Below are 230,686 nucleotides of genomic sequence, written 5' to 3' on the forward strand. Positions count from 1 at the left end.
CACGGGCTTGCCGTCCGGGTCCTTGATCTTGGCGAAGTCGGTATTGATCAGGCGCAGGTTGGTCCCGTGGGCCACGTAGCGGCCGGTATCGAGGTCGACCACGAACACATACAGGTCGTCCTGCAGGAAACCGCCTTGCAGCGCGTTGATCGCCTTCAGCGTGCCGGCTTCGTTTTTTTCCAGTTCCTTGACTGCCTTGTCCCGCAGGGCCTTGGCCTGTTCGGGCGTGGCTCGGGGCAGGTAATAGCCGACGGCGAGGATGCGCTGGCCGATACGCTGGTAGAACACATGCTTGCGTTCCACCTTGCCGTCGTTCCAGTTCTGCCAGCGGTATTCGGCCTGTTGGATGCCATTGCCTTCCGGGATCTTCAACGCGTCCTTGAACGACTGGCGCAGGTCCGGGCCGAGCACTTCGGACACGTCGCGCCCGATCAGCGCCGCCGAAGGGCCGCCGCTGGCCAGTAGCACGCCCTTGGTATCGACCACGAACACGTAGCGGTCCTTGTCGACAAACTCACCCTGGCGGCTGAAGGCGGCGAAGGCCTTGTCACCATTGTCGTGATAATAGGCCAGGGCTTTCTCCAGCAAGGCCACGGCGGCCTTGGCGTCCTGTTCCTGGGTAGTTGCGGCGTGGGCCTGGCTGACACACAACAACAGCAGCAGCCAGGTGGCGCGGAGCATTCCCTTCATTGACCCGTCCCTCGTTCTCGTGAATGTCCCAACAGCGTAGACGGCTGTGAGCCATGTATGAATATTCAGCAAACGGTGTAAGTTGCGTCGAATGTTTAGTGCGATCGCATCCAAACTCCATAAAGGGTGAATTTAACGCCTTGTTACGCCGTGTGACGCTGCTGCCCATCTCTTCATTGTGATCACTGCATGGACGGTTCCCCCGACACTCACCCCGAGGCCTTGCCGGGAGCCATTGCGCCCAGCCGCCCGGGATGTCGGCTGGAGGTTGATGCACTGCCTTCTGAACTGGCCTTTTGGGCGCTGTGGCATTGCCGCCATGCGCGCCCGCCGGATACCGCTCCCTTACTACGCTGATTGCCCCCATTCCGGGTGCGCCGTCGTGTGCGCCTGCCGAACGCAAACGTAAGAGAGTTGCCATGAGTACCGTCTTTGCCAGCCTGCACGAAGCCCAATCCTTTCTTGACCACAACCCCGATATCGAGATGTTCGAGTTGTTCATCCTCGACAGCAATGGCGTGCCCCGGGGCAAGTTGCTGCACCGTGATGAATTGCTGGCGGTCTACGTCAGTGGCCGGCCACTGCCCAGTACCATCCTGGGCCTGACCCTCAATGGCGATGACGTGGAAAACTCCGGCCTGGTGTGGGACGTGGGCGATATCGATTGCCGTGCCTATCCGGTCAGCGGCAGCCTGCAACGCATGCCGTGGCGGTTGATTCCCACGGCGGCGGTGCAGGTCAGCATGCACCCTGAGGAGGGCTTGCCGGCGACAATTGCCGATCCCCGGCATCTGCTGGCCAGGGTCATCGACGGGCTCCAGGCCGACGGTTACTACCCGGTGATGGCGGCGGAGCTGGAGTTCTACCTGCTGGACCAGAAGCCCGACAGCAATGGCCGCCCGCAACCGGCGCGGGATATGGATGGCGCTCGCCCACGCTCGACCCAGGTCTATGGCCTGCGCGAACTGGAGCAGATCGAGCCATTCCTGGCTGACCTGTACAGCGCGTGCAAGCTGCAAGGCATTCCCGCGCGCACCGCGATCTCTGAATACGCCCCGGGCCAGGTGGAAATCACCCTGGAGCATCGCAACGATGCGCTACAGGCGATGGATGAGGCGGTGCGTTACAAGCGCCTGGTCAAGGGCGTGGCCCACAAGCACGGGATGACCGCCTGTTTCATGGCCAAACCGTTCGATGACCTGGCCGGCACCGGCATGCATATGCATGTCAGCCTGGCGGACGCCGAGGGCAACAACCTGTTTGCCAGCGAGGCGCCCGACGGCACGCCGCTGCTGCGCCAGGCGGTCGGCGGGATGCTCAGTACCTTGCTCGACTCTTTGCTGTTGTTCTGCCCCAACGCCAACTCTTACCGCCGCTTCCAGAGCAATAGTTATGCGCCGCTGGCGGCCACCTGGGGCGTCGACAACCGCACCGTGAGCCTGCGTGTGCCTGGCGGCCCGGCGTTTTCGCGACATATCGAACACCGCATCTGCGGTGCCGATGCCAACCCGTACCTGGCCGCAGCGGCCATTCTCGCGGGGATTCACCGAGGGATCCGCGAGCAGCGCGACCCCGGCGCGCCGGTGACGGGCAACGGTTATGCCCAGGCCAAGGCGCTGTTGCCCACCGATTGGCTGACCACCCTGCGCGCCTTGGAAGGTTCGGCCTGGGCGCGTGAGGCGTTCGGCGAGGCGTTTCTCGGCGTGTACCTGGCAGTCAAGCGGGCCGAGTACCGGCAGTTCATGGGCGAGGTGGGCGAGCAGGACTGGCGTTGGTACCTGCATCAGGCATGAGGGTGAATCTTTCGACCTTTTTTTCACGCGGGGGTGGTTAAGCTGAAAATCCAGTGTCCGTAGAGACCGGTTCATCTACATGAGTACCGTGATGTCGTCGCAACCCCCATCGTCCATCGAGGCTGAATTTGCCGCGCACTGTGATCGTGACCACGCTTTAGTCTGCGGCGACACGCGACCGCCCGGTTTGCGGCGGCGCTTGTGGTCATGGCGCGACGAGCGCCTGGTGCGCCACGCCCTGAAAGTGGCGGGGGAGCCTGGGCTGCTGCTGGATCTTGCCTGTGGGGCGGGGCGTTTCTGGCCGGTGCTGGCCGAACACAGCAACCGCGTGATCCTGGCCTCGGACCCTTCCCAGGCCATGCTCGACCACGCCATGAGCCACCATGGCGCGGCATTTTTGCGGCGGATCAAGACGTTCCAGGGGTCAGCCTTCTCCATCGGCCTGTCGGCCAATGCGGTGGACTGCATTTTTTGCCTGGAACTGTTTCGCCACGTCCCCACGGCCGAGGCGCGACTGGCGTTGTTGCGCGAGTTCCACCGGGTCAGCCGCGATACGGTGATTGTCTCGGTAGACAGCGACAGCCGTCATCGTGAACGCAGCCCCGCAGGAGCAGGACAACCCGTGCGGTCTCACCGTATCGAGGTGGAAGCGGAGTTCCGCCAGGCGGGCTTCACTGTGCTGAACCAGCAGGAGTTCATGCCTGGCTCGGCCTTGTGGCGGGTTTATGTGCTGCGTAAGCGGGGATAACCTTCAACTGTCAGGCTATTCTCTGTCTTCTGTCAGAGTTTTCATGATGGCTGGCACACTGCGGGTGCTCGAAAGTCCCTCTGGCGATATATACTGCGCGCCATTCTTCAAGGGAGAGCCGTGTGGCCATCGATATTCACTGGATCTGCGACAACGATAGCCTCGGCCAGCATTGCGCCAAATGGCAGCAGTTGCCATTCGTCGCCCTCGACACCGAATTCATGCGGGTCGATACCTTCTATCCCATCGCCGGGTTGATCCAGATCGGGGACGGTATCAGCGCTTATCTGATCGATCCCCTGACCATCGATAACTGGCAACCTTTGGCCGCCCTGCTGGAAAACCCGGCGGTGATCAAGGTGGTGCATGCCTGCAGTGAAGACCTGGAAGTGTTGTTGCGCCTGACCGGCAGCCTGCCAGTGCCATTGTTCGACACCCAACTGGCCGCCGCCTACTTGAACCTCGGTTTCTCCATGGGCTACTCGCGGCTGGTGCAAGCGGTGCTCGACATCGAGTTGCCCAAGGGTGAGACCCGCTCGGACTGGCTGCAGCGGCCATTGTCCGATACCCAGGTCAGTTACGCCGCCGAAGACGCGGTGCACCTGGCACAGGTCTACACACGCCTGCGCCCGCAACTGTCCGACGAGAAATACGCCTGGGTCCTGGAAGACGGCGCCGAACTGGTGGCTAACCTGCGCCGGGAAATCGACCCCTACGAGGTCTACCGCGACGCCAAGCTGGCCTGGAAACTCTCCCGTGCCCAGCTCGCCGTACTGCGCGAGCTGTGCGCCTGGCGCGAGCAGCAAGCCCGTGCCCGCGACCTGCCACGCAACCGCGTCATCCGCGAGCACTCGCTATGGCCCCTGGCCAAGTCGCAGCCGGATAACCTCGCTGCCCTGGGCAAAATCGAAGATATGCACCCGCGCACTGTGCGCCAGGACGGTGAGTTCCTGCTGGACCTGATCAAGCGTGCCGCCGGGGTGTCGATGGACCAATGGCCACCGGCTATCCCTGAGCCGTTGCCAGTGGATGCCGCCGTGCTGATCAAGCAGCTGCGCGCCCTGGGCCAGACCTTCGCCGAACGCCTGGACATGGCGCCGGAGCTGATGCTGCGCAAGAAAACCCTTGAGGCCCTGGTCAAGAGTGGCTACCCCGATGGGCCTTACCAATTGCCTGACTCGCTGCGTGGCTGGCGCCGCGAGCTGATGGGCCAGGCGCTGCTGGACAGCCTGGCCACTGCCGGAGAACAGCCTTGAAATATATTTGCTCCATCTACCGCAGCCCGAAACGCGTTGGCATGTACCTCTATGTGCTCAAGAGCGATGCCCTGGAGCGTGTGCCCGAAGGCCTGCTGACGGTGTTCGGCAAGCCGGTACATGCGTTCAACCTGGTGCTGACGCCGGAACGCAAGCTGCAACAGGAAGACATCGTGGCGGTCCTGGCTAACCTCGAAAAGCAGGGCTACCACCTGCAAATGCCACCTCCTGACGACGAGTACATCGAACACCTGCCCGAAGAATTGCTACGCCGCAACGACCCGATGTGATCGGCCCGTGTCCCGTTCGGGACACGTTTGAATCGAATGACCCGGCGAGCCCCGAGCCCAGCAGTCAGTGTGCTGCCGGTGGCCGCCTGTACTGTTTTTGAAAGGTTTGAACCATGCGCGTTCTGATAGCAGAACAGGACCACCCGCTGTACGCCCGGCTGCTGCGCGAAGCGGCACCGGACCTTGAAGTCCTCACCAGCGGAGATTCGGCCCAATTGTCGCGCCTGGCTGCCGATTGCCCGGTGTGGCTGGGCCAGCCGGACCTGCTGGCAACCCTGTTGCGCCAGGGCCATCACCCGCAATGGCTGCAGTCGACCTGGGCCGGCATCACGCCGCTGTTGGCCGAGGGCTTGCCGCGGGATTATCGGCTGACCCGCGCCGTGGGCATTTTTGGCCAGGTGATGGCCGAGTACGTGCTCACCTACATGCTCGGCCACGAGCGTGAGGTGCTGGCGCGCCTGGTCAGCCAGGTCGAGCGCAAGTGGGACAACCGCATGGGCCAGAGCCTGGCGGGGCGCAAGGTGCTGATCGTCGGCACCGGCGATATCGGCCAGAGCGTGGCGCAGTTCCTGCTGCCCTTTGGTGTGGAGTTGTACGGCATTGCCAGCGAAGCCCGGGAACAGGCGCCGTTTATCGAGGTGGCCGGGCCGGATCAACTGGGTCGCCTGGTGGGGGAGGTGGACTACGTGGTCAACCTGCTGCCCAACACGCCCAATACCCACGATTTGTACGATGCTGTGCTGTTCAAGCAGTTCAAGCCCACCGGCCTGTTTATCAACGTTGGCCGTGGCGTGGCGGTGGTGGATGCCGATCTGGTCGAGGCCTTGAAAGAAGGGCACCTGGCCGGTGCGGTGATCGACGTTTGCCGCCAGGAGCCACTGCCCCAGCGCCATCCGTTCTGGACCGCCTGGGGCTTGCTGCTGACGGGCCATAGCTCGGCGCCGACGTGCCCGCGGCGGATGGTGGCGCTGTTTGTCGAGAACCTGCGGGCGTACCAGGCCAAGGACGTGCTGCGGGGCGAAGTGAGCTTCGAACGCGGTTACTGACCCTGTAGGAGCCGGCTTGCCGGCGATAGCGGTGCAAGCAGGCCGCTGGCAAGCCAGCTCCTACAAGGTGTTACAAGCTGAAATCGCCTGCCGATACCAACTCGCTCAACGGCCGGCGCGGGCTTGGGGCTTCCCGGGCTTGCAGGTAGTCTGCCAGGGTCGACTTGTCCCCCAGCTTGCCCACGGCGACTGCTGCGTGCAGGGCATAGCCTTCGGGGATTTTCAGTTCCTTGCGGGACAGTTCCTGATCGAAACCGGCCATGCCGTGGGTGTGCCAGCCGCTGATGCTGGCTTGCAGCGCCAGGTGGCCCCAGGCTGAACCGGTGTCAAAGGTGTGCCACAGAGCGGGGGTTTCTTCACTGGCGCCGGGCACCGTGAAATCGGTTTTCGAGATGACGATCACCAGCGCCGAGGCGTGTTGCGCCCAACCACGGTTGAATTCGTTCAGCAGGCCCAGGAAACGCGGCCAGTCCGGGGTGTCGCGACGGGCGTAGAGAAAGCGCCAAGGCTGCGAGTTGTAGGCCGAAGGCGCCCAGCGCGCCGCTTCGAAAAAGCTCAGCAGGGTTTCTTCCGGGATGTTTTCTGCGGTAAACGCGCGCGGCGACCAACGCTCGGTGAATTGCGGGTGGATCGGATAATCGGCAACGCGTGCTTCAGTGCTCATAAACGCATCCTGATGAAAAAACGGTCTTCAAAACTACTGCGCCACTGCGTACCTGACAAGTCTGGCCCTACCGGCAGTCGTAAGCGCTTGGCCCCAGGGGGCTTGGGCACTAGACTGGCGGCCTTTTAACATACCGAAACTGATGTAGAGCCATGGCCGCCAAAGTCGAACCTTTCTGGATACGCAAAACCCTTGAGCACCTCGACCAGGAGGAATGGGAGTCGCTGTGCGACGGCTGCGGCCTGTGCTGCCTGCAAAAGCTCGAAGATGAAGACGACAACAGCGTTTATTACACGCGTATCGCCTGCAAACTGCTGGACCTGAAAACCTGCCAGTGCAGCGACTACCCCAACCGTCGGGACTCGGTGCCCGATTGCATCCAGCTCACGCCGGGCCAGGCCGATCAGTTCAAATGGCTGCCGCCGACCTGCGGCTATCGCCTGGTCAGTGAGCGCAAGGACTTGCCGCTCTGGCACCACCTGGTCTGCGGTGATCGCGATGCCGTGCACCATGAACGCATTTCCCAGTCCGGTCGCATGCTCAGCGAAGGCAGCGTGCCCGAGGACGATTGGGAGGACTACCTGATATTCCGTGCAGGCTGAAAAGGAGAGCGTATGACGGTCCAAGCCAAGCTGGCGGTGAGCCTGCTGTTGCTGGGGTTGAGTGCGCCGGCGTGGTCGGCGAAAAAAGTCGACCTGGATTATCACATCAAACTGTTGCCCCAGAGCGATCAGGCCGAGGTGCGCTTGAGCCTGTCCCAGGGCTCGGCGGTGCGCAGCCTGAACTTCGACCTGGGGCGCGAGGGTGACTACAGCGACTTCAAGGCCGATGGCCAGTGGCAAGTCACCCCGCAAGCGGGAGCCAGTCGCGGTCTGTGGCAGCCGGGCGCCGACAAGGCCAGCCTGACTTACCGCGTGCGCCTGAGCCATGCGCGCAAGGCCGGCATCTACGAATCGCGCATGACCCCCAGTTGGGCGCTGTTTCGTGGGGAAGACCTGGTGCCCGCCGCCCGTCTTGACCAGCAGGACGGCGTGGAGTTGGTATCGCGGCTGACCTTTGAGCTGCCGGCGGGGTGGAAAAGTGTCGAAACCCCCTGGCCGCGGATCGGCAAGCATAAATTCCGTATCGACAATGTGTCCCGTCTGTTCGACCGGCCCACTGGCTGGATGCTCGCTGGCACCCTGGGCAGCCGCCGGGTACGCCTGGGCGAGACTGAAATCACCGTGACCTCGCCCAAGGGCCAGGCCATGCGCCGCATGGATGTGCTGACGCTGCTCACGTTCGTCTGGCCTCAGGTGCAAGCGGCGTTCCCACGCCATCCCGCCAAGCTGCTGATCGTCGGCGCCAGCGACCCGATGCGCCGTGGCGCATTCGCCGGGCGCGATTCGGTGTACCTCAACAGTCGCACGCCGCTGGTCAGCGAAAATGGCAGCAGTCCGTTGATCCGCGAAGTGGTGCAGGCCATTGCTCGGTTCAACGACCACCAGGGCAGCGACTGGATCAGCGAGGGCCTCTCGGAGTACTACGCCATTGAACTGCTGCGTCGTGCAGGAGGTATCAGCGACGAGCGGTACGTGGCGATACAGGCGCGCTTGGGCAAGGACGGCAAGGGCGTGACGACGCTACGCGGGGAGCACGTCAGCGGTGCTACGGTGGCGCGGGCGGTGGTGGTACTGCAGGAGCTGGATCGCGAAATTCGCCTGAAAACCCACAACAAGCGTTCACTGGATGACCTGACCCAAGCGCTGATGCGCCTGGACCGCATCACTACCCAGGCGTTTGTGCAGTTGGCCGAAAGCGTGATCGGCGAATCCTCGGTGGTGCTCGACAGCAAGCTGCTGCACTGACCCATAGGACCGTGTAGGCGCTGGCTTGCCAGCGATAGCATCACCTCTGTGTAGCTGATGGACCGAGGTGCCTGCATCGCTGGCAAGCCAGTTCCTACATTTTGATTGGGGTCAGTGGGTGGTTTTTTCGGCCGCCACTTCAGCCCGGGTCTTGAGACTCTTCAATTCCTCGCCGGCCCGCTCAATCCGGGTCCGCACGCTATTGATGTCCTGGCGGCTTTTTTCCAGCATTGCCTTGGCCGAGCTGTGGCCGCTGATCCCGCGAGCCAGCGCCACGCCGCCAATCGCCACCTGGATCAGGCCGAAAAAACCACCCCGGCGAATACCCTTGCCCATCATCACCACACCACCGGCCAGGGAGCCAATGCGCTCCCAGCCCTGGACGTTCTGGGTCGGCTGGGTCTGGAATGGCGTCGATTCAATCACAGGGTTGAGGGGTTTGCGGTCGCTCATGGTCTGTCTCCAACAAAGGGCCATTGATATGCAACTGACTGCCGGCAGCTCGGGGATGTTCCCGAAAGATCAGTACTTGGGGCCCGAGCGGGTGTTATTGCCCTTGGCCAGGCGGTCGTAGAGCACCACGTTGACGGTGGCTGCCAGGTTCATGCAACCGGTGGTCGGGATGTAGATCACGTCTTCGCACCAGTCGCGGATCTCTTTGTCGAGGGAGCCGTCTTCGGGGCCGAAGATATACAGCGCACGGTCAGGATGGGTGTATTCGGGCAGCGGTCGGGCGCCGTCCACCAGCTCCACGGCGACCGGAATGCAGCCCAGGGGCAGGATCTTTTTCAGGTCGTCGATGCCGATCAGCGGGATGTCGTGATGGACCTTCTTGGTATCGGTAATAAAGTCCCGGGCCCGCTCATAGCGTTTACCGGTGTAGAACACCGAAGCCACGCCATAGCAGCCGGCAGCACGCATGACCGAGCCGACATTTTCGGGGGATTTGGGGTTGTACAGACCGATGCAGCTGTAGCGTTTATTGCCCACGGGAGAGGGTGCCTTCGAGAAAAAGCGCGATTATACGGGGATTGTTCGACCAGGGGGCGCTATCAGGCGCGGTGTTGCTTGGGGGGCTATCGCTGGCAAGCCAGCTCCTGCACTTGGAGTGCATTTCCCTGTAGGAGCTGGCTTGCCAGCGATGGCGTCGTAACGTTCAGCGACGACCGTCAGTCGTCCTTCTTCATCAACCCCGCCAACGCTGCAAATGGGTTGTGCGTAGCCTTGGCAATGGTCGGGCTGCTGGTGGAGCCTTCGCCGAAATACTGTTGGTCGGTGTAGCGCGAGTGTTCGTTGTCGTGGCAGTACAGGCAGAGCAATTCCCAGTTGGAACCGTCCTGGGGATTGTCGTCATGGTTGTGGTTGCGGTGGTGCACGGTCAGTTCGCTGAGGCGTTTGCCGGCGAATTCGCGGGCGCAGCGACCACACACGTGGGGGTACATTTTCAGGGCTTTGTCGCGGTAGCCCATTTCCCGGTCGCGCTGGGCATCGGCGAGGATACGGTCCAGCTTGGCGGTGTGGGAGGGCGGGTTGCTCGAGCTCATCATGGCGCCTGTTCATTTATTGGATGGGTCACGGATAACGTGGATTCTAGCCGTTTGCCTGGCAATTTTCCTCAGCCCTTGAGCTTCTCGGCAATCCAGATGGTATGCCGGGTGCCCTTGTTGCCGTGGGCAAAGACTTGCACTTCCTCGGCCTTGAAGCCGGCCTTGCGCAGTTTGTCGCTAAATTGCTTGTCGGCGCTGGCCGACCACACGGCCAGCACGCCCTTGGGGCGCAGGGCCTTGGCGCAGGCGCTGAGGCCGCCGGCCGAATACAGCCAGCTATTGGCCTTTTGCGTCAGGCCCTCGGGGCCGTTGTCGACGTCGAGCATGATTGCATCAAAGCCCTGGGGCTCGGTTTGCAGCACCTTGGCCACGTCTTCCAGGCGGATCACGGTGCGCGGGTCCTGCAGCGGGTTGCCGGACTTCTCCCCAAGGGGGCCGCGATTCCACTCCACTACGCCTGGCACCAGTTCTGCCACCACCACTTCAGCGGTCTTGCCCAGGTGTTTGAGCGCCGAGGCCAGGGTGAACCCCATGCCCAGGCCGCCAATCAACACCCGCGAACCGGGGCGCCCGGCGACCTTGCGGCAAGGAATCTCTGCCAGGGCGTCTTCGGAACCGTGCATGCGGGTGTTCATCAATTGCCCGCCGTCACCGCCCTGGATCTTGATCACAAAATCCTCGCCGTACTCGAACAGGCACAGGGCGCCGCCGTTATCGGGGATCGGGGTGGTGTCGAGCAGCACGAAACGTTTCATGGAAATCTCATTGGGAAGGGCATTCTTGCGCGGTTGGGAGTAGCCTTGGGACTGGTTAACAGTCAGGCCATGGAGCCATCGATGAAGTGCAGCATTCTAGCGGTCATTGTAGGGAGCGTGCTCACATTGGGTGCCGCACACGCCCAGCAGTTGCAACCCGTGCCGAACACACCGGCGACCACCACGGGGGTGCCGGGTACAGCAACGCCCACGCCCTATCCGCAGGTCACACCACCGACGGCGCCCAAGCCTCAAGGGACCGGGGCGCCTTTGTTGCCGCCGATCGAAATGCCCAAGCCGCCCAAGGACCAGACTCTGCCGGGCCTGCAGCAAAACGACAGCAAGCCGAAGCCATCGGCAGCGGGTTCTTAAACCAGCCCCAGGGCCTTGAACACAAAGGCATATTCCAGGGCCACGTCACGCAAGCCCTGATACCGCCCGCTCATGCCGCCATGACCGGCGCCCAGTTCGGTCTTGAGCAACAGCAGGTTGTCGTCGGTCTTGGTCGCGCGCAGCTTGGCGACCCACTTGGCGGCTTCCCAGTACTGCACGCGGCTGTCGTTATAGCCGGCGATCACCAGCATCGCCGGGTAGGCCTGGGCCTTGACGTTTTCGTAGGGCGCGTAGGCCTTGATCCGCTCGTACACCTCAGGTTCCTGTGGGTTGCCCCACTCGTCATATTCGGTGACGGTCAATGGCAGGTCCGGGTCGAGCATGGTGTTGAGCACATCGACAAATGGCACTTCGGCAATCGCCGCCTGGAACAGCTCCGGGCGCTGGTTGAGCACGGCACCGATCAGCAGCCCGCCGGCGCTGCCGCCGCTGATGGCCAGTTGCTTGGACGTGGTCAGGCCCTGGGCGATCAAGTGCTCGGCGCAGGCAATAAAGTCGCTGAAGGTGTTTTGCTTGTGTTCCTGCTTGCCGGCGCGGTACCAGGCCTCGCCCAGTTCGCCACCACCGCGCACATGGGCAATGGCGAACGCGACACCCCGGTCCAGCAGGCTCAGGCGTGCATGGGAGAACCACGGGTCGAGGCTTGAGCCGTAAGCCCCGTAGCCATACAGGTACAGCGGCGTTGGCTGGCCTATCTGGTCGCGCTTGACCACCAGGCTGATCGGCACCTGGGTACCATCGGCAGACGTTGCCCACAGTCGCTGGCTGACGTAGTCGTCAGCGTTGAACTCACCCAGCACCGGGGTTTCCTTAAGTACCTGCTGTGCGCCGCTGGCCAGTTCCAACTGGCGAACCTGGGCCGGGCGGTTCAGGGCTTCATAGCGCAGGCGGATCTTGTCGCTGTCGAACTCCAGGCTGTTTTGCACATACAGGCTGTAGGCTGCGTCTGGCAGTTCCACGCGATAGCTCGGCAGACCTTGTGGATGCACGTCGATCACCGGCAGGCCGCCGATGCGCAGGCTCAGGGTCATGGCCCGGGCGTTGAGGGTCACGCCATCGAGCATCACTGCGTCGTCGTGGGCAATCAGGTTGTGCCATTGGTCTTCGCTGGGCACGCTGCCGTTGTCTGCCGCCTGGAACAGCGCAAAGTTGATGCCATCGCGGTTGCTGCGGATAAACCAGGTCCACTGGTCGTCCAGCTTGCCGTGATCGACATCGTATTCATGGCCTTCAACCCGCGGCGCCAGGCAGACAAACGCCTGCTGTGGCTGCGCGGCGTCCAGGGCCCAGATTTCACTGGTGGTCTTGCTGCCCAGGGACAACAGCAATTGACGCTCGGAACTGGAGCGGTAGCAATGCAGGAAGAAACGACCGTCGGGTTCGTGGAACACTTCTTCGGCGGCGCTAGCGTCCAGGCGATAGCGATACAGCTTGTGCGGGCGATGGGTCTCGTCCAGTTCGCCAAAGAACAGCGTCAGGCTGTCGTTGGCCCAGGTCATGCTGCCGTCGCAGTCTTCAAAGCCCAGTTCGCGGACTGTGCCCGAGGACAATTCCTTCACGTACAGGGTGTAGATCTCTTCGCCATTGGTGTCCAGGCTGTAGGCCAGGCGCTTATGGTCCGGGCTGATGCTGAAGGCACCGAGGGAGAAAAACCCGCCATTGGCCAGCACATTCGGGTCCAGCAGCAATTCTTCGGCGCTTTCGTCGATCTGCTGGCTGTCATCGGCCGGGCGTGGGCAGCGGTAATGGCGTGCGTATTCGTCACCGGCGGTGGTACGCGTGTAATACAGGTACGGCCCCCAGGGCGAGGGCAATGACAGGTCGGTCTCGAGGATACGGCCCTTGATTTCTTGAAAGAGACTTTCGCGCAGCGCTTTTTGATCCTCGAGCTGCGCTTCTTGCCAGGCATTCTCGGCCTTGAGGTAGTCGAGCACCTCGCTGCTGTCGCGTTCCTGCAACCAGGCGTACGGGTCCTGGCCTGGGGCGCTGCGGGCAATCGGGGCGGCAGTGATGTGGGTCGATGGAGGCATGGATCACTCTCTGTCTGGCAGTGGGCTGACGGCATTGCAGCCGTGGCACGGAAAAGCCGTTATCATACGGGCCTGTTTGCCTACCTTGCCATGGACACCATGACCGAGAACGACTATCTGACTGCTTGGGGCCTCTACGCCTTCGCTGCTTTGGGCTGCCTGCTGGTGTGGTTTCGCCTGACCCGCTGGATGTGGCGCTGGCTGCGCGAACCGTTGCGGCTGCTGATGGCGGTGTTGCTGCTGAGCCCGACCATTGTCGACCCGGTCAAGGAGCAATTTGCCCCCGCCGTGGCCATCACGGCCCTGGATCTGTTGCTCAAAGTGGGCAATAACGCCTGGCGGGCGATTTCCGATTTGCTGATGTACGCGATGATCGCCTTTGGCCTGTACCTGATCCTTGTGCTGATCCGTTGGCCCATCGAGCGTGCTGCCAAAGCCCGGCGTGAACAGAAGGCTGCCACGGCGGCTGCCGTCGCGGCCGAGCCGGAGGACGACGAGCCCTATGGGCGTGCGCCGGCCCCTGTCAGTGGCATGCGGGTCGAGCCGCGTCTTTAACGTTGTACGCCCAGCATCGAGAGTCCTGGCATGTGTGAATTATTGGGCATGAGTGCCAACGTACCGACCGATATCGTGTTCAGCTTCACCGGGCTGATGCAGCGCGGTGGGCGCACCGGCCCGCACCGCGATGGCTGGGGCATTGCCTTCTACGAGGGCCGTGGCCTGCGGCTGTTCCAGGACCCGGCGGCCAGCAGCGAGTCGGAAGTGGCATTGCTGGTGCAGCGTTATCCGATCAAGAGTGAGGTGGTGATTGGCCATATCCGCCAGGCCAATGTGGGCAAGGTGAGCCTGTCCAACACCCATCCGTTCGTGCGCGAATTGTGGGGCCGCAACTGGTGTTTCGCCCACAACGGCCAATTGGCTGACTTCATGCCCCAGGCCACGTTCTACCGTCCGGTAGGGGATACCGACAGTGAAGCGGCGTTCTGTGACCTGCTCAATCGTGTCCGCGAGGCGTTTCCCGAGCCGGTGGACATCGAGCAGGTGTTGCCGGACCTGATCGCCGCCTGCGCCGAGTACCGCAGCAAGGGCGTGTTCAACTGCCTGCTCAGTGATGGCGATTGGCTGTTTTGCTACTGTTCGACCAAATTGGCGCAGATCACCCGTCGCGCGCCATTTGGCCCGGCGCGCCTGAAAGATGTCGACGTGATCGTCGATTTTCAGGCCGAAACAACGCCAAACGATGTAGTAACGGTGATTGCCACCGAACCCTTGACCGAAAACGAGACCTGGACCCGCTACGAACCGGGCCAGTGGAGCCTGTGGCGGCGTGGCGAATGCGTCAGTCAGGGCACAACTGCATAAGGACGTCGATTATGTTGCTCAGCTATCTGCGCCTGGTGTTGTTTGCCGTCGGTTTGTTGGTCGGGGTGCAAGTCCCGGGGTTTATCAACGACTACGCCAAGCGTGTCGAAGCGCATCTGATCGAGGCCCAGACCGGCCTGCGCGGTTTTGAAAGCACTGCACAACATTTCTTCAATGGCGATTTGCAGGCCCTGGTCGCCCATTACCGCGCCAGCGATGACCCGGTGTTCCGCAGCGATGCCAACAGCCTGGGCACCTTGCTTGATCGCCAGGTGGCATTGGACAAGCAATTCCAGGCCATGCAGGGGCCGTGGTACATCCGCGCCCTGCAGGTGGCGGTGGCCGCCGACCCGGACATTCGTCGGGAAACCTGGAACGGCTACAGCTACCAGATCCTCCTGACCCCTGAAGCGATGGGCTGGGGACTGGGCGGGGCGATGCTGCTGTCGTTCGGCCTGGAGTGCCTGTTCCGCCTGATCGACTGGGTGGTGCTGGGTGGCAAGCGCCTGCGCCAGAGCCGGCCGATTGAAGAACGGGACCTCAAGGGCCTGTAGGGCATAGGTAGGGCTTGCGTATGTAGGAGCTGGCTTGCCTGCGATGGCAACACCTCGGTACATCAGTTGCACCGCGTTGATGCCATCGCAGGCAAGCCAGCTCCTACACACACAAGTCAGTTTCAATCGGGTTTCTTCAGTGAGGGGGGTTGACTGAGCACCATGCGCTCTTCGCCCACTTCTTCGGCATACCGCGCCACTACGCGCTGGCACAGTGCAACAATCTCCTCCACCAACTCCACCCCCACCCGCCACGACACCACCACCGGCAGGTTGGGCAAGCGCTGTGCCATGGGCAGCATGATCAACTCGCCCCGTGCCAACTCTTCGCTGACCAGCACCGGTGGCAACGCGCCGATACCGAAGCCGTCCCGTAGCAAACGGGTGATGGCCGACACTGAGTTCACGCAGTTCATGCGCGGCGCCGCCACGCCATGGGCCTGCATCAGGCTCAACACGTCCTGATGCGGATGGGAGTTTTTCGAGTAGGTGATGATCCGTTCCTGGGCCAGTTCGGCCAGGGAGGCATAGTCGCGGTTGTAGATCGAATGGCTGGCGACGATCCAGCCCATGGGGTGGCTGGCCAGTTCCAGGCTGCGTACCGACTCCTGGCGCAGCAGGTCGGTTTGCAGGATCAGGTCGAGAAAGCCTTTTTGCAGTTGATCGCAGAGGTTCAACGCGGTATCGGCGACCAATTCGATTTCCACCAGGGGGAAATGGTCCATCAATTCGGTCACCAACGGGCTGAGCCAGGTATGGATCACCGTGTCCATCGCGCCGATGCGGATACGTCCGATCTTGCTGCTGGTGGTTTCCAGCGACTGCTTGAGCCCCTGCAGGGTGACCATCATCTGCTCGGCATAATCGAGCACCTTCATCCCATCCGGGGTCAGGCTCACACCTCGCGAGTCACGCAAAAACAGCTTCACCCCCAGCTCGCTTTCCAGCACGGCAATGCGGCTGGAGATCGAGGCCTGGGTGGTGAACAGCTTCTCTGCCGTCAGCCGGAAACTCTTGAGCCGGGCCACCCAGACGAAGGTTTCGAGGAACTTCAAATTCATGGGATCAACTTTTTCTTATGCATGGATCGGTTTTTATTAGTTGGACGCAGCAGTGGCTGCGCGCCAAAAATCGGGCCGTCTCACGATAAGCGTCGTCGAGGCTCAGGACAACATCGTTGCGGGATCTTGGTAAAAGATCCCACACTACAAAAAAATAAAACCTACAGGAGTCCTCAGCGTGAGCCGCCTGCTACTGAATTGCGACATCGGCGAAAGTTTTGGCGCCTGGACCATGGGTCTGGATGCCGAGGTCATGCCATTTATTGATTGCGCCAACATCGCCTGCGGTTTTCACGCCGGCGACCCGAGCATCATGCGCAAGACCGTCGCCCTGGCATTGCAGCATGGCGTGCAGATCGGTGCGCACCCGGCCTATCAGGACCTGGCAGGCTTTGGCCGCCGCTCCATGGCCTATGCGCCCCAGGAACTCCAGGACCTGCTGCATTACCAGATCGGTGCGCTCGAGGGCATTTGCCGGGCCCAGGGTGGCCGGGTCAGCTACGTCAAGCCCCATGGCGCGATGTACAACGACATGATGGCCAAGCCTGTGCAATTGCGCGCGGTGATCCAGGCCGTGGCGGCGTATGACGCCAGCCTGCCGTTGATGCTGATGGCCACCCGTGACAACAGCGCCGCCCAGGCCCTGGGTGATGAATATGGCGTGACCCTGTGGTTCGAAGCCTTTGCCGACCGCGCCTACGACAACGCCGGGCACCTGGTCTCGCGTCAGTTACCCGGGGCGGTGCATCACGATGCACAGGTCATCCTCCAGCAGGCCCTGAGCATTGCCCGTGGTGAAACCCTGGTCGCCAGCGATGGCAGCCCAGTGCTGTTGCAGGCCCACACCCTCTGCGTGCATGGCGACAACGCCAGCTCGGTGGCGGCGGTGCAGCGCATTCGCCAGGCGTTGACGCTCCAATGAAACCACGGATCGAAGTAGTGGCCATTGACTGCCTGATGGTGCGCCTGTTTGACGTGATCGCCGAACACAACATGCCCTGGATGCTCGCCGCCACGCGCCGGCTGCGTGAGGGTTTTGGCGCGGCGCTGGTGGACCTGGTGCCGTCCTACACAACCTTGATGGTGCATTACGACCTGCTGGCGCTGAGCCCGGCACAGGCACGGGAACTGATTGATCAGGCCCTGACGGATTTGCAGCCGCAGGCCCAGGGCAGCGGGCAATGTCATGTATTGCCGGTGTGGTACGACCTGAGCGTCGGGCCTGAGCTGAGCTTGCTCGCACAGCGCAGCGGGCTTGAGGTCAACGAGGTGATCCGGCGCCACAGCCAGCATCATTACCAGGTCTTTGCCCTTGGGTTCGCCCCAGGTTTTGCCTTTATGGGCCTGGTGGAAGAGCAACTTGCCGCCCCGCGCCTGGGCACCCCGCGCAAACGCGTGGCGCCGGGCAGCGTCGGCATCGCCGAGCGGCAGACTGCCGCCTATCCGGTGGAGTCCCCGGGGGGCTGGAACCTGATCGGTCGCACCCCGGCCAAACTGTTTGACCGTGAGCGCGACGGCTACAGCCTGGTGCAGCCAGGCGACAGTGTGCGTTTCGAAAGCATCGGGCGCGCTGAATTTATCAACCTGGGTGGCGACGACACGCCCTTGGAGGCCCAGGCATGAGTCGCTTGTTGATCGAGGCCAGCACCGCGCTGTGCCTGTTGCAGGATGCCGGACGCTTTGGTGTGCGGCACCTGGGCGTGACCCAGGGCGGCGCGTTGGATTGGGTGTCGATGTCCTGGGCCAACTGGCTGCTGGGCAATCCGCTGGATGCGCCGGTGGTGGAAGTCACCCTGGGCGGTTTTACCGTCCAGGCTGAGGACTATTGCATGTTGGCCCTGGCCGGCGCGGACCTGGGGGCGTATATCGACGAGCGCGCCATCAGCCCGGGTCGCAGTTTCATTCTGCAAAAAGGCCAGCGCTTGCGCTTCACCCAGCCACACCGGGGTGCGCGGGCTTACCTGGCGGCGCCGGGCGGTTTTGATGCGCCCAAGGTGCTGGGCAGTTGTGCCAGTGTCGGGCGCGAAGCCTTGGGCGGGCTGGATGGGTTTGGTCGGGCCTTGGCCGAAGGCGCCTCGCTGGGGTATTCCGGTATGGGCAGTCACTTGCGTGAGCTGCCGGTTGAGCGGTTGCAGCCTGCGACGCCCCTCGACGTGATCCTCGGCGCGCAGATCGGCCAGTTCAGCGGCCAGAGCCTGTTCGATGCCTTCAATACCGAATGGGCCCTGGACAGCCGGGCCGACCGCATGGGTGTGCGCCTGTTGGGCACGCCGTTGCAGTATCAGGGGCCGTCGCTGATCTCGGAAGGCATTCCATTGGGCGCGATCCAGGTGCCGCCGGATGGGCAGCCGATTGTGCTGCTCAATGACCGGCAGACCATTGGCGGCTACCCGCGATTGGGCGCGTTGACGCCGTTGTCATTGGCGCGCCTGGCCCAGTGCCTGCCGGGGGAGACGGTGCGGTTGGCGCCGGTGATGCAGGAGACGGCACATCGTGAGCACCTGAGCTATTTGCAGCGATTTACGAACCGCTAAAAGCATCGCCGGCAAGCCCGCTCCCACATGTGGACTGCGTTCACACAGTAAAATATGTGAATGCGCTCCATGTGGGAGCTGGCTTGCCGGCGATAGCGTCAGTGAATTGCCCACCTATTTGGAAAGAAAACGCATCCCTTCTTCCAATCCCCGCAAGGTCAGCGGATACATCTGGTCCTCAATCAAATCCCGCACGATGTTGGTCGACGAGGTATAGCCCCAGGTATCTTTCGGGTACGGATTGATCCAGATCAGCTTCTTGTACTTCTCCATGAACCGTTGCATCCACACATAGCCGGGCTCCTCGTTCCAGTGCTCTACGCTGCCACCGGCCTGGGTGATTTCGTAGGGGGCCATGGCCGCGTCGCCGATGAATATCACCTTGTAGTCGGCGCCGTACTTGTGCAGCAAATCCTGGGTCGAGGTGCGTTCGGAGGTGCGGCGCATGTTGTTCTTCCACACCGATTCATAAATGAAGTTGTGGAAGTAGAAGTACTCCAGGTGCTTGAACTCGGTCTTGCAGGCCGAGAACAATTCCTCGCAGATCTTCACATGGGCATCCATCGAACCGCCGATGTCGAACAGCAACAGCAGCTTGACCGTGTTGCGCCGTTCCGGACGCATCTGGATATTCAGCAGGCCGGCGTCACGGGCGGTGTGGTCGATGGTGCCATCGATATCCAGCTCTTCGGCCGCACCCTGGCGCGCGAACTTGCGCAGGCGACGCAGGGCCACCTTGATATTGCGCGTGCCCAGTTCCACCGAGTCATCGAGGTTCTTGTACTCGCGCTGGTCCCAGACCTTGACCGCCTTGCCCTGGCGCTTGCCGGCATCGCCCACGCGAATGCCCTCGGGGTTGAAACCGCCGGAACCGAACGGGCTGGTGCCGCCGGTACCGATCCATTTGTTGCCGCCGGCGTGGCGTTCCTTCTGTTCTTCCAGGCGTTTCTTGAACTCTTCGATCAGCTTGTCCAGGCCACCCAGGGACTGGATCTGCGCGCGCTCCTCATCGGTCAGCGAGCGCTCGAACTCCTTGCGCAGCCAGTCTTCGGGAATCAGCGCCTGCAAGTGATCGTCGAGTTTTTCCAGGCCGTTGAAGTAGGCGCCGAAGGCCCGGTCAAACTTGTCGAAATGGCGCTCGTCCTTTACCAGGATCGCCCGGGACAAGTAATAGAACTCGTCCATGTCAGCGAAGGTCACCCGCTGTTTCAGGGCATTGATCAGGTCCAGCAGCTCACGCACCGAGACCGGCACCTTGGCTGCACGCATTTCATTGAACAGGTTGAGCAGCATGGCAAAAGCCCTTATCGAGTGCCGCGACGGCTCATGAACGCCAAGCGCTCAAGCAGTTGTACGTCCTGCTCGTTTTTCACCAGGGCGCCGGCCAGTGGCGGGATAGCCTTGGTCGGATCACGCTCGCGCAGTACGGCTTCGCCGATATTGTCGGCCATCAGCAGTTTGAGCCAGTCCACCAGTTCGGAGGTGGAGGGCTTTTTCTTCAGGCCCGGTACCTTGCGTACGTCGAAGAACACGTCCAGCGCCTCGCTGACCAGGTCTTTCTTGATGTGCGGGTAGTGCACGTCGACGATTTTCTGCAGGGTGGTGCGGTCGGGGAAGGCGATGTAGTGGAAGAAGCAGCGACGCAGGAAGGCATCCGGCAGCTCTTTCTCGTTGTTGGAGGTAATGATGATGATCGGGCGTTTCTTGGCCTTGATGGTCTCGTCGATTTCGTAGACGTAGAACTCCATCTTGTCGAGTTCTTGCAACAGGTCGTTGGGGAACTCGATATCGGCCTTGTCGATCTCGTCGATCAGCAGGATCACCCGCTCTTCAGACTCGAACGCCTCCCACAACTTGCCCTTCTTCAGGTAGTTGCGCACGTCGTGGACCTTGTCCACGCCCAACTGCGAATCGCGCAGGCGGCTGACCGCATCGTATTCATACAGGCCCTGGTGCGCCTTGGTCGTGGACTTGATGTGCCAGGTGATCAACCGGGCCCCGAACGATTCAGCCAGTTGTTCGGCGAGCATGGTCTTGCCGGTGCCCGGCTCGCCCTTGACCAGCAGCGGCCGCTCCAGCGTGATGGCAGCGTTGACGGCCAGTTTCAGGTCATCGGTGGCAACGTAGGCCTGGGTGCCTTCGAACTTCATTTCTCAATCCTCGAACATGACGCCGGTAGTCAGCATGCCTGCGACTATAGCGCGCAGCCCCGGTGACTGTGAACGCAGACGGGTTATTCAGTCTCTGAATGACCGGTCACGCCTTGTGGGAGCCGGCTTGCCGACGATGGGGCCCTTGAGGACGCTATCGCCGGCAAGCCGGTTCCTACAGGGGTTTGGGTTGTTCGTAGCGGGCATTGAACGCGTGGACAAAACCATTGCGCAAAATCTGCAAAAACGCCTGGAATGCGCTGATATCCTGCTGATGAACGCTGCCACTCAGTTCCACCCGGGTGGCGAACTGGTTTTTGCTCTGGTTCTTCAGCACGGTTTCGCCGGCACCGACTACGGCTTCCCAGATCGAGCGGAAAATCCCCTTGTCCTTGTTCTCCACATCCTGCTGCCAGTCGAACACTTCCACATCCCGCAGCAGCGGCTTGATATAGCCGGTCAATTGGGCCTTTTCGGCCTGGGCCTCGATGACTACGTCGCCGGTGCCGGCATTGAAATCGAACTTGCCGTAGGCCGAGGCGAAGTCGTTCAGGCGTTTGAGCTGGATATCACGGGCGCGAAAGCGGAACTCGAAGTCTTCAAAATTGCTCAGCGGGTCGAAGGTCGCGCTGGCTTCCAGCGGCGCATGCCCCAGCAACAGAGCCTTGCCATCAAAGCGCGCATCGCGCTTGCCTTGCACATCCACCACATTGGTCAGGTTGTAGAAGCTGGCGTTGACCTGGGTGGCGCTCATATTGACCGGCGGTTTGGAATTGAAGTTGCGGAAGGCGACTTTGCCGTCGTCGATGCGCACTTCGTTGAGGGTGATGGGCAGGAGTTTGCCCAGTTGCGCCCGCCAATCGGTGCCGCGACCGGTCTGGGACGCCTGTTTGTTGGCGCCGCCGTCGACGAAGTTGAGCTCCGGCTGGATAAATTGCACTTGGGCTACCACCGCGTGGTCGTACCACAAGGAGTGCCAGCTCACCGACAGGTCGATCACCGGCGCTTTGACGAAGGGTACAGGCACCTTGCCATCGACCTTGACGATCTGCAGGCCATTGATCCGGTACGCGCCGCGCCACAGGGCCAGGTCGACATCCGTCACCTGGCCGCGGTAGTCGCCCATGTCGGCGAGTTTTTCATTGAGGTAGTTGCGCACCAGGTAGGGGAGGGCGATATGCACTGCCGCGAGGACGACCACCAGCGTGGCGAGCGTCCAGAGCGGCCAACGGTAGCGACGCTTCATAGGTTTTGGCTCCCTGTGTATAGGCGGTTGACTACGCAGACAGCGGCAACGTTCCTCGACTGGACGCCTTGGAACACGAGGCATACCCTTGTTGCCTTCTTGAAACCGCCTAAAGGACCCCGCCATGAGCCGCATTTTTGCAGACAACGCGCACTCCATCGGTAACACGCCCCTGGTTCAGATCAACCGTATCGCGCCCCGTGGCGTGACTATCCTGGCCAAGATCGAAGGGCGTAACCCTGGGTATTCGGTGAAGTGCCGGATTGGCGCGAACATGATCTGGGACGCGGAAAGCAGCGGCAAACTCAAGCCGGGCATGACCATCGTCGAACCGACCTCGGGCAACACAGGGATTGGCCTGGCCTTCGTTGCCGCCGCCCGTGGCTACAAGTTGCTACTGACCATGCCGGCATCCATGAGCATCGAGCGGCGCAAGGTGCTCAAGGCGCTGGGCGCCGAACTGGTGCTGACGGAGCCGGCCAAGGGCATGAAAGGCGCCATCGAGAAAGCCGGCGAAATCCTTGCCAGCGACCCGGCGACCTATTTCATGCCGGCCCAGTTCGACAACCCGGCCAACCCGGCCATCCATGAGAAAACCACCGGCCCGGAAATCTGGAATGACACCGACGGCGCGGTGGATGTGCTGGTAGCGGGTGTCGGCACGGGGGGGACCATCAGCGGCGTGTCGCGCTATATCAAGAACACGGCGGGCAAGCCGATCCTCTCGGTGGCGGTGGAGCCCATCAGTTCCCCGGTGATTACCCAGGCGCTGGCGGGCGAAGAAATCAAGCCCAGCCCCCACAAGATTCAGGGCATTGGCGCAGGCTTTGTGCCGAAGAACCTCGACTTGTCGATGGTGGACCGGGTGGAGTTGGTCAGTGATGAGGAGTCCAAGGCCATGGCCCTGCGCCTGATGCAGGAAGAAGGCATCCTGTGCGGGATTTCCTGTGGCGCGGCGATGGCCGTGGCCGTGCGCCTGGCCGAGAAGCCGGAAATGCAGGGCAAGACCATCGTGGTGATCCTGCCGGACTCCGGCGAGCGCTACCTGTCGAGCATGCTGTTCAGCGATCTGTTCACCGACCAGGAAAACCAGGCCTGAGCCTTGTAGGCCCAGGCTTGAGCGCGATGGCGCCGTGACCGATAAGTCGCCATCGCCAGTAAGCCGGCTCCGGGCGAAATCGGGTTGATCCATATCAGCCCGGTTTTATGCCTCTTATGCATAATTGATTGCTCGCCGCGCGCCCCTTAAAACGGATTGTTGGGTCACGCGGGTTTTTCCTCCGGCCCGGAGTGTTTATCATGGCCGGCTGCTATGTCGGGTTTCCCGCTGCCGGGAGGCTATTTCCAGGAGTTGCTGCATGACCTTTTCTTTGGCCGCCAAACTGTCGGTGCTGCTGCTGTTTATCGGCAGTACGCTTTACGTGCACCTGCGCGGCAAGGCGCGTTTGCCGGTGCTGCGTCAGTTCGTCAACCATTCGGCGCTGTTCGCCCCGTATAACGCCTTGATGTACATCTTTTCGGGTGTGCCGTCCAAACCCTACCTGGACCGCAGCAAGTTCCCGGAACTGGATGTGCTCAAGGACAACTGGGAAGTGATCCGCGACGAGGCCATGCACCTGTTCGACGAAGGCTATATCCGCGCCGCCGAGAAGAACAACGATGCCGGTTTTGGCTCGTTCTTCAAGAAAGGCTGGAAACGCTTCTACCTCAAGTGGTACGACAAACCGCTGCCGTCGGCCGAGTTGCTGTGCCCGAAAACCGTGGCTCTGGTCAGTAGCATCCCCAACGTCAAGGGCGCCATGTTTGCCCTGTTGCCGGGCGGCAGCCATCTCAACCCCCATCGCGACCCGTTTGCCGGGTCCCTGCGTTATCACTTGGGGCTGTCGACGCCCAATTCCGACGACTGCCGGATTTTTGTCGATGGCCAGATCTACGCCTGGCGCGATGGCGAAGACGTGATGTTCGACGAAACCTATGTGCATTGGGTGAAGAACGAAACCGAAAAGACCCGGGTGATTCTGTTCTGCGATATCGAGCGGCCGCTGAGCAACCGCTTGATGACCCGCATCAATCGCTGGGTCAGTGCCCAATTGGGTCGCGCAACGGCGCCACAGAACCTGGATGACGAGCGCGTGGGCGGGATCAACCAGGCCTATGCCTGGAGCAAACGCTTCAGCGATCGTTTCAGTGGCGTGGTCAAGCAGTGGAAGCGCAAGCACCCCAAAGCCTATCGCATCATGCGACCGGTGCTGGCGGCGGTGGTAGTCGTGGCGTTGGTGTATTGGTTGTTTGGCTGATGGGTTCAGAAAAAAACCGCTCTTAATGAGCGGTTTTTTATATCTTTTATTTTTCCGGGCGGCCCGCCAACAGGCCTGGCTCTCCACCGTTGCCGGCCATAGCCGCATTTAGAAAACGGCGCTGATTGGCGGTCGTGAGTCGAAAGCACTCCTGAAGAGGAGTGCATTGGTTTTTTCCAAGGCCAGAGGTGGTTTTTCAACTTGTCCTTACTGGCCTTTTGGCAAAGCCATTGCAAAGTGTGTCACCGGCTGGCTATAGTCGACGCCAGGTGTTTCAAAGCACCTTTAATCCCTTCAAAAAAGATCAGCCCATGCCTGCTTCCCCACGCATAGCGGTAGTCGATTCAGCGGTCAACGCTGCGGTCGTGCCCTGTGGGAACCAGCAGCCTGCGCAGATCAGCCATTACCCCCCACCTGTCAGTAGCACGCCGGTGTACGCAGGCGTATCACCGCCGGGCGTTGGCATTTCGGGCTGATCAGCACCGCTGTTCCCCGTTGCCCGCCTGTACCGAACCTACTGAATTTCAGCCTTGGCTGAGTTGGCTTTTTGCCTGACTACAGGTGTTCATCATGTCTGTTTTATCGAAACAATCCGTGGCCGCGGCGGCTTCGACGAGCCTGTTTGTCCTGCTGTGGAGCAGCGGGGCGATTTTCTCCAAGCTGGGCCTGGCCCATGCATCACCCTTTGCCTTTTTGTTGATCCGCTTTGCCATCGCCCTGGCCGGCCTGGTGGTACTGGTACCGATCCTCAAGCTCAAGCTGCCACGCCCGGGCAAACCGCTGTGGTATGCGGTGGCCACCGGGCTAGTGTTGCTGGGGGCCTATCAGATTTTTTATCTGCTGGCCCTGGACCTGAAGGTCACCCCCGGCGTGATGGCGACCATCATGGGGGTGCAACCGATCCTCACGGTGGTGCTGATGGAACGCCAGCGCTCATGGCGCCGGATGTTTGGCCTGGTGCTGGGGTTGGTGGGCCTGATCATGGTGGTGTACCAGGGCATCGGTCTGGCCGGCATGTCCCTGGCGGGCATGCTGTTCGGCTTGCTGGCGCTGGCGAGCATGACCCTGGGCTCGATCATGCAGAAGCGCATCACCGATAACCCATTGGGCACCTTGCCGGTGCAATACCTGGCGGGCTTGTTGCTGTGCGCGGTGTTTGTGCCGTTCCAACCCTTTCATTTCGAGCACAACAGCGGCTTTTACGTGCCAGTGCTGTGGATGGGACTGGTGGTGTCACTGCTGGCGACGCTGTTGCTGTACCGCCTGATTGCACGGGGCAACCTGGTGAATGTCACCAGCCTGTTCTACCTGGTTCCGGCAGTCACTGCGGTGATGGACTACCTGATCTTTGGCAATCGCCTGGCGTTGCTGAGTGTGCTGGGGATGGGGTTGATTATCATCGGGTTGGTGTTTGTCTTCCGTAAAGCGTGATACCCCCTGCAGGAGCCGGCTTGCCGGCGATGACGCCCGAAAGATCAGCGCAAGACTCAAGGGCCTTATCGCCGGCAAGCCGGCTCCTCCAGTGTTTTGGCCAGTTTTCCAGGGCGTAGCACCAGCCACAGTGCTCCCGCGATCAGCATCCCTCCATACAGATGGGCCATGGACAACGGTTCATCCAGCAGCAATGCGCCCCACAACACGCCGAATGGCGGAATCATGAAGGTGACGGTCATCGACTTCACTGGCCCGATGGATGTCAGCAGACGAAAGTACAAGATGTAGGCAAACGCTGTGCACAACAGCCCCAGGCCCAGTAACGACAACCACACATTCCAGCCGCCCCAACTGGCGGGCGGATGGCTGATGGCACTCCAGCCAAACCACGGCAACAGAAACAATGTAGCGCCGAGCATGCTGCCCAATGCCGAAAGGCGGCTGTCCAGGCCTCCCTGTTGATCTAGCCAGCGGCGCGCCAGGAAGCCGGCGAAGCCGTAGCAGGTGGTTGCCAGCAAGCAGGCAAGGGCGCCCATCAGCAGTTCCAGGTCAAACGCCACCGGCCCGGCGCGCGTGAGGATGCCCACACCGAACAGACCCAGGCACACCCCGGCGATCTTCGAGGGAGTCAGCCGCTCATGGAAAAACAGCCCGCCGATCAACACGCCCATCAAGGGTGTGGTCGCGTTGAATATTGCCGAGTAACCTGCCGGCAAGACCTGGGCCGCCACTGAATACAGGGTCGCGGGAATCCCCGAGTTGATCACCCCCAGCAGCAACACGGTCTTGAACTTGCCCTGGAAGTCCCAGCGCACCCGCAGCATCGCGAGGATCACCAGCAGGCCGGCAGCGGCAATCGAAACGCGGAAAAATGCCGTCGGCAGAGTGCCGATCTCCGGTGCGATAATCCGCATGAACAGAAAACTCGCGCCCCAGATGGCGGCCAGTACCAGCAGGTACAGGGTGTCGACAGGTCTCACGGGCAACTCCTTTTCAACAAGGGCGAGAGTGTTGCCCAGGGGCCTGCTTGACACAATCTTTTACGTATCAACGACACAGGAAAGTGCATCACCCTGCCCATGAGGCTTTGCGCCCGGCAAAAATTGTACTTCTCCTGATTGCGGACTCTGGCTAATCTCAGGTCTTCCGAATGCCCGCAGAGGTCTCCGACATGCCGCAGCAAACGTCTGCCATCGACACCGCGCAGTCCATCGCACAGATGATCCTCGATGGCTTCGACGATTACCGCGAGCACTTTCGCCAGATCACCGATGGGGCCCGCGAGCGTTTTGAAAAGGCCCAGTGGCAAGAGGCGCAAACCGCTTCGGCAGCGCGGATCAACCTGTATGAAGAGAAGGTCGGTGAAGTCACCACACGCCTGCGGGCAACCTTTGACGAAGACGCGTTGCTGGATATCCAGGCCTGGCCCCTGGTCAAGAGCGCCTATATCAGCCTGATCGACCTGCGGTTTGACGATGAACTGTCCGAGACCTGGTACAACTCGATCTTTTGCGGGCTGTTCAGCCATGACCTGATCAGCGACGGCTGCATGTTCATCCATACCACCCGCCCCAGCCTGCGCCGCGCCCGTGCTGCGCAAACCCGTATCTACAAGCCCCAGGGGCAACTGGCGGGCATGCTTTTGCAGATGTTCAGCGACTACCGTTTCAGCGAACCCTATGCGGACTTGCACGCCGACTTGCAGCGCCTGGAAGCGCAATTGCGGGAAAACCTGCCGGATTGGGTATGCAAGGACCCGGACCTCAACGTCGAGCTGTTTTCCTCGGTGCTCTATCGCAACAAAGGCGCGTACCTGGTGGGCCGCCTCTACACCCGCGATGAGCAATGGCCGCTGGTGATCCCGCTGCTGCACCGCGAAGGGCAGGGCATCCGCATTGACGCGCTGATCACCGACGAAGCCGACGTGTCGATCATCTTTTCGTTCACCCGCTCCTATTTCATGGTGGATGTGCCGGTGCCGGCAGAATTCATCGGCTTTCTCAAGCGCATCCTGCCGGGCAAGCACATCGCCGAGTTGTACACCTCCATCGGCTTCTACAAGCACGGCAAATCGGAGTTCTACCGGGCGCTGATCAACCACCTGGCCAGTACCGACGACCAGTTCATCATGGCCCCGGGCGTGCGCGGGATGGTCATGAGTGTGTTTACACTGCCGGGGTTCAACACCGTGTTCAAAATCATCAAGGACCGTTTCTCACCGTCGAAAAACGTCAACCGTGCCACGGTGATCGAGAAGTACCGGCTGGTCAAAAGTGTCGACCGGGTCGGGCGCATGGCCGATACCCAGGAGTTTGCCGACTTCCGTTTCCCCTTGAGCAAGTTCGAGCCGCAATGCCTGGCAGAGTTGCTGGAAGTGGCCGCCGGCACGGTCGAAGTCGAGGGCGACACGGTGTTGATTCGCCACTGCTGGACCGAGCGCCGCATGACCCCGCTCAACCTCTACCTGGAAAACGCCAACGAGGCCCAGGTGCGCGAGGCCCTTGAAGACTACGGCCTGGCAATCAAGCAACTGGCGGCGGCGAATATCTTTCCCGGCGACATGCTGCTGAAAAACTTTGGCGTCACCCGCCATGGTCGCGTGGTGTTTTATGACTATGACGAAATCTGCTTCCTGACCGAAGCCAACTTCCGCCACATCCCGGCGCCGCGTACCCCGGAAGACGAAATGGCCTCCGAGCCCTGGTATTCCATTGGCCCGCTGGACGTGTTTCCCGAGGAGTTCCCGCCGTTCCTGTTTGCCGATGCCGGGCAACGGCGCTTGTTCGATCAGTTGCACGGCGAGCTGTACAACGCCGATTACTGGAAAGGCCTGCAAGCGGCGATTCTGGCGGGGAAGGTGATCGACGTGTTCCCGTATCGGCGCAAGGGCCTGGATAACGAATAAGCGCACTAATCCCTGTAGGAGCGGGCTTGCCCGCGATAGCGGTGGGGCAGGCAACATTGATGCAGGCAGTGCCGCCGTCATCGCAGCCTCGCTGGGGCTCGACAGCTCCCACACGTGATTTACGCGGCCTTTAACGTTGTGTGTGCTTTTCTGCCACAATTGCCGGCCGTGCATAAATAGACGACCTTCAAAGTACCTGATGACTGACCAAGCGCCCGCTATCGACCAACTCCTGAAAACTCTCGATCACGCCATGCTCGCCGACCGCCAGCGCTTGCGCCGGCAGTTGCTTGAGCTGCGCAAGAAACCCGATGAGGAGAAGCTGGCGCAGTGGGTGGCGCGCATGCAGGCGTCTTGTGCCCAGGTCACGGCGCGTGGTGCCAGCGTGCCGCAGATCCGCTATGACGACAGCCTGCCCATCGCCGCCAAGCGCGACGAGATCAAGGCTGCGCTGCTCAAACATCAGGTTCTCATTATTGCGGGCGAGACCGGCTCGGGTAAAACCACGCAATTGCCGAAGATCTGCCTGGAAATTGGCCGCGGCCAGTACGGCTTGATCGGCCATACCCAGCCCCGGCGTATCGCCGCGCGCAGTGTGGCGAGCCGGGTCGCGGAAGAACTGGCCACGCCGCTGGGGGCGTTGGTCGGCTACCAGGTGCGGTTCGAGGACCAGAGCGATTCCAACACACTGATCAAGTTGATGACCGACGGCATCCTGCTGGCCGAAACCCAGAACGATCGCTACCTCGAACGCTACGACACGATCATCGTCGACGAAGCCCACGAACGCAGCCTGAACATCGACTTCCTGCTCGGCTACCTGAAGACCCTGCTGCCGCGCCGTCCCGACCTGAAAGTGATCATCACCTCGGCGACCATCGACCTGGAGCGCTTTTCCAAGCACTTCGACGATGCGCCGATTGTCGAGGTCTCGGGGCGTACATTCCCGGTGCAAACCTGGTATCGCCCGCTGACCCTGGAACAGGACGAAGAAGGCAACCGCGTCGAGGATGACTTGACGGTGGACCAGGCGATCCTCGCCACCCTCGATGAAATCGCCGCCTTTGAGCGCAGCGAGCGCAAGAGCCCTGGCGATGTGCTGGTGTTCCTGCCGGGTGAGCGCGAGATTCGCGATGCCGCCGACATGTTGCGCAAGGCCCAGCTCAAGCACACCGAAATCCTGCCGTTGTACGCGCGCCTGTCACCGGCCGAACAGCAGCGCATTTTCCAGTCCCATCCGGGGCGGCGCGTGGTGCTGGCGACCAACGTCGCGGAAACCTCGCTGACCGTGCCGGGCATCCGCTACGTGATCGACAGCGGCACCGCGCGCATCAGCCGCTACAGCTACCGCGCCAAGGTCCAGCGCCTGCCCATCGAAGCGATTTCCCAGGCCAGCGCCAACCAGCGCAAAGGCCGCTGTGGTCGGGTCGAGCCGGGCATTTGCGTGCGTCTGTACAGCGAAGAAGATTTTATCGGGCGCCCGGAATTCACTGACCCGGAGATCCTGCGGACCAACCTGGCGGCGGTGATCCTGCAGATGCTGCATCTGCGCCTGGGCGAAATCACCGATTTCCCGTTTATCGAGCCGCCGGATGGCAAGGCCATCAGCGATGGCTTCAACCTGCTGCAGGAACTCTCGGCGGTGGATCGCAACAGCCAGTTGACACCCCTGGGCCGGCAACTGGCGCGCCTGCCGGTGGACCCGCGGATGGGCCGCATGTTGCTGGAAGCGGCCAAGCTCGGCAGCTTGCAGGAAGTGCTGATCGTCGCCAGTGCCATGTCGATCCAGGACCCGCGCGAGCGTCCGCCGGAGCGCCAACAGGCCGCCGACCAGGCCCACGCGCAATGGAAGGATCCCGATTCGGACTTCGCCGGGCTGGTCAACCTGTGGCGCGGCTTTGAAGAGCAACGCCAGGCATTGACCGCCAGCCCGCTGCGCAACTGGTGTCGCAAGCATTTCCTCAACTACCTGCGACTGCGTGAATGGCGTGACTCCCATCGCCAGTTGAGCCTGATCTGCCGCGATATGCAGTTGGCGGTCAACAAGGAGCCGGCGGACTTCCCGAAACTGCACAAGGCCGTGTTGTCTGGCCTGCTCAGCCAGATCGGCCAGAAAACCGAAGAGGGCGACTACCTCGGTGCCCGCCAGCGACGCTTCTGGATCCACCCCTCATCGGGGATCGGCAAGAAGCGCCCGCAATGGCTGATGACCGCCGAGTTGGTGGAAACCACCAAGCTGTATGCGCGCATGGTGGCCAAGATCGATGCCGACTGGATCGAGCCCCTGGCCGGGCACTTGATCAAGAAAAACCACTTCGAACCCCACTGGGAGAAGAAGCGCGGCCAGGTCGTGGCCTTCGAGCAGATCACCCTGTTCGGCCTGATTGTGGTGGGGCGCCGGCCGGTGCATTACGGGCCGGTGGACCCGGTGGTGTCCCGCGAGCTGTTTATCCGTGAAGGCCTGGTGCGTGGCGAGATCCAGTCCCGGGCCAAGTGCCTGGGCGCCAATCAACAGTTACTGGAGCAACTGGACGAACTGGAAGCCAAGGCCCGGCGCCGCGATATACTGGCCGACGAAGAAACCTTGTACGCCTTCTATGACGCGCGCCTGCCGGCGCAAATCCACCAGACGGCGACCTTCGACAGTTGGTACAAGGTCACCAGCCAGAAAGACCCGCAACTGCTGATCATGCGCGAGGAAGACGTGCTGGCCCGGGAGGCCAGTGAAGTCACTGCCGCCCATTACCCCGACACCCTGCACCTGGGCGACCTGGCCCTGGCCTTGAGTTATCACTTTGAACCCAACCACCCCCGCGACGGCGTGACCTTGCGCGTGCCGGCGCCGTTGTTGCCGGCCTTGCCCGCCGAACGCCTGGAGTGGCTGGTGCCCGGGCTGATCGAGGCCAAGTGCATCGCCCTGGTGCGCAACCTGCCCAAGGCCCTGCGCAAGAACTTCGTGCCGGTACCGGACTTCGTCAAGGCCGCGCTGCAACGTATCGAATTCGCCCAGGGCTCGTTGCCCCAGGCGCTGGGGCGCGAACTGTTGCGCATGACCGGCGTGCGGGTCAGCGATGACGCGTGGGCTGAAGCTGCGCAGCAGGTGGACAGCCATCTGAAGATGAACCTGGAAGTGGTCGACGCCCAAGGCAAGTTCCTGGGCGAGGGCCGCGACCTGGCAGCGTTGACCGCGCGGTTTGTCGAGGCCAGCCAGGCCGCCCTGGCGGTGCCGCAAACGGCCAAAAGCCAGCAACCGGTGGAGGCCAAGGTCTTCGCCGCCGTGGCCGAGACCACCCAACAGCAGATCGCCGGGCTATCGATGACGGTGTATCCGGCGCTGGTGGAGGAAAACGGCACGGTCAAGGAAGGGCGTTTCTCTACTGCCGCCGAAGCCGAGTTCCAGCACCGGCGAGGCTTGCAGCGCCTGTTGATGCAGCAATTGGCCGAACCGGCAAAATTCCTGCGCGGCAAACTGCCCGGCCTGACGGAGCTGGGGCTGATGTACCGCGAGTTGGGGCGTATCGACGCCTTGGTGGAAGATATCCTGCTGGCCAGCCTCGACAGCTGCGTGCTGGAGGGCGAGGCCAACTTGCCGAGGGATGGCGCGGGCCTGGCAGCCCTGGCCGAGCGCAAGCGCGGCAGTTGGACCGAACATGCCGAACGCCTGGCGCGCCTGACCCTTGAAATACTGAAGCTGTGGCACGGCCTGCAAAAGCGTTTCAAGGGCAAGATCGACCTGGCCCAGGCCGTCGCACTCAACGATATCAAGCAGCAACTGAACAACCTGGTGTACCCAGGCTTCGTGCGCGAAACCCCGGCGCAGTGGTTCAAGGAACTGCCGCGCTACCTCAAGGCCATCGAACTGCGCCTGGAAAAACTACCCAGCCAGGTGCAGAAGGATCGGGTTTGGAGCAGCGAGTTGAGCGGCCTGTGGAGCCAATACCAAACGCGCCTGAACAAGCACACCCAGGAAGGCAAGCGCGATCCGCAGTTGGCGCTTTACCGCTGGTGGCTGGAGGAATACCGGGTGTCGTTGTTTGCCCAGCAGTTGGGCACCAAGGTGCCGATTTCCGACAAGCGTTTGAGCAAACAGTGGAGCCAGGTCGAACCTTGACCTGCAATGGCGGGGGGTGGGTGCACGTGCAACAGGCGCCAAACTCCCGCGGTTTATGGCAAACTTCGCCGTTACAAATGCCAGGATCGTCTAGATTGGCTGTATCAGCCTCGACGCGCCGGGACAAAGCTTTTCCCCGTTTGATGTCCGCGCGGCGGACTAGAGCGACTTACGGTTTGGTACGAAGGTACCAATCCCTTCTGCCTGAACAGATTTAGAGGAACGACCGTGCATAACGTCGTCATCAGCGGCACAGGCCTGTACACCCCGGCCAACAGCATCTCCAACGAAGAGCTGGTGCAGTCTTTCAATGCTTACGTTCAACAGTTCAATGCCGACAACGCCGTGGCCATCGAGCAGGGTGACGTTCAGGCGTTGACCGAATCCAGCGCCGCCTTTATTGAAAAGGCTTCGGGCATCAAGAGCCGCTTTGTCATGGACAAGGAAGGCATTCTTGACCCCACGCGCATGACCCCGCGCTTGCCCGAGCGCCCCAACGATGAGTGGTCGGTCCTCTGCCAGATGGCCGTGGGAGCCGCCGAGCAAGCCCTGCTGCGTGCCGGCAAGACTGCCGCCGATATCGACGGGGTGATCGTCGCCTGTTCCAACCTGCAACGCGCCTATCCGGCCATTGCCATCGAAGTCCAGGAAGCCTTGGGCATCCAGGGTTTTGGCTTTGATATGAACGTGGCGTGTTCCTCGGCGACCTTCGGCATCCAGAATGCGTGCAACAGCATCCAACTGGGCCAGGCCCGGGCGATCCTGATGGTCAATCCGGAGATCTGCACCGGCCACCTGAACTTCCGTGACCGAGACAGCCACTTCATCTTTGGCGATGCGGCGACGGCCGTGATTCTGGAGCGCGCCGACCTGGCCACTTCCGAGCACCAGTTCGACGTTGTCAGCACCAAGTTGCTGACCAAGTTCTCCAATAACATCCGCAACAATTTCGGCTTTCTCAACCGCGCAGCAGAAGAGGGCGTGGGTGCGCCAGATAAGCTTTTCGTGCAGGAAGGCCGCAAAGTCTTCCGTGATGTCTGCCCGATGGTTGCCGAGTTGATTGGCCAGCATCTGGCTGAAAACCAGTTGAGCGTGGCTGATGTGAAGCGCTTCTGGCTGCACCAGGCCAACCTGAGCATGAACCACCTGATCGTCAAGAAGCTGTTGGGGCGCGAAGCCGAGATCGAGGAGGCACCGGTGATTCTCGATACCTACGCCAACACCAGCTCGGCGGGTTCGGTGATTGCCTTCCACACCTACCAGGACGACCTGCCCAAGGGCGCGCTGGCGGTACTCAGCTCGTTTGGCGCCGGGTATTCGATTGGCAGCGTGATCCTGCGCAAGCGCTGAATAGACCCGTGGCACGGTCGATGTGGGAGTCGGGCTTGCCCGCGATAGCATCACCTCGGTTTGTTTGAAACACCGAGGTGCCCGTATCGCCGGCAAGCCGGCGCCTGCAGGCGATTGAATGAGGTTTTGAATGGCAGCAGCCGACGACGCGCACCTGCTTGAACGCCTGCTCAAGGGCGAGCAGCGGGCCTATAAGGAATTGGTCACCCAGTATCAGAGCGCTATGCGTGCCGTGGCCTATGCCATCGTTGGCCAACGCCATGCCGATGAAGTGGTCCAGGACGCCTGGCTCTCGGTGGTGCGCAGCCTCGCCAGGTTTGAAGGGCGCTCCAGTCTCAAGACCTGGCTGTTGACCATTACCGCCAATTCGGCCAAGGGGCGCTACAAACAGAACCGGCGGGAAGTGTTGCTCGACGACCTGCCGTCGCCCCACGGGACCATTGGTGATGAGCGGTTTGCCGCCGATGATGGGCATTGGCTGGTCGCGCCATTTGCCTGGCATGAAGACACCCCGGAAGCGTTACTCACCGAAAGCGAGTTGCGCGAGTGCCTGGAGCACACGCTGCTGAGTCTTTCCGAACTGCAAAGCAGCGTGCTGTTGCTGCGCGAGCGCCAGGGCCTGGAGCTGGAGGAGATCTGTAATCTTCTGGAGATCTCGCTCTCCAATGTCCGTGTGCTGCTGCATCGGGCGCGGCTTAAAGTCTTCGCTACGGTGGAGCATTTCGAGGAGACCGGCGAATGTTGACCTGCAAGGAACAAGTGGCGCGTTCCAGCGACTATCTCGATGGGCAACTGACCTTTCGTGAGCGTCTGTTCATGCGCCAGCACTTGCTGTTTTGCGGCCATTGCCGGCGCTTCATGCGCCAGATGCGTTTGGTACAAGCCGCCTTGCGCATCCTGCCCGAACCCGAGGTGGCTGATGCCCAGGCGCAGGCCGAACGCTTGGCCGCGGAGCTTAAACGCAACTCCTGACCCCTGAACCGTCTGCGGTTCCCACGGCCTGTGACCTATGCGTCACGGGCTTTTTTTATGCCGGTGAAAAGCTTTGAGATGAAAACATTGCAGGTTTGTAATTTTTTTCACCTTTTTTTCATCTGGCATTTTCCGTAATTTTTTTCGCTCAAACCCGCGCCAGCTGTAGCTTTGCGCTTATTCCGTCTGGTTGTAAGAAAGTTCCCCTGTAATAAAATATTTATCTTCCAGCAACTTGGCTGAAATATCCCCTCGCCAAGATCCCCTCCCAACACCAGCGGGCCAGAACCCGTGTGTTTTCCAACGCTAAAGACCACCAATTAGGGGAATTCTTCGATGATCCGTAAGCACTTCGCCGGTTTCGCGGCCAGCGCCCTGGCCCTGGCCGTTACCGCCCAGGCTTTCGCTGGTACTGTCACTACTGACGGCGCCGATATCGTTGTCAAAACCAAGGGCGGCCTTGAGGTTGCTACTACCGACCAGAACTTCAGCTTCAAGCTGGGTGGTCGCTTGCAAGCCGATTACGGCTCATTTGACGGTTTCTACACCAGGAATGGTGACTCGGGCGACGCCGCTTACTTCCGTCGCGCCTTCCTGGAACTGGGTGGTACCGTCTACAAGGATTTCAAATACCAGCTCAACTACGACTTCTCCCACAACACGGGTACGTCCGACGACGGTTACTTCGATGAAGCGTCCATGTCGTATGTGGGCTTCAAGCCGGTCACGATCCGCGTTGGTCGTTTTGACCCGGATTTCGGTCTGGAAAAAGCCACCAGCTCCAAGTGGATCACTGCCATGGAGCGTAACTCGGCTTACGAGGTTGCGGATTGGGTCAACCTCCACGAAAACGGCATGGGCATCCAGGTCAGCGGCACGGCGGCTGACATGTTCTACGGCTCTGCCAGCCTGGCCTCCAAGGACATCAACGACGAAGACGGCAAGGGCGTGAAGCAATTCAACGGCCGTATCGTGCTGGCACCGATGAGCAAAGGCGGCGACGTCCTGCACTTCGGTTTGAACGTGGCAGCACGTGACCTGAACGATGCCGCCTTCGATTCCCGGATCCGTCCGCGTCTTGGCGCCCGAGGCGTGGCTACCATGGGTGGTAACGATGCCGGCTCCAACGGCAACCGTGCGACCTTCGGTGGTGGTGTCGGCTTGAACGCCAGCAACCTGACGGCCGTTGGCGCCTATGACACCGACACCGTGTTCGGTGGTGAATTTGCTTTTGCAACGGGCCCATTCTCGGTACAGGCCGAAGCCCTGAGCCGCAAGATGAAAGCCGATAGCAATGCCTACCAGGACGTGAAGACCAGCGGTTTCTACGGCCAACTGGCCTACACCCTGACTGGCGAGTCCCGTGCCTACAAACTCGACGGCGGCAAGTTCGATGCCATCAAGCCCGAGAACAAGCAGTACGGCGCCTGGGAAGTGTTCTACCGCTACGACAGCATCAAGGTTGACGACAAGAACATCGTCGTCAGCAGCGCGACCCGCGAAACCGGCGACGCCAAGGCCAACGTGAACACCCTGGGTGTGAACTGGTACGCCAACGAAGCGGTCAAGCTGTCCCTGAACTACAGCAAGGTCAGCACCGACAAGATCACCAACGCCAATGGCGATGACAGCGGCGACTCCATCGTCGGCCGTGTGCAGTACGTGTTCTAAGCAACTGTAATACCGCTCCACCGCGCTCTTTCTTCATCCGTTAAAGCGCGATCCTCTTTTTTACCCCGCCGATTGGCGGGGTTTTTTTTTGCTGCCCGCGTAGGCGGCGGCTTCTGTCAGAATGGCCCGAATATCGTGAGCGAGCGTTTACCGTCGGGGAATGGCATGCCGTTGAAACGTTTGAATAGCCTGTCCGAAATAGCGCCTGATGAGTGGAACGCGTTGGTCCCCGAGGATCAGCCGTTTCTACGCCATGCTTTCCTCAGTGCACTGGAAGACAGTGCCAGCCTTGGCCGGCACTCTGGCTGGCAGCCGGAGCACTTGCTGCATTACGAGGGTGAGCGGTTGGTTGCGGCACTGCCCAGCTATCGCAAATGGCACTCCTATGGCGAATACGTGTTTGACCATGGTTGGGCCGACGCCTGCGCGCGCGCAGGCATCGATTACTACCCCAAGCTGCTGACAGCGGTGCCTTTCAGCCCGGTCAGCGGGCCGCGCCTGCTGGTGGCCAATGGCGCGGACGGCCTGGAACTGCTCCAGAGCCTGCCGGGTTACCTGGAAATCGAAGGGCTCTCCAGCGCCCATATCAACTTTACCGATACCATGGCCGATGCCGCGCTAGGCCAGCAACCGGGGTGGCTTGCGCGCCTGGGTTGCCAGTTTCATTGGCAGAATCGCGGGTACCGGGACTTTCCGGATTTCCTCGACGCCTTGAGCTCGCGCAAGCGCAAACAGATGCGCAAGGAGCGCGAGCAAGTGGCGGGGCAGGGGATCGAATTCGAGTGGCTGCAAGGCCATGAATTGAGTGAGGCCCAGTGGGATTTTGTCTACGCCTGTTATGCCAATACCTATGCCGTGCGCCGGCAGTCACCGTACCTGACCCGCGCGTTCTTCAGCCTGCTGGCCGAACGCATGCCGCAAGCGATACGGGTGGTGCTGGCCAAGCAAGGGGCGCGGCCGGTGGCCATGGCGTTCAGCCTGGTCGGCGGCGATAGCCTGTACGGCCGTTATTGGGGCTGCCTGGGCGAATTCGACCGGCTACATTTCGAAACCTGTTTCTATCAAGGCATGGATTACGCGATTGCCAATGGCCTGCAACGTTTCGACGCTGGTGCCCAGGGTGAGCACAAGTTGATTCGTGGGTTTGAGCCGGTGATTACCCATTCCTGGCATTACTTGCGCCATCCGGGCTTGAAGAGTGCGGTGGAGGATTTCCTGGAGCGCGAGCGCGTGGGGATTCTGGCGTATGCCGAAGAGGCGCGCTCAGCCCTGCCGTATCGACAGGTGTAGGAGCCGGCTTGCCGGCGATGGCGGTGTGTCTGCCAATGAGGTGCTGGCAGATAGTCCGCTATCGCTGGCAAGCCAGCGCCTACAAGGGGCATCGCTGTTGGATCAGGCAGTTTCTTCCTTGCCCAACCAACGGTAGGTGATGCCACCGATCACTGCGCCAAGGATCGGCGCCAGCCAGAACAGCCACAGTTGTTGGATCGCCCAACCGCCGACAATCAGTGCAGGGCCGGTGCTGCGGGCCGGGTTGACCGAGGTGTTGGTGACCGGGATCGAGATCAGGTGAATCAGCGTCAGCCCCAGGCCAATGGCGATTGGCGCCAGGCCAGCAGGGGCACGACGGTCGGTGGCACCGAGGATGATCAGCACGAACATCGCGGTCATCACCAGTTCAGTGACAAACCCCGCCGCCATCGAATACCCACCTGGCGAATGTTCACCGTAGCCATTGGACGCCAACCCTGAAGCCAGTTCGAAGCCGGGTTTGCCACTGGCAATGAAGTACAGCAAGGCTGCTGCCACGACGCCACCAATGACTTGCGCGACGATATACGCTGGCATTTCCTTGCCCGGGAACCTGCCGCCGACCACCAGACCCACGGTGACGGCCGGGTTGAGGTGACAGCCGCTGATATGGCCAATGGCAAAGGCCATGGTCAGTACGGTAAGCCCGAATGCCAGGGAGACACCCAGCAGGCCGATTCCGACATCGGGGAACGCTGCGGCCAGAACCGCACTCCCGCAACCTCCCAATACCAGCCAAAACGTACCTAACCCTTCTGTAACGGAACGTTTGAACAGAGACATGAATGCGTCCTTCTAAATCAACTGGTCGGTGATGCTTCCCTGCACCTTGATGTCAGGGCCCTCCTGGGCCCTGAGTGCAGTACAGCAGGATTGTGATAGACGGCCAGTGAGATAGAGAAAAACTGTCAGAATTGTTCGGAATTGACGGTGTAGCGGGTCGGGCAGAGTCAGTCGATACCGACGAATCCTCCGGTCTGGTGCTGCCACAGTCGCGAGTACAGGCCGCCATGTGCCAGCAACTGGGCATGGCTGCCACTCTCGGCGATCTGGCCTTTTTCCAGGACCACCAGCCTGTCCATTCGCGCAATGGTGGACAGGCGGTGAGCGATGGCAATGACCGTCTTGCCTTGCATCAGGGTTTCCAGGCTTTCCTGGATCGCCGCTTCCACTTCCGAGTCCAGGGCCGAAGTGGCCTCGTCCATGATCAGGATCGGTGCGTCCTTGAGCAGCACCCGGGCGATAGCGATGCGCTGGCGTTGCCCGCCGGAGAGTTTCACCCCACGCTCACCGACATGGGCGTCCAGGCCAGTGCGGCCCTCGGCATCCGACAGCAATGGGATAAATTCATCGGCACGCGCCTTGCGGATCGCTTCCCAGAGTTCCTGGTCGGTGGCGTCGGGCTTGCCATACAGCAGGTTGTCGCGGATCGAGCGGTGCAGCAGCGAGGTGTCCTGGGTAATCATGCCGATGCGTTCGCGCAGGCTTTCCTGGGCCACTTCGGCGATGTTCTGGCCGTCGATCAGGATGCGCCCGCCTTGCAGGTCGTAGAGGCGCAGCAGCAGGTTGACCAGGGTCGACTTGCCGGCACCGGAGGGGCCGATCAGGCCGATCTTTTCCCCAGGTTCAATGACCAGGTTCAGGCCACTGATGATGCCGCTGCGCTTGCCGTAGTGGAAATCCACCTGCTCGAAGCGCACTTCGCCGTGGGGCACGTTCAGGCGCGGGGCGTTTTCGCGGTCGATCACCGCCAGCGGCTGGGCGATGGTTTTCAGGCCGTCCTGGACCATGCCGATGTTCTCGAAAATGCCGTTGACCACCCACATGATCCAGCCAGACATGTTGACGATGCGGATCACCAGGCCGGTAGCCAGGGCAATGGCCCCCACCGAAATCAGCGACTGTGTCCATAACCACAGGGCCAGGCCGGTGGTGGTGACGATCAGCAGGCCGTTCATGCTGGTGATGACCACGTCCATGCTGGTGACCACGCGGCTGGCCAGCTGGGTTTTTTCGGTCTGCTCGATCATCGCTTCCTTGGCGTATTCCTGCTCGGACTGAGTGTGAGCGAACAGCTTCAAGGTGGTGATGTTGGTGTAGCCATCGACGATACGGCCCATCAGTTTGGAGCGCGCCTCGGAGGAAATCACCGAGCGTTCCTTGACCCGCGGCACGAAGTAACGCAGCGTCAGGCTGTAGGCGATGATCCACGTGACCAGTGGGATCATCAGGCGCCAGTCGGCCTCGGCAAACAGCACCAGGGAACTGATGGCATAGATCGCCACGTGCCAGATGGCATCGACGGCAGCCACCGCCGAGTCGCGTAGCGAGTTGCCGGTCTGCATGATGCGCTGGGCAATGCGCCCGGCAAAATCGTTCTGGAAGAAGTTCAGGCTTTGCTTGAGCACATAGCTGTGGTTCTGCCAGCGGATCAGGCTGGTCATGCCGGGGCTGATGGTCTGGTGTACCAGCAGGTCGTGCAGGGCGCCGAAGATCGGGCGCAGCAGCAGGGCGACCACCGCCATCCAGATCAGCTCGGTGGCGTGGATCTGGAAGAAATTGGCCGGCGGCGTGCCCTGGGCCAGGTCGATGATGCGGCTCAGGTAGCTGAACAGCGCCACCTCGATCAGCGCACCAATCAGGCCCACCACCAGCAGCGCGGCGAAACACGGCCACACCTGGCGCAGGTAATAGAGGTAGAAGGGCAGGACTTTATCGGGAGGTGCCGCGCTGGGAGCATCGCGGAAGATATCGATCAGTTGTTCAAAACGACGATAGAGCATTAGGTATGACGCCCGCGGGGCGGGCTCTCCTTGTTATAAACGCGCGCGGCCTGGTGAGCGGCGCGCGAGACTCCCTGTCGATCAGTCGATGATTTTGGCCGACTTGATGAGCACAGGATCGATGGGCACGTTTTGCATGCCTTGCTTGGTAGTGGTCTGTGAGTTGACGATCTGGTCGACCACGTCCATGCCGCTGACCACTTTGGCGAAAACCGCGTAGCCAGCATCGCGACCTGGATCGAGGAAGGCATTGTCGGCAACGTTGATGAAGAACTGGCTGGTAGCCGAGTTGGGGTTGGAGGTACGTGCCATCGACAGGGTGCCGCGCACGTTATGCAAGCCGTTGCTGGCTTCGTTGCGGATCGGGTCCTTGGTGTCTTTCTGGATCATTTGTGCAGTGAAGCCACCGCCCTGGACCATGAAGCCTGGAATCACACGGTGGAAGATGGTGTTGGTATAGAAGCCACTCTTCACATACTCCAGGAAGTTCTTGCTGGAGATGGGTGCCTTGACCGGGTCCAGTTCGATTTCGATTTTGCCAAAGCTGGTGTCCAACACGACATGCGGTGCCTTGGCGTCAGCCGCCATCAGGTTGGCAGCAAACAGAACAGAACCGGCAAAGAGGGCGATTTTTTTCAGCATGGGTCAGTGATCCTGGGTAGTGGTTGGAACGGTCTTTAGAAAGTCGAGCAGGATTGCGTTGAACGTTTCGGGTTGGTCCAGCGGCGTGGCGTGACGCGAGTCCTCGATCACCACCAACCGCGCATCGGGCAGCAGTTTTACATAGATTTCTTTGTGCGCCACAGGGGTGTAGTCGTGGTCGGCGCTGATGACCAGGGTTGGACAGGTGATCCTCGAAAGTCGTTCCTGCACCCCCCAGCCCACAATCGCATCGAAGCTGGCGAGGTAAGCACGTTTGTCGTTTCTTGCCCAGCGTTCGGTCATCTTGCGCCGCAGGTCGGCCTGTTCAGGTTTGGGGAACAACCTGTCGCCGAGCGCCTTGCCGATGGTGTTCAAGCTGAGGAGGCGCGCCAGGCTCCAGCGCTTGGCCCATTGCCAGTAGTCGTCTGCGCTGCGCACCTTGACCTCGGGCGCGCTGTTGACGATGCACAGGCTCCTGAGCATCTGCGGTTGGTCGACCGCCAGTTGAAAGGCGATCATCCCCCCCATCGACAGGCCCACCACATGGGCAGCGGGCAATTGCAGGTGTTCGATCAATGCCGCCAGGTCGGCGGTAAAGCCGGTGATGCTGTAGCGCTCCCGGGGTTTGTCGGAGCGGCCGTGGCCGCGTACATCTACCACAATCAAACGGTAATGACGGGCCAGTACCGGCACCTGCAATTCCCAATCCTGGCAACTGGAGCCCAGGCCGTGGATCAGGATCAGCGGCTCGCCATGGCCATATTCCTCGTAATGCAGAGTGCAACCTTCATGTTCGAAATAGGCCATGGGTGAGCTCCGTTTCAGGCTTGCCGGGGGGCGGCAAAGGGTGCGTCCAGCGGTGCGGTGTCAAAGGTGCGCAGCAGTTCGACGAGAATCTGCGTGGCCGGGCCCAGGGGCTTGTCCTTGTTCGAGTACAGGTAGAACGTCGGATGGCGGCTGGCGCCTTGTTCCAGGGGCAGTTGCTTGAGCACGCCTTCCTTGAGTTCGCGCTCGATCATGTGCCGGGGCAGCCAGGCAAACCCCAGGCCGCTGCCGACGAAGGCGGCGGCGGTGGCCAGGCTACCCACGGTCCAGCGCTGCTCGGCGCCGAGCCAGCCGACGTCCCGCGGTTGCTGGCGACCGGAGTCACGGATCACCACTTGCATCTGGCTTTCCAGGTCCTGGAAGCTCAACTCTCGGTTTAGCCGGTGCAGCGAGTGCTCGGGGTGGGCCACGGCGACAAATTCCACGTCGCTCATTTCCGTGCCCAGGTAGCCGGGGATACTGAAGCCGCTGATCGCCAGGTCTGCCACGCCCTCAATCAGCAACTCCTCGACGCCCGACAGCACTTCTTCACGCAGGCGCACGCGGCAGCCACGGCTTTGCGGCATAAAGGCGGTGAGGGCGCGCACCAGGCGGGCGTTGGGGTAGGCGGCATCGACCACCAGGCGCACTTCGGCCTCCCAACCTTGTTCCATATGATGGGCCAGGTCTTCCAACTGGCTGGCGTTCTTCACCAATTGCCGGGAGCGGCGCAACAGCACTTCGCCGGCTTCGGTGAGCACGGCCTTGCGCCCATCGATGCGCAACAGGGGCACGCCCAACTGGTCTTGCATGCGGGCTACGGTGTAGCTCACCGAGGATTGCGAGCGGTGCAGCACTTCGGCTGCCTGGGCGAAGCCGCCATGGTCAACCACGGCTTGCAACGTGCGCCATTGATCAAGGGTCACGCGGGGCGCTTTCAAGATGAGCTCCTCTTGTCCTAAGCTGGCGGTCCTTATTGGAGACTGCCGAATGAGAAAATTCTGTTGTGTGATGCTGGCACTGTTGCCGTTGAGCGCGTTTGCCTATCCGATCGACGTGTCAAAATCGATCCAGGGGGTCAGCATCGATTACAGCGCGTCGGATGTTGACGGCGATATCAGCTCCATCCAGCTCAGTAACTTCGGCAGCAATGACGCTGCGTGTACGGTGGCGTTCACCAATGGCCCGGAGCCTGCGCGGGTGCGCAAGGTTACGGTTCCCGCCGGGAAAAGCACCAACACCACGGTCAAGTTCAGCCGCGCGATTATCAAGATGCGGATCAAGCTGACCTGCGAACCCAAGTAACGCGCTGCGGAGCCCTGACCACGCTCCGCTTATAACCAAATTTATAGATGGTTTACAGCAGTTTTTTACGCTTTTTTATCGAATTGACTCTGTTTAATCTTCACTCCATCGACTTACAGCCATTACCGATGGAGCTTACAAAGCCATGTCCCATATTCTGATCATCGAAAGCAGCGCCCGCCAGCGGGACTCCATCTCCCGCCAACTGACCCAGCAGTTCATCAGCCAATGGCAGGCTGCCCATCCGGCCGATCAGATCACCGTGCGCGACCTGGCCATTAGCCCGGTGCCGCACCTGGACGCCAACCTGTTGGGTGGCTGGATGAAACCGGCGCAACAGCGCAACGCCGATGAGCAGGCTTCCCTGGACCGCTCCAACGAGCTGACCGAAGAGCTGCTGGCCGCCGACGTGCTGGTGATGGCCGCGCCGATGTACAACTTTGCCATCCCCAGCACCCTCAAGGCGTGGCTCGATCATGTATTGCGCGCTGGTGTGACCTTCAAGTACACCGCCACCGGCCCTCAGGGTCTATTGCATGGCAAGCGGGCCATTGTGCTCACCGCGCGTGGGGGGATTCACACCGGAGCGACGTCCGATCATCAGGAACCTTATCTGCGCCAGGTCATGGCTTTCATCGGCATTCATGACGTCACCTGCATTCATGCCGAAGGGGTGAACCTGGGTGGCGAATTCCAGGAAAAGGGTGTGAACCATGCCAAGGCCCTGTTGGCACAGGTTGCCTGAAGCGTTAATCGCCAGATAATCGCGCGGTGTTTTTATAACCCCACGCAACCCTTCAAGTATGCGTACCGAACCTCCCTTTGCACTTGTTGCTCCTGAGTGCTCTGCCCGACTGCCGCTTTAGCGAGGTCGGGTTTTTTTTGCCCGAAGTTTCGCCCCGCCGCGAAAGACGCTAATGTCGCGCCCATTCAAACATGAGGCGAACATGGGCTATTTACTGATTGTCACGCTGATCCAGGCGTTTTCCTTCAGCCTGATCGGCGAATACCTGGCCGGTCACGTCGACAGCTATTTCGCCGTGCTGGTGCGTGTGCTGCTGGCGGGGCTGGTGTTTATCCCGCTGACCCGCTGGCGGTCGGTGGAGCCTGGGTTCATGCGCGGCATGCTATTGATCGGTGCGTTGCAGTTCGGCGTGACGTACGTGTGCCTGTATTTGAGCTTTCGCGTGCTGACGGTGCCGGAGGTGCTGCTGTTCACCATCCTCACGCCGTTGCATGTGACCTTGATCGAAGATGCGCTGAACCGACGCTTCAACCCCTGGGCGTTGGTGGCGGCACTGGTGGCGGTAGCGGGCGCGGCGGTGATCCGTTTTGACCAGGTCAACCCGGACTTCTTCATGGGCTTCTTGCTGCTGCAACTGGCCAACTTCACCTACGCTGCCGGGCAAGTGCTGTACCGGCGCCTGGTGGCCAGGCATCCGAGCGATCTGCCGCACTATCGGCGCTTTGGCTATTTCTACCTGGGGGCACTGGCGGTGGTATTGCCGGCGTTCTTGTTGTTCGGCAAGGCCAACTACCTGCCTGAAGCGCCGTTGCAGTGGGGAGTCCTGGTGTTTCTTGGGCTGGTCAGTACGGCGTTGGGCTTGTACTGGTGGAACAAGGGCGCGTGCCTGGTCAATGGTGGCACCCTGGCGGTGATGAACAACCTGCATGTGCCGGTGGGGCTGTTGCTCAACCTGCTGATCTGGAACCAGCATGAACCGTTGGGGCGATTGTTCCTGGGTGGGGCGGTGTTAGTGGCGGCGGTGTGGATCAGTCGGTTGGGCGTGCGCCCGGCTTTAGGGCTTGCCAACCGGTGATGAGTGTTGTGGGAGCGGGCTTGCTCGCGAATGCGGTGGGTCAGAGCCAGATATGCTGACTGACATGCCGCATTCGCGAGCAAGCCCGCTCCCACAAGGGTTCAGCTTATAGCGCAGCTTTTTCAGGGGCTGGCAGGTGGCTGGCACCCAGCACCGCCGGTAGCACTCCGGCCCGCAGGTCATTGCCACTGGGTTGCTGGTAAAGGCTCAAGCCAAACTCCGGCAGCACTGCCAACAGGTAGTCAAAGATATCCCCCTGGATCCGCTCGTAATCGGCCCAGGCCGTGGTGCGGGTAAAGCAGTAGATTTCCAGGGGCACACCCTGGGAGGTGGTCTGCATCTGGCGCACCATGCAGGTCATGTTCGGCTGGATATCCGGATGGCTCTTGAGGTACGCCAGCGCGTAGGCACGGAAAGTCCCCAGGTTGGTCATCCGCCGGCGGTTGGCCGACAACTGCGCGCTGTGGCCCTGGGCTTCGTTCCAGGCCTTCAATTCCGCCTGTTTGCGGCTGATGTAGTCGGTCAGCAGGTGGACCTGGGTCATCCGCATTTCTTCATCGTCGCGCAGGAAGCGCACGCCCGCCGCGTCGATAAACAGGCTGCGCTTGATCCGCCGCCCGCCCGAAGCCTGCATGCCGCGCCAGTTCTTGAACGATTCGGACATCAGGCGCCACGTGGGGATCGAGACGATGGTCTTGTCGAAGTTCTGCACCTTGACCGTATGCAAGGTGATGTCCACCACGTCGCCATCGGCGCCGACCTGGGGCATTTCGATCCAGTCGCCGACCCGCAGCATATCGTTGCTGGTCAGTTGCACGCTGGCGACAAACGACAACAGGGTGTCCTTGTACACCAACAGGATCACGGCCGACATCGCACCCAGGCCGGATAGCAGCAGCAGCGGTGAGCGGTCGATCAATGTGGCGACGATGATGATCGCGCCAAACACGAACAACACCATTTTTGCCAGTTGCACATAGCCCTTGATCGAACGCGTGCGGGCATGTTCGGTGCGTGCGTAGATATCCAGCAGGGCGTTGAGCAGGGCGCTCATGGCCAGGACCTGGAACAGGATGGTGAACGCCAACGCCACATTGCCGATGAACAGCGCGCTGGTCTTGCTCAACTCCGGCACCAGGTGCAGGCCGAACTGAATCACCAGCGACGGCGTCATCTGTGCCAGGCGATGGAAGACCTTGTTATGCCGCAGGTCATTGAGCCAGTGCAATGCGGGTTGGCGGCCGAGCAATTTGACGGCATGCAGGATCAGGTAGCGTGCCACCCGTCCGACCAGCAGGGCCACCACCAGGAGCACCAGCAAGGCCAGGCTTGAATGCAGTAGCGGATGTTGGTCCAGGGCACCCCAGAGGTCCTGGACGTTGAGCCAGAGCTGTTTGATATCCATGGTTAAACGCGATTCTTCTGTAAGACATGACGGGGCGATTAGAGCATTTAAGTGCTGCAAAGTTGTGCAGGCAGACAAATCACCTGACAAAAAACCATCTGATTGGCCTACTTCGCGTAAAGAAACTCGGCCTGAGCGCCCGAAACCGTTACCCTATGCAGCTGATTTTTAGTATTTCTTCGAGGTAGCACCCGTGTTTTCCCAATTCGCCCTGCACGAACGCCTGCTCAAAGCCGTGGCCGAGCTTAAATTTGTCGAGCCTACGCCTGTGCAAGCAGCGGCCATCCCGCTCGCGCTCGAAGGGCGTGACCTGCGGGTGACGGCTCAAACCGGGAGTGGCAAGACTGCCGCTTTCGTCCTGCCGATCCTCAACCGTCTGATCGGCCCGGCCAAGATCCGTGTCAGCATCAAGACCCTGATCCTGCTGCCAACCCGCGAGTTGGCCCAGCAGACCTTGAAGGAAGTGGAACGCTTCTCGCAGTTCACCTTCATCAAGTCCGGCCTGATCACCGGTGGCGAGGATTTCAAGGTGCAGGCCGCGATGCTGCGCAAGGTGCCGGATATCCTGATCGGCACCCCCGGGCGGATGATCGAGCAGTTGAACGCCGGCAACCTGGACCTCAAGGAAGTCGAAGTGCTGGTACTGGACGAAGCCGACCGCATGCTCGACATGGGCTTTGCCGATGACGTGCAGCGCCTGGTGGACGAATGTGTCAACCGCCAGCAGACCATGTTGTTCTCCGCCACCACCGGTGGCTCGACCCTGCGCGAGATGGTCGCCAAGGTCCTGAACAACCCTGAGCACCTGCAGGTCAATAACGTCAGCGACCTGAACTCGACTACCCGTCAGCAGATCATCACCGCTGACCACAATGTGCACAAAGAGCAGATTCTCAACTGGCTGCTGGCCAACGAGACCTATCAGAAGGCCATCGTGTTCACCAACACCCGGGCCATGGCCGACCGTATCTACGGGCGCCTGGTGGCTCAGGAGTACAAGGCGTTTGTCTTGCACGGTGAAAAGGACCAGAAGGACCGCAAGCTGGCCATCGACCGCCTCAAGCAGGGCGGCGTGAAGATCCTGGTCGCCACCGACGTTGCCGCCCGCGGCCTCGACGTGGAAGGCCTGGACATGGTGATCAACTTCGATATGCCGCGCAGCGGTGACGAGTATGTGCACCGTATCGGCCGTACCGGGCGTGCCGGCAACGATGGCCTGGCCATCTCGCTGATCTGCCATGGCGACTGGAACCTGATGTCGAGCATCGAGCGCTACCTCAAGCAGTCGTTCGAGCGCCGTACCATCAAGGAAGTCAAAGGCACCTACAGCGGGCCGAAGAAGGTCAAGGCTTCGGGCAAGGCCGTGGGCGTGAAGAAGAAAAAGGTCGACGCCAAGGGCGACAAGAAGAAAACCGGCGCCAAGTCGCCGACCAAGCGCAAGATCGCCAACCGTCCGAAGACCGACAACCTGTCGTTGGTCAGCAAGGACGGCATGGCCCCCCTCAAGCGCCGCAAGCCAGAAGCACCGGCTGGCGAATAGTTAAACCGGGCACTCCACCTTGTAGGAGCTGGCTTGCCAGCGAAAATCGACAACGATGACTCGGGGGGCCTGATGCGCTGCGCTCAGGTTCTTCGTCGGCTCCTACAAAAACGCAGGCTGACCGGCCTGTGGACAATGGCCGGTGAAAAGCTCGGTGCAATCACGCTCGTCTGCCCACCTGAACGGCGCCAACACCTGCAGGTCACAACCTTTGAAGGCAACCCATCGGTGTGCCTGCAGGAGGATTCAGGATGAGTACTTACAATTGGGATCTGATCGAGCGTCTGTTGCATGAGGTGCAAAACGGCGAGGGCAGCTTTGCCCCACGCAAGTATGCCGAGCAGGAAGCCGCCGAGAAGGCCACGGCGGGCGAGTTCAGCGGCGACCTCGATGCACTGAAAAAGACCGCTGCCGATTACGAAGCGCTGTTGTTCAAGCGCGGCTTTATCGAGTCTCGGCCCGAGGACGAGGGTGGCAATGGCGAGAACTTCATTTTGACGCCCCTGGGTGCCCGGCTGCTGGCGCTGATTGACAGTTCGATCCCGGGTAACAATCACCCGCGCCAGGTGCTGGACGAGCAGGCCGACGCGCTGGACCCAGCGACGTTCGAGGTTTTGGCCGCCAAGGCGCACATCGCCTGAGCTGCCTGAAACTGTCAAATCGGTAATCTGGCACTAAGCCAACTGACAGGCGCCGATCCCTACTCTGCGGTCATTCAATTGACGGGAATGGAATCGGCATGTACTCCAACACTTCTCGACGAACCTTCGTCAAAGGCTTGGCTGCGGCCGGCCTGCTGGGCGGCACAGGCCTGTGGCGGCCACCGGTCTGGGCCCTGGCCAGCCCTGGGCAGCCGGGTGTATTGGCGGGCAGTGAGTTCGAGCTGTTTATCGGGCAGACCCCGGTCAATATCACCGGTAATGTGCGCACCGCACTGACGATCAACGGCAGTTTGCCGGGCCCGCTGCTGCGCTGGCGTGAAGGCGATACCGTGACCCTGCGCGTGCGTAACCGCCTGGCCGAGCCGACGTCGATCCATTGGCACGGGATTATCCTGCCGGCCAATATGGACGGCGTACCGGGGCTGAGTTTCAAGGGGATCGAGCCGGGTGGGGTGTATGTCTACCAGTTCAAACTTAACCAGCACGGCACCTACTGGTACCACAGCCACTCCGGGTTCCAGGAGCAACAAGGGGTCTACGGCCCGCTGGTGATCGATCCGCGCGAGCCTGAACCTTTCACGTACCAGCGCGATTACGTCGTGATGCTGACGGACTGGACCGACGAGGATCCCGCCAGCCTGATGAAAACCCTGAAAAAACAGTCGGATTACTACAACTTTCATAAGCCCACGGTCGGCGATTTCATCCAGGATGTGGCTGACAAGGGTTGGTCGGCCACCGCCGCCGACCGCCTGATGTGGGCGCAGATGAAGATGAACCCCACGGATCTGGCGGATGTCAGCGGCGCGACCTACACCTTCCTGATGAACGGCCAGGCCCCTGCGCAAAACTGGACGGGGCTGTTCCGCGCCGGTGAGAAGATCCGCCTGCGGTTTATCAACGGCTCGGCCATGACCTATTTCGACGTCCGTATCCCGGGCCTGAAGATGACCGTGGTGGCTGCCGACGGCCAACCGGTGAAGCCGGTCAGTGTGGACGAGTTCCGTATCGCCGTGGCCGAGACCTATGACGTGGTTGTCGAGCCGACTGAAGGCGCCTACACCCTGTTCGCCCAATCCATGGACCGCACCGGCTACGCCCGCGGAACCCTCAGCCGTGAGCCGGGTTTGCTGGCGCCGGTACCACCGGTGGACCCGCGGCCGTGGTTGACTATGGACGATATGGGCATGGGCGGCATGGACCACGGCGCCATGGGCGATATGCCTGGCATGGATCATGGGCAAATGGCCGGGATGGATGGTGGGGGGATGCAGGGGATGTCCGGCATGGATGGCCAGAGCATGGCGAGCATGGATCACAGTGCGATGCCGGGCATGGATCACAGCGGGATGGCGGGCATGGCGACACAGATGCAAAGCCATCCGGCCAGCGAAAACAACAACCCGCTGGTGGATATGCAAGCCATGAGCACTTCACCCAAGCTCGATGACCCGGGTATTGGCCTGCGCAACAACGGGCGCAAGGTCCTGGTCTATGCCGATTTGCGTAGCACCTTTGAAGACCCCGACGGTCGCGAGCCCAGCCGCACGATTGAGCTGCACCTCACGGGGCACATGGAGAAGTTTGCCTGGTCCTTCGACGGGGTGAAGTTCTCCGATGCCGAGCCGCTCAAGCTGACCTATGGCGAGCGGGTACGGGTGGTGCTGGTCAACGACACCATGATGACCCACCCGATTCACCTGCATGGCATGTGGAGTGACCTAGAGGACGAAAACGGCCAGTTCATGGTGCGCAAACACACCATCGACATGCCGCCGGGAGCGCGCCGCAGCTACCGGGTGACGGCCGATGCCCTGGGGCGCTGGGCCTATCACTGCCATCTGTTGTACCACATGGAAATGGGCATGTTCCGTGAAGTGCGGGTGCAAGAATGAGGAGCCGAACATGAGCCAGATTTTTCGTCCCGTTGCGCTGCTGATCGCAACCTTTGCACCGGTGGCGCTGGCCACTGCCGAAACCATGGATCACAGCCAGATGCAGGGCATGGCGCCCGCCAAGCCGGCGGCAACCACCCAGAGCCGCACACCGATCCCGGTGCTTACCGATGCTGACCGTGCCGCGGTGTACGACGCCCCGGGCGGGCATGTGGTGCATGACAGTGGGATCAACTCGCTGTTTGTGATCAATCAACTGGAATGGCAAGGCTCTGACGATGGCCGCGCCGTGGGTTGGGACGCCAAGGGTTGGGTCGGCGGTGATATCGACCGCTTGTGGCTACGCACCGAAGGTGAGCGTGCCAAGGGCAAGACCGAAAAGGCCGAGGTCCAGGCGTTATGGGGTCACGCTATCAGCCCGTGGTGGGATGTGGTGGCCGGTCTGCGCCAGGACTTCAAGCCGGGCGACAGCGAGACGTGGGCGGCCTTTGGCTTGCAAGGCATGGCCCTGTACAACTTTGAGGCCGAGGCTACGCTGTTTGTCGGCGAGGGCGGGCAGAGCGCCGCGCGCCTGGAAGGCGACTACGATATTTTGCTGACCAATCGGCTGGTGTTGCAGCCGACCGCCGAGGCCAACTTCTACGGGAAAAACGACCCCGGGCGCGGTATCGGTGCAGGCCTTGCTGAAACCGAAGTCGGCGTGCGGCTGCGCTATGAAATCCGCCGCGAGTTCGCGCCTTACGTCGGTGTGACCTGGAATCGTGCCTATGGCCAGACGGCCGAGTACGCCCGGGATGAGGGCGAGGACCGTAGCGAAGTGCGCTGGGTCTTGGGCGTGCGCCTGTGGTTCTGATTCAAACCCCCATTTCCTAATAACCTGCCGTCATGAGCGGCCAGGAGCCTTGCATGTCTGTGTTTAAACCCACCTGGGTGGCGGTTGCGCTGTGTTCTGGATTGTTGATCAGTGGGCAGGCAATGGCGCATCCGAAGTTGCTGTCGTCCCTGCCGGCGGCCGGTGCAAGCGGGCCAGCCCCGGCGACCATCGAGCTGCATTTTTCGGAAAACCTGATGACACAGTTTTCCGGCGCCAAGTTGATCATGACCGCGATGCCCGGCATGGCCCATTCGCCCATGCCGATCAAGGCCAGCGTGTCGGGCAGCAGCGACCCCAAGGTAATGCTGATCAAGCCTGCGACGCCGTTGCCCGCCGGGACCTACCGGGTGGACTGGCGCGCGGTGTCGTCGGACACCCACCCCATCACCGGTGATGTGGTGTTCAGCGTCCAGCCATGAGTGACTCATTGGGCATTGCCTTGCGGTTTGCGTTGTACCTGGACCTGATGCTGTTGTTCGGCCTGGGCTTGTTCGGGTTGTACGGGTTGAAGGCAGCAGAACGACAGCCCGGTGTCGTGTTGAATTTCAAGGGCTGGCTGGCAGGTACGGCAGCCGTTGGTGTGCTGTTGTCGGTGCTTTCGTTGTTGTGGATGACCTGGGCCATGAGCGGCGTGGAGCAATGGCAGGCACTGGGGCCGCACCTGCAAATGATGCTGTGGCAGACCGAGTTGGGCTTGACCTGGATGCTGCGCATCGGCGCGTTGCTGGTGGCGGCTGTGGCGGTTTTCCTGTCAGCCGGCAGTCTGTGGCTGCCGACCCTGGGCGGCGCTATTGCGCTGTCGACACTGGCCTGGGCCGGCCATGGCGCGATGGATGACGGAGCGCTACGGCTCTGGCACCTGGGCAGTGCCAGCGTGCATCTGTTGGCGGCCGGCGCGTGGGTCGGGGCGCTGGCGGCGTTTGGGTTGCTGTTGCTGCCATGCAACATGGGCGACGCTCAACGCGTCAGGGTGTTGACCCGGGCAGTGGCCGGCTTCGAGGTGGTTGGCACGGTGGTGGTCGTGGTGCTGATCGTGACTGGCGTGGTGAATTATCTGTTTATTGTCGGGCCGACTTTGCAGGGAATCGCCAGCAGTACCTACGGCCTCTTGTTCAGCCTGAAGCTGGCATTGTTTGGCGGGATGCTGGCCATGGCGGCACTCAATCGCTGGCGCCTGGGACCGCTTCTGCAACGGGCGGTGGACGCTGGCGACTACACGATGGCCCGCCGTGCCCTGCGCCGCAGCATGCAAGTGGAGTGCGGCGCGGTGCTGCTGATCCTGGGGCTGGTGGCGTGGCTGGGCACATTGGGCCCGATGGCATCCGACTAGGCCTGGTTGCCTTTAAGGCATTTGAGTGACTGGAAGTCGCTGCGCATTTTATCGATTCTCTGCGCCAGGTTCTGACGCTGTTGCACCGTGCTTTCGGCCATCAAGTCCACCAGCAGGCGGCGGGCGGCCGCTTCGGTCTGGGTGTAGGCCTGGCGATAGTCGGCGGTCCACAGGCTTTCACGGTCTACCAGCAGTTGCTCCATCTTGCGTGGGAAGTCGCTGTTGGCCCGCTGATTGACTGCCGCGATGAACTGCGCCTGCCAATGGGCGCGGTTGCCGATCCATTGCTGGTTCTGCGCACCGAGGCTGGTGGACCAGGCCCGCACACGCTCCTGCTGGCTGAGGCTCAACGGGCCGAGCCAGGCATCCAGGCGCTTGCTCATGCGCTCGCTGCGCTCCTTGATCTGTTGTGCCAGGGGCGGCTTGAGGTATTCGTCCTGGCGTGTGCGCAGGTCTTTGGCCAGCGCTTGATCCATCTCCCGCACCTGCTGCTCGTCCAGCCCGCGCAGCAACTCGATGGCTGAGGGGGTGATCTGTCGGGCGATGTCGGCAATGGCCTGTTTGGCTTCCAGGGTGCGGGCTTGCAGGGCGGCATCGCTGACTTGCTGGTTGTCGACCATCTGCTGCAGGCGGTCGAGCCAGTCCAGGTAGCCGGGCAATTGGGTGGTGCAGTGCCAGGCCAGGTGTTCTTTGAGGGTGTCGTTGAACCAGCTTTTCTGCCCGGCATTCATGTCCAGGTAGTCGTTGAGGGTCCAGGGGATGATCACATCGAGGTTGCGATAGGCCAGGCCCACGCGGTTGCAACCCGCAAGCAGAACGCTCAAGGCCAGCAGGGCCACCAGGATTCTTAACCGACGCAGCATGGGCAAAACTCCTTGCGCAGACCGCAGATGTTCATCTGAACCCGCCGGGAGCGTGACAGTTCAGCCCATCAATAAAACGACCGCTCGGCCTTCAAGGTCAACAGCCCGTCACATTGCGAATTGTGTCCGGAGTAGGCCGAGCAGTCGCTGCCGCTGAGGCTGGAGTCGCTGTAGATCAAGTCCAGGTCGATGCCCATCCAGGGCCGTGAGAATTTCACCGACCAGTCGCTGAAACTGCGAATCGAGCCGCCCTCGACCGATGCCGGGGCGCCCAACTGATGGGTGGTGTACTTCATGCTCACGCCAATGCCAAACGGCTGGGTCCCGCCCAGGTCGGCAAACAGGGTGCTGTCGCGGCGATCGGGGTCGTTGCCCAGTGACACGCCAAACCGATTGCCCAGTACGTTCAGGCCGCCGTAGAACTCCTGGCTATCGAGGGGGCTCAGCTTGGGGTAGCTGTAGTGAATCATCCCCAGTTCGTAGCCCAGGGTCTGGTCGAACGGGCGCTTGAAGCCCATGTAGGAGTCGACCTCCAGGTTGCTGGCGGGCGACAGGCCCATGCTCGGTGAAAACTGGCCGAAATACAGGCCACTGGTGTGGCTCAGGTCAAGGCCGCCGTGGAACGAGTTGCTGCCCGGCGAGGTAGGTTTGACCAGACCCTGGGCCATGCTGCGGCTGGGTGTGGTCCCCAGTTTCAAGTCGAAGTCGCCCAGTTCACGCTGGAAAACCTGCGCTTGGGCGAGAGGGCTGGCGAGCAGGGCACTGACCAGGAAAATGCACGGCTTGAGCATGCGTCACTCCATGAAAAGCGAGGAGCAGTAACAGAGGGAATCGGGAAAACGCCCGTTCTAGACGTGTGCAAGCATACCGGCGAAAGTCAGGGGCAGAGGCCCGTTCGTCGATTGGCGTGGTTGAATGTGGGGCGGGGGGATATGGCTGGCTCGAGTCCTAGCGCCTTGATAGGCAAGGCGCTTAGGGACCAGGCGGGGTAGACAGGCGGCTTTGTGCGCTTACTTCTTACCCAGGGTGATCTGCTTGGACGGGCCGAAAGTCTGGCCGCTCACGCCCTTGGCGATCTGCTGGATTTCACCACCGGACTTGAGGAACGCGGCGATTTGGTTGTTGATCGATTCGCTGGTTTCAACGGCGGGAGCTGGCTTTGCTTTGCTGTTGGATGCTTTTACGCGCATGGCGGCCACTAACCTGTAGAAAATTAACTTGGCCAGGCATCGTACATGAAATGCTTGACAATTGCTTGGTAAATATCTCCCAGGAATAAGCTGCGTTATTATAAATACCTAAGTTGATCTTTGGCTGAGGGTCCTAACTCGCTGTTTTAAATAGAAACCCCAGGGAAAAATAGCGCCTGGCCATCGTGGCCTGCCTGGGGGTTGACCTGACGAGCGGGGCGATTGGTTCAAATCCCTTGGCAAACCCGCGATTTTTCAGGGTTGCGCGCCGGGGCACGGGACCGCCGCCTTCAACTCGGGTAGAATGCCGCCCACGCAATGAGGGTATTGGAAATGGCTTTAGTCGGGCGCTACAACAGTTTGCAAGTGGTTAAACACACTAACTTTGGTTTGTATCTGGACGGTGCGCAAGATGGCGAAATCCTCTTGCCCAATCGTTATATTCCCAAAGATATTCCCAGTGAAGATGAAGACTGGCTTAACGTTTTTATTTATCTGGACAGCGATGACAAACTTATCGCCACCACTGAAAAACCAAAAGTGCAGGTGGGCGAGTTTGCCAGCCTGAAAGTGGTGGAAGTCAACAGCATCGGGGTGTTCCTCGACTGGGGCCTGCCCAAGGATCTGTTGCTGCCGTATTCCGAAGAGAAGCGCCAACTGACCGCCGGTGAATACTGCGTGGTGCACGTCTACCTCGACAAGCACACCAAGCGCATCACCGCCACCGCGCGCCTGGATCGTTACCTGGACAAGACCCCGGCCAACTACACCGTGGGCCAGGAAGTTGACTTGCTGGTTGCCGAAGCCACTGACATGGGGTTCAAGGCAATCATCAACAACAAGCACTGGGGCCTGATCCACAAGAACGAAGTGTTCAAGTTCCTGCGTCCGGGCAAGGAAGAAAAGGGGTTCATCAAGGAAATCCGTGCCGACGGCAATATCAGCCTGAGCCTGCAACCGGTTGGTGAACAAGCGGCGTCGAGCCTGAACTCGAAGATCCTCGCCAAGTTGCGTGAAAACAACGGCAGCTTGCCGGTCAGCGACAAGAGCGACCCGACGGTGATCAGCAACTTGTTTGGCGTCAGCAAGGGTAACTTCAAGAAGGCCATTGGTGCGCTGTACAAGCAGGGGCAGATTGTGATTCATGCCGATCGCATCGAATTGAGCTGATTACGGCAGGCCTTGTTGTAGGAGCCGGCACGCCAGCGTCTGCAACTGTCGCCCGCCGGCAAGGTGCTGCTCGACTACAGCGCGCGCCGGGGACTTTGTGCTGGGCAGCATGTACAGCACTGCCGCGATCCATTTGCCGAAACTGCTGGCGCGGTATCACAAGGCTTACCCGATGGTGAACCTGCAAGTGCAGTCGGCACTCCGCGGTGAGCTGCTCGAAGGCTTGATCACCGGGGTGTCTGGACGCGGCGCTGGTGGATTGACCTGCTGCAAGAGGGCAGGACGCGGCCTGCACAAGAGGCCCGGGCGATTGCCTGACCGCGCCGTCAGGATTTGTATCAATTCAGTAAGGGTTCGTTGCGGTTTCAGGCAAGCATTGTGTAGGACTTAGTACTACTATCTGTAGGAAGCAGCCACAGAATTCCAGCTGCTCGGCACTACCCTCAAAGGGGGCACCATGAAAGAGAAATTGCAAAACTGGCTGCACGACCTCGGCGTCGCACTCGGCTTGATCGAGCCACCGCTGCAACCGGTGCCTATCCGCACCGACGACGAACAGCGCCGTCCGCGTCGCAGGTAGGCCCTGAACAGCGTTCTTTAGAGCGCAGTCGATTTAAAGTGGGAGCGGGCTTGCTCGCGATAGTGGTGTGTCAGTCAACCTGTAACTGGCTGGCCCACTGCTATCGCGAGCCAGCCCGCTCCCGCATTTTTTTGTATTACAGATAAAAACGGATGCGACAACCAACGTCGCATCCGCTCAAGCCTGCCTTGCTCAGGCAGGGTCGACCGCCGCGACCTGCGGCCGCCGCGACAGCACACTTACCAGCACAAAACTCACCATGCTCACGCCCAGGCTGTAGTAGATCGGGGTGTTGGCCTCCAGGCCATCCTTGATCATGAACACCAGGGCCGTGGTAATTCCCAGTGCCATGGCGCTGATTGCGCCCGAGGTGGTGGCACGTTTCCAGTAGATGGCGCCGATCAGCGGGATGAGCATGCCGCCCACCAACAGGTTATAGGCCAGGGTCAGTGCGCTGATCACATCGCTCACCACCAGGGCGATACCCAGTACGGCAATGCCGGTGAGCATCGTGAACAGGCGGTTGATGCCAAGGCTCGACTGCTTGCCGCCGCGCAGGCGTGGCAGCAGGTCTTCGGTCAGTACGGTGGATGCGGCGAGCAGGCCGGCACTGGCGGTGGACATCATGGCCGCCAGAGCCGCCGCAATCACCAGGCCACGGATGCCGTCGGGCAATGACAGTTTGACAATGGCGGCGAAGGCGTTGTTGACGTTGTCCAGGTCCGGGATCAGCACGTGGGCCGCCATGCCGATCAGGGCACAGGCCAGGCCGTAGAGAATGCAATAGAACCCGGCGAAAGTGCCTGCGTACTGGGCGACCTTTTCGTCACGGGCAGTGAATACGCGTTGCCAGATATCCTGGCCGATCAGGATGCCAAACGAGTAGATCATGAAGTAAGTGATGATGGTGTCCCAGCCGATGCTGGTGAAGTTGAAGCTGGCCGCCGGCAGCTTGGCCACCAGTTCATCCCAGCCGCCCACGCGATACAGGCAGATCGGCAGCAGGATAAACATCAGGCCGACGGTCTTGATCACGAACTGCACGATATCGGTCAAGGTCAGCGACCACATGCCGCCAATGGCCGAATAGATCACCACCACCACGCCGCCCAGCAGTACCGCTGCCCAGAATGGCAGGTCGAACATCACTTGCATGACGGTGCCGATCCCAAGGATCGAGGTCACGGAAAGCATCAGCGCATACGCCAGCATGATCAGCCCGCTGGCCTGGCGGGCGGCAGGGTTGTAGCGCTGCTCCAGGACCTGGGTCACGGTGAAGATCTTGAGTTTGAGCAAGGGCTTGGCGAGAAACAGGTTCAGCACGATGATCCCCGTGCCCAGCGCCGCGCATAGCCAGAAGCCGGAAATGCCATGCACATATCCCAGGCGCACGCTGCCCACCGTGGACGCGCCGCCCAGTACCGTCGCGGCCATGGTGCCCATGTACAGCGTCGGCCCCAGGTTGCGCCCGGCGACCAGGTAGTCTTCATGGGTCTTGGCCCGGCGCATGCCGTAATAGCCGAGCACCAGCATGCCAGCGGCGTAGATAAGTACGACGAATAGATCCAGAGCCATGGTGGCAAGTCTCCGATTATTATTTTTATAAAGGTTCAGGCGCAGGGCATATGGCCCCGCGCGGCATCAACGGTGCGTGACGCCAGGCAGCACGCAGAGCATTTCGTACAGCAGGTTGGCGCCCAGCAATGAGGTGTTACCGGTGGTGTCGTAGGGCGGCGAAACTTCCACCAGGTCACAACCAATCAGGTCCAGGCCCTGGCAACCACGGATGATTTCGATCGCCTGGATGGTGGTCAGCCCGCCGATTTCCGGGGTGCCGGTGCCGGGTGCCCAGGCCGGGTCGATACCGTCGATGTCGAAACTCAGGTACACCGGGCCGCCGCCGACCTTTTCCCGCACTTCGGCCATCAACGGCGCGAGGGAGTGGTGCCAGCATTCTTCCGCCTGGACCACGCGAAACCCCTGTTTGCGGCTCCAGTTGAAGTCTTCGGCGGTATAGCCCTGGGCACGCAGGCCGATTTGCACCACGCGGTCGCAATCGAGCAGGCCCTCTTCGACGGCGCGGCGGAACGTGGTGCCATGGGCGATTTTCTCGCCGAACATATGGTCGTTGACGTCGGCGTGGGCATCGATATGCACCAGCCCGACCTTGCCGTGCTTCTTGTGGATAGCCCGCAGGATCGGCAGGGTGATGGTGTGGTCGCCACCCAGGGTCAGCGGGATCACGTCGTGCTTGAGGATCTCATCGTAGGCCTGTTCGATGATGCGCACGGCGTCCAGCAGGTTGAAGGTGTTGATCGCCACATCGCCGATGTCGGCCACCGACAGCGAGTCGAACGGCGCGGCGCCAGTAGCCATGTTGTAGGGGCGGATCATCACGGACTCGGCACGGATCTCCCGAGGGCCGAAGCGGGTGCCGGCGCGCAGCGAGGTGCCGATGTCCAGGGGCACGCCGACAAAGGCTGCATCCAGGCCGGCGGCGGTTTGCAGGTGGGGCAGGCGCATCATGGTGGCGATGCCGGCAAAGCGCGGCATTTCGTTGCCGCCCAGTGGTTGATGAAAGATCTTGTCCACGGCAGTGCCTCATCGTTGTTGTGATTATCAGAGGTCGATTCTGCGAAATGCGAGGCCGGGGAAGAATCGCTGTGGGGAAATACTTAGTTTAGATTTTTCTGAACTAATGCCTGGGGTAGACTGGCGCAGGTTGCCGTTATCGTAGGAGCCGGCTTGCCGGCGATGACGGAATGTCAGGCACCAGTGTTTGAGCAGATAGACCGCTATCGCCGGCAAGCCGGCTCCTACAGTGACGGTATTTTTGGAGAGCCGATGGCCAATGCCTTGCCCGACCTGAAACTGCTGCGCATCTTCGTCAGCGTGGTGCGCCACCAGGGCTTTGCCAATGCCCAGCACGAACTCAACCTGTCGACGTCGGCCATCAGCACTTACATGAGCCAGCTGGAAGGCGCGTTGGGCCTGGTGCTGTGCCATCGCGGGCGTGGCGGCTTCAGCCTGACCAGCAAGGGCGAGTTGTTTCATCAGGAAACCTTGCGCCTGCTGGGTGAGTTGGAGGGCTTCGAGCAATATGCCGCGGCGCTCAAGGGCGAACTGCGCGGCACGCTCAAACTGGGGGTGCTCGACTCCACCGTCAGCGACAAGGCCCTGCCATTTGCCGAAGTCATCGGCGCCTATAGCCTCGAGCACCCGGCGGTGCATTTGCATCTGTCGGTCATGAGCCCCTACGAGTTGCAACTGGGGGTGCAGGATAATCGTCTGGACCTGGCCATCGGCGCCTTCTCCAACCGCATGAGCGGCTTGATCTACATGCCGCTGTACCGCGAACAGCACTGGCTCTATTGCAGCTCGCGGCATCCGCTGTTCAGCGAGCGGCGGATCCCGGAGCAGGTGATCACCCAGCAGCGCATGGTCGGGCGCGGGTATTGGAGCCAGGCGGAACTGGCTCGCCATGGCTTCAAACACAGCGCCGCCACTGTGGAAAGCATGGAGGCACAGTTGATTTTGGTGCTGTCAGGCGCCTACATCGGGTATTTACCCGAACACTATGCCCAGGCCTGGGCCGACAAGGGCGACTTGCGGGTGCTGCTGCCAGCGACCTTTGGCTACCAGGCGCCGTTTTCGCTGATCATGCGCCGCGGACGCAGCCGTGAACCGTTGATCCAGACCTTCCGTGATTTACTCAAAGCACAGCTCAATCAGGCCTGAATATGTCCCGACCCCAATGCCCCCGCTGCCTGCGGCCAACCACCCACTGCCTGTGCGCGTTGATCCCCAGCCTGGACAGCCGCACCCGGGTGTTGCTGTTGCAGCATCCCAGCGAGGTCAACCATGCCCTCAATACCGCGCGGCTGGCGGCGTTGGGGTTGGTGAATGCGCAGCTGGTGGTGGGCGAGGTTTTCGAGAATTTACCTGCGCTGCTGAACGCGCCGGGCTACCAGGCACGCCTGTTATTCCCCGCTGAAGGTGCCCAGCCGCTGCAGGCTTATCGCCCATCTGACGAGCCGCTGCTGCTGGTGGTGCCCGACGGCACCTGGCGCAAGGCGCGCAAGTTGCTACACCTCAACCCGCTGCTGGCGGCGTTGCCACGGGTGACGCTGGCGGCGGGCGCGGTGTCCCGCTATCGGTTGCGCAAGGCGCCAGGGCCGGGGGCTTTGTCGACGGTGGAGGCGATCGTGCAGGCACTGCAGGTGCTGGAGGCGCCGCACTCATTCGAGCCGTTGTTGCGGCCGTTCGAGGCGTTGATCGAGGGGCAGATTGCGGCGATGGGGGAGGCGGTTTTTCAGCGCAATCATGGGGGTGATTAGCCGGTTCACCGAGGGGAGGCCATCGCTGGCCAGCCAGTTCCCACATTGATCGCGCATGCCTTGAACGACGCGGTCAATGCAGGAGCCGGCTTGCCGGCGAAGGCGCCCGCCCACACACCGCTAACGCTCGCGCATCGCCTCCGTCCTTGCCTTCAACACCGGCTTGAGCAAGTAATCCAGTACGCTTTTCTCCCCGGTAATGATGTCCACCGTCGCCACCATCCCCGGGATGATCAGCAGCGGTTTCTTCTCTGCGCCCAGATGGTTCTTATCGGTGCGCACCTGGATCAGGTAGAAGCTGTTGCCCTTGTCATCGGTAATCGTATCGGCGCCGATCAGCTCCAGTTTCGCCGCCAGCCCACCGTAGATGGTGTAGTCATAGGCGCTGAACTTGACCATCGCCTTTTGCCCCGGATGCAAAAACGCCACGTCCTGGGGCCGCACTCTGGCCTCGATCAGCAGGTTGTCTTCCAGCGGTACGATTTCCACCATATCGCTGCCCGGCTGGACCACGCCGCCGATGGTGTTGACCTTCAGTTGCTTGATCACGCCATGCACGGGGGAGACCACGGTGGTGCGGCTGACACGGTCATCGATGGCGATGCTCGATGCGGTGATTTTTGACAGGTCAGTGCGTTTTTCGTTGAGTTCCTTGGCTGCTTCCGAGCGGAAGGTCTGCACCGATTCGTCGATCTTGCTCTTGATCTCGTTGATCGCCGACTCCGCCCGTGGAATCGCCAGGGTGGTGGCGTTCAATGAACCACGGATCTCCACGGCGCTGCGTTTGAGGCGCAGGATTTCCACCGGCGATACCGCACCGGTGCCGACCAGCGGCGCCGACATGTTCATCTCTTGTTGCAACAACGCCAGGCTGGAGCTGAATTGGCCCTGCTTGGAGCGAAACTCCGCCAGCTCCTGGGTTTTCTGCCGCAGTTGTTCGCTCAGGGTCCGTTGCTCGCTGCTCAGGCGCCGCTGGCGTTGTTCGAACAGCGCGCGTTCGTCTTCGGCCACCTGGGGAGCCTTGGCGATCACCTCATCGGACAATTTGAACGGGCGTCCGTCGGCTTCGGCGGACAGGCGTTCGACCTGGGCGGTGAGGGCATAACGGTCGACTTCGCTTTCGCCTTTGTTCGAGCGAAACCGCGTGTCGTCCAGTTGCAACAGCTTGTCACCCTTGTCCACCATTTGCCCTTCGCGCACGTAGATCTGGGTGACAATGCCGCCTTCCAGGTTCTGGATCACTTGCACCTTGCTCGACGGGATGGCCTTGCCTTCGCCCATGGTCACTTCATCGAGTACGGCAAAGTTGGCCCACAGCAGGGCACAGATGATCAGGCCGGCGGTCAGCCATACGACAATCCGCGAGCGGCGCGGCGAGTCCTGCAGTGCAGCGCCCGCCAGTTCGGGCATGAACTCGCTGTCGGCAGTTTTGCCAAAGCTCTTGAAGTAGCCCGGTGTCGCAGGAGGGGTTGGCATGGTGGGGCTCCTAGACGGCGGCCGAGCCGACACGGCCCTTGCGCAGGGCATCGATCACACTGTCTTTGGGGCCGTCGGCAACGATGCGGCCGTTGTCCAGCACGATCAAGCGGTCAACCAGGCTGAGCATCGAAGTGCGGTGCGTGACCAACAGCAATGTCTTGCCCTTGACCCACAGCTCCAGGCGCTGACGCAGGGTTTCTTCACTGCTGTTGTCCATGGCGCTGGTGGGCTCGTCAAGCAGCAGGATCGGCGGGTCGAGCAACAGCGCGCGGGCCAGCAGCACGGCCTGGCGTTGGCCGCCGGACAGCAGTTGCCCGCGCTCGCCCACTGGCCGGTCGAAGCCTTGCGGGTGTTGGCGGGCCAGTTCACTGACACCGGTCAACTCGGCCACTTCGAGCATCCGCGCATCGCTGACATAGCGGGCCCCGAGTGTCAGGTTGTCGCGCAGGCTGCCGGCCAACAGCGGCAGGTCGTGGGCCACATAACCCACTTGCTGGCGCAGGTCGGCTACGTCCAATTGCCGCAGGTCGAGGCCATCGAGCAGTAGTTGGCCTTCTTCGGGCGCGTAAAAACCCATCACCAGCCGGCCCAGGGTACTTTTGCCCGAGCCGCTGCGTCCGATAATCCCCACGCGTTCGCCGGCCTTGAGCTGGAAGCTGACCTGGCTCAGGGCCGGTGCATTTTGCCCGGCGTAACGGAAGGTCACCTGGCTGACTTGCAGGGCGCCGCTCAACTGCGTGCGTTCCAGTGGACGCTGCTGCGGGTCGCGCTCCTGGGGCAGGGCCATCAGCGCGTCGGTGCTGCGCATGGTCAATTGCGCCTGCTGGTAGCGAGTGATCAACCCGGCGATCTGCCCCAGCGGCGCCAGCACCCGACTGCCGAGCATGTAGGTGGCCACCAGCGCGCCGACACTGAGGCTGCCGGCGATGATGCTGTAGACGCCGGCGACAATGGTCGCCATCCCGGAAAACTGCTGGATGAACAGTGTGCCGTTGGTGGCCAGCGCCGAGAGGTTGCGCGCATGGCTGTCGAGGCGTGTGAGGGCACCGTGGGTGCTTTCCCACTGGTGCTGGCGCTCGCTTTCGGCACTGCAGGCCTTGAGGGTTTCCAGGCCGCCGAGGGTTTCGATCAACAGCGCCTGACGTTCGGCGCCCAGGCTCAGGCTTTTTTGCACGGTGTCGCGCAGGCGTGCCTGGATCAGCATCGCAAAACCGATGGTCAACGGGAACGCACACAAGGGGATGATCACCAGCCAGCCGCCGAGCAGACCGATCACCATCAGCATCAGTACGGCGAAGGGCAGGTCGATCAGGCTGGTAAGGGTCACGGCGGTGAGGAATTCGCGCAGGCCCTGGAAGTCATGGATGCTCTGGGCGAAGCCGCCGATGGTGGCGGGGCGCGCTTTCATCGACATACCGGTGATGCGCTCGAACAGGGTCGCGGAAAGAATCACGTCGGTTTTCTTGCCCGCAGTGTCCAGCAGGTGGGCGCGCACTACCCGCAACACCAGTTCAAACGCGGTGCCGATCAACAGGCCGATCACCAGTACCCACAAGGTCGAGGTGGCCTGGTTGGGTACCACGCGGTCGTAGGTCTGCATGACGAACAGCGGCACCATCAGGCCCAGCAGGTTGATCAACAGGCTGGCGAGAATCGCGTCGCTGTACAGCCAGCGTGACAGCTTCAAGGTGTCGCGAAACCACGCCTCGATCCGCGGCACCAGCGGCGCGCGCAGGTCTTCGATCTCATGCCGTGGCCGGGCGAACAAGGCCTGGCCGCTGTAGGCGGCGGCGAGCTCCTTGCGGCTGACCCACTGTTCTCCACCTTCGGCTTCGCTGGGCAGGATCAGCGCCTGGCCATCCTCGCTCCAGCGCCGCAGCACCGCGCAGCGGCCTTCGTTGAGCAGCAGCAGCACCGGCAGGTTAAGCCCCGAGATCGCCTGCAGCTCCCGACGCAGTACCCGTGCCTGCAAGCTGGCCCGGGCGGCTGCCCGTGGCAGCAAGTCCAGGCTCAGGCGCTGTTGCGCCAGGGGCAGGCCGGCGCTCAGGCTGGCGCGGCTGACGGTACAGCCGTGCAGCTTGCACAGGATCAGCAGGCCGTCGAGCAATGGATCATCAAAGCTCTGGCGCGGGTCGCCCCCCGGGTTCAGCGGTTCCATGTGGCTCACGGCGGTCTGCTCCACGTCGTTGGCTACTTCAGGTCAGGCAAGTGGGCTTCGCTTCTGACTTGCGACTGGGCAATGGCTTCGGCCGGCACCACCACGCGTTCTTTGTTCAGCAACTCGCCCATGTTGGCCAGCACGCGGTACATGGAGAACTCTTCGGTGTAGCGCACTTCGGTGTAGCGCCGGTTGGCGTTGTACAGCTCGTTTTCACTGTCCAACAGGTCCAGCAGGGTGCGCTGGCCAAGGCCGAACTGGTCCTGGTAGGCCGCGCGTACCCGTTGGGTGGTTTCGGCGTATTCGCGGGCCGTGGGGGTCTGGATGCGCGCGTTGTCCATGGCGTGCCAGGCCAGGTTGAGGTTCTCGTTGAGCATGCGCAGGGCGTTGTTGCGGATGTCCATGGCCTGGTTGATCTTGTGCGAGTCCGACGCCAACCGGGCCTTGTCGCTGCCGCCGCGGAACAGGTTGTAGTTCATCACCACACCCACCCGCCATTCATTGTCGTGGCCCAGGTCGCCCTGCACATTATTATTGGCGCCCACGGCAGCCTCGGCATCGAAGCGTGGATAGAACGGCGACTTGGCCACTTCATACTGGCTTTCGGCGGCCATCACATCGGACTGGGCGGACTTCAGGTAGGGGTTGTTCTCCAGCATGCTGCGCCGGGCGCCGAGCTGGTCGGCGGGCAACTCACCCTTGATCGAGGCCGGGCTTTCCAGTTCGTCCGGCATGCGCCCGACCACGCTATAGAAGTTCGATTCGGCGTCTTGCAGGTCGACCAGGGCGGTCTGGTAGTTGTTGTCTGCCAGGGCCCGGCGGGCGGTGGACTGGTCGCGGTCGGCGGTGCTGCCAATGCCGCGCTCGGTGCGCAGGCCGATCTGATCATTGACCCGCAGGTGTGCCTGCAGGTTGTTCTTGGCCAGGGTCAGCAGGTCGCGGCGCTTGAGCACTTCCAGGTACACCTCGACGGTGCGCAACGCCAGGCTTTCGGCGGTGCCACGGGTGTAATAGGCGCGGGAGTTGACCACAGCTCCCGTGCGCTGCACTTCGTTGGAGGTGTTGAAACCGTCGAACAGCATCTGGCGCAGGCGCAGTTCCGACTGGGTGTAGTTGTCGGTCTCGGTGTGGTGGTTGCCACCCCGGGCGCGGGTGGTGCTGTTGTCGCTGTAGCCGCGGCCATAGGCAGCATTGAGGTCGAGGCTGGGGTAGAAGCCGCCCCTGGCGACTTTCACATCTTCATCGGCCGAAAGCCGGCTGTTACGGCTGGCATTCAGTTCCGGGTGGGTGTCCAGCGTGCTTTGGATCGCTTGGGTCAGCGACATCGCTTGGGTGTTGGTGCAGGCCATGGCGATCAGAATCGCGCTGCAGAGGGGGGTAAAGACGCGCATGGGTACATCTCCCGGTGTCAGTGGTACTGGTCTGTCGCCATTTATTTGACGAATTTAAGGGGGCAAACCGTCTCAGGCTTGTAACAACAGAGCTAAGAACATTTGGGAGAGGAGCTAAGAAGGATTTTTCATAATGGTTATGTCCAAAAAAACTTATGCGTTCTGCGTGAAGCAAGACATTGTTCAAAGCACAAGCCTTGAGTTATGTGCGCTTTGGCGCACTTTTCGGCTTTGTGAAAGTTCAATCGCATGTGCAGGCGGAGGGTGGGGCAGAGGAGAATAGGGGATTTAAAAGTGACGGTTTTTTGTCACTTGACCCTTTTGAGCGCTCTCTGCAAGCGGCTTGAAGCTCGGGTTGGCGGCTGATTTGAATCAGTTTTGTGCCACGTCCCTGGGAGGCCCGGTTCACCCGATCCACTGCACTTGCGCACGCAACCGAGGTGCCGACTACTGGGGTCGGACAGGGAGATAAGCACATGGCCAAGTTAATCGGTGTTGTCAGCAAGGTGGTTGGGGAAGTCTTTGCCGTGGCGGGAGATGGCAGTCGCCGGAGCCTGATCGAAGGCGACCGACTGTTTGCCGGCGAGCAACTGCAGACTGGCGCGGCCGGTGCGGTGGCGGTGCAACTGACCAACGGCCATGAGCTGACCCTGGGGCGCGACAGCAGCCTGGGCCTTTCCCCGCAATTGCTGGCTGGCCAGGCGCCGCAGATTCATGGGGCCGAAGACCTTGCGCCAAGCCAGGCGCAGTTGACCGATGTGCAGCAACTGCAAAAAGCGATTGCCGCAGGTGTCGGCCCGACCCAGACGGCTGAAGCGACGGCCGCCGGCCAGCCCGGCAGTACGGCGGCAGGCGAGTTGGGCGGTGGGCACTCCTTTGTTCTGCTGACCGAAGTTGCCGGGCGTGTGGAGCCGGTCATTGGCTTTCCCACGGCAGGCTTTGGCGCGATTCCCGAGTTTCCGTTGTTCCAGGTCGCCGGGCAGCCGGATACCGGCAACGGCCAGCCCGTGGTAGTGCCTCCCGACAACCCGGTGAGCCTGGGCGGGCTGGAGGTCGAGGGGGGCGAACTCACTCTCAACGAGGCCAATCTTGCCCAAGGCTCGGCCAGCAATCCGGCGGCGCTGGTGCAGAGCGGCACCTTTAGCGTTTCGGCGCCCGATGGCCTGCAAAGCCTGACCGTGGGCGGCATCATCGTGGTCAGCGGCGGGGTGGCCAGCGGCTTTGCGCAAACGATCACCACCGGGCTGGGCAACACCCTGAGCATCACCGGCTACAACGCTGCCACCGGGGTGATCAGCTACAGCTACACCTTGGCCGGCAATGAGGCCCATCCGTCAGGTGGCGGCGCCAACAGCCTGAGCGAGCAATTTGCGGTGGTCGCCACCGATAGCGATAACGACACGGCCACCGGCTCGCTGGATATCACCCTCATCGATGACGTGCCCAAGGCGGTGAATGACAGCCATGAAGGCAGTGCCTCGGAGAGCCTGTTGACCCTCAGTGGCAATGTTCTGGACAACGACACCCAGGGCGCCGACCGCGTCGCCAGTGGCCCGATCACGGGGGGGACGTTCACTGGCCAATATGGCACTCTGGTCCTGGCGGCCGATGGCAGCTACACCTATACGCTGAATACCGGCGACCCGGATTTTGTGGCGCTGCAGGGCGGCGGCAATGGCACGGAAACCTTTACCTATACCCTGACCGATGCCGATGGCGACACCAGCACCGCCAATCTGGTGCTGCAAGTCCACAACAACGACGACCCTGTGGTGATCGGTGGCATCAGCGTGAATGGCGCCGATCTGACCCTCTTTGAAAAAAACCTGGTGGACGGCAGCAGCCCCGACGCGGGCGCGCTGACCCGCAGCGCCAGCCTGACCGTGTCAGCAGTGGACGGTTTGCAGAACCTGTCTGTGGGGGGCATCAACGTAGTGTCCGGCGGTGTTGTCGCCGGCTTCCCGCAATCGATCGCCACAGGCCTGGGCAATACCCTGACCATCACCGGCTTTGACCCGGCCACCGGGGTGATCAGCTACAGCTACACCTTGACCGACACCGAGGCGCACCCGTCCGCGGGTGGGGTGAATGAGCTGACCGAAAGCTTCAGCGTGATCGCCAGCGACACCAACAACAGCTCGGCCACGGGCACCCTGCATATCAGTGTGGTGGACGATGTGCCGACGGCCGCCGATGACAACAATGCGCAAGTGGCGTCCGAAAGCCTGCTGATCCTCAGCGGCACGGTGTTGACCAATGACGTGCAAGGCGCAGATCGGGTGGCGTCCGGGCCGGTGACGCCGGGCTCCTTCACGGGGCTGTATGGCACGCTGGAATTGGCCGCGGATGGCACTTATGTGTACACGCTGAACCCTGCCGACAGCGACTTCCTGGCGTTGCACGGTGGCGGGAATGGGACGGAGACGTTTACCTACACCTTGACGGATGCCGACGGCGACACCAGCACTGCCAACCTCGTCTTGCAGGTGCATAACAACGACGATCCGGTGGTGCTGACCGGCCTGGAAGTGAATGGCGGGGAAGTCACGGTCTACGAGAAAAACCTGCCACTGGGCAGCGCTGTCGATGGGCCTGCGTTGACCCAATCCGGCACTTTTACGGTGGCTGCATTGGACGGCCTGAAGAACCTCACGGTGGGCGGTATCAGTGTCGTCACCAACGGCGTCGCCGCGACGTTCCCGCAATCGGAGCCTACTGGCTTGGGCAATACCCTGACCATCACCGGCTACAACGCCAGCACCGGCGTGATCAGCTACCGCTACACCCTCAACGGCACCGACAGCCACCCAACCGGCGCGGATGCCAATAGCATCAGCGAGTCGTTTACGGTGACCGCCACCGACAGCAACAACAGCAGCGCTACGGGCTCCCTGGACGTGAGTGTGGTCGACGATGTGCCCAAGGCGGTCGATGACAGCCCGGCGGGTATTGCCTCTGAAAGCCAGCTCACCCTGAGCGGCAGCGTGCTGGGCAATGACGTGCAAGGCGCAGACCGCATCGCCACGGGGCCCGTCACGCCGAACACGATTGTCGGCACCTACGGCACGTTGCAACTGTTTGCCGACGGCAGCTATGTCTACACCCTGGACAAAACCGACCCACAATTTATCGCCCTGAATGGCGGGGGCAACGGCACTGAAACCTTCACCTACCAACTCAACGACAGCGACGGCGACACCAGCACTGCCAACCTCGTCTTGCAGGTGCATAACAACGACGATCCGGTGGTGCTGACCGGCCTGGAAGTGAATGGCGGGGAAGTCACGGTCTACGAGAAAAACCTGCCACTGGGCAGCGCTGTCGATGGGCCTGCGTTGACCCAATCCGGTACTTTTACGGTGACTGCATTGGACGGCCTGAAGAACCTCACGGTGGGCGGTATCAGTGTCGTCACCAACGGCGTCGCCGCGACGTTCCCGCAATCGGAGCCTACTGGCTTGGGCAATACCCTGACTATCACCGGCTACAACGCCAGCACCGGCGTGATCAGCTACCGCTACACCCTCAACGGCACCGACAGCCACCCAACCGGCGCGGATGCCAATAGCATCAGCGAGTCGTTTACGGTGACCGCCACCGACAGCAACAACAGCAGCGCTACGGGCTCCCTGGACGTAAGTGTGGTCGACGATGTGCCCAAGGCGGTCGACGACAACCCGGCGGGTATTGCCTCTGAAAGCCAACTCACCCTGAGCGGCAGCGTGCTGGGCAATGACGTGCAAGGCGCAGACCGCATCGCCACGGGGCCCGTCACGCCGAACACGATTGTCGGCACCTACGGCACGTTGCAACTGTTTGCCGACGGCAGCTATGTCTACACCCTGGACAAAACCGACCCACAATTTATCGCCCTGAATGGCGGGGGCAACGGCACTGAAACCTTCACCTACCAACTCAACGACAGCGACGGCGACACCAGCACTGCCAACCTCGTCTTGCAGGTGCATAACAACGACGATCCGGTGGTGCTGACCGGCCTGGACCTCACCGGTGGCGAGTTGACCGTCTATGAGAAGAACCTTGGCGACGGTTCCAGCCCGAACATCCCGGCCCTGACCCAGACCGGTACCTTTACGGTCACCGCCCTGGACGGTTTGAAAAATCTCACGGTCGGTGGTCTGAATGTGGTGGCCAATGGCGTGGTCGCCACCTTCCCGCTGTCGGAAGGTACGCTCCTGGGCAACACCTTTACGGTGACCGGCTACAACCCCATCACCGGGGTGGTCAGCTACCGCTATACCTTGCTCGACAATGAGGCACACCCTACGGGGGGCGATGCCAATAACCTGGTCGAGCACATCACCGTCACCGCCAGCGATAACGACACCAGTACCGCGACAGGGGTGATCGACATCACGATTGTCGACGACATACCCACTGCCAACCCCGATGTGCGTACGGTGATCGAGGGCGGTGTGGTCAGCGTCAATGTGTTGGGCAATGACGTGGGCGGGGCTGACAGCCCCACGTTGGCCGGGGCGGTCGTGGGTGTGCGGGCAGGGAGCACTATCGGCACGCCGGCCAGTGGCGGCCTGGGCGGCAATGTCAACGGCGCCTTCGGTTACCTGACCCTGGATGCGAACGGCAATGCGGTGTATCACAGCTATCCCAACGCGGTGACGCCACCGGGTGCGACGGATACGTTCGTCTATACCGTTCGCGATGCCGACGGTGATATTAGCACCACGACCCTGACGATTACGGTGACCGACAGTGGCCTGAAAGCGCTGACCGATGGCGATGTCACGGTCTACGAAAAAGCCCTGGACCTGAACCTGGATGGCCAGGACCTGGCACCTGGCACGGTGGTCGGTAGCGACCCTACCGCCACCACCGAAACCGCCAGCGGCAACCTCGCGGATGCGGCCAGTGGTGGCAGCGGCCCGCTGAGTTTCAGCCTGGTCGGCAGTGCCACCGGCAACTACGGGCAGATCCTGCTCAACGCCAACGGTACCTACACCTACACTCTGACGTCGGCACCGAAAACCCTGCCCAGCAGTAACGATGGGCCAAACCTCATGACCGATACCTTTGCCTACAAGGTCACGGACCAACTGGGCAATACCACCACCAGCACCATCGTGGTGAGCATTGTCGATGACGTCCCCCAAGTGGCGTCCAGTGCACGTGAAGTCACGGCGACGGAGGTGGACTCCAACCTGCTGTTGATCGTCGATATTTCCGGCAGCATGAACGAGCTGTCAGGGGCCGGCGGAACGCGGCTTGACCTGGCCAAGGCATCCATCGTCGAGCTGCTTAACCGCTATGACGAGATGGGGGATGTGAAGGTGCAGATCGTGACCTTCAACGACAGCTCGCAACAATTGAGCAGCCAGTGGGTCAGCGTCGCCACGGCCAAGACCCTGGTCAACGGCCTCACCGCTTTCAATGGCACCAATTACGACTCGGCCCTCGGCACCGCGCAGACCGCCTATGGCACCGCCGGCAAGCTGGAGGGCGCGCAGAACGTGGCGTACTTCTTCTCGGACGGTAACCCCACCACGTCCAACACCAATAACCCGAACAACCCCGGCAACGTGGTCAACCCGGAATTCGGCGACGGTATCGACGCCACTGAAGAAGGCGTATGGCGGGCCTTCCTCGATGCCAACGGCATCAAGGCCTATGCCATTGGCCTGGGCGCGGGTGTCAACAGTATTTACCTGGACCCTGTGGCCTATGACGGCAGTACCCACACCAACACCAACGCGGTGGTGGTGGCCAACCTTGCAGGCCTGGACGCGGTGCTGGCCGGCACGGTGCAGGGCGCACCGGTCACCGGCAGCCTGCTGACGGACGGCACGTTTGGCGCCGATGGCGGCTTCGTCAAATCCCTCACCGTGGATGGCATCACCTACACCTACAACCCGGCAGCGGGGGGCTCGATGAGCGCCAACCTGCCGGGCGGCCATGGCACGTTCGATACCGTCAGCAACAGCGTCACCATCACCACCAACCAGGGTGGCACACTGGTGGTGGACATGGACAACGGCGAGTTCCGCTACACACCGCCGAAGCTGACAGGCTCATTGATCACCGAAAACTTCGGGGTGACCGTCAGTGACAACGACGGCGATCTCGCCACTTCCAGCCTGGTGGTCAAGGTCAACCCGAACGCAGCACCGGTGGCCGGGGATGACCATGTGATCACCAACATCCTGGCGGGCAACATTGTGGTGCCTGGCGAGCTGTTGCTGGCCAATGACAGCGATGCCAACCATGACACCCTGACGGCCATTCCCACCAGCTTCGCGACCGGCTGGATGGCCACCAAGGGTGTCAGTTTTACCGGCTCGGGTGCCCGATCGTTCACCAACCCCAACAGCACGACCCTTGCGGATGTGCGCACCTCCTTTGCCGGCAACACGGCGGCCATGACCGCATTGCTCGTGGTCAGCGGCAATCTTGGCACGGTCGGTAGCGCGAATGCCGAAGACCGCATCACCGTCAGCCTCAAGGCGGGTGAAACCCTGAATCTGGATCACAACCTGGCGCTCGGCAACGTCATCATGGCCTATTCGATCAATGGCGGCGCCGAGATCACCATCGCGGATGGCACGACCCTGAATGCGCTGACGGACGGCACCTATCAGATTCATCTCACCAACGTCACCAACCCCACAGGCGGCGGAGTCAATAACGCCGAAAACTATCAGTTGACCATGAAGATCAACTACGCCGGTGCCCAGGACTTTACGCCGGACTACCACGGCAATTACTCGGTCAGCGATAACCACGGCGGCAGCGACAGCGCCGCCGTGGATATCACCTACCAGGCCGGCAGCACCCTGACCGGGACCAATGGCGATGACATCCTCATGGCCGGGGCGGGTAACAACATCCTCAATGGCGGCGATGGCAACGACGTGTTGACTGCCGGTAGCGGCAACAACGAAATGCACGGCGGCAATGGCAATGACCTGTTGTTCAGCGGCATTGGCAATGACTTGCTTGATGGCGGTGCGGGCATCGATACCGTCAGCTATGCCCATGCCACGGCAGGCGTGACCGTCAACCTTGGTCTGGCGACTTCACAAGTCACCGGGGGGGCCGGGACCGATACATTGCTGGCCCTGGAAAACCTGATCGGTTCCAACTTCAATGACGTGCTGACGGGCGATGGCAGTAACAACCTGATCTCGGGCGGGCTGGGCAATGACACCCTCAAGGGCGAGGGCGGTGATGACATCCTGATCGGTGGTCCGGGCAATAACACCCTGACCGGTGGCGCGGGTGCCGATACTTTCCAATACCTGACCGGCAACAGCGGGCACGACGTCATCACCGACTTTGCCGTGGGCACCGACAAGCTGGACCTGTCGCAGTTACTGCAAGGGGAGAATGGGACGGCGGCGTCCCTGGATGACTACCTGCAGTTCAAGGTGGTGGGCGGCACAACCACCATCGACATCAGCGCCGTGGCGGGTGCCACGCCGACCCAGACCATCGACCTGGCCGGGGTCAACCTGGCGACCCACTACGGTGTTACACCGGGAGCGGGCGGCTTGATTGCGAGCGGGGCGGATACGGCGACGATTATCAATGGGATGCTCAACGACCATTCGTTGAAGGTGGATACGGTCTGACCTGATCACGTCTGTAGGAGCCGGCAAGCTGGCTCCTACGGGTGTTTTGGGGGTGTTAGTTCATTGAGTTATAAGCATCGCACTTTGCGTGATATGGCCCGCCCGCGTTTGCCGGTATGATAGGCGCCCCCGCAGTCTGGATTGCGAATACGCCATGACCTTGCAGTACCCAACCATCGCCGATTGCGTCGGCAACACACCCCTGGTCCGCTTGCAACGCATGGCGGGTAACACCAGCAATACCTTGTTGCTCAAGCTTGAGGGGAATAACCCGGCAGGCTCGGTCAAGGACCGCCCGGCGTTGTCGATGATCACGCGTGCCGAATTGCGTGGGCAGATCAAGCCTGGTGACACCCTGATCGAAGCCACGTCCGGCAATACCGGGATTGCCCTGGCCATGGCCGCGGCGATCAAGGGCTACAAGATGATCCTGATCATGCCCGACAACGGCAGCGCCGAGCGCAAGGCGGCGATGACCGCCTATGGTGCCGAGCTGTTGCTGGTCACCCCGGAAGAAGGCATGGAAGGCGCACGCGATCTTGCCGAGCGCATGGCCGCCGAAGGCCGCGGCCAGGTCCTGGACCAGTTTGCCAACGGTGACAACCCCGAGGCGCACTACACCAGCACCGGCCCCGAGATCTGGCGCCAGACCCAGGGCACGATTACCCATTTCGTCAGCTCCATGGGCACCACCGGCACTATCATGGGCAACTCGCGCTACCTCAAGGAGCAGAACCCGGCGATCCAGATCGTTGGCCTGCAGCCGATGGAAGGCGCAGCGATCCCTGGAATTCGCCGCTGGCCCCAGGAGTACCTGCCAAAGATCTACAACGCTGCCCGCGTCGATCGCATCATCGACATGGCCCAGCGTGAAGCCGAAGACACCACCCGTCGCCTGGCCCGTGAAGAAGGCATCTTCTGCGGCGTGTCCTCCGGTGGTGCCGTGGCCGGCATGTTGCGCTTGTCTGCAGAACTGGAAAACGCGGTGATCGTCGCGATCATCTGTGACCGAGGCGACCGCTACCTGTCGACCGGCATTTTCGACGCGCCCAACTGATGGCCAAGCAAGAGCGAGGCCTGCGTTTCCAGCCAACGGGCGGTAATCGGGCGCCACAAATCCCGGTCGGCAAGAAGCAGCGCCTGACCATCGAGCGCCTGGCCAACGATGGCCGGGGGATCGTGTTTTTCGAAGGCCGTACCTGGTTTGTCGTGGGCGCCCTGGCCGGTGAAGAGGTCGAGGCGCGGGTGCTGGGGGCCCATGGCAAAGTGGTCGAGGCCCGTACCGAACGGGTATTCAAGGGCAGCGAACTGCGCCGCCCGGCGCCGTGCGCCCATGTGGGCCGTTGTGGCGGTTGCAGCCTGCAACACTTGCCCCATGACGAACAGCTTGCCCTGAAACAGCGCATGCTCGCCGAGCAATTGTCCCGTGTTGCCGGGGTCGAGCCCCAGGAATGGGCAGCGCCGTTGAGCGGGCCCGAGTTCGGCTATCGCCGCCGGGCCCGAGTGGCCGTGCGCTATGACGTCAAGGCCAAGCACCTGGACGTGGGTTTTCGTGCCGTGGCCAGCCAGGACATTGTGGCCATCGATGATTGCCCGGTGCTGGTACAGGCCTTGCAACCGATCATGCAGCGCCTGCCCAATATGTTGCGGCGCCTGAGCAAGCCTCAGGCCCTGGGGCATGTGGAGCTGTTCAGTGGCTCGTCGATTGCCGTGTTGCTGCGGCATATGGCGCCCCTGTCGGATGCCGACCTGTTGGTGCTGCAAGAGTTCTGCGCTTTCCATGACGCCCAGTTGTGGCTGCATGGAGAGGGCGAGCCGCAGCCGTTCGCGGCCGGGCAGGCCCTGGGCTATCGTCTGCAGCAGTGGGACCTGGAGCTGGCTTATCGGCCGGGAGATTTTATGCAGGTCAATGCCGGGGTCAACGAGGCGATGGTGGCCCAGGCACTGGATTGGCTGGCACCGCGATCCGACGAACGGGTTCTGGACCTGTTCTGTGGCCTGGGCAACTTTGCCTTGCCCCTGGCGCGCCAGGTGCGCGAAGTGGTGGCGGTAGAAGGCGTGCAGGCGATGGTGGACCGCGCGGCTGTGAATGCAGCGAGCAATGATTTGCATAATGTGCAGTTTTTTCAGGCCGATTTGTCCCAGCCTTTGAGTGATGCGCAATGGGCCAAAGCAGGCTTTTGTGCGGTACTCTTGGACCCACCCCGCGATGGTGCCCTGGAGGTTGTGCGCAAGCTCGCCACTCTGGGGGCTGATCGCCTGGTGTATGTGTCCTGCAATCCAGCCACGCTGGCGCGGGACACTGTCGAGTTGGTCAAACAAGGCTACCGGCTAAAACGTGCCGGGATCCTCGATATGTTTCCGCAGACTGCGCATGTCGAGGCGATGGCGTTATTTGAGGCGAGCTAGGATGCTCGCTTAGTCCGACTGGCCTGCGTTCTCCAGGGCCTGTGACCTGCCAGGGAGTTCGCGTTACAAGGGTCAGCGATTTTGACGCGCTACAGTGCGTCGTAGGGAAGGTAAGCAAGATGGTACAGGTGAGAGCACACCAGCCGATCAACACCGACGGCAGTATCAATCTCGAGGCATGGCTGGATCATGCCGTCAGTGTCGATCCGGCACTGGACCGTGAAGCCTTGAAAGCCGCCTGCGAGTTCGCTCGCGAGGCAGAACAGCAAGACAATGCGGCCAAGAACCTGTGGGCTGAAGGAACATCCAGTTTTCGTACCGGGCTTGAAATCGCCGAGATCCTCGCCGACCTCAAGCTGGACCAGGATTCGCTGATCGCCGCGGTGCTCTATCGCGGCGTGCGCGAAGGGCATATCGCATTGCCGCTGGTCAGCCAGCGTTTCGGCGCGGTGGTGGCCAAGCTGATCGACGGCGTGTTGCGGATGGCTGCGATCAGCGCCAGCCTCAGCCCGCGCCAGTCGATGGTGCTGGGCACCCAGGGCCAGGTGGAAAACCTGCGCAAGATGCTGGTGGCGATGGTCGACGACGTGCGCGTCGCCTTGATCAAGCTGGCCGAACGCACCTGCGCGATTCGTGCGGTGAAAACCGCCGATGACGAAAAGCGCAACCGTGTTGCCCGCGAGGTCTTCGACATCTACGCGCCCCTGGCGCATCGCCTGGGGATCGGCCATATCAAGTGGGAGCTGGAGGACCTGTCCTTCCGCTACCTGGAACCGGACCAATACAAACAGATCGCGACCCTGCTGCATGAGCGGCGGCTGGACCGTGAGCGTTTTATCAGCGATGTGATGGGCCAGCTGCGTTCGGAGTTGCAGGCCACCGGCGTCGAAGCCGATATCAGTGGCCGGGCCAAGCACATCTATTCGATCTGGCGCAAAATGCAGCGCAAGGGCCTGGCTTTCAGCCAGATCTACGACGTGCGCGCGGTGCGCGTGCTGGTGCCGGAAATGCGCGATTGCTACACCGCGCTGGGCATCGTCCACACCTTGTGGCGGCATATTCCCAAGGAGTTCGACGACTACATCGCCAACCCCAAGGAAAACGGCTACCGCTCGCTGCATACCGCAGTGATCGGCCCCGAGGGCAAGGTGCTGGAAGTGCAGATCCGCACCCACGCCATGCACGAAGAAGCCGAACTGGGGGTTTGCGCGCACTGGCGCTACAAGGGTACCGACGTCAAGGCCGGCTCCAACCAGTACGAAGAGAAAATCTCCTGGCTGCGCCAAGTGCTGGAATGGCACGAAGAACTGGGCGATATCGGCGGCCTGGCCGAGCAGCTGCGGGTGGATATCGAGCCCGACCGGGTCTATATCTTCACCCCCGATGGCCATGCCATCGACTTGCCCAAGGGCGCGACACCGTTGGACTTTGCTTACCGTGTGCACACCGAGATCGGCCACAACTGCCGTGGCGCCAAGATCAACGGGCGCATCGTACCGCTCAACTACAGCCTGCAGACCGGTGAACAGGTCGAGATCATCACCAGCAAGCACGGCACGCCGAGCCGCGACTGGCTGAACCCGAACCTGGGCTACATCACCACATCGCGGGCACGGGCGAAGATTGTCCACTGGTTCAAGCTGCAGGCACGGGACCAGAACGTGGCCGCCGGCAAGACCCTGCTCGAACGTGAGCTGGGGCGCCTGGGCCTGCCCCAGGTGGATTTCGACAAGTTGGCCGAAAAGGCCAATATGAAGATTGCCGAAGACATGTTCGCCGCCCTGGGGGCCGGTGACCTGCGCCTGGCGCAATTGGTCAACCTGGCCCAGCAACTGGTAGAGCCGGAGCGCGGCAGCGAGCAACTGGAGCTGATTCCTCGCAAGGCTACCGGCTATAAGCCAGGCAAGCGCGGCGATATCCAGATCCAGGGTGTGGGCAACCTGATGACCCAGATGGCCGGCTGCTGCCAGCCGTTGCCGGGCGACGCGATCGTCGGCTACATCACCCAGGGGCGTGGGGTGAGCATTCACCGCCAGGATTGTGCCTCGGTGCTGCAACTGGGCGGGCGCGAGCCGGAGCGGATCATCCAGGTCAGCTGGGGCCCGGTACCGGTGCTCACCTATCCGGTGGACATCATCATTCGTGCCTACGATCGCTCGGGGTTGCTGCGTGATGTCTCGCAAGTGTTGCTCAACGAGCGGATCAACGTACTGGCGGTCAACACCCGCTCGAACAAGGAGGACAACACTGCGTTGATGTCCCTGACCATCGAGATTCCGGGGCTGGACGCGTTGGGACGGTTGCTGGGGCGTATCTCCCAGTTGCCGAACATCATCGAGACCCGGCGCAACCGCACGCCATAAATCGCTGGATGAGCGCGGTCTAAAATGTGGGAGCGGGCTTGCTCGCGAAAGCGCTGGATCAGTCAATTTATTCGGCGACTGACACAACGCCATCGCGAGCAAGTCCGCTCCCACATTTGATCCTCAGCGCTCCCCGAACAGAGATTGACCGATGTATTCACTTGAAGACCTGCTGCACCTGATGAATCGCCTGCGCGACCCACAATATGGTTGCCCGTGGGACATCAAGCAAACCTACGCCAGCATCGTGCCCCACACCCTGGAAGAAGCCTACGAAGTCGCCGATGCCATCGAGCGCGGGGATTTTGATCATCTGCAAGGGGAGTTGGGCGACCTGTTGTTCCAGGTGGTGTATTACAGCCAGTTGGCCCGGGAAGAGGGGCGCTTCGAGTTTGCCGGGGTGGTCGACAGCATCACCCGTAAGCTGATTCGTCGGCATCCCCATGTGTTCCCCACCGGCGACCTGTATGCGCCGCTGGATACTCCCCGGTTAAGCGAAGAGCAGGTCAAGGAGCGCTGGGAACAGATCAAGGCCCAGGAGCGCGCAGAGAAATCCGACGCCCCGCAGCAACTGTCCTTGCTCGATGATGTGCCCAGCGCCTTGCCGTCCCTGTCCCGCGCGGCTAAATTGCAAAAGCGCGCCAGCCAGGTCGGTTTCGACTGGCCTGCGGCGTTGCCGGTGGTGGATAACGTGCGTGAAGAGCTCGATGAAGTGCTCGAAGCCATGGCCGACAACGATCTGGCCGCGATTGCCGATGAAGTCGGTGACCTGCTGTTTGCAGCGGTCAACCTGGCCCGGCACCTCAAGGTGGACCCGGAAACCGCCCTGCGCGGCGCCAATGCCAAATTCGAAAGGCGATTCCGATTTATCGAACAGGCATTGCGCGACACCCACCGTCCCATGGAAGATTGCACCCTCGAAGAGTTGGACGCCCTATGGGGCGAAGCCAAACGCCAGGAAAAGAATGTGTCCAACTGCGGTTGAGCAGTTGCCTAAGTGAGTAAGCACCATGAGCATTTCCCTTCGCGACCAGTTGCTCAAAGCAGGCCTGGTCAACCAGAAACAGGCCAAGCAGGTCGGCAAAGACAAGCAGAAGCAGCAGCGCCTGGTTCACAAAGGCCAGGCCCAGGCCGACGACACCCAGCAGCGCCTGGCCCTGGAAGCACAGGCCGAAAAGGTCAAGCGCGACCAGGAGCTCAACCGCCAGCAGCAGGAAAAGGTCGAGGCCAAGGCCCGTGCCGCGCAGGTCAAGCAATTGATCGAGACCTCGCGCCTGCCCAAGCTGACCACCGAGGACTACTACAACTTCGTCGACGACAAGAAGGTCAAGCGCCTGTCAGTCAACACCTTGATGCGCAACAAGCTGAGCAACGGTTCGTTGGCGATTGTCCATCACGGCGGCGGTTATGAAGTGATCCCGCGGGAGGCCGCGCTGAAAATCCAGGAGCGCGCGCCTGAGCGTATCGTCCAGCTCAACATCCTCACCGAGACCCAGGTGCCGGATGAGGATGATCCATATGCTGCCTACCAGATCCCTGATGATCTGATGTGGTAAGGCTTTAAAAACAACAAACCCCGCTCAGAAGGCGGGGTTTGTGTTTATAGGCACTGCGGCTGCGTGGGCCGGGTGGCTATAGGACTTCAGCTGTTCAGGAGCTGGATGCCTGGCGTCTCATCTCAAGGGTTTCGAGCTCGTTTTTATAATTATGAGCATCGCACTCGTTGTGAAACATACCGACCAGCAGGTCTTGTTGGTGCACATCCCAGATATGAATGCCATGGGCCAAGGCTTCATGGGACATATGGTCATCGTCGCGTTCAGTTACTTTTACAGTCATCTGCTTGCTCCAGTCTCTGGTTGATCTGCGGCAAGGCGTCGCAGGCCTTTGTTATATATTTTGTTAGCTTGCTAAGTAAACTGACTTTTCGCGCAATAATTCATTGCAGTAAACGCAACAATGCTCCAGGCCTTGGAAACCGTGACGTTGCGTCGCAGAGGCTGGGGGTTTATGACAAAAGTTTCATGTTTGAGTAAGGCTTTAGTCTTGTAGAGGGCCTCCCACCGCTATCGCCGGCAAGCCAGCGCCCACCTTGGAATGCGGTCATCTGTAGGAGCCGGCTTGCCGGCGATGGCGGTATCAGCCGCCCTGAAAAAACGCAGGCGAAAAAAAGCCCCGCATTTCGCGAGGCTCTTTCAATCAAGCAACGATCAGCTGCCTTTCACAACCTTGCCATTGACCGTGCCGTCCAACAGCATGATGTTGTATTCCTTGCCGTCGGTTTCGACTTGTTGCAGGCGAACCAGCAGGTATTCCCAATCCTTGGCAAACCACATCACGGTGGTGCGCTTGCTTTGCGTTGGGTCGCGCACGCGCTCAACCTTGATGGCGTCGATCTTGCCGGCCTTGGTCTCGACTTTCTCGGAACCCAGTACGCGGAAGTCATAGGTCTCGACTTCGCCGTCATCCACCACCTGGTAGCTCATGGTTTTCTTGCCGGCAGCCACGTCATGTTGCAGGGCCAACTGGTAAGTGGATTTATCGACCATGCCACGGTTCAGTGGGATCTTGACCGCGTCGCCGCGATCGGTGCCGGTGACCATCTTGGCGGTCCAGTCGAAGTCCAGGTCGGCCTTCTTGGCTTTGCCCAGGCCGCCGCGTTCAAAGTGGTAGGACTGGGGCAGCAGGGTGTCCTTGTCCAGGGTCAGGGTGCTTTCTTCCGTCAGGCTGGCGATCATCATCGAAGCCTTGAAGCTGAGCTTCCAGACGCCGTTGCCGGTGTTTTCCAGGCTGCGGGACGCCTGGCCGCTCATGGGCAACTGCTTCCAGTCGGCGGTATAGCTGGCGGAGAAAGGCTGAAGATCTGCCGCATGCACGGTAGGCAGGGCAAGCAGAGCAAAAGCGAAGAGCAGGGCACGACGCATAAAATCTCCTAGGTACGAATCAAGTGGCCGCTGGCCGCAAGTAACTGGCCGTCCAACATGGCGCCTTGTTCACCGAGCACCAAGCGTCCCTCGGCAAACCAGCGAACCGCCAGCGGGTAAATCCTGTGTTCCTGGGTGTGAACCCGTTGCGCAAGGCTCTGCGCTGAGTCCGCAGACTCTACCGGAACTACTGCCTGTACGACCAGAGGCCCGCCATCGAGTTCCTCGGTGACAAAGTGCACGCTGCAGCCGTGCTCCGTATCGGCGGCCTCAAGGGCCCGTTGATGGGTATGTAACCCTTTGTATTTGGGCAGCAGGGAAGGGTGGATATTCAGCAGGCGCCCCTGGTAATGGCGCACGAAACCGGCGCTGAGAATGCGCATGAAACCGGCGAGGACCACGAGCTTGGGATTGAAGGCGTCGATCAGTTCGGTCAAGGCTGTATCGAAGGCCTCGCGACCGTCGAACGCCTTGTGATCCAGGTAGCGGGTATCGATACCCGCGTCCCGTGCGCGTTGCAGGCCGTAGGCGTCGCTGCGGTTGGAAATCACCGCAGCGATACGCACCGGGCTGTCGCCGGCGCGCGTGCTGTCGATCAGGGCCTGCAAGTTACTGCCGGTGCCGGAAAGCAGCACCACGACATCACAGGTCTGGGACATCAATGAGCCTTGAGGTTCTTCAGTTCGACCTGGGCTGCGCCTTCCGGGGCAGTGGCGATCTGGCCAATGACCCAAGGCTGCTCGCCCGCATCACGCAGGACGTTCAGCGCGGTTTCCACGTGCTCTTGAGCCACGCAAATGACCATGCCCACGCCGCAGTTCAGCACGCGGTGCATTTCGGTCTCGTTGACGTTGCCTTTCTCTTGCAGCCAGTCGAAGACCGCCGGGCGCTGCCAGCTGGCCACGTCGACGATGGCCTGGGCGCCTTTTGGCAGGACGCGCGGGATGTTGTCCAGCAGGCCGCCACCGGTGATGTGTGCCATGGCCTTGACCGCGCCAGTGTCCTTGATCAGCTTGAGCAGCGGCTTGACGTAGATGCGGGTCGGGGCCATCAGCAGGTCGGTCAAGGGCTTGCCGTCGAGCTGGGTGTTCTCGATGTCGGCGCCAGAGACTTCGATGATCTTGCGGATCAGCGAGTAGCCGTTGGAGTGCGGGCCGGACGATGGCAGGGCCAGCAGGGCATCACCGGCAGCCACTTTGGAACCGTCGATGATCTCGGCTTTTTCCACGACGCCGACGCAGAACCCCGCCAGGTCGTAATCTTCGCCTTCGTACATGCCTGGCATTTCAGCGGTTTCGCCGCCGACCAGGGAGCAACCGGACAGTTCGCAGCCAGCGCCGATACCGGTGACCACTTGTGCAGCGGTCTCCACGTTCAGCTTGCCGGTGGCGTAGTAGTCGAGGAAGAACAACGGCTCGGCGCCGCACACCACCAGGTCATTGACGCACATGGCCACCAGGTCGATGCCGATGGTGTCATGCTTGTTCAGGGTCAGTGCCAGGCGCAGCTTGGTGCCCACGCCGTCGGTGCCGGAGACCAGTACAGGCTGCTTGTAGCCGGCCGGGATCTCGCAGAGGGCGCCGAAACCGCCCAGGCCGCCCATGACTTCGGGGCGCGCAGTGCGCTTGGCGACGCTCTTGATGCGTTCGACCAATGCTTCACCGGCGTCGATGTCTACACCGGCGTCCTTGTAGCTCAGGGAGGGTTGCTTGCTCATGATCCAGGCCTTTAGGGGGGGATTCAGGGGTAACGACCGATGCGGTGGGGGTACGGAAGTTGAACACTTCAGGACGCCCAGCCGTTGACGGTCTGCGAAGGCGCGCGATTTTATCAGGCTTGAGGGGCAGCGGCCATCCTCGTGCCGACGGGCAGGGGCATATGGTGCTAAAAAAACCTTAATCGGCGCCACGATCGCCTGTATTAAGGTATAGCCTTTAACCCGCTATCGTTATGACAGTACGAAAACTTACCGGGGCCTTGTGAATGTTTTGCCGGTCGCTGTGGTCACAGCCTTGCTTAACCTTCTTCACGCGGTCTGTTCCAGCCGCTTTTTTGTCGTTCGGGAATCTTTTTTCATGGGTCTGAGTAGATACTTTTTTGTCGGCTGCTTGTCGTTGGTCAGCCTGGCGAGTCATGCCGAAACCCTCAATGGCCTTTATCAAGTGCTGGAGCCTGTCAGCAGCCAGGCGCCCGATGAGCGCGAACAAGCCACCCAGCGCGCCCTGCAGACCCTGGTGATCCGCCTCACCGGTGACGCCAAGGCCGTCCAGAGCCCTGGCCTGGCAGCGATCCGCAAGGATCCGCAACAGATCATCAGCCAGTACGGCTACGACGCCGGCCCGCCCGAAAGCCTGCAGGTGGATTTCGACCCGGTCAGCACCGACCGCGCGCTGCGGGATGCTGGCCTTGCGTTGTGGGGCAACAATCGGCCTTCGATCCTCGGCTGGTGGCTGAGCGATTCCACTGAAGGCAGCAGTCTGGTGGGGGATGGCCAGGCCGTCGCCGAGCCGTTGCGCCGTGCAGCCCAGCATCGCGGGTTGCCACTGCGCCTGCCGCTGGGTGACCTCGATGAGCAGATCGTTGCCACTGCCCCTAATCTTGAAAGCGCAGACCCGGCGCCCCTGCGTTCGGCCTCCGAGCGTTACGGTGCCGACGCCTTGCTGGCGGTGCATGCCCGTGAAGACGCGGGCCAATGGCAGGCCAAATGGCGCCTGTGGCTGGGTGACAAGGCCGAGCAGGGCACTGTACAGGGCGCAGACACTGCGGCCTTGGCCGATGCCGTGTTGCTGGCGGTCAGTGAGCGTCTTGCGCCTCGCTTTGCGGTAAAGGCCGGGGTTTCCAGCGAGCAGTTGCTGCAAGTGCAGGGCATGACGCTGGAACGCTACGCCGCCCTCGGCCATCTGCTGGAGCCTTTTGGAGCGCAGTTGCAGCGGGTGGACGGCGACCGGATCGTTTATCGGGTCAATGGCAGCAGCGATCAACTGCGCAGCCAGTTGAGCCTGGCGAAGTTGCAGGAAGTGCCGGCTGGTGAGGCGCTTGCAGCACCGCCCGTGCAGCCGCCTGTGGCCGAGGGCGTGCCACCTGCGCCGGTGCCGCAGGCAGGGCCCGAGCCGCAACTGCGTTTTCGTTGGTAAATGTTCTTCCTTATATAGAAGCAACTGACAGATGGAGTGGTTTATGGCGGATACGCGTCGTTGGGTGTGGCTTGGCGGGATTGTCCTGCTGTGCGTCTTTGTGTTCTTGCTGCATTCGATCCTGACGCCCTTCCTGGTCGCCTTGCTGCTGGCCTATCTGTTCGATCCAGTGGTGGATCGCCTGGAAAAGGCCGGCTTGTCGCGAACCTGGGGCGTGGTGGCGGTGTTTACGCTGTTTACCCTGGTCGTCATGGCGCTGTTGCTGGTGCTGGTGCCGATGTTGGCCAAGCAGTTGATTCGCCTGTACGAACTGGCGCCGCAGATGCTCGACTGGCTGCAACACACGGCCATGCCGTGGACGCAGTCCAAGCTCGGCCTGGCCGATGGCTTCTGGAAGTTCGACAAGGTCAAGGCCGCGATCAGCGAGCATATGGGCCAGACCACCGATATCGTCGGAGTGATCCTCAGCCAGGCCACGGCCTCCAGCCTGGCGCTGATCGGCTGGTTGACCAACCTGGTATTGATCCCGGTGGTGGCGTTCTACCTGTTGCGTGACTGGGACATCATGCTCGCCAAGATCCGCAGCCTGCTGCCCCGTGATAGTGAGGAGCGCATTGTGTCCCTGGCCGAGGAGTGCCATGAGGTGCTGGGCGCCTTTGTCCGGGGACAATTGCTGGTGATGGTGGCGTTGGGGATTATCTATGCTGGCGGGCTAATGGCGATTGGCCTGGAGCTGGGCCTGTTGATCGGCATGATTGCCGGCCTGGCGGCGATTGTGCCGTACATGGGGTTTGTCATCGGTATTGGCGCGGCGCTGGTGGCCGGCCTGTTTCAGTTTGGTGGCGACTTGTACCCGATGCTGGGGATTGTCGCGGTGTTCATGGTCGGCCAGGCGCTGGAAGGCATGGTGCTGACGCCCTTGCTGGTGGGCGACCGCATCGGCCTGCACCCAGTGGCTGTGATTTTTGCGATCCTGGCAGGAGGCGAGCTGTTCGGCTTTACCGGTATCCTGCTGGCACTGCCAGTGGCGGCGGTGATCATGGTGCTGGTGCGTCATATACATGATGTGTACAAGGATTCGGACGTCTACACGGGCGCCGATGACCCTCAGTTGTAAGGCTCATCACAAACCCGGCTCAAGGCCGGGTTTGTTGCCTGCAGGGCTTGGCATTTAGCCATCGCGTCAAACAAACTCCAAAAAATCCAATGGGTTAACGCAAACCTTTGATTTTGCTTGTGGTCTGTTGCATTGTGCGCCCGGCGTCACGGGTATAAACTTTGCAAACTTTTCACAGAGGCCACTAACGGTTCGATTGGAGCCGTTCAGTCAGCATGAAACCGATTCAGCTGCCCCTAGGTGTGCGTCTGCGTGACGACGCTACCTTCATCAATTACTACCCAGGCGCCAATGCCGCTGCACTCGGCTATGTCGAGCGGCTCTGCGAAGCCGATGCCGGGTGGACGGAAAGCCTGATCTATCTCTGGGGCAAGGACGGCGTGGGGCGTACCCACTTGTTGCAGGCCGCCTGCCTGCGCTTTGAGCAGATGGGGGAACCTGCGGTGTATCTGCCGTTGGCCGAGTTGCTGGACCGTGGCATCGGCATCCTCGATAACCTTGAGCAATACGAGCTGGTGTGCCTGGATGACCTGCAAGCGGTTGCCGGCCGGGCCGAATGGGAAGAGGCACTGTTCCATCTGTTCAACCGCCTGCGCGACAGCGGCCGGCGCTTGCTGATTGCCGCATCCACCTCGCCTCGGGAATTGCCGGTCAAGCTGGCGGACCTCAAGTCCCGGCTGACCCTGGCGCTGATTTTCCAGATGCGCCCGCTGTCCGATGAAGACAAGCTGCGCGCCTTGCAACTGCGCGCATCGCGCCGTGGCTTGCACCTGACCGATGAAGTCGGGCATTTCATCCTCACCCGCGGCACCCGCAGCATGAGTGCGCTGTTCGATTTGCTTGAACAGCTCGACCAGGCCTCCTTGCAGGCCCAGCGCAAGCTCACCATTCCCTTTCTCAAAGAAACCCTCGGCTGGTAGCCAACCCTTTGAAACCGGCGTTTCTGGCAAATTCCAGGCGTCAGAAAACCTGCGTTTGGGCCGCGCTGGCCACGCAAAAGGGTCTAAATGGGGGTTAAGGGCTTAGATGACATAGGTCAAACAAGAAGTCACATAGATCACGATTGAATTTGCAAATCGATGTCATAGAAGGCATAGTCTCGACTTCTTTACATATCAGCCACGGTCGTGCCCATGCTAAATCGCTTCGCACCCCTCGTGCCTCTCGCACTCGTTACCCTGTTGTTTGGTTGCGCCACCCACCCCCAGCAGGTGGCCGAGCAGCAAAAGCCGCAGCAACAGCACCAAGCCAAATTCGTCCCGGCACAGTCTTCTTCTGTTTATGAAGAAGAGGTGGCGACCGAAAAAGAACTGGCCGAATTCGCCGACAGCAAGCCTTATCAGTTGCCGCTGCTGGCCGACAGCATCCTTGAACGCGGCATGTCCCTGATCGGTACCCGCTACCGTTTCGGTGGGACCTCTGAAGCCGGTTTCGACTGCAGCGGCTTTATCGGCTATCTGTTTCGTGAAGAAGCCGGCATGAACCTGCCGCGTTCCACCCGCGAAATGATCAACGTGGATGCACCGTTGGTCGCACGAAACAACCTCAAGCCCGGTGATCTGCTTTTCTTCAGTACCAATGGCCGTGGTCGCGTCAGCCACGCCGGTATCTACCTGGGCGATGACCAGTTCATCCACTCCAGCAGCCGCCGCAGCGGTGGGGTGCGGGTCGACAAGCTGGGCGACAGCTACTGGAGCAAAACCTTCATCGAAGCCAAGCGCGCACTGGCGATGGCCCCGACTACCGTTACCGCTCGCAAGTAAAGTTAAAGTGATACTTGAAGTTTGACGTGTAAGCGCTAGAATCCTGGGATATTGTTGCGAACCAGACCGCGCAAGCTTGCTTGTGCGGTCTGGTTTTCAGCGTTCGGCAGCGAAAGCCGCATCCAGATCAGGATTGTTCTGCCCATGTCGACCTCGGCCCGCCTAATTCTGCTTGTTTGCGCCGCACTGCTCAGTGCCTGCGCCAACCGTCCTGCACCTGCGCCTGTGGCCGTCAAGCCCAAGCCGGTATTCAACTATGCCGCCCAAAGCTTTTCGCCAGCGGCCGAAGACGTGCTGTTTCGCGCCTTGGGCCTGGTCGGCACGCCTTACCGTTGGGGCGGCAATACGCCGGACTCGGGGTTCGATTGCAGTGGCCTGATTGGTTTTGTCTACCGCGATGCCGCTGGCATCTCCCTGCCGCGCACCACGCGCGAGTTGATCGTGATGCGTGCCCAGGACGTGCGTGAGGATGCGCTGCAAACCGGCGACCTGCTGTTCTTCGCCACGGGCGGCGGCTCACAGGTCAGCCATGCCGGCATCTATGTCGGTGAAGGGCGCTTCGTGCATGCGCCACAAACCGGCGGTACGGTGAAGCTTGATACGTTGTCCAAGGCCTATTGGCAGAATGCCTACCTGAGCGCCAAGCGCGTCTTGCCGGCCGAGCACCTGGCGCGTAACCCTTAAGACCTGCACCGGTCAAAAATGTGGGAGCGGGCTTGCTCGCGATAGCGGTGAGTCAGTTAGAGATGCACGGGCTGATCTACCGCTATCGCGAGCAAGCCCGCTCCCACATTGGTTTTGTGGTGTTGCCGAGTCCTGCTATTTAGCAGCCGACACCCGCCACACTTTATTCCCCACATCATCCGCTACCAACAACCCGCCCTGCCGGTCGATCACCACACCCACCGGCCGCCCCATGGCTTTTTCATCACTGTTGAGAAAGCCGGTCAGCACATCCATCGGTGCGCCGTTGGGCTTGCCCTCCTCAAATGGCACAAAGATCACCTTGTAACCACTGTGCGGCTTGCGATTCCACGAGCCATGCTGGCCGATAAACGCACCATGGGCGAATTGTGCCGGCAGCGTGTTGCCTTCGGCAAAGGCCAGGCCCAGGGACGCAGTGTGCGGCCCGACGGCGTAGTCCGGCACAATGGCCTTGGCCACCAGGTCCGGATTCTGCGGTGTGACCCGCACATCCACATGTTGGCCGTAGTAGCTGAACGGCCAGCCATAGAAACCGCCATCCTTGACCGAGGTGATGTAGTCGGGCACCAAGTCGCTGCCGATTTCATCGCGCTCGTTGACCGCGGTCCACAGCTTGCCGCTTTGCGGCTCCCAGGCCATGCCATTGGGGTTACGCAGGCCGGAGGCAAAAATCCGCTGTTGACCGCTGGCCCGGTCAACCTCCCAGATTGCCGCGCGCCCCTGTTCGGCTGCCAGGCCATTTTCGCCAACGTTGCTGTTGGAACCCACGCTCACATACAACTTGCGGCCGTCCTTGCTCGCCACCACGTTTTTCGTCCAGTGGTGGTTGAGCGGGCCTCCCGGCAGGTCGATGACCTTGGTGCCTGGCGCCTTGATCGCGGTTTCTCCCGGTTGATAGGGAAAGCGCAGCAAGGTGTCCGAGTCGGCCACATACAGCTCGTTGCCCACCAGGGCCATGCCAAATGGCGAGTTGAGGTTTTCCAGGAACACCGTGCGGGTTTCCGCTATCCCATCATGGTCGGCATCGCGCAGCAGGGTGATGCGATTCGGGCTGGGTACGCCCGCGCCTGCACGGCCCATGACTTTTTCCATGACCCAGCCGCGAATGCCCTTGGCGTCATCCGGCTTGGGCGGTGCGTTGGTCTCGGCCACCAGCACATCGCCATTGGGCAATACATACAGCCAGCGCGGATGGTCCAGGCCTTCGGCGAATGCACCGACCTGGGTGCCCGCTGCGGCTGTGGGCTTGGCGCCGTCGGGCCAGCCAATCGCCGGGGCGATGTTGACGGTGGGAATCAGGGTGTTGTTCGGTTCCGGCAGCTTGGGCGACGGCCCCGTGCCGTCGGAGACCTGCAAGGTTGAGCTTTCCCCGCAGGCGGCGAGTGCGCCTGCGGTCATGATCAGTAGGGCGAGTCGGGTCTTGTGCATGTTTTTCTCCTCAAGGCCTGTAGTCATAGAGAGACGGCGCGCGGCGATGGTTCAAGTGCGTGGCCGGCTTTAATTGACGCTGTACCCCCAACCCACTAACCTTCGCCGCTTGTTTCAGGTGCTCTGTGGCGTACGCGTCGACCGAGTGAAACAGGGAAGCCGGTGAGTGCGCGCACTTTTCTACAGTGAGGCAACGATCCCGGCGCTGCCCCCGCAACGGTAAATGAGTCAAGACGCTGCTTTTGCCACTGTATCGCCTGCGATATGGGAAGGCGCATCGTCGGCCAGCCCTGGTCAACAGGGCGCCATTCATGAGCCCGGAGACCGGCCTGATTCATCCAACAGCATCACGGTGGGCGATGCTTGGCTTCATAGAGATTGTCTTTTCCTGCCCGCCGTTTTTGTCCAGCCCCAACGGAGAGCTGCCATGACTGATTCCCCTGATCGTGACGAACGCCACCTGGCGCGCATGCTGCGCAAAAAAGCGGTGATTGATGAGCGTATAGCCAATTCACCCAATGAATGCGGGTTGCTGCTGGTATTGACCGGCAACGGCAAAGGCAAGAGCAGCTCTGCTTTCGGCATGCTCGCCCGGGCCATGGGCCACGATCTGCAATGTGGCGTGGTGCAGTTCATCAAGGGCCGCAACAGCACCGGTGAGGAGCTGTTCTTCCGCCGCTTCCCCGAGCAGGTACGGTTCCACGTGATGGGCGAGGGTTTTACCTGGGAAACCCAGGACCGCCAGCGTGATATCGCCGCCGCCGAAGCGGCCTGGAAAGTGTCCCGGGAAATGCTGCAGGATCCGTCCATTGGCCTGGTGGTGCTCGATGAGCTGAATATCGCGCTCAAACACGGCTATCTCGATCTGGACCAGGTACTGGGCGACCTGCAAGCCCGTCCGCCGATGCAGCACGTGCTGATCACCGGTCGTGGCGCCAGGCCGGAACTGATTGAAATGGCCGACACGGTCACCGAAATGGGCATGCTCAAGCACGCGTTCCAGGCCGGTATCAAGGCACAGAAAGGCATCGAACTTTGAACCAGCCGCGCCATTGCCCAGCCGTGTTGATCGCCGCACCGGCGTCAGGCCAGGGCAAGACCACCGTCACCGCCGCCCTGGCCCGCTTGCACCGCAGCCTGGGGCGCAAGGTCCGGGTGTTCAAGTGCGGCCCGGACTTTCTCGACCCGATGATCCATGAGCGCGCCAGTGGTGCGCCGGTCTATCAATTGGACATGTGGATGGTTGGCGAGCAGGAAAGTCGCCGCTTGCTGTGGGAAGCGGCGGGGGAGGCGGACCTGATCCTGATCGAGGGCGTGATGGGGCTGTTCGACGGCACGCCATCGAGTGCCGACCTGGCTCGCCATTTTGGCGTACCCGTGCTGGCGGTGATCGATGGTACCGCCATGGCCCAGACCTTTGGCGCCCTGGCGCTGGGGCTGGCGCGTTACCAGGCAGACCTGCCGTTCGCCGGGGTCTTGGCCAACCGTGTCGGGACCGTGCGCCACGCCCAACTGCTCGAAGGCAGCCTGACCGAAGGCCTGAGCTGGTACGGCGCGCTGTCCCGGGAAACCGGCATCGAATTGCCCAGCCGCCACCTGGGCCTGGTGCAGGCCAGCGAGTTGAATGACCTGGACCTGCGCCTGGATGCGGCCGCGGCAGCCTTGGCCAGCAGTTGCGAGGTAGCGCTGCCACCGCCGGTCGAGTTCGCTGCACCCGTGGTGATCGAGGCCGAGCCGCTGTTGGCCGGGGTGCGGATTGCCGTGGCCCGTGACGAAGCCTTTGCCTTCACCTATGGCGCCAACCTCGACTTGCTGCGGGCGATGGGCGCCCAATTGCATTTCTTCTCGCCGATCCATGACCGTGTGCTGCCCGAGGCCGACAGCCTCTATCTGCCCGGTGGCTACCCGGAGTTGCATCACCAGGCGTTGTCGCAAAACACCGCGATGTTGCAGGCGATCCGTGCCCACCACGCCGCCGGCAAGCCGTTGCTGGCCGAATGCGGCGGCATGCTCTACCTGCTCGATTCCTTGACCGATGTCGAGGGCACTCGCGCCGAACTGTTGGGGCTGTTGCAAGGCGATGCGGTCATGCAAAAACGCCTGGCGGCCTTGGCCCTGCAGGCAGTCGAACTGCCGGAAGGCGTGCTGCGCGGCCATACCTACCATCATTCCTTGACCAGCACGCAATGGCAGCCGATTGCCCGTGGCCTGAGCCCCAATGGCGGGCGCGGTGCCGAGGCGGTGTATCGCCAGGGGCGGATGACGGCCTCCTATGTGCACTTTTATTTTCCGTCGAACCCGGCTGCGGTGGCCGCGCTATTTGCGCCCGAGCGGGACGCCTTTATAGGGGATTGCGTTCTAAATGCAGGAGCGGGCTTGCCCGCGATAGGGCCATGACCGACAACGCTTTCCCCCAGGCCGAGCGCGACGCCATCTACCGCGCCATCGCTGGACGCCGCGACATGCGCCACTTCAGCGGCGGCACGGTGGCCCCCGAACTACTCCAGCGCCTGCTGCAGGCTGCCCATCAGGCCCCCAGCGTCGGCCTGATGCAGCCCTGGCGCTTTATCCGCATCAGCGACCGCAACCTGCGTGGCCAGATCCAACAGTTGGTGGAAGCAGAGCGCATCCGTACTGCGCAAGCCCTGGGCGAACGTTCGGACGATTTTATGAAGCTCAAGGTCGAGGGTATCAATGATTGCGCCGAAGTCTTGGTAGCGGCGCTGATGGATGATCGCGAGCGGCATATCTTCGGGCGCCGGACCCTGCCGGAGATGGACCTGGCCTCGCTGTCCTGCGCGATCCAGAATCTATGGCTGGCATCGCGCGCCGAAGGCCTGGGCATGGGCTGGGTGTCGCTGTTCGAGCCCCGGGACCTGGCCGACCTGCTGGGCCTGCCGTCCGGCGCCAAGCCGCTGGCCGTACTGTGCCTGGGCCCGGTGACGGAGTTCTACCCGGCACCGATGTTGCAACTCGAAGGCTGGACCGAACCGCGTCCGCTGAGTGACATGCTGTATGAGAATTATTGGGGAGTGAGTCAATGAGTGTGGCCTTGCTGAGTGTCGCTGCAGTGGCGTTGGATGCGCTGCTGGGCGAGCCCAGGCGCTGGCATCCGCTGGTGGCGTTCGGCAATTTTGCCGGGCGCATCGAGCAACGTTTCAACTCTGCAGGGCGCGGCTGGCGCAGCCATGGTGTGACCGCATGGTTGATTAGCGTGATACCGCTGACCTTGCTGGCCACGGCCTTGTCCTGGGCGCCTTACTTTGGCTGGGTGATCGAGATCTTCGCGTTGTACCTGGCCCTGGGCATGCGCAGCCTGGGTGAGCATGTGTTGCCGGTGGCCCAGGCCCTGCGCAGCGGTGATCTGGACGAAGCGCGCACGCGCGTCAGTTATCTGGTCAGCCGTCAGACCGGTGAGCTGGACAGCACCGAAGTCGCCCGCGCCGCCACCGAGTCGGTGCTGGAAAACGGCAGCGACGCGGTGTTTGCCGCGCTGTTCTGGTTTGCCGTGGCCGGGGTGCCGGGCGTGGTGCTGTACCGCCTGAGCAATACCCTGGATGCCATGTGGGGCTATCGCAACGAACGCTTTGAACGCTTTGGCTGGGCGGCGGCAAAAATTGACGACGTACTCAATTACATTCCGGCGCGTTTGGTCGCGCTGACCTACGCCGTGCTGGGCAAGACACGCCTGGCGCTCAAATGCTGGCGCCGCCAGGGCCCGACCTGGGACAGTCCGAATGCCGGCCCGGTGATGGCGGCGGGGGCTGGTGCGCTGGGCGTCGAGCTGGGCGGGGCGGCGATTTACCACGGTGAGGTGCACCAGCGTCCGACCCTTGGCGAAGGGTCGCCAGCCGATGCCGATTCCATCGAGCGTGGCTGGCAACTGGTGCAGCGCGGCGTGTGGCTGTGGGTATTGATCCTGTGCGCGGGGGCGCAATTGTATGCTTGAACATGGTGGCCGGCTGCGCAAAGCCGCGATGCGGTACGGCATCGCCCAGGAGGATTGGCTGGACCTGTCCAGTGGCCTCGCGCCCTGGCCCTGGCCGATCCCGCCCATCCCACTGCGGGCCTGGGCGCGTTTGCCTGAAACCGATGACGGCCTGGAGCAGGCGGCCTGCGATTACTACGGCACGCCCCAGGTGCTGCCGGTGGCAGGTTCCCAGGCGGCCATCCAGTTGCTGCCGCGCTTGCGCCGGGCGGGCAAGGTCGGTGTGTTGTCGCCGTGCTATGCCGAGCATGCCGAAGCCTGGCGCCGCGCCGGTTATATCGTGCGTGAAGTGCTGGATCAGGAAGTCGACTTCTTCCTCGACAGCCTCGACGTGTTGGTAGTGGTCAATCCCAATAACCCCACTGGCCTGAGCCTTACGCCCCAGCGCCTGCTGGCCTGGCATGCGCGGCTGGCCCAGCGCGGTGGCTGGCTGGTGGTGGATGAGGCGTTTATGGACAACACCCCGCACTTGAGCCTGGCGAGCCAGGCCCATCGGGTGGGGCTGATTGTGTTGCGTTCGTTCGGCAAGTTTTTTGGCCTGGCCGGGGTGCGCCTGGGGTTTGTCCTGGCCGAGCGCAAACTGCTCAAGCTGCTGGCCGAACAGGTTGGCCCGTGGGCGGTGAGCGGGCCGACCCGGGAATTGGGCCAGGTCTGCCTGCGCGACAGTGCCGGCCAGACCTACCAACGTCAGCGCTGCGAAGACGCGAGCCAGCGCCTGTTCAGCCTGCTCGACCAATATGGCCTGCGCCCGCAAGGCGGCTGCGCGCTATTCCAGTGGCTGATCACCGATCGGGCCGAGCAGTTGCATGAATTCATGGCCCAGCGCGGCATCCTGCTGCGCCTGTTTGCCCACGACAGCAGCCTGCGATTTGGCCTGCCCGGGACTGACGCCGATTGGCTGCGCCTTGAACAAGCCCTGACGGCCTGGAAGCAAGCCTCATGACCACCTTGATGGTGCAAGGCACCACCTCCGACGCTGGCAAAAGCACCCTGGTGACCGCGCTGTGCCGTTGGGTCGTGCGCCAGGGCGTGCCCGTGGTGCCTTTCAAACCACAGAACATGGCGCTCAACAGTGCGGTCACGGCAGACGGTGGCGAGATCGGCCGCGCCCAGGCCGTGCAGGCCCAGGCCGCCAACCTGGCGCCGCACACCGATATGAACCCGGTGTTGCTCAAGCCCAACAGTGACACCGGCTCCCAGGTGATCATCCATGGCCGTGCCGTGACCAGCATGAATGCCGTGGCCTATCACGACTACAAGGCGATCGCCATGAGTGCAGTGTTGGCCTCGCACGCGCGCTTGAGTGCGACCTACCCCGTGGTGATGGTCGAAGGCGCAGGTTCGCCGGCCGAGATCAACCTGCGGGCCAACGACATTGCCAACATGGGTTTCGCCGAAGCGGTGGATTGCCCGGTACTGCTGATTGCCGATATCAATCGCGGCGGGGTATTCGCCCACCTGGTGGGTACGTTGGAATTGCTGGCGCCGTCGGAACAGGCACGGGTCAAGGGCTTTATCATCAACCGCTTTCGCGGCGATATCGCACTGTTGCAACCCGGCCTCGACTGGCTTGAGGCACGCACCGGCAAACCAGTGGTAGGCGTGCTGCCCTATGTGATGGACCTGCACCTGGAAGCCGAGGATGGTATCGACCAGCGCCAGATCGACAAGGCGGCGCAGGTGCTCAAAGTGGTGGTGCCAGTCTTGCCGCGCATCAGCAACCATACCGACTTCGACCCGTTGCGCCTGCATCCCCAGGTCGATCTGCAGTTTGTCGGGCCGGGGCAGGTGATCCCCGCCGCAGACCTGATCATCCTGCCCGGCTCGAAAAGCGTACGCAGCGACTTGGCCTACCTGCGCGCCAATGGCTGGGACGGCGCCATTGCCCGGCACTTGCGCTATGGCGGCAAGGTCCTGGGCATCTGCGGTGGCCTGCAGATGCTGGGTGAGCAGGTCCACGACCCGCTGGGCCTGGAAGGGCTGGCGGGTTCCAGCGCAGGCCTCGGCCTGCTGGCATTGAGCACCACCCTGGAGGCCGAGAAACAGTTGCGCAACGTGCGCGGTCGGCTGGTGCTGGAAGAGGCGCCGGTCAGCGGGTATGAGATCCATGCGGGCGTGACCCTGGGTACGGCCCTGGAACGCCCCGCAGTGCTGCTGGAGGATGGCCGCAGTGACGGCGCGCAGAGTGACGACGGGCAGATCCTCGGCACGTATCTGCACGGCCTGTTCGAAACGCCCGCGGCGTGCAGCGCCTTGTTGCGCTGGGCCGGTTTGCAGCAGGTGCAGGAGGTGGATTATCACGGCCTGCGCGAGCGCGATATCGAGCGTCTGGCGGATCTGGTGGAGCAGCATCTGGACACCCGGTTGCTGCGCCAGTTGTGTGGTATTTGAAGTTCATAGGCGATCACCGTCACTGTAGGAGCCGGCTTGCCGGCGATGACGGCACCCATTACACCGCCATTTCGAGGCCTGACCCATGTTGCAACTGATCCTCGGCGGCGCCCGCTCCGGCAAGAGCCGCCTGGCAGAAAAACTCGCCAGCGACAGCGCGATGCCCGTCACCTACATCGCCACCAGCCAGCCCCTGGACGGTGAAATGAACGCGCGCGTGGCCCTGCATCGCCAGCGTCGCCCAAGCAGTTGGGGGCTGGTCGAAGAACCGCTCGAGCTGGCCCGGGTCCTGCGCGAGCACGCCGCCCCCGGCCAGTGCCTGCTGGTGGATTGCCTGACCTTGTGGCTCACCAACCTATTGATGCTCGACGACCCGCAGCGCCTGGGCGTTGAGCGCGAACAACTGCTGGACTGCCTGGCGTCGCTGCCGGGGGAAATCATTTTTGTCAGCAACGAGACCGGTCTGGGTGTCGTGCCGCTGGGCGAATTGACTCGCCGCTATGTGGATGAAGCCGGTTGGCTGCATCAAGCCTTGGCCGAACGTTGTCAGCGGGTCGTGCTGAGCGTTGCAGGCCTGCCCCTGACTTTGAAAGGTACTGCGTTATGACCCCATCCTGGTGGCTGGACCCCTGCAAGGCGCTGGACGCCGAGGCCTATGAACAAGCCTTGGCCCGCCAGCAACAACTGACCAAGCCCGCCGGGTCCCTGGGGCAGCTGGAGGCGCTGGCGGTGCAACTGGCCGGTTTGCAGGGCCGGGTCAAGCCGGCGGTCGAGCAGGTGTGGATCGCGATCTTTGCCGGCGATCACGGCGTGGTCGCGGAGGGCGTCTCGGCCTATCCCCAGGAAGTCACCGGGCAGATGCTGCATAACTTTGTCAGCGGTGGCGCGGCGATCAGCGTGTTGGCCCGTCAACTGGATGCGCAGCTGGAAGTGCTGGACCTGGGCACCGTTACGCCATCGCTGGACCTGCCGGGCGTGCGCCACCTGAATATCGCCCCGGGCACGGCCAATTTCGTGCTGGGCGCGGCCATGACCGAGGCCCAGGGCCAACTGGCCCTGGCGGCGGGGCGTGACAGCGTACAGCGGGCGATCAGCGCCGGTGCGCAGCTGTTCATCGGTGGCGAGATGGGCATTGGCAACACCACCGCCGCCAGTGCGCTGGCCTGTGCCTTGCTCGATTGCCAGGTCCGCGACCTGACCGGTCCCGGCACCGGCCTCGATGCCCAAGGCGTGAGCCATAAAGTGGCGGTGATCGAGCGCGCCCTGGCATTGCATGGCGGGCAGCGGGGCGACCCGTTGCAGACGCTGTTCAATCTCGGTGGCCTGGAGATCGCCGGGTTGGTGGGGGCGTACCTGGCCTGCGCCCAGGCGGGCGTGGTGGTGCTGGTCGACGGGTTTATCTGCACCGTTGCGGCGCTGGTCGCCACGCGCCTGAACCCGTCCTGCCGGCCATGGCTGTTGTTCGGCCACCGGGGCGCCGAGCCGGGCCATCGCCACGTGCTGCAAAGCCTGGAAGCCGAGCCGCTGTTGGAACTGGGCCTGCGCCTGGGCGAAGGCAGTGGCGCGGCGCTGGCGGTGCCACTGTTGCGTCTGGCGTGTGCCCTGCACGGGCAGATGGCGACGTTCGCTGAAGCGGCCGTGGCGGACCGTCCCGCATGACCTTGCACCTGGACCTGCTGCGCCATGGCGAAACCGAACTGGGCGGTGGTTTGCGCGGCAGCCTGGATGATGCGCTGACTGCCAAGGGCTGGGCGCAGATGCGCGAGGCGGTGCTGGCGCGTGGGCCGTGGGAGCGTCTGGTCAGCTCGCCGCTGCAGCGCTGCGCGCGGTTTGCCGAAGAATTGGGCGCGCGGCTGGACCTGCCGGTGCGTCTGGAACCGGATCTGCAAGAGCTGCATTTCGGCGCCTGGGAAGGGCAGAGCGCAGCGAAGTTGATGGAGACTGACGCCGAGGCGCTGGGCCTGTTCTGGGCTGATCCGTATAGCTTTACGCCGCCGGATGGCGAGCCTGTCGAAGCGTTTTCCCGGCGTGTACGCGGTGCGGTCCTACGTCTGCATCAGCTGTATGCCGGCCAGCGGGTGCTGCTGATCAGCCATGGTGGTGTCATGCGTTTGCTGCTGGCCCAGGCCCGTGGCTTGCCCCGTGAACACTTGTTGAATGTCGAGGTAGGCCACGGCGGCTTGTTCAGCCTGCGGGTCGAGGCTGATGGTGTATTGAGCGAGGGTGCCTGAATGTTGCCGTTCTGGATTGCCTTGCAGTTTCTCAGCAGCCTGCCGATTCGCCTGGCGGGCATGCCACAACCCCAGGCGCTGGGGCGTTCGCTGCTGTTTTATCCGCTGGTGGGGCTGCTGTTCGGGCTGCTGCTGTGGGGCTTGCACACGGCGTTGATGGGGGCACCTTTGTTGTTGCACGCGGCGTTGCTGCTGACGGCATGGGTATTGCTCAGTGGCGGCCTGCACCTGGATGGCCTGGCGGACAGTGCCGATGCATGGCTGGGCGGTTTTGGCGACCGCGAGCGCACCCTGGCCATCATGAAAGACCCGCGCAGCGGCCCGATTGCCGTGGTCACCCTGGGCTTGGTGCTGCTGTTGAAGTTCGCTGCGCTGGTGGCTTTGATCGAGCAAGCAAATGGCGCTGCATTGATCCTCGCCCCATTGATTGGTCGCAGCTCGCTGCTGGCACTGTTTCTCACCACCCGCTATGTGCGCGCCGGGGGATTGGGCCAGGCGCTGGCGGACCACTTGCCACGGATTGTCGGGCAACAGGTGCTGATCCTCAGTGGCCTGACTTGTGTGCTGATTGGCGGTATCAGCGGCGGGGTTGCGGTGTTGCTGGCGGCCCTCTGTTTCATGGGCTTGCGGCAAGTGATGATCAATCGATTGGGCGGCACGACCGGCGATACCGCCGGCGCCTTGTTGGAGCTGCTCGAAGTGGCGGTGTTGATCGGCCTGGCCCTGTAACACTTTCTTGCATTTCCTTAATCGCGGGTATATACACGTTCCATGCTTGCCTCCCAATGTTTATGCACCAACCTGCGTCGTGCCGCCCGTGGCGTCAGCAGGCACTACGACGGCGCCCTCGATGGCTTCGGGATCAACGTCGCTCAGTATTCCTTGCTGTGTAATTTGCAGCGCCTGGACCAGCCGAGTATTTCCAGCCTGGCCGATGCCATGGGCCTGGACCGCAGCACCCTGGGGCGTAACCTGCGGGTGCTGGAGGGCGAGGGCCTGGTGCGGCTGGTCGAGGGCGATGACCTGCGCAATCGCCTGGTGATGTTGACCGATATGGGCAAAGAGCGCCTGGCGGCCGCGTTGCCCGCCTGGGAGGCGGCGCAGCAGAAACTGATCGATAAATTGGGTGCGCAAAAACGCGAAACCTTGTTGGCCTTGCTGGACGAACTCGCTTAAACGCGGGCTTGTTTGAATACAAGCGGGTATATACCCGCAAGCGGAGAATAATAATGACCTCGATGTGGCGTACCAGTGGCTGGATTCTTGTCGGGAGTGCGCTGATCCTGGCCCTTTCCCTGGGCGTGCGCCATGGCTTTGGCCTGTTCCTGGCGCCCATGAGTGCCGAGTTCGGCTGGGGGCGTGAAACCTTTGCCTTTGCCATCGCCTTGCAAAACTTGATCTGGGGCCTGGCGCAGCCGTTTACCGGGGCCCTGGCCGACCGGTTTGGCGCGGCTAAAGTGGTGATGATCGGCGGCGTGCTCTATGCCTTGGGCCTGGTGCTCATGGGCCTGTCCGATTCGGCGTGGTCGCTGTCGCTGAGTGCCGGCCTGCTGATCGGTATCGGCCTGTCCGGCACCTCGTTCTCGGTGATTCTCGGCGTGGTAGGACGTGCGGTGGCCCCGGAAAAACGCAGCATGGCCATGGGCATTGCCAGTGCTGCCGGGTCTTTCGGCCAGTTCGCCATGCTGCCGGGCACCCTGGGCCTGATTGGCTGGCTGGGCTGGTCCGCCGCCTTGCTGGTGCTGGGCCTGCTGGTGGCACTGATCGTACCGCTGGTGACGATGGTCAAGGACCGCCCGCTGCCGGCGTTGGTTGGCCAGCAAACCCTGCGCGAGGCCCTGCACGAAGCCTGTTCCCATTCTGGCTTCTGGTTGCTGGCGTTCGGCTTTTTTGTCTGCGGATTTCAGGTGGTGTTTATCGGCGTGCACTTGCCGGCGTACCTGGTGGACCAGCATCTGCCGGCGACTGTCGGCACCACGGTGCTGGCCTTGATCGGCCTGTTCAATATCTTCGGCACCTACACTGCCGGCTGGCTCGGCGGGCGGATGTCCAAGCCGCGTTTGCTCACCGCGTTGTACCTGCTGCGGGCCGTGGTGATCGTGTTGTTCCTGTGGGCGCCGGTGACGCAGATGAGCGCCTACCTGTTCGGCATGGCCATGGGCTTTTTGTGGCTGTCGACCGTGCCGCTGACCAACGGTACGGTGGCGACCTTGTTCGGCGTGAGAAATCTGTCGATGCTGGGTGGGATCGTGTTCCTGTTCCATCAATTGGGTTCGTTCCTCGGCGGCTGGCTGGGGGGCGTGGTCTATGATCGAACTGGCAACTACGATTTGATCTGGCAGGTGGCGATTGTCTTGAGCCTGGTAGCAGCCGCCCTTAACTGGCCAGTGCGTGAGCGGCCTGTGGCCAGGTTGCAGGCGCAGATGGGGGTAGCATGAATTCGATCGGATACTGGTTTGGCGCAGCAGGTCTGCTGACGCTGTTGCTGCTGGCCTGGTGGGGGTGGCAGAGCAGCGGGCTGGCGTTGATGCAGCTGGGTATGGCGATCTGTTAAGTTGTTTGCCTGACTTTGTGCAAGGACACCCAACATGTTGATGCGCTGGCTCGCAGTACCTGCCCTGATGGTGGCTTTTGGCGGTGTCGCCATGGCCGCCGATTGCCCGCCGTTGCTCGAAGGCCAATTGCCCAAGTTGCGCGCCAAGGAATCCATCGACCTGTGCCAGCGTTTTGCCGGCAAGCCCCTGGTCATCGTCAACACCGCCAGTTTTTGTGGGTTCGCCCCGCAGTTCAAAGGCCTGGAGGCGCTGTATCAGCGCTACAAGGGCGATGGCCTGGAAGTGATTGGCGTGCCCTCCGACGACTTCAAGCAGGAAGCCAAGACCGGCGAGGAGACCGCCAAGGTTTGCTATGTGAACTACGGCGTGACCTTCACCATGACCGAGCCGCAGAAGGTCAGGGGGCCCGATGCGGCACACCTGTTCAAGGTCCTGGCCGAGCAGAGCAATGCGCCGAAGTGGAATTTCTATAAGTACGTGGTGGATCGCCAAGGTAAGGTGGTCGCCAGTTTCTCCAGCCTGACCAAGCCGGACAGTCCGGAACTGATCGAGGCCGTAGAGCGGGCACTGGCTTTGTAGGCGCCGGCTTGGCGAAGGCGGCCTGTCAGCCAACCTATAAAAAACCCGCTTCCTTCACAGGAGAGCGGGTTTTTTATGCAGCGTTGGATCAGAACTTGTACGTCATGCCCAGGCCGAAACCGTTGGCGCTGTTTTCGTACTTGGCGTTGTACGTCTGGCCCAACTGGTTGGAGCGACGGACCTTGACAGCTTCTTCCTGCAGGTACGAGTAGGCCAGGTCGATGGTCATGTTATCCATGACTGCGTAGCCCAGGCCAACACTGAAGATGGTCCGGTCGCCGGTAGGGATACGTGGCGAACGATCAGTGTTGTTGGTTGGCGACTGGTCGAAGGTCAGGCCGGTACGCACTACCACTTGCTTGGTCAACTGGTACGACGTACCGACTGCGTAAGCCCAGGTATCGTGCCAGTTCTGGTCTTCCTTGATGGTACCCACCAGTGCTGGGGCTGCACCGCCGCCATTGCCGGCTGTCACGCCTTCGTTGTTGACGGTGATGTCTTTCAGGCGGCTCCAGCGGGTCCAGGTCGCACCGGCATACAGCTTCCAGGCATCGTTCATGTCCTGGGTCACCGACAGGTCCCAGGATTCAGGGGTGTCGATCTTCAGCGAAGCGTCATAGCGGTTGCCGCGCAGCAGCTGGCCTGGAACGCCGGTGCCTGGGGAGACTTCGGTGTGGCCTTCGAGCTTGTACTTCACTTTCGAGTGGTAGGTCAGGCCCACGCGGGTGGTGTCGGTGGCTTGTACCAGCACGCCAACGTTAAAGCCCAGGGCAGTATCGTCACCCTTGATCTTGATGTTGTTGACGGCGTTAGGCACTTGCGGCAGCGAAACGTCCGACTCCAATGTACCGGCGATGCGGTTGAAGGTCGGACCGAAACCTACGGACACCCGGTCGTTGAAGGCGTAGCTGACAGTCGGCTGGAAGGTGATGACCTTCACTTCGCTCTTGCTGCCAAAGCCGCGGCCCTGGAAGCCACGTTCGTAGTCAGTGACCAGACCGAACGGGGCATAGACACCGAAACCGACTGCCCATTGATCATTGAGTTTGTTGGTATAGAAACCGAACGGAACGGCAGTGAAAGGCACCATATCGCCTTTGTTGCTACCGCGGGTATTGGTATTGCCACTGACTTGGCTGATATCGGTGGATGCATCAATTGCGGCAACACCGCCCGATATTTGCTGGCCTTCAAGGCGAGCCATACCGGCAGGGTTGCCAAAAACGGTACTTGCATCATCGGCAGAAGAAGATCGGCCGGCGAAACCGGTACCCATCCCGCTGACGCTCTGTTCGTTGAGGGCAAAGCCGCTTGCGAACAGTTGGGAAGAGGCCATGGCAACGGCAAGGCTAAGTGTGGTCTTGAGCATTACTTTTTTCATTATTAGAACTCCGAGGTGATCACCGCTGCGGAAAGTAGCAATAAAATTGACTGAGCGCTATAGGCTGTAACGTAGGAGATAGAGCGGTTTTGTAGGACAATCCGACCAAATTTGCGGGTTTTTGCCGAATCTTGCAAAGTGCCCGATCAGCAGGCGACCTGATTCATTGGGTTTACACAGGTTTGCCAAGCCTGCGTGTAATCGCGCAACCGGCCCTGGGGGTGAAATATTTCTTTCCAGATACGGGCCATGGCCAGCAGGTCGTCGGGTCGGGGCAGTTCGGGACGATGTTGCTCCACCAGCAACCAGGCAATAGCGGTGGCGTAGCGCAGGTTGACCGTCAGTTCCAACTGCGGCCCGCTGAGGAAGGCGTGCTGGCTTGCGAGGCCCCGCACCAGGCTGGCACGTTCCGGGTCACGGGCCAGATAGTTGTCCCACAGGGCTCTGTGACGTGACTCGGTAATGCGATACAGGCCGTGGCCGCGCCGGTCATGCAAGGCAGAGCCCAGTTCCGATTGGCTGGCGGCAACCCCCAGCAGCAGGGTTTCTGCGGTCTGGCTGTGGCGACCGAGGTAAATCAGCGTGGGTCGGATCACGTAGCGACACAATTCGCCGGCGGCAATGCCCATAAAACCCTCGAAACCTTGAAAGTGGTCGACGAGGCCTGAGAAGGGGGGGGCTTGGCAGCGGTGGGTCGGATCTCAGGCTCGCCGGAGGCGGAACAGGCCGCCTGAGTTGAAGTGTAGTGTCAGATTTACGATGTAAAGGACTGTTTTTAAAATATTTCTGTTTGGTGGTTATAGACGTTATATCGGTTTGGCCTAAAGGAAGCCGACAGAAACCCGAATCGCGGGCAATAAAAAACCCTGCCTTGCGGGCAGGGTTTTCGATGTTCAGCGTCGGGTCAATCAGGCAACCAGGGCCTGACGGGTACGCTCGATCACGGCCTGCAGCGGCTCTGCGCTGGAGTATTGATCGGGGTACAGGCGTTCGCTGTGACGAGCGATGCCGTGTTCGTTGACCAGGGTGAAGCTGAAGCAGCCTTTGCGAGCGGCCATGATCAGGCAGTTCATTGGAGCAAAAGCATTGGTTAGGGTGCGAATGGCATCCTGAGTATGGATTTGAGTGGACATATTATTGGTGTTCCTACAAATGACACGGATAAGAACCGTGCAACGTTAAAACGTTCCAGTGACGCTGATCACCATTGATCATGCGAAGAACCCGACTGGAACAAAGCAGCCAGTTTGAAGCGCTGAATAGTTTGGCGCGCTTGGGCTGGCAGGTAGGTACTTAGGAGGGCAGGCAACACAACAGGGGCAAAGGTTCTGGGCCCAGGGTGAAGATCCTGATCAATTTGCAGGTTGGTTCGGTCAGAGTATGGAAACTTCGCGACACCCTTTGCATTGTTCAAAGGCAGTGTCGTCGCAAGTGATACCTGGAAACCATCGAGGTGGTCGATCCCATCAAGATTGACAGAACTTCTCTTCAGGGAAGTTACGTCGCGGGGATTTGTTCGACCAGAATTGACTTTCAGCTTGGTACTAACGCCGCGGATAGTAATAGCTTGAAACGGGTAAAGCAAGTGTGTTAGCGAAAATATTTCAATCAACCGCCCATAAGCCCGCGATAAATCAGCACCGTGGCTGCGGCAGCCAACGAACAGCCCAGCGCGTAGGCGGCTAGGGTCAGGCGCAGGGATTGGCCGGTTTCGATCACGCTCATCACATCACCCATGTCGTTGACCCGCCCGTCACCCAGCTCGATGCACAGGCTGACTGCTGTGAATGCGGCTGACAACAGGATGGCGATGGCAAACAGCGCGCCATCAGGGGAGGGCAGCACGGCATTGATCCCCAGGGAAATCACGCAAATGGCGAGCAGCAGCAGTGCGAACACCAGAATTCCTCTCATGACACGGCGTCCCTCCTTGCAATAGGGCAAACAGTGTGGCGAGCCCGGTGGCGTTTGAAAAGTGACGCTTGTGTGTCACCCGTAACGTTTTGCCACGGTTCTGGGCCACAAAACAGCAGGGATACGATCTCCAGGCAGGCAGTTGTGCACATTGGTTGCGCAGTGTGTCACCGGGTTGGGGCGCAGCCGGATGGCCCCTCGGATGCCTGCATCAAAAATTTAAGTCAATGAAAAATCTGGCTTTTTTTTATTGGTGAAAAAATCGTCAGTTTAAGCGCGGCCCCCGCTCCATGGGCCTTTGAGCGCGTTAAAGCATGGTTGTCCACTGAGTTATCCACAGCTTCTGTGGATTGTCCCAAGCGCTTGCTCTAGAACGGGCGTGCAGGGTTTTTTCAGCTTTACCCGTACGAAAAAAGGAGTAGAGTGGCGCGCCTTCCGTTCTGCCCTACAGTGCTTTATGAAGTTTCGCTCAGTATCACCTTCTGTTACCGACAACCCTCCCAGTGTTACCACGCCCAAGCGTTTCTCTTTGAAAGTCGCCTTGTGGCTGCTGGATAACCCTCGCATTGGCGATAACCCCAATATCAAGCATTTCGCCGGGCGCTTGCTCAAGCAGCCGGCCCGTGAAGGGGTGGTCGTGGCTCAGAGCCGCCTGGGTCTGTTGATGTGTCGCGAGTGCGGCAATGCCCGGGACCGCCGCATCGGCCATGACCTCCTGCGCCAGGCCGCCCGTGCCGGCGACCTTGGCGCCCAGCGTGAACTGGGCCAGATCAAAGACTGAGCTGTCCACGAAGCGCGTGCTTGGTTAACCTTCCTCTTTTACCGTAATGGCAGGAATGGCTATGGCTTTTGACTGGACCAGTGTTGCGCTGGGCCTCGCCGCTGCGGCGTTGCCTCTGTTGGTCCTGTGCTGGCAGATCCAGCGCCGCCTGAATGCACGCAGCGCCGGCTGGGAGCTGCTGGAAGAGCGCCTGGCCACCGCGCAGATGGCCCAGGAAGGGCTGGCTGCGCAACTGGACGCCAGCCGTGATGAGATCAGCGACCTGAGCCAGGCCAATGCCGCCAAGCAGGCGGACCTGGCGGCTGTTCGCCGGGAGGTCGAACTGCTGCAGATCGATCGTGATAACGCCCGTGATGCCGCTCATGCCTGGAACATCGAGCGCTCTGCCAAGGAAGGCGAGCTACGCCGCCTAGACGCTTTGTCGGCCTCCCTGCGTGCCGAACTGCGTGAGCAACAGGACAGCCATCAACAACGCCTCAACGACCTGCAAGGCTCACGGGATGAGTTGCGTGCGCAGTTCGCCGAACTGGCGGGGAAAATTTTCGACGAACGCGAGCAGCGGTTTGCCGAGACCAGCCAGCAACGCCTCGGGCAATTGCTTGACCCGTTGAAGGAACGCATCCAGTCGTTCGAAAAGCGCGTGGAGGAAAGCTATCAGAACGAGGCGCGGGAGCGCTTTTCCCTGGCCAAGGAGCTGGAGCGCCTACAGCAATTGAACCTGCGCCTGTCGGACGAAGCCACCAACCTGACCCGCGCCCTTAAAGGGCAGAAAACCCAGGGCAACTGGGGCGAGTTGATTCTGGAGCGGGTGCTGGAACATGCCGGTCTGGAGAAAGGCCGCGAGTACCAGACCCAGGTCAGCCTCAAGGGCCCGGATGGTGAGCGTTTCCAGCCGGATGTGCTGATCATGCTGCCGGGCGACAAGCAGGTGGTGGTGGACTCCAAGGTCAGCCTGACGGCTTATCAGCAGTACGTGGCGGCCGATGACGAGATGATCGGCCAGGTCGCCCTCAAACAGCATGTGCTGTCGCTGCGCAACCATGTCAAAGGCTTGGCCAGCAAGGACTATAAACGTCTGGAAGGCCTGCACAGCCTGGATTTCGTGTTGCTGTTCGTGCCTATCGAAGCGGCGTTCTCGGCAGCGTTGCAGGCGGAGCCGAATCTGTTCCAAGAGGCTTTCGACCGCCATATCGTGATTGTCAGTCCGACCACTTTGCTGGCGACCCTGCGGGTGATCGACAGCCTTTGGAAGCAGGAACGGCAAAGCCAGAATGCCCGGGAAATCGCCGAACGTGCTGGCTGGCTGTACGATAAGTTCGTGCTGTTTATCCAGGACCTGGATGAAGTGGGCAACCGCCTGCAGCAGTTGGATAAGGCTTACAGTGCGGCACGCAATAAGCTTACCGATGGTCGCGGAAATCTGGTCAGTCGCGTCGAGCAATTGAAGCTGCTGGGCGCGCGCGCGAGCAAAGGCTTGCCGTCCGATCTGTTGGAGAAGGCGATGACCGACGAAGATGGCGTGGTGCAACTCCCTGACTAAACGCAGCACCCACATTTGATCGGATGCGCGGCTGATTACAACGGTAAATGCCGGTTCAGCAGCGCTCGCAACGCCGCCGGCTTCACTGGCTTGGCCAGGTAGTCCAACCCCGCCGCGTGCACCTCGGCCACCCTCTCCGGCCGGCCGTCGGCGCTGATCACCACCCCTGGGATCGGCTCTGCCAACTGCGCGCGCAGCCAGCCCATCAACTCGGTACCTGTTTCGCCGTGGTCCAGGTGGTAATCCACCAGCGCCAATTGCGGGCGCATGCCTTCGGCCAGCAACGCCGCGCATTGCGCCTGGTCGCGTGCGGTCCAGACCTGGCAACCCCAACGGCTTAACAGGCTGCGCATGCCAATCAGGATGCTGTCTTCATTGTCCACGCACAGCACCTGGGCACCGCTCAGCGGCATGCCCTTTTCTGCCGTGGCCTGCACCTGCAGGCGGGTCTGGGTCTTGGCCAGCGGCACACTGACACTGAACACGCTGCCTTTGCCTGGCCAGGAGCGTACGCGCAAGCGGTGACCGAGCACGCGGCACAGCCCATCGGCGATTGCCAGGCCAAGACCCAGTCCCTTCTCGGCACGGGTCTGGTGGCTATCCAGGCGCTTGAATTCCTCGAAAATCACCTTCTGTTTATCCAGAGGAATACCCGGGCCACGGTCCCACACCTCCAGGCGCAGTTCACCGCGCCGACGTCGCACACCCAGCAGTACCGGGCCGTGGGCATAACGGAAAGCGTTGGTCAGAAAGTTCTGCAGGATCCGCCGCAGCAGCTTGATATCGCTGTCGATGCGCAAGCGGCTGCCGCGCAGTCGGAAACGCAAGCCTTGCTCCTGGGCCAGTACCTTGAACTCCGCGCCCAGGGTGTCGAACAGCTCACTCAAGGCAAATGGCTGGCGTTGCGGGTTGATCTTGCCGTTTTCCAGGCGTGAGATATCCAGCAAGTCGCTGATCAGGTCTTCGGCCGAACGCAACGAACTGTCCAGATGCTGCACCAGTTGCCGGGCCTCGCCGGACAGTCCTTCGCTCTGGTGGGAGAGGGCGGCGGAGAACAGTCGTGCGGCGTTCAGCGGTTGCATCAGGTCATGGCTGACGGCGGCAAGGAAGCGGGTTTTCGATTGGTTGGCCGACTCGGCCACGCCTTTGGCATCGGTCAGGGCGACGTTGAGTTGCGACAGTTCATGGGTGCGCTCGGTAACCCGCTGCTCCAGGCCCTCATTGGCTTCGGTCAGGGCCTGCTCGGCCTCGCGGAACGCGGTGATGTCGGTGAAACTCATGACAAACCCGCCACCTGGCATCGGGTTGCCGATCAGTTCGATCACCCGGCCGTTGGGGAACAGTCGTTCCGATGTATGCGCCCGGCCCTGGCGCATCCAGTGCAGGCGCCGCGCCACATGCACTTCGGCTTCGCCTGGGCCACACAGGCCGCGTTCGGCGTTGTAGCGAATAATGTCGGCAATCGGCCGGCCAACGCTGATCAGGCCGTCGGGGTAGTTGAATAGCTCCAGATAGCGGCGGTTCCAGGCCACCAGCCTGAGGGACTGGTCCACCACACTGATGCCTTGGGTGATGTTCTCGATTGCACCTTGTAGCAGCGCACGGTTGAATTGCAGCACTTCAGAGGCTTCGTCAGCGATACGGACTACATCCTCCAACTGCATTTCGCGGCCTTCAATTGCGGCTTTCACCACCGCTCGCGTCGATGAGGCCCCCAGTACGCCGGCCAGCAGCCGTTCGGTGTGGGCGATCCAGTCGTTGTCGGCATTCTGATTGGGGTTAAAGCCCTTGCCTTGGCGGTAGGCGAAGCGGATGAAACTTTGTTGCGCCCGTTCCTCGCCAACAAAGCGCGCCGCCAGGCTCAACAGGTCATTGATCTGCACCGACAGCATGGAACGGGCACTGGCGCGCTGGCTGGTTTCCTGGCCGATAAAGCGTCCGGCCTGCCAGTGTTCCGACACGCGTGTGCGCGACAGCACCGACACCCAGGCAAACAGGGTGAAGTTACCGGCCAAAGACAGCACCACCCCTTGGGTCAGTGGCGTGATCGGCAGCCCCAGCGGGTTGCCATGCAGCCAGGACAGGCCCGGGAATATATCCAGTGACCAGCCCAGGCTATGGGCGGCAATGGGCAGCACCAGGGTGTAGAACCACAGGAAAGTACCTGCCGCCAGGCCGGCAAACACGCCGCGCCGGTTGGCCTGTTTCCAGTACAGCGCGCCGAGCATCGCCGGTGCCAGTTGGGTCACGGCGGCAAACGCGATCTGGCCGATGGTCGCCAGGCTGGCGGTGGAGCCGAGCAGGCGATAGCTGACATAGGCCAGCAACAGGATAATCACGATGCTGACCCGGCGTACCGAGAGCATCCAGTGGCGGAATACTTCGAACGGGCGCTCGGCGTTGGTGCGGCGCAGCAGCCACGGTAGCAGCATATCGTTGGAGACCATGGTCGACAGCGCCACGCTGGCGACGATGACCATACCGGTTGCCGCCGAAGCACCACCGATAAACGCCAGCAGCGCCAGGGCTGGATGGGCTTCGGCCAGGGGCAGGCTGATCACGTAGGAGTCCGGCAACACTGAGCTTGGCAGCAACATTTTGCCGCCCAGGGCAATCGGCACCACAAACAGCGCAGCCAGCACCAGGTAAGCCGGGAACACCCACTTGGCCAGGCGCAAGTCCTGGGGCTCGATGTTCTCTACCACGGTCACGTGGAATTGGCGGGGCAGGCAGATGATCGCCATCATTGCCACGCCGGTCTGCACCACCATCGATGGCCAGTTGACGGTCTCTTTCCAGTATTCCTCCAGCCTCGGCGCGAGCATCGCCTGGCTGAACAGGTCGTTGAAACCGTCGTAGAGGCCGTAGGTAACAAACGCACCGACTGCCAGAAACGCGAACAACTTGACCAGGGACTCGAAGGCAATCGCCAGCACCATGCCACGGTGGTGTTCCGTCGCATCGAGGTTGCGGGTACCGAACACAATGGTGAATAGCGCCAGCACCAGGGACACAATCAGCGCGGTGTCCTGGGCCCGCGTACCGGTGGCATCGGCGCCGGCGCCAATCAGCAGGTTGACCCCCAGCACGATGCCTTTGAGTTGCAGTGCAATGTACGGCAGCACGCCCACCAGGCAGATCAGCGCTACCACCACGGCCAGGGACTGGGACTTGCCATAGCGCGCGGCAATAAAGTCGGCGATAGAGGTGATGTTTTCCTGCTTGCTGATCAGCACCATCTTTTGCAGGACCCAGGGCGCCAATACCAGAAGCAGGACGGGGCCCAGGTAGATCGGTAAAAATGCCCACAGTTGTTCGGCGGCCTGGCCTACGGCACCAAAGAAGGTCCAACTGGTGCAATACACCGCCAGTGACAGGCTATACACCCAGGCACGTACCCGTGGCGGCAGCGGCGCGTGGCGGCGGTCACCGTAGAAGGCGATGGCAAACATAATGGCCATGTAGGCCAGGGCAACGGCGGCGATCAGCCCGCTGGACAGCGTCATGAGTACTCCGGACATAAGAACACCCAGGCATTCCCAGGCCCGGGGCGACAGTCTCGCATGATGCACGGGGTTAGTCAGTGTCGACGAAGGTCGCGTAGGGGCCGGCTAGCCGGTGATGGGAGGTTCGCTATCGCCGCTAAGCCGGCCCCTACAGCCGTGGTGGCAGGGTTTTCTGGCGCAGGATATAGATCGAGACCAGTACCGCACAGGTCAACATGAACCCGCGTGCCCAAGGCAATGGCACCAGGTAGCAAGACAGGCCGATACTCAGCCACATGAAGCCAATGGCGTACACCTTGCCTTTGAGTGGAATGCCGTTGCCATCCAGGTAATCCCGAATCCATGGACCCAGGCGCGGGTGGTTGACCAGCCAGTGGTAGAAGCGCGGTGAGCTACGGGCAAAACAGCCGGCGGCCAGGAGCAGGAAGGGGGTAGTCGGCAAGACCGGCAGGAAGATCCCGATCACCCCAAGCACCACGCTCAACCAGCCAACGGCCAGCAGAACGTAGCGCACAATCGGGGAGCGGTTGCCCATGGGCGCCACGGGCAGGGGACTCAGTGATGGCGAGGCTTGAGGATCGCCGGTTTTTCGTCGGGCGCGTTGCATAGCAGGTACAGGGCGGTCAGTGCTTCCGGGATCTGTACGATCATGTCGTCCATCAGGTTGGCATCGCTGGCGATATCGGCGAACTCGGGCTGGTCGTCGAACAGGCCGGAACCGACCATGATCGGCAGCAGCATTTCGCTGACCTCTTCCTCGGCGGTTTCAAACCAGGCGGCTTCGCGCAGGAACACACCTTCCATGAAACCAATGCACCAGCCGCGCAGGTCGGAGTCGTCCGGCTCTTCGCCCAGGTCGAGCTCGCATGGCAACTCGAATTCCTCATCGGACGCCAGTTGGCGAGAGATGTGGGCCTTGAGCGCCAACAGGGTGGATTCGATTTCCTCGCGCTGCGCGGCGTCTGCGTAGTGAGGCTCTTCGGCGAACAGCGCGTCGATCCATTCACGATCAGGTACAGGCTCGGAGCAGATCGACAGCGCGGTCAGGTAGCCGTGGGCGGCCACATAGTCCAGCGCTTCGTCATGCAGCTCATCGGCATCGAGGAAGGCTTGCAGGCGGGTTAGTTGCTCAGCGAAGGACATTGAAAGACTACCTTGGGAATAAACGATGCTGAATTCTAGGCCTTCTTGAGCGTGCAGGCCAGCCGCACGGCACATTTGCAAGGTTTTCAGATGGGCCGCTGTTCGTCAGTGGCCCCCTTTGCCGGGAAGGGCTCGGGTATACTGCCGCGTTTTGTGATGCCCCTGCAGGCCGGATGTGGTTGCGGGAAAAGTTCGCTTACGGATTATTGTCCGGCCAGATGCGCTTTTTCAGCCAGCCTGTACAGAGGGATTTCGGTGGAATTTGGAGTTTTTCATGCTTGAACAGGCTCAACGCGTCCTCAAGGACATCTTCGGCTACGACAGTTTTCGTGGCCGCCAGGGTGCGATCATTGAGCGCGTGGCCAGCGGCGGTGATGCGCTGGTCCTGATGCCTACCGGTGGCGGCAAGTCGTTGTGCTTCCAGGTGCCGGCCTTGTTGCGTGAAGGCCTGGCGGTGGTGGTCTCGCCGCTGATCGCGCTGATGGACGATCAGGTGGCCACCCTGGAAGAGTTGGGGGTCGCCGCCGCCGCATTGAACTCCACCCTGAGCGCCGACCAGCAACGCGACCTGGCGGCGCGGATCCGCCGTGGCGAAGTAAAGATGCTCTACCTGGCGCCCGAGCGTTTGGTGCAACCCCGGATGCTGGCGTTCCTGCAGAGCCTGGAAATCTCCCTGTTCGCCATCGATGAGGCTCACTGTGTATCCCAGTGGGGTCACGATTTCCGGCGCGAATACCTGCAACTGGGGCAACTGGCCGAGCTGTTTCCCAATGTGCCACGCATTGCCCTGACCGCCACGGCCGACAAGCGCACCCGCGAAGAAATCGTCGAGCGCCTGCATCTGCAGAACGCCGAGCGTTTTCTCTCCAGCTTCGACCGGCCAAACATCTTTTATCGCATCGTGCCCAAGGAACAGCCGCGCAAGCAGTTGCTGGCGTTTCTCTCCGAGCGGCGCAGCGATGCGGGCATTGTCTACTGCCTGTCGCGCAAGAAGGTCGACGAGGTGGCCGCGTTCCTCTGTGAGCAGGGCTATCCCGCATTGCCGTACCACGCCGGCCTGCCCAACGAGTTGCGGGCCTATCACCAGAAGCGCTTCCTCAACGAGGAAGGCCTGATCATGGTGGCGACCATTGCATTTGGCATGGGCATCGACAAGTCCAACGTGCGCTTTGTCGCGCACATGGACCTGCCCAAGTCCCTGGAGGCGTACTACCAGGAAACCGGGCGGGCCGGTCGCGATGGCCTGCCGGCGGATGCCTGGATGGTCTATGGCCTGCAGGATGTGGTGATGCTCAAGCAGATGCTGCAGAACTCTGAAGGCGATGAGCGTCACAAGCGCCTGGAACAGCACAAGCTCGATGCCATGCTGTCGCTGTGCGAAGAAACCCGCTGCCGCCGCCAGACCCTGCTCGCCTATTTCGACGAAGACATGCCCCAGCCCTGTGGGCATTGCGATAACTGCGTGGATGGCGTGCAGACCTGGGATGCCACTGAGCCAGCACGCCAGGGGCTGTCGGCGATCTTCCGGACTGGCCAGCGTTATGGCGTCGGTCATCTGGTGGATGTATTGCTGGGCAAGGACAACGAAAAAGTCCGCAGCTTTGGTCATCAGCACCTCTCGGTGTATGGCGTGGGCAAGGCGCGGGCTGAAGGCGAATGGCGTTCGCTGTTCCGCCAGATGGTCGCCCGCGGCCTAGTGGATATCGACCTGGAAGGCTATGGCGGCTTACGCCTGAATGACAGTTGCCGGCCGCTGCTCAAGGGTGAGGTCAGCCTGGAACTGCGCCGCGACCTCAAGCCGCAGACCACTGCCAAGTCCAGCAGCACCAGCCAGGCCAGCCAACTGGTGCGTGGCGAAGAGCGCGAACAGTGGGAAGCCCTGCGTGCCTTGCGTCGCAAGTTGGCACAAGAGCACAGCGTGCCGCCCTACGTCATATTCCCCGACTCCACCTTGCTGGAAATGCTGCGTGAGCAGCCCACCACTCTGGCGGAAATGGCCAGGGTTGGAGGCGTCGGCGCGCGCAAGCTGGAGCGTTATGGCCAGGCGTTCCTGGAAGTCCTTGGCGGCCAGGCCGAGGCACCGAAGGAAGTCGCCGATATCCGTCACGAGCTCATCAGCCTGGCCCGCGCAGGCATGACGCCGATCCAGATCGCGGGGCAATTGCAGTGTTCAGAAAAGAACGTCTACACGTTGCTGGCCGAGTCCATTGGCAAGCAGCAATTGTCCCTGGAGCAGGCCCTTGATTTGCCGGAGGACTTGCTCGGTGAAATCCAGGATGCATTTCTCGACGGCGAAGGCGAGTTGCCACCGGTTAGCGACATAGCCCCGTTGTTTACCGGCCGGGTGCCAGAGGGGGTTTTGTACTGTGTACGGGCCGCTTTGCAGTCGGAATTCGAGATTTGATGTGTCAATTACGACAATGTAACGAATCAGTACATTGCAAGCCTTGCCTACTGTCATGGGTCATGCTTAGCTGACTAATAATTAGCCACACTTAATTTTCAGTCTAACCCATGAGTTTTTTATGCCGTTAACCGATCAACACCGCTTTGGCATGCAGTTGGCGCAAATGTCCCGTGGCTGGCGCGCCGAACTGGATCGCCGCCTGGCGGGGCTGGGGTTGTCCCAGGCGCGCTGGCTGGTGCTGCTGCATCTGGCCCGTTTTGAAGAAGCACCCACCCAACGCGAACTGGCCCAGAGTGTCGGGGTAGAAGGGCCCACATTGGCGCGCTTGCTCGATAGCCTGGAAAGCCAGGGCCTGGTGCAACGCCAGGCTGTGGTGGAAGACCGTCGTGCCAAACGCATCCTGCTGTGCGATACCGCCAGGCCATTGATCGAGCAGATCGAGACCATTGCCACAGCCTTGCGCCAGGAGCTGTTTGTGGGGGTCGATGAAGAAGATATGCGGGTGTGCATGCGCGTGCATGGGCATATTCTGGCTAATCTGGAAAAGACCTGACCCGGTTGCGCCGCTGATCAACATGTGGGAGCGGGCTTGCCCGCGATGGCGGAGGGTCAATTGATAAATACTTGACTGATACACCGTCTTCGCGGGCAAGCCCGCTCCCACACAAGCCTGCTCCACTTCGGCCAAGTGTTGTTCTTAGAAGGTCTGGCCGAGGTTCAGGTACACCGCCTTCTGATTGTCATCATTAAACCCATAGCTGAAGTTCAACGGCCCCAGCGGCGTATCAAACCCGAGGAAGATGCTCGCGGCGTTGATGTAGCCACTGTCGAACTCATTGTCGTTGTTCCATGCTCGCCCCCGTTCCAGGGAGGCACCCAGGTACAGTGGGAAGTCCAGCGGCAAGTACGAGCGTGGGGTCAGGCGGCGGTAGTACACCGCGCGCATCAGGCTGATGTTCTGCCCGGAAATCGCATCCTGGCGGAACCCTGACAGCTGCCGCGCACCGCCCAGCAGGAAGCTGGAAATCACCACGTCGGAATCATCCAGGGTACGTCCGTAGCGCCCACCCAGCACCAGGGTGTCCGGGCCGTGGCTCATGGCCTTGTCCAGCTTGAACTCCCATTGGCGGTAGCGCTGGTCGGAGCCCAGGCCGGGTTCGAATTCCCGGTAGGCCAGGCCGATATCTTCACCGGTGTGAGGGAAGTACACGTTGTCCAGGGAGTCGAACGAGTACTTCAATTCGTAGAAGCCCTCGCTGAAGCTCACGCTTGGCAAGTCGCGATCGCCAATGCGCACATCGGCCTTGCCCCAGGCTTCGCCGACGCCGAAGCGGATTTCGCCACTGTTGCCAATCTGCCGGCCGACGTTCAGGCCAAAACCATAGCGCTCCAGGCGGTATTCGGAGATGGGGTCGTTATCCATGATCAGTTCGACGTTCTGCGCCTGCGCCCTGATGTAGGGCGCGACGAAATAACGTGAGCCGGTATCCATCGGCTGGTAGAACTCGCTGTACAGTTCCTGGCGATCTCCGATCTGCACCCTTGTGAGCCATTCGGCGCCGAGGTGGTTGATGCCGTTGACGCGGTAGCTGGCGCCGAGGTTGAAGGCACTGTCGCCGCGCATGTCGTCGGACAGGTTGAGCCCCAGGCGCAGGTAGTCGGTGCCGCTGCGTTTGCCGCGCGCGCTGATGACCAGGGTGTTGTCCGGGCCTTTTTTCACCACGCGGTATTGCACCTGCTCGAAGTAATCCAGGCCGTACAGGGTGCCCATGTCGGATTGCAGGCGTGCCAGGTTCAGCGGTTCGCCGATGGGTTGGCGGATGTAGTAGCGGATCACGTCGTCGCCGACTTTCGAGTCGTTCTCGACCTTGATGGCGGTGATCGTCGGATTGCGCTGGCCCGGTGTGCGGGCGGCAGTCAATTCGGCGTCTACTGAGCCTGTCGGGCGCAGGAGTGCCATACGGGCATCCAGTGCACGGGTGGCGCGGTAGCCTGCGTAGATCATGTCTTTGGCACGGCCAAAATCCGTCACGCCATAGGCGGCCAGCGGTGGCTGGATCAGCACGTCGCCGGGATGCAGGGCCTTGAGTTGCTCCTCCGAGTTTCGGCGGGTCATCAAGGTGATGGACTGGTTGAGTACATCCACCACCGTCGCCAGTTGCTTGCGGCCGCGCAACGGTGTGCCGATATCCACCACGATGGCCATATCGACCCCCATCTCACGCGCCACATCCAGCGGGATGTTATCGGTCATGCCGCCATCCACCAGCAGCCGGCCGTCCAGTTCCACCGGGGCGAATACCGCCGGGATCGACATGCTGGCGCGAATCACCAGGGGCAGGTGGCCCTTGCGAAACACTACTTTCTCGCCGCTGGTGATATCGGTGGCCACGGCGCGGAATGGAATCGGCAGCTTGTCGAAGTCGCGGGTGTTGCTGCTGTGGGCAAACATGCTCTCCAGCAGCAGTGCCAGATTCTGGCCCTGGATCACGCCCAGGGGCAGGCCGAGGCTGCCGTCATCGCGAAAGCTCAGTTTCTGCTTGATCAGGAAGTCCCGGTCATCCTGCTTGCGCCGGAACGGTACGTCTTCCCTGGGCGGGGCGTCGGACAGCGCCAACTGCCAGTCGATGCTCAGTGCCAGCTTTTCCAACTCGTCGATCTTGTAGCCCGAGGCGTACAGCCCGCCAATCACCGCGCCCATGCTGGTACCGGCAATGGCGTCGATGTGAATGCCTTGCTCTTCCAGGGCCTTGAGCACGCCAATGTGCGCCAGGCCACGGGCGGCACCGCCGGAGAGCACCAGGCCGATCTTCGGGCGTGGCGCTTCAACGGCTTGGGCAAGGACAGGGAGCAGGCACAGCAACAGGCAGGACAGCAGGCGGCGCATCATCAATCTCGGGGCTGGGCGGCAAAGGCCGGTATTATAGCCATCCGATCCACCGGTCTCGTCATCTCAGGAGTTCTTCATTTTATGTCTGCGTCCAAGCCCGAGATTGTTATCACCTATTGCACCCAGTGCCAGTGGTTGCTGCGCGCGGCGTGGCTGGCCCAGGAGTTGCTGAGCACGTTTGCCGACGACCTTGGCAAAGTGGCCCTGGAGCCGGCGACAGGCGGGGTGTTTCGCATCACCTGCGAGGGTGTGCAGATCTGGGAGCGCAAGGTCGATGGCGGTTTCCCGGAGGCCAAGGTGCTCAAGCAGCGGGTGCGCGACCAGATCGATCCACAGCGCGACCTGGGGCACAACGATCGGGTGCAGTAAAAGGCACTGCCGGCGCGGAGCCGGCAGTGACGGGCGGTTTACTTGGCCGCCATCTTGTTTTTGATCCAGCCGACGACGAGCGTCAAAACCAGGCCGCCCACGCCACCGCCGACAATATTGCTGCCGACGGCGGCAACGTCCAGCGCCCCGCCGGCGGGCATGCCGCTGATGGCTGTGATGATCTGCCCCAGCACCAGGCCGCCGACGCCGCCGAGTACCGTATTGAGCCCGGAGCCCAGGCCTTGCTTGCTCAGGCCGGCGATGTTGCCGCCGACCGCGCCACTGATGATCTGAATGATCAGGGTGATGAACATGTCCATGGTGAAACTCCTGCATTGCGTTAGGGGAGCGACCACTCGCATGCAGCAACTTCAAGGATCACGGCTGTCGTCGAGGAGTCTGTATCCGTTGAACGACTGCTGACTGTTGCGGATACAAAAAAGTATAGATCAGGCCGCAGCCGCCGGCTGTCGGGCCTTGGCGGGGCGGCTCATCAGGCCGGAGACGACGATGGCGGCAATGATCAGCGAGCCGCCCAGCAGCATACGCAGGGTCGGGGTTTCGCTGAATAGCAGCCAGGCCACGGTGATGCCGTAGACCGGCTCCATGGCGAACACCACCGCGGCGGTCCGCGCCTTGAGCACCTTGAGGCTGGCGACAAACAGACTGTGGGCCAGGCCGGTACAGAACACCCCCAGCAGGCCGATCCATAGCCAGTCGAGGGCGCGCACTTCGCCGAGGCCTTCAGCTGCGACGGGCAGCAGGCACAGGGCGACCACCACGTTCTGGCACAGGGCTGCCTGCACCGGGGGAATGCTGGCGCTGGCCCGGTTGTTCAACGAGAGCAGCGAGAACAACAGGCCCGAGAGCACGGCCCAGATCAGGCCGCTGGTGGCCTGGCTGGCGAGGTCGAAGTCCGGGGTGACCAGCACCAGGCCGACGCTGACGAGTACCACCAGCACCATTTCATTGGCGCGAATCCGCTCGCGGAAGATCAGGCCTTCGAGGATCACCGTGAACGCCGGGAACGTGGCAAATCCCAGCGTCGCAATCGCCACGCCTGCCACTTTCACCGCAATAAAGAAGCTCACCCAGTGCCCGGCCAGCAGCAAGCCGCTGAGCAGCAGGCGGCGCAGGTCGGCGCGGTACAGTTTTTGCCAAGGTGTGTTGCTGGCAAAACGGGCAAACAGCACCAGGGCGAGTACCGCGAAAGCGGCACGCCCAAACACGATAATGCTCGGCGATGCAACGGCAAGCTTGCCGAAGACGCCGGTAAGGCCAAACATCAATGCACCGATGTGCAGGGCGCCGAGGGCAGTGCGGGGAGTCATGACAGTCCTTAAAGCAGTCAGCAGGCAGGCATCCAGTCTAGAGCGCAGTGCGCGGGGGTGTCTGTCGCGCGAATCGCCGGTTTTAGCGCAAGACTAGCGCCCATTGTCGAGCCGGCGCAGGGCCCCGGGCGAGCGGCCGAACTCGCGCAGCATCGCTGCAGCAAACGCACTTTGTGAACCATAGCCGACCCGCGCGGCAATCTCGCCAATGGGCAGGAGGCTGTCGCGCAATAACCCGCGGGCCATGTGCAGGCGCCGGTTGCGGATGTAGTCCATGGGTGTCAGCCCGCATTCGGTGACAAAGCGTGCGTGCAGGCGGGCGACGGACATATCTGCCAGCCGCGCCAGATCAGCGACTTGCAGCGGGTAGGCCGCATGCTGGTCGATATGTGCATTGAATGCACCATAAGGCAGGCGCCGCGGGCCCGCGTGCGCTGGCGACTGGCCATTGAGGGTCGCCAATAACAGCACCGCACCTTGCTGGGCGATCAGCGGGTCATCCAGTGCGCTGCTCGCCAGCCAGTTGACCAATTGGCCCTGGCGGGCATCCAGGTTCACCCGTGCCGGCTGGTCCAGCAGGCGGCGACTGGACTCTGCGTGCTCGCCCAGCGAGTGCATCACCCACTGTTCGTCGGGCACATCCAGCACCAGGCACTGGCTGCCCCGGGGGCTGCCACAGCTGTGATGGGTGGAGAAAGGCAGGACCATCACCCCTTGCGGGCAAACTTCGCCGCCGATGCCTTCCACCTCGAAATCCAGGCGGCCGGCCAGGCCAAACACCAGTTGCGCGTGGTCATGGCTATGGGCGATCAGGTCGTGGGTGTAATGGCGCAGCGTGAGGGTCGGTCTCATCGCAATCTCCCGGGCAGGCCGGCAGTTTACACCGCCCGACGGGCGGTGGGCGCTGTCATCTGACTGACGCAAGAGTGTCATGGGCTGTTAATTGCCCGGGAGCAAGCTGGCGAAAACACCCTTGAGGTATGCCATGACCAGCGCCGAGCTCGCCAAACCCAGCCGCAAGCAACGTGTCCGTACCCTGTGGATCTCCGACGTGCACCTGGGCACCCGGGACTGCCAGGCCGAACATCTGTCGCAGTTCCTCAAGGGCTACCACGCCGACAAGGTCTACCTGGTGGGCGATATCATCGACGGCTGGAAAATGCGCGGCGGCATGTATTGGCCCCAGGCCCACACCAACGTGATCCGTCGCCTGCTGACCATGAGCAAGCGCGGCACCGAGGTGATCTACGTCACCGGCAACCACGACGAGTTCCTGCGCCGCTACTCAAAGCTGATCCTGGGCAATATCCAGTTGGTGGACGAAGCGGTGCATGTGACCGCCGATGGCCGGCATTTGCTGGTGATTCATGGCGACCAGTTCGACGTGATCACCCGCTATCACCGCTGGCTGGCGTTTCTGGGGGATTGGGCCTACGAATTCACCCTGACCCTCAACCGTTGGCTGAACCACTGGCGGGCGCGCTACGGGTATGGCTACTGGTCGCTGTCGGCGTACCTCAAGCACAAGGTGAAGACGGCGGTGAGCTTTATCAGCGATTTCGAGGAAGCCATCGCCCATGAAGTGACCAAGCGCGAGTTGCATGGCGTGGTGTGCGGGCATATCCATCACGCCGAGATTCGCAAGGTGGGCGAGGTGGATTACCTCAATTGCGGGGATTGGGTGGAGTCGTGCACGGCGTTGATCGAGCACTGGGATGGGCATATCGAGCTGTATCGGCTGGCCGACGCCCAGGCCAAAGAGGCGCAGGTCAAGGCCGAGATGGTTGCAGGCTGAAGATCGCCTCGGTCAAAAATGTGGGAGCGGGCTTGCTCGCGAATGCGGTGTATCAGTCAGCATATCCAGCACTGATCCGCCGCATTCGCGAGCAAGCCCGCTCCCACATGTTGGATGGTGTTTTGCCTTAGGGCTTACAAACGTCTGCAATGGCCTCGGCCAGCAGCCCCAGGCGCGTCTCATCAATCCCGGCCACGTTGGCCCGGCCGGAACTGACCATGTACACGCTGTGTTTTTCCCGCAGTTGTTTGACCTGTTCGGCGCTCAGGCCGGTATAGGAAAACATCCCGCGCTGCACGCCCACATGGGCAAACCGTTCGGACAGCCCATGGGGCACCAGTGCTTCGACCAGGCCCGAACGCAGTTGCGCGATGCGCGAGCGCATGCCTTCGACTTCTGCACTCCAGAGTTGTTTGAGCGCGGTATCCCCGAGAATGGTCGCGACCACGGCGGCCCCGTGATCCGGTGGTGTCGACCACAGGTTGCGTGCGATAAACGCCAGTTGGCTGCGTACATCCAGCAACTTCTGCGCATCGTTGGCGCATACGATCAGCGCGCCGACACGGTCGCTGTACAAGCCGAAATTCTTCGAGCAGGAACTGGTGATCAGCACCTCAGGCAGCTCCTCGGCAAACAAACGCACCGCCCATGCGTCCTGCTCCAGGCCATCGCCAAAACCCTGGTAGGCAAAGTCGATCAGCGGCAGCAGTTGGCGCTCGCGCACAATCTGCAGCACCTGGCGCCAGTCGTCCTGGGACAGGTCGAAACCGGTGGGGTTATGGCAGCAGGCGTGCAGCACCACCACGTCGCCATCGGGCACGGTGGCCAGGGTGGCGAGCATGGCTGGCACGTCCAGGCGGTTGTCACTGCCCACGTAGGGGTAATGGCTGACCTTGAGCCCGGCCTTGGCGAAGATGGTTTCGTGGATCGGCCACGTCGGGTTGCTCAACCACACGCCACGGCCGGGCAGGCTGTGGGCGATAAAGTCGGCGCCAAGGCGCAGGGCACCGGTGCCCCCCGGGGTTTGCGTGGCGCCGGCGCGTTGTGCCTTGAGCAGCGCCGAGCCGGCGCCGAGCACCAGTTCACTGACCAGGCGACCGAAAGCCGGGTCGCCATGCCCGCCGATGTAGGTCTTGGTGGTTTGCTGCTCGACCAGGCGCTGCTCGGCACGTTTTACCGCCTGCAGGATCGGGGTCAGGCCCTGGGCATCTTTGTAGACGCCCACGCCGAGGTCGAATTTTTGCGGGTTGGTGTCCTTGGCATAGGACTCCATCAGCCCCAGGATCGGATCACCAGGCACCCGGCCAATCGCGGCGAAATGCATCACTTGCGGCCCTCGGCATCCTTGGCCACTTCGTCGGTGCGGGCGGCCATGATGAAGTCGTTGCGGTGCAGGCCCTTGATGGAGTGGCTCCACCAGGTCACGGTGACTTTGCCCCATTCGGTCAGCAGGCCTGGGTGATGGCCTTCGGCTTCGGAGATCTCGCCCATGGCGTTGGTGAAGGCCAGGGCGAATTTGAAGTTCTTGAACAGGAAGACTTTTTCCAGCTGCATCACGCCGTCGCGCACTTCGATGTTCCAGTCAGGGATCTGCTTGATCAGTACCGGCAGTTCTTCGTCGCTGACTTGCGGGGCGTCGGCGCGGCAGGCTTCGCAATGGGCTTGGTTCAAGGTGGTCATAAAGGTGTTCCTGAAATCGAGTATGTGGAATTCGGTTGCCAGTCGCGTCACCCTAAAGCAACACGCGGCCAGGGAACAGGCTCACCTGGCCTTTAAAGCATCAGTTCAAGCCGCCTTGGGCTTGGGCGGGAACAGCGGCGCGTGCAGACCCAACTGCATACCGCGCTCGACCATGCCCATGATGTCTTCCTGGGCCACTTCAAACAGGCGCTTGAGGCTGGGCAGGACGAAATACAGCGGCTGCAGGATGTCGATGCGATACGGCGTGCGCATGGCTTCCAGCGGGTCGAAGGCCTGGTGCTTGGGCTCATCCGAGAGGCAGTACACCGTCTCCTTGGGCGACGACAGGATGCCGCCACCGTAGATGCGCCGACCTTCAGGCGTGTCCACCAGGCCGAACTCGATGGTCATCCAGTACAGGCGCGCCAGGTACACCCGTTGCTCCTTGGTGGCCGCGAGGCCGAGCTTGCCGTAGGTGTGGGTGAATTCGGCGAACCAGGGGTTGGTCAGCAGTGGGCAGTGGCCGAAAATCTCGTGGAAAATATCCGGTTCTTGCAGGTAGTCCAGCTCTTCACGGGTGCGAATAAAGGTCGCCACCGGAAACTGCTTGCTGGCAAGCAATTCAAAGAAGGTCTGGAAGGGGATCAGTGCCGGCACCCGCGCCACTTGCCAGCCGGTGGTTTCGGCCAGCACTTTGTTGATTTGCGCCAGTTGCGGAATGCGGTCATGGGGCAGGCCGAGTTTGTCGATGCCGTCCAGGTATTCCTGGCAGGCGCGACCCTCGATCACTTTCAGCTGGCGAGTGATCAGGGTGTTCCACACCGCATGTTCTTCGGGCGGGTAGTGGATAAAACCTTGCGCATCGGGCTCGCGGGCCACGTATTGCGTCTGCTTCATACGGCTCTCCTGCTAGGCATTCGTTCTTGTTATGTCCTGCTATGGGCTTATTGATACTCCGCCTGGCCGTGGATTCCACCTGGTTCTAAGGGATGGATGTAGGAAAAATCGGTATTTTTCGTAAAGTATTCGTTACGATTTGGCCGTTGCGCACCTGGCATTGGGATTTTCGGGTTTGAAAAGGCGGTTGGCTGTCACATAATCTTGACGACTATCTGCGTCCGGCGACAAAAAGACGCAGCCCGATCAGCCCTCCTACAACAAACCGGGCCTTTACATGCGTATTAAAGTGCATTGCCAGAACCGCATCGGCATCCTGCGGGACATCCTCAACCTGTTGGTGGAATACGGCGTCAACGTGGCCAAGGGCGAGGTTGGCGGTGAGCACGGCAATGCCATTTACCTGTATTGCCCGAACCTGGTGAACATGCAGTTCCAGGCCTTGCGCCCGCAGTTCGAGGCGATTGCCGGAGTGTTTGGCGTCAAGCGGGTAGGGCTGATGCCCAGCGAGCGTCGGCATATGGAACTCAACGCCTTGCTCGGGGCGTTGGAGTTCCCGGTGCTGTCCATCGACATGGGCGGCTCGATTGTCGCGGCCAACCGCGCGGCGGCGCAGTTGCTCGGGGTGCGGGTGGACGAAGTGCCAGGCATTCCCTTGTCGCGCTACGCCGAGGATTTCGACCTGCCGGAGCTGGTGCGCGCGAGCAAGTCGCGGATCAATGGCTTGCGGGTCAAGGTCAAGGGCGATGTGTTCCTGGCCGACATCGCCCCGTTGCAATCTTCCGAGCATGACGACAGCGAAGCCATGGCCGGCGCCGTGCTGACCCTGCACCGTGCCGACCGCGTCGGTGAGCGGATCTACAATGTGCGCAAGCAGGAGCTGCGGGGCTTTGACAGCATTTTCCAAAGCTCCAGAGTCATGGCTGCTGTGGTGCGTGAAGCGCGGCGTATGGCGCCCCTCGATGCGCCCCTATTAATAGAAGGCGAGACCGGCACCGGCAAGGAGCTGCTGGCGCGCGCCTGTCACCTGGCCAGCCCGCGCGGGCAGTCGCCGCTGATGGCGCTCAACTGCGCGGGGCTGCCGGAGTCGATGGCCGAGACCGAGCTGTTTGGCTATGGTCCAGGCGCGTTTGAAGGGGCACGGGCGGAGGGCAAGCTGGGGCTGTTGGAGCTGACGGCGGGCGGTACGTTGTTTCTCGATGGCGTGGGCGAAATGAGCGCGCGGTTGCAGGTCAAGTTGCTGCGCTTTCTGCAGGACGGTTGCTTTCGTCGCGTAGGCAGCGATGAAGAGGTCTACTTGGATGTGCGGGTGATCTGCGCGACCCAGGTGGACTTGTCGGAACTGTGTGCCCGCGGGGAGTTTCGTCAGGACCTGTATCACCGGCTCAATGTGTTGTCGTTGCATATCCCGCCGCTGCGCGAGTGCCTCGACGGTTTGCCGCCGCTGGTCGAGCACTTTATCGACCAGGCCAGCCGCTTGATTGGTTGCCCGTTGCCCAAGCTGGCACCGGCGGCCATGGAACGGCTCAGTCACTACCATTGGCCGGGCAATGTGCGGCAGTTGGAAAACGTGCTGTTCCAGGCGGTGTCGCTGTGTGAGGGTGGCACGGTCAAGGCTGAGCATATTCGCTTGCCGGATTACGGCGTGCGCCAGCCGCTGGGTGATTTTTCCCTGGAGGGCGGCTTGGAAGAGATTGTCGGGCGGTTTGAAAAGGCGGTGCTGGAGAGTTTGTATGCCGAGCACCCCAGCAGTCGGCTGCTGGGCAAGCGCCTGGGGGTGTCCCACACCACTATCGCCAATAAGTTGCGTGATTACGAAGTGCTCAAGGCCGACAAATAAGCCCCTGGCCCAACACGGTAAAAATGTGGGAGCAAGCAAGCCCGCTCCCACAATGGACCTGTGTCAAGGCCAAGACCGGTGCTTGCCGCAAGCGGCAGAACTCCGCCGTTTTTCCGACTCCCTGCCATCCCCTCATCCACCTTCAATCCTACGCAACCCCTTGCCCCACCTGGCTTTCCCCCACTTTTAAAAAGTTGGTGCGCAAATTGCTAAAGACTCCTCAGTACATCGGTGGGCGGCAAGCGTCCGTCAGTAAGAGGAATGAGCGTGGACAAGTACCTTTATGTGGCAATGACCGGCGCCAGCCAGAATGCGCTGGCGCAAAAGGCCCATGCCAACAACCTGGCGAACATTTCCACCAACGGTTTTCAGCGTGACCTGGAACAGGCCCGCTCGATGCCGGTGTTTGGTGACAGCTTTCCGGCGCGGGCCTTTGCCCTGACCGAGCGCCCAGGCACTGATTTTTCCCCTGGCTCGATGGTCGAGACCGGTCGTGACCTGGACGTTGCCGTCGGTGGTGATGGCTGGATCGCGGTGCAAACCCCAGATGGCGGCGAAGCCTACGTGCGCACCGCCAGCATGAATATCGATGCACTCGGCGTGCTGCGGGCCGGCAACGGCATGCCGATCATGGGCAATGGCGGGCCGATTTCGGTGCCGCCCGAGCAGAAGGTCGAGGTCGGCGAAGACGGCACCATCAGTATCCGCGCCATGGGTGAAGGCCCGCGGGTGATGGCTGTAGTGGACCGTATCAAGCTGGTCAAGCCGGACCTGGCCAACATGACCAAGGGCCTGGACGGCGCGATCCACACCAAGGACGGCCAGCCGGCAGTGGCCGATGCCAGCGTCAAGGTGAACTCGGGCTTCCTGCAGTCGAGCAACGTCAACGCCGTCGAAGAAATGACCGCCGTGCTGGCCCTGTCCAAGCAGTTCGAGCTGCACGTGAAAATGATGAACAGCGCCAAAGAAGACGACCAGGCCATGACCCGCGTCATGCAGATGAGCTGATTGCAGCACCACTGATTACCAATTTCGTAACGCGGCGCCAACAAACAGGCGCACGAAGGAGAACAGCATGCTTCCGGCTCTATGGGTTGCCAAAACCGGTCTGTCCGCCCAGGACACCAACCTGACCGTTATTTCCAACAACCTGGCGAACGTTTCGACCACGGGCTTCAAACGTGATCGCGCCGAGTTCCAGGACCTGCTCTATCAGATCAAGCGTCAGCCGGGTGCCCAGTCGACCCAGGACAGCGAGTTGCCGTCGGGCCTGCAAGTGGGTACCGGTGTGTCCATCGTCGGTACCCAGAAGAACTTCACCGCCGGCAACCTGCAACAGACCGGACAGCCGCTGGACATGGCGATCAACGGCCGTGGCTTCTTCCAGATCCTGCAACCGGATGGCACTACTTCCTACACCCGTGACGGTACTTTCCACCTGGACTCCAACGGCCAGGTCGTGACGGCCAACGGCTTTGCCCTGGAGCCGGCGATTGTCGTGCCCAACGATGCCCAGACCTTTACGGTCGGCGCCGACGGTACCGTATCCATCACCATTGCCGGCAACCCGGCCTCCCAAGTGATCGGTAACCTGCAGACCGCCGACTTCATCAATCCGGCAGGCCTGCAAGCCACCGGCAACAACCTGTTCCTGGAAACCGCCGCCAGCGGCGCGCCGCAAGTCGGCACCCCGGGTCTCAACGGGTTTGGCACCACCCTGCAAAGCACCCTGGAAACCTCCAACGTCAGCACCGTGGAAGAAATGGTCAACATGATCACCACCCAGCGCGCCTACGAGATGAACTCCAAGGTGATTTCCACTGCCGACCAGATGCTTTCGTTCGTTACGCAGAATCTGTAATCCAGTCTATGGGGCGCTCAAAAGGCGCCTGCAACACCGTGAGGTAAGGGTCATGAGTCGCTTTGTTTCTGTTCTGGCATTGAGTGGGATTGCCGTGCTCGCGGGTTGTGTCGCCCCGACGCCAAAACCCAATGACCCGTACTACGCGCCGGTGTTGCCGCGCACGCCGCTGCCTGCCGCCGCCAACAACGGCTCGATCTACCAGGCCGGTTTCGAACAGAACCTGTACAGCGACCGCAAGGCGTTCCGGGTCGGGGACATCATCACCATCACCCTGAACGAGCGCACCACGGCGAGCAAGAACGCCAACTCCCAGGTGGCCAAGAACAGCAAGACCGGCATCGGCCTGACCTCACTGTTTGGCGGTGGCTTGAACACCAACAACCCCCTGGGCAGCGGTGACCTGAGCCTGGACGTGGGCTACAGCGGTGACCGCGCCACCAACGGCAGCAGCAAGGCCGGGCAGGGCAACAGCCTGGTGGGTTCGATCACCGTGACGGTGGCCGATGTACTGCCCAACGGCATCATCGCCGTGCGCGGCGAAAAATGGATGACCCTCAACACCGGTGACGAACTGGTGCGCATCGCCGGCATGGTGCGGGCGGACGATATCGCCACCGACAACACTGTGCCGTCCACGCGGATTGCCGATGCACGCATTACCTATTCGGGTACGGGTTCGTTTGCCGACGCCAGTCAGCCGGGTTGGTTCGACCGTTTCTTCCTTAGCCCGCTGTTCCCTTTCTAGGTGATCACTTTGAATCTCAAACAGCTGATGGCCGCGCTGTTGTTGCTCTCCCTGAGCGCCGCTGCCCAGGCCGAACGCCTGAAAGACATCGCCAGCATTTCTGGGGTGCGCACCAACCAGTTGATCGGCTACGGCCTGGTGGTGGGGCTCAACGGTACGGGCGACCAGACCACCCAGACCCCGTTCACCCTGCAGACGTTCAACAACATGCTCTCGCAGTTCGGGATCAAGGTGCCGCCAGGCTCGGGCAACGTGCAGTTGAAAAACGTCGCGGCGGTGTCGATCAGTGCCGACCTGCCGGCGTTCTCCAAGCCGGGGCAGGTGGTGGATATCACTGTGTCGTCCATTGGTAACTCGAAAAGCCTGCGCGGTGGCACCCTGCTGATGACGCCGCTCAAAGGGATCGACGGCAATGTCTACGCCATTGCCCAGGGCAACCTGGTGGTGGGTGGGTTTGATGCCGAAGGGCGCGACGGTTCGAAGATCACCGTCAACGTGCCATCGGCCGGGCGGATTCCCGGTGGTGCCACGGTGGAGCGCACGGTGCCCAGCGGCTTCAACCAGGGCAACAGCCTGACCCTGAACCTCAACCGTTCAGACTTCACCACTGCCAAGCGCGTGGTGGACAAGATCAACGACATGCTCGGCCCTGGCGTGGCCCAGGCCATCGATGGTGGCTCGATCCGCGTGACTGCGCCGCTGGACCCTAGCCAGCGTGTGGATTACCTGTCGATCCTGGAGAACCTTGAGGTCGATCCAGGCCAGGCCGTGGCCAAGGTCATCATCAACTCACGCACCGGCACCATCGTGATCGGGCAGAACGTCAAGGTGTCGCCAGCGGCCGTGACCCATGGCAGCCTGACCGTGACCATTACCGAAGACCCGATTGTCAGCCAGCCAGGGCCGTTGTCCGGTGGTCAGACCGCCGTGGTCCCGCGTTCCCGGGTCAATGCCCAGCAAGAAGCCAAGCCGATGTTCAAGTTCGGCCCCGGCACCACCCTGGATGAAATCGTCCGTGCGGTGAACCAGGTGGGCGCGGCGCCCGGCGACTTGATGGCGATCCTCGAAGCCCTGAAACAGGCCGGCGCCTTGCAAGCCGACCTGATCGTGATTTGAGGCCCTGATCATGGACATGCGCAAGAGCGGCATCGCCAGTACGGCAGACTCGGGCTCCTACTCCGACCTCAACCGGCTTAACCAGCTCAAGTTCGGTGACAAGAACAGCGAAGGCAATATGCGCAAGGTGGCGCAGGAGTTCGAGTCGCTGTTTCTCAACGAGATGCTCAAGTCCATGCGCTCGGCCACCGATGCCCTGGGCAAGGACAACCCGCTGAACACCCCGGCGGCCAAGCAGTATCAGGAAATGTACGACCAGCAATTGGCGGTCTCGCTGTCCCGCGAGGGCGGCGGTATTGGCCTGGCGGACGTGCTGTTGCGCCAGATGCAAAAGAACAAACCAGTGGAAGGGCAGGCCTCGACGTTGCAGGGCCCGGACGCGGTCGAGAAGAAAGTCGACGTGCCGACGCCGATTGCCGCCGGCACCCAAGCGGATGGCCCGCTGGGCCGTTCCAATGGCCAGCGCGCACTATGGGCGGCGCGGGTCGAGGTGGTGCCACGGGCCGATGACGGCACCCTGCGCAATGACATGGCCCTGATGAATCAGCGGCGCATCGCCTTGCCGAGCAAACTCACTGATCGCCTGCTGGCCGGTATCGTGCCGGGCGTCGAGGCGACGGGGGCTGCCAAGGCTGCGCCATTGCGCAACAGTGCCGCCGAAGATGGCGTGATCAAGGGGGCCGCGCGCACGTTTGCCGCCCACGATTCGCGCATGCAGATCTACGGTCGTGCCGTGGCCCAGCCACCGTTGGCCCCGGCGAAAAAGGCCTTCAGTTCGCAAGACGAGTTTGTCGCCACCATGCTGCCCATGGCCAAGCAGGCGGCCGAGCGTATCGGCATCGACCCTCGCTACCTGGTGGCCCAGGCCGCGCTGGAGACGGGTTGGGGTAAGTCGGTCATGCGCCAGCAAGATGGCAGCAGCAGCCATAACCTGTTTGGCATCAAGGCCGGGCAGAGCTGGCAGGGTGCCCAGGCACGGGCGATTACCAGCGAGTTCCGTAATGGCGAGATGGTCAAGGAAACGGCGCAGTTCCGTTCCTACGACTCTTACCAGGACAGCTTCCATGACCTCGTGACCTTGCTGCAAAGCAATGAAAGATATCAAGAAGTGCTGAAGTCGGCCGATAACCCGGAACAGTTTGTGCGCGAGTTGCAGAAAGCCGGTTATGCCACCGATCCGGACTATGCCAGCAAGATTTCGCAAATAGCCAAAACGATGAACAGCTATCAGAACTACGCTGCCGCGGGCGCAACCACTCATTTATAAGGTTTGAATCATGGGTTTGCTAAATATCGGGATGTCAGGACTCAATGCGGCTCAGGGATCGCTTGCGACCCTGAGTAACAACATTGCCAACGCCAAGACCCCTGGATACTCGCGTCAGCAGACCATGCAGACGGCCAACGGCATGTCCGGGGTCGGTGGTGTCTTTGTCGGTACCGGCACCACGTTGTCGGACGTGCGCCGGGTGTATAACCAGTTTCTCGATACCCAGTTGCAGACCACCACTTCGCTGAACTTCGACGCCAAGGCCTACCTGGACCAGATCGGCTCGGTGGACAAGCTGCTGTCCGACAAGTCCACCGGTGTCGGCGCGGCGCTGAACAGCTTCTTCGCCGCATTGCAGACGTCCTCGGCAAACCCCAGCGACAACTCCGCGCGCCAGTTGGTCTTGACCATTGCCCAGACCCTGGGCAACCGGTTCAACTCGATTGCGACCGAGCTGAACAAGCAGAAAGAAGGCATCAACAGCCAACTGGAAACCGTCACCGGCCAGGTCAACCAATTGACCTCCTCGATTGCGGCCCTCAACCAGCAGATCTCCCAGGCCAAGGGCCAGGGCAATGGCGAGCCGGCGAACCTGCTGGATGCGCGCAACGAAGCGGTGCGCTCGCTCAATGAACTGGTAGGGGTCAAGGTCACGGAGTCCGATGGGCATTTCAACGTTTCCCTGGGCACCGGGCAGACCCTGGTCGCGGACGGTATTTCCAACAAACTGTCGGCGGTGCCGAGCAAGGACGACAAGAGCCAGTACTCGGTAGTGCTGACCACCGGCGGGCAACCGATGGACGTCAGCTCGGTGATCAGCGGTGGCACCATTGGCGGCCTGTTGCGTTATCGCCAGGATGTGCTGATGCCGGCCATCAACGATCTGGGCCGTACTGCGATGGTCGTCGGTGAGTCGATCAATACCCAATTGGGCCAAGGCCTGGACGCCAACGGGCAGTTCGGCAGCTCCCTGTTCAATGACATCAACAGTGCCTTTGCCATCGGCCAGCGCAGTGTGGGCGGTTCAAGCAACAGTGCGAACTCCGGCAACCTGAATGTCACGATCACAGACACCAGCAAGCTGAGCACCTTTGACTACAAGGTGACGTTCAGCGACGACAAGATGTACACCGTCCTGCGTTCGGACGGTAAAGCCATGGGCACGTTCGATATCACCCAGGCACCACCGCAAATCGACGGCTTCACCCTGGCCCTCGATGGCAAGGGGCCGGTGGCTGCGGGTGATACGTTCAAGGTCAGCCCGACCGCCGGTGGTGCGATGGACCTGAAGGTGGTGATGACCGACCCCAACAAGCTGGCGTTTTCTGCGCCGCTGTTGGCAGAGGGCAACAAGAACAACAGTGGCACTGGCGTGTTCGACCCGCCGACTCTGACACTGCCCCTGGATATCCATGGCGGTGCCGACACGGCGCAGTTGGAAGCGGCGATAAAGAACGCGATGCCGGTCAAGATGACCTTCGGCAAGCCGGCCGCCGATGGCACCCAGAGCTATGTGATCAATAACGCCCAGGGCCAACCCATTGGCACCGGTACCATCGTGCCCGGCCAGGACAACAAGCTGACGATCAATGTGCCCTACGTCGATGCTGCGGGTAATGCGAAGACGTTCGGGGTCAACACGGTGATCCGTGGCGAACCCAAGCCGGACGATAGCTACACCGTATCGTTCAACAGCAGCGGCAAGCTCGACAACCGCAACGCCCTGCAATTGCTCGACCTGCAAACCCGCAAGACCGTAGGCGCCACTGATGGCAATGCGGGGGTGAGCATGAGCACCGCCTATAGTCAGTTGGTGTCTTCGGTGGGGGGCAAGGCCAGCCAGGCCAATGTCGACAACAGCGCGACCAGCGCCATGCTCGCGGCCGCCACCTCCAATCGCAGCTCTGTGTCCCAGGTCAACCTGGACGAGGAGGCCGGCGACATGATCCGTTTCCAGCAGTACTACACCGCGTCGTCGCAGATCATTAAAGCTGCGCAAGAAACCTTCAGCACGCTGATCAACAGTCTTTAAGGGAGTTTGAGACGATGCGTATCTCGACCGAACAGTATTTCAATACCACCACTGCGCGTTATACCAATAACTTCTCCAACGTCACCAAGACCCAGCAGCAGATCGACTCCGGCGTGCGTATCCAGACGGCGGCCGATGATCCGGTGGGCGCGGCGCGTTTGCTGTTGCTGCAACAGCAGCAGGATATGTTGGGGCAGTACGCGGGCAATATCGGCAGCATGAAAAACTCGCTCAATAGCGAAGAAAGCGTGCTCGCCAGTATCGACACCGCTCTGGCGCGCGCGGGCGAACTGTCCCTCAAGGTCGCCGGCAAGGGCGGTGGCGGTATCAGCGATGACGACCGCAAGGCCGTTGCAGCCGAGATCGGTGAAATCGAGAAACAGGTCTTGAGCCTGCTCAACAGCAAGGATTCGTCCGGCCATTACCTGTTTGCCGGCGGCAAGAGCGACACGCCACCTTACGCGCGCAACAGCGACGGCACCTACAGCTATCAGGGTGATGAAACACCCCTGAGCCTGAAGGTTTCCGACACCTTGTCGATGGTGGTCAATGACACTGGTAAATCGATCCTGGAAGGCACGGTGAACGCTGGCCGTACCCAGGCTACCGGCTCGGTCAATGATGGCAAGGTGTTGGTGTCGGGCGGTATCGTCACATCGCCGTCTACCTACGACAGCAGCTTCACCGACGGCCAGCCGTACAAGTTGACCTTCCTCAGTAGCACCGAATACACCGTCAAAGATGCGGCGGGCAATGACATCACCGCGCAAACCCCGGGCAACGGCAAGTTCGATGCGACCAAGGAGGGCAGTTCCTCGGTCACCGTGCGCGGCGTGACGTTTGATATCGACCAGAACCTGGCGGGTGCCAAGCCAGGCGCCGAGGCCGATGCGGTGTACAAGGACCGTGAATTCACCCTGCAAAGCAAGCCGGACAGCTTCAGTGTTTCGCGTACGGCCAGCAACGCCTCATCGGCGCAGTTGTCCGGCGGCACGGTCACCAGCCAGGCCGACTACAGCAGCACCTTCCCGAACAAGGGGGCGGTGATCAAGTTTACTTCGGGTACGGCGTACGAGGTCTATGCCCAGCCGATCAGCGCTGACAGCAAGCCGATCTCCACCGGCAATGTGGTGCCTGGCACGCCGGCACAGCCGGGGCCACCGCCTGTGCCGGCCACACCCGATACCATCACCGCGGCGGGTGTGACGCTCAGTATCACCGGCGCGCCAGGCAACGGTGATCAGTTTGCGGTGGGCTCCAATACCCACAAGACGCAAAATGCGCTGGATACCCTCAGCCAGTTGCGTCAGGCCCTGGAAACCCCTTCTGACGGCGACCCGATTGCCCAGGCCAAGCTGACCGATGTGGTCAACGCCGCCATTACCAATATCAAGGCCTCCCAGGCCCAGGTTGATGGGGTGCGCGGCTCCATTGGCGCGCGGTTGAACTCGCTGGCGATTCAGGAGACCGAGAACACCAGCATGGTGCTGGCCAATAAGTCGACCACGTCTGCCATCGGTGACACTGATGTGGCCACGGCCTCGATTGACCTGGCGTTCCAGAAGGCCATGCTGGAGGCTTCGCAACTGGCCTTTGTGAAAATCTCCCAGTTGAGCCTGTTCAGCCGGATGTAATCGGTCAGGCAAGACCCGACGGCCCACCCTGGAAACAGGGTGGGCCGTTGTCGTTTCTGGCGCAGGCTTTTAAACAAAGCACACAAAAATGAGTGACCTATGAGTCATAAAGCGCATCTTCACTGTATCGTGTGAAAAGGCCAGGCCGCTTTGCAGGCTTTGGTCTCGGTGGTTTCGGCGGTTTTTTGCGGGGTTATCCCCTTTATTGTCAGCGCCCCTGAAGGATTTTCAGGGGTGTTCTCCAGCTATTTTGTATTGGGAAGCCACAATGATTGGCATAAAAAGCATCGCCAGCTACGTGCCGGCAGAAGGGCTGGACAACTACGCCCAGGGTGCAAAATTCGCCAAGGATGAAGAGTTCATCATTGGCAAGATCGGGTCGGCATTCCTGCCGCGCAAGGATGTTGCACAAGAAACCTCGGATTTGTGCGTCGAGGCGGTCAATGCCTTGTTTGCCAACAACCCGGACCTGAAGCGTGAGTCGATTGACGCGCTGATCGTCGTGACCCAGAACGGCGACGAAGAAGGACTGCCCCACACCGCTGCCATCGTCCAGGACAAGCTGGGCCTGCCGACCCACGTCGCAGCCTTCGATATTTCCCTGGGCTGTTCGGGTTATGTCTACGGCATCTACGCGATGAAAGGCTTCATGGAAGCCGCCGGCCTGAAAAACGGCCTGCTGGTGACTGCCGACCCTTACTCCAAGATCGTCGACCCGCAAGATCGCAATACCACCATGCTGTTCGGCGACGCCGCCACCGCCACCTGGATGGGCGAAGATGCCCCCTGGCAACTGGGCAAGGCCAAGTTCGGCACTGACGGCTCCGGCGCACCGCATTTGAAGGTCAGCGACGGCGTGTTCTTCATGAATGGTCGCCAGGTCTTCAACTTCGCGCTGCTCAAGGTGCCGGCGCATTTGCATGAGCTGCTCGATGAGTCGGACCTGAAGGCCGACGATATTGATGCCTTCTGCATCCACCAGGGCAGTGCGGCGATTGTCGACGCCGTGGCCCGCCGCTTTGAAGAGGCACCGGTGGAAAAATTCATCAAGGACATGGTCGAGACCGGTAACACCGTGTCGTCGAGCATTCCGCTGTTGCTGGAAAAGCACGTGATGGATGCCGAGTGGAAGCGCGTGGCCCTGAGCGGGTTTGGCGTGGGCCTGTCGTGGGGCTCGGCGATTATCTATCGGCCTTGATGCGCTGATAGGCTGCACAAAAAAACGCCCGGGATCGAAAGAGCCCGGGCGTTTTTGTTTATGGGCACCCACCTCCCCTGTAAGAGCCGGCAAGGGGGATTTCTGTGGTTCTAAGGCCTTGAAATGCAAGGAGTGGCACAGGGCTAGTAAAAAAAATCAAAAAAATCCTCAAGCAACCTGCTTTCACGACGATAACTATTACGAAGGTTCTCTAGGCCACACCCGGCGGTTGCCAGGGCCGGAAGCCGCAGTATCCAACTCACGAGGATTTCGTCATGGCAATGTCCGTAAACACCAACATTACTTCCCTGGGCGTCCAGAAGAACCTGAACAAAGCTTCCGACGCTTTGAGCCAGTCGATGAACCGTCTGTCTTCCGGCCTGAAAATCAACAGCGCCAAAGACGATGCCGCTGGCATGCAGATCGCCAACCGTCTGAACAACCAGGTCAAAGGCCTGAACGTTGCAATCTCCAACGCCAACAACGGCGTGTCGATTGCCCAGACCGCTGAAGGCGCAATGCAAGAATCCACCAACACCCTGCAGCGTCTGCGTGAACTCGCCCTGCAAGCGGCGAACGGTGATAAAAGCGACGCTGACCGTGTTTCCCTGCAGCAAGAATTCACCGCTAAAGTCGGCGAGCTGAACCGTATTGCCAGCACCACCACCTTCGGTGGTCGTAACCTGCTGGACGGTTCGTTCAACAACGTAGCATTCCAGATCGGTGCAAACGCCAACGAAACTATCTCGTTCGGTATGACTGATATCAGCTCGACTGCTCTGAAGGGTAACTTCAAAGAAGCCGCTGTAGACGGCACCGCAATGACTGGTTTGGCTGCAACTGCTACTGGTTCGGTCTTGGGTGACAAGGCTACTAAAGCTGGTGCAGCAGCAACCGCTACAGTTGCTACTGACGCATTCACCATCAACGGTGTAGAGATTGCCCTGGGTGTTGCTACTGCAGGTGCTCAGGCTGGTACTGACGCAGCGGCAGCTATCAACGCTAAAACTGCCCAGACCGGCGTAAGTGCTACTACTACAGCTGCTGGTGTTGTGACCCTGAACTCTAAGAGCGATATCGTTCTGGGCGCCTCTGCTGTAGCTGGTGCTACTGACGGTCTGGCTAAGCTGGGTCTGGGCGCTCCTGGTACAACCGCAGCTGTAGCTACAACCGCCACTAGTGCAATGGGTGTTACCGGTGCCATCTCTGTTAACGGCACTGCAGTAACTTGGACTGGTGCTGACACCATGACCAACGTGCTGACCAATATTGCAGCCGCAGCTGGTACTGGTGCTACTGCAACTTTCACTGACGGTCGCGTTAAAGTCACATCGGGTAATGGTGAAGACATCAAGCTGGCTAACACTGCATCTGGTTCGCTGTCGCAACTGGGGCTGTCGGCTGGTACTTCCCAGGCTAAGCTGACTGCTGACACTTCCATCGATGTAAACGGCGTTGAAGTCAAGTTCAAGAAAGGTGACACCGCTGACGCGATCGTAGCATCGATCAACAGCGCCAGCACCGGCGTTCAAGCCAGCAAAAATGCTGACGGTACCCTGAACCTGTTCGCTGACAAAGACATCACCATCAAGGACGGTAGCGCTGGTACTGGTCTGGCCGCCTTGGGTCTGACTGCTGTTGCCAACGCCGGTACCAAAACTGCCGTCACCATGGAAACCAGCGTTTCCGACCTGAGCATCCTGACTGCCGCTTCGTCCCAGCAAGCCATCCAGGCCCTGGACGACGCCATGCAGCAGATCGACAGCCAGCGTTCGCAGCTGGGTGCGGTGCAAAACCGTTTCGCCAGCACCGTGGCCAACCTGCAGAGCATTTCGCAGAACTCCTCGGCTGCCAAAGGCCGCGTAGAAGACGCTGACTTCGCTTCCGAAGCCGCTGAACTGACTAAGCAACAAACCCTGCAACAGGCCTCCACTGCGATCCTGTCCCAGGCCAACCAACTGCCATCCGCTGTACTGAAGCTGCTTCAGTAATAACGGCTAGCGGTTAATCAACGGGGGGGTGCTAACGTGCCCTTCCGTTTTTTCAGTTTGGAGGTGATGACATGGACATGAGCATCAAGCTGAACGCGTCTTACCCGGCTGTTACCACCCAGGCTCCCGCCGCGACTGCAGTACGGGCCAAGCCTGTCCCGCAGGCCGAGACCGAGTCCGCCGAGGAGCCCCAGCGCGTGGCACTGGAAAAAGCGGTCACCGATATGCGTGAGTTTGTGCAGGCTTCACAGCGCAACCTGGATTTTTCCATCGATGACTCCACCGGCAAAGTGGTAGTCAAGGTGATCGCCACCGACAGTGGCGAAGTGATTCGACAGATTCCATCGGAGATTGCGCTGAAGCTGGCGCAGAACCTGAGCGATGCCAGCAGCCTGTTGTTTGATACAAAGGCCTGAGTTGGCACGAAACATGTTTCTGATTGCTGCTTGGGCGTTCGTACGCCAAAAAAGCGGCAACCGCAGGACAAGGAGAGTAGCAAATGGCTAGTTCAACGATTTCCGGCCCAGGTTCGGGCTACGACACCCAAGCGATCGTCAAGGCGTTGGTGGGAGCCGAAAGGGCACCCAAAGACGCGCAGATCACTGCCCAGCAGAAAGACGCCACCGTCAAGCTGTCGGCCGTGGGCTCTGTCAAAACGGCGCTGGAAGCCTACCAGGCGGCAATCACCAAGTTGAACAACCAGGCCGCCTTCAATGGCCTGGCCGCCACGACCTCCGAAGAAAAAAACGCCAAGGTCACCCTGGGTGACGGCGCGGCCCCAGGCAAGTACAGCCTCAAGGTCGAGAATCTGGCGACCTCGTCGAAGGTCTCCAGCAAAGTTATCGAAGGTGGCGCCTCGGGCAAAGCCAACGCCAGCGATGAAACCCAGACGCTGACCATTACCCAGTCGGGTAAGAGCTACGATGTATTGGTGCCGGGTGGCGCGACGCTGCAAGAGGTCCGCGAAACCATCAATACCCAGCTTTCGGCCCAGGGCATCAGTGCCAACGTACTGAGTGACTCCAATGGCGGGCGTCTGGTACTGACCTCCAGCAACAGTGGCAAAGACACCGATATCACCCTCAGTGGCAATTCGGAGCTGGCGGTCGGTTATGACAAGGGTAAGCCGCCAGTGAACGCCAACTACTCCATCGATGGCGTCAAGATGGAGTCCACCAGCAACAAGATCACTTCCGCGATCAGCGGCGTGACCCTGGAACTGCTGGATGGCGACCTGACCAAGACCGTTACCCTGACGGTGGCCAGCAACACCGACACCCTGAAGACCTCGGTCCAGTCGTTCGTCACCGCCTATAACACGCTGATGACCGCCATCAACGCCCAGACCAAGGTCACCGCGACTGGCGATGCGTCCACCACCACGGCCGGTGCCTTGACCGGCGATGCGTCGATGCGCCAGTTGGTCTCCAGCCTGCGTTCCGAGTTGGTCAACGGCAAAGGGGCGGGCAGCATGACCAGCCTGGCGCAGATGGGCATCACCACCGATCAGAAAACCGGCTTGCTGAGCCTGGAAGACAAGGCGTGGGACAAGGCAGTGGTCAAGGGTGCGGGCGATATCGCCAAGATGTTCACCGGCGACACGGGTTTGATCACGCGCATGAACAAGGCCACTTCCAGCTATGTCGGTTCCACCGGTACCCTGGCGACCCGTGCGACGGATCTCAACACCAAGCTGACCGACCTGACCACCGAGAAAGCCGACCTGGACCGTCGCATGGAAGCCCTGCAGAAGTCGCTGTCGGCCAAGTACACCGCCATGGACACGATGATCGCGCAAATCAATGCCAGCAGCTCCAGCATCATGACCACCCTCAACTCGCTGAACAATCCGAAGTCGAGCTGATAAACGGTGTGCCGAGGGCCCTGGAAAAGGGCCCGGGCAGCCGCTGAGGGATTAAAGTTTTTCTCGGCACAGTCGAAAAACTGATTAAGCAAACCTATTCGACTGTGGTCTGTAACGAGGTAGCAACATGAACCCAATGAGAGCCCTTCGCCAATACCAGAAGGTCAATTCCCACGCGCAGATCTCCGAAGCCAGCCCGCACCGTCTGGTGCAAATGCTGATGGAGGGCGGCCTCGATCGCATGGCCCAGGCCAAGGGCGCATTGAGCCGTGGTGATATCGCCCAGAAGGGCCTGATGCTGGGCAAGGCGATCGAGATTATCTCCGGCCTGCGCGATGGCCTGGAGCCGGAAAAAGCCGAGGATCCAGCGGCGGTGCAACAGCTGGATGCATTGTACGAATACATGAGCAACCGCCTGGTTGAGGCCAATGGCGTCAACGATGCCGACATGATCGACGAAGTCGCGCGCTTGTTGATTACCGTCAAAAGTGGCTGGGATGCCATCGCGCCACAGTAAGGCCGCCGGCCTTGAGGAACACAGCATGAGCCACGCACTGCAACGCATTGACGAAACCCGTGACGCCTTGATCGGCGCGTTGGCGGAACGCAATTGGGATGCTATCGGCGAATTGGACATGGGCTGCCGCGCCTGCATCGACGAGGTGCTCAGCGAAGCGCCGGTGGACGAGGGGGCGCTACGGGAGAAGCTGGAGAGTTTGTTGGTGGTCTACCAGCAACTGCTGGAAGTGACGACCGGCGAGCGCCAGGCGATTTTTGAAGAGATGTCGCAGATCAACCAAGCGAAAAATGCGTCAAAGGTTTACCATCTGTTCGGCTGATCTGGCTCAGTTAAACCGAACATAGCGCGTCATAAATTTGACTGTGCAGTTTTTTTTGACTTAACTAGTGCTATTTTCAGACGTCAGATGGCCGTAGTGCAGAAAACGCCTACAGCTATCTAGATTGCCCCGAATCGAGGGCATTTGAGTTTTACTAGGGAAGTTGCTATTGCATGTGGCGTGAAACCAAAATCCTGCTGATCGATGACGATAGCGTTCGCCGCCGCGACCTGGCGGTGATTTTGAATTTTCTTGGCGAAGAAAATTTGCCCTGCGGCAGCCACGATTGGCAGCAGGCGGTCAGCTCTTTATCGTCAAGCCGTGAAGTCATCTGTGTGCTGATCGGAACGGTAAACGCTCCTGGCGCAGTTCTTGGCCTATTAAAGACACTCTCAACCTGGGATGAGTTCCTTCCCGTGTTGCTGATGGGCGATATTTCTTCCGTGGACTTGCCGGAAGACCAGCGCCGCCGTGTGCTTTCCACCCTGGAAATGCCGCCCAGCTACAGTAAATTGCTCGACTCCCTGCACCGTGCCCAGGTCTATCGCGAGATGTACGACCAGGCCCGCGAGCGTGGACGTCACCGCGAACCCAACCTGTTCCGCAGCCTGGTCGGCACCAGCCGTGCGATCCAGCATGTGCGCCAGATGATGCAGCAAGTGGCCGATACCGATGCCAGTGTGCTGATCCTCGGCGAGTCCGGCACCGGTAAGGAAGTGGTCGCGCGTAACCTGCATTACCATTCCAAGCGCCGCGACGGACCTTTCGTGCCGGTCAACTGTGGGGCGATCCCTGCAGAGCTGTTGGAAAGCGAACTGTTCGGCCACGAGAAGGGCGCCTTCACGGGCGCTATCACCAGCCGTGCGGGGCGTTTCGAGCTGGCCAATGGCGGCACCCTGTTCCTCGACGAAATCGGCGATATGCCGCTGCCGATGCAAGTCAAGCTGCTGCGTGTGTTGCAGGAGCGCACCTTCGAGCGTGTGGGCAGCAACAAGACCCAGAGCGTCGACGTGCGGATCATCGCGGCCACGCACAAGAACCTCGAAAGCATGATCGAGGTCGGCAGCTTTCGCGAAGACCTGTACTACCGCCTCAACGTATTCCCTATCGAGATGGCCCCCCTGCGCGAGCGCGTAGAAGACATCCCGTTGCTGATGAACGAACTGATCTCGCGCATGGAACACGAAAAGCGCGGCTCGATCCGTTTCAACTCTGCCGCGATCATGTCCCTGTGCCGCCATGGCTGGCCGGGTAACGTGCGCGAGCTGGCCAACCTGGTGGAACGCATGGCAATCATGCATCCATACGGGGTGATCGGTGTGGTCGAGTTGCCGAAGAAATTCCGCTACGTCGACGACGAAGACGAGCAATTGGTGGACAGCCTGCGCAGCGATCTCGAAGAGCGCGTCGCGATCAACGGCCACGCTCCGGACTTCGGCAGCAATGCCCTGTTGCCGCCCGAAGGCCTGGACCTGAAAGACTACCTCGGCAGCCTGGAGCAAGGGTTGATCCAGCAGGCCCTGGACGACGCCAACGGTATCGTCGCTCGCGCCGCCGAGCGCCTGCGCATCCGCCGCACCACGCTGGTGGAGAAGATGCGTAAGTACGGCATGAGCCGTCGCGAGGGTGATGAACAGGCGGATGATTGACGCCTGTTTTTTAACCTTCTGTAAAATAAGGATATTTTTTTAGGCACGGGTATTGCTATAGCACTCGCAACGTTCCGTTTAACTGACGGTCAGCCAAGCGAGAGAGCACGATGCCCCACGCCGCCCACCTAACTTCAGTCCCTGAAACCCAGGGACTTGTCCCGTCCGTAGAGCAGATCAGCCGGCAAGGGCTTGAGCAGGCGTTTTCGCTGTTCAGCCAGATGTCCAGCCAGTTGACTGACTCCTACAGCCTGCTGGAAGCCCGGGTTTCGGAGCTCAAGGGCGAGTTGGCGGTGGTCAGCGCCCAGCGCATGGAAGAGTTGGCCGAGAAAGAACGCTTGGCCAACCGTCTGCAAAACCTCCTCGACCTGTTGCCCGGTGGCGTCATCGTGATCGACGATCAGGGCCGCGTGCGCGAAGCCAACCCGGCGGCGTGCGACCTGCTGGGCCTGCCGCTGGAAGGCGAGCTGTGGCGCCATGTCATCACCCGCTGCTTTGCCCCCCGTGAAGACGACGGCCACGAAATTTCCCTCAAGGACGGGCGCCGCCTGTCCATCGCCACCCGTTCCCTGGACGCCGAGCCCGGCCAGTTGGTGCTGCTCAACGACCTGACAGAAACCCGTCACCTGCAGGACCAATTGGCGCGCCATGAGCGCTTGTCATCCCTGGGGCGGATGGTCGCTTCTCTGGCGCATCAGATTCGCACACCGTTGTCCGCCGCGTTGATCTACGCCAGTCATTTGACTGATGAGCAATTGCCGGTCGCCACCCATCAGCGTTTTGCCGGGCGCCTCAAGGAGCGCCTGCATGAGCTGGAGCACCAGGTGCGCGACATGCTGGTGTTTGCCCGTGGCGAGTTGCCGCTGACCGACCGGGTCACCCCCGCGGCCTTGATGCAGTCGCTGCAAGCCGCCGCTGCCACCCATATCCAGGAAGCGGCCGTGCGCTGGCAGTGCGACAGCCATTGGGGCGAGTTGCTGTGCAATCGCGACACCCTGGTGGGCGCGTTGCTCAACCTGATCGAAAACGCCAGCCAGGCCAGCGGCCCGGCGGCGCGCCTCAAAGTGCACCTGTACAGCCGTGGGCAAACCCTGCGCCTGTGCATCAGTGACAGCGGTAGCGGGATTGATCCGGCGGTGTTGCAGCGCCTGGGCGAACCCTTCTTTACCACCAAGACCAACGGAACCGGCCTGGGGCTGACCGTGGTCAAGGCAGTGGCCCGTGCCCATCAGGGAGAATTGCAGCTGCGTTCCCGTGTGGGTCGTGGCACCTGTGCATTGATAACGCTGCCGCTGTTTTCAGGCACGGCAAGCGCGGAGTAAGGATAAATGGCTATCAAGGTTCTACTGGTTGAAGACGATCGCGCCCTGCGTGAAGCACTGGCTGACACGCTGCTGTTGGCGGGCCATGACTACCGGGCGGTCGGTTCGGCCGAGGAAGCCTTGGCGGCGGTGGAGCAAGAGTCCTTCAGCCTGGTGGTGAGCGACGTCAATATGCCCGGCATGGACGGCCACCAGTTGCTCGGCATGCTGCGCGCACGTCAGCCGCAACTGCCGGTCCTGTTGATGACCGCTCATGGTGCCGTGGAACGCGCGGTAGATGCCATGCGCCAGGGCGCGGCGGATTACCTGGTCAAGCCGTTCGAGCCCAAGGCCCTGATCGAGCTGGTGGCGCGCCATGCCCTGGGTGTGATCGGTGCGGCAGACGGCGAGGGCCCGATTGCTTTCGAGCCGGCCAGTGCGCAATTGCTGGAGCTGGCGGCCAAGGTTGCCCGCAGCGATTCCACGGTGCTGATTTCCGGCGAGTCCGGCACCGGCAAGGAAGTGCTGGCGCGCTACATCCACCAGCAATCCCACCGCGCGAGCCAGCCGTTTATCGCAATCAACTGCGCGGCGATCCCCGACAACATGCTCGAAGCCACCTTGTTCGGTCATGAAAAAGGCTCCTTCACCGGCGCCATCGCCGCCCAGGCCGGCAAATTTGAACAGGCCGATGGTGGCACTATTCTGCTCGACGAAATCTCGGAAATGCCCCTGGGCCTGCAAGCCAAGCTGCTGCGTGTGCTGCAAGAGCGTGAAGTGGAGCGGGTGGGGGCGCGCAAGCCGATCCAGCTGGATATCCGTGTGGTTGCCACCACCAACCGCGACCTCGCCGGCGAAGTGGCGGCGGGGCGTTTTCGTGAAGATCTGTTCTACCGGCTCTCGGTCTTCCCGTTGGCCTGGCGCCCGCTGCGTGAACGCCCGGCCGATATCGTGCCGCTGGCCGAGCGCCTGCTGAGCAAGCACGTCAATAAAATGAAGCACGCCCAGGCGCGCCTGTCGGCCGAAGCCCAGGCGTGTCTGATCAGCTACCCATGGCCTGGCAACGTGCGCGAGCTGGACAATGCGATCCAGCGCGCGCTGATTTTGCAGCAGGGCGGCCTGATCCAGCCCCAGGACTTCTGCCTGGCGGTCGGCGCGGGTACTGCGCCGACCCCGAGCCTGGCCCCGGCCCCGCTGGAAAGTGCCCCGGCCGAGGCCGCTGGCGGCCTGGGCGACGACCTGCGTCGCCGCGAATTCCAGATGATCATCGACACCCTGCGTGCCGAGCGTGGCCGCCGCAAAGAGGCGGCCGAGCGCCTGGGTATCAGCCCGCGCACCCTGCGCTACAAGCTGGCGCAAATGCGCGATGCCGGGATGGACGTGGAAGCGTTCCTTTTCGCCAGCTGAGATACACATCAGCTGACAAGGTTTGTCGGCTTTTCTTACGACTTGCCATGGAGCTGGCACCCTTGTTGCTACCACCCGTACTAACCGCTGCGTAGTGTCAAAAAATTGCGGGTCGTCGGAGAGAGAAGTTCATGAGCCAAGGTGTTGAGTTCAATCGGTTGATGTTGGATATGCGTTCCATGCAAATGGACGCCATGTCCCAGCCGAAATCCGTCGCGCACGTGCCGGAATTGGGCCAAAGCAGCTTTGCCGACATGCTCGGTCAAGCCATCAACAAAGTCAGCGATACCCAGCAGGCCTCCAGCCAACTGGCGAGCGCCTTTGAAATCGGCAAGAGCGGCGTGGACCTCACCGACGTGATGATCGCTTCGCAGAAAGCCAGCGTTTCCTTCCAGGCCTTGACCCAGGTGCGTAACAAGCTGGTTCAGGCTTATCAAGACATCATGCAGATGCCGGTTTAAGGACGAGATTTAAGTCATGGCAGAAGCAGTCGTGGATAACGCACCCGCCAAGGCAGACGGCAAGCCGCCGCTGTTTGGCCTGTCGTTCCTGGAAAACCTCTCCGAAATGACCATGTTGCGTCAGGTGGGCCTGATGGTCGGCCTGGCTGCCAGCGTGGCGATTGGTTTTGCCGTGGTGTTGTGGTCCCAGCAGCCCGATTACCGGCCACTCTATGGCAGCCTGGCGGGGATGGACGCCAAGCAGGTCATGGAAACCCTGGCCGCCGCCGATATCGCCTACACCGTCGAGCCCAACTCCGGCGCCTTGCTGGTCAAGGCTGACGATGTCGCCCGTGCGCGCTTGAAGCTGGCCGGCGCCGGCGTGGCGCCTACCGACGGCAACATTGGTTTTGAGATCCTCGATAAAGACCAGGGCCTGGGCACCAGCCAGTTCATGGAAGCCACCCGCTACCGTCGCGGCCTGGAAGGCGAGCTGGCGCGCACCATCGCCAGCTTGAACAACGTCAAGGGTGCCCGTGTGCACCTGGCCATCCCGAAAAGCTCGGTATTTGTGCGCGACGAGCGCAAGCCCAGCGCTTCGGTATTGGTCGAGTTGTTTGCCGGGCGTTCCCTGGAGCCGGGTCAGGTCCTGGCCATCGTCAATCTGGTGGCGACCAGCGTTCCTGAGTTGAGCAAGTCGCAAATTACCGTGGTCGACCAGAAGGGCAACCTGCTCTCCGACCAGGCGGAAAACTCCGCACTGACCATGGCCGGCAAGCAGTTCGACTACAGCCGCCGCATGGAAAGCATGCTGACCCAGCGCGTACACAACATCCTGCAACCGGTACTGGGCAACGACCGCTACAAGGCTGAAGTGTCTGCCGACGTGGACTTCAGCGCCGTCGAGTCGACGTCCGAACAGTTCAACCCCGACCAGCCGGCCCTGCGCAGCGAGCAATCGACCAGCGAACAACGCACCGCCGCCAATGGCCCGCAAGGGGTGCCTGGCGCCCTGAGCAACCAGCCGCCAGCGCCGGCCAGCGCCCCGCAAACCACCGGTGGCGCCGCCGCGACCGCCGGCGCCGTGCAACCAGGTCAGCCGCTGCTGGATGCCAACGGCCAGCAGATCATGGACCCGGCCACCGGCCAGCCGATGCTTGCGCCGTACCCGGCCGACAAGCGCCAGCAGTCCACGAAGAACTTCGAGCTGGACCGCTCCATCAGCCACACCAAGCAACAGCAAGGGCGCTTGAACCGCCTGTCGGTGTCGGTGGTGGTGGACGACCAGGTCAAGATCAACGCCGCCAACGGTGAAACCACCCGGGCCCCGTGGAGTGCCGATGAATTGGCACGTTTCACCCGCCTGGTGCAGGACGCCGTAGGCTTCGATGCCAGCCGTGGCGACAGCGTCAGCGTGATCAACATGCCGTTCTCCCTGGAGCGCGGTGAGGTGATTGCCGATATTCCGTTCTACTCTCAACCCTGGTTCTGGGACATCGTCAAGCAAGTGCTGGGGGTGTTGTTCATCCTGGTGCTGGTGTTTGGCGTGCTGCGCCCTGTGCTCAACAACATTACCGGCCACGGCAAGAAGCAACTGGCGCCGTTCGGTGATGTGGAGTTGGGTGGCATGGGCGGCCTGGATGGCGAACTGGCCAACGACCGCGTCAGCCTCGGCGGGCCGCAGAGCATTCTGCTGCCAAGCCCGAGCGAAGGGTATGACGCGCAGTTGAATGCAATCAAAAGTCTGGTGGCAGAAGACCCGGGCCGTGTGGCCCAGGTCGTGAAAGAGTGGATCAACGCAGATGAGTGATAATCGAGCCTCTGTTGCCAAGCTGACCCGGGTCGACAAAGCCGCCGTGCTGTTGCTGTCCCTGGGTGAGACCGACGCGGCCCAAGTGCTGCGCCATATGGGCCCCAAGGAAGTGCAACGGGTCGGCGTGGCCATGGCGCAGATGCGCAATGTGCACCGCGAGCAAGTCGAGCAGGTGATGAGCGAGTTCGTCGAGATCGTCGGCGACCAGACCAGCCTGGGCGTCGGCTCCGACAGCTACATCCGCAAGATGCTCACCTCGGCCCTGGGCGAAGACAAAGCCAACGGCTTGATCGACCGTATCCTGCTGGGCGGCAACACCAGCGGCCTGGACAGCCTCAAATGGATGGAGCCGCGGGCGGTGGCGGACGTGATCCGTTACGAGCACCCGCAGATCCAGGCGATTGTCGTGGCCTATCTGGACCCGGACCAGGCCGGCGAAGTGCTTGGCCATTTCGATCATAAAGTGCGCCTGGATATCATCCTGCGTGTCTCGTCGTTGAACACCGTGCAACCGGCGGCCCTGAAAGAGCTGAACACGATCCTGGAGAAGCAGTTCTCCGGCAACTCCAACGCGGCACGCACCACCCTGGGGGGTATCAAGCGCGCGGCCGACATCATGAACTTCCTCGACAGTTCGGTGGAAGGTCAGTTGATGGACTCGATCCGCGAGATCGACGATACCCTGTCGGTACAGATCGAAGACCTGATGTTCGTGTTCAACAACCTCTCCGATGTCGACGACCGTGGCATCCAGGCATTGCTGCGCGAAGTGTCCTCCGATGTGCTGGTGCTGGCCCTCAAGGGGTCGGATGAAGGCGTCAAGGAGAAAATCTTCAAGAACATGTCCAAGCGCGCCTCCGAACTGTTGCGCGACGACCTCGAAGCCAAGGGCCCGGTGCGCGTCAGCGACGTGGAAACTGCACAGAAAGAAATCCTCACCATTGCCCGCCGTATGGCCGAAGCCGGAGAAATCGTCCTCGGCGGGAAGGGCGGCGAAGAAATGATCTAAGGCCCAGCGCATGTCGAACAATGATGAGACGCCCAGCGACCTGATTCGCGCCCGGGACGTCGGCGGGTTCGACGTCTGGTCGCTGCCCAGCTTCGATCCGCACAAGCCCGAACCCGAACCCGAGCCGGTGCAAGAAGTGCCGGTGGAAATGGAAGAAGTGCCGCTGGAAGAAGTCCAGCCACTGACCCTCGAAGAGCTCGAAAGCATCCGCCAGGAGGCATACAACGAAGGCTTTGCCACCGGCGAAAAAGAGGGTTTCCATAGCACCACCCTCAAGGTCCGCCAGGAAGCCGACGCGGCCCTCCAGGTAAAGCTGGCCAGCCTCGAACGCCTGATGGGCAACCTGTTTGCGCCGATTGCCGAGCAGGACTCGCAGTTGGAAAAAGCCATGGTCGGCCTGGTGGAACACATCACTCGCCAGGTTATCCAGCGTGAACTGGTGCTGGACTCCAGCCATATCGAAAGCGTGATGCGCGAAGCCCTCAAGCTGCTGCCCCTGGGCGTGGGCAATGTGCGGCTGTACATCAACCCCCAGGATTTCGAGCAGGTCAAAGCCCTGCGCGAGCGCCATGAGGAAACCTGGCGGATTGTCGAGGATGCCGCATTGCAGCCCGGTGGTTGCCGGGTCGAGACCGAACACAGCCGCATCGATGCCACGGTCGAGACACGTATCGCGCAGATCATGGCCAAGCTGTTCGACCAGTTGCACGAACAGGCCCTGCACCCGGCGGCGCCTGACCTGAACATCGACCTGGACGCGCCTGATGCGCCTTGACCGCACCAGTTTCGCCAAGCGCCTGGGCGGTTATATCGAAGCCACCGAATTGCCCGGCCAGCCCATCCTTGAGGGTCGCCTGCTGCGCATGGTCGGCCTGACCCTTGAAGCCGAAGGCCTGCGCGCCGCCATGGGCAGCCGCTGCCTGGTGATCAACGATGACAGCTACCACCCGGTGCAGGTGGAGGCGGAAGTCATGGGCTTTTCCGGCAGTAAGATCTTCCTGATGCCGGTGGGCAGCCTCGCCGGCATTGCGCCGGGCGCGCGGGTCGTACCGCTGGCCGACACCGGGCGCCTGCCGATGGGCATGAGCATGCTCGGTCGCGTGCTGGACGGCGCCGGTCGTGCGCTGGACGGCAAAGGCGGGATGAAGGCCGAGGACTGGGTACCGATGGACGGCCCGACCATCAACCCGCTCAAGCGCAACCCCATCAGCCAGCCGCTGGACGTGGGCATTCGCTGTATCAACGGATTATTGACGGTCGGCCGCGGCCAGCGCCTGGGCCTGTTTGCCGGTACCGGCGTGGGCAAGAGTGTGCTGCTGGGCATGATGACGCGCTTTACCGAGGCCGACATCATCGTGGTCGGGCTGATCGGTGAGCGGGGCCGTGAGGTGAAGGAGTTCATCGAGCATATCCTTGGTGAAGAAGGCCTCAAACGCTCGGTGGTGGTGGCGTCCCCGGCGGATGATGCGCCGCTGATGCGCCTGCGCGCCGCCATGTACTGCACGCGGATTGCCGAATATTTTCGCGACAAGGGCAAGAACGTCCTGTTGCTGATGGACTCCCTCACGCGTTTCGCCCAGGCCCAGCGGGAAATCGCCCTGGCCATTGGCGAGCCGCCAGCGACCAAGGGCTATCCGCCGTCGGTGTTCGCCAAGCTGCCCAAGCTGGTGGAGCGCGCGGGGAATGCCGAGGCCGGTGGTGGCTCGATCACTGCGTTCTACACCGTGCTGTCCGAAGGCGATGACCAGCAGGACCCGATTGCCGACTCGGCGCGGGGCGTGCTCGATGGGCATATCGTGCTGTCGCGGCGCCTGGCCGAGGAAGGGCACTATCCGGCCATCGATATCGAGGCGTCCATCAGCCGGGTGATGCCGTCGGTGGTCAGCGCCGAGCATATGACTCGCGCCCAGCAGTTCAAGCAGTTGTGGTCGCGCTACCAGCAGAGCCGCGACCTGATCAGCGTCGGCGCCTATGTGGCCGGTGGTGACCGTGAGACCGACCTGGCGATTGCCCTGCAACCGCAACTGGTGAGCTACCTGCGCCAGGGGCTGAACGACAACATCAGCATGGTTGAAAGCGAAGCACACCTGGCGTCGGTGTTTGCGCCTGCGCCTGGCGGTTAAGCGGCCATGGCCAACAGTCGCGCCGCGCGCCTTGCTCCCGTGGTGGAGATGGCCGAAAGTGCCGAGCGCACCGCCGCCCAACGCCTGGGGCATTTCCAGGGCCAGGTGCGCCTGGCCGAGAGCAAGCTGGGCGACCTGGAGCGCTTTCGGGGCGAATACCAGCAACAATGGATCGATCGCGGTAGTCAGGGCGTCTCCGGGCAATGGCTGATGAACTATCAGCACTTTCTCAACCAACTGGAAAGCGCCGTCGGCCAGCAGCGCCAGAGTCTGGTCTGGCACCAGAACAACCTCGACAAGGCCCGCGAAGGCTGGCAACAGGCCTACGCCCGGGTCGAAGGCCTGCGCAAGCTGGTGCAGCGCTACATCGACGAGGCTCGGGCGCTGGAAGACAAGCGCGAGCAAAAGCTGCTCGATGAACTGTCCCAGCGCCTGCCGCGCCAGGATCAATCCTAGCCACACCTCTCATCACGCCCGCAGGAGCCGGGGTGAGTTTGCCTGTGCCCTGATCTGCTGCTAAACCTTGTTGCACATCCCACGACAAGGAAGCAGTCGTATGTCAGTCACCTCAGAAGTGTCCCTGGATGGGAAGCAGTTGACGATTGCCGTCAAAGGCCGGTTCGATTTCGGCAGTCACCAGGCTTTTCGCGATGCCTACGAACGGTTCTACAAGGTCCCCGAGACCTACATCGTGGACCTGAAAGAGGCCACCTACCTCGACAGTTCTGCCCTGGGCATGCTGCTGTTACTGCGTGACCATGCCGGTGGCGAGGGCGGCGATGTGCGTGTGATCAACAGCAGCTCTGACGTGCGCAAGATCCTCGCTATCTCCAACTTCGAAAAGCTGTTCGATATCACTTGAGCGCCCAGGCTCTTGAAACCCTGACTGTGCTGATCGCCGAAGACAGCGCCGCCGATCTGCTGCTGCTATCGAGCATCGTGCGGCGCCAGGGCCATCGGGTGATCACCGCCAGTCACGGCCAGGAAGCGGTGGAGTTGTTCGCCCGCGAGCGCCCGCAGTTGGTCTTGATGGATGCGTTGATGCCTGTGATGGACGGCTTTGAAGCCGCCCGGCAGATCAAGCAACTGGCGGGCGAGGCGTTGGTGCCGATCATCTTTTTGACGTCCCTGAGTGGCAGCCAGGCCCTGGCCCGTTGCCTGGATGCCGGTGGCGATGACTTCCTGGCCAAGCCCTACAACCGGATCATCCTCGCGGCGAAGATCAACGCCATGGACCGTCTGCGCCGGCTGCAGGCCACGGTGCTGCAGCAGCGCGACCTGATTGCCCGGCACCATGACTACCTGCTGCATGAGCAGCGGGTGGCCAAGGCGGTGTTCGATAAGGTTGCCCATTCCGGCTGCCTGAACGCTGCGCGCAACATCCGTTACCTGCAATCGCCCTATGCGCTGTTCAATGGCGACTTGCTGCTGGCGGCCTACACGCCGTCGGGCGATATGCATGTGTTGCTGGGCGATTTCACCGGCCATGGCTTGCCGGCGGCGGTCGGTGCGATGCCCCTGGCTGAGGTGTTCTACGGCATGACCGCCAAGGGCTATGGCCTGGCGCAGACCCTGCGGGAAATGAACGCCAAGCTCAAGCGCATCCTGCCGGTGGATATGTTCTGTTGCGCCACGCTGTTGTGCCTCAGTGTGCAGCGGCGGGTGGTGGAAGTGTGGAACGGCGGGATGCCTGATGGTTATGTGCATGAAGTCGCCACGGGAAGGCGCACGCCGCTGGTGTCGCGGCATTTGCCGTTGGGCGTGCTGGCGCCCGAAGTCTTTGATGATGGTACTGAAGTCTGGCCGATGGCCCTGGGTGACCGGGTGTTCCTGCTGTCCGATGGGGTGATTGATACGGCCGATGCCAACGAACAGTTGTTTGGGGTAGAGCGCTTGCTGCAGGTGTTCGCTGCCAATCGTGAGCCGGGATGCCTGTTTGAGGAAATCGAACAAGCCCTGGCCGGGTTTCGTGGGCAGGTGCGTGATGATGTCAGCCTGGTGGAAATCAGCCTGCTGCCCGAGCAGGCTCTGCATTCCTCGGCCATGCAGTACACCGATAGCGGTCAGTCATGCCCGCTGGACTGGTCGGTGAGCTTCGAGTTTCGGGCCGAGACCCTCAAGCGTTACAACCCGTTACCGTATTTGCTGCAACTGCTCCTGGAGATCCACGGCCTGCGTGACCAGAGCGCAGCGTTGTACAGCGTGATGGCCGAGCTGTATTCCAACGCCCTCGAACATGGCGTACTGGGCCTGGACTCACGGCTCAAGCGCGATGTGCAGGGCTTCACCGACTATTATCGCCAGCGCAATGAACGCCTGGCGCTGTTGAGCAATGGCTACATACGTGTGCATGTGGATGTATTGCCGACGCAGGCGGGTGGCCGCCTGAGCCTGCGTATCGAGGACAGTGGCCCGGGTTTTGATGTGGAAAGCGTCCTGGCGCGGCCACTGGATATCGACCGTCTGTCCGGGCGCGGGCTGAACCTGGTCCGGCAACTGTGCAGCCATGTACGCTGGGCGGATGGCGGGCGCAGTGTGTGCGTGGAGTTTTGCTGGGAGGCTCTGGCATAATCCGCCGATTCTTGATCAAGGAGCGAACAAGTGACGCAGATACATATGGACCCTGAAGTATTGGTAGGTTTGCAGGAAGTGATGGAGGGCGAATACCCCCATTTGCTCGACACGTTCCTCGACGATTCGCAAAAACGCGTCGAAGCGCTGCGCAAGGCGCGCGATGATGCCAAGGCCCTGGGGCGTATCGCCCACAGCTTCAAGGGCAGCAGCGGCAACCTCGGGGCGGTACGCCTGGCGCGGCTGTGCCAGCGCCTGGAAGCCGAATCGGCCAAGGCGCAGGTGGCCGACCTGGGCAAGCTGGTCGACCAGATCGATCACGAGTTTGCCCTGGTCAAGCCGCTGTACGAGTCGGAGCGCCAGCGGTTCTAGGGTTGATCGGTCGGGTCGAAAAAGCTGGCCCGACTTTTGCTCTCTATCTCCTGCCTGCGCCCTCGACCCTGCGCAGCGGAGACCTGACTTATGCCTCTAGCCCCCAACTCGCTCCTGCAGGCCGCCCCTGCGGTCAAGCCTCAGGCTTCCCCCGCCAATGCCCAGGCAACGGCCGCGGATGCGCGGGCCAAAGCGCCAGGCTTTGCGCAGGTGTTCGCCAAGGAGTCCAAGGCGGCACCCACCAAGGCTGTGGAGATGGCGCCCAAGCCGAGCCGCGACAAGCCGGCTGATGCCAGCGTCAAGAAGGATACCGGCAACGACAAGCCTGCCGCTGGTACTCCAGCGGTTGCCGATAGCGGCAAGACTTTGCCTGCCACGCCGCCCTCAAAGGCTGACGCGGCAGCCGGCAGCGATGACGATAAAAGTGCGGACAAGGACCTGGCGCAAGCCCAGCCGCCGGCCGTCGATCCGTTGGCCGATCCGGCCTTGATCGCGGCGGTGACACCCGCGCCCGCGGCGGTCCAGGCTGGCGTGGTGGATGACGCCACCACGCCGCTGTTGGTGACCACGCCGCCGCTCGCTGAAGAAGTGGCGCCAGCCTTCGATCCTGAGGCCGATCCATTGGATGCGTTGCCGGCCGTGCGCCTGGCGATGGAGCAGGGCGGTCATGTGTCTGCCAGCAGCCAGGCGGCGCAAAAGAGCCTGCCGACCCAGGCTGAACCTACCGCCGCGCAGAGCTTCACCAACGGCCTGGCCGCGATGGTCGATCAGCAAGCGGCCAAGGACAGCACTGACCAGGGGGGCGAAAAGGCTTTCAGCGGCCTGATCGAAGAGGGCCTCAAGGATTTGAAGGGCGCGAGCAGCGACACGCGCGTCGATGACTTTGCCAATCGCCTGGCCGCCCTGACCCAGGCGGCCACGCCCAAGACCGCCAACGCTTTGCCACTGAACAACCAGCCACTGGCCATGCACCAGAGCGGCTGGACCGAGGAAGTGGTGAACCGGGTCATGTACCTGTCCAGCGCCAACCTCAAGTCTGCCGATATCCAATTGCAGCCTGCTGAGCTGGGACGCCTGGATATTCGGGTGAGCATGACGGCCGACCAGCAGGCCCAGGTCAACTTCATGAGCGGCCATGCCATCGTGCGCGAGGCGCTGGAAAGTCAGTCCGCACGCCTGCGGGAAATGTTCGCCCAGCAGGGCATGGGCCAGGTCGACGTTAACGTGTCCGACCAGTCCCGTGGCTGGCAGGGTCAGGGCCAGGAGCAGCAGAACCAGGCGCGTGGTGTCAGTGGCACGGGTGGACACAGCGACGGGCATGATGGCGGCATCGCTGGCGACGTGAGCGAAGTGGCCGCTCCGCTCGTGCAATCGGTGATCGGCTCCAGTGCCGTGGACTACTACGCCTGACCCGAAACCGACGCCGCCCATGTAGGAGCCGGCAAGCCGGCTCCTACCGTTGATCTCATCGCCCTTGCCGACAACTCTGGCATAACACTTGCTCTTGCCTTCCCGTGGATCTATGAAACCCCGAATAGTGACGGATTATTGGCATGGCGAAGAGTGACGACGCAGCAACAGTACCTGTAGCAGGCAAAGGCAAGCTCAAGATGATCCTGCTGATTGTCGTGGCCTTGTTATTGGCTATCGGCGTGTCGGTGGGGGCTACCTGGTACTTCATGCACAGTGCCCAGAACAAGCCGGTGCCCGCCAGCGATCCCGTCACCAACGTCAAGCAACCGGCAATCTTCGAGCAGATGCTCCCGGCCTTTGTCGCCAACTACAACCAGAACGGCCGGCAACGCTACCTGCAGGTGAGTATTTCCCTGCTGGCGCGCAACCAGGCGGACCTGGATGCCCTCAAGGTGCATATGCCGGTGATCCGCAACAACCTGGTGATGCTGTTCTCCGGGCAGAGTTTCGACAGCCTGGCCACCCCTGTGGGCCAGGAAATGCTGCGCCAGAAAGTCACTGCCAGCGTGCAGGAAGTGGCCCAGAAAGAACTGGGCAAAGTCGTGGTCGAGCAGGCGCTCTTCACTAATTTCGTATTGCAGTAGGATCACGACATGGCCGTGCAAGACCTGCTGTCCCAGGATGAAATCGATGCCCTGTTGCATGGTGTCGACGATGGTCTGGTACAGACCGAAATGGCTGCCGAGCCCGGCAGCGTCAAAAGTTATGACCTGACCAGCCAGGATCGCATCGTCCGCGGACGCATGCCGACCCTGGAGATGATCAACGAACGGTTTGCCCGCTACACCCGTATCAGCATGTTCAACATGCTGCGCCGCTCGGCGGACGTGGCGGTGGGCGGCGTGCAGGTGATGAAGTTTGGCGAGTACGTGCATTCGCTGTACGTGCCCACCAGCCTCAACCTGGTCAAGATCAAGCCATTGCGCGGCACCGCGCTGTTCATTCTCGATGCCAAGCTGGTGTTCAAGCTGGTGGACAACTTCTTTGGCGGCGACGGCCGGCACGCCAAGATCGAAGGTCGAGAATTCACGCCCACCGAACTGCGTGTGGTGCGCATGGTGCTGGAACAGGCCTTTATCGACTTGAAGGAAGCCTGGCAGGCGATCATGGAAGTCAATTTCGAGTACATCAACTCGGAAGTGAACCCGGCCATGGCCAACATCGTCGGGCCCAGCGAAGCCATTGTGGTCTCCACTTTCCATATCGAACTCGATGGCGGCGGCGGCGACCTGCACGTGACCATGCCGTACTCGATGATCGAGCCGGTGCGCGAGATGCTCGACGCGGGCTTTCAGTCCGACCTCGACGACCAGGACGAGCGCTGGGTCAAGGCCCTGCGCGAAGACCTGCTGGATGTCGATGTGCCGCTGAGTGCCACTGTGGCGCGCCGCCAGTTGCGCCTGCGGGACATTTTGCACATGCAGCCGGGGGATGTGATTCCCGTCGAACTGCCGGACGAATTGATCATGCGCGCCAACGGCGTGCCGTCGTTCAAGGTCAAGCTCGGCTCCCACAAGGGCAACCTGGCGTTGCAGGTGGTCGAGCCGATCAACCGTCGCTGACTCACCCCGATGATGCATTCCTAATTCATGATTTTTGCTGCACCGAGGACATGTAATGGCTACCGAACACGAAAACACTTCCGCCGAAGACCAGGCCCTGGCTGATGAATGGGCGGCTGCCCTGGAAGAAACCGGCGATGCGGGCCAGGACGATATCGACGCCTTGCTGGCCGCCGATGCCGCCACTGCGCCGGTGGGCAACCGCTTGCCCATGGAAGAGTTCGGCAGCGTGCCGAAGAACCATGAGCCGGTCTCGCTCGATGGTCCCAACCTGGACGTGATCCTCGATATCCCAGTATCGATTTCCATGGAAGTGGGCAGCACTGAAATCAATATCCGTAACCTGCTGCAGCTTAACCAGGGGTCGGTGATCGAGCTCGACCGCCTGGCCGGCGAGCCGCTGGATGTGCTGGTCAACGGGACGCTGATCGCCCATGGCGAAGTGGTGGTGGTCAACGAGAAGTTCGGCATCCGCCTGACTGATGTGATCAGCCCTAGCGAACGTATCAAGAAGCTGCGCTGAGATGGGGCGTCGCTGGCTGGGACTCTTGTGGGCGCTGCCGCTGGGCGCATTCGCCGCTGAACCGCTGGCCCAGGCCGCAGCCCCAGCTGCCGGCGGCAACGTGGCCGGGCAACTGACCCAGTTGGTGCTTGGCCTGCTGCTGGTGGTGGGGTTGATCTTTGTCCTCGCCTGGTTATTGCGTCGGGTGCAGCGGATCGGCCCGGGCAATGCCCAGGTCATCGAACTGATCGGTTCGCGAGCCCTTGGGCCGCGTGATCGCCTGGTGCTGGTGCAGGTGGGTGAGGAGCAGATCCTGCTCGGCCTGACCCCAGGCCGGATTACCCCGTTGCACGTGCTCAAGCATCCGGTGAGCGTGGCCCAGACCGAGGCCGCCACGCCGGAATTCGCCCAGCGCCTGCTGGAATTGATGGGCAAGGACCAGAAGGATAAGAAGTAATGCGCGTTCTATTGACGCTCATGCTGTTGCTGGCAGCGCCCCTGGCGTTCGGCGCGGACCCGTTGTCGATCCCGGCGATCACCCTGGGCACCAACGCGGCCGGGGCCCAGGAGTATTCGGTCAGCCTGCAGATCCTGCTGATCATGACTGCGCTGAGTTTTATCCCGGCGTTCGTCATGCTCATGACCAGCTTCACCCGGATCATCATTGTGTTCTCGATCCTGCGCCAGGCCCTGGGCCTGCAGCAGACACCGTCGAACCAGATCCTGACCGGCATGGCGCTGTTTCTGACGCTGTTCATCATGGCGCCGGTGTTCGACAAGGTGAACCAGCAGGCCCTGCAGCCCTACCTGGCAGAGAAAATGACGGCCCAGGACGCGGTGCAAAAGGCCCAGGGCCCGATCAAGGACTTCATGCTGTCGCAGACCCGCTCCAGTGACCTGGAACTGTTTGTGCGCCTGTCCAAGCGTACCGATATCCTCAGCCCGGACCAGGCACCGTTGACGATCCTGGTACCGGCGTTCGTCACCTCGGAGTTGAAGACGGCGTTTCAGATCGGCTTCATGATCTTTATCCCGTTCCTGATCATCGACCTGGTGGTGGCCAGTGTGCTGATGGCCATGGGTATGATGATGCTGTCGCCGCTGATTATCTCGTTGCCCTTCAAGATCATGCTGTTTGTCTTGGTGGATGGTTGGGCGCTGATTATCGGCACCCTGGCCGGCAGCTTCGGAGGGGTATAGCGCCATGACCCCGGAAGTCGCCGTCGACCTGTTTCGTGAAGCACTCTGGCTGACCACCCTGATAGTTGCCGTGCTGGTGGTGCCCAGCCTCCTGGTGGGTTTGCTGGTGGCGATGTTCCAGGCCGCCACGCAGATCAACGAACAGACCTTGAGCTTTCTCCCGCGCTTGCTGGTGATGCTGGTCACGCTGATCGTTGCCGGCCCCTGGCTGGTGCAGACCTTCATGGAATACATCCTGCAGTTGTACGGCAGTATTCCGCAGTTGATCGGCTGACCTGATGCAGTCCTTGCTGGCGTTGACCGACACCCAGATCAGTACCTGGGTGGCCGCGTTCATCCTGCCGCTGTTTCGTGTGGGCGCCTTGCTGATGACCATGCCGGTGATCGGCACGACCCTGGTCCCCAAGCGTGTACGCCTGTTTTTCACGGTAGCGATTACCGTGGTTATCGTGCCCACGTTGCCAGCGATGCCGCCGGTCAACGCCCTGGACCTCAGTGCGCTGCTGTTGATTGCCGAACAGATCCTGATCGGCGCCTTGATGGGCTTCTCCCTGACCTTGTTCTTCCAGGCCTTCGTGATTGCCGGGCAAATCGTCTCGATCCAGATGGGCATGGGCTTCGCCTCCATGGTCGACCCCACCAACGGCGTATCGGTGGCGGTCATCGGGCAGTTCCTGACCATGCTGGTGACCCTGCTGTTCCTGGCCATGAACGGTCACCTGGTGGCCTTTGAAATTCTCACTGAAAGCTTCACCACCTTGCCGGTGGGCGAGGGCCTGATCGTCAATCACTTCTGGGAAGTGGTCGGGCGCCTCAGTTGGGTGCTGGGCGCGGCGTTGCTTCTGGTGTTGCCGGCGATCACAGCATTGCTGGTGGTCAACATTGCCTTTGGCGTGATGACCCGTGCCGCGCCGCAATTGAACATCTTCGCCATTGGTTTCCCACTGACCCTGGTGTTGGGCCTGGGGATTTTCTGGATCGGCCTGGCCGACATTCTCAATCAGTATCAACCGCTGGCCAGTGATGCCTTGCAGTTCTTACGTGATCTGGCACGGGCGCGCTGAGCCATGGCCGAGAGCGAGAGTGGTCAGGACAAAACAGAAGACCCCACGGAGAAACGTAAAAAGGACTCCCGGGAAAAGGGCGAGATTGCCCGTTCCAAAGAGCTCAACACCCTGGCGGTGATGCTCGCCGGTGCCGGCGGCCTGCTGATCTACGGCGGCGGCCTGGCACAGGACCTGATGGAGATCATGAAGCACAGCTTCTCCCTGCCCCGGGACGTGTTGCTGGACCCGCGCGCCATGGGCATCTACCTGCTGCATTCGGGGAAAATCGCGATCCTGGCCTCGCAGCCGGTATTGATCACCTTGCTCCTGGCGGCGATCATCGGCCCGATCTCCCTCGGCGGCTGGCTGTTCGCTGCTGGCAGCATGGCACCCAAATTCAGTCGGATGAACCCCGGCGCCGGGATCAAGCGCATGTTCTCGGCCAAGGCCGTGGTGGAACTGCTCAAGGCCCTGGCGAAGTTCTTCATCATCCTGTTCGTGGCGTTGGTGGTGTTGAAGTCAGACATCGACGACTTGCTGCGCATCGCCCATGAACCGCTGGAACTGGCAATCATCCATAGTGTGCAGTTGGTGGGCTGGAGTGCCTTGTGGATGGCCTGTGGCCTGATCCTGATTGCGGCGGTGGATGCGCCGATCCAGTTGTGGGAAAGCCACAAGAAACTGCTGATGACCAAGCAGGAAGTGCGCGACGAACACAAGGACCAGGAAGGCAAGCCGGAAGTGAAGCAGCGCATTCGCCAGCTGCAACGCGAAATGTCCCAGCGCAAGATGATGGCTTCGGTGCCCGATGCCGATGTGGTCATCACCAACCCGACTCACTACGCCGTGGCCCTCAAGTACGACCCGGAGAAGGGCGGTGCGCCGATGCTGCTGGCCAAGGGCAGTGACTTCACCGCGTTGAAAATCCGTGAAATTGCGGTGGCCAACGACATCCTGCTGCTGGAGTCGCCAGCGCTGGCGCGTTCGATTTTCTACTCCACCGACCTGGACCAGGAAATCCCCGCCGGGTTGTATCTGGCAGTGGCGCAGGTGCTGGCCTATGTCTATCAGATTCGCCAATACCGCGCGGGCAAGGGCAAACGCCCGGATCCGCTCAAGGATTTGCCGATTCCGCCGGATTTGCGCCGCGATTCTTGAGTTTGGTTGTGGCCTGCACCGGCCTCATCGCCGGCAAGCCGGCTCCTACCGTTTGTTGTGGGAGTCGGGCTTGCCCGCGATGGCGTCGGAACTGGCGACCTGATCGCCCAGGTGGCCACATACCGTCCGTCAAAATCCCTTCAAGCCTGTCGACTTTGACGGTATCCAGCTCCCGTGCAGCGCGCTCTGATAGGCCGGAAAATGCACGGTTCGGGAGAGGGGTAATGGCAATTGGCACAGTGAAGTGGTTCAACGACAGGTGGAATATGAGGTTGTCGAGGGCCCAAAAGGCAAACAGGCAGCCAGCGCCAGGCCGCTCTAGGCCCTGGCACAACCGATCACCGGTGATCCTCAAGCAAAAGTTGGAAGGCTTCTACTCTTGCCATGCCAAAGCGCAGGAAGGGTGTGCTGAGTATTGGGTTAAGGTCTTACCGCTACGGGGGGCAGTTAATAGCAATGTCGATTCGATCAAGCGCGGATTGCTGGAGGAAGGCTATTCTGATGCTGAAATTGAGGTGGCCCGAGAGCAGTTACATCAACTGAATCAACAACAAGGGTGGTACTAAATGGACGCCACAACGATTGCGCTGTGGATCAAAAGCTTGGGGCGCCCTTATGAGTCCCTGGTCTCAGAGGGCATCATTCCCAATATGCCTTTGCGAGAGCTTTATAAAGGGAGGAACTGGCTTGATATTGAGCCAGAGGAAGGAATGGAGTTGAGTTTTTCCGCTGAATCCAAGTGTTTGGAAGCGCTATATATCATTCTTGTTCCAGTTGTTGAGGAGCAGGCTGTATATCGCGGCGAACTGCCAACACCGCTGGCTTTGTCGATGAGTCAGGCTGACGTGAAGGACTCCTTCGGCGTTCCTTTAGAGTCTAAAGGCCCGACACAACTTCCACTAAATAGAAAGACAGGGGGGTGGGATGCGTATGAGCTTGAAGCCTCAGCGTACCCGAACGCCAAGTTGATGTTTAAGTATGCGGAGAACCGTCAGGTTAATACATTGGTGTTCACTCTCCGGGTTTAATCTTCTCAAAACAGGCGCGCTGCCGGCCAATTAAGCGGCACGCGTCTGTTAGTGCTTCGGTTTCGGTCAGTTAGCGAAGACGCCCGCTGACCGATTTTACAGCCCACCAGCCTACGAATTCCCCCATTCAGTCGCTCTCAAGCAAAAGTTGGAAGGCTTCTTGCAATGCCGCCTGCAAGACGCCAAACCGCGTCAAAACTTTGCTTCAAAGGACACGAGGAATACCGGTGGTGGATCGCTCTCAAATGCTCGGCACGGCCCGCAGCACCCTGACGGACCTCTCGCGAGGCAATCTGGGTGTGCCGTTGTTGTTGCTGGTGATGCTGGCAATGATGATGTTGCCGATGCCGCCGTTTCTGCTGGACGTGTTCTTTACCTTCAACATTGCCCTGTCCATTGTCGTGCTGCTGGTCTGCGTGTACGCGCTGCGACCTTTGGATTTCGCGGTCTTCCCCACTATTTTGCTGGTTGCCACGCTGCTGCGCCTGGCCCTTAACGTGGCCTCCACGCGGGTGGTGATGCTGCACGGCCAGGACGGTCACGCCGCTGCGGGCAAGGTGATCCAGGCCTTCGGTGAGGTGGTGATCGGCGGTAACTACGTGGTGGGTATCGTGGTGTTCGCGATCCTGATGATCATCAACTTCGTGGTGGTGACCAAGGGCGCCGGGCGGATTTCCGAGGTGAGCGCGCGGTTTACCCTCGACGCCATGCCCGGCAAGCAAATGGCGATCGACGCCGACCTCAATGCTGGCCTGATCGACCAGAACCAGGCCAAGGCCCGCCGTTCCGAAGTGGCCCAGGAAGCCGAGTTCTACGGTTCCATGGACGGTGCCAGCAAATTCGTGCGCGGTGACGCCATCGCCGGTTTGCTGATCCTGTTTATCAACCTGATCGGCGGCATGGCCGTCGGTATTTTCCAGCACGGCATGACCTTTGGCGATGCGGGCAAGGTTTACGCCCTGCTGACCATCGGTGACGGTTTGGTGGCGCAATTGCCATCACTGTTGTTATCGACCGCTGCGGCGATCATGGTGACCCGTGCGTCCGGCTCCGAAGACATGGGCAAGCAGATCAATCGCCAGATGTTCGCCTCGCCCAAGGCCCTGGCCGTGGCGGCCGGCATCATGGCGATCATGGGGATTGTGCCGGGCATGCCGCACTTCTCCTTCCTGACCATGGCCGCCCTGGCGGCGGGAGGGGCGTACCTGTTCTGGAAGAAGCAGAACACCATCAAGGTCCAGGCTTTGAAAGAGGTGGAGCGCCAGCAGGACCTGCTGCCATCGCCGGCCCGCGCCCAGGAAACCAAGGAGTTGGGCTGGGATGACGTGACGCCCATCGACATGATCGGCCTGGAAGTCGGCTACCGCCTGATCCCCCTGGTGGATCGCAACCAGGGCGGCCAGTTACTGGCACGGATCAAGGGTGTACGCAAGAAGTTGTCCCAGGACCTGGGCTTTTTGATGCCCACCGTGCATATCCGCGACAACCTCGACCTGGCCCCCAGTGCCTACCGCCTGACCCTGATGGGCGTGACCCTGGCTGAAGCCGAGATCTACCCCGACCGCGAGTTGGCGATCAACCCGGGCCAGGTGTTCGGTACCCTCAGTGGCATAACCGCCAAAGATCCGGCTTTTGGCCTGGACGCGGTGTGGATCGAAGTCAGCCAGCGTAGCCAGGCGCAGTCCCTGGGTTACACGGTGGTCGACGCGAGCACTGTGGTTGCCACGCACCTCAACCAGATTCTGTACAAGCACTCCCATGAGTTGATTGGCCACGAAGAAGTCCAGCAACTCATGCAATTGCTGGCCAAAGCCTCGCCAAAACTGGCCGAAGAGTTGGTGCCCGGGGTGTTGTCGCTGTCGCAACTGCTCAAGGTGCTGCAGGCACTGCTGGCCGAACAGGTGCCGGTACGGGACATTCGCAGCATTGCCGAGGCTATCGCCAACAATGCCGCCAAGAGTCAAGATACTGCCGCTCTGGTGGCAGCGGTGCGCGTCGGTTTGTCCCGTGCCATCGTCCAAAGCATTGTAGGGCTTGACTCCGAGCTGCCTGTCATCACCTTGGAGCCAAGGTTGGAACAAATATTGCTCAATAGTATCCAGAAGGCAGGGCAGGGCCAGGAAGAGGGTGTCCTGCTGGAGCCAAGCATGGCTGAAAAGCTGCAGCGTTCGTTGATCGACGCCGCACAGCGCCAGGAAATGCAGGGCCAACCGGTGATTCTGCTGGTGGCAGGCCCCGTCCGGGCGATGTTGTCGCGGTTCGGACGCCTGGCAGTACCGAATTTGCACGTATTGGCTTATCAGGAAATCCCTGACAACAAGCAAGTGACTATCGTCGCGACAGTAGGGCCCAACGGCTGAGGTAGTGGGTTATGCAAGTAAAGCGTTTTTTCGCCGCCGATATGCGTCAGGCCATGAAGCTGGTTCGTGATGAATTGGGCGCCGACGCAGCCATTATCGGTAACCGTCGCATTGCCGGCGGTGTCGAGCTGACGGCTGCCCTGGATTACAAACCCCAGGCGTTGGCGCCGCGCGTGCCGAACATGGAACTCGAGGACGAGTTGCGCAAGACCGCCTCGCGCATTGTCTCGGCCCAGGCCGAACTGAGCATGCGCGGCGACAGCGATGCGACCACCAATCGCCAATTGTTTGCCGGCCTGCCGCTGACTGCGGCCGAGCCACTGGTAGAGCCGACCTTCGTCGAGCCGCCACGTCCCGCCGCGCCGGCACCGGCTGCTGCGGTCGACCAGCGCGTGTTCGACTCGATGCGTTTTGAACTCAATGGCCTGCGTGAACTGCTGGAAGTACAGCTGGGCTCGCTGGCCTGGAACCAGTTGCAAGGTAGCAAGCCGCAACAGGCCAACCTCTGGCGCCGGCTGCAACGCATCGGCCTGTCCGGCCCGTTGTCGCGCGATCTGCTGGAACTGACCACCGGTATCGAAGAGCCCCGCCAGGCCTGGCGCATGCTGCTGGCGCACCTGGCGCGGATGATCCAGACCCCGGAACTCGAACCCCTTGAAGAAGGTGGCGTGATTGCCATGGTCGGCCCTGCCGGCATGGGCAAGACCACCACCCTGGCCAAGCTGGCTGCCCGTTATGTGCTCAAGTACGGCGCCCATAACATTGCGCTGGTGAGCATGGACAGCTACCGCATCGGGGCCCAGGAACAGCTCAAGACCTTGGGGCGCATCCTCAATGTGCCGGTGACCCACGTCGACCCGGGCCAGTCCCTGGCCAACGCCCTCGACCCGCTGCTGCGCAAGCGCGTGGTACTGATCGATACCGCCGGCCTGCAAGCCAGCGACCCGGCATTGCGCCTGCAACTGGAAAGCCTGGCCGGGCGCGGGATCAAGTCGAAAAACTATCTGGTACTTGCAACAACCAGCCAGAAACAGGTTCTGACTGCTGCGTACCACAGCTACAAACGTTGCGGGCTGGCCGGTTGCATCCTGACTAAGCTGGATGAAACGGCAAGCCTGGGCGAAGTGTTGAGCCTTGCCATCAGCCATGAATTACCGGTCGCCTACCTGACCGATGGGCCGCGGATCCCGGATGACTTGCATCTGCCGCGCCGTCATCAGTTGGTCAGCCGTGCGGTCAGTGTGCAAATGCAGGATGAACCCAGTGAAGAGGCGATGGCGGATATGTTCGCCGACCTCTATCACAACCCAGCCAAGCGGGTCGGCTGAAGGCAACACGAAATACAGTGCAATGTACCTACATCGATGGTCTGCAACCGCGGCCACCCTATGTAGCCTGCGGCTAAGCAAGACAAGGTAAAGAAAGAACATGGGCAGCATGCATCCCGTACAGGTGATCGCGGTGACCGGCGGCAAAGGTGGCGTCGGGAAAACTAACGTGTCAGTGAATTTGTCCCTGGCCCTGGCAGAGCTTGGCCGCCGCGTCATGCTGCTGGATGCCGACCTGGGCCTGGCGAACGTTGACGTTCTGCTGGGACTGACGCCCAAACACACCCTGGCCGATGTCATTGAGGGCCGCTGTGAGCTGCGCGATGTGCTGTTGCAGGGGCCGGGGGGGATTCGCATCGTCCCGGCCGCCTCCGGCACCCAGAGCATGGTGCATCTGAGCCCGGCGCAGCACGCCGGCCTGATCCAGGCCTTCAGTGATATCGGCGACAACCTCGACGTGCTGGTGATCGACACCGCCGCCGGGATCGGCGAGTCCGTGGTCAGCTTCGTGCGCGCCGCGCAAGAAGTGTTGCTGGTGGTCTGCGATGAACCCACCTCGATCACCGACGCCTACGCCCTGATCAAGCTGCTCAACCGCGACTACGGCATGAACCGCTTCCGCGTGCTGGCCAACATGGCCCAGAGCCCGCAAGAGGGGCGCAACCTGTTCGCCAAGTTGACCAAGGTCACGGATCGTTTCCTCGATGTCGCCTTACAATACGTCGGCGCAGTTCCCTATGACGAGTGTGTGCGCAAGGCTGTGCAAAAGCAGCGTGCAGTCTATGAAGCGTTCCCTCGTTCGAAATGCGCGTTGGCGTTCAAGGCAATTGCTCAGAAGGTCGATACCTGGCCACTGCCCGCCAATCCCCGGGGGCATCTGGAGTTTTTCGTCGAGCGATTGGTGCATCAGACGAGTGCAGGACCGGTGCTATGACAGCCAGCGGCTACAACCTTTACAAAAAATCAGCGCGTGACAGCCAGGGCGAATTGATTGAGCGCTATGCGCCTCTGGTCAAGCGCATTGCCTACCACCTGCTGGCACGCCTGCCCGCCAGTGTCCAGGTCGAAGACCTGATCCAGGCGGGGATGATCGGCCTGCTCGAAGTGTCGACCAAGTACGACGCGAGCAAGGGTGCGAGTTTCGAGACGTATGCGGGTATCCGCATCCGTGGCGCAATGCTCGATGAAGTGCGTAAAGGTGATTGGGCGCCGCGTTCGGTCCACCGCAATACCCGGATGGTGAGTGACGCAATTCGCTCAATTGAAGCAAAAACCGGTCGCGACGCTAAAGATCATGAAGTTGCTGCCGAACTCCAATTGAGTCTCGACGATTACTACGGGATTTTGAACGATACCTTGGGCAGCCGCCTGTTCAGTTTCGACGACCTGCTACAGGACGGCGAACATGAAGGGTTGCACGAGGACGGCGCGAGCGCTCACCAGGAGCCTTCACGCGACCTGGAAGATGAACGCTTCCAGGGCGCCCTGGCGGACGCGATTGCCAATCTGCCGGAGCGTGAGCGGCTGGTGCTGGCGCTGTACTACGACGAAGAGCTGAACCTCAAGGAAATCGGTGAGGTCCTGGGCGTCAGCGAATCGCGGGTCAGCCAGCTACATAGCCAATGCGCGGCCCGCTTGCGGGGGCGTTTGGGAGAGTGGCGAGCGCGCTGACAGGCAGTGTGGGGACAGTGCGAACGATAACCGCCAGGGCGCAGGCCAGGCGGGAGCGGCCCGTGATGCGCCCCAGCAGTCCTTTTTGTGTAATGCCTGTTGAATGATATGGCGCGCCCAGGTGCTGGACGCGTTTAAGACTGCTTGGAGGTCGAATTGGACAAGAACATGAAAATCCTCATCGTTGATGATTTCTCAACGATGCGGCGGATCATAAAAAACCTGTTGCGTGACCTTGGGTTCACTAACACGGTCGAGGCGGATGACGGCATTACGGCGATTCCGATCCTCAACAGCGGGAGCATCGACTTTCTGGTAACCGACTGGAACATGCCTGGCATGACCGGTATCGATCTGCTGCGCCATGTGCGCGCCGATGAAAAACTGCGCAATCTTCCGGTGTTGATGGTGACCGCCGAAGCCAAGCGTGAACAGATCATTGAAGCCGCCCAGGCTGGGGTCAACGGCTACGTGGTCAAGCCATTCACTGCATTGGCCTTGAAAGAGAAGATCGAAAAGATCTTTGAACGCATCCACGGTTGATGTCGCCACGGGGTAGCTATGGAGCATAAAGAAACATCGCAGGGGGACTTTGAGTCGACCTTGAAAAAACACGCTCACCAGTTGGTCGACAGCCTTGAAAAAGGCCAGTTCGGCGATGCGGTGCAGTTGATCCATGAGCTCAACCAGACCCGCGACCGCGGCCTGTACCAGGAAGTGGGCAAGCTCACCCGTGAGTTGCACAGTGCGATCGTCAATTTCCAGATTGACCCGCACATGCCCCAGGCCGAGGAAATCTCGCAGATCACTGATGCCACCGAACGCCTGTCCTATGTGGTCCGGCTGACCGAGGCGGCAGCCAATCGCACCATGGACCTGGTGGAAAACGCCACGCCCCTGGTGAACGGCATGGCCAATGAGGCCAAGGCGTTGAGCGCAGACTGGGGCCGCTTCATGCGGCGCGAAGTGGGTGCCGAAGAGTTTCGTGACCTGGCGCGTCGGGTCGAGGGCTTCCTGTCACGCAGCGAGCAGGAAAACCGTACGGTTTCCAGCAACCTCAACGACATCCTGCTGGCCCAGGATTACCAGGACCTCACCGGCCAGGTGATCAAGCGTGTGACCCTGCTGGTCACCGAAGTGGAAAGCAACTTGCTCAAACTGGTGCTGATGGCTGGCCAGGTCGACCGTTTTGCCGGCATCGAACATGACCGCGAAGCGATCCTCTCGGAAAAAGATCCACAAAAACACCTCGCCAAGGGTGAAGGTCCGCAGATTCATGCCGATAAACGTGAAGACGTTATGTCTGGTCAAGATGACGTAGACGATTTGCTGTCCAGTTTAGGCTTCTAAGGAGCACGCAATATGAGCTTCGGCGCCGATGAAGAAATCCTTCAGGATTTCCTTGTAGAGGCCGGCGAAATTCTAGAGCAGTTGTCCGAGCAACTGGTCGAGCTGGAAAGCCGACCGGATGACGCGAACCTGCTCAATGCAATTTTTCGCGGTTTTCACACTGTAAAAGGGGGCGCCGGCTTCCTCCAGCTCCATGAGCTGGTGGAGTGCTGCCACATCGCCGAAAACGTGTTCGACATCCTGCGCAAGGGTGAGCGTCACGTCGATTCGGAATTGATGGACGTGATCCTCGAAGCCCTGGACGCGGTCAACGGCATGTTCAACGAAGTGCGCGAACGCGCACCGATCACTGCCGCCACCCCGGAGCTGCTGGCTGCCCTGGCGCGCCTGGCAGAACCTGCTGCCCTGGCTGCCGCCCCGGTGGTTGAAGCGACGCCAGCGCCGGCTGCCGAACCCGACGTCACCGACAGCGAATTCGAACAACTGCTGGACTCTCTCAATGCTGTCAAGGCGGAAGCCGAGGCTCCGGCGGCGGCTGCACCGGCCATGGTGCCGACCAGCGAAGACATCACCGACGCCGAGTTCGAGTCATTGCTCGACCAGTTGCATGGCAAGGGCCAGTTCGCCCCGGACGCCGTGGCGGCAACGCCAGCGGCGGTGGAGCCGGCACAATCGGTCAGCACCGACATCACCGACGACGAATTTGAAGCGCTGCTGGATCAGTTGCATGGCAAAGGCTCGTTTGCCGCCGATGCCTTGCCGGCAGTCGCTGCGGCGGCTGCACCCGCGGCTGCCACGGCGGCGGCTGTCGCACCGGCGGCGGATGGCCTGATCACCGATCACGAATTTGAATCCCTGCTGGATGAGTTGCACGGCAAGGGCAAGTTCTCCGACGTCGTGCCTGGCGCGCCAGCCAGTGCGACTGCCACGGCGGCGGTGGCCAAGCCGGCACCCGCTGCCGCCAAGGCCGCTGCACCGGCTGCGGCCCGTGCAGCCCCGGCGCCCGCCCGCGCTGCGGCCACTGCCGAGAAAGCCCCGGCCAGTGAAGCTGAAACCACCGTGCGGGTCGATACGGCACGCCTGGACGACATCATGAACATGGTCGGCGAACTGGTGCTGGTGCGTAACCGCCTGGTGCGCCTGGGCTTGAGCAGTGGCGACGAAGCCATGCAAAAGGCCGTGTCGAACCTCGACGTGGTGACGGCCGACCTGCAGACCGCGGTGATGAAGACGCGCATGCAGCCGATCAAGAAAGTCTTCGGGCGCTTCCCGCGCCTGGTGCGTGACTTGGCCCGGCAGTTGAAGAAAGAAATCAACCTGGAACTGGTGGGTGAAGAAACCGACCTCGACAAAAACCTTGTCGAGGCCCTGGCCGACCCGCTGGTCCACTTGGTGCGCAACGCGGTCGACCATGGCGTGGAAACCCCGGAAGAACGCGAAGCCAGCGGCAAGCCACGCCTGGGCAAAGTGATCCTGGCGGCCGAACAGGAAGGCGACCATATCCTGCTGTCGATCACCGATGACGGCAAAGGCATGGACTCCAACATCCTGCGCGGCATCGCGGTCAAGCGTGGGGTCATGGACAAGGACGCGGCCGATCGCCTGACCGACACCGAGTGCTACAACCTGATTTTTGCCCCGGGTTTCTCCACCAAGACCGAGATTTCCGACGTGTCCGGCCGTGGCGTGGGCATGGACGTGGTGAAGACCAAGATCAGCCAGCTCAACGGCTCGATCAATATCTACTCGACCAAGGGCCAGGGCTCGAAGATCGTCATCAAGGTGCCGTTGACCCTGGCGATCATGCCGACCCTGATGGTGATGCTGGGCAACCAGGCGTTCGCCTTCCCGCTGGTCAACGTCAACGAAATCTTCCACCTCGACCTGTCGCGCACCAACGTGGTCGACGGCCAGGAAGTGGTGATTGTGCGGGACAAGGCCCTGCCTTTGTTCTACCTCAAGCGTTGGCTGGTGGCGTCCGCCGCTCATGAAGAGCAGCGCGAAGGCCACGTGGTGATCCTGTCCGTGGGCACCCAGCGTATCGGCTTTGTCGTCGATCAACTGGTTGGCCAGGAAGAAGTGGTCATCAAGCCATTGGGCAAGATGCTGCAAGGAACGCCAGGCATGTCGGGTGCGACCATTACCGGTGACGGTCGGATCGCGCTGATTCTCGATGTTCCGAGCATGCTCAAGCGTTACGCCGCACGGCGTATTTGATTCTGGCTGGGCGGGGCGGTTGTCCCTCGCCCTGCCTAACGGAGTGGTTATGGTAGTCAAGGTTCTGGTGGTGGACGATTCGGGTTTCTTCCGCCGCCGCGTCTCGGAAATTCTTTCAGCGGATTCCAACATCCAGGTGGTCGGTACGGCCACCAACGGCAAAGAGGCGATTGATCAGGCCCTGGCGTTGAAGCCGGACGTGATCACCATGGACTACGAGATGCCGATGATGGATGGCATCACCGCCGTGCGCCACATCATGCAGCGCTGCCCGACCCCGGTCTTGATGTTCTCGTCGCTGACCCACGAAGGTGCCCGGGTTACCCTCGATGCACTGGACGCTGGCGCCGTGGACTTCCTGCCGAAGAATTTCGAAGACATTTCGCGCAACCCGGAAAAGGTCAAGCAGATGCTCTGCGAGAAGGTGCACAGCATCTCGCGCAGCAATCGCAGCAGCTTTCGTGCCCCGGCGGCTCCCGCTCCGGTCGCGGCGCCTGCACCGGCCAGCAGTTTCGGGCGTCCGGCCCCGGTAGCACGGCCTGCCGTGGCGCCGGTGCGTACAGTTGCGCCGGCCCCTGCGTCACCTGCGCCCAAGCGCAAGGCCTACAAGCTGGTGGCGATCGGTACGTCCACCGGCGGCCCGGTGGCTTTGCAGCGTGTCTTGACCCAGTTGCCCGCCAACTTCCCCGCGCCCATCGTGTTGATCCAGCATATGCCCGCCGCGTTCACCAAGGCCTTTGCCGAACGCCTGGACAAGCTGTGCCGCATCAGCGTCAAGGAAGCCGAAGACGGCGATATCCTGCGCCCAGGCCTGGCGTTGCTGGCCCCCGGTGGCAAGCAAATGATGGTCGACGGTCGCGGCGCGGTGAAAATCCTGCCGGGCGACGAGCGCCTGAACTACAAGCCGTGTGTGGATATCACCTTCGGTTCGGCGGCCAAGTCCTACGGCGACAAAGTTCTGGCGGTGGTCCTCACCGGCATGGGCGCCGACGGTCGCGAAGGCGCGCGCCTGCTCAAGCAGGGCGGCAGTTCGATCTGGGCCCAGGACGAAGCCAGCTGCGTGATCTATGGCATGCCCATGGCCATCGTCAAGGCCGACCTGGCCGACGCGGTCTACAGCCTGGATGACATCGGCAAGCACTTGGTGGAGGCCTGTCACTGATGGATGTGTTGAGCCTGGTTGGGATACTCCTGGCGTTTGTCGCCATTATTGGTGGCAACTACCTGGAAGGCGGCCACCTGGGCGCCCTGGCCAACGGTCCGGCGGCGCTGATCGTGATCGGCGGCACCGTCGGCGCGGCGCTGTTGCAGTCGCCCCTGAGCTCATTCAAGCGGGCGATGCAGATCCTGGTGTGGATCATTTTCCCGCCGCGGGTGGATTTGGCTGGCGGCATCGACCGCGTGGTCAACTGGAGCCTCACCGCCCGCAAGGAAGGCCTGCTGGGCCTCGAAGGCGTGGCCGATGCCGAGCCCGACAGCTACGCACGCAAAGGCCTGCAACTGTTGGTGGACGGCGCCGAACCGGAAGCCATCCGCAGCATTCTTGAAGTGGACTTCTATACCCAGGAAAGCCGCGATATCAACGCGGCCAAAGTCTTTGAAAGCATGGGCGGCTATGCGCCGACCATCGGCATCATCGGTGCGGTCATGGGCTTGATCCACGTGATGGGCAACCTGGCCGACCCTTCGCAACTGGGCAGCGGTATCGCCGTGGCGTTCGTCGCTACCATCTATGGCGTGGCCAGTGCCAACCTGTTGCTGCTGCCGATTGCCAGCAAACTCAAATCCATTGCCATGCGCCAGTCCCGTTACCGGGAAATGCTGCTCGAAGGCATCCTGTCGATTGCCGAGGGCGAGAACCCGCGTTCTATTGAACTGAAGCTCCAGGGCTTCATGGATTGATGGCATGAGCATTCGCCTCCCTTTCCCTGTAGGAGTGAGCCTGTCTCCTACAGTTGATGTGTGCTGCGAGGGGTATTGCCTGTGAGCCGTCGTCGCCGCGAGCCTGAAGAACACGTCAACCATGAGCGCTGGCTGGTGTCCTACGCCGACTTTATTACGTTGCTATTCGCCTTTTTCGTGGTGATGTACTCCATTTCCTCGATCAACGAAGGCAAGTACAAGGTCATCTCCGAAGCCCTGGTCGGCGTATTTACCGACTCCGACCGGGCCCTCAAACCGATTCCCATTGGTGATGAACGACCCAAGACCGTGACCCCGGCCAAACCCCTGGTCAAGGACAGCGACGAGACCGACGCCGGTATCAGTGGCGGCAGCGACCCGCTCAAGAGCATTGCCGATGATATCAGCGCGGCATTTGGCGACCTGATCAGCTCCAACCAGATGACCGTTCGCGGCAACGAGTTGTGGGTGGAAATCGAGCTCAATTCCAGCCTGCTGTTCGCCAGCGCCGATGCGCTGCCCAGTGACATTGCCTTCAGCATCATCGATAAGGTGGCGGCCATCTTGAAACCCTTCGACAACCCGATCCATGTCGAAGGGTTTACTGATGACCAGCCGATCCATACCGCGCAATTTCCCACCAACTGGGAACTGTCGTCGGCGCGTTCGGCGAGTATTGTGCGGATGCTGGCGATGCAAGGCGTCAACCCAGGGCGCCTGGCGTCGGTGGGTTACGGAGAATTCCAGCCAGTGGCCAATAATGCGACGGCCGAAGGGCGTGCGCGTAACCGTCGGGTGGTGTTGGTGGTGTCGCGCAACCTCGATGTGCGCCGCAGCCTGACCGCCACCGGCGCGGCCAATGCACAACCTGATGCAGCAATGAAGCGGGCTGGCACACAAACTGCACCGACGCCCGTAAAGCCGCCGGTTCGTGAGAGTGCCGTCAATTCTCTGTCACCGGCTCTATAACCTCGTGCTATTTCTCGGTCGAGCCAGTGCCTGCCGGGAGGAACAATCCGAATGAGAGTCTGGGCAGTTGCCAATCAAAAAGGTGGAGTCGGCAAGACCACCACCTCCATCGCCTTAGCCGGCTTGCTGGCCGAGGCGGGCAAGCGTGTGATCATCGTCGACCTGGATCCCCACGGCTCGATGACCAGCTATTTCGGCTACGACCCGGATGCGCTGGAACACAGCTGTTTCGACCTGTTCCTGCACAAGGGCAGTGTCCCTGCAGGTTTGCCGGGGCAATTGCTGTTGCCCACCAGCAACGACAAGATTTCCCTGCTGCCCTCCAGCACCGCCCTGGCCACCCTGGAGCGCCAGTCGCCGGGGCAGAGCGGCCTGGGCCTGGTGATCGCCAAGAGCCTGGCGCAGCTGTGGCAGGACTTCGACTACGCGATCATCGACAGCCCGCCATTGCTCGGCGTGCTGATGGTCAATGCCCTGGCGGCGAGCCAGCAACTGGTGATCCCGGTACAGACCGAGCACCTGGCGGTCAAGGGCCTGGAGCGCATGGTCAGCACCCTGGCCATGATCAATCGCTCGCGCAAACAGGCGTTGCCGTTCAGCATCGTGCCGACCCTGTTCGACCGTCGCACCCAGGCCTCCCTCGGCACCTTGCGCGTGCTGCGCGACGCCTACCCGGAAACGATCTGGCAAGGTTATATCCCGGTGGACACGCGCCTGCGTGACGCCAGCCGTGCCGGCCTGGTCCCGTCGCAATTCGATGGCAAGAGCCGTGGCGTGCTGGCTTACCGGGCCTTGCTCAAGCATTTGCTGGCCCAGCAACTTGTGGCGCAGGTGGCGTGAAATGAACAACCCTGTAGGAGCGTGGCTTGCCCGCGATGGGTTTTGCCTGATGTCACGGACTTTTGATTCAAGTCCGGGTGCAGGCAGGCCGATAACCTTTGAATACACGGTTAACGGGGCTTGCGCGTGGGCATACAGATGAATCGTCCTGTCGATATCAAGACCCGGCCGCAACTGGCGTTGCAGTCCTACCTGGATGCGCTGTTGCAGGATGCGACCGAGGAACAGCTGCCCGAGCCGATCCTGGTGCTCGATGAGGAAGGGCCGCTGCCGGTGACCGAGGCTGAGGCTGGCCTGGATGAGTTTCAGTTGGCGGTCCTGCAAGAGCAGGCCCGTGACGCGTTGGTGGTGCCGGTCGCCCCTGCGGTTGTGCCAGCGCCTGCGGCATTGGTACGGGTGCCGCCGGTGGCCGAGGTGCATCGACCGCCGAGCATTACGCCACCGCCGGTGGAAACCGATGGTCGACCGTCCTGGGCTGGCGAGTCGTTCGAGTGCCTGCTGTTCGATGTGGCCGGGCTGACGCTGGCGGTGCCGTTGGTGTGCCTGGGGTCGATCTACTCCCTGGAAGGCCAGGAACTGACACCGTTGTTCGGCCAGCCGGAGTGGTTCCTCGGGATCCTGCCGAGCCAGGCCGGCAACCTCAAGGTGCTGGATACCGCGCGTTGGGTGATGCCCGACCGCTACCGCGATGATTTCCGCCAGGGCCTGCAATACGTGATCTCGGTGCAGGGCTACGAATGGGGGCTGGCGGTGCATCAGGTCAGCCGTTCGCTGCGCCTGGACCCCAACGAAATCAAATGGCGCAGCCACCGGGGCCAGCGGCCATGGCTGGCGGGCACTGTGATCGAGCATATGTGCGCACTGCTGGATGTCGCCGAATTGGCGGAGCTGATTGCCAGCGGTGCGGTAAAGGATTTGCCAGGTAACAAACGTACTTGATAAGAGGCGCAGCGCCAGGGTGCTGCCAAAGAAGAACACACGCCGTCATCAACGGTATTTGAAGGGGTCAGGGGTATGAACAAGTCGTCAGCGTCCGCACAGGGTTTGGATGATCCGATTCTGCAATGGGTGACCTTCAAGCTGGACAACGAGTCCTACGGCATCAACGTGATGCGCGTGCAGGAAGTGCTGCGCTACACCGAAATCGCGCCAGTACCGGGGGCGCCGAGCTACGTGCTGGGCATCATCAACCTGCGCGGCAACGTGGTGACGGTGATCGACACCCGCCAGCGCTTTGGCCTGATGCCGACTGAAGTCAACGACAACACCCGGATCGTCATCATCGAAGCCGACAAGCAAGTGGTCGGGATCATGGTCGACAGCGTGGCCGAAGTGGTTTACCTGCGCCAGTCGGAAGTCGAGACTGCGCCGAATGTCGGCAACGAAGAGTCGGCCAAGTTTATCCAGGGCGTATGCAACAAGAACGGCGAACTGCTGATTCTGGTTGAGCTGGACAAGATGATGAGCGAAGAAGAGTGGTCGGACCTGGAGAACATCTGATTGATGCTTGAGGTAGCGGTAATCGTCCTGGCCCTGTTGTGGGTCGGGACCCTGGTGGTGTTGCTGCGCCATATGCGTCAGCAACGCGAATCGGCCTTGCAGCAGGCCGAGCGCGACGCCGTGCGCGACCAGCGTCTGCGCGAGATGGCCAAGCGCGTGGACAACTACCAGCAAAGCGCCGTGCGGGTGGGGGAGGACGTGCATGAACTGCGTTCAATCCTTGCCCCATTGCCCGATAAGCTGTCGGCACTGGAACAGCGCGACCCGGCCAACCTGTCCTTTGCCCAGGCCGCCAAGCTGGTGGGCATGGGCGCCACGGTGGATGAGTTGACCCAATCCTGCGGCCTGACCCAGGCCGAAGCGCAGTTGATGAGCAAGTTGCACAAAAGCTGAGCCCCGGCACAGGTCAACCGGGAGGTTATGCGGTCAACCTCCCGCCTCGCTCATGTCGGCCTTGAATATCAGTATTTCTCCCTGCTGGTTGGTGGCGCCCACCAGTTGAACCAGCCGTCCACGGGACATTGCGTCAAGGACGGCCTGCCCTGCAGGCGTGTACAACGCTTCTGGATGGTTCAAGACGTGATTAATCCAGCCGTCGCTCAATTGAAAGGGGTACGGCGTTCTGGAGAGTTGCACTTTGCCGGAGGAGGTCGGGCTTTCGCCGGTAACATGTTTCACTTCCATCACATAAGTAATGTCGGCGGGGCCTTTGAAGACCAGGTCCAAGCCGTTCTGGCCATTAGCGTACTTCCCCCCCTCAAGCACGAGGTAACCCCTGTCCTTGAGCATGAACTCATACATCTTTTCGTTCAGTTGGCCGCGTCGCAGGTTATTGGCTGTCTGGCGCCTATCCAGTTGCTGCCATTCGTGCAAAACGGCTATTTCGCTAGGGCTTTTGACGCGCGTGTCGGGGATGAAGTCGTTGGACTGTTTAATTGCGTCAATATTAAAAGAGCCATTTTCACTGCACTTGAAGCTGGAGATGCCCTGGAAAGGATCAAAGAACGGAGCCCCCACTGGAATAGACCCATGTTCCACATTGCCTTTGAACACGCCCAGTAAATACCGGTAGGGGTAGCCGTGCCTCCAAATGAATGTATCAATCATCCGGTCACGCTGACGAACGGGCGCTGACAGGATATTTGGGTGGGTAAAGCCAATGATCTGGCGGGCGTAGGCTCTTATCAGCCGATACACCGATTTGTCTTGGGGCACGCTGGACAGTGAATCCAGGGTCAGTGGATGGGTGTCGTCCAGGCGTTTTGACCGTCGTGCATAAAAAATCACTTCCTCGATGTCCGGCAGGTCGAGCATGGGGATCCAGGACGCATGGCCACTTGACTCGATATACACGTCCTTGAGTGCCGGAGTGCTCATCTCCGGGAGCAGTTTGTAGCGCTCCAGATTGTCGTCAAGCGTTACTCGGCACCAGTTGCCATCGGCGTATAGGTATTTGGACGCGTTATTGTCGGTGTCGGTTATTTCAAATAGGCCGTTTTTGGCGATCCTTCCGCACTCATACCGTGTGTTGTCGGGGTTCACCCGATAGAGGGTTGCCGGCCTGTTGAGCTGTGATCGGACATAGTCATGGGCCCCGATGGAGAACAATTGTTCCCCATGCGCCAGCACTGGAGGATGAGGCCTCGCGCTGGCGGGCACGCTGTAAGGGACAAGGCTCCAGGTACTGCCTGGATAACCGGGAAGGGGTTGTGCCGAGGGCGTTTGATGCCCCAGAAAACGGTTGACCAGTACCGGATTGGAGGCAGGAACGCTGGGCCTGTAGTTTTGTAGGTCTTGCAGGGTCGGATGGTTCGAGGGTGGGCCGCTGACACCTCTTCTGACCCAGGGCGGCACATTGATTGCCGCGGTGGGGGGGCTGGTGGGCGGTAGTGGAGGCCTGCCGCCAGGTGGTGCAGGCAGGCGTGAAGACGTAGGGTGTTGACGCATGGCTGTTCTCCGTGATCGAAGTACCCTGTGCCCGGTCTTGGTTTGGAATTCAGGAATGCTGCAAACAGGCATACGCAACCTGCCAAGGCCATGGGGAGAAACAGGGGGGAGGATTAAATGGCAGCTTGAAGTTGCAGTTCGTTCGCTTGCAGCGGGCGGGTGTTGTCCTTGGATAAGGTCCATCCGTCATACTGAACGTCATAATAAATACGTTCTTGTGGATGCTGTCGGGCCGTTAACCCGTTAATCAATATGTACGACGCCACCAGTGGACTTTTTTGTCTGAGCTTACGCAGTTCAAGGTGGAGGTTTTCGATGGTCTGGTGGGCAGATGCGTTCATTTCATAAAGAAATGCCTTCGCGTGCCCAGGGCTGACTTCATATTTATGCCCGCAGGCAACGTAAATAATAATTCTGTCAGGTGTGCCCGTGGTCGAGGCTGTTTCAGGCATGACTATTTTTACTGTGCCAGCACTGATGGTTTTTCCATCGACGGTGACTTCCTGAAGCTGGGGAGGCCCTTGGGTCGTGAATATCCAGGTAGAGGGCTGTGCCTGGTCCGGGTATTGTGGCGATAAGTAGAGTGTCGTCCCGTTGTCTGGAAATACCTCATAAATTGCGCCTTTGCCTTTTAAACAATAAATGCCACCCCCCGAAAACGCCGGCAGTCGGATTGTTTGCGGGGTTGATTTGCAATGAATGCTTTTTGAAACTTGCGGGCGGACAAACGCGAACTTTCCGGCTCGAAATTGCAGATGCGCCTGACCGTCGTGGATCTTGTGGCCAGGGTATGAACGGTCGCTAAGGGTAAAGACGTAAGGTGTTGTGATGTTGCAGGATTGACCATCGGCCATGACGAGCAGCAAGCGACACAGGATACTGATGGGCGCAGCCTGAATACGGGTCCCCAATGTTCTGGCTCGGCCTTTTTCAGTGGCGTAGTTGGCGAGCATCAACTTTTTTCCGTCTTCAAAGGTAATGCTGAGTTTGAAGTTCTTATAGGTCAGCCGGTCATAGACACCACTGCTGTTTTTCGTGACGTGATAGCTATAACTTACACTTTCGATGTGTTCTTTCGGGTAGTCGACGTACAACGTGCAAGTGGCATCATCTTGCGCCGAGATGAACCGTACTGTTGTATGCATTGCACCGCGAGGAACATACAAGTTGGACTCACCATGAGCAGACAGTGCGTACTCGTGGTTGTTGACGATCGCCTGGAGTGCCTTCTCGGGGCCGTGGGCAATGAGTTGGACGGTTACGTTGTGATCGTCCGCCCCCTGCAGCTTTAAGGGGAGCACAGGGGAGAGCACATAGCCATCTTGGGTCATAAACACCAGTTTGGAGTTTTTCAGTACACGGCTGCCAGCCAGTGTCTCGTAGACGTTCATGATGATGATTTGTTGTTCAGCCAGGTCGCCATCGGCATCGCTCAATGCCGATACCACCAGGCTATTCTCGTGAAGGGTCCAACTCTGGATACGCTCAAAGGGCCATGCCATTTCCACGTGGCTGATTTCTTCTCCATCTTCATCGATACGCACTTCGCCGATGCCGTTGGCGATCACGTAGCGGTCCTGGCCTGCTCCACCATTGACCCGCGTGCCGTTCCCGGCGATCACCAGGGTGTTGTCGGCAGGGCCGGCGTCGATGGTGTCGTGGCCCATCGAGACGATCTGTTGCGTATCGAGCGCGCCTTTGACACGGCTGGAAGCGCCCGCGAGGGTCTGCACCTGCTCGATCGAGGAGAGCGTGGCCGTGAGTTGTGGGTAGAGGTCTGTAGCGCTGCGGTGCAGTTCGACACGCTGACGCTCCAGGTCGATGGTATAGCCTGCCCCGGAGGCACCACCTGGATGATGACCGGCAAATCTGAGCGTGTCGGTACCGCCTTCTCCCTGCAGGACGCTCAGATTCTGACGGGGTTCAATGCCATCGAGGGTGCCGTCCGGCACCGTGAAAATGAACTCATCGTTGTCCTGGCCTCCCGTCAGGTATTTGCGACCCTGGCCGTAGTGGAAGAAGTTGGGTTTATCGGGCAGGCCGGTGACAACGTCTTCTCCACCGCCCAATCTCCAGACGATAGCTTTCGTGGCCCCTTGGGTGCCAGGTACATAACCCGGCAGGTTGTCGAGGGGGAACGCAGCGGCATTGATCACGTCGTCGTCATCGTTGATCACCGGCTGGTCTTCCAGGGTGTACGGCGACTCTTGCTCACTCCAGCTCATCTTCCAGACTTTTGCCGGGCGCACGGTGACAGTGAACTTGCCGTTGACAATGCCTTCGACACTGTCTTTCAGCGTGGTCTCAAGCCATTCCCTGGCCTGGGCTTTCAACTGGGCGTTGTAACTGGCTGTGGTTTGAGCGATCAGGTATCGATGCATGACCTCTGTATCCAGCGGGCGTCTCCAGAACAACAACCACCCTGAACGCAGGCGCTCATGAGTACTGAGTTCGATGTAATCGTCGATGTCGTCAATCTTGCGGATGGCGCCGTAGATTTCGGCACCGATCACCAACAGGGCGGCTGCCACCAGCCCCAACGGCCCGGCAGCACCAAAACCCGCCAGTGCCGCTGCCCCCAGGCCTACCGTCAAGCCGATACTGACCAAATCAAACCCGGCGCTGACGTAATGGTCCATGGCCTCCTTGCCGTGTGCTTTGGCGGCAGCCTCGAACGAGGTTGTGGCGTTGTAGATATCAAACGGCAGTGTGAGTGCACTACCGATGGGCCCGGCACTGCGTCCCAGCCACTTACCGAGGCGACAGGCGGCAAAGCCTTTGAACAGGCTCGCGCTGTTTTTGATCAAGGCCTGCCCGGTTTTGCGCAGGCTCAGTTCCAGGGCCTGTGCAGTGAATTCAGCGGCGAGGCTGCCGAAGCCAATGATCGCGGTTGATTTCTCGCCTTCCTTGATCGCCCCGGCAATCGCGACGATTGCGCTGTAGTAACCGTAGGCCTGGAGGCCGTTGCCGGTCATGTCCATGCTGCGGCTCAATGGGGCATGGACCCAGTTGAAGTTGCCGCCAGTTGAGTGTGAAGTGTCTGGATTGAAGTGCTGAACCCGCTCCAGCAGACCGTTGAGTCTATTCATCAGCGTGGTCGGGGATGGATCGTCGATGCCCTTGATCAGCGCAGGTGCCGAGATCGAGCGCAACGACGCGAGGTCGAACAATAGCCCGGGCGAGCTCAGGTCCGTCGATAAATCAGATGTCTTGAAAACCTGTTCGACATCGGCGCTGGAGAAGCGGATGCCATCAATAAATGCTTGATCGACATCCGTCCCGCTCACATCACTGGCACTGAGCGCCCGGTCATCAATGCGTGCGCCCATCCGCGCAAGGGCTACCCGGCTGACGCTCAGATCGCCGATTGCCAGGGGGCCCATGCTGCGATCCAGGTCTGCCAACGGCCTTGTGGTGGGCCTTGCATCGTCAAGCGAGGGGGGAGTTTGGTTATCCGTGGTTGTCATGGCTATACCTTTTGGCATGAACGTCTGGTGACGTTTTGGCCATGTTGGAATAGCGCTGTCCCCCCATGGGGGTACCTAATTAACGAGCTTGCAGAACGAGTAATGTGCCGTTTGCAGGGCGCCTTTTGCTTGAAATCTGACTCGCGATACCGACAGCTCAGACTTCAGTAATCATCCCCGCGATCTGTCACATCCCGCTCCACCGGCCCTGCATCCGGGTCATATCCCACCGGGAATTTGCCCTTCAGCGTCCAGGCGAACGCAATGATCTCAGCGATGGTGCGGTACAACTCTTCAGGGATGCTGTCGCCCAACTCCATGCGCGCGAGCAACTTCACCAATTCGGCATTTTCATAAATCGGCACTTCATGTTCGCGCGCCAGTTTCAGGATGGCTTCGGCCAGGGCCTCATCGCCTTTGGCAGTCAGGGCGGGGGCGGCTTTGCCGTCGTATTTGAGGGCGATGGCCTGGCGTGGTGGGTTGGGGGTCTTCATGCGGTTTCATCCACCCAGCGTTGTTCCAGCCCGGTCTTGGGCCCCCGGGGCGGGGTGCCGAGGTGGCAGTCGAGGTCGCCGACATTGAGGCCCGACGACACCAGGCGCTCACGCAGGCTGCCCAGGTGGCTTTCGATCAGGCTGGCGGTAAACGGGCGGGTGGCCCACAGCTGGCTGGAGAGTTTGCCCTGGCTCAGTTGTGCCTGGACCTGCAGCGGGCCCAGGGGCTCCATGTCGAAGGCCAGTTCCACGCGCCACAGCATCTTCTTGGCGTCGCGTTCGATCTTGCGTTCTGGCTCGTCCTTGTCCGGCGCCGGCTCCTCACGCTGGAACTTGACCTGCAAGGGCACGATGTCCTGCAAGGTACGCATGGGGATTTCCAGTTGCCAGGTGGTTTGCAGGCGACCGTCGGCGGTGGTGCCGGTTTGTTCCAGGCTCGACAGTTGATGGCTCTGCAGGCGCGAGATGGCGCCGGCGGCCAGGCGCAGCAGGTTTTCCAGGCTGTTTTCACCGTCCAGGCGCTGCAGCAGGCGCTCGGGCAACGGGAAGCCGCCCGGCGTGGTGCGTGCACTCACCTGGCCGAGGGTACCCAGTGGGCTGCGGACAAAGCTGGGCAGCATCTGCGCCAGGGTATTGGCGGCCAGGATCGCGTTGAGGTTGGTGCTGGCGGGCAGGGCGGGTAGCAATTCGTTGACCAGGCGCAGCAGGCTGCCTTTCATGTCCAGCGGCGGCACTTGCGGGTTTTGCCCGGCCAGCAGCTTGGCTTCGAGGAACACGCCGCTGTTGTACAGCAACTGCGCCAGCACCTTGGGATTGCTGACCTGCGCCACATCCGGCAGCCCGGCAAGCAGGCGGTCGACGGCGGCGCGCAACTGCGCCGAGGTGTCATTGGGCACGTTTTTCAAGGCCGTGAGCAGGCCTTCCAGCGAGCCCTGGCGGCTTTGCTGGGCGGCCAGTTGCTGGCTGACTGCCAGTTGATCGCGCAGCCCGCTCAGGGGCACGAAATCCAGGGTCTGCGCGCCCTGCACCACGGCACTGAGCAAGCTGCCGACGCGCAGCGGCTGCGGGCTTTCCAGGCTCAGGGTGGTGCCGCTCAGGGCGTTATTGAGCACCGCTACCAGCGAGCGGTACAGCGCCGGCTGCCCGGCGCCCTGGGGCAGCATCTGCGAGGTCAGCACCTTGGCTTGCAACAAGGTGCCCACGGGCAATTGGGTGGTGTCGATGCGGGTCAGGGCGGCGACATTGGCGCTGAGGGCCTGTTGCAGGCTGATCGCCAGGTCTCCCGACGCCGTCTGGCTCACCGCGACGTTGCTGCCCAGGGGCAGCGGCTGGCTGCTCGCAGCCTGCACCAGGGTTTGCCGGCCACCGTCGAGGGTCAGCTTGAGCAACAGCTGAAAGGCTTCACCGCCTTGCTTGAGCGCAAGCACCTCGGCGTTCACGGTTTTGCCGGCGTCGATCAACCCTGCCTGAGGCTCCAGCAGTTTCAGCAGTTCTCCCACCGCAGGCGCAGGCCTGGGCCCGGTGGCTGGTAGTGGGGGGAGGGTCGGTAGGTTGATGTCACCGGTCATCGTGGCCGCGGTCTCAAGGAAATTGCCCTCTTTAGAGTAGGACATCGCATGTATAATGCCGCCCGTCTGCAAAGAGCGGGTCAAAAACATCACAACTGATTGATCCAGCTCTCTAAAACAGGCCGCCAATGCAGTTATTGTGCATCTCTTTAACGGCCGCTCCACCGCCGACTTGAACCGTAAAGGCCCGCGATCTTGTGACCAGTCCACTACTTGAAGCCGTTGCGCTTGCCTGTGAGCGAGACCTGCGGATGCTGTTCGAACACCTCGAACTGCGTCTGGCGGGCGGCGATATGGTGCAGATCAGTGGGCCCAACGGCAGTGGCAAGACCAGTCTTCTGCGCCTGCTGGCCGGCCTGATGCAGCCGACGGCGGGGCAGGTACGCCTCAATGGCAAGCCGCTGCACGAACAACGCACGGAGCTGGCGCGCAACCTGGTGTGGATCGGCCACGCTGCCGGGATCAAGGATGTGCTGACGGCTGAAGAAAACCTCAGCTGGCTCAGCGCCCTGCATCACCGGGCCACGCGCGAGTCTATCTGGCAGGCCCTGGCCGCCGTGGGCCTGAAGGGCTTCGAAGACGTTCCCTGCCATACCCTGTCGGCCGGCCAGCAACGTCGGGTGGCCCTGGCCCGCCTGTATCTGGATGGACCGCCGCTGTGGATCCTCGACGAACCCTTCACCGCCCTCGACAAACAGGGGGTGGCGCAGCTCGAAGAACACCTGGCCCGGCACTGTGAGCAGGGCGGCATGGTGGTCCTCACCACCCATCACACCTTGACCCGCCTGCCCGCCGGTTACCGTGACCTGGACCTGGGGCGGTGGTCGGTATGAGTGTGTTTGCCTTGTTGGTGGCCCGTGAGGCCCGTTTGCTGTGCCGTCGCCCGGCCGAGTTGGCCAACCCGCTGGTGTTCTTCGCCATTGTCATCGCGTTGTTCCCTTTGGCGGTTGGTCCCGAGACTAAACTGTTGCAAACCTTGTCTCCGGGACTGGTGTGGGTAGCGGCACTTTTGTCCGTCCTGCTCTCGCTGGACGGGCTGTTTCGCAGTGATTTTGAAGATGGTTCCCTTGAGCAGTGGGTCCTTTCGTCGCACCCCCTGCCTCTTCTGGTACTGGCCAAGGTACTGGCACACTGGGCCTTTTCCGGCCTGGCGCTGGTCCTGCTCGCGCCGTTGCTGGCAATGATGTTGGGCCTGCCTTTTGAATGCCTGCCCGTGTTGCTGGCCTCGTTGTTGCTGGGCACCCCGGTGCTGAGCCTGCTGGGGGCCGTGGGCGCAGCGCTGACCGTGGGCCTCAAGCGTGGGGGGCTGTTGCTGGCCTTGCTGATTTTGCCTTTGTATATCCCGGTGTTGATCCTGGGCAGCGGTGCCTTGCAAGCCGCGCTCATGGGCATGCCGGCGACCGGTTACCTCTTGTGGCTTGGCAGCCTGACCGCCCTGGCGGTAACCCTGACACCCTTTGCTATAGCGGCCGGCCTGAAGATCAGCGTCGGCGAATAATGAGGTCTGATCCAGTGTTTTCACTGAGTCAGTAAAGACCCTAAGCTTCTTGCCACGACAAGAAGCAACCGTGATGGAAACAGCAATGAACTGGACCTGGTTTCACAAGCTCGGCTCGCCCAAGTGGTTCTATGGCATCAGCGGCAAGATGCTGCCCTGGCTGGCCGCCGCCGCCTTCCTGCTGATCGGCATCGGCCTGGTCTGGGGCCTGGCCTTCGCACCGCCGGACTATCAGCAAGGCAACAGCTTTCGCATTATCTATATCCATGTTCCCGCCGCGCTGCTGGCCCAGTCCTGCTACGTGATGCTGGCGGTGTGCGGCGTCGTCGGGCTGGTGTGGAAGATGAAGCTGGCCGATGTCGCCCTGCAATGCGCAGCGCCCATCGGTGCATGGATGACGGCCGTAGCGCTGCTGACCGGAGCAATCTGGGGCAAGCCGACCTGGGGGGCGTGGTGGGTCTGGGATGCGCGATTAACGTCCATGCTGATCCTGCTGTTCCTGTACTTCGGTCTGATTGCCCTGGGCAACGCGATCAGCAATCGTGACAGCGCCGCCAAGGCCTGTGCGGTGCTGGCGATTGTCGGCGTGATCAATATCCCGATCATCAAATACTCGGTGGAGTGGTGGAACACCCTGCACCAGGGCGCCACCTTCACCCTCACCGAAAAGCCGGCAATGCCCGTGGAAATGTGGGCGCCGCTGCTGCTGATGGTCCTGGGGTTCTATTGCTTCTTCGGCGCGGTGCTGCTGATGCGCATGCGCCTCGAAGTGCTCAAGCGTGAAGCCCGCGCCAGCTGGGTCAAGGTCGAAGTGCAAAACAGCCTGGGAGCCCGTGGATGAGTTTCGCCTCTTTCAGTGATTTTCTCGCCATGGGCCACCACGGCCTGTACGTCTGGACCGCCTATGGCATCAGCCTGGCCGTCCTGGCCCTGAACGTTGTTGCGCCGATCCTGGCCCGCAAGCGTTACCTGCAACAAGAGGCGCGTCGTCTGCGCCGGGAGACCGATAAGTGAATCCGCTGCGTAGAAAGCGTCTGTTGATCATCCTTGCCATCCTGGTGGGCGTCGGCGTTGCCGTGGGCCTGGCCTTGAGTGCCTTGCAGCAGAACATCAACCTGTTCTATACCCCGACCCAGATCGCCAACGGCGAGGCGCCGCAAGACACGCGCATCCGGGCCGGCGGCATGGTCGAGGCCGGTTCCCTCAAGCGCTCCGGCGACTCCCTGGACGTGACCTTCGTGGTCACCGACTTCAACAAATCCGTGACCATCGCCTACCGCGGCATCCTCCCGGACCTGTTCCGCGAAGGGCAGGGCATCGTTGCCCTCGGCAAGCTCAACGCCCAGGGCGTGGTCGTGGCCGATGAAGTGCTGGCCAAGCACGATGAAAAATACATGCCGCCGGAAGTGACCAAGGCCCTGAAAGAAAGCGGCCAATCCGCGCCAACCCCAGCCAAGGAAGGTTAAGCGATGACCTCTACATTGTTTGTTCCCGAGTTGGGCCAGCTGGCGATGATCCTTGCCCTGTGCTTTGCCATCGTCCAGGCCATCGTGCCGCTGCTGGGCGCCTGGCGCGGCGATCGCTTGTGGATGAGCCTGGCGCAGCCAGCGGCCTGGGGCCAGTTCGCGTTCCTGGCGTTCGCCTTCGGTTGCCTGACCTATGCCTTCATGATCGATGACTTTTCCGTTGCCTATGTTGCCAGCAACTCCAACAGCGCCTTGCCCTGGTACTACAAGTTCAGCGCCGTCTGGGGTGCCCACGAGGGCTCCCTGCTGTTGTGGGCCCTGATCCTCGGCGGTTGGACCTTTGCCGTGTCGGTGTTCTCCCGGCAGTTGCCGCAAGTGATGCTGGCGCGGGTGCTGGCGGTGATGGGCATGATCAGCATCGGTTTCCTGCTGTTCCTGATCATGACCTCCAACCCGTTCGAGCGGATTCTGCCGCAGATCCCCGTGGACGGTCGCGACCTCAACCCGTTGCTGCAGGACATCGGCCTGATCGTCCACCCGCCGATGCTGTACATGGGCTATGTCGGTTTTTCCGTGGCCTTCGCCTTTGCCATCGCCGCCTTGCTCGGTGGGCGTCTCGATGCGGCCTGGGCGCGCTGGTCGCGGCCATGGACCATTGTCGCCTGGGCCTTCCTCGGCATTGGCATCACCCTGGGCTCGTGGTGGGCCTACTACGAACTCGGCTGGGGCGGCTGGTGGTTCTGGGACCCGGTGGAAAACGCCTCCTTCATGCCCTGGCTGGTGGGCACGGCGCTGATCCACTCCCTGGCCGTCACGGAAAAACGTGGCGTGTTCAAGAGCTGGACCGTGTTGCTGGCCATCGCCGCCTTCTCCCTGAGCCTGCTGGGCACCTTCCTTGTGCGTTCCGGCGTGCTGACCTCGGTGCATGCGTTCGCTGCCGACCCTGAGCGCGGCGTGTTTATCCTGATCTTCCTGCTGTGTGTGGTGGGCGGCTCGCTGACCCTGTTCGCCCTGCGCGCGCCGGTGGTCAAGAGCCAAGTGGGCTTTAACCTGTGGTCGCGGGAAACCCTGCTGCTGGGCAACAACCTGGTACTGGTGGTCGCCGCCTCGATGATCCTGCTGGGCACCTTGTATCCGCTGGTACTCGATGCCCTGACCGGCGCCAAGCTTTCGGTCGGCCCGCCCTATTTCAACGCCTTGTTCATCCCGCTGATGGGCCTACTGATGGTGGTGATGGCCATTGGCGTGCTGGTGCGCTGGAAAGATACCCCGGTCAAATGGCTGCTGGGCATGCTGACCCCGGTGCTGCTGGGCAGTGCCGCCTTGTCGGTGATTGCCGGGATTGCCTACGGCGACTTCAACTGGGCAGTGCTCGCCACCTTTATGCTCGCGGCCTGGGTGTTGCTGGCCGGCGTGCGCGATATCGTCGACAAGACCCGGCACAAAGGCCTGATCAAGGGCCTGCCGACCCTGACCCGCAGCTACTGGGGCATGCAGATCGCCCATATCGGCATCGCCGTGTGCGCCCTGGGCGTGGTGTTGTCCAGCCAGAACAGCGCCGAGCGCGACCTGCGCCTGGCCCCTGGCGAGTCCATGGACCTGGCCGGCTACCAGTTTGTCTTTGAAGGCGCCAAGCACTTCGAAGGCCCGAACTTCACTTCCGACAAAGGCACCGTGCGCGTGGTGCGCAACGGCAAGCAAATCGCCGTGCTGCACCCGGAAAAACGCCTGTACACCGTCCAGAGCTCGATGATGACCGAAGCCGGGATCGACGCCGGGTTCACCCGTGACCTTTACGTGGCGCTGGGTGAACCGTTGGGTGACGGCGCCTGGGCTGTGCGCGTGCACGTCAAGCCGTTCGTGCGCTGGATCTGGTTCGGCGGCCTGTTGACCGGTTTCGGCGGGTTGCTGGCAGCGATGGACCGGCGTTACCGGGTCAAGGTCAAGAGCCGGGTGCGTGAAGCCCTCGGCATGCAAGGAGCGGCGGTATGAAGCGTGGGTTGATGGTATTGCCGCTGGCGGTGTTTCTGGTGGTCGCGGTGTTTTTGTACCGGGGCCTGTACCTGGACCCGGCCGAGCTGCCGTCGGCGATGATCGGCAAGCCGTTCCCGGCGTTCTCGCTGCCGACGGTGCAGGGCGACAAGACCCTGACCCAGGCCGACCTGATCGGCAAGCCGGCCCTGGTCAACGTGTGGGCCACCTGGTGCATCTCGTGCCGCGTGGAACATCCGGTGCTGAACAAGCTGGCCGAGAATGGCGTGGTGATCTACGGCATCAACTACAAGGACGACAATGCGGCGGCCTTGAAGTGGCTGGCCGAATTCCACAACCCGTACCAGTTGGATGTACGTGATGAAGACGGCAACCTGGGCCTGAACCTGGGCGTCTACGGTGCCCCGGAAACCTTCTTTATCGACGCCAAGGGTGTGATTCGCGACAAGTTCGTCGGCGTGATCGACGAAGTGGTCTGGCGCGAGCAACTGGCGGCCAAGTACCAGGCCCTGGTGGATGAGGCCAAGCCATGAAGCGCTGGTTGAGCGCCGCAGTATTGGCCCTGGGCCTGGTGGGCCTGGCCCAGGCTGCCATCGACACCTATGAGTTCGCCCGGGATAGCGACCGCGAGCGTTTTCGCGAGCTGACCAAGGAACTGCGCTGCCCCAAGTGCCAGAACCAGGACATTGCCGACTCCAATGCGCCGATTGCCGCCGACCTGCGCAAAGAGATTTTTCGCATGCTGGGCGAGGGCAAGGACAATCAGCAGATCATCGACTTCATGGTGGATCGCTACGGTGACTTTGTCCGCTACAAGCCGGCGCTGACCGGCAAGACCGCCTTGCTCTGGTTTGGCCCCGCCGCCCTGTTGCTGGGTGGCCTGGTGGTCATGGCCATGATCGTCCGCCGTCGTCGCGCGGCGCCTACCGATGGCTTTGACGCACTGTCTCCCCAAGAGCGCCAACGCCTCGACCAACTGCTGGACAAAAAAACTGATGATTGATTTCTGGCTCGCAGCTGGCCTGCTGCTCCTGGTTGCCTTGAGTTTCCTGTTGATCCCGGTGCTGCGCGTGCGTCGCGCCCAACGTGAAGAAGACCGCACCGCGCTGAACGTCGCGTTGTATCAGGAACGTGTCGCCGAACTGCAAACCCAACAAAACGAAGGCGTGCTTAACGCGGCACAACTCGACACCGGCCGCGCCGAAGCTGCCCGGGAACTGTTGGCGGATACCGAAGGCGTGGAAAAACCCCGCGAATCGCGCCTGGGCAAGCCATTGCCACTACTGGCAGCGGTGTTGGTGCCCGTACTGGGCCTGGCGCTGTACCTGCATTACGGCGCCATCGACAAGGTGGAACTGACCCGCGAATTCGCCCAGCCGCCGGTCTCCCTTGCAGACATGACCCAGCGTCTGGAACGGGCTGCTGCGGCGCAACCGGACTCGGCCGAAGGCCTGTACTTCCTGGGGCGCGCCTACATGGCCCAGGACCGTTCGGCCGACGCGGCCAAGGTCTTTGAGCGCGCCGTGGCCCTGGCCGGCCGTCAGCCAGAATTGCTGGGGCAGTGGGCCCAGGCACAGTACTTTGCCAACAACAAACAGTGGTCGCCCCAGCTTCAGGCCCTGACCGACGAAGCACTGAAGCTTGACCCCAAAGAAGTCACCAGCCTCGGCCTGCTGGGCATCGCCGCCTTTGAAGGCCAGCGTTACCAGGACGCCATCGATTACTGGAACCGCCTGTTGGCCCAACTGCCGGAGCAGGACAGCTCCCGCGCAGCGCTGCAAGGCGGTATCGATCGTGCGGCAGAGAAGTTGAAGGAGGGGGGAGGTGCCGTCGCCCCGACCGTCAAGACTGCCGTGATGAGCGTGCGTGTGGACCTCGCGGCCGACGTCAAAGCCAAGGCGCTGCCGACTGACAGCGTATTCATCTTCGCCCGTGCCGTTTCCGGCCCGGCGGCGCCACTGGCTGCCAAGCGCGTGACCGTGGCCGACCTGCCGGTGACCGTCGAACTGGGCGATGCCGACGCGATGATGCCGCAGTTGAAACTGTCCAACTTTCCCGAAGTCCAACTGGTTGCGCGCATCTCACGGGCCGGTCAACCGACTGCCGGCGAGTGGATTGGCCGCAGTCAACCCCTGGCCAGCAGTACCACGGCGACCCAGCAGTTGACCATCGACAGCCCGGATCCATAATTTCGAGGAACCCCCCATGACCGCCATCGCTCGTATCACCCTGCTCAGCCTGGTATTGGGCTTGAGCGCTTGCGCGGTTCATCGGCCACCTCCTGCCCCTACGGGCCCGACCATCCCACCGTCGGGCCCATCGACCCAGCCGAGCAGCAAACCCAGCGGCCCGGTCACCGCGCCGCCGAAGGCCCTGCCCAGCAAGTCCCCGACCTTCGCCCCGCCGCCTGGCGCTGCCAGCCACTGGGACGGCAAGATGCAGGTGTACGTGCTGGACGAACAACCGGACACCTTCTACCGCCAGCGTACCTACTACCGCTGGAGCAACGGCTGGAGCCGCTCCATCAGCCCCAACGGGCCATGGGAAGAAACCAATGTGCAGGGCGTGCCGCCGGGGTTGAGCAAGCAGTATGCGCAATGACACAAGGCGACCTTCGGGTCGCCTTTTTCATGGTTGCTGAAAACACTGCTGCCCAATCAACGCAGATCAACTGTAGGAGCGGGTTTATCCGTCACTACTGCGGTGCAGCAGCGCCAGTACTTGCTTGAGGCTGGAGCCGGGAGCCTTCAAGATGCTCGCGGATGGCTGGATGTACTTTCCAGTGGCCCCGCTGCATGCAGTTGGTGGTCCAACAAGTCTGGCGACAAGCCAAGAGGGTGTTTTGATGGCGGGCAGGTTGATCTATCTCATCGGGCCATCGGGTTCGGGCAAGGACAGCCTGTTGGAGGCGGCGCGGGTGCCATTGGCCGAGCGCGGCTGCCGCATTGTGCGGCGGGTCATCACCCGGTCGGCAGAAGCGGTGGGCGAGGCCGCCCAGGGCGTAAGCCCCGCACAGTTCGCTGCGCTGGTGGCCGAAGGCGCCTTTGCTTTGAGCTGGCATGCCAATGGCCTGTCTTATGGCATTCCACGGCAGATCGACGACTGGCTGGCGGCCGGCGACGATGTGTTGGTCAACGGCTCTCGTGGCCACCTGGCGCAGACCCGCGCGCGTTATCCAACGCTACAGGTGGTGCTGCTGACCGTGGACCAGGCAGTGTTGCGCCAGCGCTTGCTGGCGCGGGGCCGTGAGTCGGAGGTGGAAATAGACGCGCGCCTGGCGCGCAATGCACAGTTCAGCGAAAGCCTGAAGGCCGCGCCAGGGGTGTTCCTGCTGGACAACTCCGGGCCATTGGCGCGCACCGTTGAGCAGTTGCTCGGAGGCCTGGGCGACGGGCAGTCGGCAGGATCCAGAGCGTGCTGACGTCAGACGCTTACTGGTGAAGATACCCTGGACACACTCAAGAACCGCACCAGCGCCACCAGCGGGAACAGGCTGCCGACGGCAATCACGCCCAGCCAGCCGCCATGTTCGTACACACTGCTGGCAATCGCCGAGCCGAAGGCGCCGCCGATAAAAATGCTGGTCATGTACAGCGCGTTCAAGCGGCTGCGGCTGTGGGCATCGAGGGCGTAGATGGTCCGCTGGCCGAGGACCATGTTCATCTGCACGCAGAAGTCCAGGACCACACCGGTCACCGCCAGGCCAATCACGCTGTAGAGCGGGTGGATAAACGCCGGCAGGAAACTCAGTGCGGCAAACAGCATCGCCAGCAGTGAAGCGCGGTAAGTATGGCCGGCATCGGCCAGGCGCCCGCTGATAGGGGCAGCCATGGCACCGAGGGCACCGACCAGGGCAAACAGTGCAATCTCACTTTGGCTCAGGCCGTGGTTACGCGACAGTTCCAGGGGCACGGCGGTCCAGAACAGGCTGAAGGAGGCAAACAGGCAGCCTTGGTAGAACGCCCGTTGCCGCAACAGAGGTTGCTCGCGCAGCAGCGTGCCCAGGGAACGCAGCAACTGGCCATAGCTGGCGCTGTGATCTGGCTGGCGCTTGGGCACGGTCAACAGCAGTACCAGGCTGATCAGGGCCATCATCGCCGCCGCCGCCATGAACATCGCGCGCCAGCCGAAGTGGTCCGCCACCAGGCTGGACACCGGACGCGCCAGCAGGATGCCCAGCAACAGGCCACCCATGATGCTGCCGACCACCCGGCCACGGGATTCGGCGGGCGCCAGGTGCGCGGCCAGGGGAATCAGGATCTGCACGGACACCGAGCTGAAGCCGATCAGCAACGACACCAGCAGGAAAAGGTTCGGCTGCTCGGTAAATGCCGCGCCCAGCAGGCTGGCGATGGCAACCACGGTGGTGGTGATCATCAGCCGGCGATTTTCCAACAGGTCACCCAGCGGCACCAGGAAGAACAGGCCCAGGGCATAGCCGATCTGGGTCAGGGACACGATCAGGCTGGCCATGGTGGGCGTCAGGCCGATATCCGGGGCGATCAGTTCAATGATCGGTTGCGCGTAGTAGATGTTGGCGACAATGGCGCCGCAGCAGAACGCGAACAGCAGCACCATGCCACGGGTCAGGGTGGCGGTCGCGGGCGGGGTAGCGGTCATGGTGTTCTCGTTAGAGCGGGGAAGGAGGATGTGCAGGGTAAAGGGTCGGCTGGGGACGGAGTAGAGTGTTACTAATAATTTCGGTCATGTCTGGCATTGATGCCTTGCGCGCAAGCCAATGTGGGAGCGGGCTTGTGTGGGAGCGGGCTTGCTCGCGAATGCGGTGGGTCAGACAAATAGTTTTTGACTGATACACCCCCTTCGCGAGCAAGCCCGCTCCCACACAAGCCCGCTCCCACATTCAGTTACTGGCCGTTGTAGATCTGGTCGAACACCCCGCCATCATTGAAGTGGGTCTTCTGCACGGTGCGCCAGTCACCAAAGGTCTTCTCCACCGACAGGAAGTCGACTTTCGGGAAGCGGTCGGTGTACTTGGCCAGTACCTTCGGGTCCCGTGGGCGCAGGTAGTTGTTGGCCGCGATTTCCTGGCCTTCTGCCGACCACAGGTATTTCAGGTAGTCATCGGCCACGGCACGGGTGCCTTTTTTATCGACCACTTTGTCGACGACCGACACCGGCGGTTCGGCTTCGGCAGAGACGCTTGGGTAGACCACCTCGAACTGATCACGGCCGAATTCACGGGCAATCATTTCTGCTTCGTTCTCAAAGGTCACCAGCACGTCACCGATCTGGTTGGTCATGAAGGTGGTGGTGGCGGCACGGCCACCGGTATCGAGCACCGGTGCTTGCTTGAACAGCTTGCCGACAAAATCCTTGGCCTTGTTTTCATCGCCGCCGTTCTTCAGGACATAGCCCCAGGCCGACAGGTAGGTGTAGCGCCCGTTACCGGAGGTCTTGGGGTTGGGGACGATCACCTGCACACCGTCCTTGAGCAGGTCCGGCCAGTCTTTCAGGGCCTTGGGGTTGCCCTTGCGCACGATAAACACCGTGGCGGAAGTAAACGGCGCGCTGTTGTTTGGCAGGCGGGTGACCCAGTTGTCCGGCACCAGTTTGCCGTTGTCCGCCAGGGCGTTGATATCGGTGGCCATGTTCATGGTGATCACGTCAGCCGGCAGGCCATCGATGACCGAGCGTGCCTGTTTGCTGGAGCCGCCGAAGGACATCTGCAAGGTCAGCTTGTCGTCCGGGTGCTCGGCTTGCCAGTGCTTCTGGAACGCGGCGTTGTAATCCTTGTAGAAGTCGCGCATCACGTCATAGGAGACGTTGAGCAGGGTGGTCGAGGCGGCCTGGGCGCCGACAGACAGGGCAAGGCCGGCGGCCAGGAGAGAAGCGCTAACGAGTTTTTTCACTGCTCATTCCTTGTTGTTCGAGAAGGTAGTGGCTTATAGCCCACGACTATAGCCGGGGCGACATAGACGCTTAAAGATTAAAAAGAACTTTGCTTATTCCACTTTCGGATAGAGCCCGTTGCCGCAACGTGAACAGAAGGCCGCGTTGGGTTCGTGGCTGTTTTTCTTGCATACCGGGCAATCGTGTTGCAGTTGCTCACCGCGCATGGCGTGGGCCAGCTCGGCGGTAAAGATCCCGGTGGGCACGGCGATGATCGAGTAACCGGTGATCATCACCAGCGACGAAATCACCTGGCCCAGCGGGGTCTTGGGCACGATATCGCCAAAACCCACGGTGGTCAGGGTCACGATGGCCCAGTAGATGCCCTTGGGGATGCTGGTAAAGCCATGCTCCGGGCCTTCGATCACGTACATCAGGGTGCCGAACACGGTCACCAGGGTGCAGACGCTGACCAGGAACACCACGATCTTCTGCTTGCTGCCGCGCAGCGCCGACATCAAGTAGTTGGCTTGCTTGAGGTACGGGCTCAGCTTGAGCACGCGGAAGATCCGCAGCATGCGGATGATGCGGATAATCAGCAGGTACTGGGCGTCGCTGTAGTACAGGGCAAGGATGCCGGGGACGATCGCCAGCAAGTCCACCAGCCCATAGAAACTGAAGGCGTAGCGCAACGGCTTGGGCGAGCAATACAGGCGCAGGCCGTATTCGATGAGGAAGATCAGGGTGAAGCCCCACTCGATATAGGCCAGCACGTCGGCGTAGTTCTGGTGGACCTGGTCGATGCTGTCGAGCATCACGACCACCAGGCTGGCCAGGATGATCAGCAACAGGATGCCATCGAAGCGCCGCCCGGCCACCGTGTCGCTCTGGAATACCATGATGTAGAGCCGCTGGCGCCAGTCGTTATTGCTGTCCATGAAGTTCGCCTGAATCGAAGATCTGCGAAGCCTAGGGGGATTCGAACGGGCTGTCCATGTTGACCCTGTGCCGCAGGCGCAGGGTGGCACGCACCAGCCAGCAGGCAAGGATGAAGGGCGCCGTCAGCGGCGCCAGGTGCAGGCCGGCAAAACCGGGGGCAAGCAGGCTTGCCAGGAGGATGCCGGGCAAGGGCAGCCAGGGTTGGCGTCGATACTGGCTGAGGGCCAAGGCGGCAAGTGCCGGGTTATAGCTGTGCAGGCCGAGCAGGGCGCCGGCCGGGTCGTCGAGCAGTAGGCCGAGTGCCACGCCGCTGCTGGCGCCGAGCATTGCCCACAAGGCCGCGCGCGGGCTGGCCAGCAGCAGGCCGAGGCCGATCAGCAGGCCGGCCAGCGGTTGATCCAGCAGCACGACCTGGCTCAGGCCGACCAGTGGAGCCGCGAGCCATTGCAGAGTGTTCGGTGCGCTGATCGGCAGGGCGGCAGGCGAGACCGTACCGAGCAGTAACCAGCTGATTGCTACGAAGGGCACGGTATAGGCGGGCAAATCATCGCCATGGGCCATGCGCTTGACCCACTGGCGGGTGAGGATTGCACTCAGGCCGCCGCAGGCCAGGATCAGCGGCGGCAACAGGGCCGACCAGGCAAAGTGCTGGCTGATCAGCAACCCCAGCAACGCCCCGTTATAGCTATAGAGCCCGGCTTGGCGCTCGGCCTTGGGATAGTCGCGGCGCTGGGCGGTGAGCAAGCCGGCGACTGCGCCCAATAGCGCACCGCCGAGCAGGCCCGGCGCGCAGGTGAGGATCGCCAGCAGGCAGAGCAGGCCACACAACGGGTGGCGCTGCAGGAATATCTGGCTGAAGCCGTTGAGCAGGGCTTCGGCCCAGTCGGGGCAGGTTGGGTTGGGCATGGTGGGTAAGTCAGTAAGACCGAGTTGCCCCCATCGCAGGCAAGCCAGCTCCCACATGATTGGGTTCGCAAATCACAGTGTGGGAGCGGGCTTGCCCGCGATAAGGCCCGAACAGACGCTAGATCAGCGTCTCGATACGCAGCGAATTGGTCGACCCCGGCTGCCCGAACGGCACCCCGGCGGTGATCAGCAACGTATCCCCACGTTGCGCCATGCCTTGGGCCTGGGCGATTTCCAGCGCCGTGGAACAGACCTCATCCACTTGCCGCAACCTGTCGTTGACCACCGAATGCACGCCCCAGGCCACGCTCAGGCGCCGGGCGGTGGACAGGTTTGGCGTGAGGTTGAGGATCGGCACCGCCGGTCGTTCCCGCGCGGCGCGCAGGCTGGAGCTGCCCGACTCGCTGTAGTTCACCAGCACCGCCACCGGCAGGATGCTGCTGATCCGGCGGATCGCGCAGCTTATGGCGTCGGACACCGTGGCATCGGCCCTGGGCCGGCTCACATCCAGCTGGGCCTGGTAATCCGGGCCATTCTCCACCTGGCGGATGATCTTGCTCATCATCTGCACGGCTTCCAGCGGGTATTCGCCGGAGGCGGTTTCGGCCGAGAGCATGACCGCATCGGTGCCTTCGGCCACGGCATTGGCCACGTCCGTGACTTCGGCGCGGGTCGGGGCCGGGGAGAAACGCATGGATTCGAGCATCTGCGTGGCCACCACCACCGGTTTGCCCAGCTGGCGGCAGGTGCTGATGATGTCTTTCTGGATTTGCGGCACGCTTTCGGCCGGCACTTCCACCCCCAGGTCGCCTCTGGCGACCATGATCGCATCGCTCAGCTCGGCGATTTCCTGCAGGTACTGCACGGCCGAAGGCTTTTCGATCTTGGCCATCAAGAACGCTTTGTTGCCGATCAGCTCACGCGCTTCGCGGATATCTTCGGGGCGTTGCACAAACGACAGCGCCACCCAGTCCACGCCCAACTCCAGGCCGAAGCTCAGGTCGCGACGGTCCTTGGCGGTCAGTGGGCTGAGTTCCAGCAAGGCTTGCGGGACATTCACGCCTTTACGGTCGGACAGTTCACCGCCATTCAACACCGTGGTGTCGATCGCATCGGCATGTTTGGTGATTACCCGCAGTCGCAACTTGCCGTCGTCCAGCAGCAGGTCCATGCCCGGTTCCAGGGCCTTGATGATTTCCGGGTGGGGCAGGTTGACCCGGCGCTGGTCGCCCGGTGTGGGGTCGAGGTCCAGGCGCAACGCCTGGCCGCGTACCAGTTGCACCTTGCCCTCGGCGAAACGCCCGACGCGCAGCTTCGGCCCTTGCAGGTCCATCAGGATTCCCAGCGGGTAATTGAGCTGGCGCTCTACCTGGCGGATCCACTGGTAGCGCTGGGCGTGGTCGGCGTGATCGCCATGGCTGAAGTTCAGGCGGAAGATATTCACCCCGGCCTCCACCAGCTCGCGGATGTCATCGATGCCGTCGGTGGCCGGTCCCAGGGTGGCGAGGATTTTGACCTTCTTGTCAGGCGTCATGGGCAGCAGTCTCAAGTATCAAAATGGCACGGAAGTCATTGACGTTGGTACGGGTCGGCTCGGTGACGATCAGCGCGTCAAGTGCCGCGAAATAACCGTAGCCATTGTTGTTGTCCAGCTCGTCGCTGGCCGACAGGCCCAGGGCCTCGGCGCGGGCGTAGCTGGTGGGGGTCATGATCGCCCCGGCGTTGTCTTCGGAACCGTCGATGCCGTCAGTGTCACCGGCCAGGGCGTAGATGCCGGGCAGGCCCTTGAGGCTGTCGGTCAGGCTCAGCAGAAACTCGGCATTGCGTCCGCCACGGCCATTGCCGCGCACGGTGACGGTGGTTTCACCGCCGGACAGGATCACGCAGGGCGCCGCCAGCGGCTGGCCGTGCTGGACAATCTGCCGGGCGATGCCGGCATGAACCTTGGCCACGTCCCGTGCTTCGCCTTCCAGGTCGCCGAGAATCAGCGGGCTGAAACCGGCCTGGCGTACTTTCACGGCCACCGCCTCCAGGGATTGCTGCGGCCGCGCGATCAATTGGAAATGGCTGCGCGCCAGGCACGGGTCGCCGGGTTTGACGGTTTCCGACTCAGGGCTCTGCAACCAACTGCGCACCGAGGCCGGTACTTCAATCTGGTAACGCTTGAGAATCGCCAGGGCCTGTTGCGAGGTGCTCGGGTCACCCACGGTGGGGCCGGAGGCAATCACCGTGGCCTGGTCGCCCGGCACATCGGAAATCGCGTAGGTGTAGACGGTTGCTGGCCAGCAAGCCTTGGCCAATCGCCCACCCTTGATTGCCGAGAGGTGTTTGCGCACGCAATTCATCTCGCCAATGGTTGCGCCGCACTTGAGCAGGGCTTTATTGATTGCCTGTTTGTCGGCCAGGGTAATACCGGCCGCCGGCAATGCCAGCAGGGCTGAACCGCCGCCGGACAGGAGGAAGATCACTCGGTCGTCTTCGCCCAGGTTGCTGATCAATTCCAGCACGCGCTTGGCCACGGCCTGGCCGGCGGCATCCGGCACGGGGTGCGCGGCTTCGACCACTTCGATTTTCTGGCAGGGCGCACCGTGGCCATAGCGCGTGACCACCAGGCCCGAGACGTCGCCTTGCCAGCTGTTCTCCACGACCAGGGCCATGGCGGCCGCGGCTTTGCCCGCGCCGATCACGATCACGCGGCCGCTGCGGTCGGCGGGCAGGTAGGGTTCGAGGACTTGCCGGGGGTGGGCAGCGTCGATGGCTGTGGCAAACAGCTCGCGAAGCAGGTGTTGCGGATCGACCGACATAAGCGGGCTCCCGGATTTTTGTTATTGGATTTGAAACCTGGAACGGGATCAAAATGTGGGAGCGGGCTTGCTCGCGATGGTCTTACATTCAACATCCATGCTGACTGGAACACCGCGATCGCGACGATGTGGCGACCCGACAAGCCCGCTCCCACATTTTGATCCCGTTCCAAAGGTGGATCGCAGGCGGGATTACTTATCGCGAATCGAGAAGTTCGCCATATGCTCCAGGCCCTTGATCAGCGCCGAATGGTCCCAGTTACCGCCGCCAATCGCGGTGCAGGTACTGAACACCTGCTGGGTGCCGGCGGTGTTGGGCAGGTTGATCCCCAACTCTTTGGCACCGGCCAGGGCCAGGTTCAGATCCTTCTGGTGCAGGTTGATGCGGAAACCCGGATCGAAGGTGCCCTTGATCATCCGCTCGCCATGCACTTCAAGGATCTTCGAGGAGGCGAAGCCACCCATCAGCGCTTCACGCACCTTGGCCGGGTCTGCACCGTTTTTCGAGGCGAACAGCAGCGCTTCGGCCACGGCCTGGATGTTCAGGGCAACGATAATCTGGTTCGCCACCTTGGCGGTCTGGCCATCGCCGTTGCCACCCACCAGGGTGATGTTCTTGCCCATGCTCTGGAACAGCGCCAGGGCCCGCTCGAATGTCTGCGGCTCGCCACCGACCATGATGCTCAGGGTCCCGGCCTTGGCACCGACTTCACCGCCGGATACCGGGGCGTCGAGATACTGCGCGCCAGTGGCGTTGATCCTGGCGGCAAAGGCCTTGGTGGCAGTGGGCGAGATCGAGCTCATGTCGATCACCACTTTGTTCGGCGACAGGCCAGCGGCCACGCCGTCGGCGCGGAACAAGACGTCATCGACCTGGGGGGTATCGGGCACCATGACGATGATGAATTCCGCTTCCTGGGCCACCTGCTGCGGGCTGGCCAGGGCGATGGCACCGGCGGCGACCAACTCGGCGGGTGCTTTGCCGTGGTGCTCGGACAGGAACAGTTGGTGACCTGCTTTCTGCAGGTTCGCGGCCATGGGTTGGCCCATGATGCCGGTGCCGATAAAGCCGATTTTAGCCATGATCAAATCCTCTTTTTATTCTCTGTGCGAGCCTGGCCCGGTCTACCAGACCCAGGCGATCTAAATGTGGGAGCAGCCTTGCTCGCGATTGCGGTAGATCAGTCGACAAAAATGTTGAATGCCAGACCTTCGCGAGCAAGCCCGCTCCCACAGTTGGGTTGTGTGTGTTTCGGTCAGATCGCGTTATGGGTCTTGAGCCAGCCAAGACCGGCTTCGGTCGTGGTCAACGGCTTGTACTCGCAGCCCACCCAACCCTGATAGCCAATGCGATCCAAGTGATCGAACAGGAACCGGTAGTTGATCTCTCCGGTACCCGGCTCGTTACGGCCTGGGTTGTCCGCCAGCTGGATATGGTTGATCTGATCCAGGTGCGTCGCCATGGTGCGCGCCAGGTCGCCTTCCATGATTTGCATGTGGTAGATGTCGTATTGCAGGAACAGGTTGGTGCTGCCTACCTGCTCACGAATTCCCAGGGCCTGCGCGGTGTTGTTCAGGTAGAAGCCAGGAATGTCGCGGGTGTTGATCGCTTCCATCACCAGCTTGATGCCCACCGCTTGCAGCTTGTCGGCGGCGTACTTGAGGTTGGCCACAAAAGTTTTTTCGAGGGTGGCGTCATCGAAACCCTGGGGGCGGATGCCGGCCAGGCAGTTGATCTGGGTATTGCCCAGCACCTGGGCATAGGCGATGGCCAGGTTGACCCCGGCGCGGAACTCCTCGACTCGGTCCGGGTGGCAGGCCAGGCCGCGCTCGCCGCTGGCCCAGTCGCCGGCCGGCAGGTTGAACAGCACTTGGGTCAAGCCGTGGGCGTCGAGTTGCGCCTTGATTTCGGCAGAGCTGAATTCGTAGGGGAACAGGTATTCCACCCCACTGAAGCCTGCGTCGGCGGCAGCTTTGAAGCGGGCGAGGAAGTCCTGTTCGGTGAACAGCATGGACAGGTTGGCGGCAAAACGCGGCATGGGGATCTCCTTAATCGAGCAGTGAAATGGCAGTCGGTGCGTCGTTGCCCACCAGTGCCAGATCTTCGAATTCGTTGACGGCGTTGATCTCGGTGCCCATGGAAATATTGGTCACGCGTTCCAGAATGATCTCGACAATCACCGGCACCTTGAACTCTTCGATCATTTCCTGGGCCTTGCGCAACGCTGGCTGGATCTGACCTGGCTCGAATACACGCAAGGCCTTGCAACCCAGGCCTTCGGCGACGGCGACGTGGTCCACGCCGTAACCGTTGAGTTCCGGTGCGTTGAGGTTGTCGAAAGACAACTGTACACAGTAGTCCATTTCAAACCCGCGCTGGGCCTGGCGGATCAGCCCCAGGTAGGAGTTGTTCACCACCACGTGGATGTACGGCAGTTTGAATTGCGCACCCACCGCCAGCTCTTCGATCATGAACTGGAAGTCATAGTCGCCGGACAGCGCCACCACCTTGCGGTTCGGGTCGGCCTTGACCACGCCCAGTGCTGCGGGGATCGTCCAACCCAGCGGGCCGGCCTGGCCGCAGTTGATCCAGTGGCGCGGCTTGTACACATGCAGAAACTGCGCGCCGGCAATCTGCGACAGGCCGATGGTGCTGACGTAACAGGTGTCTTTGCCGAACACCTGGTTCATCTCTTCGTACACCCGTTGCGGCTTGACCGGTACGTTGTCGAAATGCGTCTTGCGATGCAGGGTGGCTTTGCGCTGCTGGCAATCATGCAGCCAGGCGCTGCGGTCCTTGAGTTTGCCTGCGGCTTTCCATTCGCGGGCCACTTCGATAAACAGGGTCAGCGCGGCGCCCGCGTCGGACACGATGCCCAGGTCCGGGGTGAACACGCGGCCGATTTGCGTCGGCTCGATGTCAACGTGAATGAACTTACGACCCTCGGTGTACACCTCCACTGAACCGGTGTGGCGGTTGGCCCAGCGGTTGCCGACGCCCAGCACCACGTCCGACTTGAGCATCGTCGCGTTGCCGTAGCGGTGCGAGGTTTGCAGGCCGACCATACCCACCATCAACGGGTGATCGTCGGGGATGGTGCCCCAGCCCATCAGAGTCGGGATCACCGGGATACCCGTCAGTTCGGCGAATTCAACCAACAGTTCGCTGGCGTCGGCATTGATCACGCCGCCACCGCTGACCAGCAGCGGGCGTTCGGCCTGATCGAGCATCGCCAGGGCTTTCTCGACCTGGATGCGCGTGGCCAGTGGCTTGGCCAACGGCAGTGGCTGGTAGGCGTCGATGTCGAACTCGATCTCGGCCATCTGCACGTCGAACGGCAAGTCGATCAGCACTGGGCCTGGGCGGCCGGAGCGCATTTCGTAGAAGGCTTTCTGGAAGGCATAGGGCACCTGGCCCGGCTCCAGCACGGTGGTTGCCCACTTGGTCACCGGCTTGACGATGCTGGTGATATCCACGGCCTGGAAGTCTTCCTTGTGCATCCGGGCGCGGGGCGCTTGCCCGGTGATGCACAGGATCGGGATGGAGTCGGCCGAGGCGCTGTACAGGCCGGTGACCATATCGGTGCCCGCCGGGCCCGAAGTGCCGATGCACACGCCGATATTGCCGGCCTTGGTGCGGGTGTACCCCTCGGCCATGTGCGAAGCGCCTTCCACGTGGCGAGCAAGGACGTGATCGATGCCGCCGACCTTTTGCAGGGCCGAATACAACGGGTTGATCGCGGCGCCTGGGATACCGAAGGCTGTGTCTACACCCTCACGGCGCATCACCAGGACAGCGGCTTCGATTGCTCTCATTTTGCTCATGGTTTTGGTGCCTCTTGCGTTTTGTAATTGTATACAAGTGGTAGTGCTTCAAAGTGTATTCACGGCGAGAGGCGCAGGTCAATCCATTTTGTTGTCGAGCCTGTGCATTCGTCGGAAGGCTTTTTAGCGGGATGATTTCGACGTATGGCGTGTATGTTTCAAAATATTGTATACAAAAAATAAATCTATTGTGTTCTATTTGTTGCATCCAGCTTCTGATCAATCAGAAGCCCAAGGCTTTCTCAATAACAAGATAAGGACGGCACCCATGAGCGCTCTAACCTTGAAAGTCGCAGTCAACCTGGTCAGTCAGGCCATCACCGCAGGCCGCACCATCGCCGCCGCACCACTGACGATCGCGGTGCTCGACAGCGGCGGGCACCTGATTACCCTGCAACGGGAAGACGGTGCCAGCCTGCTGCGCCCGCAAATCGCCATCGGCAAGGCCTGGGGCGCGATTGCCCTGGGCAAGGGCTCGCGCCTGCTGGCCCTGGATGCCCAGCAACGGCCGGCGTTTATCGCCGCGCTGAACAGCCTGGGGCAGGGCGGCGTGGTGCCGGCGCCGGGTGGGGTATTGATTCGGGACCCGGCCGGGGTGGTATTGGGAGCGATCGGGATCAGTGGGGATACGTCCGATATTGATGAGCAGTGTGCGATTACGGCGATCGAGGGGGTGGGGTTGTTGGCGGATGCGGGGGTCTCGGCTTGATTTTGGGGTGACAGGGCGGGCCTCTTCGCGAGCAAACCCCATATTTTGACCTGTGGACGCGCTCAGAATGTGGGAGCGGGCTTGCTCGCGAAAGCGGCGACTCGGTCTTGAACCTATACCCAAACCGCATCCCACAGCGGATAGTCGCCAACCCTCTCCACCAATCCCGCCCTCAATGGATTGGCCACCACATACCTGGCCACTTTCACCAGGTCTTCTTCCCTACGCAGGGCATGGTCATGAAAGCTGGTTTGCCAGAGTCTTCCCTTGCGGCCAGTGGCGCCATTGACCGATCGAGTGCTTTTGGATTTGACCTGGCATACCAAGTCGCCCAGCGAGCCTTTTTGCAGCTCGATCAGCCAGTGGAAGTGGTCGGGCATCACCACCCAGGCCAGAGTGTGCGCCAGCCCTTGATACTGGGCGAGCCTGAACTGCCAGACCACCAGGCGGCCCAGGTAGAAGTCCCTGAAGATCGGCACGCGTTCATGGGTGTTGGTGGTGATCAGGTAGATGCGATTGGTTTCGCTGAACCTGCCGATGCGCAGGCGGTGTGAGGTGGCTCGATCAGGCATTCCGTTGCCTCTCTTCAGATGGGGTCTTGAGAGGCTAGATCGGGGATTTTGAGGCTGATGGGCAGGCTTTTGGCAGGATGTGTCTGGGACGGCGCTTTTGCGAGCAAGCCCGCTCCCACATGGGATCTTTGTTGTTCATACATTTTGTGTCTGGCACAAATCTAGTGTGGGCGCGGGCTTGCTCGCGAATCTTGGCCACACCACGGCCCATCAGTCCGGCTCGCACCCCTTCAACACCAACCGGATAATCGTCTGCGCCGCCGCTTCATAATCGGCCTCGTCGAGCTTGGCCTTGCCGGTGACTGCCGAGATCTGCCAGTCGAAGTCGGCATAGGTCTGTGTCGCCGCCCAGATACTGAACATCAGGTGATGAGGGTCAATGGCCGCGATCAGGCCGCGATCGACCCAGTTCTGGATGCAATCGATATTGTGCTTGGCCTGGGCATTGAGCTGTTGCACCTGCTCGGGGCTCAGGTGCGGGGCGCCGTGCATGATTTCGCTGGCGAATACTTTCGAGGCAAAGGGCAGGTCGCGGGAGATGCTGATTTTCGAGCGGATATAGCCGCTCAATACCTGTTTGGGGTCGCCGTCCGGGTTGAAGGGAGTGGAGGCGGCCAGGATCGGCTCGATGATGCTTTCGAGCACCTCGCGGTAGAGGTTGTCCTTGGATTTGAAGTAGTAGTAGACATTGGGCTTGGGCAGCCCGGCCTTGGCGGCGATGTCGCTGGTTTTGGTCGCGGCGAAGCCCTTGTCGGCAAACTCCTCGCTGGCAGCCCGCAGGATCAGTTCTTTGTTGCGCTCGCGAATGGTGCTCATAGACCAGATGATTCCTTGCCAGGACAGGCGGTTGCGCATGGTAGCACCGGCGATCTGCGCGCCTCAAGAATCTGCCCGCGACGCTTTGTACCACGCTATGCTGCGAAATATCCCACATTAAGGACGTCCGATTCATGGCAGGAAGCAGCTTATTGGTATTGATCGATGACATCGCCGCTGTCCTGGATGATGTCGCCTTGATGACAAAAATGGCCGCCAAGAAAACCGCTGGGGTGCTGGGTGACGATCTGGCGCTCAATGCCCAGCAAGTCTCCGGCGTGCGCGCCGAGCGGGAAATCCCGGTGGTGTGGGCCGTTGCCAAGGGTTCGTTTATCAACAAGCTGATCCTGGTGCCCGCCGCGTTGCTGATCAGCGCCTTCGCGCCGTGGGCGGTCACGCCATTGTTGATGTTGGGTGGCGCTTATCTGTGCTTCGAGGGCTTTGAAAAGCTCGCCCATAAATTCCTGCACAGCAAGGCGGACGACCAGGCCGAGCATGCCCAGTTGGTTGAAGCCGTGGCCGATCCGGCAACTGACCTGGTGGCCTTCGAGAAACACAAGATCAAGGGCGCGATCCGTACTGACTTTATCCTCTCGGCTGAAATCATCGCTATCACCCTGGGCACCGTGGCCGATGCGCCTTTGATGCAACAGGTGATCGTGTTGTCGGGCATCGCCCTGGTCATGACCATTGGCGTGTACGGGCTGGTGGCCGGCATCGTCAAGCTCGATGACCTGGGCCTGTGGATGACGCAAAAGCCCGGCAAGCGGGTACGTGATATCGGCAACGGGCTTCTGCGCGCCGCGCCGTACATGATGAAAAGCCTGTCGGTGATCGGCACGGCGGCCATGTTCATGGTCGGTGGTGGCATCCTGACTCACGGCGTGCCGGCGGTGCAGCGCTGGATTGAAACGGTGAGCCAGAGCATGGGTGGCATCAGCTGGCTGGTGCCGACCCTGCTCAACGCGGTTGCGGGGATTATCGCTGGCGCATTAGTGCTGGCGCTGGTCAGCGTGGTGGGCAAGGCCTGGAAAACCCTCAGGGCTTGAAGACCTGCCTGCTGCGATAAAAAAGGCCATTCAATCGAATGGCCTTTTTTTGTACTTGGCTGGTTACTCCGCAATCTGCAACTTGCGCGACGCGGTATACACATACCGTACTTTTTCATACTCGAACGGCGAGTTCATCTGACCGTAGCGAAAGCTCGTCTGGTAGCGTTTGTCCACTGCACGCAAGGCCCAGATTTCCGGGTGGTTGGAGCTGGCTTCGGACACGTTGAGGAAGTTGATCTGGGATTCTGCGGTGTAGTCCACCAGCAGGCCGCCGGTGTCTCGCAGGTTGGACGGGCCGAAGATCGGCAGGACCAGGTAGGCACCGCCAGGCACGCCGTAGAAGCCCAGGGTCTGGCCGAAGTCTTCGCTCTGGCGCGGCAGGCCCATGGCGGTGGCCGGGTCCCACAGGCCGGCGATGCCGAGGGTGGTGTTGACCAGCAGGCGACCGGTGGTTTCCAGGGAGCGGTGGCCCTTGAGTTGCAGCAGGCTGTTCAGCAGGTTGGGCACATCGCCCAGGTTGTTGAAGAAGTTGCTGACGCCAGTACGCAGGAAGCTTGGGGTGACGTAGCGATAACCATCGACCACCGGCAAGAACACCCATTGGTCGAAGCGATAGTTGAAGTGATACACCCGACGGTTCCACGACTCCAGCGGGTCATAGACGTTGAGGGCGTTGAGGGTCGAGCGCTCGAACTCGCGCTGGTCCAGGCCAGGGTTGAACTTGAGTTTGCTCAAGGGCTCCTTGAAGCCATCCTGGTCAACCACGTTGGGTGCGTGAGCCTTGCTGTTGTCCGCGTTGGCAACGCCTGCACAGAGTAAGGCCGCAAGAAGCAGGAGATGTTTAGCCACGGAAGAACTCCAGCATGGCGTCGGCGTTGACGCGGTAATTGAGGTTGCCGCAGTGGCCGCCCAGTGGGTAGACGGTCAAGCGATCGCCGAACGTCTTGCGCAAGAAGCCCAAGTCGCCAGGGCCGAGGATCACGTCGTCGGCGTTGTGCATCACGGCAATCTTGGGGCTGTCGCGCAGGTAGTCTTCAAGGGCGTACAGGCTGACCTGGTCGACCAGTTGCAGCAGGCTGCCGCCGTCGGAGCGGGCGCGCCACATCGGGATCACTTGTTCGGTCAGGTAGCAGTCGAAATCACACTGCAGCGCGCGCTTGAGGAACGGCGTGAGGCTGGTGCTTTCGGTAATCGGGTACTTGGGCGGGGTGATCAGGCCGCGACGGTTGATCAGGTCTGAGGTGAAGGCGATGTCGGCCGCCGAAAAGCGGAACGAGGTACCTATCAGCATCGCCATCTGCTCGTTGGTCAGGTGTTCCTTGGAGTTCTGGAAGTCGTAGAGCAGGGCGTCGTTGAGGTCGATGTAGCCTTTTTGCTGGAAATAACGGGTCAGCTTGTCCAGCACCAGTTCATAGAAGGTGGTGCTGTTGTTGATGCCCTTGACCTCGGTCTGCACCAGTTTGTCGAGATTGGTGATGGAGGTGTAGAGGTTGACCGGCGGGTTGAGCAGCAACACTTTCTTGAAGTTGAAGCTGCGGCGGGTTTCGTCCAGCTTGCTGACGAACGCTGCGTCCAGCGCCCCGAGGCTGTAGCCGGTGAGGTAGAAGTCGGTGACCGGCAACGTGGCGTTTTGTGCGCGCACGGCCTGCATTACCCGGTACATGTCCTCGGCGTCTTCCTGGGTGATGCCGGGGGTGGCAAAGCGCGAGGCGGCGCTGATGAAGTCAAAGCTGGTGGGCGATGACAATTGCACGACGTGGTAGCCGGCCTTGTAGTAGAGCTTTTTCAGGTATTCGTTGAGGGTGCTGTCAAAGCGCGCACCGGTGCCGGCAATCAGGAAGATCAGCGGTGCCGCGCGGTCTTGCTTGGCAATGCGGTAGGTGAGCTTCTTCACCGGCCAGAAGTTGTCGGGCAGGCTGAATTCACGCTCCGGGCGCATGGTCAGGCTGTAGTCGGATTGGTTGATGTCATCGATGGATGGCAAATCCGGCCGCAGGTCTGGTGGTGTCGTGGCAATGGTTGCTTCAAACGGGTTGGTCAAAGGGTAGCCATAGCTGGCCTGGTCGACATCGACCGCCAGTGCTGACGCACTCAAAAAAAGGCCACCCAACAGGGCAGCGCAGCGCAAGGAACGGAGCATGACTAAATCCCTAAGAGGAAACGTGCTTAATGAAGTTCGCTGGCTATGACCACTGCGCTATCGCCGAAGTGCCAACCATCGGCACTAAATATCGGAAAAAAACGTAGGAATCTAGGTAATAGTAGCCAGACGATACACTTTGGCACGCTTTGATGAATAGTTATCTGCGTGCAACCCTTGCCAATGGCCCCGGGGCGATTAAGCTGGGCGCCGTTTTCGCCTATCGGAGTGCCCTTATGTCCCGTCGTTTGCCGTTGATCCTGCTGCTGTTGGCCTTGCCGTTATGGCTGGCCGCCAGTTATGGGGCCCGTTATGGGTTTATGGAAGATGGGCAGTGGGTGGGCATCTGCGTTGAGGATGCCAGCCGCTGGGAGTGCCAGTTGCGGGCAAACCTGGGCTTGATGATCCACTTCAAGGTCATGGGATGGGCGGCGCTGGTCGCGTCGGTGCTGGCGTTTGTGGTACCAGGCCGTGCGGGATGGGGCTTGGCAGTGCTGGGGCTGGCCTTCGGGATTCCGGCGCTGGCGTTGTACAACACCAATTTTGCGGTGTTTGCGCTGGTGATTGCCGCGTTGCGGCTGGTCAGGAAACCCAAGGCCGCCTGACGTAATACCGGTAGAAGCCGGCTTGTCGGCGATGGCGGCGGGTCTGCCAGCGATGCGATCACAGGCAGATCGCTATCGCCGGCAAGCCGGCTCCTACCTCAGGGTTTGCGCACCCGCAGGCAACGCCACAGGGCGGCCACCATCAAGCCACTTACCAATGCCCAACCCAGCGCCTGCTGGTTCATCAAGCCTTCGCGATACAGCTGCGGTGCAATGCCAGCACCGATGATGAAGGTCAGCAGGGCAATTTCCCGGCGCGGCCCGCTGACCGGGCGCAGCAGGTAGACCAGTGCAGGCAGCAGCAGGGCGGCGCTAGGGAAGCTGCGATAGCGCGGGTCGAACACCAGTGCCAGCATCATCACCGCTGCGGCGAACCCGGCAAATGCGACCAGCCAGCCGGCACGTTGTTCCAGCCAGGCGAAGGCCCGCTCGCGCCAACCCTGGCGAGCGCTCAAGGCCAGGGCAGCATGTGCCAGCACCCACAGGTTCAGGGCCAGCAGCAACGCGGCCCAGATCCATTCATCGGTAAAGCGTGCGGTGACCCGGGTCAGTTCGGCCCAACTGGCAATTGACCCGGCCGCCACCGCACCCAGCAGCGGCAGCAACAAGGCGTTGCGGGTGCTGCGAACACGCCCGCCGAGCATCAGGGTGGCCAGCAGGATGAGCCCGCCAACGCCCAGCCAAACGGGCCAGTACGGCAGGTTGGTGACTGGGCCGGCCAGAATACCCTTGTCCTGGCGATCGGCATCAAACAGTCCCCAGTAGCCGCCGACGGCACCTTCGCTGGCGCGTTTCCACGGCTGGTCGAAGGCTTCGATCAGGTTGTAGTGCCAGCCATTGGCTTCGGCCATGGCGACAAAACCGCGGATGAACTTGGCTTCGTTGACCCGGCTCGGCACGGCGGTTTCCCGCTGGCGCCCTTCGCTGGGCCAGCCGGTTTCGCCAATCATCACGTCCTTGGGGGCGAAGCGGTTGCCGAATGTCTGGCGAATATCGCCGACATGACGCAAGGCCTGGTCGATGCCGGCAGGGTCATCTTCCCAGTACGGCAGCAAGTGAATGGTCAGGAAATCCACTGCCGGGGCAATTTCCGGGTGTTGCAGCCAGAACTCCCAGACGTCGGCGTAGGTGACGGGCTGCTGGATCTGGCTTTTGGTCCTTTCGATCAGCTTCACCAGCTGCGGGGCGGTGATTTCCTTGCGCAGCAGCGCTTCGTTGCCGACGATCACCGATGTGACCACGTCGGGGTTGGCATTGGCCGAGGCAATCAGCAGGTCGACTTCCTTGGCATTGTCCACTGGGTTGCTGTTGATCCAGGCACCGATCATCAACTTCAGGCCATGCTTGCGCGCCAGGTCGGGCAGGGCTTCGAGGCCGGTCATGGAGTAGGTGCGGATGCACTCAAAGCGTGTGGCCAGCAGTGCCAGGTCGGCGTCCATGCGCTCGGGGCGCAGCTTGAACGGCTGGTCGAACGGCGATTGGTCCTTGTCGAATGGTGTGTAGGACGCGCATTGCAGCTTGTGACTGGCGCTGGCCACATCCGGCAGCACCACTGGCTGGCCAAGGCCGTACCAGTAGCCGCCGAGCGCAAAAAGGCCGAGCAGCAAGGCAAATACATAAGGCAGGAAGGGGAAGCGGGCAGTCGCGGTCATGGTCGGGCCGTGTAGGAGCAAAGGCGCGCATCTTACCTGCATTTGCCGGTTTTCAGTGGGGCCGCATAATTTTGACATGCAAAGTTCGGGCGGATTTTTGACGGTGTTTCGTACGGTTCGTCCTGCTGGCAACTTGATGTCGTTTCTTGCTTATCCGAGGTCGCAGTCAGAGCAGGTCGCCGGGGGCGGCGGGTTGATGATCAAGCGGCACCAGAGAACAACAGGTTGACGTCGCTCGGCATCCGCCGGGCGCAGCACTTTCGGGGATGCACTATGAAGATGCGACGACTCTTGGGCGCAGCTGCCACCTTGGTAGTTGCGATGGGTTCCACACTGGCCAGCGCCGACAGCAACACCCTGAGCATCGGCTATGTGGACGGCTGGTCGGACAGTGTCGCCACCACCCATGTGGCCGCTGAAGTGATCAGGCAAAAGCTCGGTTATGACGTGAAACTGCAGGCGGTTGCCACCGGGATCATGTGGCAGGGCGTGGCCACCGGCAAACTCGATGCGATGCTTTCGGCCTGGCTGCCGGTGACCCACGGTGAGTACTGGACCAAGAACAAAGACAAGGTGGTCGACTACGGCCCCAACTTCAAGGATGCGAAGATCGGTTTGATCGTACCGGAGTACGTCAAGGCCAAGTCTATTGAGGACTTGAAGACCGACACCACCTTCAAGAACAAGATCGTTGGCATCGATGCCGGTTCCGGCGTGATGCTCAAGACTGACGAAGCCATCAAGCAATACGGCCTGGATTACAAGCTGCAAGCCAGTTCCGGGGCGGCGATGATCGCCGAACTGACCCGTGCCGAAGACAAGCAAGACTCCATCGCAGTGACCGGCTGGGTGCCACACTGGATGTTCGCCAAGTGGAAGCTGCGCTTCCTTGACGATCCCAAAGGCATTTATGGCGCTGCCGAGACGGTTAACAGCATCGGCAGCAAGGGCCTGGAAAAGAAGGCCCCGGAAGTCGCGGCGTTCCTGAAGAAGTTCCAGTGGGCCTCCAAGGATGAAATCGGCGAAGTGATGCTGGCCATCCAGGAAGGTGCCAAGCCTGATGTGGCGGCCAAGGATTGGGTAGCCAAGCATCCTGAGCGCGTGGCCGAGTGGACTGCTCAGTAAACAGAACCCCCTCTAAATAAGGTGTTTCAGGGCCGTCCGGCATTCATGCCGGGCGGCTTTTGCGCTTTTGTAGGAGTCCGGCTTGCCGGCGATAGCGATCTCAAGAACGCCATCGCCGGCAAGCCGGGCTCCTACAGGGCGCAAGCCGTGATGTGGTTCTAAGACTAAGGTCGTCTGGAACCTCTCCCGTAGCCGCATACAGTGGATATGTACCAATAATAAAAAAGCTGTGCTGCGAGGATAAAAACAATGAACGACAGCATTTACCTCTCGATTCAAAACAGCCCGCGCTTCAAGGAGCTGGTAAGAAAAAGGGAAAGGTTCGCCTGGATTCTCTCGGCGATCATGCTTGGGCTGTACTCCGGATTCATCCTGTTGATTGCCTATGGACCCCAGGTCCTGGGGGCCAAGATCAGTCCTGAATCGTCCATCACCTGGGGCATCCCGCTTGGGATCGGCCTGATTGTCTCGGCCTTTGTGCTCACAGGCATCTACGTGCGACGCGCCAACGGCGAATTCGACGACCTGAACAATGCGATTCTCAAGGAGGCTGCGCAATGATCCGTCGTCTATTGGCTGTATTCGGCGCTTCGCTTTTTGCTCCTGCCGTTTGGGCGGCGGACGCATTGACCGGTGAAGTGCACAAGCAACCGTTGAACGTCGCAGCTATCGTGATGTTTGTAGCGTTTGTCGGCGCTACGTTGTGCATTACCTACTGGGCATCCAAACGTAACAACTCGGCGGCCGACTATTATGCGGCTGGCGGCAAGATCACAGGCTTCCAGAACGGCCTGGCGATTGCGGGTGACTACATGTCGGCGGCGTCCTTCCTGGGGATTTCCGCTCTGGTGTTCACCTCTGGCTACGATGGCCTGATCTACTCGATCGGCTTCCTGGTGGGCTGGCCGATCATTCTGTTCCTGATCGCCGAGCGCTTGCGCAACCTGGGTAAATACACATTTGCCGACGTGGCGTCCTATCGCCTGGGGCAAACCCAGATCCGCAGCCTGTCGGCCTGCGGTTCGCTGGTGGTGGTGGCGTTCTACCTGATCGCGCAGATGGTCGGCGCGGGCAAGCTGATCCAGTTGCTGTTCGGCCTTGATTACCATGTAGCGGTGATCCTGGTGGGTATCCTGATGTGCCTCTATGTGTTGTTCGGCGGCATGCTGGCCACCACCTGGGTGCAGATCATCAAGGCAGTGCTGCTGCTGTCCGGTGCCTCGTTCATGGCGCTGATGGTGATGAAACACGTCAACTTCGACTTCAACATGCTGTTCTCCGAGGCGATCAAGGTTCACCCTAAAGGTGAGGCGATCATGAGCCCGGGTGGTCTGGTCAAGGATCCGATCTCGGCGTTCTCCCTCGGCCTGGCCCTGATGTTCGGTACCGCTGGCCTGCCACACATCCTGATGCGCTTCTTCACCGTGAGTGACGCTAAAGAAGCCCGCAAGAGCGTGCTGTATGCCACTGGCTTTATCGGCTACTTCTATATCCTGACCTTTATCATCGGCTTCGGCGCGATTCTGCTGGTCAGCACCAACCCGGCGTTCAAGGATGCAGCGGGCGCTCTGTTGGGCGGCAACAACATGGCGGCGGTGCACCTGGCCAATGCGGTGGGTGGCAGTATTTTCCTGGGTTTCATTTCGGCCGTGGCCTTCGCCACCATCCTCGCGGTGGTTGCCGGCTTGACCCTGGCTGGCGCTTCGGCGGTATCCCATGACCTGTATGCCAGCGTGATCAAGAAAGGCAAGGCCAACGAGAAGGATGAGATTCGCGTGTCGAAGATCACCACCATCGCCCTGGCAGTGCTGGCGATTGGCTTGGGTATCCTGTTCGAAAGCCAGAACATTGCGTTCATGGTCGGCCTGGCGTTCTCCATTGCGGCGAGCTGTAACTTCCCGGTGCTGCTGCTTTCCATGTACTGGAAAAACCTCACCACCCGTGGCGCGATGATTGGCGGCTGGCTGGGCCTGGTCAGTGCGGTTGGCCTGATGATCCTCGGCCCGACCATCTGGGTCTCGATCCTGCACCATGAAAAAGCGATCTTCCCTTATGAGTATCCAGCGCTGTTCTCGATGATCATTGCGTTCGTCGGTATCTGGTTCTTCTCCATCACCGACAAATCGGCGGCGGCGGTGAAAGAGCGTGCGCTGTACTTCCCGCAGTTTGTGCGTTCGCAAACTGGCCTGGGGGCGAGTGGGGCGGTTAATCACTAAGCTTGTTGCTCAATAAGAAATGCCCCGGTCCAAAGGCCGGGGTATTTTTTTGCCTGGAGTTCTGTGTTCCCTGGGCTATTGCTTTCGCGAGCAAGCCCGCTCCCACAGCTGACCGCATTTCAAAGGATGTACACGATCAACTGTGGGAGCGGGCTTGCTCGCGAAAGCGTTATGTCAGACAGCACAAACAAAAACGGCCTCCACTAAGGGAGGCCGTTCTCAATGCAACTAAGCAGTTGAATGCTTACTTGCGGTCTTCCAGCTTGGTAATGTCACGCGACTCGTAGCCGGTGTACAGCTGGCGCGGGCGGCCAATCTTGTACGGGCTGGAGAGCATTTCTTTCCAGTGGGAGATCCAGCCCACGGTCCGCGCCAGGGCGAAGATCACGGTGAACATGCTGGTTGGGATACCGATCGCCTTGAGGATGATCCCCGAGTAGAAGTCGACGTTCGGGTACAGCGAGCGCTCGATGAAGTATGGGTCGGTCAGCGCGATCTCTTCCAGGCGCATAGCCAGTTCAAGTTGCGGATCGTTGTTGATGCCCAGTTCCTTCAACACTTCGTCGCAGGTCTGCTTCATGACGGTGGCGCGCGGGTCACGGTTCTTGTAGACCCGGTGGCCGAAGCCCATCAGCTTGAACGGATCGTTCTTGTCCTTGGCCTTGGCGATGAACTTGTCGATGTTGGACACATCGCCGATTTCATCGAGCATGGTCAATACGGCTTCGTTCGCACCGCCGTGGGCAGGGCCCCAGAGTGCGGCGATACCGGCGGCGATACAGGCGAATGGATTGGCCCCCGAGGAGCCCGCCAGGCGCACGGTGGATGTCGAGGCGTTCTGTTCGTGGTCGGCATGGAGGATGAAGATCCGATCCATGGCCTTGGCCAGCACCGGGCTGATCGGTTTGATCTCGCACGGGGTGTTGAACATCATGTGCAGGAAGTTTTCCGCGTACGTCAGGTCGTTGCGCGGGTACATCATGGGCTGGCCCATGGAGTACTTGTAAACCATCGCCGCCAGGGTTGGCATCTTGGCAACCAGGCGGATCGCGGAGATTTCGCGATGCTGCGGGTTATTGATGTCCAGGGAGTCGTGATAGAAGGCCGACAGGGCGCCGACTACACCGCACATGACGGCCATCGGGTGGGCATCGCGACGGAAGCCGTTGAAAAAGGTCTTCAACTGCTCGTGAACCATGGTGTGGTTCTTCACGGTGCTGACAAACTGGGCCTTTTGCGCAGGTGTTGGCAATTCGCCGTTCAGCAGCAGGTAGCAGGTTTCCAGATAGTCCGATTTCTCGGCCAGTTGTTCGATCGGGTAGCCGCGATGTAGCAGAATGCCATTATCGCCATCGATATAGGTAATCTTCGACTCGCAAGAGGCGGTCGACATGAAGCCAGGGTCGAAAGTGAAACGGCCCGTGGCCGTCAGGCCCCGTACGTCGATAACATCGGGACCAACGGTGCCGGTTAAAATGGGCAGCTCGACGGGGGCTGCGCCCTCGATGATCAACTGCGCTTTTTTGTCAGCCATGTGGCCTCCTATTTATGCTTCAAATCATCAGACAGACCCCCCACGCAGGGCCCGCACCACTATATTGATATAAATCCAGATGTCAATTTGCCTAAAGTCTTGCCCCAGAAGGCTTTAACCGTACTTTTTCCTCGAAATTACCTGCCGTTTACGCCTTTTATCCCGTCAGCGCAATCAGCTATTAGGGTGAGGAGCGCGCGTTGTCATTAGTAGCCTAACTGTCTATACTCGGCCACCGACCGCCAAGGGCTTTTGGGCTTGCTTTCATTGGGGGTCGCACTCCCTGGGTGGTGCTTACCTGACCAGTGCACTCCCCAACAACTTTGCCCTGATTGTTAGGGGCTCTTCAGTGTGAAAAAAAGCCGTGAATAGCCAACGACCTGTAAACCTAGACCTAAGGACCATCAAACTCCCCATCACCGGCGTTACGTCGTTCCTGCACCGTGTTTCCGGCATCATCCTGTTCCTGGGCTTGGGCATCATGCTTTATGCATTGAGCAAATCCCTGGGTTCCGAGGAAGGATACGCCGAGGTGAAGGCATGCTTGACCAGCCCGCTGGCCAAGTTCGTAGCATGGGGCCTCCTGTCCGCTCTGCTGTATCACCTGGTAGCCGGTGTGCGCCACTTGATCATGGACATGGGCATCGGTGAGACGCTGGAAGGCGGCCGCCTGGGCTCGAAAATCATCATCGCCATTTCCGTGGTGCTGATCGTTCTGGCAGGAGTTTGGATATGGTAACCAGCGTTACGAACCTTTCGCGTTCGGGCCTCTATGACTGGATGGCACAGCGTGTGTCTGCGGTCGTTCTCGCGGCTTATTTCATTTTCCTGATCGGGTACCTCGTTGCAAACCCTGGCATTGGCTACGCCCAATGGCACGGTCTGTTCTCCCACAACGGGATGCGTATCTTCAGTCTGCTCGCCCTTGTGGCCCTGGGCGCTCACGCCTGGGTCGGCATGTGGACCATCGCGACCGACTACCTGACGCCAATGGCGCTGGGCAAGTCCGCGACTGCAGTACGTTTCCTTTTCCAGGCAGTATGCGGCGTCGCGATGTTCGCTTACTTCGTCTGGGGTGTGCAGATTCTCTGGGGTATCTGATTCATGGCTAACATTCCAACGATTTCTTTTGACGCCATCATTATTGGTGGTGGCGGCGCCGGCATGCGCGCTGCGCTGCAGCTGGCCCAGGGCGGCCACAAGACGGCGGTGATCACCAAGGTGTTCCCGACCCGTTCCCACACTGTATCGGCCCAGGGTGGCATCACCTGCGCGATCGCGTCTGCAGATCCGAACGATGACTGGCGCTGGCACATGTACGATACCGTCAAGGGTTCCGACTATATCGGCGACCAGGACGCTATCGAGTACATGTGTCAGGAAGGCCCGGCTGCGGTGTTCGAGCTGGACCACATGGGTCTGCCGTTCTCCCGTACCGAGCAGGGTCGTATCTACCAGCGTCCATTCGGCGGTCAGTCCAAGGATTACGGTAAGGGTGGCCAGGCTGCCCGTACCTGCGCGGCATCCGACCGTACTGGTCACGCACTGCTGCACACCCTCTATCAGGGCAACCTGAAAGCCGGCACCACGTTCCTGAACGAGTACTACGCAGTTGACCTGGTGAAAAACCAGGACGGCGCATTCGTCGGCGTGATCGCTATCTGCATCGAAACCGGTGAAACCACCTACATCCGCGCCAAGGCTACCGTTCTGGCGACTGGCGGTGCAGGTCGCATCTACGCTTCGACCACCAATGCCCTGATCAACACCGGCGACGGCGTTGGCATGGCGCTGCGTGCTGGCGTTCCGGTACAAGACATCGAAATGTGGCAGTTCCACCCGACCGGTATCGCCGGCGCCGGTGTACTGGTTACGGAAGGTTGCCGTGGTGAAGGCGGTTACCTGATCAACAAGCACGGCGAGCGTTTCATGGAGCGTTATGCTCCGAACGCGAAAGACCTTGCTGGTCGTGACGTTGTTGCCCGTTCGATGGTTAAAGAGATTATCGCCGGTAACGGCTGTGGCCCGAATGGCGACCACGTACTGTTGAAGCTCGATCACTTGGGCGAAGAAGTGCTGCACAGCCGTCTGCCAGGTATCTGCGAGCTGTCCAAGACTTTCGCACACGTTGACCCGGTGGTTGCTCCGGTGCCAGTGGTTCCAACCTGCCATTACATGATGGGCGGCGTGCCGACCAACATCCATGGCCAGGCAATCACCCAGAACGCCGAAGGCGTGGACGAGATCATTCATGGTCTGTTCGCTGTGGGCGAAGTGGCTTGTGTATCGGTGCACGGTGCCAACCGTCTGGGTGGCAACTCGCTGCTCGACCTGGTGGTATTCGGCCGTGCTGCTGGCCTGCACCTGGAAAAGGCGCTGACCGATGGCATCGAATACGATGACGCCACCGACGCCAACATCGAGGCTGCCCTGGCACGCCTGAACGCTCTGAACGAGCGCACTGATGGCGAAGACGTGGCTACCCTGCGTCGTGAGCTGCAAAGCTGCATGCAGAACTACTTCGGTGTGTTCCGTACCGGCGAATACATGCAGAAGGGTATCGCCCAGCTGGCTGATCTGCGCAAGCGTATCGCCAACGTCAAGATCAACGATAAGAGCCAGGCGTTCAACACCGCTCGTATCGAAGCCCTTGAGCTGCAGAACCTGCTGGAAGTGGCCGAAGCGACCGCAATCGCTGCCGAGGTTCGTAAAGAATCCCGTGGTGCCCACGCCCGTGAAGACTTTGAAGATCGCGATGACGAAAACTGGTTGTGCCACACCCTGTACTTCCCGGGTGACAAGCGCGTAACCAAGCGTGCCGTGAACTTCTCGCCGAAGACGGTTCCGACGTTTGAACCGAAGATTCGGACTTACTAAGGGTGGCTGCCATGTTGAAAGTCAGTGTTTATCGCTACAACCCTGATCAGGACGCCGCGCCGTTCATGCAGGAATTTACGGTCGATACCGGTGGTAAAGACCTGATGGTGCTGGATGTGCTGGCCCTGATCAAAGAGCAGGACGAAGGTTTCTCCTATCGTCGCTCTTGCCGTGAAGGTGTATGCGGTTCCGACGGCATGAACATCAACGGCAAAAACGGCCTGGCGTGCATCACGCCGCTGTCCGCTGTGGTCAAAGGCAACAAGCTGATCGTTCGTCCACTGCCAGGTTTGCCGGTTATCCGTGACCTGGTCGTCGATATGAGCATCTTCTACAAGCAATACGAGAAGGTTAAGCCATTCCTGCAGAACGACACGCCGGCCCCGGCCATCGAGCGTCTGCAGTCCCCGGAAGAACGCGAGAAGCTCGACGGTCTGTACGAGTGCATCCTGTGCGCTTGCTGCTCGACCTCTTGCCCGTCCTTCTGGTGGAATCCGGACAAGTTCCTGGGTCCAGCTGCATTGCTGCAAGCCTATCGCTTCCTGGCAGACAGCCGTGACACCAAGACGTCCGAGCGTCTGGCTTCACTGGATGACCCGTTCAGCGTATTCCGCTGCCGCGGGATCATGAACTGCGTCAACGTATGTCCCAAAGGCCTGAACCCGACTAAGGCCATTGGTCACATCCGTAACATGCTGCTGCAGAGCGGCGTGTAACTGACGTTGTAGTAAAAGCAGGACCGTTGTGCCCGTAAATGCTACGGCGCAGGCTTCAACCGGCGCCGTAGTTTTAACTTGAGCAGCGACTTACAAAGCCGCAGCTCTTATTTTGAAGAAATGAGACAAGCAGGGGCATTCGGGTTGGTACCCGAACTATCAGCGTGATCCTAAGTGGCTTGTTTTGGTCGCTGCACTTGGCCTTTTGCAAGCAAACTCGGTGTTTTCGCCGGTGGTGTCCCCAAATCGAGGGTGACCAAGCATGCAAGAAAGCGTGATGCAGCGCATGTGGAACAGCGGCTATCTTTCAGGTGGTAACGCTGCCTATGTGGAAGAGCTTTATGAGCTCTACCTGCACGACCCTAACGCTGTGCCAGAAGAATGGCGCACCAAATTTCAGACGTTGTCTTCAGACGGCAACGCTGCCACCGATGTATCGCACGCAACAATTCGCGATCAGTTCGTGCTGCTGGCAAAGAACCAGCGCCGCGCCCAGCCGGTTTCCGCCGGGAGCGTGAGCAGTGAGCACGAGAAGAAGCAAGTTGAAGTACTGCGACTGATCCAGGCCTACCGTATGCGTGGCCACCAGGCAGCCCAGCTTGATCCGCTGGGGCTGTGGCAGCGTCCTGCACCTGCAGACCTGTCGATCAATCACTACGGCTTGACCAATGCCGATCTTGATACGACCTTCCGTGCCGGCGACCTGTTCATCGGCAAAGAGGAAGCGAGCCTACGCGAAATTCACGAAGCGTTGCAGCAGACATATTGCCGCACCATCGGCGCTGAGTTTACGCACATCACCGATTCCGAGCAGCGTCACTGGTTCCAGCATCGCCTGGAAGGCGTGCGTGGTCGTCCGGTGCTGTCGGCCGATGTACGCAGCCACCTGCTTGAGCGTGTCACCGCTGCCGAGGGCCTGGAAAAATACCTGGGCACCAAATACCCGGGTACCAAGCGTTTCGGCCTGGAAGGCGGCGAGAGCCTGATTCCGATGCTTGACGAACTGATCCAGCGTTCCGGTTCCTACGGTACCAAGGAAATCGTGATCGGCATGGCTCACCGTGGTCGCCTGAACGTGTTGGTCAACACCTTCGGCAAGAACCCGCGCGAGCTGTTCGACGAGTTCGAAGGCAAGAAGAAGGTCGAGCTGGGTTCCGGTGACGTTAAGTACCACCAGGGCTTCTCGTCCAACGTGATGACCACCGGCGGTGAAGTCCACCTGGCCATGGCGTTCAACCCATCCCACCTGGAAATCGTTTCTCCGGTGGTCGAGGGTTCGGTACGTGCTCGCCAGGATCGCCGCAACGACTCCACCGGTGAGAAGGTGCTGCCGATTTCCATCCACGGTGACGCGGCATTCGCCGGTCAAGGCGTGGTCCTGGAAACGTTCCAGATGTCGCAGACCCGCGGCTTCAAGACTGGCGGTACCGTTCATATCGTCATCAACAACCAGGTTGGTTTCACCATCAGCAACCCGCTGGACGCACGCTCTACCGAGTACGCGACCGACGTTGCCAAGATGATCCAGGCGCCGATCCTCCATGTGAATGGTGATGACCCGGAAGCCGTATTGTTCGTGACCCAACTGGCCATTGACTACCGCATGCAGTTCAAGCGTGACGTGGTCATCGACCTGGTTTGCTACCGCCGCCGCGGTCACAACGAAGCGGACGAGCCTAGCGGCACCCAACCGTTGATGTACCAGCAGATCACCAAGCAGCGCACCACCCGTGAGCTGTACGCCGAAAGCCTGACCAAGGCCGGCGTGCTGGATGAGGCGCGTGTTCAGGCGAAAATCGACGAATACCGCAACGCGCTGGACAATGGTCTGCATGTAGTAAAAAGTCTGGTCAAAGAGCCGAACAAAGAGCTGTTCGTGGACTGGCGCCCGTACCTGGGCCATGCCTGGACTGCGCGTCACGACACTTCGTTCGACCTGAAGACCCTGCAGGAACTGTCTGCCAAGCTGCTGGAAATCCCGGAAGGCTTCGTGGTACAGCGCCAGGTTGCGAAGATCTACGAAGACCGTCAGAAGATGCAAGCCGGCGGCCTGCCGATCAACTGGGGCTATGCCGAAACCATGGCATACGCGACCCTGGCGTTCGAAGGTCACCCGATCCGCATGACCGGCCAGGACATCGGCCGTGGTACGTTCTCGCACCGTCACGCGGTATTGCACAACCAGAAGGACGCGGGCACCTACATCCCGTTGCAGCACCTGTACGAAGGCCAGCCACGTTTCGACCTGTACGACTCGTTCCTGTCCGAAGAAGCCGTACTGGCGTTCGAATACGGTTACTCGACCACCACGCCAAACGCGCTGGTGATCTGGGAAGCCCAGTTCGGTGACTTCGCCAACGGCGCCCAGGTGGTTATCGACCAGTTCATCACCAGCGGCGAGCACAAGTGGGGCCGTCTGTGCGGTCTGACGATGTTGCTGCCACACGGTTATGAAGGTCAGGGCCCGGAGCACTCCTCGGCCCGTCTGGAGCGTTACCTGCAATTGTGCGCCGAGCACAATATCCAGGTGTGCGTGCCGACTACCCCGGCCCAGATCTACCACTTGCTGCGTCGCCAGGTGATCCGCCCGCTGCGCAAGCCGCTGGTAGTGCTGACGCCGAAATCGCTGTTGCGTCACAAATTGGCCATCTCGACCCTGGAAGATCTGGCCGATGGTTCGTTCCAGACCGTTATTCCGGAAATCGACACCCTGGACGCGGCCAAGGTCACTCGCCTGATCCTGTGCAGCGGCAAGGTTTACTACGACTTGCTGGAAAAACGTCGTGCCGAAGGCCGCGAAGATATCGCCATCGTGCGTATCGAGCAGCTTTACCCGTTCCCGGAAGACGACCTGATGGAGGCCATTGCGCCTTACACCAACCTCACCCATGTGGTGTGGTGCCAGGAAGAACCGATGAACCAGGGCGCGTGGTACAGCAGCCAGCATCACCTGCGTCGTAGCATCGGCAACCACAACAAGGCCCTGGGCCTGGAGTACGCCGGTCGTGATGCTTCTGCTGCACCTGCTTGTGGTTATGCATCGATGCATGCCGAGCAGCAGGAAAAACTGCTGCAAGATGCTTTCACTGTTTAACGCCTTCGCGCTGACTGAAACCGAATTTTAAGGACCCACAGATAATGGCTATCGAAATCAAAGCCCCGTCATTCCCGGAATCGGTTGCCGATGGCACCGTTGCCACCTGGCACAAGAAACCAGGCGAGGCCGTCAAGCGTGACGACCTGATCGTCGACATCGAGACCGACAAAGTCGTCCTGGAAGTGTTGGCTGAAGCCGACGGCGTTCTCGGCGCTATCGTTGCCGAAGAAGGTGCAACCGTCCTGTCCAACCAGGTGCTGGGCTCGATCGAAGAGGGCAGTGCTGCCGCCGCTGCTCCAGCGGCTGCCCCGGCAGCCGCACCTGCTGCCGCTGCCGCTCCGGCTGCTGGCGCTGAAGATCCAATCGCTGCCCCGGCTGCGCGTCAGCTGGCTGAAGAAAACGGCATCAACCTGGCTTCCATCAAAGGCACCGGCAAAGACGGCCGTGTAACCAAGGAAGACGTGGTTGCTGCTGTTGAAGCCAAGAAGAACGCTCCGGCAGCCGCGCCTGCCAAGGCTGCTGCCCCGGCTGCCGCTGCGCCTGTGTTCGCCGCTGGCGACCGCACCGAGAAGCGCGTGCCGATGACCCGCGTTCGTGCCACCGTGGCCAAGCGCCTGGTTGAAGCACAGTCGAACATGGCGATGCTGACCACGTTCAACGAAGTCGACATGACTGAAGTCATGGCCCTGCGTTCGAAGTACAAGGATCTGTTCGAGAAGTCCCACAACGGCGTGCGCCTGGGCTTCATGTCGTTCTTCGTGAAAGCGGCCACCGAAGCACTGAAGCGCTTCCCGGCAGTCAACGCTTCCATCGACGGCGGCGACATTGTCTACCACGGTTATGCTGACGTCGGTGTTGCCGTCTCCAGCGACCGCGGCCTGGTGGTACCGGTCCTGCGTAACGCCGAGCTGATGAGCCTGGCTGAAATCGAAGGCGGTATCGCTGGCTTCGGCAAGAAAGCCCGTGACGGCAAGCTGACCATTGACGAGATGACCGGCGGTACCTTCACGATCACCAACGGTGGTACTTTCGGTTCGATGATGTCGACCCCGATCGTCAACCCGCCGCAAGCTGCGATCCTGGGCATGCACAACATTATCCAGCGTCCGATGGCTATCAACGGCCAGGTTGTGATTCGTCCGATGATGTACCTGGCACTGTCCTACGATCACCGCCTGATCGATGGTAAAGAAGCCGTGACTTTCCTGGTGACCATCAAGAACCTGCTGGAAGATCCAGCTCGTCTGCTGCTGGATATCTGATAAAGCGGCCGAGAGCCGCAAGTTTCAAGCTGCAAGCAATTGCAGCCTGGCTTGCGGCTCGGGGCTTGAAGCTTTTTTGCTAAAGAGGATTTTTTTTCATGTCGCAGAAATTTGACGTTGTAGTGATTGGTGCGGGCCCTGGTGGCTACGTTGCCGCCATCAAGGCCGCTCAACTGGGCCTCTCGACTGCTTGCATCGAAAAATACACTGACAAGGAAGGCAAACTGGCGCTGGGCGGTACCTGCCTGAACGTTGGTTGCATTCCTTCCAAGGCGCTGCTGGACAGCTCCTGGAAATTCCACGAAGCCCAGGACGGTTTTGCCATCCACGGCATCAACCACGCTGGCGTGACCATGGACGTGCCAGCAATGGTCGGCCGCAAGGCCAACATCGTCAAAGGCCTGACCTCTGGCGTTGCTACCCTGTTCAAGGCCAATGGCGTCACTTCCCTGCAAGGTCACGGCAAACTGCTGGCCGGCAAAAAAGTTGAAATCACCAAGCCAGACGGTTCGACCGAAATCATCGAAGCCGAAAACGTGATCCTGGCTCCAGGCTCCCGTCCAATCGACATTCCACCTGCTCCTGTTGATCAGAATGTGATCGTCGATTCGACCGGCGCCCTGGAATTCCAGTCGGTACCAAAACGCCTGGGCGTGATCGGCGCTGGCGTGATCGGCCTGGAGTTGGGTTCGGTCTGGTCTCGCCTGGGTTCGCAAGTGACGGTGCTCGAAGCCCTGGACACGTTCCTGCTGGCTGCCGACACCGCAGTGTCCAAAGAAGCGCTGAAGACCCTGACCAAGCAAGGTCTGGACATCAAGCTGGGCGCTCGCGTGACTGGTTCGAAAGTCAACGGCGAAGAAGTTGTCGTGACCTACACCGACAAGGATGGCGAACAGACCATCACTTTCGACAAGCTGATCGTTGCCGTTGGTCGCCGTCCAGTGACCACTGATCTGCTGGCATCCGACAGCGGCGTGACCATCGACGAGCGTGGGTTTGTCCACGTCGACGATCACTGCGCGACCACCGTTCCTGGCGTCTACGCCATCGGCGACGTGGTTCGCGGCATGATGCTGGCACACAAGGCCTCCGAAGAGGGCATCATGGTGGTTGAGCGCATCAAGGGTCACAAGACCCAGATGAACTACGACCTGATCCCTTCGGTTATCTACACCCACCCGGAAATTGCATGGGTAGGCAAGAACGAACAGCAGTTGAAAGCTGAAGGCGTTGAAGTTAACGTCGGCACCTTCCCGTTTGCCGCTTCTGGCCGTGCCATGGCCGCGAACGATACTGGCGGTTTTGTCAAAGTCATCGCTGATGCCAAGACTGATCGCGTACTGGGCGTCCACGTGATTGGCCCAGGCGCAGCAGAACTGGTTCAGCAGGGCGCTATCGGTATGGAGTTCGGCACCAGCGCCGAAGACATCGGCATGATGGTTTTCTCCCATCCGACCCTGTCTGAAGCGCTGCACGAAGCCGCGTTGGCAGTGAATGGCCATGCCATCCACATTGCCAACAAGAAGAAGCGCTAAGCAAGATAATAAGAAACCACGGCGGTTGCCCGTCGTGAGCCTTGCGCGCAAGACTCACCGCGGAATATCCGCTGGACGCAGTCTTGCGCAGCTTTGCCGGCCCTAGGGCGGCGAGGTTGGGCAAGCAGCAGTCACAGGTGGCGCGGCACTCATAATGAGCGCAGCGCCGAATGCGCAGTACCTAACGAAGACGGTAAAAAGCATGAATCTTCACGAGTATCAGGGTAAGCAGCTGTTCGCTGAATACGGCCTGCCAGTTTCCAAGGGTTATGCAGTAGACACCCCGGAAGCAGCAGCAGAAGCTTGCGACAAAATCGGCGGCACTGAGTGGGTTGTCAAAGCCCAGGTCCACGCTGGTGGTCGCGGTAAAGCGGGCGGCGTTAAGCTGGTTCGCAGTAAAGAAGACGCCAAGGCCTTCGCACAGCAATGGCTGGGCAAGCGTCTGGTGACTTACCAGACTGACGCCAATGGCCAGCCAGTCACCAAGATCCTGGTTGAATCGTGCACTGATATCGCTAAAGAGCTGTACCTGGGCGCTGTCGTTGACCGTTCGAGCCGTCGCATCGTGTTCATGGCTTCCACCGAAGGTGGCGTGGACATCGAGAAGATCGCTCACGAAACCCCAGAAAAAATTCTGAAGGCCACTATCGATCCACTGGTTGGCGCTCAGCCATTCCAGGGTCGCGAGCTGGCTTTCCAGCTGGGTCTGGAAGGCAAGCAGGTTGCCCAGTTCGCCAAGATCTTCGTAGGCCTGGCCAAGCTGTTCCAGGATCACGATCTGGCCCTGCTGGAAGTGAACCCGCTGGTGATCAAGGCTGATGGCGATCTGCATTGCCTCGACGCCAAGATCAACATCGACGCCAACGCCATGTACCGTCAGCCTAAGCTGAAGACTTTCCACGATCCGTCGCAAGACGATCCGCGCGAAGCGCACGCTGCCAAGTTCGAACTGAACTACGTAGCCCTGGAAGGTAACATCGGTTGCATGGTCAACGGTGCGGGCCTGGCCATGGGTACCATGGACATCGTCAACCTGCATGGCGGCAAACCAGCCAACTTCCTCGACGTAGGTGGTGGTGCTACCAAGGAACGCGTTACCGAAGCGTTCAAGATCATCCTGTCCGACTCCAACGTCGCTGCAGTACTGGTCAACATCTTCGGCGGCATCGTTCGTTGCGACATGATTGCCGAAGGCATCATCGGTGCAGTGAAAGAAGTCGGCGTGAAAATCCCGGTTGTTGTACGCCTTGAAGGTAACAACGCTGAACTGGGCGCTAAAGTACTGGCAGAAAGCGGTTTGAACATCATCGCTGCTACCAGCCTGACCGACGCTGCTCAACAAGTTGTCAAAGCTGCGGAGGGCAAATAATGAGCGTCCTGATCAATAAAGACACCAAAGTTATCTGCCAGGGTATTACCGGTTCGCAAGGTAGCTTCCACACCCAGCAAGCCATCGAATACGGCACCAAGATGGTTGGTGGCGTAACTCCGGGCAAAGGCGGTACCGAGCACCTGGGCCTGCCAGTGTTCAACACCGTGAAAGATGCTGTTGCTCAAACTGGCGCTACAGCCAGCGTGATCTACGTTCCAGCTCCTTTCTGCAAGGACTCCATCCTGGAAGCAGCATTCGGCGGCATCAAGCTGATCGTTTGCATCACCGAAGGCATTCCTACCCTGGACATGCTGGACGCTAAAGTTAAGTGCGACGAGCTGGGTGTTACCCTGATCGGCCCTAACTGCCCAGGCGTGATCACTCCAGGCGAATGCAAGATCGGCATCATGCCAGGTCACATTCACTTGCCAGGCAAGGTCGGTATCGTTTCCCGTTCCGGCACCCTGACCTATGAAGCTGTGAAGCAGACCACTGACGCTGGTTTCGGTCAGTCGACTTGCGTTGGCATCGGCGGTGACCCGATCCCAGGCTCGAACTTCATCGACATCCTGAAGTTGTTCCAGGAAGACCCGAAGACTGAAGCGATCGTGATGATCGGTGAGATCGGCGGTTCGGCTGAAGAAGAAGCGGCTGCCTACATCAAGGCACACGTGACCAAGCCGGTTGTTTCCTACATCGCTGGTGTGACTGCCCCTGCGGGCAAGCGCATGGGCCATGCTGGTGCAATCATCTCTGGCGGCAAGGGCACTGCAGACGAGAAGTTTGCTGCCCTGGAAGACGCAGGCGTGAAAACCGTGCGTTCGCTGGCAGATATCGGCAAGGCTCTGTCCGAGCTGACGGGTTGGGCGATCAAGTAAGCCTCGCGCTTAACTGACGCTTCACCCCACAAAGGCCACCTTCGGGTGGCCTTTGTGCGTTTTTATCCAGCGTATTCTCTGTGGGAGCCGGCTTGCCGGCGATAGGGCCGTCAGCCTTTCGATGAATTCAAGGACGCCATCGCCGGCAAGCCGGCTCCTGTAGGTGATTGCATTGCCACATTAAGTATGAAAACGCGACATATAAATGTCGCTTATCGGACAGTCCGCCCTGCAACAGTGCGTTTGTCAGGCAAATTCGGTACTCTTGCCGCCTCTTTATGCGCCCGCATCTCAAAAGGACGCCGCGTGCTAGACCGGTCGGTCCCCATAAGGACCGGCAGCATTTCCCTCATCCATAGGGAATCCCTCTCTAAATTCCGATTCAGTAGTGTGGTATTTCCTCAAATGAAAGTGTTGAAAGGCCAGGATATCCTGGCGTTGGGTTTTATGACGTTTGCCCTGTTCGTGGGCGCCGGTAACATCATCTTCCCGCCTATCGTTGGTTTGCAGTCCGGGCCTCATGTCTGGATGGCGGCGCTGGGCTTCCTGATCACCGCAGTCGGCCTACCGGTGGTCACGGTCATCGCCCTGGCCAAGGTCGGCGGTGGCATGGATGCATTGAGCAGCCCCATCGGCAAGCTCGCCGGCGGCATCCTGGCTGCGGCGTGCTACCTGGCGGTCGGTCCGTTGTTTGCTACGCCACGTACCGCAACGGTGTCCTTTGAGGTCGGCCTGGCGCCATTGACCGGCGAGAGCCCGCTGGCACTGTTCCTCTATAGCTCGGTGTACTTCCTGCTGGTGTTCTTCATCTCCCTCTACCCAGGGCGTCTGCTGGACACCGTTGGCCGTTTTCTCGCGCCGCTGAAGATCATTGCGCTGGCGGTACTGGGGATCGCGGCCTTTGCCCTGCCTGCCGGTGATATCGGCGTTGCAACGCCTGAATACGTCGCTGCACCGTTCTCTCAGGGCTTTATCAATGGCTACCTGACCATGGATACCCTGGGCGCGCTGGTGTTTGGCATCGTGATCGTCAATGCCATTCGCTCCCGTGGCGTCGAATCGCCACAGCTGATCACCCGCTACGCGATCATTGCCGGGCTGATTGCCGGCGTAGGGCTGGCGCTGGTGTACGTCAGCCTGTTCCGCCTCGGTTCGGGCAGCCATGAGGTGGCTGCCGGTGCAGCCAACGGTGCAGCGGTATTGCACGCGTACGTACAACACACCTTCGGCTCCCTGGGCAGTGGTTTCCTCGCGGTGCTGATCTCCCTGGCGTGCCTGGTGACTGCGGTGGGCCTGACCTGTGCCTGCGCCGAGTACTTCAGCCGGGTGTTGCCGCTGTCCTACAAGACCTTGGTAGTGATCCTGGCTGCGTTCTCGTTGCTGGTGTCCAACCTGGGCTTGACCAAGCTGATCGCCTTCTCGATCCCGGTGCTGACCGCCATCTATCCACCGTGCATCGTTCTGGTGGCCCTGAGCTTCTGCAAGGACTTCTGGCATGAGCATGGCCGCATCCTCGGCCCGGTGATGCTGGTGTCATTCATCTTCGGCACCATCGACGCACTCAAGGGCGCAGGCTTGGCCGGCTGGATGCCGGCGCAAATGGCCAACCTGCCATTGAGCGAGCAAGGCCTGGCATGGCTGGTACCTTGTGTGATTACCCTGGTGGCTGCGTTCGTGGTTGACCGGATGTTGGGTAAACGCAGCGAAGCCATCGCCTAGGGCGTACCGTTACACGCTGACATCGAAATGCCCCGTATCAATCGATCCGGGGCATTTTTTATGGGGGAGGGGCAGTGTCTTTTTTCGTGGGCTAACGTCGAACGGGTACGCAATTCCAAAGCTGAAGTGCGGCTGGTGTAGGCGCTGGCTTGCCAGCGAGAGCGGTACATCAGTCGAGCTGATACTGACTGAAAGGACGCCATCGTCGACAAGCCGGCTCCTACAGTTGACCGAGTCAACCATTCCCATCGTGTAAAGGACCTGCATGTCGTTCATTGAAGCCAACCTGATTCACTTGCTTGCTGCGCTATGGTTTGTCATCTGCTGGGGCGGCTACACCCGCTACGCCAGCTGGAAAGCCCGGGACACTGCCTGCCTCGCCAGTGTGCTGCATTTGTATCGCGAAGACTGGATGCGCCGTATGCTCCTGCGGGATAACCGTATCGCCGATGCCAGCGTGATCGGTAACCTGGAGCGCAACGCCTCGTTCTTCGCTTCCAGCACCCTGATCATCCTCGCCGGCATCCTCACTGTGCTGGGCGCCTCGGAGCGCGCGGTATCGCTGCTGGCGGACATTCCCATGGTGCAGCAGGCGTCCCAGGGCATGTCGGAAATCAAGCTACTGTGCCTGGCCCTGGTGTTTGTCTATGCCTTCTTTACCTTCAGCTGGTGCATGCGCCAGTACAACTTCGCGGCGATCCTGATTGGCTCGGCGCCGATGGTGGGTGAGCGCCACGTTTCCGAGCAGGAGCGCAAGGCATTCGCCGAGCGGGCGGCGCGGGTGATATCCATGGCCGCCAACCAGTTCAACTTCGGCCTGCGCTCTTATTACTTCGGCATGACCATGCTTGCCTGGTTTGTCAGCCCCTGGCTGTTCATGCTGATGAGCAGCGGGGTCGTGCTGGTGTTGTATCGTCGGGAATTTCATTCGGATGTTCTGCAGGTCATGGTCTATACCCCGACAGAAGCCCCTTTGCTTGAGGCGAATAAAGAGACGGTTTCCTGACTTCCTGACTGGATCGTTTATTGCCGCTGCTTAGTCTGACTTTGCGGTTTGGCTACTCAAAACACAGCGCATAAAGTAAAGCCCGCTATTAAGCGGGCTTTCTTTTGCAATATGGTATTTAAACCGCGGTATCAGGAACCGGTTGCAGGTGTAGCTGGAGCAGCTTCTTTAGCGGCGGCTGCGTCAGATTCAGCTTGGGCTTTGGCGGCTTCAGCGTTTTCTTTTGCAGCGTCGTTCACTTTATCCTGAGCTTCGCTCATTTTTTCTTGAGCTTGTTCAGCATGCTGAGTGGCATCCTGAGCTTTGTCCTCGGATTTTTTATCGCAGGCGGCGAGGCCAAGGGTGGCAGCCAACATCAAGGAAACAGCGAAAGTCTTGCGCATGGGGTGTTTCTCCTTATTGAAGATATCTACTGGCCTTTCGAGCATGGGGTGCATGCATTAGTTCCTTTAATCCCACAGATATATAAGCCGTTTCGCCAAGGAACTTTCTTCCGAGGTATTTATTCCGCCGGATCACTACTAATAAGAGTCTTTATCCAATGACCGATAGCCCCCTTTTAGAGCGTGCCGCACGTTTTGTCTCGGCCCTGCGCCACTGTCAGGTGCTGGGAATCGAAGTACATGATGCGAACGCCGAGGGCATGACCCTGTGCTTGCCCTACAGCTCGCAGATCGTCGGTGACCCGCAAACCGGGATCATCCATGGCGGCGCCCTGACCTCGCTGATGGACACGGCCTGCGGTATGGCTACCCTGTGCGTGCTGCCCGAGTTCGAGGTCTGCCCGACCCTGGATCTGCGCATTGACTACATGCACCCGGCCGAACCGCACAAGACGGTGTTCGGCTTTGCCCAATGTTATCGGGTGACCACCGATGTGATTTTCACCCGCGGTTTTGCTTACCAGGACGATCCCCAGCAACCGATTGCCCATGTGGTGGGCACGTTCATGCGCATGGGCAAGCGCTTGAAGGGCACCAAGGGACTGGGCAGCAGTATCAAGGGAGAACAGGCATGACCCATCAATTCAAGACCCGGATGCAGCAGGCCCATCAGCGCGGTGACTATAAGGCGTTGCTCGGGCTGATTCCCTATGCCCGGCTGATCGGGGTCGAATGCACGCGCCTGGGGGATGAATTGCTGTTTCGCATGCCGGCCAACAAGGACAATATTGGTAACCCGATATTGCCGGCCATCCACGGCGGCGTGATCGCAGGCTTTATGGAGCTGTCGGCGGCCTTTCACCTTTGGGTGGCCACGGGCACTCCCGGGGTTGAAAAAGGCCTGCCGAAGATCGTCGATTTCTCCCTGGATTACCTGCGGGCCGGGCAGTTTCGCGACACCTACGCCACCTGCCAGGTGTGGCGCCAGGGAAGGCGGGTGGCCAATGTGGCGATCACCGCCTGGCAGAGCACCCCGGCGGAGCCCATTGCCACCGCCCGGGCGCATTTCAAGATTCAGGAGCAGGAGCGCCCTTGAAATCCTGGTCTTAGCCCCCAACTTTGATGACAACCCGCCGCCAACCCCTTCGGGAGCGGCCACTGCCATCCAATTGGAGTTTGATGACCATGAGTGTGGAAACTCAAAAGGAAACCCTGGGCTTCCAGACCGAGGTGAAGCAACTGCTGCACCTCATGATCCATTCGCTGTATTCCAACAAGGAAATCTTCCTTCGCGAATTGATCTCGAACGCCTCTGACGCTGTCGACAAATTACGTTTCGAAGCCCTGTCCAAGCCTGAGTTGCTGGAAGGTGGCGCGGAACTGAAAATCCGTGTGAGCTTCGACAAGGACGCCAAGACCGTCACTCTCGAAGACAACGGTATCGGCATGAGCCGTGAGGACGCGATCACCCACCTGGGGACCATCGCTAAGTCCGGTACTGCCGACTTCATGAAGAACCTCTCGGGCGACCAGAAGAAAGATTCGCACCTGATCGGCCAATTCGGCGTGGGCTTCTACTCGGCCTTTATCGTTGCCGACAAAGTTGAGGTTTTCAGCCGCCGCGCCGGCCTCGACGCCAGCGAAGGCGTGCACTGGTCCTCCAAAGGCGAGGGCGAATTTGAAATCGCCACCGTCGACAAAGCTGACCGTGGCACCCGCATCGTGCTGCACCTCAAGTCCGGTGAAGACGAATTCGCCGATGGCTGGCGCCTGCGCAACATCATCAAGAAGTACTCCGACCATATCGCGCTGCCAATCGAACTGCCGAAGGAACAAGCGGCGGCCGAAGGCGAGGAGGCTCCAGCCCAGGAATGGGAAGTGGTCAACCGCGCCAGCGCCTTGTGGACCCGTCCTCGCACTGAAGTGAAGGACGAGGAATACCAGGAGTTCTACAAGCACATTGCCCATGACTACGAAAACCCGCTGAGCTGGAGCCACAACAAGGTTGAAGGCAAGCTGGAATACAGTTCGCTGCTGTACGTTCCGGCCCGTGCGCCGTTCGACCTGTATCAGCGCGAAGCGCCGAAGGGCTTGAAGCTGTATGTGCAGCGCGTATTCGTGATGGATCAGGCGGAATCCTTCCTGCCGCTGTACCTGCGCTTTATCAAGGGCGTGGTCGACTCCAATGACCTGTCGCTGAACGTGTCGCGGGAAATCCTGCAGAAAGACCCGATCATCGACTCGATGAAAACGGCGCTGACCAAGCGTGTGCTCGACATGCTGGAAAAGCTGGCGAAGAACGAGCCTGAGCAATACAAGGGCTTCTGGAAAAATTTCGGTCAGGTCATGAAAGAAGGCCCGGCCGAAGATTTTGCCAACAAGGAAAAAATCGCCGGCCTGCTGCGTT

The 230,686-nt window shown here is 61.0% G+C and carries 215 protein-coding genes, 1 pseudogene and 1 riboswitch (2 of these 217 only partly in view); of the genes and pseudogenes, 151 read left to right on the plus strand and 65 right to left on the minus strand.

Translation table 11 applies throughout. The annotated features are described in order from the left end of the window. Positions 1-690: the 5' portion of a cache domain-containing protein gene (locus tag HZ99_RS24665; protein WP_038446702.1), read on the minus strand. 153 nt of this gene lie to the left of the window's left edge; 690 of the gene's 843 nt are visible here — the first part of the coding sequence; the start codon lies at positions 688-690; its stop codon lies beyond the left edge, outside the window. Between the two features lie 419 nt (positions 691-1,109). On the opposite strand from HZ99_RS24665, the gene HZ99_RS24670 reads away from it, so the two are divergent. The 5 genes from HZ99_RS24670 to HZ99_RS24690 all read left to right on the plus strand — a co-directional run bounded on the left by HZ99_RS24670 (position 1,110) and on the right by HZ99_RS24690 (position 5,823). Continuing rightward, positions 1,110-2,483, plus strand: a complete 1,374-nt coding sequence (locus tag HZ99_RS24670) for a glutamine synthetase family protein (RefSeq protein ID WP_038446704.1) — start codon at positions 1,110-1,112, stop codon at positions 2,481-2,483. A 91-nt stretch (positions 2,484-2,574) separates the two neighbouring features. Then, positions 2,575-3,231, plus strand: coding sequence for a class I SAM-dependent methyltransferase (locus HZ99_RS24675; RefSeq protein WP_038446706.1), 657 nt, complete (start codon positions 2,575-2,577; stop codon positions 3,229-3,231). 122 nt (positions 3,232-3,353) lie between these two features. After that, positions 3,354-4,487 (plus strand): ribonuclease D, encoded by a 1,134-nt coding sequence (rnd, locus tag HZ99_RS24680; RefSeq protein WP_038446708.1) that lies wholly within the window; start codon positions 3,354-3,356, stop codon positions 4,485-4,487. Continuing rightward, the gene (locus HZ99_RS24685) at positions 4,484-4,777 is read left to right on the plus strand and encodes a YcgL domain-containing protein (RefSeq protein WP_038446710.1); all 294 of its coding nucleotides are present in this window, start codon (positions 4,484-4,486) and stop codon (positions 4,775-4,777) included. Before rnd ends, HZ99_RS24685 begins: the two co-directional genes overlap by 4 nt. A gap of 113 nt (positions 4,778-4,890) precedes the next feature. Continuing rightward, a complete protein-coding gene (locus HZ99_RS24690) occupies positions 4,891-5,823 on the plus strand; it encodes a D-2-hydroxyacid dehydrogenase (protein ID WP_038446712.1) in 933 nt (310 codons plus the stop codon). 70 nt (positions 5,824-5,893) lie between these two features. Here the strand turns inward: HZ99_RS24690 and HZ99_RS24695 are convergent, their stop codons facing one another. Next, a complete protein-coding gene (locus HZ99_RS24695; protein WP_038446714.1) occupies positions 5,894-6,487 on the minus strand; it encodes a nitroreductase family protein in 594 nt (197 codons plus the stop codon). A gap of 152 nt (positions 6,488-6,639) precedes the next feature. Here HZ99_RS24695 and HZ99_RS24700 point away from each other — a divergent pair, with 152 nt between their 5' ends. Beyond that, the gene (locus HZ99_RS24700) at positions 6,640-7,089 is read left to right on the plus strand and encodes a YcgN family cysteine cluster protein (RefSeq protein WP_038446716.1); all 450 of its coding nucleotides are present in this window, start codon (positions 6,640-6,642) and stop codon (positions 7,087-7,089) included. Positions 7,090-7,101: 12 nt separating this feature from the next. Then, positions 7,102-8,334, plus strand: coding sequence for a hypothetical protein (locus tag HZ99_RS24705; protein ID WP_038446718.1), 1,233 nt, complete (start codon positions 7,102-7,104; stop codon positions 8,332-8,334). Between the two features lie 111 nt (positions 8,335-8,445). Here the strand turns inward: HZ99_RS24705 and HZ99_RS24710 are convergent, their stop codons facing one another. The 4 genes from HZ99_RS24710 to HZ99_RS24725 form a co-directional block, all read right to left on the minus strand. Beyond that, positions 8,446-8,787 (minus strand): YgaP family membrane protein, encoded by a 342-nt coding sequence (locus HZ99_RS24710; RefSeq protein ID WP_038446720.1) that lies wholly within the window; start codon positions 8,785-8,787, stop codon positions 8,446-8,448. A gap of 69 nt (positions 8,788-8,856) precedes the next feature. Further along, the gene (locus HZ99_RS24715; RefSeq protein ID WP_032863501.1) at positions 8,857-9,324 is read right to left on the minus strand and encodes an RNA methyltransferase; all 468 of its coding nucleotides are present in this window, start codon (positions 9,322-9,324) and stop codon (positions 8,857-8,859) included. 179 nt (positions 9,325-9,503) lie between these two features. Beyond that, positions 9,504-9,878, minus strand: a complete 375-nt coding sequence (locus tag HZ99_RS24720; RefSeq protein ID WP_038448187.1) for a YajD family HNH nuclease — start codon at positions 9,876-9,878, stop codon at positions 9,504-9,506. 71 nt (positions 9,879-9,949) lie between these two features. Then, the gene (locus HZ99_RS24725; RefSeq protein ID WP_038446722.1) at positions 9,950-10,636 is read right to left on the minus strand and encodes a spermidine synthase; all 687 of its coding nucleotides are present in this window, start codon (positions 10,634-10,636) and stop codon (positions 9,950-9,952) included. 81 nt (positions 10,637-10,717) lie between these two features. On the opposite strand from HZ99_RS24725, the gene HZ99_RS24730 reads away from it, so the two are divergent. Further along, positions 10,718-11,008 carry a hypothetical protein gene (locus HZ99_RS24730; protein WP_038446724.1) on the plus strand — a complete coding sequence of 97 codons (291 nt, stop codon included), beginning with the start codon at positions 10,718-10,720 and terminating at the stop codon, positions 11,006-11,008. Here the strand turns inward: HZ99_RS24730 and HZ99_RS24735 are convergent. After that, positions 11,005-13,059, minus strand: a complete 2,055-nt coding sequence (locus HZ99_RS24735; protein ID WP_038446725.1) for a S9 family peptidase — start codon at positions 13,057-13,059, stop codon at positions 11,005-11,007. The two genes, HZ99_RS24730 and HZ99_RS24735, sit on opposite strands and share 4 nt — an antisense overlap. A gap of 90 nt (positions 13,060-13,149) precedes the next feature. Between HZ99_RS24735 and HZ99_RS24740 the strand changes: the two genes are divergently transcribed. The 3 genes from HZ99_RS24740 to HZ99_RS24750 are packed head-to-tail and all read left to right on the plus strand — an operon-like array spanning position 13,150 to position 14,975. Continuing rightward, positions 13,150-13,614, plus strand: a complete 465-nt coding sequence (locus HZ99_RS24740; protein WP_235205611.1) for an MFS transporter — start codon at positions 13,150-13,152, stop codon at positions 13,612-13,614. Between the two features lie 30 nt (positions 13,615-13,644). Continuing rightward, positions 13,645-14,421 carry a class II glutamine amidotransferase gene (locus HZ99_RS24745; RefSeq protein ID WP_038446726.1) on the plus strand — a complete coding sequence of 259 codons (777 nt, stop codon included), beginning with the start codon at positions 13,645-13,647 and terminating at the stop codon, positions 14,419-14,421. Positions 14,422-14,432: 11 nt separating this feature from the next. Beyond that, on the plus strand, positions 14,433-14,975 hold the full coding sequence (locus tag HZ99_RS24750; protein ID WP_038446728.1) for a DUF2937 family protein: 543 nt from the start codon (positions 14,433-14,435) through the stop codon (positions 14,973-14,975). A 122-nt stretch (positions 14,976-15,097) separates the two neighbouring features. Here HZ99_RS24750 and HZ99_RS24755 read toward each other — a convergent pair whose 3' ends face one another. Further along, positions 15,098-16,036, minus strand: coding sequence for a LysR family transcriptional regulator (locus HZ99_RS24755; protein WP_038446730.1), 939 nt, complete (start codon positions 16,034-16,036; stop codon positions 15,098-15,100). Between the two features lie 178 nt (positions 16,037-16,214). Between HZ99_RS24755 and HZ99_RS24760 the strand changes: the two genes are divergently transcribed. Genes HZ99_RS24760 through HZ99_RS24770 form a run of 3 tightly spaced genes read left to right on the plus strand, consistent with a single transcriptional unit; the run spans position 16,215 to position 18,570 of the window. Continuing rightward, positions 16,215-16,958, plus strand: a complete 744-nt coding sequence (locus tag HZ99_RS24760) for a 5-oxoprolinase subunit PxpA (RefSeq protein ID WP_038446732.1) — start codon at positions 16,215-16,217, stop codon at positions 16,956-16,958. Continuing rightward, the gene (locus HZ99_RS24765; RefSeq protein ID WP_038446734.1) at positions 16,955-17,659 is read left to right on the plus strand and encodes a 5-oxoprolinase subunit B family protein; all 705 of its coding nucleotides are present in this window, start codon (positions 16,955-16,957) and stop codon (positions 17,657-17,659) included. Before HZ99_RS24760 ends, HZ99_RS24765 begins: the two co-directional genes overlap by 4 nt. Further along, entirely contained in the window at positions 17,656-18,570 is a 915-nt protein-coding gene (locus tag HZ99_RS24770; RefSeq protein WP_038446736.1) for a biotin-dependent carboxyltransferase family protein, read from the plus strand. Before HZ99_RS24765 ends, HZ99_RS24770 begins: the two co-directional genes overlap by 4 nt. 114 nt (positions 18,571-18,684) lie before the next feature. On the opposite strand, the gene HZ99_RS24775 is transcribed toward HZ99_RS24770, so the two are convergent. The 3 genes from HZ99_RS24775 to HZ99_RS24785 all read right to left on the minus strand — a co-directional run bounded on the left by HZ99_RS24775 (position 18,685) and on the right by HZ99_RS24785 (position 21,966). Further along, positions 18,685-19,863: a vWA domain-containing protein gene (locus HZ99_RS24775; protein WP_038446738.1), complete on the minus strand. Its 1,179-nt coding sequence runs from the start codon at positions 19,861-19,863 to the stop codon at positions 18,685-18,687. Between the two features lie 11 nt (positions 19,864-19,874). Further along, positions 19,875-20,720, minus strand: a complete 846-nt coding sequence (locus tag HZ99_RS24780) for an AAA family ATPase (RefSeq protein WP_038446740.1) — start codon at positions 20,718-20,720, stop codon at positions 19,875-19,877. Between the two features lie 175 nt (positions 20,721-20,895). Next, entirely contained in the window at positions 20,896-21,966 is a 1,071-nt protein-coding gene (locus tag HZ99_RS24785) for a DUF748 domain-containing protein (protein ID WP_038446742.1), read from the minus strand. A gap of 124 nt (positions 21,967-22,090) precedes the next feature. Between HZ99_RS24785 and cysK the strand changes: the two genes are divergently transcribed. The 3 genes from cysK (at position 22,091) to HZ99_RS24800 (ending at position 25,694) form a co-directional block, all read left to right on the plus strand. Then, positions 22,091-23,065, plus strand: a complete 975-nt coding sequence (gene cysK / locus HZ99_RS24790) for a cysteine synthase A (RefSeq protein ID WP_038446744.1) — start codon at positions 22,091-22,093, stop codon at positions 23,063-23,065. Between the two features lie 259 nt (positions 23,066-23,324). Next, complete coding sequence (locus HZ99_RS24795) at positions 23,325-24,263, plus strand: aspartyl/asparaginyl beta-hydroxylase domain-containing protein (protein WP_038446746.1); 939 nt, start codon at positions 23,325-23,327, stop codon at positions 24,261-24,263. A 570-nt stretch (positions 24,264-24,833) separates the two neighbouring features. Next, the gene (locus HZ99_RS24800) at positions 24,834-25,694 is read left to right on the plus strand and encodes a DMT family transporter (protein WP_038446748.1); all 861 of its coding nucleotides are present in this window, start codon (positions 24,834-24,836) and stop codon (positions 25,692-25,694) included. 65 nt (positions 25,695-25,759) lie between these two features. On the opposite strand, the gene HZ99_RS24805 is transcribed toward HZ99_RS24800, so the two are convergent. Beyond that, positions 25,760-26,677, minus strand: a complete 918-nt coding sequence (locus tag HZ99_RS24805; RefSeq protein WP_038446752.1) for a DMT family transporter — start codon at positions 26,675-26,677, stop codon at positions 25,760-25,762. A 191-nt stretch (positions 26,678-26,868) separates the two neighbouring features. On the opposite strand from HZ99_RS24805, the gene aceK reads away from it, so the two are divergent. The 7 genes from aceK to HZ99_RS24840 all read left to right on the plus strand — a co-directional run bounded on the left by aceK (position 26,869) and on the right by HZ99_RS24840 (position 37,996). After that, complete coding sequence (gene aceK, locus HZ99_RS24810) at positions 26,869-28,602, plus strand: bifunctional isocitrate dehydrogenase kinase/phosphatase (RefSeq protein WP_038448189.1); 1,734 nt, start codon at positions 26,869-26,871, stop codon at positions 28,600-28,602. Positions 28,603-28,801: 199 nt separating this feature from the next. Then, positions 28,802-32,713, plus strand: a complete 3,912-nt coding sequence (hrpA, locus tag HZ99_RS24815; RefSeq protein WP_038446754.1) for an ATP-dependent RNA helicase HrpA — start codon at positions 28,802-28,804, stop codon at positions 32,711-32,713. A 228-nt stretch (positions 32,714-32,941) separates the two neighbouring features. Beyond that, complete coding sequence (locus HZ99_RS24820) at positions 32,942-34,063, plus strand: beta-ketoacyl-ACP synthase III (RefSeq protein ID WP_038446756.1); 1,122 nt, start codon at positions 32,942-32,944, stop codon at positions 34,061-34,063. A 130-nt stretch (positions 34,064-34,193) separates the two neighbouring features. Then, entirely contained in the window at positions 34,194-34,808 is a 615-nt protein-coding gene (locus HZ99_RS24825; RefSeq protein WP_038446759.1) for an RNA polymerase sigma factor, read from the plus strand. After that, positions 34,802-35,035, plus strand: coding sequence for an anti-sigma factor family protein (locus HZ99_RS24830; protein WP_038446761.1), 234 nt, complete (start codon positions 34,802-34,804; stop codon positions 35,033-35,035). The genes HZ99_RS24825 and HZ99_RS24830 overlap by 7 nt, the downstream gene beginning before the upstream one ends. Positions 35,036-35,371: 336 nt before the next feature. Continuing rightward, the gene (locus HZ99_RS24835) at positions 35,372-36,706 is read left to right on the plus strand and encodes an OprO/OprP family phosphate-selective porin (RefSeq protein ID WP_038446764.1); all 1,335 of its coding nucleotides are present in this window, start codon (positions 35,372-35,374) and stop codon (positions 36,704-36,706) included. Positions 36,707-36,871: 165 nt separating this feature from the next. Next, positions 36,872-37,996, plus strand: a complete 1,125-nt coding sequence (locus tag HZ99_RS24840) for a GNAT family N-acetyltransferase (protein WP_038446767.1) — start codon at positions 36,872-36,874, stop codon at positions 37,994-37,996. A gap of 102 nt (positions 37,997-38,098) precedes the next feature. On the opposite strand, the gene aqpZ is transcribed toward HZ99_RS24840, so the two are convergent. The 5 genes from aqpZ to HZ99_RS24865 all read right to left on the minus strand — a co-directional run bounded on the left by aqpZ (position 38,099) and on the right by HZ99_RS24865 (position 43,187). Further along, a complete protein-coding gene (gene aqpZ / locus HZ99_RS24845) occupies positions 38,099-38,800 on the minus strand; it encodes an aquaporin Z (protein WP_038446769.1) in 702 nt (233 codons plus the stop codon). Between the two features lie 167 nt (positions 38,801-38,967). Continuing rightward, positions 38,968-40,800, minus strand: coding sequence for an ABC transporter ATP-binding protein (locus tag HZ99_RS24850; protein WP_038446771.1), 1,833 nt, complete (start codon positions 40,798-40,800; stop codon positions 38,968-38,970). An 81-nt stretch (positions 40,801-40,881) separates the two neighbouring features. Next, entirely contained in the window at positions 40,882-41,442 is a 561-nt protein-coding gene (locus HZ99_RS24855) for a peptidylprolyl isomerase (RefSeq protein ID WP_038446773.1), read from the minus strand. A gap of 3 nt (positions 41,443-41,445) precedes the next feature. Continuing rightward, a complete protein-coding gene (locus HZ99_RS24860) occupies positions 41,446-42,249 on the minus strand; it encodes an alpha/beta fold hydrolase (protein ID WP_038446776.1) in 804 nt (267 codons plus the stop codon). Positions 42,250-42,263: 14 nt separating this feature from the next. Next, positions 42,264-43,187 (minus strand): LysR family transcriptional regulator, encoded by a 924-nt coding sequence (locus HZ99_RS24865; protein ID WP_038446778.1) that lies wholly within the window; start codon positions 43,185-43,187, stop codon positions 42,264-42,266. A gap of 49 nt (positions 43,188-43,236) precedes the next feature. Here HZ99_RS24865 and HZ99_RS24870 point away from each other — a divergent pair, with 49 nt between their 5' ends. The 3 genes from HZ99_RS24870 (at position 43,237) to HZ99_RS24880 (ending at position 45,371) form a co-directional block, all read left to right on the plus strand. Further along, a complete protein-coding gene (locus HZ99_RS24870) occupies positions 43,237-43,551 on the plus strand; it encodes a hypothetical protein (protein WP_038446780.1) in 315 nt (104 codons plus the stop codon). 145 nt (positions 43,552-43,696) lie between these two features. Beyond that, positions 43,697-44,296 (plus strand): FMN-dependent NADH-azoreductase, encoded by a 600-nt coding sequence (locus HZ99_RS24875; RefSeq protein WP_038446784.1) that lies wholly within the window; start codon positions 43,697-43,699, stop codon positions 44,294-44,296. 202 nt (positions 44,297-44,498) lie between these two features. After that, the gene (locus tag HZ99_RS24880) at positions 44,499-45,371 is read left to right on the plus strand and encodes a carboxylate/amino acid/amine transporter (RefSeq protein ID WP_038446789.1); all 873 of its coding nucleotides are present in this window, start codon (positions 44,499-44,501) and stop codon (positions 45,369-45,371) included. A gap of 106 nt (positions 45,372-45,477) precedes the next feature. Here HZ99_RS24880 and HZ99_RS24885 read toward each other — a convergent pair whose 3' ends face one another. After that, entirely contained in the window at positions 45,478-46,776 is a 1,299-nt protein-coding gene (locus HZ99_RS24885; protein ID WP_038446794.1) for a mechanosensitive ion channel family protein, read from the minus strand. A gap of 193 nt (positions 46,777-46,969) precedes the next feature. On the opposite strand from HZ99_RS24885, the gene HZ99_RS24890 reads away from it, so the two are divergent. From HZ99_RS24890 to copD, 7 genes are all read left to right on the plus strand, one after another. Beyond that, positions 46,970-48,316 carry a DEAD/DEAH box helicase gene (locus HZ99_RS24890; protein WP_038446798.1) on the plus strand — a complete coding sequence of 449 codons (1,347 nt, stop codon included), beginning with the start codon at positions 46,970-46,972 and terminating at the stop codon, positions 48,314-48,316. Positions 48,317-48,349: 33 nt separating this feature from the next. Beyond that, entirely contained in the window at positions 48,350-48,571 is a 222-nt protein-coding gene (locus HZ99_RS28825; RefSeq protein ID WP_115284113.1) for a hypothetical protein, read from the plus strand. Then, on the plus strand, positions 48,568-48,957 hold the full coding sequence (locus HZ99_RS24895) for a hypothetical protein (RefSeq protein WP_038446802.1): 390 nt from the start codon (positions 48,568-48,570) through the stop codon (positions 48,955-48,957). Before HZ99_RS28825 ends, HZ99_RS24895 begins: the two co-directional genes overlap by 4 nt. Before the next feature lie 98 nt (positions 48,958-49,055). After that, positions 49,056-50,873 (plus strand): copper resistance system multicopper oxidase, encoded by a 1,818-nt coding sequence (locus HZ99_RS24900; RefSeq protein ID WP_038446805.1) that lies wholly within the window; start codon positions 49,056-49,058, stop codon positions 50,871-50,873. Positions 50,874-50,883: 10 nt separating this feature from the next. Further along, positions 50,884-51,726, plus strand: coding sequence for a copper resistance protein B (locus HZ99_RS24905; protein ID WP_038446809.1), 843 nt, complete (start codon positions 50,884-50,886; stop codon positions 51,724-51,726). A gap of 53 nt (positions 51,727-51,779) precedes the next feature. Then, positions 51,780-52,166 carry a copper homeostasis periplasmic binding protein CopC gene (gene copC, locus HZ99_RS24910; protein ID WP_038446812.1) on the plus strand — a complete coding sequence of 129 codons (387 nt, stop codon included), beginning with the start codon at positions 51,780-51,782 and terminating at the stop codon, positions 52,164-52,166. Then, positions 52,163-53,077, plus strand: a complete 915-nt coding sequence (copD, locus tag HZ99_RS24915; protein WP_038446815.1) for a copper homeostasis membrane protein CopD — start codon at positions 52,163-52,165, stop codon at positions 53,075-53,077. The genes copC and copD overlap by 4 nt, the downstream gene beginning before the upstream one ends. On the opposite strand, the gene HZ99_RS24920 is transcribed toward copD, so the two are convergent. The 3 genes from HZ99_RS24920 to HZ99_RS24930 form a co-directional block, all read right to left on the minus strand. Next, the gene (locus HZ99_RS24920) at positions 53,074-53,940 is read right to left on the minus strand and encodes a DUF6279 family lipoprotein (RefSeq protein ID WP_038446817.1); all 867 of its coding nucleotides are present in this window, start codon (positions 53,938-53,940) and stop codon (positions 53,074-53,076) included. The genes copD and HZ99_RS24920 overlap by 4 nt on opposite strands. A gap of 68 nt (positions 53,941-54,008) precedes the next feature. Then, entirely contained in the window at positions 54,009-54,731 is a 723-nt protein-coding gene (locus HZ99_RS24925) for a TorF family putative porin (RefSeq protein ID WP_038446819.1), read from the minus strand. A 219-nt stretch (positions 54,732-54,950) separates the two neighbouring features. Beyond that, positions 54,951-55,130 (minus strand): hypothetical protein, encoded by a 180-nt coding sequence (locus HZ99_RS24930; protein ID WP_007946007.1) that lies wholly within the window; start codon positions 55,128-55,130, stop codon positions 54,951-54,953. A 333-nt stretch (positions 55,131-55,463) separates the two neighbouring features. Between HZ99_RS24930 and HZ99_RS24935 the strand changes: the two genes are divergently transcribed. The 3 genes and pseudogenes from HZ99_RS24935 (at position 55,464) to HZ99_RS29395 (ending at position 56,880) form a co-directional block, all read left to right on the plus strand. Beyond that, on the plus strand, positions 55,464-56,300 hold the full coding sequence (locus HZ99_RS24935; protein ID WP_038446825.1) for a S1 RNA-binding domain-containing protein: 837 nt from the start codon (positions 55,464-55,466) through the stop codon (positions 56,298-56,300). Positions 56,301-56,330: 30 nt separating this feature from the next. Beyond that, positions 56,331-56,560: pseudogene (locus HZ99_RS29675) on the plus strand (LysR substrate-binding domain-containing protein); the annotation flags it as partial. Between the two features lie 197 nt (positions 56,561-56,757). Further along, on the plus strand, positions 56,758-56,880 hold the full coding sequence (locus tag HZ99_RS29395; RefSeq protein WP_003210728.1) for a PA1414 family protein: 123 nt from the start codon (positions 56,758-56,760) through the stop codon (positions 56,878-56,880). A 192-nt stretch (positions 56,881-57,072) separates the two neighbouring features. Here the strand turns inward: HZ99_RS29395 and HZ99_RS24940 are convergent, their stop codons facing one another. Both HZ99_RS24940 and speB read right to left on the minus strand, forming a co-directional pair. After that, positions 57,073-58,455 carry a sodium:solute symporter gene (locus tag HZ99_RS24940; protein WP_038446827.1) on the minus strand — a complete coding sequence of 461 codons (1,383 nt, stop codon included), beginning with the start codon at positions 58,453-58,455 and terminating at the stop codon, positions 57,073-57,075. A 66-nt stretch (positions 58,456-58,521) separates the two neighbouring features. Continuing rightward, complete coding sequence (gene speB, locus HZ99_RS24945) at positions 58,522-59,472, minus strand: agmatinase (protein ID WP_038446829.1); 951 nt, start codon at positions 59,470-59,472, stop codon at positions 58,522-58,524. A 252-nt stretch (positions 59,473-59,724) separates the two neighbouring features. Between speB and HZ99_RS24950 the strand changes: the two genes are divergently transcribed. Continuing rightward, positions 59,725-60,618, plus strand: coding sequence for a LysR family transcriptional regulator (locus HZ99_RS24950; RefSeq protein WP_038446831.1), 894 nt, complete (start codon positions 59,725-59,727; stop codon positions 60,616-60,618). Positions 60,619-60,620: 2 nt separating this feature from the next. Further along, the gene (locus HZ99_RS24955) at positions 60,621-61,217 is read left to right on the plus strand and encodes a tRNA-uridine aminocarboxypropyltransferase (RefSeq protein ID WP_038446833.1); all 597 of its coding nucleotides are present in this window, start codon (positions 60,621-60,623) and stop codon (positions 61,215-61,217) included. A 120-nt stretch (positions 61,218-61,337) separates the two neighbouring features. On the opposite strand, the gene HZ99_RS24960 is transcribed toward HZ99_RS24955, so the two are convergent. From HZ99_RS24960 to HZ99_RS24970, 3 genes are read right to left on the minus strand one after another with little or no spacing between them, the layout of a single operon-like run. Then, a complete protein-coding gene (locus tag HZ99_RS24960) occupies positions 61,338-62,693 on the minus strand; it encodes an HlyD family type I secretion periplasmic adaptor subunit (protein WP_038446836.1) in 1,356 nt (451 codons plus the stop codon). Positions 62,694-62,703: 10 nt separating this feature from the next. Next, entirely contained in the window at positions 62,704-64,863 is a 2,160-nt protein-coding gene (locus tag HZ99_RS24965; protein WP_038448190.1) for a type I secretion system permease/ATPase, read from the minus strand. A gap of 23 nt (positions 64,864-64,886) precedes the next feature. Further along, positions 64,887-66,245, minus strand: a complete 1,359-nt coding sequence (locus HZ99_RS24970) for a TolC family outer membrane protein (RefSeq protein WP_038446837.1) — start codon at positions 66,243-66,245, stop codon at positions 64,887-64,889. A gap of 476 nt (positions 66,246-66,721) precedes the next feature. Here HZ99_RS24970 and HZ99_RS24975 point away from each other — a divergent pair, with 476 nt between their 5' ends. The 6 genes from HZ99_RS24975 to HZ99_RS25000 all read left to right on the plus strand — a co-directional run bounded on the left by HZ99_RS24975 (position 66,722) and on the right by HZ99_RS25000 (position 80,180). After that, entirely contained in the window at positions 66,722-73,852 is a 7,131-nt protein-coding gene (locus HZ99_RS24975) for a retention module-containing protein (protein ID WP_038446840.1), read from the plus strand. Between the two features lie 154 nt (positions 73,853-74,006). Further along, positions 74,007-74,909 (plus strand): cysteine synthase CysM, encoded by a 903-nt coding sequence (cysM, locus tag HZ99_RS24980; protein WP_038446842.1) that lies wholly within the window; start codon positions 74,007-74,009, stop codon positions 74,907-74,909. After that, positions 74,909-76,261, plus strand: a complete 1,353-nt coding sequence (gene rlmD, locus HZ99_RS24985; RefSeq protein WP_038446845.1) for a 23S rRNA (uracil(1939)-C(5))-methyltransferase RlmD — start codon at positions 74,909-74,911, stop codon at positions 76,259-76,261. The genes cysM and rlmD overlap by 1 nt, the downstream gene beginning before the upstream one ends. 119 nt (positions 76,262-76,380) lie before the next feature. Continuing rightward, positions 76,381-78,624: a GTP diphosphokinase gene (relA, locus tag HZ99_RS24990; RefSeq protein WP_038446847.1), complete on the plus strand. Its 2,244-nt coding sequence runs from the start codon at positions 76,381-76,383 to the stop codon at positions 78,622-78,624. 151 nt (positions 78,625-78,775) lie between these two features. After that, a complete protein-coding gene (mazG, locus tag HZ99_RS24995) occupies positions 78,776-79,609 on the plus strand; it encodes a nucleoside triphosphate pyrophosphohydrolase (protein WP_038446849.1) in 834 nt (277 codons plus the stop codon). Positions 79,610-79,634: 25 nt separating this feature from the next. After that, positions 79,635-80,180: a DUF2058 domain-containing protein gene (locus HZ99_RS25000; RefSeq protein ID WP_038446852.1), complete on the plus strand. Its 546-nt coding sequence runs from the start codon at positions 79,635-79,637 to the stop codon at positions 80,178-80,180. A 94-nt stretch (positions 80,181-80,274) separates the two neighbouring features. On the opposite strand, the gene HZ99_RS25005 is transcribed toward HZ99_RS25000, so the two are convergent. From HZ99_RS25005 to purM, 4 genes are all read right to left on the minus strand, one after another. Further along, positions 80,275-80,463: a hypothetical protein gene (locus tag HZ99_RS25005; RefSeq protein WP_038446854.1), complete on the minus strand. Its 189-nt coding sequence runs from the start codon at positions 80,461-80,463 to the stop codon at positions 80,275-80,277. 371 nt (positions 80,464-80,834) lie between these two features. Then, complete coding sequence (locus HZ99_RS25010) at positions 80,835-81,548, minus strand: DUF3108 domain-containing protein (RefSeq protein WP_038446857.1); 714 nt, start codon at positions 81,546-81,548, stop codon at positions 80,835-80,837. Positions 81,549-81,556: 8 nt separating this feature from the next. Next, positions 81,557-82,207, minus strand: coding sequence for a phosphoribosylglycinamide formyltransferase (gene purN, locus HZ99_RS25015; protein ID WP_038446859.1), 651 nt, complete (start codon positions 82,205-82,207; stop codon positions 81,557-81,559). Then, a complete protein-coding gene (gene purM, locus HZ99_RS25020) occupies positions 82,207-83,265 on the minus strand; it encodes a phosphoribosylformylglycinamidine cyclo-ligase (RefSeq protein WP_038446861.1) in 1,059 nt (352 codons plus the stop codon). The genes purN and purM overlap by 1 nt, the downstream gene beginning before the upstream one ends. 358 nt (positions 83,266-83,623) lie before the next feature. Here purM and HZ99_RS25025 point away from each other — a divergent pair, with 358 nt between their 5' ends. The 5 genes from HZ99_RS25025 to HZ99_RS25045 all read left to right on the plus strand — a co-directional run bounded on the left by HZ99_RS25025 (position 83,624) and on the right by HZ99_RS25045 (position 88,246). Continuing rightward, positions 83,624-84,682 (plus strand): DUF2066 domain-containing protein, encoded by a 1,059-nt coding sequence (locus HZ99_RS25025; RefSeq protein WP_038446863.1) that lies wholly within the window; start codon positions 83,624-83,626, stop codon positions 84,680-84,682. A 43-nt stretch (positions 84,683-84,725) separates the two neighbouring features. Next, on the plus strand, positions 84,726-85,799 hold the full coding sequence (locus HZ99_RS25030) for an AI-2E family transporter (protein WP_038446865.1): 1,074 nt from the start codon (positions 84,726-84,728) through the stop codon (positions 85,797-85,799). A 215-nt stretch (positions 85,800-86,014) separates the two neighbouring features. Continuing rightward, positions 86,015-86,719, plus strand: coding sequence for a DnaA regulatory inactivator Hda (gene hda, locus HZ99_RS25035; protein ID WP_038446867.1), 705 nt, complete (start codon positions 86,015-86,017; stop codon positions 86,717-86,719). Between the two features lie 213 nt (positions 86,720-86,932). After that, the gene (locus tag HZ99_RS25040; protein ID WP_038446869.1) at positions 86,933-87,562 is read left to right on the plus strand and encodes a C40 family peptidase; all 630 of its coding nucleotides are present in this window, start codon (positions 86,933-86,935) and stop codon (positions 87,560-87,562) included. 144 nt (positions 87,563-87,706) lie between these two features. Next, positions 87,707-88,246 (plus strand): C40 family peptidase, encoded by a 540-nt coding sequence (locus HZ99_RS25045; RefSeq protein WP_038446871.1) that lies wholly within the window; start codon positions 87,707-87,709, stop codon positions 88,244-88,246. Between the two features lie 135 nt (positions 88,247-88,381). Here the strand turns inward: HZ99_RS25045 and HZ99_RS25050 are convergent, their stop codons facing one another. Then, positions 88,382-89,695: a PQQ-dependent sugar dehydrogenase gene (locus HZ99_RS25050; RefSeq protein WP_038446873.1), complete on the minus strand. Its 1,314-nt coding sequence runs from the start codon at positions 89,693-89,695 to the stop codon at positions 88,382-88,384. Between the two features lie 99 nt (positions 89,696-89,794). Then, a riboswitch (cobalamin riboswitch) is annotated at positions 89,795-90,043 on the plus strand. Positions 90,044-90,122: 79 nt separating this feature from the next. Between HZ99_RS25050 and cobO the strand changes: the two genes are divergently transcribed. From cobO to HZ99_RS25115, 13 genes are all read left to right on the plus strand, one after another. Beyond that, entirely contained in the window at positions 90,123-90,734 is a 612-nt protein-coding gene (cobO, locus tag HZ99_RS25055; RefSeq protein ID WP_038446875.1) for a cob(I)yrinic acid a,c-diamide adenosyltransferase, read from the plus strand. After that, on the plus strand, positions 90,731-92,092 hold the full coding sequence (locus HZ99_RS25060; RefSeq protein WP_038446877.1) for a cobyrinate a,c-diamide synthase: 1,362 nt from the start codon (positions 90,731-90,733) through the stop codon (positions 92,090-92,092). The genes cobO and HZ99_RS25060 overlap by 4 nt, the downstream gene beginning before the upstream one ends. Continuing rightward, a complete protein-coding gene (bluB, locus tag HZ99_RS25065) occupies positions 92,089-92,739 on the plus strand; it encodes a 5,6-dimethylbenzimidazole synthase (RefSeq protein ID WP_038446879.1) in 651 nt (216 codons plus the stop codon). Before HZ99_RS25060 ends, bluB begins: the two co-directional genes overlap by 4 nt. Continuing rightward, a complete protein-coding gene (gene cbiB, locus HZ99_RS25070; protein WP_038446882.1) occupies positions 92,736-93,644 on the plus strand; it encodes an adenosylcobinamide-phosphate synthase CbiB in 909 nt (302 codons plus the stop codon). Before bluB ends, cbiB begins: the two co-directional genes overlap by 4 nt. Continuing rightward, entirely contained in the window at positions 93,637-94,626 is a 990-nt protein-coding gene (cobD, locus tag HZ99_RS25075; RefSeq protein WP_038446884.1) for a threonine-phosphate decarboxylase CobD, read from the plus strand. The genes cbiB and cobD overlap by 8 nt, the downstream gene beginning before the upstream one ends. Continuing rightward, entirely contained in the window at positions 94,623-96,074 is a 1,452-nt protein-coding gene (locus HZ99_RS25080) for a cobyric acid synthase (RefSeq protein WP_038446886.1), read from the plus strand. The genes cobD and HZ99_RS25080 overlap by 4 nt, the downstream gene beginning before the upstream one ends. An 85-nt stretch (positions 96,075-96,159) precedes the next feature. Then, complete coding sequence (gene cobU, locus HZ99_RS25085) at positions 96,160-96,681, plus strand: bifunctional adenosylcobinamide kinase/adenosylcobinamide-phosphate guanylyltransferase (protein ID WP_038446888.1); 522 nt, start codon at positions 96,160-96,162, stop codon at positions 96,679-96,681. Beyond that, positions 96,678-97,733: a nicotinate-nucleotide--dimethylbenzimidazole phosphoribosyltransferase gene (gene cobT, locus HZ99_RS25090; protein WP_038446891.1), complete on the plus strand. Its 1,056-nt coding sequence runs from the start codon at positions 96,678-96,680 to the stop codon at positions 97,731-97,733. Before cobU ends, cobT begins: the two co-directional genes overlap by 4 nt. Further along, the gene (gene cobC / locus HZ99_RS25095) at positions 97,730-98,305 is read left to right on the plus strand and encodes an alpha-ribazole phosphatase family protein (RefSeq protein WP_038446893.1); all 576 of its coding nucleotides are present in this window, start codon (positions 97,730-97,732) and stop codon (positions 98,303-98,305) included. Before cobT ends, cobC begins: the two co-directional genes overlap by 4 nt. Continuing rightward, complete coding sequence (locus tag HZ99_RS25100) at positions 98,306-99,034, plus strand: adenosylcobinamide-GDP ribazoletransferase (protein ID WP_038446895.1); 729 nt, start codon at positions 98,306-98,308, stop codon at positions 99,032-99,034. 42 nt (positions 99,035-99,076) lie between these two features. Next, entirely contained in the window at positions 99,077-99,481 is a 405-nt protein-coding gene (locus tag HZ99_RS25105) for a MarR family winged helix-turn-helix transcriptional regulator (protein ID WP_038446896.1), read from the plus strand. Positions 99,482-99,543: 62 nt separating this feature from the next. Then, on the plus strand, positions 99,544-100,743 hold the full coding sequence (locus HZ99_RS25110; protein ID WP_162473207.1) for an MFS transporter: 1,200 nt from the start codon (positions 99,544-99,546) through the stop codon (positions 100,741-100,743). A gap of 150 nt (positions 100,744-100,893) precedes the next feature. Beyond that, entirely contained in the window at positions 100,894-101,439 is a 546-nt protein-coding gene (locus HZ99_RS25115; RefSeq protein ID WP_038446900.1) for a glutathione peroxidase, read from the plus strand. Positions 101,440-101,527: 88 nt separating this feature from the next. Here HZ99_RS25115 and HZ99_RS25120 read toward each other — a convergent pair whose 3' ends face one another. The 4 genes from HZ99_RS25120 to HZ99_RS25135 form a co-directional block, all read right to left on the minus strand. Continuing rightward, positions 101,528-102,820, minus strand: coding sequence for an OmpP1/FadL family transporter (locus HZ99_RS25120; RefSeq protein WP_038446902.1), 1,293 nt, complete (start codon positions 102,818-102,820; stop codon positions 101,528-101,530). Between the two features lie 146 nt (positions 102,821-102,966). Next, positions 102,967-103,449, minus strand: a complete 483-nt coding sequence (locus HZ99_RS25125) for a hypothetical protein (protein ID WP_038446904.1) — start codon at positions 103,447-103,449, stop codon at positions 102,967-102,969. A gap of 279 nt (positions 103,450-103,728) precedes the next feature. Further along, a complete protein-coding gene (locus HZ99_RS25130) occupies positions 103,729-103,953 on the minus strand; it encodes a hypothetical protein (RefSeq protein ID WP_007898912.1) in 225 nt (74 codons plus the stop codon). A gap of 475 nt (positions 103,954-104,428) precedes the next feature. Next, on the minus strand, positions 104,429-104,734 hold the full coding sequence (locus HZ99_RS25135; protein ID WP_038446907.1) for a hypothetical protein: 306 nt from the start codon (positions 104,732-104,734) through the stop codon (positions 104,429-104,431). Positions 104,735-105,191: 457 nt separating this feature from the next. Here HZ99_RS25135 and HZ99_RS25140 point away from each other — a divergent pair, with 457 nt between their 5' ends. Further along, a complete protein-coding gene (locus HZ99_RS25140; protein WP_038446909.1) occupies positions 105,192-105,515 on the plus strand; it encodes a sel1 repeat family protein in 324 nt (107 codons plus the stop codon). 175 nt (positions 105,516-105,690) lie between these two features. Further along, on the plus strand, positions 105,691-107,055 hold the full coding sequence (rmuC, locus tag HZ99_RS25145) for a DNA recombination protein RmuC (protein ID WP_181883245.1): 1,365 nt from the start codon (positions 105,691-105,693) through the stop codon (positions 107,053-107,055). Between the two features lie 35 nt (positions 107,056-107,090). Here rmuC and HZ99_RS25150 read toward each other — a convergent pair whose 3' ends face one another. The 3 genes from HZ99_RS25150 to HZ99_RS25160 form a co-directional block, all read right to left on the minus strand. Then, positions 107,091-110,561 carry a PAS domain-containing hybrid sensor histidine kinase/response regulator gene (locus HZ99_RS25150; RefSeq protein WP_038446913.1) on the minus strand — a complete coding sequence of 1,157 codons (3,471 nt, stop codon included), beginning with the start codon at positions 110,559-110,561 and terminating at the stop codon, positions 107,091-107,093. 148 nt (positions 110,562-110,709) lie between these two features. Beyond that, a complete protein-coding gene (locus HZ99_RS25155) occupies positions 110,710-111,096 on the minus strand; it encodes a YbaN family protein (protein WP_038446915.1) in 387 nt (128 codons plus the stop codon). A gap of 20 nt (positions 111,097-111,116) precedes the next feature. Beyond that, positions 111,117-111,704 (minus strand): YecA family protein, encoded by a 588-nt coding sequence (locus HZ99_RS25160; protein WP_038446917.1) that lies wholly within the window; start codon positions 111,702-111,704, stop codon positions 111,117-111,119. A gap of 274 nt (positions 111,705-111,978) precedes the next feature. On the opposite strand from HZ99_RS25160, the gene recQ reads away from it, so the two are divergent. Both recQ and HZ99_RS25170 read left to right on the plus strand, forming a co-directional pair. Beyond that, a complete protein-coding gene (gene recQ, locus HZ99_RS25165; protein WP_038446919.1) occupies positions 111,979-114,108 on the plus strand; it encodes a DNA helicase RecQ in 2,130 nt (709 codons plus the stop codon). 121 nt (positions 114,109-114,229) lie between these two features. Then, positions 114,230-114,664, plus strand: a complete 435-nt coding sequence (locus HZ99_RS25170; protein ID WP_038446921.1) for a MarR family transcriptional regulator — start codon at positions 114,230-114,232, stop codon at positions 114,662-114,664. Between the two features lie 144 nt (positions 114,665-114,808). On the opposite strand, the gene HZ99_RS25175 is transcribed toward HZ99_RS25170, so the two are convergent. Further along, positions 114,809-116,998 (minus strand): patatin-like phospholipase family protein, encoded by a 2,190-nt coding sequence (locus HZ99_RS25175; RefSeq protein ID WP_038446923.1) that lies wholly within the window; start codon positions 116,996-116,998, stop codon positions 114,809-114,811. A gap of 84 nt (positions 116,999-117,082) precedes the next feature. Between HZ99_RS25175 and HZ99_RS25180 the strand changes: the two genes are divergently transcribed. Beyond that, positions 117,083-117,370, plus strand: a complete 288-nt coding sequence (locus tag HZ99_RS25180) for a SelT/SelW/SelH family protein (protein WP_038446925.1) — start codon at positions 117,083-117,085, stop codon at positions 117,368-117,370. A gap of 38 nt (positions 117,371-117,408) precedes the next feature. On the opposite strand, the gene HZ99_RS25185 is transcribed toward HZ99_RS25180, so the two are convergent. From HZ99_RS25185 to HZ99_RS25195, 3 genes are all read right to left on the minus strand, one after another. After that, positions 117,409-117,690, minus strand: coding sequence for a hypothetical protein (locus tag HZ99_RS25185; protein ID WP_038446927.1), 282 nt, complete (start codon positions 117,688-117,690; stop codon positions 117,409-117,411). Between the two features lie 129 nt (positions 117,691-117,819). Then, on the minus strand, positions 117,820-118,701 hold the full coding sequence (locus HZ99_RS25190; protein ID WP_038446929.1) for a DMT family transporter: 882 nt from the start codon (positions 118,699-118,701) through the stop codon (positions 117,820-117,822). A 93-nt stretch (positions 118,702-118,794) separates the two neighbouring features. Beyond that, positions 118,795-119,553 (minus strand): helix-turn-helix transcriptional regulator, encoded by a 759-nt coding sequence (locus tag HZ99_RS25195; RefSeq protein ID WP_038446932.1) that lies wholly within the window; start codon positions 119,551-119,553, stop codon positions 118,795-118,797. Positions 119,554-119,686: 133 nt separating this feature from the next. Here HZ99_RS25195 and HZ99_RS25200 point away from each other — a divergent pair, with 133 nt between their 5' ends. After that, positions 119,687-120,496: a UDP-2,3-diacylglucosamine diphosphatase gene (locus HZ99_RS25200; protein ID WP_038446934.1), complete on the plus strand. Its 810-nt coding sequence runs from the start codon at positions 119,687-119,689 to the stop codon at positions 120,494-120,496. Between the two features lie 127 nt (positions 120,497-120,623). Here the strand turns inward: HZ99_RS25200 and HZ99_RS25205 are convergent, their stop codons facing one another. From HZ99_RS25205 to phhA, 3 genes are all read right to left on the minus strand, one after another. Beyond that, complete coding sequence (locus HZ99_RS25205) at positions 120,624-121,823, minus strand: amino acid aminotransferase (RefSeq protein ID WP_162473192.1); 1,200 nt, start codon at positions 121,821-121,823, stop codon at positions 120,624-120,626. After that, on the minus strand, positions 121,820-122,176 hold the full coding sequence (locus tag HZ99_RS25210) for a 4a-hydroxytetrahydrobiopterin dehydratase (RefSeq protein ID WP_017134918.1): 357 nt from the start codon (positions 122,174-122,176) through the stop codon (positions 121,820-121,822). Before HZ99_RS25210 ends, HZ99_RS25205 begins: the two co-directional genes overlap by 4 nt. 105 nt (positions 122,177-122,281) lie before the next feature. Then, positions 122,282-123,073, minus strand: a complete 792-nt coding sequence (gene phhA, locus HZ99_RS25215) for a phenylalanine 4-monooxygenase (protein WP_038446939.1) — start codon at positions 123,071-123,073, stop codon at positions 122,282-122,284. A 277-nt stretch (positions 123,074-123,350) separates the two neighbouring features. Between phhA and HZ99_RS25220 the strand changes: the two genes are divergently transcribed. The 51 genes from HZ99_RS25220 to HZ99_RS25470 all read left to right on the plus strand — a co-directional run bounded on the left by HZ99_RS25220 (position 123,351) and on the right by HZ99_RS25470 (position 174,650). Continuing rightward, complete coding sequence (locus HZ99_RS25220; protein ID WP_038446941.1) at positions 123,351-124,913, plus strand: sigma-54-dependent phenylalanine hydroxylase transcriptional regulator PhhR; 1,563 nt, start codon at positions 123,351-123,353, stop codon at positions 124,911-124,913. A gap of 267 nt (positions 124,914-125,180) precedes the next feature. Then, the gene (locus tag HZ99_RS25225; protein WP_038448191.1) at positions 125,181-125,921 is read left to right on the plus strand and encodes a flagellar basal body rod protein FlgF; all 741 of its coding nucleotides are present in this window, start codon (positions 125,181-125,183) and stop codon (positions 125,919-125,921) included. A 67-nt stretch (positions 125,922-125,988) separates the two neighbouring features. Continuing rightward, complete coding sequence (gene flgG, locus HZ99_RS25230; RefSeq protein WP_032858999.1) at positions 125,989-126,774, plus strand: flagellar basal-body rod protein FlgG; 786 nt, start codon at positions 125,989-125,991, stop codon at positions 126,772-126,774. A 52-nt stretch (positions 126,775-126,826) separates the two neighbouring features. Continuing rightward, entirely contained in the window at positions 126,827-127,522 is a 696-nt protein-coding gene (gene flgH / locus HZ99_RS25235) for a flagellar basal body L-ring protein FlgH (protein WP_032859002.1), read from the plus strand. 27 nt (positions 127,523-127,549) lie between these two features. Then, positions 127,550-128,638, plus strand: a complete 1,089-nt coding sequence (locus HZ99_RS25240; RefSeq protein ID WP_162473208.1) for a flagellar basal body P-ring protein FlgI — start codon at positions 127,550-127,552, stop codon at positions 128,636-128,638. A gap of 10 nt (positions 128,639-128,648) precedes the next feature. Then, complete coding sequence (flgJ, locus tag HZ99_RS25245) at positions 128,649-129,905, plus strand: flagellar assembly peptidoglycan hydrolase FlgJ (protein WP_038446945.1); 1,257 nt, start codon at positions 128,649-128,651, stop codon at positions 129,903-129,905. Between the two features lie 10 nt (positions 129,906-129,915). Beyond that, positions 129,916-131,940, plus strand: a complete 2,025-nt coding sequence (gene flgK / locus HZ99_RS25250; RefSeq protein WP_038446947.1) for a flagellar hook-associated protein FlgK — start codon at positions 129,916-129,918, stop codon at positions 131,938-131,940. A gap of 14 nt (positions 131,941-131,954) precedes the next feature. After that, complete coding sequence (locus HZ99_RS25255) at positions 131,955-133,574, plus strand: flagellar hook-associated protein 3 (RefSeq protein WP_038446949.1); 1,620 nt, start codon at positions 131,955-131,957, stop codon at positions 133,572-133,574. A 268-nt stretch (positions 133,575-133,842) separates the two neighbouring features. Beyond that, positions 133,843-134,772, plus strand: coding sequence for a ketoacyl-ACP synthase III (locus HZ99_RS25260; protein WP_038446951.1), 930 nt, complete (start codon positions 133,843-133,845; stop codon positions 134,770-134,772). A 275-nt stretch (positions 134,773-135,047) separates the two neighbouring features. Then, entirely contained in the window at positions 135,048-136,763 is a 1,716-nt protein-coding gene (locus HZ99_RS25265; RefSeq protein ID WP_038446953.1) for a flagellin, read from the plus strand. Positions 136,764-136,834: 71 nt separating this feature from the next. Next, on the plus strand, positions 136,835-137,179 hold the full coding sequence (locus HZ99_RS25270) for a flagellar protein FlaG (protein WP_038446955.1): 345 nt from the start codon (positions 136,835-136,837) through the stop codon (positions 137,177-137,179). Positions 137,180-137,262: 83 nt separating this feature from the next. Next, entirely contained in the window at positions 137,263-138,627 is a 1,365-nt protein-coding gene (gene fliD, locus HZ99_RS25275) for a flagellar filament capping protein FliD (protein ID WP_038446957.1), read from the plus strand. Positions 138,628-138,754: 127 nt separating this feature from the next. Further along, positions 138,755-139,144 carry a flagellar export chaperone FliS gene (gene fliS, locus HZ99_RS25280; RefSeq protein WP_029292498.1) on the plus strand — a complete coding sequence of 130 codons (390 nt, stop codon included), beginning with the start codon at positions 138,755-138,757 and terminating at the stop codon, positions 139,142-139,144. 25 nt (positions 139,145-139,169) lie between these two features. Continuing rightward, the gene (gene fliT, locus HZ99_RS25285) at positions 139,170-139,466 is read left to right on the plus strand and encodes a flagellar protein FliT (protein WP_029292500.1); all 297 of its coding nucleotides are present in this window, start codon (positions 139,170-139,172) and stop codon (positions 139,464-139,466) included. Between the two features lie 173 nt (positions 139,467-139,639). After that, positions 139,640-141,115 carry a sigma-54 dependent transcriptional regulator gene (locus tag HZ99_RS25290; RefSeq protein WP_038446960.1) on the plus strand — a complete coding sequence of 492 codons (1,476 nt, stop codon included), beginning with the start codon at positions 139,640-139,642 and terminating at the stop codon, positions 141,113-141,115. A gap of 110 nt (positions 141,116-141,225) precedes the next feature. Beyond that, positions 141,226-142,437, plus strand: coding sequence for a sensor histidine kinase (locus tag HZ99_RS25295; protein WP_038446962.1), 1,212 nt, complete (start codon positions 141,226-141,228; stop codon positions 142,435-142,437). 6 nt (positions 142,438-142,443) lie between these two features. Further along, positions 142,444-143,823, plus strand: coding sequence for a sigma-54-dependent transcriptional regulator (locus HZ99_RS25300; RefSeq protein WP_038446964.1), 1,380 nt, complete (start codon positions 142,444-142,446; stop codon positions 143,821-143,823). Between the two features lie 131 nt (positions 143,824-143,954). After that, positions 143,955-144,284 carry a flagellar hook-basal body complex protein FliE gene (fliE, locus tag HZ99_RS25305; RefSeq protein ID WP_038446966.1) on the plus strand — a complete coding sequence of 110 codons (330 nt, stop codon included), beginning with the start codon at positions 143,955-143,957 and terminating at the stop codon, positions 144,282-144,284. A 16-nt stretch (positions 144,285-144,300) separates the two neighbouring features. Next, the gene (gene fliF, locus HZ99_RS25310; RefSeq protein ID WP_038446968.1) at positions 144,301-146,073 is read left to right on the plus strand and encodes a flagellar basal-body MS-ring/collar protein FliF; all 1,773 of its coding nucleotides are present in this window, start codon (positions 144,301-144,303) and stop codon (positions 146,071-146,073) included. Then, entirely contained in the window at positions 146,066-147,085 is a 1,020-nt protein-coding gene (gene fliG, locus HZ99_RS25315) for a flagellar motor switch protein FliG (protein ID WP_029292514.1), read from the plus strand. Before fliF ends, fliG begins: the two co-directional genes overlap by 8 nt. Positions 147,086-147,095: 10 nt before the next feature. After that, positions 147,096-147,860 (plus strand): flagellar assembly protein FliH, encoded by a 765-nt coding sequence (gene fliH, locus HZ99_RS25320; protein WP_038446970.1) that lies wholly within the window; start codon positions 147,096-147,098, stop codon positions 147,858-147,860. Continuing rightward, entirely contained in the window at positions 147,850-149,208 is a 1,359-nt protein-coding gene (gene fliI, locus HZ99_RS25325; RefSeq protein ID WP_038446972.1) for a flagellar protein export ATPase FliI, read from the plus strand. Before fliH ends, fliI begins: the two co-directional genes overlap by 11 nt. 6 nt (positions 149,209-149,214) lie before the next feature. Next, complete coding sequence (gene fliJ / locus HZ99_RS25330) at positions 149,215-149,664, plus strand: flagellar export protein FliJ (RefSeq protein WP_038446974.1); 450 nt, start codon at positions 149,215-149,217, stop codon at positions 149,662-149,664. A gap of 100 nt (positions 149,665-149,764) precedes the next feature. After that, a complete protein-coding gene (locus HZ99_RS25335; RefSeq protein ID WP_038446976.1) occupies positions 149,765-150,070 on the plus strand; it encodes an STAS domain-containing protein in 306 nt (101 codons plus the stop codon). Continuing rightward, on the plus strand, positions 150,067-151,779 hold the full coding sequence (locus HZ99_RS25340) for an ATP-binding SpoIIE family protein phosphatase (RefSeq protein WP_038446978.1): 1,713 nt from the start codon (positions 150,067-150,069) through the stop codon (positions 151,777-151,779). Before HZ99_RS25335 ends, HZ99_RS25340 begins: the two co-directional genes overlap by 4 nt. A 30-nt stretch (positions 151,780-151,809) precedes the next feature. Further along, complete coding sequence (locus HZ99_RS25345) at positions 151,810-152,151, plus strand: Hpt domain-containing protein (RefSeq protein ID WP_038446980.1); 342 nt, start codon at positions 151,810-151,812, stop codon at positions 152,149-152,151. 90 nt (positions 152,152-152,241) lie between these two features. Continuing rightward, entirely contained in the window at positions 152,242-153,561 is a 1,320-nt protein-coding gene (locus tag HZ99_RS25350; RefSeq protein WP_038446982.1) for a flagellar hook-length control protein FliK, read from the plus strand. A 143-nt stretch (positions 153,562-153,704) separates the two neighbouring features. Continuing rightward, entirely contained in the window at positions 153,705-154,208 is a 504-nt protein-coding gene (fliL, locus tag HZ99_RS25355; RefSeq protein ID WP_038446984.1) for a flagellar basal body-associated protein FliL, read from the plus strand. Between the two features lie 9 nt (positions 154,209-154,217). Next, positions 154,218-155,186: a flagellar motor switch protein FliM gene (gene fliM / locus HZ99_RS25360; protein WP_029292532.1), complete on the plus strand. Its 969-nt coding sequence runs from the start codon at positions 154,218-154,220 to the stop codon at positions 155,184-155,186. Positions 155,187-155,241: 55 nt separating this feature from the next. Continuing rightward, a complete protein-coding gene (gene fliN / locus HZ99_RS25365; protein WP_029292534.1) occupies positions 155,242-155,709 on the plus strand; it encodes a flagellar motor switch protein FliN in 468 nt (155 codons plus the stop codon). 1 nt (position 155,710) lies between these two features. Then, complete coding sequence (gene fliO, locus HZ99_RS25370; protein WP_038446986.1) at positions 155,711-156,145, plus strand: flagellar biosynthetic protein FliO; 435 nt, start codon at positions 155,711-155,713, stop codon at positions 156,143-156,145. Next, positions 156,145-156,888 carry a flagellar type III secretion system pore protein FliP gene (gene fliP / locus HZ99_RS25375; protein WP_038446988.1) on the plus strand — a complete coding sequence of 248 codons (744 nt, stop codon included), beginning with the start codon at positions 156,145-156,147 and terminating at the stop codon, positions 156,886-156,888. Before fliO ends, fliP begins: the two co-directional genes overlap by 1 nt. A gap of 4 nt (positions 156,889-156,892) precedes the next feature. Continuing rightward, complete coding sequence (gene fliQ / locus HZ99_RS25380; RefSeq protein ID WP_038446989.1) at positions 156,893-157,162, plus strand: flagellar biosynthesis protein FliQ; 270 nt, start codon at positions 156,893-156,895, stop codon at positions 157,160-157,162. A gap of 4 nt (positions 157,163-157,166) precedes the next feature. Then, positions 157,167-157,952 (plus strand): flagellar biosynthetic protein FliR, encoded by a 786-nt coding sequence (fliR, locus tag HZ99_RS25385; protein WP_038446990.1) that lies wholly within the window; start codon positions 157,167-157,169, stop codon positions 157,950-157,952. 3 nt (positions 157,953-157,955) lie between these two features. Further along, the gene (gene flhB / locus HZ99_RS25390; RefSeq protein WP_038446992.1) at positions 157,956-159,092 is read left to right on the plus strand and encodes a flagellar biosynthesis protein FlhB; all 1,137 of its coding nucleotides are present in this window, start codon (positions 157,956-157,958) and stop codon (positions 159,090-159,092) included. A 344-nt stretch (positions 159,093-159,436) separates the two neighbouring features. Next, the gene (locus tag HZ99_RS28830) at positions 159,437-159,658 is read left to right on the plus strand and encodes a hypothetical protein (protein WP_130898221.1); all 222 of its coding nucleotides are present in this window, start codon (positions 159,437-159,439) and stop codon (positions 159,656-159,658) included. Continuing rightward, positions 159,659-160,120: a DUF6392 family protein gene (locus HZ99_RS25400; protein ID WP_038446996.1), complete on the plus strand. Its 462-nt coding sequence runs from the start codon at positions 159,659-159,661 to the stop codon at positions 160,118-160,120. It abuts the gene before it with no gap. Positions 160,121-160,365: 245 nt separating this feature from the next. After that, the gene (flhA, locus tag HZ99_RS25405; protein ID WP_154220587.1) at positions 160,366-162,480 is read left to right on the plus strand and encodes a flagellar biosynthesis protein FlhA; all 2,115 of its coding nucleotides are present in this window, start codon (positions 160,366-160,368) and stop codon (positions 162,478-162,480) included. Between the two features lie 11 nt (positions 162,481-162,491). Next, positions 162,492-163,808 carry a flagellar biosynthesis protein FlhF gene (flhF, locus tag HZ99_RS25410; RefSeq protein WP_038446998.1) on the plus strand — a complete coding sequence of 439 codons (1,317 nt, stop codon included), beginning with the start codon at positions 162,492-162,494 and terminating at the stop codon, positions 163,806-163,808. A 100-nt stretch (positions 163,809-163,908) separates the two neighbouring features. Beyond that, positions 163,909-164,742, plus strand: coding sequence for a flagellar synthesis regulator FleN (fleN, locus tag HZ99_RS25415; protein WP_003192912.1), 834 nt, complete (start codon positions 163,909-163,911; stop codon positions 164,740-164,742). Further along, positions 164,739-165,479, plus strand: a complete 741-nt coding sequence (gene fliA / locus HZ99_RS25420) for an RNA polymerase sigma factor FliA (RefSeq protein WP_038447000.1) — start codon at positions 164,739-164,741, stop codon at positions 165,477-165,479. The genes fleN and fliA overlap by 4 nt, the downstream gene beginning before the upstream one ends. Before the next feature lie 168 nt (positions 165,480-165,647). Further along, a complete protein-coding gene (locus HZ99_RS25425; RefSeq protein WP_162473193.1) occupies positions 165,648-166,022 on the plus strand; it encodes a chemotaxis response regulator CheY in 375 nt (124 codons plus the stop codon). Between the two features lie 18 nt (positions 166,023-166,040). Next, positions 166,041-166,829, plus strand: coding sequence for a protein phosphatase CheZ (locus tag HZ99_RS25430; RefSeq protein WP_029292564.1), 789 nt, complete (start codon positions 166,041-166,043; stop codon positions 166,827-166,829). Between the two features lie 12 nt (positions 166,830-166,841). Beyond that, positions 166,842-169,046, plus strand: a complete 2,205-nt coding sequence (locus tag HZ99_RS25435; protein ID WP_038447002.1) for a chemotaxis protein CheA — start codon at positions 166,842-166,844, stop codon at positions 169,044-169,046. A 49-nt stretch (positions 169,047-169,095) separates the two neighbouring features. Continuing rightward, positions 169,096-170,208: a protein-glutamate methylesterase/protein-glutamine glutaminase gene (locus HZ99_RS25440; protein ID WP_038447004.1), complete on the plus strand. Its 1,113-nt coding sequence runs from the start codon at positions 169,096-169,098 to the stop codon at positions 170,206-170,208. After that, a complete protein-coding gene (locus HZ99_RS25445) occupies positions 170,208-170,948 on the plus strand; it encodes a flagellar motor protein (protein ID WP_029292570.1) in 741 nt (246 codons plus the stop codon). The genes HZ99_RS25440 and HZ99_RS25445 overlap by 1 nt, the downstream gene beginning before the upstream one ends. Positions 170,949-171,029: 81 nt before the next feature. Then, the gene (gene motD / locus HZ99_RS25450; RefSeq protein WP_038448193.1) at positions 171,030-171,917 is read left to right on the plus strand and encodes a flagellar motor protein MotD; all 888 of its coding nucleotides are present in this window, start codon (positions 171,030-171,032) and stop codon (positions 171,915-171,917) included. A gap of 51 nt (positions 171,918-171,968) precedes the next feature. After that, complete coding sequence (locus HZ99_RS25455; RefSeq protein WP_038447006.1) at positions 171,969-172,757, plus strand: ParA family protein; 789 nt, start codon at positions 171,969-171,971, stop codon at positions 172,755-172,757. A 138-nt stretch (positions 172,758-172,895) separates the two neighbouring features. After that, positions 172,896-173,696 (plus strand): CheW domain-containing protein, encoded by an 801-nt coding sequence (locus HZ99_RS25460; protein WP_038447008.1) that lies wholly within the window; start codon positions 172,896-172,898, stop codon positions 173,694-173,696. A 75-nt stretch (positions 173,697-173,771) separates the two neighbouring features. Further along, the gene (locus HZ99_RS25465; protein WP_029292578.1) at positions 173,772-174,257 is read left to right on the plus strand and encodes a chemotaxis protein CheW; all 486 of its coding nucleotides are present in this window, start codon (positions 173,772-173,774) and stop codon (positions 174,255-174,257) included. Then, entirely contained in the window at positions 174,258-174,650 is a 393-nt protein-coding gene (locus tag HZ99_RS25470; protein WP_038447010.1) for a DUF2802 domain-containing protein, read from the plus strand. It begins immediately after the preceding gene. A gap of 33 nt (positions 174,651-174,683) precedes the next feature. Here the strand turns inward: HZ99_RS25470 and HZ99_RS25475 are convergent, their stop codons facing one another. From HZ99_RS25475 to HZ99_RS25490, 4 genes are all read right to left on the minus strand, one after another. Next, complete coding sequence (locus HZ99_RS25475) at positions 174,684-176,204, minus strand: hypothetical protein (protein ID WP_130898246.1); 1,521 nt, start codon at positions 176,202-176,204, stop codon at positions 174,684-174,686. 113 nt (positions 176,205-176,317) lie between these two features. Continuing rightward, the gene (locus HZ99_RS25480; RefSeq protein WP_038447014.1) at positions 176,318-179,587 is read right to left on the minus strand and encodes a calcium-binding protein; all 3,270 of its coding nucleotides are present in this window, start codon (positions 179,585-179,587) and stop codon (positions 176,318-176,320) included. A gap of 248 nt (positions 179,588-179,835) precedes the next feature. Further along, entirely contained in the window at positions 179,836-180,165 is a 330-nt protein-coding gene (locus HZ99_RS25485; protein WP_038447016.1) for an EscU/YscU/HrcU family type III secretion system export apparatus switch protein, read from the minus strand. Then, complete coding sequence (locus HZ99_RS25490) at positions 180,162-181,733, minus strand: flagellar hook-length control protein FliK (protein WP_038448194.1); 1,572 nt, start codon at positions 181,731-181,733, stop codon at positions 180,162-180,164. The genes HZ99_RS25485 and HZ99_RS25490 overlap by 4 nt, the downstream gene beginning before the upstream one ends. Positions 181,734-181,930: 197 nt before the next feature. Between HZ99_RS25490 and ccmA the strand changes: the two genes are divergently transcribed. The 11 genes from ccmA to phnN all read left to right on the plus strand — a co-directional run bounded on the left by ccmA (position 181,931) and on the right by phnN (position 190,110). After that, positions 181,931-182,566 (plus strand): cytochrome c biogenesis heme-transporting ATPase CcmA, encoded by a 636-nt coding sequence (gene ccmA / locus HZ99_RS25495; RefSeq protein ID WP_038447018.1) that lies wholly within the window; start codon positions 181,931-181,933, stop codon positions 182,564-182,566. Beyond that, on the plus strand, positions 182,563-183,231 hold the full coding sequence (gene ccmB / locus HZ99_RS25500) for a heme exporter protein CcmB (RefSeq protein ID WP_038447020.1): 669 nt from the start codon (positions 182,563-182,565) through the stop codon (positions 183,229-183,231). Before ccmA ends, ccmB begins: the two co-directional genes overlap by 4 nt. An 85-nt stretch (positions 183,232-183,316) precedes the next feature. Then, positions 183,317-184,072, plus strand: a complete 756-nt coding sequence (locus HZ99_RS25505) for a heme ABC transporter permease (RefSeq protein WP_038447022.1) — start codon at positions 183,317-183,319, stop codon at positions 184,070-184,072. After that, positions 184,069-184,245 carry a heme exporter protein CcmD gene (ccmD, locus tag HZ99_RS25510; RefSeq protein ID WP_029292593.1) on the plus strand — a complete coding sequence of 59 codons (177 nt, stop codon included), beginning with the start codon at positions 184,069-184,071 and terminating at the stop codon, positions 184,243-184,245. Before HZ99_RS25505 ends, ccmD begins: the two co-directional genes overlap by 4 nt. Beyond that, positions 184,242-184,697 (plus strand): cytochrome c maturation protein CcmE, encoded by a 456-nt coding sequence (gene ccmE, locus HZ99_RS25515; protein WP_038447024.1) that lies wholly within the window; start codon positions 184,242-184,244, stop codon positions 184,695-184,697. The genes ccmD and ccmE overlap by 4 nt, the downstream gene beginning before the upstream one ends. 3 nt (positions 184,698-184,700) lie before the next feature. Beyond that, on the plus strand, positions 184,701-186,689 hold the full coding sequence (locus HZ99_RS25520; protein WP_038447026.1) for a heme lyase CcmF/NrfE family subunit: 1,989 nt from the start codon (positions 184,701-184,703) through the stop codon (positions 186,687-186,689). Next, entirely contained in the window at positions 186,686-187,222 is a 537-nt protein-coding gene (locus HZ99_RS25525) for a DsbE family thiol:disulfide interchange protein (protein ID WP_038447028.1), read from the plus strand. The genes HZ99_RS25520 and HZ99_RS25525 overlap by 4 nt, the downstream gene beginning before the upstream one ends. Continuing rightward, positions 187,219-187,692 carry a cytochrome c-type biogenesis protein gene (locus HZ99_RS25530; RefSeq protein WP_038447030.1) on the plus strand — a complete coding sequence of 158 codons (474 nt, stop codon included), beginning with the start codon at positions 187,219-187,221 and terminating at the stop codon, positions 187,690-187,692. Before HZ99_RS25525 ends, HZ99_RS25530 begins: the two co-directional genes overlap by 4 nt. Further along, complete coding sequence (gene ccmI / locus HZ99_RS25535; protein WP_038447032.1) at positions 187,685-188,878, plus strand: c-type cytochrome biogenesis protein CcmI; 1,194 nt, start codon at positions 187,685-187,687, stop codon at positions 188,876-188,878. The genes HZ99_RS25530 and ccmI overlap by 8 nt, the downstream gene beginning before the upstream one ends. Before the next feature lie 16 nt (positions 188,879-188,894). Continuing rightward, positions 188,895-189,290 carry a lipoprotein gene (locus HZ99_RS25540; RefSeq protein WP_038447033.1) on the plus strand — a complete coding sequence of 132 codons (396 nt, stop codon included), beginning with the start codon at positions 188,895-188,897 and terminating at the stop codon, positions 189,288-189,290. Positions 189,291-189,534: 244 nt separating this feature from the next. Further along, positions 189,535-190,110 (plus strand): phosphonate metabolism protein/1,5-bisphosphokinase (PRPP-forming) PhnN, encoded by a 576-nt coding sequence (phnN, locus tag HZ99_RS25545; RefSeq protein WP_038447035.1) that lies wholly within the window; start codon positions 189,535-189,537, stop codon positions 190,108-190,110. Positions 190,111-190,112: 2 nt separating this feature from the next. Here the strand turns inward: phnN and HZ99_RS25550 are convergent, their stop codons facing one another. The 9 genes from HZ99_RS25550 to gcl form a co-directional block, all read right to left on the minus strand. Further along, positions 190,113-191,309, minus strand: a complete 1,197-nt coding sequence (locus HZ99_RS25550) for an MFS transporter (protein ID WP_038447042.1) — start codon at positions 191,307-191,309, stop codon at positions 190,113-190,115. A 245-nt stretch (positions 191,310-191,554) separates the two neighbouring features. Next, positions 191,555-192,559 (minus strand): sulfate ABC transporter substrate-binding protein, encoded by a 1,005-nt coding sequence (locus HZ99_RS25555; protein ID WP_038447044.1) that lies wholly within the window; start codon positions 192,557-192,559, stop codon positions 191,555-191,557. 93 nt (positions 192,560-192,652) lie between these two features. Further along, positions 192,653-193,477: an ion transporter gene (locus tag HZ99_RS25560; protein WP_038447046.1), complete on the minus strand. Its 825-nt coding sequence runs from the start codon at positions 193,475-193,477 to the stop codon at positions 192,653-192,655. A gap of 31 nt (positions 193,478-193,508) precedes the next feature. Beyond that, positions 193,509-194,384, minus strand: coding sequence for an urea transporter (locus HZ99_RS25565; protein ID WP_038447048.1), 876 nt, complete (start codon positions 194,382-194,384; stop codon positions 193,509-193,511). Positions 194,385-194,502: 118 nt separating this feature from the next. Continuing rightward, positions 194,503-195,918, minus strand: a complete 1,416-nt coding sequence (pyk, locus tag HZ99_RS25570; RefSeq protein ID WP_038447052.1) for a pyruvate kinase — start codon at positions 195,916-195,918, stop codon at positions 194,503-194,505. Beyond that, on the minus strand, positions 195,908-197,188 hold the full coding sequence (locus tag HZ99_RS25575; RefSeq protein ID WP_038447054.1) for a glycerate kinase type-2 family protein: 1,281 nt from the start codon (positions 197,186-197,188) through the stop codon (positions 195,908-195,910). Before HZ99_RS25575 ends, pyk begins: the two co-directional genes overlap by 11 nt. A 192-nt stretch (positions 197,189-197,380) precedes the next feature. Continuing rightward, complete coding sequence (locus HZ99_RS25580; protein WP_038447055.1) at positions 197,381-198,271, minus strand: 2-hydroxy-3-oxopropionate reductase; 891 nt, start codon at positions 198,269-198,271, stop codon at positions 197,381-197,383. A 173-nt stretch (positions 198,272-198,444) separates the two neighbouring features. Continuing rightward, on the minus strand, positions 198,445-199,227 hold the full coding sequence (gene hyi / locus HZ99_RS25585) for a hydroxypyruvate isomerase (protein ID WP_038447056.1): 783 nt from the start codon (positions 199,225-199,227) through the stop codon (positions 198,445-198,447). A gap of 10 nt (positions 199,228-199,237) precedes the next feature. Further along, positions 199,238-201,013: a glyoxylate carboligase gene (gene gcl / locus HZ99_RS25590; RefSeq protein ID WP_038447057.1), complete on the minus strand. Its 1,776-nt coding sequence runs from the start codon at positions 201,011-201,013 to the stop codon at positions 199,238-199,240. A 268-nt stretch (positions 201,014-201,281) separates the two neighbouring features. Here gcl and HZ99_RS25595 point away from each other — a divergent pair, with 268 nt between their 5' ends. Continuing rightward, a complete protein-coding gene (locus tag HZ99_RS25595) occupies positions 201,282-201,722 on the plus strand; it encodes a GlcG/HbpS family heme-binding protein (protein ID WP_038447058.1) in 441 nt (146 codons plus the stop codon). A gap of 113 nt (positions 201,723-201,835) precedes the next feature. Here HZ99_RS25595 and HZ99_RS25600 read toward each other — a convergent pair whose 3' ends face one another. Both HZ99_RS25600 and HZ99_RS25605 read right to left on the minus strand, forming a co-directional pair. Continuing rightward, entirely contained in the window at positions 201,836-202,294 is a 459-nt protein-coding gene (locus HZ99_RS25600; RefSeq protein ID WP_038447059.1) for an REP-associated tyrosine transposase, read from the minus strand. Positions 202,295-202,504: 210 nt separating this feature from the next. Continuing rightward, positions 202,505-203,110, minus strand: coding sequence for a TetR/AcrR family transcriptional regulator (locus tag HZ99_RS25605; protein WP_038447060.1), 606 nt, complete (start codon positions 203,108-203,110; stop codon positions 202,505-202,507). Between the two features lie 134 nt (positions 203,111-203,244). Between HZ99_RS25605 and HZ99_RS25610 the strand changes: the two genes are divergently transcribed. After that, entirely contained in the window at positions 203,245-204,159 is a 915-nt protein-coding gene (locus tag HZ99_RS25610) for a DUF808 domain-containing protein (protein WP_038447062.1), read from the plus strand. Positions 204,160-204,222: 63 nt separating this feature from the next. Here the strand turns inward: HZ99_RS25610 and HZ99_RS25615 are convergent, their stop codons facing one another. Further along, positions 204,223-205,011 carry a VacJ family lipoprotein gene (locus HZ99_RS25615; RefSeq protein WP_038447064.1) on the minus strand — a complete coding sequence of 263 codons (789 nt, stop codon included), beginning with the start codon at positions 205,009-205,011 and terminating at the stop codon, positions 204,223-204,225. Further along, positions 205,004-206,302 carry a serine/threonine protein kinase gene (locus tag HZ99_RS25620; RefSeq protein ID WP_038447066.1) on the minus strand — a complete coding sequence of 433 codons (1,299 nt, stop codon included), beginning with the start codon at positions 206,300-206,302 and terminating at the stop codon, positions 205,004-205,006. The genes HZ99_RS25615 and HZ99_RS25620 overlap by 8 nt, the downstream gene beginning before the upstream one ends. Positions 206,303-206,538: 236 nt before the next feature. Between HZ99_RS25620 and HZ99_RS25625 the strand changes: the two genes are divergently transcribed. After that, complete coding sequence (locus tag HZ99_RS25625; protein WP_038447068.1) at positions 206,539-206,907, plus strand: hypothetical protein; 369 nt, start codon at positions 206,539-206,541, stop codon at positions 206,905-206,907. A gap of 98 nt (positions 206,908-207,005) precedes the next feature. Here the strand turns inward: HZ99_RS25625 and HZ99_RS25630 are convergent, their stop codons facing one another. Beyond that, positions 207,006-208,559, minus strand: coding sequence for a glycosyl hydrolase family 17 protein (locus HZ99_RS25630; protein ID WP_038447069.1), 1,554 nt, complete (start codon positions 208,557-208,559; stop codon positions 207,006-207,008). Between the two features lie 273 nt (positions 208,560-208,832). Between HZ99_RS25630 and HZ99_RS25635 the strand changes: the two genes are divergently transcribed. From HZ99_RS25635 to HZ99_RS25645, 3 genes are all read left to right on the plus strand, one after another. Then, positions 208,833-209,684: a glycine betaine ABC transporter substrate-binding protein gene (locus tag HZ99_RS25635; RefSeq protein WP_038447071.1), complete on the plus strand. Its 852-nt coding sequence runs from the start codon at positions 208,833-208,835 to the stop codon at positions 209,682-209,684. A 249-nt stretch (positions 209,685-209,933) separates the two neighbouring features. Then, complete coding sequence (locus HZ99_RS25640) at positions 209,934-210,245, plus strand: DUF485 domain-containing protein (RefSeq protein ID WP_038447073.1); 312 nt, start codon at positions 209,934-209,936, stop codon at positions 210,243-210,245. Next, positions 210,242-211,900 (plus strand): cation acetate symporter, encoded by a 1,659-nt coding sequence (locus HZ99_RS25645; protein WP_032859168.1) that lies wholly within the window; start codon positions 210,242-210,244, stop codon positions 211,898-211,900. The genes HZ99_RS25640 and HZ99_RS25645 overlap by 4 nt, the downstream gene beginning before the upstream one ends. A gap of 244 nt (positions 211,901-212,144) precedes the next feature. On the opposite strand, the gene gltA is transcribed toward HZ99_RS25645, so the two are convergent. Beyond that, positions 212,145-213,434: a citrate synthase gene (gene gltA, locus HZ99_RS25650; RefSeq protein WP_038447076.1), complete on the minus strand. Its 1,290-nt coding sequence runs from the start codon at positions 213,432-213,434 to the stop codon at positions 212,145-212,147. A gap of 364 nt (positions 213,435-213,798) precedes the next feature. Here gltA and sdhC point away from each other — a divergent pair, with 364 nt between their 5' ends. The 11 genes from sdhC (at position 213,799) to HZ99_RS25715 (ending at position 227,896) form a co-directional block, all read left to right on the plus strand. Beyond that, positions 213,799-214,173, plus strand: coding sequence for a succinate dehydrogenase, cytochrome b556 subunit (gene sdhC, locus HZ99_RS25660; protein WP_003172804.1), 375 nt, complete (start codon positions 213,799-213,801; stop codon positions 214,171-214,173). Beyond that, positions 214,167-214,535 (plus strand): succinate dehydrogenase, hydrophobic membrane anchor protein, encoded by a 369-nt coding sequence (sdhD, locus tag HZ99_RS25665; RefSeq protein ID WP_029292670.1) that lies wholly within the window; start codon positions 214,167-214,169, stop codon positions 214,533-214,535. The genes sdhC and sdhD overlap by 7 nt, the downstream gene beginning before the upstream one ends. 3 nt (positions 214,536-214,538) lie before the next feature. Then, positions 214,539-216,311, plus strand: a complete 1,773-nt coding sequence (gene sdhA, locus HZ99_RS25670) for a succinate dehydrogenase flavoprotein subunit (RefSeq protein WP_038447080.1) — start codon at positions 214,539-214,541, stop codon at positions 216,309-216,311. Positions 216,312-216,322: 11 nt separating this feature from the next. After that, positions 216,323-217,027, plus strand: a complete 705-nt coding sequence (locus HZ99_RS25675; RefSeq protein WP_038447082.1) for a succinate dehydrogenase iron-sulfur subunit — start codon at positions 216,323-216,325, stop codon at positions 217,025-217,027. 262 nt (positions 217,028-217,289) lie between these two features. After that, complete coding sequence (locus HZ99_RS25680) at positions 217,290-220,121, plus strand: 2-oxoglutarate dehydrogenase E1 component (RefSeq protein ID WP_038447084.1); 2,832 nt, start codon at positions 217,290-217,292, stop codon at positions 220,119-220,121. A 44-nt stretch (positions 220,122-220,165) separates the two neighbouring features. Continuing rightward, on the plus strand, positions 220,166-221,386 hold the full coding sequence (gene odhB / locus HZ99_RS25685; RefSeq protein ID WP_038447086.1) for a 2-oxoglutarate dehydrogenase complex dihydrolipoyllysine-residue succinyltransferase: 1,221 nt from the start codon (positions 220,166-220,168) through the stop codon (positions 221,384-221,386). Positions 221,387-221,484: 98 nt separating this feature from the next. Then, positions 221,485-222,921, plus strand: a complete 1,437-nt coding sequence (gene lpdA / locus HZ99_RS25690; RefSeq protein WP_038447088.1) for a dihydrolipoyl dehydrogenase — start codon at positions 221,485-221,487, stop codon at positions 222,919-222,921. Between the two features lie 202 nt (positions 222,922-223,123). Further along, positions 223,124-224,290, plus strand: coding sequence for an ADP-forming succinate--CoA ligase subunit beta (gene sucC / locus HZ99_RS25695; RefSeq protein WP_003233235.1), 1,167 nt, complete (start codon positions 223,124-223,126; stop codon positions 224,288-224,290). Next, the gene (gene sucD, locus HZ99_RS25700) at positions 224,290-225,171 is read left to right on the plus strand and encodes a succinate--CoA ligase subunit alpha (protein WP_029292685.1); all 882 of its coding nucleotides are present in this window, start codon (positions 224,290-224,292) and stop codon (positions 225,169-225,171) included. Before sucC ends, sucD begins: the two co-directional genes overlap by 1 nt. 405 nt (positions 225,172-225,576) lie before the next feature. After that, positions 225,577-226,890, plus strand: a complete 1,314-nt coding sequence (brnQ, locus tag HZ99_RS25705; protein WP_038447089.1) for a branched-chain amino acid transport system II carrier protein — start codon at positions 225,577-225,579, stop codon at positions 226,888-226,890. 265 nt (positions 226,891-227,155) lie between these two features. Next, complete coding sequence (locus HZ99_RS25715; RefSeq protein WP_038447092.1) at positions 227,156-227,896, plus strand: DUF599 domain-containing protein; 741 nt, start codon at positions 227,156-227,158, stop codon at positions 227,894-227,896. Between the two features lie 131 nt (positions 227,897-228,027). Here the strand turns inward: HZ99_RS25715 and HZ99_RS25720 are convergent, their stop codons facing one another. After that, complete coding sequence (locus HZ99_RS25720; protein ID WP_038448195.1) at positions 228,028-228,279, minus strand: hypothetical protein; 252 nt, start codon at positions 228,277-228,279, stop codon at positions 228,028-228,030. A gap of 158 nt (positions 228,280-228,437) precedes the next feature. Here HZ99_RS25720 and HZ99_RS25725 point away from each other — a divergent pair, with 158 nt between their 5' ends. From HZ99_RS25725 to htpG, 3 genes are all read left to right on the plus strand, one after another. Further along, positions 228,438-228,914 (plus strand): PaaI family thioesterase, encoded by a 477-nt coding sequence (locus HZ99_RS25725; RefSeq protein WP_038447094.1) that lies wholly within the window; start codon positions 228,438-228,440, stop codon positions 228,912-228,914. Further along, positions 228,911-229,375 carry a PaaI family thioesterase gene (locus HZ99_RS25730; protein WP_038447096.1) on the plus strand — a complete coding sequence of 155 codons (465 nt, stop codon included), beginning with the start codon at positions 228,911-228,913 and terminating at the stop codon, positions 229,373-229,375. The genes HZ99_RS25725 and HZ99_RS25730 overlap by 4 nt, the downstream gene beginning before the upstream one ends. An 89-nt stretch (positions 229,376-229,464) precedes the next feature. After that, positions 229,465-230,686, plus strand: the 5' portion of a protein-coding gene (gene htpG / locus HZ99_RS25735) for a molecular chaperone HtpG (RefSeq protein ID WP_038448196.1). Its footprint extends 683 nt past the window's final position; only the first 1,222 of its 1,905 coding nucleotides appear in the window; the start codon lies at positions 229,465-229,467; its stop codon lies beyond the right edge, outside the window.

The organism is Pseudomonas fluorescens (genome assembly GCF_000730425.1).
GTDB classification, from domain to species: Bacteria; Pseudomonadota; Gammaproteobacteria; order Pseudomonadales; family Pseudomonadaceae; genus Aquipseudomonas; species Aquipseudomonas fluorescens_X.

Coding starts and splice junctions, on each gene's coding strand:
- HZ99_RS24740 (WP_235205611.1), top strand. CDS start 13,150: ATGGACACCATGACCGAGAACGACTATCTGACTGCTTGGGGCCTCTAC.
- HZ99_RS24920 (WP_038446817.1), bottom strand. CDS start 53,940: ATGCTGCGTCGGTTAAGAATCCTGGTGGCCCTGCTGGCCTTGAGCGTT.
- pyk (WP_038447052.1), bottom strand. CDS start 195,918: ATGACGCCTGACAAGAAGGTCAAAATCCTCGCCACCCTGGGACCGGCC.
- HZ99_RS29395 (WP_003210728.1), top strand. CDS start 56,758: ATGAAAGAGAAATTGCAAAACTGGCTGCACGACCTCGGCGTCGCACTC.
- HZ99_RS25530 (WP_038447030.1), top strand. CDS start 187,219: ATGAAGCGCTGGTTGAGCGCCGCAGTATTGGCCCTGGGCCTGGTGGGC.
- HZ99_RS24970 (WP_038446837.1), bottom strand. CDS start 66,245: ATGCGCGTCTTTACCCCCCTCTGCAGCGCGATTCTGATCGCCATGGCC.
- brnQ (WP_038447089.1), top strand. CDS start 225,577: ATGAAAGTGTTGAAAGGCCAGGATATCCTGGCGTTGGGTTTTATGACG.
- HZ99_RS25195 (WP_038446932.1), bottom strand. CDS start 119,553: ATGAGACCGACCCTCACGCTGCGCCATTACACCCACGACCTGATCGCC.
- HZ99_RS25645 (WP_032859168.1), top strand. CDS start 210,242: ATGATCCGTCGTCTATTGGCTGTATTCGGCGCTTCGCTTTTTGCTCCT.
- HZ99_RS25565 (WP_038447048.1), bottom strand. CDS start 194,384: ATGCCCAACCCAACCTGCCCCGACTGGGCCGAAGCCCTGCTCAACGGC.
- HZ99_RS24950 (WP_038446831.1), top strand. CDS start 59,725: ATGGCCAATGCCTTGCCCGACCTGAAACTGCTGCGCATCTTCGTCAGC.
- HZ99_RS24755 (WP_038446730.1), bottom strand. CDS start 16,036: ATGAATTTGAAGTTCCTCGAAACCTTCGTCTGGGTGGCCCGGCTCAAG.
- HZ99_RS24795 (WP_038446746.1), top strand. CDS start 23,325: ATGACCTTTTCTTTGGCCGCCAAACTGTCGGTGCTGCTGCTGTTTATC.
- hyi (WP_038447056.1), bottom strand. CDS start 199,227: ATGCCGCGTTTTGCCGCCAACCTGTCCATGCTGTTCACCGAACAGGAC.
- cobU (WP_038446888.1), top strand. CDS start 96,160: ATGTTGCAACTGATCCTCGGCGGCGCCCGCTCCGGCAAGAGCCGCCTG.
- HZ99_RS25255 (WP_038446949.1), top strand. CDS start 131,955: ATGCGTATCTCGACCGAACAGTATTTCAATACCACCACTGCGCGTTAT.
- HZ99_RS24710 (WP_038446720.1), bottom strand. CDS start 8,787: ATGAGCGACCGCAAACCCCTCAACCCTGTGATTGAATCGACGCCATTC.
- HZ99_RS25125 (WP_038446904.1), bottom strand. CDS start 103,449: ATGGGCATTGCCGCCGGCGAATTGTGTCGCTACGTGATCCGACCCACG.
- fliM (WP_029292532.1), top strand. CDS start 154,218: ATGGCCGTGCAAGACCTGCTGTCCCAGGATGAAATCGATGCCCTGTTG.
- fleN (WP_003192912.1), top strand. CDS start 163,909: ATGGGCAGCATGCATCCCGTACAGGTGATCGCGGTGACCGGCGGCAAA.
- ccmI (WP_038447032.1), top strand. CDS start 187,685: ATGATTGATTTCTGGCTCGCAGCTGGCCTGCTGCTCCTGGTTGCCTTG.
- HZ99_RS25560 (WP_038447046.1), bottom strand. CDS start 193,477: ATGGACAGCAATAACGACTGGCGCCAGCGGCTCTACATCATGGTATTC.
- HZ99_RS24900 (WP_038446805.1), top strand. CDS start 49,056: ATGTACTCCAACACTTCTCGACGAACCTTCGTCAAAGGCTTGGCTGCG.
- HZ99_RS24835 (WP_038446764.1), top strand. CDS start 35,372: ATGATCCGTAAGCACTTCGCCGGTTTCGCGGCCAGCGCCCTGGCCCTG.
- HZ99_RS25200 (WP_038446934.1), top strand. CDS start 119,687: ATGACCAGCGCCGAGCTCGCCAAACCCAGCCGCAAGCAACGTGTCCGT.
- HZ99_RS25005 (WP_038446854.1), bottom strand. CDS start 80,463: ATGACTGTAAAAGTAACTGAACGCGACGATGACCATATGTCCCATGAA.
- HZ99_RS25520 (WP_038447026.1), top strand. CDS start 184,701: ATGACCTCTACATTGTTTGTTCCCGAGTTGGGCCAGCTGGCGATGATC.
- HZ99_RS25045 (WP_038446871.1), top strand. CDS start 87,707: ATGTCGACCTCGGCCCGCCTAATTCTGCTTGTTTGCGCCGCACTGCTC.
- HZ99_RS24705 (WP_038446718.1), top strand. CDS start 7,102: ATGACGGTCCAAGCCAAGCTGGCGGTGAGCCTGCTGTTGCTGGGGTTG.
- lpdA (WP_038447088.1), top strand. CDS start 221,485: ATGTCGCAGAAATTTGACGTTGTAGTGATTGGTGCGGGCCCTGGTGGC.
- HZ99_RS24750 (WP_038446728.1), top strand. CDS start 14,433: ATGTTGCTCAGCTATCTGCGCCTGGTGTTGTTTGCCGTCGGTTTGTTG.
- HZ99_RS24960 (WP_038446836.1), bottom strand. CDS start 62,693: ATGCCAACCCCTCCTGCGACACCGGGCTACTTCAAGAGCTTTGGCAAA.
- HZ99_RS25720 (WP_038448195.1), bottom strand. CDS start 228,279: ATGCGCAAGACTTTCGCTGTTTCCTTGATGTTGGCTGCCACCCTTGGC.
- HZ99_RS24870 (WP_038446780.1), top strand. CDS start 43,237: ATGAGAAAATTCTGTTGTGTGATGCTGGCACTGTTGCCGTTGAGCGCG.
- HZ99_RS25485 (WP_038447016.1), bottom strand. CDS start 180,165: ATGAAGACCCCCAACCCACCACGCCAGGCCATCGCCCTCAAATACGAC.
- HZ99_RS24730 (WP_038446724.1), top strand. CDS start 10,718: ATGAAGTGCAGCATTCTAGCGGTCATTGTAGGGAGCGTGCTCACATTG.
- HZ99_RS24785 (WP_038446742.1), bottom strand. CDS start 21,966: ATGAAGCGTCGCTACCGTTGGCCGCTCTGGACGCTCGCCACGCTGGTG.
- HZ99_RS25265 (WP_038446953.1), top strand. CDS start 135,048: ATGGCAATGTCCGTAAACACCAACATTACTTCCCTGGGCGTCCAGAAG.
- cobO (WP_038446875.1), top strand. CDS start 90,123: ATGACTGATTCCCCTGATCGTGACGAACGCCACCTGGCGCGCATGCTG.
- flgK (WP_038446947.1), top strand. CDS start 129,916: ATGGGTTTGCTAAATATCGGGATGTCAGGACTCAATGCGGCTCAGGGA.
- HZ99_RS25525 (WP_038447028.1), top strand. CDS start 186,686: ATGAAGCGTGGGTTGATGGTATTGCCGCTGGCGGTGTTTCTGGTGGTC.
- HZ99_RS25605 (WP_038447060.1), bottom strand. CDS start 203,110: ATGAGCACCATTCGCGAGCGCAACAAAGAACTGATCCTGCGGGCTGCC.
- HZ99_RS24690 (WP_038446712.1), top strand. CDS start 4,891: ATGCGCGTTCTGATAGCAGAACAGGACCACCCGCTGTACGCCCGGCTG.
- HZ99_RS25460 (WP_038447008.1), top strand. CDS start 172,896: ATGAATCGTCCTGTCGATATCAAGACCCGGCCGCAACTGGCGTTGCAG.
- flhA (WP_154220587.1), top strand. CDS start 160,366: ATGCTCGGCACGGCCCGCAGCACCCTGACGGACCTCTCGCGAGGCAAT.
- HZ99_RS25440 (WP_038447004.1), top strand. CDS start 169,096: ATGGTAGTCAAGGTTCTGGTGGTGGACGATTCGGGTTTCTTCCGCCGC.
- HZ99_RS24765 (WP_038446734.1), top strand. CDS start 16,955: ATGAAACCACGGATCGAAGTAGTGGCCATTGACTGCCTGATGGTGCGC.
- ccmD (WP_029292593.1), top strand. CDS start 184,069: ATGAGTTTCGCCTCTTTCAGTGATTTTCTCGCCATGGGCCACCACGGC.
- HZ99_RS24885 (WP_038446794.1), bottom strand. CDS start 46,776: ATGGATATCAAACAGCTCTGGCTCAACGTCCAGGACCTCTGGGGTGCC.
- HZ99_RS25175 (WP_038446923.1), bottom strand. CDS start 116,998: ATGCGCCGCCTGCTGTCCTGCCTGTTGCTGTGCCTGCTCCCTGTCCTT.
- HZ99_RS25295 (WP_038446962.1), top strand. CDS start 141,226: ATGCCCCACGCCGCCCACCTAACTTCAGTCCCTGAAACCCAGGGACTT.
- fliI (WP_038446972.1), top strand. CDS start 147,850: ATGCGCCTTGACCGCACCAGTTTCGCCAAGCGCCTGGGCGGTTATATC.
- HZ99_RS25210 (WP_017134918.1), bottom strand. CDS start 122,176: ATGACCACCTTGAACCAAGCCCATTGCGAAGCCTGCCGCGCCGACGCC.
- HZ99_RS25430 (WP_029292564.1), top strand. CDS start 166,041: ATGGAGCATAAAGAAACATCGCAGGGGGACTTTGAGTCGACCTTGAAA.
- HZ99_RS25190 (WP_038446929.1), bottom strand. CDS start 118,701: ATGACTCCCCGCACTGCCCTCGGCGCCCTGCACATCGGTGCATTGATG.
- HZ99_RS25600 (WP_038447059.1), bottom strand. CDS start 202,294: ATGCCTGATCGAGCCACCTCACACCGCCTGCGCATCGGCAGGTTCAGC.
- HZ99_RS25115 (WP_038446900.1), top strand. CDS start 100,894: ATGTTGATGCGCTGGCTCGCAGTACCTGCCCTGATGGTGGCTTTTGGC.
- HZ99_RS24745 (WP_038446726.1), top strand. CDS start 13,645: ATGTGTGAATTATTGGGCATGAGTGCCAACGTACCGACCGATATCGTG.
- HZ99_RS24670 (WP_038446704.1), top strand. CDS start 1,110: ATGAGTACCGTCTTTGCCAGCCTGCACGAAGCCCAATCCTTTCTTGAC.
- flgJ (WP_038446945.1), top strand. CDS start 128,649: ATGGACATGCGCAAGAGCGGCATCGCCAGTACGGCAGACTCGGGCTCC.
- HZ99_RS25025 (WP_038446863.1), top strand. CDS start 83,624: ATGGGTCTGAGTAGATACTTTTTTGTCGGCTGCTTGTCGTTGGTCAGC.
- HZ99_RS24850 (WP_038446771.1), bottom strand. CDS start 40,800: ATGCTCTATCGTCGTTTTGAACAACTGATCGATATCTTCCGCGATGCT.
- HZ99_RS25130 (WP_007898912.1), bottom strand. CDS start 103,953: ATGTCCACTCAAATCCATACTCAGGATGCCATTCGCACCCTAACCAAT.
- HZ99_RS24860 (WP_038446776.1), bottom strand. CDS start 42,249: ATGGCCTATTTCGAACATGAAGGTTGCACTCTGCATTACGAGGAATAT.
- HZ99_RS25170 (WP_038446921.1), top strand. CDS start 114,230: ATGCCGTTAACCGATCAACACCGCTTTGGCATGCAGTTGGCGCAAATG.
- HZ99_RS24935 (WP_038446825.1), top strand. CDS start 55,464: ATGGCTTTAGTCGGGCGCTACAACAGTTTGCAAGTGGTTAAACACACT.
- HZ99_RS25010 (WP_038446857.1), bottom strand. CDS start 81,548: ATGCGTCGTGCCCTGCTCTTCGCTTTTGCTCTGCTTGCCCTGCCTACC.
- cobD (WP_038446884.1), top strand. CDS start 93,637: ATGCTTGAACATGGTGGCCGGCTGCGCAAAGCCGCGATGCGGTACGGC.
- HZ99_RS24955 (WP_038446833.1), top strand. CDS start 60,621: ATGTCCCGACCCCAATGCCCCCGCTGCCTGCGGCCAACCACCCACTGC.
- HZ99_RS24975 (WP_038446840.1), top strand. CDS start 66,722: ATGGCCAAGTTAATCGGTGTTGTCAGCAAGGTGGTTGGGGAAGTCTTT.
- HZ99_RS25135 (WP_038446907.1), bottom strand. CDS start 104,734: ATGAGAGGAATTCTGGTGTTCGCACTGCTGCTGCTCGCCATTTGCGTG.
- cysM (WP_038446842.1), top strand. CDS start 74,007: ATGACCTTGCAGTACCCAACCATCGCCGATTGCGTCGGCAACACACCC.
- flhF (WP_038446998.1), top strand. CDS start 162,492: ATGCAAGTAAAGCGTTTTTTCGCCGCCGATATGCGTCAGGCCATGAAG.
- HZ99_RS25640 (WP_038447073.1), top strand. CDS start 209,934: ATGAACGACAGCATTTACCTCTCGATTCAAAACAGCCCGCGCTTCAAG.
- HZ99_RS25490 (WP_038448194.1), bottom strand. CDS start 181,733: ATGACCGGTGACATCAACCTACCGACCCTCCCCCCACTACCAGCCACC.
- HZ99_RS25220 (WP_038446941.1), top strand. CDS start 123,351: ATGCGTATTAAAGTGCATTGCCAGAACCGCATCGGCATCCTGCGGGAC.
- HZ99_RS25635 (WP_038447071.1), top strand. CDS start 208,833: ATGAAGATGCGACGACTCTTGGGCGCAGCTGCCACCTTGGTAGTTGCG.
- relA (WP_038446847.1), top strand. CDS start 76,381: ATGGTACAGGTGAGAGCACACCAGCCGATCAACACCGACGGCAGTATC.
- HZ99_RS24775 (WP_038446738.1), bottom strand. CDS start 19,863: ATGCTGCTCAACCTGTTCAATGAAATGCGTGCAGCCAAGGTGCCGGTC.
- cobC (WP_038446893.1), top strand. CDS start 97,730: ATGACCTTGCACCTGGACCTGCTGCGCCATGGCGAAACCGAACTGGGC.
- fliE (WP_038446966.1), top strand. CDS start 143,955: ATGAGCCAAGGTGTTGAGTTCAATCGGTTGATGTTGGATATGCGTTCC.
- HZ99_RS25595 (WP_038447058.1), top strand. CDS start 201,282: ATGAGCGCTCTAACCTTGAAAGTCGCAGTCAACCTGGTCAGTCAGGCC.
- purN (WP_038446859.1), bottom strand. CDS start 82,207: ATGTCCCAGACCTGTGATGTCGTGGTGCTGCTTTCCGGCACCGGCAGT.
- HZ99_RS25270 (WP_038446955.1), top strand. CDS start 136,835: ATGGACATGAGCATCAAGCTGAACGCGTCTTACCCGGCTGTTACCACC.
- HZ99_RS25150 (WP_038446913.1), bottom strand. CDS start 110,561: ATGACGCTGTCCAGCGGGCTGATCGCCGCCGTTGCCCTGGCCTACATG.
- fliJ (WP_038446974.1), top strand. CDS start 149,215: ATGGCCAACAGTCGCGCCGCGCGCCTTGCTCCCGTGGTGGAGATGGCC.
- rlmD (WP_038446845.1), top strand. CDS start 74,909: ATGGCCAAGCAAGAGCGAGGCCTGCGTTTCCAGCCAACGGGCGGTAAT.
- fliS (WP_029292498.1), top strand. CDS start 138,755: ATGAACCCAATGAGAGCCCTTCGCCAATACCAGAAGGTCAATTCCCAC.
- HZ99_RS24700 (WP_038446716.1), top strand. CDS start 6,640: ATGGCCGCCAAAGTCGAACCTTTCTGGATACGCAAAACCCTTGAGCAC.
- HZ99_RS25110 (WP_162473207.1), top strand. CDS start 99,544: ATGTGGCGTACCAGTGGCTGGATTCTTGTCGGGAGTGCGCTGATCCTG.
- fliL (WP_038446984.1), top strand. CDS start 153,705: ATGGCGAAGAGTGACGACGCAGCAACAGTACCTGTAGCAGGCAAAGGC.
- HZ99_RS25675 (WP_038447082.1), top strand. CDS start 216,323: ATGTTGAAAGTCAGTGTTTATCGCTACAACCCTGATCAGGACGCCGCG.
- purM (WP_038446861.1), bottom strand. CDS start 83,265: ATGAGCAAGCAACCCTCCCTGAGCTACAAGGACGCCGGTGTAGACATC.
- HZ99_RS25715 (WP_038447092.1), top strand. CDS start 227,156: ATGTCGTTCATTGAAGCCAACCTGATTCACTTGCTTGCTGCGCTATGG.
- gcl (WP_038447057.1), bottom strand. CDS start 201,013: ATGAGCAAAATGAGAGCAATCGAAGCCGCTGTCCTGGTGATGCGCCGT.
- HZ99_RS25105 (WP_038446896.1), top strand. CDS start 99,077: ATGCTTGCCTCCCAATGTTTATGCACCAACCTGCGTCGTGCCGCCCGT.
- fliD (WP_038446957.1), top strand. CDS start 137,263: ATGGCTAGTTCAACGATTTCCGGCCCAGGTTCGGGCTACGACACCCAA.
- HZ99_RS25160 (WP_038446917.1), bottom strand. CDS start 111,704: ATGTCCTTCGCTGAGCAACTAACCCGCCTGCAAGCCTTCCTCGATGCC.
- HZ99_RS25000 (WP_038446852.1), top strand. CDS start 79,635: ATGAGCATTTCCCTTCGCGACCAGTTGCTCAAAGCAGGCCTGGTCAAC.
- HZ99_RS24930 (WP_007946007.1), bottom strand. CDS start 55,130: ATGCGCGTAAAAGCATCCAACAGCAAAGCAAAGCCAGCTCCCGCCGTT.
- fliG (WP_029292514.1), top strand. CDS start 146,066: ATGAGTGATAATCGAGCCTCTGTTGCCAAGCTGACCCGGGTCGACAAA.
- flgH (WP_032859002.1), top strand. CDS start 126,827: ATGAGTCGCTTTGTTTCTGTTCTGGCATTGAGTGGGATTGCCGTGCTC.
- HZ99_RS25610 (WP_038447062.1), top strand. CDS start 203,245: ATGGCAGGAAGCAGCTTATTGGTATTGATCGATGACATCGCCGCTGTC.
- sdhA (WP_038447080.1), top strand. CDS start 214,539: ATGGCTAACATTCCAACGATTTCTTTTGACGCCATCATTATTGGTGGT.
- HZ99_RS25335 (WP_038446976.1), top strand. CDS start 149,765: ATGTCAGTCACCTCAGAAGTGTCCCTGGATGGGAAGCAGTTGACGATT.
- HZ99_RS25425 (WP_162473193.1), top strand. CDS start 165,648: ATGAAAATCCTCATCGTTGATGATTTCTCAACGATGCGGCGGATCATA.
- HZ99_RS25465 (WP_029292578.1), top strand. CDS start 173,772: ATGAACAAGTCGTCAGCGTCCGCACAGGGTTTGGATGATCCGATTCTG.
- HZ99_RS25185 (WP_038446927.1), bottom strand. CDS start 117,690: ATGGACATGTTCATCACCCTGATCATTCAGATCATCAGTGGCGCGGTC.
- HZ99_RS25400 (WP_038446996.1), top strand. CDS start 159,659: ATGGACGCCACAACGATTGCGCTGTGGATCAAAAGCTTGGGGCGCCCT.
- cobT (WP_038446891.1), top strand. CDS start 96,678: ATGACCCCATCCTGGTGGCTGGACCCCTGCAAGGCGCTGGACGCCGAG.
- fliN (WP_029292534.1), top strand. CDS start 155,242: ATGGCTACCGAACACGAAAACACTTCCGCCGAAGACCAGGCCCTGGCT.
- recQ (WP_038446919.1), top strand. CDS start 111,979: ATGCTTGAACAGGCTCAACGCGTCCTCAAGGACATCTTCGGCTACGAC.
- HZ99_RS25550 (WP_038447042.1), bottom strand. CDS start 191,309: ATGACCGCTACCCCGCCCGCGACCGCCACCCTGACCCGTGGCATGGTG.
- HZ99_RS25290 (WP_038446960.1), top strand. CDS start 139,640: ATGTGGCGTGAAACCAAAATCCTGCTGATCGATGACGATAGCGTTCGC.
- HZ99_RS25350 (WP_038446982.1), top strand. CDS start 152,242: ATGCCTCTAGCCCCCAACTCGCTCCTGCAGGCCGCCCCTGCGGTCAAG.
- fliH (WP_038446970.1), top strand. CDS start 147,096: ATGTCGAACAATGATGAGACGCCCAGCGACCTGATTCGCGCCCGGGAC.
- aqpZ (WP_038446769.1), bottom strand. CDS start 38,800: ATGTCTCTGTTCAAACGTTCCGTTACAGAAGGGTTAGGTACGTTTTGG.
- HZ99_RS24825 (WP_038446759.1), top strand. CDS start 34,194: ATGGCAGCAGCCGACGACGCGCACCTGCTTGAACGCCTGCTCAAGGGC.
- HZ99_RS24895 (WP_038446802.1), top strand. CDS start 48,568: ATGAGTACTTACAATTGGGATCTGATCGAGCGTCTGTTGCATGAGGTG.
- HZ99_RS24925 (WP_038446819.1), bottom strand. CDS start 54,731: ATGCTCAAGCCGTGCATTTTCCTGGTCAGTGCCCTGCTCGCCAGCCCT.
- HZ99_RS25475 (WP_130898246.1), bottom strand. CDS start 176,204: ATGCGTCAACACCCTACGTCTTCACGCCTGCCTGCACCACCTGGCGGC.
- HZ99_RS24800 (WP_038446748.1), top strand. CDS start 24,834: ATGTCTGTTTTATCGAAACAATCCGTGGCCGCGGCGGCTTCGACGAGC.
- aceK (WP_038448189.1), top strand. CDS start 26,869: ATGCCGCAGCAAACGTCTGCCATCGACACCGCGCAGTCCATCGCACAG.
- cbiB (WP_038446882.1), top strand. CDS start 92,736: ATGAGTGTGGCCTTGCTGAGTGTCGCTGCAGTGGCGTTGGATGCGCTG.
- HZ99_RS25455 (WP_038447006.1), top strand. CDS start 171,969: ATGAGAGTCTGGGCAGTTGCCAATCAAAAAGGTGGAGTCGGCAAGACC.
- HZ99_RS25435 (WP_038447002.1), top strand. CDS start 166,842: ATGAGCTTCGGCGCCGATGAAGAAATCCTTCAGGATTTCCTTGTAGAG.
- HZ99_RS25040 (WP_038446869.1), top strand. CDS start 86,933: ATGCTAAATCGCTTCGCACCCCTCGTGCCTCTCGCACTCGTTACCCTG.
- HZ99_RS24675 (WP_038446706.1), top strand. CDS start 2,575: ATGTCGTCGCAACCCCCATCGTCCATCGAGGCTGAATTTGCCGCGCAC.
- mazG (WP_038446849.1), top strand. CDS start 78,776: ATGTATTCACTTGAAGACCTGCTGCACCTGATGAATCGCCTGCGCGAC.
- fliO (WP_038446986.1), top strand. CDS start 155,711: ATGGGGCGTCGCTGGCTGGGACTCTTGTGGGCGCTGCCGCTGGGCGCA.
- fliQ (WP_038446989.1), top strand. CDS start 156,893: ATGACCCCGGAAGTCGCCGTCGACCTGTTTCGTGAAGCACTCTGGCTG.
- HZ99_RS25730 (WP_038447096.1), top strand. CDS start 228,911: ATGACCCATCAATTCAAGACCCGGATGCAGCAGGCCCATCAGCGCGGT.
- fliT (WP_029292500.1), top strand. CDS start 139,170: ATGAGCCACGCACTGCAACGCATTGACGAAACCCGTGACGCCTTGATC.
- phhA (WP_038446939.1), bottom strand. CDS start 123,073: ATGAAGCAGACGCAATACGTGGCCCGCGAGCCCGATGCGCAAGGTTTT.
- HZ99_RS25630 (WP_038447069.1), bottom strand. CDS start 208,559: ATGACCGCGACTGCCCGCTTCCCCTTCCTGCCTTATGTATTTGCCTTG.
- ccmB (WP_038447020.1), top strand. CDS start 182,563: ATGAGTGTGTTTGCCTTGTTGGTGGCCCGTGAGGCCCGTTTGCTGTGC.
- HZ99_RS24940 (WP_038446827.1), bottom strand. CDS start 58,455: ATGGCTCTGGATCTATTCGTCGTACTTATCTACGCCGCTGGCATGCTG.
- HZ99_RS25540 (WP_038447033.1), top strand. CDS start 188,895: ATGACCGCCATCGCTCGTATCACCCTGCTCAGCCTGGTATTGGGCTTG.
- HZ99_RS24840 (WP_038446767.1), top strand. CDS start 36,872: ATGCCGTTGAAACGTTTGAATAGCCTGTCCGAAATAGCGCCTGATGAG.
- HZ99_RS25445 (WP_029292570.1), top strand. CDS start 170,208: ATGGATGTGTTGAGCCTGGTTGGGATACTCCTGGCGTTTGTCGCCATT.
- flgG (WP_032858999.1), top strand. CDS start 125,989: ATGCTTCCGGCTCTATGGGTTGCCAAAACCGGTCTGTCCGCCCAGGAC.
- HZ99_RS25725 (WP_038447094.1), top strand. CDS start 228,438: ATGACCGATAGCCCCCTTTTAGAGCGTGCCGCACGTTTTGTCTCGGCC.
- HZ99_RS25120 (WP_038446902.1), bottom strand. CDS start 102,820: ATGAAAAAAGTAATGCTCAAGACCACACTTAGCCTTGCCGTTGCCATG.
- copC (WP_038446812.1), top strand. CDS start 51,780: ATGTCTGTGTTTAAACCCACCTGGGTGGCGGTTGCGCTGTGTTCTGGA.
- HZ99_RS25100 (WP_038446895.1), top strand. CDS start 98,306: ATGTTGCCGTTCTGGATTGCCTTGCAGTTTCTCAGCAGCCTGCCGATT.
- HZ99_RS24905 (WP_038446809.1), top strand. CDS start 50,884: ATGAGCCAGATTTTTCGTCCCGTTGCGCTGCTGATCGCAACCTTTGCA.
- HZ99_RS25260 (WP_038446951.1), top strand. CDS start 133,843: ATGATTGGCATAAAAAGCATCGCCAGCTACGTGCCGGCAGAAGGGCTG.
- HZ99_RS24770 (WP_038446736.1), top strand. CDS start 17,656: ATGAGTCGCTTGTTGATCGAGGCCAGCACCGCGCTGTGCCTGTTGCAG.
- HZ99_RS25680 (WP_038447084.1), top strand. CDS start 217,290: ATGCAAGAAAGCGTGATGCAGCGCATGTGGAACAGCGGCTATCTTTCA.
- fliP (WP_038446988.1), top strand. CDS start 156,145: ATGCGCGTTCTATTGACGCTCATGCTGTTGCTGGCAGCGCCCCTGGCG.
- fliR (WP_038446990.1), top strand. CDS start 157,167: ATGCAGTCCTTGCTGGCGTTGACCGACACCCAGATCAGTACCTGGGTG.
- HZ99_RS24720 (WP_038448187.1), bottom strand. CDS start 9,878: ATGAGCTCGAGCAACCCGCCCTCCCACACCGCCAAGCTGGACCGTATC.
- fliA (WP_038447000.1), top strand. CDS start 164,739: ATGACAGCCAGCGGCTACAACCTTTACAAAAAATCAGCGCGTGACAGC.
- HZ99_RS25580 (WP_038447055.1), bottom strand. CDS start 198,271: ATGGCTAAAATCGGCTTTATCGGCACCGGCATCATGGGCCAACCCATG.
- flhB (WP_038446992.1), top strand. CDS start 157,956: ATGGCCGAGAGCGAGAGTGGTCAGGACAAAACAGAAGACCCCACGGAG.
- sucD (WP_029292685.1), top strand. CDS start 224,290: ATGAGCGTCCTGATCAATAAAGACACCAAAGTTATCTGCCAGGGTATT.
- HZ99_RS24695 (WP_038446714.1), bottom strand. CDS start 6,487: ATGAGCACTGAAGCACGCGTTGCCGATTATCCGATCCACCCGCAATTC.
- bluB (WP_038446879.1), top strand. CDS start 92,089: ATGACCGACAACGCTTTCCCCCAGGCCGAGCGCGACGCCATCTACCGC.
- HZ99_RS24735 (WP_038446725.1), bottom strand. CDS start 13,059: ATGCCTCCATCGACCCACATCACTGCCGCCCCGATTGCCCGCAGCGCC.
- HZ99_RS25140 (WP_038446909.1), top strand. CDS start 105,192: ATGAAGTTTCGCTCAGTATCACCTTCTGTTACCGACAACCCTCCCAGT.
- HZ99_RS25240 (WP_162473208.1), top strand. CDS start 127,550: ATGGCCGCGCTGTTGTTGCTCTCCCTGAGCGCCGCTGCCCAGGCCGAA.
- HZ99_RS25480 (WP_038447014.1), bottom strand. CDS start 179,587: ATGGGCCCCCTGGCAATCGGCGATCTGAGCGTCAGCCGGGTAGCCCTT.
- HZ99_RS24725 (WP_038446722.1), bottom strand. CDS start 10,636: ATGAAACGTTTCGTGCTGCTCGACACCACCCCGATCCCCGATAACGGC.
- cysK (WP_038446744.1), top strand. CDS start 22,091: ATGAGCCGCATTTTTGCAGACAACGCGCACTCCATCGGTAACACGCCC.
- sdhD (WP_029292670.1), top strand. CDS start 214,167: ATGGTAACCAGCGTTACGAACCTTTCGCGTTCGGGCCTCTATGACTGG.
- HZ99_RS25155 (WP_038446915.1), bottom strand. CDS start 111,096: ATGGGCAACCGCTCCCCGATTGTGCGCTACGTTCTGCTGGCCGTTGGC.
- HZ99_RS24875 (WP_038446784.1), top strand. CDS start 43,697: ATGTCCCATATTCTGATCATCGAAAGCAGCGCCCGCCAGCGGGACTCC.
- phnN (WP_038447035.1), top strand. CDS start 189,535: ATGGCGGGCAGGTTGATCTATCTCATCGGGCCATCGGGTTCGGGCAAG.
- odhB (WP_038447086.1), top strand. CDS start 220,166: ATGGCTATCGAAATCAAAGCCCCGTCATTCCCGGAATCGGTTGCCGAT.
- HZ99_RS25080 (WP_038446886.1), top strand. CDS start 94,623: ATGACCACCTTGATGGTGCAAGGCACCACCTCCGACGCTGGCAAAAGC.
- copD (WP_038446815.1), top strand. CDS start 52,163: ATGAGTGACTCATTGGGCATTGCCTTGCGGTTTGCGTTGTACCTGGAC.
- hrpA (WP_038446754.1), top strand. CDS start 28,802: ATGACTGACCAAGCGCCCGCTATCGACCAACTCCTGAAAACTCTCGAT.
- HZ99_RS25030 (WP_038446865.1), top strand. CDS start 84,726: ATGGCGGATACGCGTCGTTGGGTGTGGCTTGGCGGGATTGTCCTGCTG.
- fliF (WP_038446968.1), top strand. CDS start 144,301: ATGGCAGAAGCAGTCGTGGATAACGCACCCGCCAAGGCAGACGGCAAG.
- HZ99_RS25050 (WP_038446873.1), bottom strand. CDS start 89,695: ATGCACAAGACCCGACTCGCCCTACTGATCATGACCGCAGGCGCACTC.
- gltA (WP_038447076.1), bottom strand. CDS start 213,434: ATGGCTGACAAAAAAGCGCAGTTGATCATCGAGGGCGCAGCCCCCGTC.
- HZ99_RS24855 (WP_038446773.1), bottom strand. CDS start 41,442: ATGCTGAAAAAAATCGCCCTCTTTGCCGGTTCTGTTCTGTTTGCTGCC.
- HZ99_RS25180 (WP_038446925.1), top strand. CDS start 117,083: ATGTCTGCGTCCAAGCCCGAGATTGTTATCACCTATTGCACCCAGTGC.
- HZ99_RS24830 (WP_038446761.1), top strand. CDS start 34,802: ATGTTGACCTGCAAGGAACAAGTGGCGCGTTCCAGCGACTATCTCGAT.
- HZ99_RS25300 (WP_038446964.1), top strand. CDS start 142,444: ATGGCTATCAAGGTTCTACTGGTTGAAGACGATCGCGCCCTGCGTGAA.
- HZ99_RS25625 (WP_038447068.1), top strand. CDS start 206,539: ATGTCCCGTCGTTTGCCGTTGATCCTGCTGCTGTTGGCCTTGCCGTTA.
- HZ99_RS24780 (WP_038446740.1), bottom strand. CDS start 20,720: ATGAAGTTCGAAGGCACCCAGGCCTACGTTGCCACCGATGACCTGAAA.
- sucC (WP_003233235.1), top strand. CDS start 223,124: ATGAATCTTCACGAGTATCAGGGTAAGCAGCTGTTCGCTGAATACGGC.
- HZ99_RS25505 (WP_038447022.1), top strand. CDS start 183,317: ATGAACTGGACCTGGTTTCACAAGCTCGGCTCGCCCAAGTGGTTCTAT.
- HZ99_RS25620 (WP_038447066.1), bottom strand. CDS start 206,302: ATGCTCCGTTCCTTGCGCTGCGCTGCCCTGTTGGGTGGCCTTTTTTTG.
- hda (WP_038446867.1), top strand. CDS start 86,015: ATGAAACCGATTCAGCTGCCCCTAGGTGTGCGTCTGCGTGACGACGCT.
- HZ99_RS25575 (WP_038447054.1), bottom strand. CDS start 197,188: ATGTCGGTCGATCCGCAACACCTGCTTCGCGAGCTGTTTGCCACAGCC.
- HZ99_RS24880 (WP_038446789.1), top strand. CDS start 44,499: ATGGGCTATTTACTGATTGTCACGCTGATCCAGGCGTTTTCCTTCAGC.